This is a genomic window from Streptomyces sp. NPDC059452, from assembly GCF_042750035.1.
Classification (GTDB): domain Bacteria; phylum Actinomycetota; class Actinomycetes; order Streptomycetales; family Streptomycetaceae; genus Streptomyces.
Genome location: NZ_JBHYVE010000009.1, coordinates 1 through 230,686, shown reverse-complemented (window position 1 = coordinate 230,686; position 230,686 = coordinate 1). Strand labels below are relative to the sequence as shown.

Annotated in this window: 186 protein-coding genes, 2 pseudogenes and 1 riboswitch (1 of these 189 cut by a window edge); of the genes and pseudogenes, 80 read left to right on the top strand and 108 right to left on the bottom strand. The window is 72.4% G+C overall.

Annotated features, from left to right (window positions below; genetic code table 11):
- Both ACFW9Z_RS15360 and ACFW9Z_RS15355 read right to left on the bottom strand, forming a co-directional pair.
- Nucleotides 1-332 carry the 5' portion of a DUF6069 family protein gene (locus ACFW9Z_RS15360; protein WP_384639954.1) on the bottom strand. It extends 94 nt beyond the left edge of the window, so the window shows 332 of its 426 coding nt (coding positions 1-332); the start codon lies at nt 330-332; its stop codon lies off the left edge, out of view.
- Complete coding sequence (locus ACFW9Z_RS15355) at nt 329-952, bottom strand: TetR/AcrR family transcriptional regulator (RefSeq protein ID WP_384639951.1); 624 nt, start codon at nt 950-952, stop codon at nt 329-331. The genes ACFW9Z_RS15360 and ACFW9Z_RS15355 overlap by 4 nt, the downstream gene beginning before the upstream one ends.
- Before the next feature lie 167 nt (nt 953-1,119).
- Here ACFW9Z_RS15355 and ACFW9Z_RS15350 point away from each other — a divergent pair, with 167 nt between their 5' ends.
- Nucleotides 1,120-2,073 carry a DUF3048 domain-containing protein gene (locus ACFW9Z_RS15350; RefSeq protein WP_384639949.1) on the top strand — a complete coding sequence of 318 codons (954 nt, stop codon included), beginning with the start codon at nt 1,120-1,122 and terminating at the stop codon, nt 2,071-2,073.
- Nucleotides 2,074-2,131: 58 nt separating this feature from the next.
- Here ACFW9Z_RS15350 and ACFW9Z_RS15345 read toward each other — a convergent pair whose 3' ends face one another.
- Nucleotides 2,132-3,868 carry a discoidin domain-containing protein gene (locus tag ACFW9Z_RS15345; RefSeq protein WP_384639946.1) on the bottom strand — a complete coding sequence of 579 codons (1,737 nt, stop codon included), beginning with the start codon at nt 3,866-3,868 and terminating at the stop codon, nt 2,132-2,134.
- A 344-nt stretch (nt 3,869-4,212) separates the two neighbouring features.
- Here ACFW9Z_RS15345 and ACFW9Z_RS15340 point away from each other — a divergent pair, with 344 nt between their 5' ends.
- Nucleotides 4,213-6,405 carry a discoidin domain-containing protein gene (locus ACFW9Z_RS15340; RefSeq protein ID WP_384639944.1) on the top strand — a complete coding sequence of 731 codons (2,193 nt, stop codon included), beginning with the start codon at nt 4,213-4,215 and terminating at the stop codon, nt 6,403-6,405.
- Between the two features lie 161 nt (nt 6,406-6,566).
- Here the strand turns inward: ACFW9Z_RS15340 and ACFW9Z_RS15335 are convergent, their stop codons facing one another.
- Together ACFW9Z_RS15335 and ACFW9Z_RS15330 are read right to left on the bottom strand one after the other, a co-directional pair.
- On the bottom strand, nt 6,567-7,274 hold the full coding sequence (locus tag ACFW9Z_RS15335) for a TetR/AcrR family transcriptional regulator (RefSeq protein ID WP_384639942.1): 708 nt from the start codon (nt 7,272-7,274) through the stop codon (nt 6,567-6,569).
- A 199-nt stretch (nt 7,275-7,473) separates the two neighbouring features.
- Nucleotides 7,474-8,004, bottom strand: coding sequence for a hypothetical protein (locus ACFW9Z_RS15330; RefSeq protein WP_384639940.1), 531 nt, complete (start codon nt 8,002-8,004; stop codon nt 7,474-7,476).
- Nucleotides 8,005-8,236: 232 nt separating this feature from the next.
- Between ACFW9Z_RS15330 and ACFW9Z_RS15325 the strand changes: the two genes are divergently transcribed.
- The 4 genes from ACFW9Z_RS15325 (at nt 8,237) to ACFW9Z_RS15310 (ending at nt 13,651) form a co-directional block, all read left to right on the top strand.
- Nucleotides 8,237-11,851, top strand: a complete 3,615-nt coding sequence (locus ACFW9Z_RS15325; RefSeq protein ID WP_384639937.1) for an ABC transporter ATP-binding protein — start codon at nt 8,237-8,239, stop codon at nt 11,849-11,851.
- A 78-nt stretch (nt 11,852-11,929) separates the two neighbouring features.
- Nucleotides 11,930-12,976, top strand: coding sequence for a helix-turn-helix domain-containing protein (locus ACFW9Z_RS15320; protein ID WP_384639935.1), 1,047 nt, complete (start codon nt 11,930-11,932; stop codon nt 12,974-12,976).
- An 88-nt stretch (nt 12,977-13,064) separates the two neighbouring features.
- On the top strand, nt 13,065-13,190 hold the full coding sequence (locus tag ACFW9Z_RS15315; protein ID WP_384639932.1) for a hypothetical protein: 126 nt from the start codon (nt 13,065-13,067) through the stop codon (nt 13,188-13,190).
- A gap of 11 nt (nt 13,191-13,201) precedes the next feature.
- A complete protein-coding gene (locus ACFW9Z_RS15310; protein WP_384639929.1) occupies nt 13,202-13,651 on the top strand; it encodes a peptidoglycan-binding protein in 450 nt (149 codons plus the stop codon).
- Nucleotides 13,652-13,758: 107 nt separating this feature from the next.
- On the opposite strand, the gene ACFW9Z_RS15305 is transcribed toward ACFW9Z_RS15310, so the two are convergent.
- The 6 genes from ACFW9Z_RS15305 to ACFW9Z_RS15280 all read right to left on the bottom strand — a co-directional run bounded on the left by ACFW9Z_RS15305 (nt 13,759) and on the right by ACFW9Z_RS15280 (nt 20,618).
- Complete coding sequence (locus ACFW9Z_RS15305; protein ID WP_384639926.1) at nt 13,759-14,748, bottom strand: zinc-dependent alcohol dehydrogenase family protein; 990 nt, start codon at nt 14,746-14,748, stop codon at nt 13,759-13,761.
- Nucleotides 14,745-15,635, bottom strand: a complete 891-nt coding sequence (locus ACFW9Z_RS15300; protein WP_384639923.1) for a carbohydrate ABC transporter permease — start codon at nt 15,633-15,635, stop codon at nt 14,745-14,747. The genes ACFW9Z_RS15305 and ACFW9Z_RS15300 overlap by 4 nt, the downstream gene beginning before the upstream one ends.
- Nucleotides 15,632-16,606: a carbohydrate ABC transporter permease gene (locus tag ACFW9Z_RS15295; protein WP_384639921.1), complete on the bottom strand. Its 975-nt coding sequence runs from the start codon at nt 16,604-16,606 to the stop codon at nt 15,632-15,634. Before ACFW9Z_RS15295 ends, ACFW9Z_RS15300 begins: the two co-directional genes overlap by 4 nt.
- Nucleotides 16,603-17,982: an ABC transporter substrate-binding protein gene (locus tag ACFW9Z_RS15290; protein ID WP_384639918.1), complete on the bottom strand. Its 1,380-nt coding sequence runs from the start codon at nt 17,980-17,982 to the stop codon at nt 16,603-16,605. The genes ACFW9Z_RS15295 and ACFW9Z_RS15290 overlap by 4 nt, the downstream gene beginning before the upstream one ends.
- Nucleotides 17,983-18,237: 255 nt before the next feature.
- The gene (locus ACFW9Z_RS15285; RefSeq protein WP_384639915.1) at nt 18,238-18,999 is read right to left on the bottom strand and encodes a DeoR/GlpR family DNA-binding transcription regulator; all 762 of its coding nucleotides are present in this window, start codon (nt 18,997-18,999) and stop codon (nt 18,238-18,240) included.
- Between the two features lie 278 nt (nt 19,000-19,277).
- On the bottom strand, nt 19,278-20,618 hold the full coding sequence (locus tag ACFW9Z_RS15280; RefSeq protein ID WP_384639913.1) for a radical SAM protein: 1,341 nt from the start codon (nt 20,616-20,618) through the stop codon (nt 19,278-19,280).
- Between the two features lie 216 nt (nt 20,619-20,834).
- Here ACFW9Z_RS15280 and ACFW9Z_RS15275 point away from each other — a divergent pair, with 216 nt between their 5' ends.
- Nucleotides 20,835-21,527 (top strand): response regulator, encoded by a 693-nt coding sequence (locus ACFW9Z_RS15275; RefSeq protein WP_384639910.1) that lies wholly within the window; start codon nt 20,835-20,837, stop codon nt 21,525-21,527.
- A 158-nt stretch (nt 21,528-21,685) separates the two neighbouring features.
- On the opposite strand, the gene ACFW9Z_RS15270 is transcribed toward ACFW9Z_RS15275, so the two are convergent.
- Nucleotides 21,686-23,419, bottom strand: a complete 1,734-nt coding sequence (locus tag ACFW9Z_RS15270) for a GAF domain-containing protein (RefSeq protein ID WP_384639907.1) — start codon at nt 23,417-23,419, stop codon at nt 21,686-21,688.
- Nucleotides 23,420-23,558: 139 nt separating this feature from the next.
- Nucleotides 23,559-24,434 (bottom strand): universal stress protein, encoded by an 876-nt coding sequence (locus ACFW9Z_RS15265; RefSeq protein ID WP_384639904.1) that lies wholly within the window; start codon nt 24,432-24,434, stop codon nt 23,559-23,561.
- 201 nt (nt 24,435-24,635) lie between these two features.
- Here ACFW9Z_RS15265 and ACFW9Z_RS15260 point away from each other — a divergent pair, with 201 nt between their 5' ends.
- Together ACFW9Z_RS15260 and ACFW9Z_RS15255 are read left to right on the top strand one after the other, a co-directional pair.
- Complete coding sequence (locus ACFW9Z_RS15260; RefSeq protein WP_384639901.1) at nt 24,636-25,631, top strand: Acg family FMN-binding oxidoreductase; 996 nt, start codon at nt 24,636-24,638, stop codon at nt 25,629-25,631.
- A gap of 144 nt (nt 25,632-25,775) precedes the next feature.
- Nucleotides 25,776-27,209, top strand: a complete 1,434-nt coding sequence (locus tag ACFW9Z_RS15255) for an MBL fold metallo-hydrolase RNA specificity domain-containing protein (protein ID WP_384639898.1) — start codon at nt 25,776-25,778, stop codon at nt 27,207-27,209.
- Nucleotides 27,210-27,304: 95 nt separating this feature from the next.
- Here ACFW9Z_RS15255 and ACFW9Z_RS15250 read toward each other — a convergent pair whose 3' ends face one another.
- Complete coding sequence (locus ACFW9Z_RS15250; RefSeq protein ID WP_384639896.1) at nt 27,305-28,213, bottom strand: universal stress protein; 909 nt, start codon at nt 28,211-28,213, stop codon at nt 27,305-27,307.
- A 182-nt stretch (nt 28,214-28,395) separates the two neighbouring features.
- Between ACFW9Z_RS15250 and ACFW9Z_RS15245 the strand changes: the two genes are divergently transcribed.
- Nucleotides 28,396-29,280, top strand: coding sequence for a universal stress protein (locus ACFW9Z_RS15245; RefSeq protein ID WP_384639893.1), 885 nt, complete (start codon nt 28,396-28,398; stop codon nt 29,278-29,280).
- An 85-nt stretch (nt 29,281-29,365) separates the two neighbouring features.
- Here the strand turns inward: ACFW9Z_RS15245 and ACFW9Z_RS15240 are convergent, their stop codons facing one another.
- Nucleotides 29,366-30,043: a helix-turn-helix domain-containing protein gene (locus ACFW9Z_RS15240; RefSeq protein ID WP_384639891.1), complete on the bottom strand. Its 678-nt coding sequence runs from the start codon at nt 30,041-30,043 to the stop codon at nt 29,366-29,368.
- Between the two features lie 275 nt (nt 30,044-30,318).
- On the opposite strand from ACFW9Z_RS15240, the gene ACFW9Z_RS15235 reads away from it, so the two are divergent.
- Entirely contained in the window at nt 30,319-31,428 is a 1,110-nt protein-coding gene (locus tag ACFW9Z_RS15235) for an alpha/beta hydrolase-fold protein (RefSeq protein ID WP_384639888.1), read from the top strand.
- Nucleotides 31,429-31,458: 30 nt separating this feature from the next.
- On the opposite strand, the gene ACFW9Z_RS15230 is transcribed toward ACFW9Z_RS15235, so the two are convergent.
- The 5 genes from ACFW9Z_RS15230 to ACFW9Z_RS15210 form a co-directional block, all read right to left on the bottom strand.
- On the bottom strand, nt 31,459-33,159 hold the full coding sequence (locus ACFW9Z_RS15230) for an ABC transporter ATP-binding protein (RefSeq protein WP_384639885.1): 1,701 nt from the start codon (nt 33,157-33,159) through the stop codon (nt 31,459-31,461).
- Between the two features lie 9 nt (nt 33,160-33,168).
- The gene (locus tag ACFW9Z_RS15225) at nt 33,169-44,181 is read right to left on the bottom strand and encodes an amino acid adenylation domain-containing protein (RefSeq protein WP_384639882.1); all 11,013 of its coding nucleotides are present in this window, start codon (nt 44,179-44,181) and stop codon (nt 33,169-33,171) included.
- Nucleotides 44,182-44,238: 57 nt separating this feature from the next.
- Nucleotides 44,239-46,026 carry an ABC transporter ATP-binding protein gene (locus tag ACFW9Z_RS15220; RefSeq protein ID WP_384639879.1) on the bottom strand — a complete coding sequence of 596 codons (1,788 nt, stop codon included), beginning with the start codon at nt 46,024-46,026 and terminating at the stop codon, nt 44,239-44,241.
- Nucleotides 46,027-46,072: 46 nt separating this feature from the next.
- Nucleotides 46,073-47,122: an iron-siderophore ABC transporter substrate-binding protein gene (locus ACFW9Z_RS15215; RefSeq protein ID WP_384639877.1), complete on the bottom strand. Its 1,050-nt coding sequence runs from the start codon at nt 47,120-47,122 to the stop codon at nt 46,073-46,075.
- Nucleotides 47,123-47,275: 153 nt separating this feature from the next.
- Nucleotides 47,276-48,139, bottom strand: coding sequence for an ABC transporter ATP-binding protein (locus ACFW9Z_RS15210; RefSeq protein ID WP_384639874.1), 864 nt, complete (start codon nt 48,137-48,139; stop codon nt 47,276-47,278).
- 84 nt (nt 48,140-48,223) lie between these two features.
- On the opposite strand from ACFW9Z_RS15210, the gene ACFW9Z_RS15205 reads away from it, so the two are divergent.
- On the top strand, nt 48,224-48,808 hold the full coding sequence (locus ACFW9Z_RS15205) for an O-methyltransferase (RefSeq protein ID WP_384639871.1): 585 nt from the start codon (nt 48,224-48,226) through the stop codon (nt 48,806-48,808).
- Nucleotides 48,809-48,846: 38 nt separating this feature from the next.
- Here ACFW9Z_RS15205 and ACFW9Z_RS15200 read toward each other — a convergent pair whose 3' ends face one another.
- From ACFW9Z_RS15200 to ACFW9Z_RS15190, 3 genes are all read right to left on the bottom strand, one after another.
- A complete protein-coding gene (locus tag ACFW9Z_RS15200; RefSeq protein WP_384639868.1) occupies nt 48,847-49,908 on the bottom strand; it encodes a FecCD family ABC transporter permease in 1,062 nt (353 codons plus the stop codon).
- Nucleotides 49,905-50,963: a FecCD family ABC transporter permease gene (locus tag ACFW9Z_RS15195; RefSeq protein WP_384639865.1), complete on the bottom strand. Its 1,059-nt coding sequence runs from the start codon at nt 50,961-50,963 to the stop codon at nt 49,905-49,907. The genes ACFW9Z_RS15200 and ACFW9Z_RS15195 overlap by 4 nt, the downstream gene beginning before the upstream one ends.
- A gap of 132 nt (nt 50,964-51,095) precedes the next feature.
- A complete protein-coding gene (locus ACFW9Z_RS15190) occupies nt 51,096-52,451 on the bottom strand; it encodes a lysine N(6)-hydroxylase/L-ornithine N(5)-oxygenase family protein (RefSeq protein WP_384639863.1) in 1,356 nt (451 codons plus the stop codon).
- A 545-nt stretch (nt 52,452-52,996) separates the two neighbouring features.
- On the opposite strand from ACFW9Z_RS15190, the gene ACFW9Z_RS15185 reads away from it, so the two are divergent.
- Complete coding sequence (locus ACFW9Z_RS15185; RefSeq protein WP_384640035.1) at nt 52,997-53,275, top strand: hypothetical protein; 279 nt, start codon at nt 52,997-52,999, stop codon at nt 53,273-53,275.
- A gap of 556 nt (nt 53,276-53,831) precedes the next feature.
- Here ACFW9Z_RS15185 and ACFW9Z_RS15180 read toward each other — a convergent pair.
- The 11 genes from ACFW9Z_RS15180 to ACFW9Z_RS15130 form a co-directional block, all read right to left on the bottom strand.
- On the bottom strand, nt 53,832-54,989 hold the full coding sequence (locus tag ACFW9Z_RS15180) for an agmatine/peptidylarginine deiminase (RefSeq protein WP_384639861.1): 1,158 nt from the start codon (nt 54,987-54,989) through the stop codon (nt 53,832-53,834).
- 67 nt (nt 54,990-55,056) lie between these two features.
- Entirely contained in the window at nt 55,057-55,854 is a 798-nt protein-coding gene (locus ACFW9Z_RS15175) for an ABC transporter ATP-binding protein (RefSeq protein WP_384639858.1), read from the bottom strand.
- Nucleotides 55,847-56,836 (bottom strand): ABC transporter ATP-binding protein, encoded by a 990-nt coding sequence (locus ACFW9Z_RS15170; protein WP_384639855.1) that lies wholly within the window; start codon nt 56,834-56,836, stop codon nt 55,847-55,849. The genes ACFW9Z_RS15175 and ACFW9Z_RS15170 overlap by 8 nt, the downstream gene beginning before the upstream one ends.
- Nucleotides 56,833-57,693, bottom strand: a complete 861-nt coding sequence (locus ACFW9Z_RS15165; RefSeq protein WP_384639852.1) for an ABC transporter permease — start codon at nt 57,691-57,693, stop codon at nt 56,833-56,835. The genes ACFW9Z_RS15170 and ACFW9Z_RS15165 overlap by 4 nt, the downstream gene beginning before the upstream one ends.
- Complete coding sequence (locus ACFW9Z_RS15160; RefSeq protein ID WP_384639850.1) at nt 57,690-58,649, bottom strand: ABC transporter permease; 960 nt, start codon at nt 58,647-58,649, stop codon at nt 57,690-57,692. Before ACFW9Z_RS15160 ends, ACFW9Z_RS15165 begins: the two co-directional genes overlap by 4 nt.
- The gene (locus ACFW9Z_RS15155; RefSeq protein ID WP_384639847.1) at nt 58,646-60,310 is read right to left on the bottom strand and encodes an ABC transporter substrate-binding protein; all 1,665 of its coding nucleotides are present in this window, start codon (nt 60,308-60,310) and stop codon (nt 58,646-58,648) included. The genes ACFW9Z_RS15160 and ACFW9Z_RS15155 overlap by 4 nt, the downstream gene beginning before the upstream one ends.
- A 70-nt stretch (nt 60,311-60,380) precedes the next feature.
- Complete coding sequence (locus ACFW9Z_RS15150; protein ID WP_384639845.1) at nt 60,381-61,460, bottom strand: agmatine/peptidylarginine deiminase; 1,080 nt, start codon at nt 61,458-61,460, stop codon at nt 60,381-60,383.
- Nucleotides 61,461-61,575: 115 nt separating this feature from the next.
- Entirely contained in the window at nt 61,576-63,324 is a 1,749-nt protein-coding gene (locus ACFW9Z_RS15145) for an urease subunit alpha (protein ID WP_384639842.1), read from the bottom strand.
- Nucleotides 63,321-64,031 (bottom strand): urease subunit gamma, encoded by a 711-nt coding sequence (ureA, locus tag ACFW9Z_RS15140; protein ID WP_384639839.1) that lies wholly within the window; start codon nt 64,029-64,031, stop codon nt 63,321-63,323. Before ureA ends, ACFW9Z_RS15145 begins: the two co-directional genes overlap by 4 nt.
- A gap of 482 nt (nt 64,032-64,513) precedes the next feature.
- A complete protein-coding gene (locus ACFW9Z_RS15135; protein WP_384639836.1) occupies nt 64,514-65,095 on the bottom strand; it encodes a TetR/AcrR family transcriptional regulator in 582 nt (193 codons plus the stop codon).
- 143 nt (nt 65,096-65,238) lie between these two features.
- Entirely contained in the window at nt 65,239-66,927 is a 1,689-nt protein-coding gene (locus ACFW9Z_RS15130; RefSeq protein WP_384639834.1) for a serine/threonine-protein kinase, read from the bottom strand.
- A gap of 177 nt (nt 66,928-67,104) precedes the next feature.
- On the opposite strand from ACFW9Z_RS15130, the gene ACFW9Z_RS15125 reads away from it, so the two are divergent.
- The 7 genes from ACFW9Z_RS15125 to ACFW9Z_RS15095 all read left to right on the top strand — a co-directional run bounded on the left by ACFW9Z_RS15125 (nt 67,105) and on the right by ACFW9Z_RS15095 (nt 74,754).
- A complete protein-coding gene (locus ACFW9Z_RS15125) occupies nt 67,105-67,770 on the top strand; it encodes a TetR/AcrR family transcriptional regulator (protein WP_384639831.1) in 666 nt (221 codons plus the stop codon).
- 148 nt (nt 67,771-67,918) lie between these two features.
- On the top strand, nt 67,919-69,073 hold the full coding sequence (locus tag ACFW9Z_RS15120) for an agmatine/peptidylarginine deiminase (RefSeq protein WP_384639829.1): 1,155 nt from the start codon (nt 67,919-67,921) through the stop codon (nt 69,071-69,073).
- A 186-nt stretch (nt 69,074-69,259) separates the two neighbouring features.
- A complete protein-coding gene (locus tag ACFW9Z_RS15115) occupies nt 69,260-70,324 on the top strand; it encodes an iron ABC transporter substrate-binding protein (protein WP_384639827.1) in 1,065 nt (354 codons plus the stop codon).
- A 5-nt stretch (nt 70,325-70,329) separates the two neighbouring features.
- Complete coding sequence (locus ACFW9Z_RS15110; RefSeq protein ID WP_384639824.1) at nt 70,330-71,937, top strand: ABC transporter permease; 1,608 nt, start codon at nt 70,330-70,332, stop codon at nt 71,935-71,937.
- Nucleotides 71,934-72,977, top strand: a complete 1,044-nt coding sequence (locus ACFW9Z_RS15105) for an ABC transporter ATP-binding protein (RefSeq protein ID WP_384639821.1) — start codon at nt 71,934-71,936, stop codon at nt 72,975-72,977. Before ACFW9Z_RS15110 ends, ACFW9Z_RS15105 begins: the two co-directional genes overlap by 4 nt.
- A gap of 456 nt (nt 72,978-73,433) precedes the next feature.
- Nucleotides 73,434-73,871: a tyrosinase family oxidase copper chaperone gene (locus ACFW9Z_RS15100; RefSeq protein ID WP_384639818.1), complete on the top strand. Its 438-nt coding sequence runs from the start codon at nt 73,434-73,436 to the stop codon at nt 73,869-73,871.
- Nucleotides 73,872-73,926: 55 nt separating this feature from the next.
- Complete coding sequence (locus tag ACFW9Z_RS15095) at nt 73,927-74,754, top strand: tyrosinase family protein (RefSeq protein ID WP_384639816.1); 828 nt, start codon at nt 73,927-73,929, stop codon at nt 74,752-74,754.
- 172 nt (nt 74,755-74,926) lie between these two features.
- Here ACFW9Z_RS15095 and ACFW9Z_RS15090 read toward each other — a convergent pair whose 3' ends face one another.
- A complete protein-coding gene (locus ACFW9Z_RS15090) occupies nt 74,927-75,496 on the bottom strand; it encodes a molybdopterin-dependent oxidoreductase (protein ID WP_384639813.1) in 570 nt (189 codons plus the stop codon).
- Between the two features lie 260 nt (nt 75,497-75,756).
- Nucleotides 75,757-76,527, bottom strand: a complete 771-nt coding sequence (locus ACFW9Z_RS15085) for an HAD hydrolase family protein (protein WP_384639810.1) — start codon at nt 76,525-76,527, stop codon at nt 75,757-75,759.
- Between the two features lie 386 nt (nt 76,528-76,913).
- On the opposite strand from ACFW9Z_RS15085, the gene dhaK reads away from it, so the two are divergent.
- From dhaK to ACFW9Z_RS15065, 4 genes are all read left to right on the top strand, one after another.
- Nucleotides 76,914-77,906: a dihydroxyacetone kinase subunit DhaK gene (gene dhaK, locus ACFW9Z_RS15080; protein WP_384639807.1), complete on the top strand. Its 993-nt coding sequence runs from the start codon at nt 76,914-76,916 to the stop codon at nt 77,904-77,906.
- Between the two features lie 115 nt (nt 77,907-78,021).
- On the top strand, nt 78,022-78,636 hold the full coding sequence (gene dhaL, locus ACFW9Z_RS15075) for a dihydroxyacetone kinase subunit DhaL (RefSeq protein WP_384639805.1): 615 nt from the start codon (nt 78,022-78,024) through the stop codon (nt 78,634-78,636).
- Nucleotides 78,633-79,043, top strand: a complete 411-nt coding sequence (locus ACFW9Z_RS15070; protein WP_015606855.1) for a PTS-dependent dihydroxyacetone kinase phosphotransferase subunit DhaM — start codon at nt 78,633-78,635, stop codon at nt 79,041-79,043. The genes dhaL and ACFW9Z_RS15070 overlap by 4 nt, the downstream gene beginning before the upstream one ends.
- Before the next feature lie 134 nt (nt 79,044-79,177).
- Nucleotides 79,178-79,681: an NUDIX domain-containing protein gene (locus ACFW9Z_RS15065; protein ID WP_384639802.1), complete on the top strand. Its 504-nt coding sequence runs from the start codon at nt 79,178-79,180 to the stop codon at nt 79,679-79,681.
- Here ACFW9Z_RS15065 and abc-f read toward each other — a convergent pair.
- From abc-f to ACFW9Z_RS15035, 6 genes are all read right to left on the bottom strand, one after another.
- Nucleotides 79,645-81,321: a ribosomal protection-like ABC-F family protein gene (gene abc-f, locus ACFW9Z_RS15060; RefSeq protein ID WP_384639799.1), complete on the bottom strand. Its 1,677-nt coding sequence runs from the start codon at nt 81,319-81,321 to the stop codon at nt 79,645-79,647. The two genes, ACFW9Z_RS15065 and abc-f, sit on opposite strands and share 37 nt — an antisense overlap.
- Before the next feature lie 236 nt (nt 81,322-81,557).
- Nucleotides 81,558-82,598, bottom strand: coding sequence for an NAD(P)-dependent alcohol dehydrogenase (locus tag ACFW9Z_RS15055; RefSeq protein WP_384639796.1), 1,041 nt, complete (start codon nt 82,596-82,598; stop codon nt 81,558-81,560).
- Nucleotides 82,599-82,820: 222 nt separating this feature from the next.
- Nucleotides 82,821-83,600 (bottom strand): SDR family NAD(P)-dependent oxidoreductase, encoded by a 780-nt coding sequence (locus tag ACFW9Z_RS15050; protein WP_384639794.1) that lies wholly within the window; start codon nt 83,598-83,600, stop codon nt 82,821-82,823.
- On the bottom strand, nt 83,597-84,262 hold the full coding sequence (locus ACFW9Z_RS15045) for a TetR family transcriptional regulator (protein WP_384639792.1): 666 nt from the start codon (nt 84,260-84,262) through the stop codon (nt 83,597-83,599). The genes ACFW9Z_RS15050 and ACFW9Z_RS15045 overlap by 4 nt, the downstream gene beginning before the upstream one ends.
- Nucleotides 84,263-84,428: 166 nt before the next feature.
- Nucleotides 84,429-85,634 carry a PP2C family protein-serine/threonine phosphatase gene (locus tag ACFW9Z_RS15040; protein ID WP_384639789.1) on the bottom strand — a complete coding sequence of 402 codons (1,206 nt, stop codon included), beginning with the start codon at nt 85,632-85,634 and terminating at the stop codon, nt 84,429-84,431.
- A gap of 198 nt (nt 85,635-85,832) precedes the next feature.
- Complete coding sequence (locus ACFW9Z_RS15035; protein ID WP_384640027.1) at nt 85,833-86,582, bottom strand: GNAT family N-acetyltransferase; 750 nt, start codon at nt 86,580-86,582, stop codon at nt 85,833-85,835.
- An 801-nt stretch (nt 86,583-87,383) separates the two neighbouring features.
- Between ACFW9Z_RS15035 and ACFW9Z_RS15030 the strand changes: the two genes are divergently transcribed.
- The 4 genes from ACFW9Z_RS15030 (at nt 87,384) to ACFW9Z_RS15015 (ending at nt 92,377) form a co-directional block, all read left to right on the top strand.
- Nucleotides 87,384-88,259, top strand: coding sequence for an RNA polymerase sigma factor SigF (locus tag ACFW9Z_RS15030; protein WP_384639787.1), 876 nt, complete (start codon nt 87,384-87,386; stop codon nt 88,257-88,259).
- A gap of 274 nt (nt 88,260-88,533) precedes the next feature.
- Nucleotides 88,534-89,895 carry a bifunctional o-acetylhomoserine/o-acetylserine sulfhydrylase gene (locus ACFW9Z_RS15025; RefSeq protein WP_384639784.1) on the top strand — a complete coding sequence of 454 codons (1,362 nt, stop codon included), beginning with the start codon at nt 88,534-88,536 and terminating at the stop codon, nt 89,893-89,895.
- Complete coding sequence (locus tag ACFW9Z_RS15020) at nt 89,892-91,091, top strand: homoserine O-acetyltransferase (RefSeq protein ID WP_384640024.1); 1,200 nt, start codon at nt 89,892-89,894, stop codon at nt 91,089-91,091. The genes ACFW9Z_RS15025 and ACFW9Z_RS15020 overlap by 4 nt, the downstream gene beginning before the upstream one ends.
- Nucleotides 91,088-92,377: a sulfite oxidase gene (locus ACFW9Z_RS15015; protein ID WP_384639782.1), complete on the top strand. Its 1,290-nt coding sequence runs from the start codon at nt 91,088-91,090 to the stop codon at nt 92,375-92,377. Before ACFW9Z_RS15020 ends, ACFW9Z_RS15015 begins: the two co-directional genes overlap by 4 nt.
- On the opposite strand, the gene ACFW9Z_RS15010 is transcribed toward ACFW9Z_RS15015, so the two are convergent.
- Complete coding sequence (locus tag ACFW9Z_RS15010) at nt 92,370-93,176, bottom strand: adenosylcobinamide amidohydrolase (RefSeq protein WP_384640021.1); 807 nt, start codon at nt 93,174-93,176, stop codon at nt 92,370-92,372. The two genes, ACFW9Z_RS15015 and ACFW9Z_RS15010, sit on opposite strands and share 8 nt — an antisense overlap.
- A gap of 244 nt (nt 93,177-93,420) precedes the next feature.
- Here ACFW9Z_RS15010 and ACFW9Z_RS15005 point away from each other — a divergent pair, with 244 nt between their 5' ends.
- Complete coding sequence (locus ACFW9Z_RS15005) at nt 93,421-94,458, top strand: PRC and DUF2382 domain-containing protein (protein WP_384639780.1); 1,038 nt, start codon at nt 93,421-93,423, stop codon at nt 94,456-94,458.
- A gap of 219 nt (nt 94,459-94,677) precedes the next feature.
- Here ACFW9Z_RS15005 and ACFW9Z_RS15000 read toward each other — a convergent pair whose 3' ends face one another.
- The 12 genes from ACFW9Z_RS15000 to ACFW9Z_RS14945 form a co-directional block, all read right to left on the bottom strand.
- On the bottom strand, nt 94,678-95,463 hold the full coding sequence (locus ACFW9Z_RS15000) for an ABC transporter ATP-binding protein (RefSeq protein WP_384639777.1): 786 nt from the start codon (nt 95,461-95,463) through the stop codon (nt 94,678-94,680).
- Nucleotides 95,460-96,467: a FecCD family ABC transporter permease gene (locus ACFW9Z_RS14995; RefSeq protein WP_384640018.1), complete on the bottom strand. Its 1,008-nt coding sequence runs from the start codon at nt 96,465-96,467 to the stop codon at nt 95,460-95,462. Before ACFW9Z_RS14995 ends, ACFW9Z_RS15000 begins: the two co-directional genes overlap by 4 nt.
- 113 nt (nt 96,468-96,580) lie before the next feature.
- Entirely contained in the window at nt 96,581-97,633 is a 1,053-nt protein-coding gene (locus tag ACFW9Z_RS14990; RefSeq protein WP_384639774.1) for an ABC transporter substrate-binding protein, read from the bottom strand.
- A gap of 58 nt (nt 97,634-97,691) precedes the next feature.
- Nucleotides 97,692-97,879, bottom strand: a riboswitch (cobalamin riboswitch).
- 100 nt (nt 97,880-97,979) lie between these two features.
- Nucleotides 97,980-99,203 carry a beta-ketoacyl-[acyl-carrier-protein] synthase family protein gene (locus ACFW9Z_RS14985; protein WP_384639771.1) on the bottom strand — a complete coding sequence of 408 codons (1,224 nt, stop codon included), beginning with the start codon at nt 99,201-99,203 and terminating at the stop codon, nt 97,980-97,982.
- The gene (locus ACFW9Z_RS14980; protein WP_384639768.1) at nt 99,200-99,481 is read right to left on the bottom strand and encodes an acyl carrier protein; all 282 of its coding nucleotides are present in this window, start codon (nt 99,479-99,481) and stop codon (nt 99,200-99,202) included. The genes ACFW9Z_RS14985 and ACFW9Z_RS14980 overlap by 4 nt, the downstream gene beginning before the upstream one ends.
- 154 nt (nt 99,482-99,635) lie before the next feature.
- Nucleotides 99,636-101,648 carry an acyl-CoA dehydrogenase gene (locus ACFW9Z_RS14975; RefSeq protein WP_384639765.1) on the bottom strand — a complete coding sequence of 671 codons (2,013 nt, stop codon included), beginning with the start codon at nt 101,646-101,648 and terminating at the stop codon, nt 99,636-99,638.
- 167 nt (nt 101,649-101,815) lie between these two features.
- Nucleotides 101,816-103,072 carry a beta-ketoacyl-[acyl-carrier-protein] synthase family protein gene (locus ACFW9Z_RS14970; protein ID WP_384639762.1) on the bottom strand — a complete coding sequence of 419 codons (1,257 nt, stop codon included), beginning with the start codon at nt 103,070-103,072 and terminating at the stop codon, nt 101,816-101,818.
- A complete protein-coding gene (locus ACFW9Z_RS14965) occupies nt 103,056-104,159 on the bottom strand; it encodes a beta-ketoacyl-ACP synthase 3 (protein ID WP_384639759.1) in 1,104 nt (367 codons plus the stop codon). Before ACFW9Z_RS14965 ends, ACFW9Z_RS14970 begins: the two co-directional genes overlap by 17 nt.
- A gap of 115 nt (nt 104,160-104,274) precedes the next feature.
- Nucleotides 104,275-105,207: a carbohydrate kinase gene (locus ACFW9Z_RS14960; RefSeq protein ID WP_384639757.1), complete on the bottom strand. Its 933-nt coding sequence runs from the start codon at nt 105,205-105,207 to the stop codon at nt 104,275-104,277.
- A 130-nt stretch (nt 105,208-105,337) separates the two neighbouring features.
- On the bottom strand, nt 105,338-106,759 hold the full coding sequence (locus ACFW9Z_RS14955; RefSeq protein ID WP_384639754.1) for an MFS transporter: 1,422 nt from the start codon (nt 106,757-106,759) through the stop codon (nt 105,338-105,340).
- Nucleotides 106,756-107,490, bottom strand: a complete 735-nt coding sequence (locus ACFW9Z_RS14950) for a helix-turn-helix domain-containing protein (protein WP_384639751.1) — start codon at nt 107,488-107,490, stop codon at nt 106,756-106,758. The genes ACFW9Z_RS14955 and ACFW9Z_RS14950 overlap by 4 nt, the downstream gene beginning before the upstream one ends.
- A 79-nt stretch (nt 107,491-107,569) precedes the next feature.
- Nucleotides 107,570-108,124: a PadR family transcriptional regulator gene (locus tag ACFW9Z_RS14945; protein ID WP_384639749.1), complete on the bottom strand. Its 555-nt coding sequence runs from the start codon at nt 108,122-108,124 to the stop codon at nt 107,570-107,572.
- 136 nt (nt 108,125-108,260) lie between these two features.
- On the opposite strand from ACFW9Z_RS14945, the gene ACFW9Z_RS14940 reads away from it, so the two are divergent.
- Complete coding sequence (locus ACFW9Z_RS14940) at nt 108,261-108,686, top strand: nuclear transport factor 2 family protein (protein WP_384639747.1); 426 nt, start codon at nt 108,261-108,263, stop codon at nt 108,684-108,686.
- A 7-nt stretch (nt 108,687-108,693) separates the two neighbouring features.
- Here ACFW9Z_RS14940 and ACFW9Z_RS14935 read toward each other — a convergent pair whose 3' ends face one another.
- A complete protein-coding gene (locus tag ACFW9Z_RS14935; protein WP_384639745.1) occupies nt 108,694-109,551 on the bottom strand; it encodes an ABC transporter substrate-binding protein in 858 nt (285 codons plus the stop codon).
- 226 nt (nt 109,552-109,777) lie between these two features.
- Here ACFW9Z_RS14935 and ACFW9Z_RS14930 point away from each other — a divergent pair, with 226 nt between their 5' ends.
- Together ACFW9Z_RS14930 and ACFW9Z_RS14925 are read left to right on the top strand one after the other, a co-directional pair.
- Nucleotides 109,778-110,617 (top strand): M12 family metallo-peptidase, encoded by an 840-nt coding sequence (locus ACFW9Z_RS14930; protein WP_384639743.1) that lies wholly within the window; start codon nt 109,778-109,780, stop codon nt 110,615-110,617.
- 77 nt (nt 110,618-110,694) lie between these two features.
- Nucleotides 110,695-111,705 carry a zinc-binding dehydrogenase gene (locus tag ACFW9Z_RS14925; protein WP_384639741.1) on the top strand — a complete coding sequence of 337 codons (1,011 nt, stop codon included), beginning with the start codon at nt 110,695-110,697 and terminating at the stop codon, nt 111,703-111,705.
- Here ACFW9Z_RS14925 and ACFW9Z_RS14920 read toward each other — a convergent pair.
- From ACFW9Z_RS14920 to ACFW9Z_RS14870, 11 genes are all read right to left on the bottom strand, one after another.
- Entirely contained in the window at nt 111,689-112,639 is a 951-nt protein-coding gene (locus tag ACFW9Z_RS14920) for a YihY/virulence factor BrkB family protein (RefSeq protein ID WP_384639739.1), read from the bottom strand. The two genes, ACFW9Z_RS14925 and ACFW9Z_RS14920, sit on opposite strands and share 17 nt — an antisense overlap.
- Nucleotides 112,640-112,779: 140 nt before the next feature.
- Nucleotides 112,780-113,097: a cupin gene (locus tag ACFW9Z_RS14915; protein WP_384639736.1), complete on the bottom strand. Its 318-nt coding sequence runs from the start codon at nt 113,095-113,097 to the stop codon at nt 112,780-112,782.
- Nucleotides 113,098-113,269: 172 nt separating this feature from the next.
- Entirely contained in the window at nt 113,270-114,277 is a 1,008-nt protein-coding gene (locus ACFW9Z_RS14910; protein WP_384639734.1) for a LacI family DNA-binding transcriptional regulator, read from the bottom strand.
- Nucleotides 114,278-114,396: 119 nt separating this feature from the next.
- Entirely contained in the window at nt 114,397-118,686 is a 4,290-nt protein-coding gene (locus tag ACFW9Z_RS14905) for a discoidin domain-containing protein (protein ID WP_384639731.1), read from the bottom strand.
- A gap of 231 nt (nt 118,687-118,917) precedes the next feature.
- Nucleotides 118,918-120,108: a S8 family peptidase gene (locus tag ACFW9Z_RS14900; protein ID WP_384639728.1), complete on the bottom strand. Its 1,191-nt coding sequence runs from the start codon at nt 120,106-120,108 to the stop codon at nt 118,918-118,920.
- A 102-nt stretch (nt 120,109-120,210) separates the two neighbouring features.
- Nucleotides 120,211-121,344: a type III polyketide synthase gene (locus ACFW9Z_RS14895; protein WP_384640015.1), complete on the bottom strand. Its 1,134-nt coding sequence runs from the start codon at nt 121,342-121,344 to the stop codon at nt 120,211-120,213.
- A gap of 19 nt (nt 121,345-121,363) precedes the next feature.
- The gene (locus ACFW9Z_RS14890; RefSeq protein WP_384640012.1) at nt 121,364-122,584 is read right to left on the bottom strand and encodes a cytochrome P450; all 1,221 of its coding nucleotides are present in this window, start codon (nt 122,582-122,584) and stop codon (nt 121,364-121,366) included.
- A 171-nt stretch (nt 122,585-122,755) separates the two neighbouring features.
- Nucleotides 122,756-123,562 carry an ABC transporter ATP-binding protein gene (locus tag ACFW9Z_RS14885; RefSeq protein ID WP_384639725.1) on the bottom strand — a complete coding sequence of 269 codons (807 nt, stop codon included), beginning with the start codon at nt 123,560-123,562 and terminating at the stop codon, nt 122,756-122,758.
- Complete coding sequence (locus ACFW9Z_RS14880) at nt 123,559-124,632, bottom strand: FecCD family ABC transporter permease (RefSeq protein ID WP_384639722.1); 1,074 nt, start codon at nt 124,630-124,632, stop codon at nt 123,559-123,561. Before ACFW9Z_RS14880 ends, ACFW9Z_RS14885 begins: the two co-directional genes overlap by 4 nt.
- Entirely contained in the window at nt 124,629-125,633 is a 1,005-nt protein-coding gene (locus tag ACFW9Z_RS14875; protein ID WP_384640009.1) for a FecCD family ABC transporter permease, read from the bottom strand. The genes ACFW9Z_RS14880 and ACFW9Z_RS14875 overlap by 4 nt, the downstream gene beginning before the upstream one ends.
- 35 nt (nt 125,634-125,668) lie before the next feature.
- Nucleotides 125,669-126,700 (bottom strand): iron-siderophore ABC transporter substrate-binding protein, encoded by a 1,032-nt coding sequence (locus ACFW9Z_RS14870; protein ID WP_384639719.1) that lies wholly within the window; start codon nt 126,698-126,700, stop codon nt 125,669-125,671.
- Between the two features lie 334 nt (nt 126,701-127,034).
- Here ACFW9Z_RS14870 and ACFW9Z_RS14865 point away from each other — a divergent pair.
- Nucleotides 127,035-127,319 (top strand): annotated as a pseudogene (locus tag ACFW9Z_RS14865) (MerR family transcriptional regulator); the annotation flags it as partial.
- 14 nt (nt 127,320-127,333) lie between these two features.
- Here the strand turns inward: ACFW9Z_RS14865 and ACFW9Z_RS14860 are convergent.
- Nucleotides 127,334-127,663 (bottom strand): putative quinol monooxygenase, encoded by a 330-nt coding sequence (locus tag ACFW9Z_RS14860; RefSeq protein WP_384639716.1) that lies wholly within the window; start codon nt 127,661-127,663, stop codon nt 127,334-127,336.
- A 60-nt stretch (nt 127,664-127,723) separates the two neighbouring features.
- Here ACFW9Z_RS14860 and ACFW9Z_RS14855 point away from each other — a divergent pair, with 60 nt between their 5' ends.
- Entirely contained in the window at nt 127,724-128,083 is a 360-nt protein-coding gene (locus tag ACFW9Z_RS14855) for a MerR family transcriptional regulator (RefSeq protein ID WP_384639714.1), read from the top strand.
- Between the two features lie 121 nt (nt 128,084-128,204).
- Here the strand turns inward: ACFW9Z_RS14855 and ACFW9Z_RS14850 are convergent, their stop codons facing one another.
- A complete protein-coding gene (locus tag ACFW9Z_RS14850; protein ID WP_384639711.1) occupies nt 128,205-128,978 on the bottom strand; it encodes a helix-turn-helix domain-containing protein in 774 nt (257 codons plus the stop codon).
- 353 nt (nt 128,979-129,331) lie between these two features.
- On the opposite strand from ACFW9Z_RS14850, the gene ACFW9Z_RS14845 reads away from it, so the two are divergent.
- From ACFW9Z_RS14845 to ACFW9Z_RS14830, 4 genes are all read left to right on the top strand, one after another.
- Nucleotides 129,332-129,865: an EF-hand domain-containing protein gene (locus ACFW9Z_RS14845; protein ID WP_384639708.1), complete on the top strand. Its 534-nt coding sequence runs from the start codon at nt 129,332-129,334 to the stop codon at nt 129,863-129,865.
- A gap of 67 nt (nt 129,866-129,932) precedes the next feature.
- Nucleotides 129,933-131,063 carry an isocitrate/isopropylmalate family dehydrogenase gene (locus ACFW9Z_RS14840; RefSeq protein WP_384639705.1) on the top strand — a complete coding sequence of 377 codons (1,131 nt, stop codon included), beginning with the start codon at nt 129,933-129,935 and terminating at the stop codon, nt 131,061-131,063.
- On the top strand, nt 131,060-131,734 hold the full coding sequence (locus tag ACFW9Z_RS14835) for a cysteine hydrolase family protein (RefSeq protein WP_384639702.1): 675 nt from the start codon (nt 131,060-131,062) through the stop codon (nt 131,732-131,734). The genes ACFW9Z_RS14840 and ACFW9Z_RS14835 overlap by 4 nt, the downstream gene beginning before the upstream one ends.
- Complete coding sequence (locus tag ACFW9Z_RS14830) at nt 131,677-132,585, top strand: class I SAM-dependent methyltransferase (protein ID WP_384639700.1); 909 nt, start codon at nt 131,677-131,679, stop codon at nt 132,583-132,585. Before ACFW9Z_RS14835 ends, ACFW9Z_RS14830 begins: the two co-directional genes overlap by 58 nt.
- Nucleotides 132,586-132,628: 43 nt before the next feature.
- On the opposite strand, the gene ACFW9Z_RS14825 is transcribed toward ACFW9Z_RS14830, so the two are convergent.
- Nucleotides 132,629-133,045: an acyl-CoA thioesterase gene (locus ACFW9Z_RS14825; protein ID WP_384639697.1), complete on the bottom strand. Its 417-nt coding sequence runs from the start codon at nt 133,043-133,045 to the stop codon at nt 132,629-132,631.
- Nucleotides 133,046-133,262: 217 nt separating this feature from the next.
- Between ACFW9Z_RS14825 and ACFW9Z_RS14820 the strand changes: the two genes are divergently transcribed.
- A complete protein-coding gene (locus tag ACFW9Z_RS14820; RefSeq protein ID WP_384639694.1) occupies nt 133,263-136,292 on the top strand; it encodes a carbohydrate binding domain-containing protein in 3,030 nt (1,009 codons plus the stop codon).
- Between the two features lie 32 nt (nt 136,293-136,324).
- On the opposite strand, the gene ACFW9Z_RS14815 is transcribed toward ACFW9Z_RS14820, so the two are convergent.
- From ACFW9Z_RS14815 to ACFW9Z_RS14785, 7 genes are all read right to left on the bottom strand, one after another.
- Nucleotides 136,325-138,328 carry a GTP-binding protein gene (locus ACFW9Z_RS14815; protein ID WP_384639691.1) on the bottom strand — a complete coding sequence of 668 codons (2,004 nt, stop codon included), beginning with the start codon at nt 138,326-138,328 and terminating at the stop codon, nt 136,325-136,327.
- Nucleotides 138,329-138,462: 134 nt separating this feature from the next.
- Nucleotides 138,463-139,530, bottom strand: a complete 1,068-nt coding sequence (locus tag ACFW9Z_RS14810) for an aldose epimerase family protein (RefSeq protein WP_384639688.1) — start codon at nt 139,528-139,530, stop codon at nt 138,463-138,465.
- Between the two features lie 46 nt (nt 139,531-139,576).
- On the bottom strand, nt 139,577-140,590 hold the full coding sequence (locus ACFW9Z_RS14805) for a LacI family DNA-binding transcriptional regulator (protein WP_384639685.1): 1,014 nt from the start codon (nt 140,588-140,590) through the stop codon (nt 139,577-139,579).
- A gap of 57 nt (nt 140,591-140,647) precedes the next feature.
- Nucleotides 140,648-141,694, bottom strand: a complete 1,047-nt coding sequence (locus ACFW9Z_RS14800) for an ABC transporter permease (RefSeq protein WP_384639682.1) — start codon at nt 141,692-141,694, stop codon at nt 140,648-140,650.
- 10 nt (nt 141,695-141,704) lie between these two features.
- On the bottom strand, nt 141,705-142,682 hold the full coding sequence (locus ACFW9Z_RS14795; protein ID WP_384639679.1) for an ABC transporter permease: 978 nt from the start codon (nt 142,680-142,682) through the stop codon (nt 141,705-141,707).
- A complete protein-coding gene (locus tag ACFW9Z_RS14790; RefSeq protein ID WP_384639677.1) occupies nt 142,679-144,433 on the bottom strand; it encodes a sugar ABC transporter ATP-binding protein in 1,755 nt (584 codons plus the stop codon). Before ACFW9Z_RS14790 ends, ACFW9Z_RS14795 begins: the two co-directional genes overlap by 4 nt.
- Before the next feature lie 270 nt (nt 144,434-144,703).
- The gene (locus ACFW9Z_RS14785; RefSeq protein WP_384639674.1) at nt 144,704-145,789 is read right to left on the bottom strand and encodes an ABC transporter substrate-binding protein; all 1,086 of its coding nucleotides are present in this window, start codon (nt 145,787-145,789) and stop codon (nt 144,704-144,706) included.
- A 564-nt stretch (nt 145,790-146,353) separates the two neighbouring features.
- On the opposite strand from ACFW9Z_RS14785, the gene ACFW9Z_RS14780 reads away from it, so the two are divergent.
- The 6 genes and pseudogenes from ACFW9Z_RS14780 to ACFW9Z_RS14755 all read left to right on the top strand — a co-directional run.
- The gene (locus tag ACFW9Z_RS14780) at nt 146,354-148,705 is read left to right on the top strand and encodes an AbfB domain-containing protein (RefSeq protein ID WP_384639671.1); all 2,352 of its coding nucleotides are present in this window, start codon (nt 146,354-146,356) and stop codon (nt 148,703-148,705) included.
- Nucleotides 148,706-149,013: 308 nt separating this feature from the next.
- Nucleotides 149,014-149,430: an ATP-binding protein gene (locus tag ACFW9Z_RS14775; protein ID WP_384639669.1), complete on the top strand. Its 417-nt coding sequence runs from the start codon at nt 149,014-149,016 to the stop codon at nt 149,428-149,430.
- Nucleotides 149,431-149,510: 80 nt separating this feature from the next.
- A complete protein-coding gene (locus ACFW9Z_RS14770; protein ID WP_384639666.1) occupies nt 149,511-151,874 on the top strand; it encodes an FHA domain-containing protein in 2,364 nt (787 codons plus the stop codon).
- Nucleotides 151,875-151,883: 9 nt separating this feature from the next.
- Nucleotides 151,884-152,630: a hypothetical protein gene (locus tag ACFW9Z_RS14765; protein WP_384639664.1), complete on the top strand. Its 747-nt coding sequence runs from the start codon at nt 151,884-151,886 to the stop codon at nt 152,628-152,630.
- Between the two features lie 6 nt (nt 152,631-152,636).
- Nucleotides 152,637-153,656: a serine/threonine-protein kinase gene (locus ACFW9Z_RS14760; protein ID WP_384639661.1), complete on the top strand. Its 1,020-nt coding sequence runs from the start codon at nt 152,637-152,639 to the stop codon at nt 153,654-153,656.
- A gap of 15 nt (nt 153,657-153,671) precedes the next feature.
- Nucleotides 153,672-153,941, top strand: a pseudogene (locus ACFW9Z_RS14755) (transposase); the annotation flags it as partial.
- 66 nt (nt 153,942-154,007) lie between these two features.
- Here the strand turns inward: ACFW9Z_RS14755 and ACFW9Z_RS14750 are convergent.
- Nucleotides 154,008-154,313 (bottom strand): hypothetical protein, encoded by a 306-nt coding sequence (locus ACFW9Z_RS14750; RefSeq protein WP_384639658.1) that lies wholly within the window; start codon nt 154,311-154,313, stop codon nt 154,008-154,010.
- A gap of 64 nt (nt 154,314-154,377) precedes the next feature.
- On the bottom strand, nt 154,378-155,697 hold the full coding sequence (locus ACFW9Z_RS14745) for a streptophobe family protein (protein ID WP_384639655.1): 1,320 nt from the start codon (nt 155,695-155,697) through the stop codon (nt 154,378-154,380).
- Nucleotides 155,698-155,877: 180 nt separating this feature from the next.
- Here ACFW9Z_RS14745 and ACFW9Z_RS14740 point away from each other — a divergent pair, with 180 nt between their 5' ends.
- A complete protein-coding gene (locus tag ACFW9Z_RS14740; RefSeq protein ID WP_384639652.1) occupies nt 155,878-157,242 on the top strand; it encodes a DUF6777 domain-containing protein in 1,365 nt (454 codons plus the stop codon).
- Between the two features lie 35 nt (nt 157,243-157,277).
- On the opposite strand, the gene ACFW9Z_RS14735 is transcribed toward ACFW9Z_RS14740, so the two are convergent.
- From ACFW9Z_RS14735 to ACFW9Z_RS14720, 4 genes are all read right to left on the bottom strand, one after another.
- Nucleotides 157,278-157,631: a YkvA family protein gene (locus tag ACFW9Z_RS14735; protein WP_384639649.1), complete on the bottom strand. Its 354-nt coding sequence runs from the start codon at nt 157,629-157,631 to the stop codon at nt 157,278-157,280.
- A gap of 218 nt (nt 157,632-157,849) precedes the next feature.
- Complete coding sequence (locus ACFW9Z_RS14730; RefSeq protein ID WP_384640006.1) at nt 157,850-158,107, bottom strand: WhiB family transcriptional regulator; 258 nt, start codon at nt 158,105-158,107, stop codon at nt 157,850-157,852.
- An 80-nt stretch (nt 158,108-158,187) separates the two neighbouring features.
- Nucleotides 158,188-159,282 carry a PP2C family protein-serine/threonine phosphatase gene (locus ACFW9Z_RS14725; protein ID WP_384639646.1) on the bottom strand — a complete coding sequence of 365 codons (1,095 nt, stop codon included), beginning with the start codon at nt 159,280-159,282 and terminating at the stop codon, nt 158,188-158,190.
- Nucleotides 159,283-159,340: 58 nt separating this feature from the next.
- Nucleotides 159,341-160,174, bottom strand: a complete 834-nt coding sequence (locus ACFW9Z_RS14720; RefSeq protein WP_384639643.1) for a Scr1 family TA system antitoxin-like transcriptional regulator — start codon at nt 160,172-160,174, stop codon at nt 159,341-159,343.
- 168 nt (nt 160,175-160,342) lie between these two features.
- On the opposite strand from ACFW9Z_RS14720, the gene ACFW9Z_RS14715 reads away from it, so the two are divergent.
- A complete protein-coding gene (locus tag ACFW9Z_RS14715; RefSeq protein ID WP_384639640.1) occupies nt 160,343-160,753 on the top strand; it encodes an ATP-binding protein in 411 nt (136 codons plus the stop codon).
- A 96-nt stretch (nt 160,754-160,849) separates the two neighbouring features.
- On the opposite strand, the gene ACFW9Z_RS14710 is transcribed toward ACFW9Z_RS14715, so the two are convergent.
- Complete coding sequence (locus tag ACFW9Z_RS14710; RefSeq protein WP_384639637.1) at nt 160,850-161,569, bottom strand: ribonuclease H; 720 nt, start codon at nt 161,567-161,569, stop codon at nt 160,850-160,852.
- Between the two features lie 67 nt (nt 161,570-161,636).
- Nucleotides 161,637-162,266: a DUF6629 family protein gene (locus tag ACFW9Z_RS14705; protein WP_384639635.1), complete on the bottom strand. Its 630-nt coding sequence runs from the start codon at nt 162,264-162,266 to the stop codon at nt 161,637-161,639.
- A 263-nt stretch (nt 162,267-162,529) separates the two neighbouring features.
- On the opposite strand from ACFW9Z_RS14705, the gene ACFW9Z_RS14700 reads away from it, so the two are divergent.
- Complete coding sequence (locus ACFW9Z_RS14700) at nt 162,530-164,422, top strand: ABC transporter ATP-binding protein (protein WP_384639632.1); 1,893 nt, start codon at nt 162,530-162,532, stop codon at nt 164,420-164,422.
- Nucleotides 164,423-164,432: 10 nt separating this feature from the next.
- Here ACFW9Z_RS14700 and ACFW9Z_RS14695 read toward each other — a convergent pair whose 3' ends face one another.
- On the bottom strand, nt 164,433-164,693 hold the full coding sequence (locus ACFW9Z_RS14695) for a hypothetical protein (protein ID WP_384639629.1): 261 nt from the start codon (nt 164,691-164,693) through the stop codon (nt 164,433-164,435).
- A gap of 236 nt (nt 164,694-164,929) precedes the next feature.
- Here ACFW9Z_RS14695 and ACFW9Z_RS14690 point away from each other — a divergent pair, with 236 nt between their 5' ends.
- Nucleotides 164,930-165,598 (top strand): class I SAM-dependent methyltransferase, encoded by a 669-nt coding sequence (locus ACFW9Z_RS14690; RefSeq protein ID WP_384639626.1) that lies wholly within the window; start codon nt 164,930-164,932, stop codon nt 165,596-165,598.
- A gap of 628 nt (nt 165,599-166,226) precedes the next feature.
- Nucleotides 166,227-167,696 (top strand): SulP family inorganic anion transporter, encoded by a 1,470-nt coding sequence (locus ACFW9Z_RS14685; protein ID WP_384639623.1) that lies wholly within the window; start codon nt 166,227-166,229, stop codon nt 167,694-167,696.
- A 19-nt stretch (nt 167,697-167,715) separates the two neighbouring features.
- Here the strand turns inward: ACFW9Z_RS14685 and ACFW9Z_RS14680 are convergent, their stop codons facing one another.
- Nucleotides 167,716-168,522 carry an AraC family transcriptional regulator gene (locus ACFW9Z_RS14680; RefSeq protein WP_384639620.1) on the bottom strand — a complete coding sequence of 269 codons (807 nt, stop codon included), beginning with the start codon at nt 168,520-168,522 and terminating at the stop codon, nt 167,716-167,718.
- A 137-nt stretch (nt 168,523-168,659) separates the two neighbouring features.
- On the opposite strand from ACFW9Z_RS14680, the gene ACFW9Z_RS14675 reads away from it, so the two are divergent.
- From ACFW9Z_RS14675 to ACFW9Z_RS14660, 4 genes are read left to right on the top strand one after another with little or no spacing between them, the layout of a single operon-like run.
- Nucleotides 168,660-169,712, top strand: a complete 1,053-nt coding sequence (locus ACFW9Z_RS14675; RefSeq protein ID WP_384639618.1) for a FecCD family ABC transporter permease — start codon at nt 168,660-168,662, stop codon at nt 169,710-169,712.
- Nucleotides 169,712-170,809 carry a FecCD family ABC transporter permease gene (locus ACFW9Z_RS14670; protein WP_384639615.1) on the top strand — a complete coding sequence of 366 codons (1,098 nt, stop codon included), beginning with the start codon at nt 169,712-169,714 and terminating at the stop codon, nt 170,807-170,809. Before ACFW9Z_RS14675 ends, ACFW9Z_RS14670 begins: the two co-directional genes overlap by 1 nt.
- The gene (locus ACFW9Z_RS14665; RefSeq protein ID WP_384639613.1) at nt 170,806-171,609 is read left to right on the top strand and encodes an ABC transporter ATP-binding protein; all 804 of its coding nucleotides are present in this window, start codon (nt 170,806-170,808) and stop codon (nt 171,607-171,609) included. The genes ACFW9Z_RS14670 and ACFW9Z_RS14665 overlap by 4 nt, the downstream gene beginning before the upstream one ends.
- A gap of 3 nt (nt 171,610-171,612) precedes the next feature.
- Complete coding sequence (locus tag ACFW9Z_RS14660; protein WP_384639610.1) at nt 171,613-172,656, top strand: ABC transporter substrate-binding protein; 1,044 nt, start codon at nt 171,613-171,615, stop codon at nt 172,654-172,656.
- Between the two features lie 7 nt (nt 172,657-172,663).
- On the opposite strand, the gene ACFW9Z_RS14655 is transcribed toward ACFW9Z_RS14660, so the two are convergent.
- Complete coding sequence (locus tag ACFW9Z_RS14655) at nt 172,664-174,367, bottom strand: ABC transporter ATP-binding protein (RefSeq protein ID WP_384639607.1); 1,704 nt, start codon at nt 174,365-174,367, stop codon at nt 172,664-172,666.
- On the bottom strand, nt 174,360-176,168 hold the full coding sequence (locus ACFW9Z_RS14650; RefSeq protein ID WP_384639604.1) for an ABC transporter ATP-binding protein: 1,809 nt from the start codon (nt 176,166-176,168) through the stop codon (nt 174,360-174,362). Before ACFW9Z_RS14650 ends, ACFW9Z_RS14655 begins: the two co-directional genes overlap by 8 nt.
- 182 nt (nt 176,169-176,350) lie before the next feature.
- Between ACFW9Z_RS14650 and ACFW9Z_RS14645 the strand changes: the two genes are divergently transcribed.
- On the top strand, nt 176,351-178,189 hold the full coding sequence (locus ACFW9Z_RS14645) for an SIP domain-containing protein (RefSeq protein WP_384639601.1): 1,839 nt from the start codon (nt 176,351-176,353) through the stop codon (nt 178,187-178,189).
- A gap of 58 nt (nt 178,190-178,247) precedes the next feature.
- Here the strand turns inward: ACFW9Z_RS14645 and ACFW9Z_RS14640 are convergent, their stop codons facing one another.
- The 3 genes from ACFW9Z_RS14640 to ACFW9Z_RS14630 all read right to left on the bottom strand — a co-directional run bounded on the left by ACFW9Z_RS14640 (nt 178,248) and on the right by ACFW9Z_RS14630 (nt 179,740).
- A complete protein-coding gene (locus tag ACFW9Z_RS14640) occupies nt 178,248-178,685 on the bottom strand; it encodes a DUF2267 domain-containing protein (RefSeq protein WP_384640004.1) in 438 nt (145 codons plus the stop codon).
- Between the two features lie 97 nt (nt 178,686-178,782).
- Complete coding sequence (locus tag ACFW9Z_RS14635) at nt 178,783-179,178, bottom strand: DUF2267 domain-containing protein (protein ID WP_384639598.1); 396 nt, start codon at nt 179,176-179,178, stop codon at nt 178,783-178,785.
- 103 nt (nt 179,179-179,281) lie between these two features.
- Nucleotides 179,282-179,740, bottom strand: coding sequence for an Hsp20/alpha crystallin family protein (locus ACFW9Z_RS14630; RefSeq protein ID WP_384639595.1), 459 nt, complete (start codon nt 179,738-179,740; stop codon nt 179,282-179,284).
- 129 nt (nt 179,741-179,869) lie between these two features.
- Between ACFW9Z_RS14630 and ACFW9Z_RS14625 the strand changes: the two genes are divergently transcribed.
- Nucleotides 179,870-180,553 carry an HSP18 transcriptional regulator gene (locus tag ACFW9Z_RS14625; protein ID WP_384639592.1) on the top strand — a complete coding sequence of 228 codons (684 nt, stop codon included), beginning with the start codon at nt 179,870-179,872 and terminating at the stop codon, nt 180,551-180,553.
- A 39-nt stretch (nt 180,554-180,592) separates the two neighbouring features.
- Here ACFW9Z_RS14625 and ACFW9Z_RS14620 read toward each other — a convergent pair whose 3' ends face one another.
- The gene (locus tag ACFW9Z_RS14620; protein ID WP_384639589.1) at nt 180,593-181,378 is read right to left on the bottom strand and encodes an SAM-dependent methyltransferase; all 786 of its coding nucleotides are present in this window, start codon (nt 181,376-181,378) and stop codon (nt 180,593-180,595) included.
- A 112-nt stretch (nt 181,379-181,490) separates the two neighbouring features.
- Nucleotides 181,491-182,420: an oxidoreductase gene (locus ACFW9Z_RS14615; protein ID WP_384639587.1), complete on the bottom strand. Its 930-nt coding sequence runs from the start codon at nt 182,418-182,420 to the stop codon at nt 181,491-181,493.
- Nucleotides 182,421-182,750: 330 nt separating this feature from the next.
- Here ACFW9Z_RS14615 and ACFW9Z_RS14610 point away from each other — a divergent pair, with 330 nt between their 5' ends.
- From ACFW9Z_RS14610 to ACFW9Z_RS14595, 4 genes are read left to right on the top strand one after another with little or no spacing between them, the layout of a single operon-like run.
- Nucleotides 182,751-183,746 (top strand): hypothetical protein, encoded by a 996-nt coding sequence (locus ACFW9Z_RS14610; RefSeq protein WP_384639584.1) that lies wholly within the window; start codon nt 182,751-182,753, stop codon nt 183,744-183,746.
- A complete protein-coding gene (locus tag ACFW9Z_RS14605; RefSeq protein ID WP_384639581.1) occupies nt 183,743-185,812 on the top strand; it encodes a hypothetical protein in 2,070 nt (689 codons plus the stop codon). The genes ACFW9Z_RS14610 and ACFW9Z_RS14605 overlap by 4 nt, the downstream gene beginning before the upstream one ends.
- Nucleotides 185,809-186,786 (top strand): AAA family ATPase, encoded by a 978-nt coding sequence (locus ACFW9Z_RS14600; RefSeq protein WP_384639579.1) that lies wholly within the window; start codon nt 185,809-185,811, stop codon nt 186,784-186,786. The genes ACFW9Z_RS14605 and ACFW9Z_RS14600 overlap by 4 nt, the downstream gene beginning before the upstream one ends.
- Nucleotides 186,779-191,821 (top strand): SAV_2336 N-terminal domain-related protein, encoded by a 5,043-nt coding sequence (locus tag ACFW9Z_RS14595; RefSeq protein WP_384639577.1) that lies wholly within the window; start codon nt 186,779-186,781, stop codon nt 191,819-191,821. The genes ACFW9Z_RS14600 and ACFW9Z_RS14595 overlap by 8 nt, the downstream gene beginning before the upstream one ends.
- Nucleotides 191,822-191,839: 18 nt before the next feature.
- On the opposite strand, the gene ACFW9Z_RS14590 is transcribed toward ACFW9Z_RS14595, so the two are convergent.
- From ACFW9Z_RS14590 to ACFW9Z_RS14575, 4 genes are all read right to left on the bottom strand, one after another.
- A complete protein-coding gene (locus ACFW9Z_RS14590; RefSeq protein WP_384639574.1) occupies nt 191,840-192,322 on the bottom strand; it encodes an NUDIX domain-containing protein in 483 nt (160 codons plus the stop codon).
- Nucleotides 192,323-192,352: 30 nt separating this feature from the next.
- On the bottom strand, nt 192,353-193,945 hold the full coding sequence (gene lnt / locus ACFW9Z_RS14585) for an apolipoprotein N-acyltransferase (protein ID WP_384640001.1): 1,593 nt from the start codon (nt 193,943-193,945) through the stop codon (nt 192,353-192,355).
- Nucleotides 193,946-194,224: 279 nt separating this feature from the next.
- The gene (locus tag ACFW9Z_RS14580; RefSeq protein WP_384639571.1) at nt 194,225-194,806 is read right to left on the bottom strand and encodes a hypothetical protein; all 582 of its coding nucleotides are present in this window, start codon (nt 194,804-194,806) and stop codon (nt 194,225-194,227) included.
- Between the two features lie 61 nt (nt 194,807-194,867).
- Complete coding sequence (locus tag ACFW9Z_RS14575) at nt 194,868-195,653, bottom strand: glutamate racemase (RefSeq protein ID WP_384639568.1); 786 nt, start codon at nt 195,651-195,653, stop codon at nt 194,868-194,870.
- A 58-nt stretch (nt 195,654-195,711) separates the two neighbouring features.
- Here ACFW9Z_RS14575 and ACFW9Z_RS14570 point away from each other — a divergent pair, with 58 nt between their 5' ends.
- Nucleotides 195,712-196,911 (top strand): glycosyltransferase, encoded by a 1,200-nt coding sequence (locus ACFW9Z_RS14570; RefSeq protein ID WP_384639565.1) that lies wholly within the window; start codon nt 195,712-195,714, stop codon nt 196,909-196,911.
- 101 nt (nt 196,912-197,012) lie between these two features.
- On the opposite strand, the gene ACFW9Z_RS14565 is transcribed toward ACFW9Z_RS14570, so the two are convergent.
- A complete protein-coding gene (locus ACFW9Z_RS14565; protein WP_384639562.1) occupies nt 197,013-198,314 on the bottom strand; it encodes a TerD family protein in 1,302 nt (433 codons plus the stop codon).
- A gap of 257 nt (nt 198,315-198,571) precedes the next feature.
- Here ACFW9Z_RS14565 and ACFW9Z_RS14560 point away from each other — a divergent pair, with 257 nt between their 5' ends.
- The 4 genes from ACFW9Z_RS14560 (at nt 198,572) to ACFW9Z_RS14545 (ending at nt 203,373) form a co-directional block, all read left to right on the top strand.
- Nucleotides 198,572-199,057 carry a DUF6643 family protein gene (locus ACFW9Z_RS14560; protein WP_384639559.1) on the top strand — a complete coding sequence of 162 codons (486 nt, stop codon included), beginning with the start codon at nt 198,572-198,574 and terminating at the stop codon, nt 199,055-199,057.
- Between the two features lie 154 nt (nt 199,058-199,211).
- A complete protein-coding gene (locus ACFW9Z_RS14555) occupies nt 199,212-200,036 on the top strand; it encodes an MOSC domain-containing protein (protein WP_384639556.1) in 825 nt (274 codons plus the stop codon).
- Between the two features lie 34 nt (nt 200,037-200,070).
- Nucleotides 200,071-200,670 (top strand): hypothetical protein, encoded by a 600-nt coding sequence (locus ACFW9Z_RS14550; RefSeq protein ID WP_384639553.1) that lies wholly within the window; start codon nt 200,071-200,073, stop codon nt 200,668-200,670.
- A gap of 276 nt (nt 200,671-200,946) precedes the next feature.
- The gene (locus ACFW9Z_RS14545; protein WP_384639550.1) at nt 200,947-203,373 is read left to right on the top strand and encodes a right-handed parallel beta-helix repeat-containing protein; all 2,427 of its coding nucleotides are present in this window, start codon (nt 200,947-200,949) and stop codon (nt 203,371-203,373) included.
- Here the strand turns inward: ACFW9Z_RS14545 and ACFW9Z_RS14540 are convergent.
- A complete protein-coding gene (locus ACFW9Z_RS14540) occupies nt 203,343-205,775 on the bottom strand; it encodes a hypothetical protein (protein WP_384639547.1) in 2,433 nt (810 codons plus the stop codon). The genes ACFW9Z_RS14545 and ACFW9Z_RS14540 overlap by 31 nt on opposite strands.
- Before the next feature lie 356 nt (nt 205,776-206,131).
- Between ACFW9Z_RS14540 and ACFW9Z_RS14535 the strand changes: the two genes are divergently transcribed.
- The 5 genes from ACFW9Z_RS14535 (at nt 206,132) to ACFW9Z_RS14515 (ending at nt 211,822) form a co-directional block, all read left to right on the top strand.
- Nucleotides 206,132-206,977: a DeoR/GlpR family DNA-binding transcription regulator gene (locus tag ACFW9Z_RS14535; RefSeq protein WP_384639545.1), complete on the top strand. Its 846-nt coding sequence runs from the start codon at nt 206,132-206,134 to the stop codon at nt 206,975-206,977.
- 61 nt (nt 206,978-207,038) lie between these two features.
- Nucleotides 207,039-207,494, top strand: coding sequence for an SRPBCC family protein (locus ACFW9Z_RS14530; protein ID WP_384639542.1), 456 nt, complete (start codon nt 207,039-207,041; stop codon nt 207,492-207,494).
- Nucleotides 207,495-207,606: 112 nt separating this feature from the next.
- Entirely contained in the window at nt 207,607-209,619 is a 2,013-nt protein-coding gene (locus ACFW9Z_RS14525; protein WP_384639539.1) for a hypothetical protein, read from the top strand.
- 79 nt (nt 209,620-209,698) lie between these two features.
- Nucleotides 209,699-211,282, top strand: a complete 1,584-nt coding sequence (locus tag ACFW9Z_RS14520) for an SDR family oxidoreductase (RefSeq protein ID WP_384639536.1) — start codon at nt 209,699-209,701, stop codon at nt 211,280-211,282.
- 60 nt (nt 211,283-211,342) lie between these two features.
- Nucleotides 211,343-211,822 carry an SRPBCC family protein gene (locus ACFW9Z_RS14515; RefSeq protein ID WP_384639534.1) on the top strand — a complete coding sequence of 160 codons (480 nt, stop codon included), beginning with the start codon at nt 211,343-211,345 and terminating at the stop codon, nt 211,820-211,822.
- Nucleotides 211,823-211,885: 63 nt separating this feature from the next.
- On the opposite strand, the gene ACFW9Z_RS14510 is transcribed toward ACFW9Z_RS14515, so the two are convergent.
- A complete protein-coding gene (locus ACFW9Z_RS14510) occupies nt 211,886-213,031 on the bottom strand; it encodes a PLP-dependent cysteine synthase family protein (protein ID WP_384639531.1) in 1,146 nt (381 codons plus the stop codon).
- Nucleotides 213,032-213,261: 230 nt separating this feature from the next.
- Between ACFW9Z_RS14510 and ACFW9Z_RS14505 the strand changes: the two genes are divergently transcribed.
- Together ACFW9Z_RS14505 and ACFW9Z_RS14500 are read left to right on the top strand one after the other, a co-directional pair.
- A complete protein-coding gene (locus ACFW9Z_RS14505; protein WP_031126916.1) occupies nt 213,262-213,579 on the top strand; it encodes a hypothetical protein in 318 nt (105 codons plus the stop codon).
- 338 nt (nt 213,580-213,917) lie between these two features.
- A complete protein-coding gene (locus tag ACFW9Z_RS14500) occupies nt 213,918-214,436 on the top strand; it encodes an ATP-binding protein (protein WP_384639528.1) in 519 nt (172 codons plus the stop codon).
- Nucleotides 214,437-214,601: 165 nt separating this feature from the next.
- Here the strand turns inward: ACFW9Z_RS14500 and ACFW9Z_RS14495 are convergent, their stop codons facing one another.
- A complete protein-coding gene (locus ACFW9Z_RS14495) occupies nt 214,602-215,816 on the bottom strand; it encodes an ROK family protein (RefSeq protein WP_384639525.1) in 1,215 nt (404 codons plus the stop codon).
- 212 nt (nt 215,817-216,028) lie between these two features.
- On the opposite strand from ACFW9Z_RS14495, the gene ACFW9Z_RS14490 reads away from it, so the two are divergent.
- From ACFW9Z_RS14490 to ACFW9Z_RS14480, 3 genes are all read left to right on the top strand, one after another.
- Entirely contained in the window at nt 216,029-217,258 is a 1,230-nt protein-coding gene (locus tag ACFW9Z_RS14490; RefSeq protein WP_384639522.1) for an MFS transporter, read from the top strand.
- A 66-nt stretch (nt 217,259-217,324) separates the two neighbouring features.
- Nucleotides 217,325-218,113: a maleylpyruvate isomerase family mycothiol-dependent enzyme gene (locus tag ACFW9Z_RS14485; RefSeq protein ID WP_384639519.1), complete on the top strand. Its 789-nt coding sequence runs from the start codon at nt 217,325-217,327 to the stop codon at nt 218,111-218,113.
- Between the two features lie 147 nt (nt 218,114-218,260).
- The gene (locus tag ACFW9Z_RS14480; protein ID WP_384639516.1) at nt 218,261-218,551 is read left to right on the top strand and encodes a DUF6332 family protein; all 291 of its coding nucleotides are present in this window, start codon (nt 218,261-218,263) and stop codon (nt 218,549-218,551) included.
- Between the two features lie 38 nt (nt 218,552-218,589).
- Here ACFW9Z_RS14480 and ACFW9Z_RS14475 read toward each other — a convergent pair whose 3' ends face one another.
- The gene (locus ACFW9Z_RS14475) at nt 218,590-219,306 is read right to left on the bottom strand and encodes a TetR/AcrR family transcriptional regulator (protein ID WP_384639513.1); all 717 of its coding nucleotides are present in this window, start codon (nt 219,304-219,306) and stop codon (nt 218,590-218,592) included.
- A 168-nt stretch (nt 219,307-219,474) separates the two neighbouring features.
- Here ACFW9Z_RS14475 and ACFW9Z_RS14470 point away from each other — a divergent pair, with 168 nt between their 5' ends.
- Entirely contained in the window at nt 219,475-219,927 is a 453-nt protein-coding gene (locus tag ACFW9Z_RS14470; protein WP_384639509.1) for a nitroreductase/quinone reductase family protein, read from the top strand.
- Here ACFW9Z_RS14470 and ACFW9Z_RS14465 read toward each other — a convergent pair.
- The gene (locus ACFW9Z_RS14465) at nt 219,911-220,597 is read right to left on the bottom strand and encodes an alpha/beta hydrolase (protein ID WP_384639506.1); all 687 of its coding nucleotides are present in this window, start codon (nt 220,595-220,597) and stop codon (nt 219,911-219,913) included. The genes ACFW9Z_RS14470 and ACFW9Z_RS14465 overlap by 17 nt on opposite strands.
- 70 nt (nt 220,598-220,667) lie before the next feature.
- Nucleotides 220,668-221,882 carry a geranylgeranyl reductase family protein gene (locus tag ACFW9Z_RS14460; protein WP_384639502.1) on the bottom strand — a complete coding sequence of 405 codons (1,215 nt, stop codon included), beginning with the start codon at nt 221,880-221,882 and terminating at the stop codon, nt 220,668-220,670.
- Between the two features lie 195 nt (nt 221,883-222,077).
- On the opposite strand from ACFW9Z_RS14460, the gene ACFW9Z_RS14455 reads away from it, so the two are divergent.
- Entirely contained in the window at nt 222,078-223,442 is a 1,365-nt protein-coding gene (locus ACFW9Z_RS14455) for a dipeptidase (RefSeq protein ID WP_384639499.1), read from the top strand.
- Nucleotides 223,443-223,596: 154 nt separating this feature from the next.
- Nucleotides 223,597-224,325, top strand: a complete 729-nt coding sequence (locus ACFW9Z_RS14450; protein ID WP_384639496.1) for an MBL fold metallo-hydrolase — start codon at nt 223,597-223,599, stop codon at nt 224,323-224,325.
- Nucleotides 224,326-224,389: 64 nt separating this feature from the next.
- Here ACFW9Z_RS14450 and ACFW9Z_RS14445 read toward each other — a convergent pair whose 3' ends face one another.
- Nucleotides 224,390-225,427, bottom strand: a complete 1,038-nt coding sequence (locus ACFW9Z_RS14445) for an NUDIX domain-containing protein (protein ID WP_384639493.1) — start codon at nt 225,425-225,427, stop codon at nt 224,390-224,392.
- Between the two features lie 149 nt (nt 225,428-225,576).
- The gene (locus tag ACFW9Z_RS14440; protein ID WP_384639491.1) at nt 225,577-226,506 is read right to left on the bottom strand and encodes an ROK family protein; all 930 of its coding nucleotides are present in this window, start codon (nt 226,504-226,506) and stop codon (nt 225,577-225,579) included.
- A gap of 238 nt (nt 226,507-226,744) precedes the next feature.
- Here ACFW9Z_RS14440 and ACFW9Z_RS14435 point away from each other — a divergent pair, with 238 nt between their 5' ends.
- Both ACFW9Z_RS14435 and ACFW9Z_RS14430 read left to right on the top strand, forming a co-directional pair.
- The gene (locus ACFW9Z_RS14435; protein ID WP_384639488.1) at nt 226,745-227,776 is read left to right on the top strand and encodes a LacI family DNA-binding transcriptional regulator; all 1,032 of its coding nucleotides are present in this window, start codon (nt 226,745-226,747) and stop codon (nt 227,774-227,776) included.
- Between the two features lie 472 nt (nt 227,777-228,248).
- Nucleotides 228,249-229,118, top strand: coding sequence for a hypothetical protein (locus ACFW9Z_RS14430; RefSeq protein ID WP_384639998.1), 870 nt, complete (start codon nt 228,249-228,251; stop codon nt 229,116-229,118).
- A 14-nt stretch (nt 229,119-229,132) separates the two neighbouring features.
- On the opposite strand, the gene ACFW9Z_RS14425 is transcribed toward ACFW9Z_RS14430, so the two are convergent.
- Nucleotides 229,133-230,431: a DUF6986 family protein gene (locus ACFW9Z_RS14425; RefSeq protein WP_384639485.1), complete on the bottom strand. Its 1,299-nt coding sequence runs from the start codon at nt 230,429-230,431 to the stop codon at nt 229,133-229,135.
- Nucleotides 230,432-230,686: the final 255 nt, after the last annotated feature.

The following is a 230,686-nucleotide window of genomic DNA, read 5'->3' as shown; positions in this document are numbered from 1 at the left end:
GCCAGGGACGTACGCGTTCCGCCGCTCATCCCGGACCCCGTCAGCGGGAGGAACGACAGGAGGAGGACGGCGCAGGCGGCCACGGTCCACAGGAGGCGCGGCCGTCGGGTGAACCGTTCGAGGACCGCCAGCAGCCCCCAGCCCAGCAGGGAGATCAGCAGCGCGATCACCACGACCGGTAACAGGCCGATGTCCAGGGTCTCCCCCGCCTCCGGGTCGGTGATCCGCAGCCGGTGGCCGAGCAGCGGGTCGGTGACGAGCCAGACGAGGGCGGGGGCCAGGACGGCGACGAGGACCGTGACGGTACGGCGGCGCCGTACAGGGGCCGTCATCGCTCTCCCTCCGTACGGGAGAGCGCACCGTGGAGGAAGACGTCCGCCAACTGCTGGGCGGTGAGCCGGGTTTCCTCCTCCGGGCGCGGGCGGGTGAACAGGAGGCCGAGGAAGAGCGCGGCGACCTGGTCGGCGGGCAGGCGCAGCGCGTCCCTGTCGGGCTCCAGGAGCTCCGCGACCGCGCCGCGGATGGCCGCCATCGACTCCTCGCGCCCCATGCCCCGGCTCTGCCCGCCCGCCGGGGTGTCGCGGCGGCGGTGGCCGGAGGCGTGCAGCGATCCGGCGATGGCGCCCATCCGGTCGAGGTGCGCCTCCAGGGCATCGGCGGCCTCGGCCAGGCGGTCGGGCAGCGGGATGTCCGGCGGGATCGACATCAGTTCGCGTACGGCGTGGTCGTGGCGCATCGCTTCGGCCATGCAGGCGTTCAGAAGCTCCTCCTTGTCGGCGAAGACGCGGAAGATCGTCGCCTCGCCGATACCGGCGGCGCGCGCGATCTTGCTGGTGGTGACGGCGGCTCCGTACTCGGCGATGAGCGGAATCGCCGCCTTCACGATCATTTCCCGGCGCTGTTCGGGGCTCATGCCCGCAGCGCGACGGCGGGTGGCCGGTTGCTCTGTCATGGTCTGAACTGTACGGAGTGAGGACTCACTCCGTCAATGTCCCCGCCCCTCCCCGGGCACCTGAGGCAACCGCGAACGGGCCGGACGCGTGATGATGGATGAGGGACAGCGACGCGGCAGCGCTCCGCCGGGGACGGCCGGCCGGTGCCCCCGGAAGGACGGTCGCCATGTCAGCAGCCCGAGGCAGGACATCGGCCGCAGCCCTGCTCATCGCCCTTCTCCTGGCCGTCATGGCGGCCGGGTGCACGGGCGGCGACGGTTCGGGGCCCGAGAGCCGCAGCAGCAGCCCGTCCGGTACGGGGGCGGACGCGAAGGTGCTCGCCGTGAAGATCGACAATGTGGCACCGGCCCGTCCGCAGACCGGCCTGGAGCGGGCGGACATCGTCTACGTCGAGCAGGTGGAGGCCGGTCTCAGCCGGCTCCTCGCGGTCTACTCCTCCGAGCTGCCGCCGGTCATCGGCCCGGTCCGCAGCGCCCGGGAGACCGATCTCGAGCTGCTGCGCCAGTTCGACCGGCCGGTGCTCGCCTTCTCGGGGGCGCAGAGCAGGCTCCTCCCGGCCATCGACCGGGCACCCCTCGACCCCGTACCGCCGTCGATCGCACCGCAGGCGTACTTCCGGGGCCAGGAACGCCCGGCCCCGCACAATCTGTACCTGCGGCCCGAGCGCATCCCGTACACCGCTCCCGGGACCCATGCCGCCGAGGCCCTGGGGCTGGGGTTCGGCCCGGCGCCGCCCGGCGGAAGCGCGGAGGACAGCCGTACGGTCCGCTTCCCGTCCGCGCGCACCACCTTCACCTGGTCCGCCGAGAGCGAGCGGTGGCTGGTCTCCCTGGACGGCTCCCCGGCCCGTACGAGCGAGGGGGAACCACTCGGGGCCGCCACGGTCATCGTGCAGGACGTGACCGTACGCCCGTCCTCCTTCGGCGACCGGTCCGGGAACAACACCCCCTTCACCGAGACCGTGGGCTCGGGGACCGCGCACGTCCTGCGCGATGGCATGGCGCACGAGGCCCGGTGGGCGCGGACCGCGGAGGACGCGGACACGGAGTTCACCACCCCGGGCGGCGAGCGGATCGAGCTGGCCGACGGGCCGCTCTGGATCGTGTACGCACCCCGCTGAGACCACCGGGTACGGTCCGGGCAACCGGCTGCGGCCCGGACCCCACATCAGTGGACGACTACTGCCAGACCTTGATGTAGTCCACGCTCAGCTTCTGCGGGAAGCGGGTGGTGGCGTCCGGCGGACCCGGCCAGTCACCCCCGACCGCGTTGTTGAGGATCAGGAAGAAGTCGTGGTCGAACACCCACGGTCCACGGGTGCGCTCCAGCTCCTCCCGGTCGACCCGGTGCGTCACCCGGCCGTCGACCCGGAACGTCATGCCCGTGCTGTTCCAGTCCACGGCGAAGGTGTGGAAGTCGTCGGCGAAGTTCGCGCCGCCGGGGAGTGAGTAGGGCGCTCCGTAACCCGCCGCACCGTGGTAAGCGGGGGCGTGCAGGGTGGAGTAGGTGGTGTTCGGCTCCTTGCCCACGTGCTCCATGATGTCGATCTCACCGGTGTACGGCCACGGGCGGCCCTGGTCGAAGTAGTCCGCGCCCAGCATCCAGAAGGCGGGCCAGAGCCCCTGCGTACCGGAGACCTTGATGCGCGCCTCGACCCGGCCGTAGGTGAACTGGAACTTCCCGTAGGTGTTGAGCCGCGCCGAGGTGTACTGGCACGTGGTGCTCCCGCTCAGCGGGTCGGGCGGGCAGGCCGATCCGGGCGTGGGTTCCCGGCGGGCCTCCAGGACGAGGTTGCCGCTGCCGTCCTGGGCGGCGTTTCGGTTGTCCGTGTAGTACTCCAGCTCGTTGTTGGGGCCGGTGCCCGTCTCCGCGACCCACTTCGCCGGGTCGGGCGCGGCGCCGGCGGGGCCGTCGAACTCGTCGCTGAAGACCAGCCGGTCATAGGTGGGCTCGGCGGGCAGCGGCGGGGCGGGGACCGGCGCTCCGCCGGTGCCCCAGACCTGGAACTCCCAGAGCGAGTAGCCGTATGCGCCGGAGCGCTGGGTGGCGTACAGGCGTACGTGCCGGCCGGTGCCGCTGACGTCCAGCGTCTCCTTGAAGCCGGTGCCGGAGGCGGTCTGGTAGATCGTCGTCCAGTCCGTGCCGTTGTCGGAGACCTCGATCCGGTAGGCGCGGGCGTACGCCGGGTCCCACTGGAGGATCACGCGGTTGATCTCGGCGCGGGCGCCGAGGTCGACCGCGATCCAGCCGGGGTCGGTCCAGCCGCCGTCGGGGCTGGTGGCCCAGCGGCTCGCGGGGTCGCGGTCGAAGGCCTTGGCCGGGGTGCACTCCCAGCAGGTGCCGTCGTGCTGGGAGGTGGAGGCGGAGCCGGTCTTTCCGTACGAGAGGAGGACATCGCCCCCGGGGCCGCTGCCGCCGCCCGTGGTGGAGTAGACCTGGAACTCGTACAGGGAGTAGCCCCACGGGGTGGCGCGCTCGGTGCCGAGCAGCCGGATGTACCGGCCGGTCCCCGAGACGGCCAGGGTCTCGACGCCTCCGGTGCCGGTGGTGGTGGAGTGGATCGTCGTCCACTGCTGCCCGTCGGCGGAGAGTTCGATCCGGTAGCCCTTGGCGTACGCGGCCTCCCAGTTGAGGACGACCTGTCCGACCGCGGTGCTCGCGCCCAGGTCGATACGGATCCACTGGTCGTCGGTGAACTCGCTGGACCAGCGGGTCCCGGTGTCGCCGTCCACGGCGTTGGCGGCGCCGAAGGGGCCTTCGGCGCTGGAGGCGGTGGCCGGTCGCCCCTGGGAGACGAGGACAGGCGCGGCAACGGCCCGTTCGGGGGCGAGAGTCACCGAGAGGGTGAACAGGAGGGCCACCGCGGCCATGACGGCCAGGGCGCCTCGAAGCCGTGGTGTTCCACGGGCATCCATGCGGACTCCTTGCTCTGTAGCGGGGTTGGGCCGAGAGAGCGCTCCCCCGCAGTGGGGAGCGTGGCGGGAGCCGAGCCGACCGTCAAGAGGGCGCGAGCCGATCGACGGTCGGCCGCCGATCGGACCCGTCACCCTCCATCCCCGCCAACTACCTTCCTTCTTTCAGGAGATGAAACATCGGACGCCTCTGGAGGCCGATGACACCAATCCTGTGCACAACTCTTGACGTGGCCGAAACGCGGGAGAATCATTCGGCTACCGAGAGAGCGCTCTCTCCCCTCGTCGGAGCTTGCGCCCGCCCCCACCTCTGCCCCCGCACGGATGACACCTCAGGAGATCAGCACATGTCTGTTGCCCTCGTCAGACCCTCGCGGCCCCCGATGGCCGCGCTCCACCGATGGCGCGCCCTCGGCTTCGCGCTGGCGGCCGCCCTGGTCGCGGCCCTGCTCGGCGTGGCGCAGGCCTCACCCGCGCAGGCCGCGCCGGTCCTGCTCTCCCAGGGCAGCGCGGTGACCGCCTCCAGCGAGGAGAACGGCGGTACGGCCGCGGGAAACGCGGTCGACGGGGACGGCGGTACGCGCTGGTCCAGTGCGTTCTCCGACCCGCAGTGGCTGCGGATCGACCTCGGCTCCCCGGCCGCCGTCAGCCGAGTCGAGCTCTCCTGGGAGGCCGCGTACGCCAAGGGCTACCGCATCGAGCTCTCCACGAACGGCTCCGACTGGACGACCGCGTACAGCACCACCACCGGCCAGGGCGGGAACGAGACGCTCACCGTCTCGGGCGAGGCCCGCTACGTACGCCTCACCGGCACGGAGCGCGCCACCGGATACGGCTACTCCCTCTGGGAGTTCAAGGTCTTCGGTACGCGGGACGGGGGCGGCGGCCCGGAGATTCCCGGTGGCGGCGACCTCGGGCCGAACGTGCACGTCTTCGACCCCTCGACGCCGAACATCCAGGGCAAGGTCGACGAGATCTTCGAGCAGCAGGAGGAGGCGCAGTTCGGCTCGGGCCGGCACGCGCTGCTCTTCAAGCCTGGTACGTACAACAACCTGAACGCGCAGATCGGATTCTACACCCAGATCGCGGGTCTGGGCCTGCACCCGAACGACACCACGTTCAACGGTGATGTGACCGTGGACGCGGGCTGGTTCGACGGCAACGCCACACAGAACTTCTGGCGGGCGGCGGAGAACCTCACCCTCAACCCGGTGTCCGGGACGAACCGTTGGGCCGTCTCGCAGGCCGCGCCCTTCCGGCGGATGCACGTCAAGGGCGGGCTCAACCTCGCGCCCGACGGATACGGCTGGGCCAGCGGCGGCTACATCGCGGACAGCAAGATCGACGGCACCGTGGGACCGTACTCCCAGCAGCAGTGGTACACCCGCGACAGCTCGGTCGGCGGCTGGACCAACGCCGTCTGGAACATGACGTTCTCCGGTGTCCAGGGCGCCCCCGCGACGAGCTACCCCGACCCGCCGTACACCACGCTGGACACCACCCCGATCTCCCGCGAGAAGCCCTTCCTCTACCTCGACGGCAACGACTACAAGGTCTTCGTCCCCGAGAAGCGCGTCGACGCGCGCGGCGTCTCCTGGGACGGCGCGACCCAGCGGGGTGAGTCCATCCCGCTGAACCGCTTCTACGTCGTCAAGCAGGGCGCCACCGCGGCGACGATCAACGCGGCGCTCGCCCAGGGCCTCAACCTGCTGTTCACGCCCGGGGTTTACCACATCGACCAGACCATCAACGTCAACCGGGCCAACACCGTCGTCCTGGGGCTCGGTCTCGCCACGATCATCCCGGACAACGGGGTGACCGCGATGAAGGTCGCCGATGTCGACGGCGTCAAGCTGGCCGGATTCCTCATCGACGCCGGTCCCGTCAACTCGCCCACCCTGCTGGAGGTCGGCCCGCAGGGCGCCTCCGCCGACCACTCCGCCAACCCCACCACCGTGCAGGACGTGTTCATCCGCATCGGCGGCGCGGGCCCGGGCAAGGCGACCACCAGCCTGGTCGTCAACAGCCACGACACGATCATCGACCACACCTGGATCTGGCGCGCGGACCACGGGGAGGGCTGGGGCTGGGAGACCAACCGGGCCGACTACGGCGTCCGCGTCAACGGCGACGACGTCCTGGCCACCGGGCTGTTCGTGGAGCACTTCAACAAGTACGACGTGGAGTGGTACGGCGAACGCGGCCGCACGATCTTCTTCCAGAACGAGAAGGCGTACGACGCCCCCAACCAGGCCGCCATCCAGAACGGCGACACCAAGGGCTACGCCGCCTACCGGGTCGACGACTCGGTCGAACAGCACGAGGGCTGGGGCATGGGCAGCTACTGCTACTACAACGTCGACCCGACCATCATCCAGGAACACGGCTTCAAGGCACCGGTCAAGCCGGGCGTGAAGTTCCACAACCTGCTGGTCGTGTCGCTGGGCGGGCACGGGCAGTACCAGCACGTCATCAACAACATCGGCTCGCCCACATCGGGAACGTCGACGATCCCCTCGACCGTCGTCAACTTCCCCTGATCCCCGGAGTGATCATCCGGTGAGCCGGTCCGGTGCCCGGCGGCCCGGACCGGTCCGCCGCCGCGGACCCGGTGGAAGCCCTCCGGTGGACCTGACCGTCCGCCGGAGGGCTTCCCCGTGGGCTTCCCCCTGGGTTTCCTCCTGGGCTTCCCCATGGCCCCTCAGTGGCGGAGCCGCTGCTCGATGAGGGTGATGGCGTCGTCCACGAACCGTTCGAAGTAGGCGTCGCTGCTGAGGGTGGGCAGTTCGGCGGCGGCGCGAGCATGGGGGACGTCCAGGCCGGGGTGGGCGGCGAGCCAGGGCGCGGGGACGGGCTGCTGCATCAGCGCCCGGACGTCCTCACCGCTGCGGTCGTAGCGGTAGTCGATGAGCAGGGTGAAGGCGAACACGTCCAGCAGGAGGCGGGCGCGGACGTGCACCGCGTCCTCCAGGCCGAGCCCGATGGCACAGAGGAACGCCAGCATCTCCTCGGGGTGCAGGAGCCGGTCGGGGTGGACCTCGGCCGGGGTGACCTGCTCGTCCAGGGAGATCAGGGCCGCACGGGGGATGGCGCGGTACTGCTCGCGGGCCGCGCGGTAGACCTCGCGGATCGTGGAGCGCCAGTCGTCGACGTCGTACACATGGCGGGGCAGCCGCTCCATCATCAGCCGGGCGGTGAGGTCGACGACCTCCTGCCGGTCCTTGACGCAGTTGTACAACGCCCTGGGTGTGACCCGCAGTTCCTCGGCGAGCCGCCGCATGGTCAGGGCCCCGAACCCCTCCTCCCCGGCGATGCGCAGGGCGGCCCGCGCGATCCCGTCGCGGTCGAGCGGCGGGCGCTCGGCAGCGGGCGGACGGCCGCGGCGGGGCCGGGGGCCGGGTGAGGTCATGGCGGGGCGGCTTCCGGTGGAGGGTCGGGGTCACGGCCGAGTCTAAAGGGTGTTGCACAAGGCCCGAACGATCTCCAGATCCAGCCTGCGGGCGCCAGCCAGGCCGGTGGAAAGCGGCGCAAAAGCGGCCATTGATCATGCCTGGAGTGGCCGAATCCAGAGGTGATCGCCGTTGTGCAACACCCTTTAGGGCCCCGAGTCAGGGGGTGGCCCCGAGTATGAGTTCGCAGTCCATCGTCTGGGTGTGGGCCCGGCCGTTCTGCGTGTACTCGAAGCGGCACCTGCGGACAGGGCCTTCCGGTGGTGCCGTGATCTTCAGCTCGGCCAGGTAGAAGATGTCGCTCCCTTCCCCGGCCGGGACCTCGACGGCCTGGTCCGCGTAGTTCCGCAGCCGCGCGAAGTCGGGTGTGTGGGGCTCGCCCTTCTTCGCGAGCATCGGCAGCCCGTCGGTGTCGTACAGGTGGTACGCGCCGTACCCCAGGACCTCGATCCCGGGAGGAACGTGCTCGACCGCGACCTGTGTGATCCCGATGGGATCGGCGGAGATATTGCTCGGCACGGGGAGCGCGAAGTACCAGATCTCGCCCACGCGAGCGTTGTCGTTGCCGACGCTGCCACTGGACTGCATGCCGTCGGCAGCGAGTGCGCTGCCCCATCTTCGCCCGTCGGTCCGCTGTGCCGCCGATCCGGCCAGCAGCAGGGCCGCGAGGAGCACGAGCAGCACACTCATGCGCGCGGACGACACCGGGCTCACCCGAGACCTTGTCATTACGTCCCCCGAGATGTTGTGACGAGCCCTGCTCTTCTTCTCCGCAGGGCGAGTTGAAGTATGCCGCCCGGGAGAACGGGGGCTTCCCACGGTCCGCCCGGAGGGCGGCCGAATTAAATACACACAGCGTTGATTTATTGGGCTCCTGCTGCCAAGGTGAGGTCACCCTTACTCAGCCGACGAGGCAGGAACGATGACCGCCCCTGAGCGCAGCCATGCCCAGAACCCCCCGCCCACCCTCCGCTCGGTCGTCACCGAGCACCGCCGGGGACTGATCGCCTCGGCGCTGCTGTCCGTCCTGGCCGCCGCGTGTTCGATGGCCCCCTACGTCGCCGTCTATCTGACCGCCACCGAACTGTTCGCCTCCGGCACCGGCCCCGTCGACCAGGGCCGGATCGGGTGGATCGCCGCCCTCACCGCGCTGGCCGTCGTCCTGCGCTCCGTACTGGCAGGGGCCTCGTCGCACCTCGCGCACGTCACCGCGTACCGGATCCTGGCCCGGCTGCGGCTCGCGCTCGCCGACCGGCTCCAGCGGATACCGCTGGGACGGGTGCAGCGGCGCTCGTCCGGCGAGATGAAGAAGCTGCTGCACGACGACGTCGAGCAGTTGGAGGAGGCCCTCGCCCACGGCGTACCGGACCTCGCGGCGGCCGCCGCCGTACCGCTCACCACCACCGCGCTGCTGATGGCCGTCGACTGGCGCCTCGGGCTGGTGGCGCTCGGGGCACTGGTGCTGCTGCTGGCCGTCTCCGGTACGGGGATGGCGCTGGCGAACAAGAACAACGCGGCCCTCGCCGCCCACACCACGGTCCTCAACACCGCCGTCCTCACCTACCTCCAGGGCATCAAGGTCATCCGGGGCTATCTGCGGCAGGACTCCGGCTACGACCAGGCCCGGGCCGCCATCATCGAGGGTGCGGAGCTCAACGAGCGGACCCTGCGCAGCCCGGTGCGCTGGCTGGTCGGGGTGATGACCGTCGCGACCGGTTTCGCCGTCGCACTGCTGGTGCCGGTCGCCGGGCACGGCTTCGTGGACGGCCGGACGGGACTGGACACCCTGGCCCTCTTCCTGGTGGTGGCGCTGGGCTATCTGACACCGGTGATCGGGCTGGTCGGCGTACTGGCGACGGTGCTGGTGCGGATCCAGTTCTCCGCGACGGCGGTACGGGAGATGCTCGCCGAGCCGGAACTGCCCCTGCCCGCACGGCCGGAGGCCCCCACACGCTTCGATGTCGCCCTGGAGGACGTCCACTTCGCGTACGAGGCCGGGCGCGAGGTGCTGCACGGGGTCTCCCTGTCGGTGCCGGACGGCGGCAGTTGCGCGCTGGTCGGGGCCACCGGCTCCGGCAAGACCACGATCGCCCGGCTGGTCGCCCGGTTCTGGGACACCGGCGGCGGGCGGGTGACCATCGGCGGGGTCGACGTACGGGACATCGAACCGGCGCTGCTGGCACGGCTGGTGGCCTTCGTTCAGCAGGACGAGTACGTGTTCGCCACCACCCTGCTGGAGAACATCCGCATCGCCCGCCCCGACGCCACCGACGCCGAGGTGATCGCCGCCGCCGAGGCCGCCCAGCTCGGCGAACTCGCGGCCGGGCTGCCGGAGGGCTGGGCCACCGGGCTCGGCGCCGGGGGCGGCAACCTCTCCGGCGGGCAGCGGCAGCGGATCTCCGTGGCCCGGGCCCTGCTCAAGGACGCGCCCGTCGTCATCCTCGACGAGGCGACCGCCTCCCTGGACGCGCTCACCGAACGCCGCACGCTCCAGGCGGTCCGGGCGCTCACCCGGGGCCGTACGGTCATCGCCATCGCGCACCGCCTGGACACCGTCCGCTCCTCCGACCGGATCGCCGTCGTCGAGGACGGCCGTATCCGGGCCACCGGCAGCCACGACGAGCTGCTGGCCGCCGACCCCGGCTACCAGGAGCTGTGGACCGCCTACCGCGAGGCGACGGGCTGGCACCTGAGCGGCGAGGAGGCGGGCGGCCGGGTGACGGTGTCCCCTCCGCCACCCGCCACGACGGCAGAGGCCGACGGCTGGACCCGGGCCGCGCGCGAGGTGGTCCGTCCCGGCGTCGGTGAGCTCGGCTTCCTCGCCCAGTGGCGCGCCCTGCTCGGCCGCGGACGGCGCGACCTGCTCCGCCGGGGCCTCCCCCGCCTGCTGCTGGAGGGGACGGTCCGCTCGGTCCCGCTCGCGGCGGTGTTCCTGCTGCTGGACGCGGCGATCCGGCAGCAGAGCGGCGGCCCGGCCCTGACGCACGGTTACGTCTGGGGGGTCACCGGCTTCCTCGCCGCCGGGCTCGTCCTGCGGCTGATCGCCGTCGACCGCACCAACACCGCCATCTGGTCGATCGCCCACCGCGCCAAGGCCGACCTCCAGCTCTCCGTCGTCGAACGGCTGCGGCGCGTCCCGCTCGGCTTCTTCTCCCGTGTCGACAACGGCCGGATCTCGACGCTCGTCACCAACGACACCGTGATGGTCGACTTCCAGAACCTGCCCCAGATGCTCACCGGCGCCTTCCTCCAGCCGGTGTACGTGTCCATCGCGCTGCTGGTGATCGACTGGCGCCTCGCGCTCGCGGCCCTGGTGGGGATGCCCGTCTTCTTCCTGCTCACCGCCTGGAGCGACCGGATCTACCACCGGGTCTTCGCCGACGTCCACCGCACCCGGGCGGAGACCTCCCTGATCCTCATCGAGCAGGCCCGGGGCGCCGCCGCCCTGCGCGCCCACCCCGAATCGGCGCTCGCGGGCCGCTACCGGGACGCGGTGGAGCGGCTGCGCGCGGCCAGCGTACGCATGTCGGTCCGGGCCGCGCCGGTCACCGCGCTCGCCGCCATCGCCGTCGAACTCGGCCTGGTGGTCCTGATCGTGGTCGGTGCGGCGCTGTACGTGTCCGGGTCGGTCTCGGCCACCGTACTGCTGACGTTCCTGCTGCTGTCGCTCGTCCTCTACCAGCCGGTGCAGGAGCTGACCACGCTGGCCGGCTACCGGCGCAACCAGGAGCAGATCGCCCGCAAGATCGGTGAGGTGTGGGACGCCCCGGTGCTCACCGAGCCGGAGCACCCCGCCGATCCGGCCGACGCCGAACTCCGCTTCGAGAAAGTCCGGTTCACCTACACGGGCGCGGAGAGCGACCTCGTACTGGACGGGGTGGACTTCAGCTGTCGGCCGGGCACGATCACCGCCCTGGTCGGGGCCTCCGGCTCGGGCAAGACCACGGTGGCCAACCTCGCCGCCCGGCTCTGGGACGTGGAATCCGGCGCGGTCCGCATCGGCGGCGCCGACCTGCGGGATCTCGGCAGCGACCGGGTGATGGGCCTGGTCACCACCGTCCACCAGGACGTGTACCTCTTCGACGGCACGGTCCGCTTCAATGTGGCGCTCGGCCGGCCGGAGGCGACCGACGAGGAGGTGTGGGCGGCGCTGGCGGCAGCCCAGTGCGACGACGTGGTCCGGGCGCTCCCCGGCGGGCTCGGCCACCATCTGGCCGACGGCGGCTCCGGTCTCTCCGGCGGACAGCGTCAACGGCTCTCCATAGCAAGGGCGTTGCTCAAGGACTCGCCGGTCCTGATCCTCGACGAGGCGGTCGCCGCCGTCGACCCGCGGACCGAGGCCAGGATCCAGGAGGCGCTGGCCCGGCTGGTGACCGGACGGACGACGATCGTCATCGCCCACCGTCTGGAGACGGTCCGCGAGGTGGACCGGATCGTGGTGCTCGCCGGGGGCGCGGTGGAAGCGACCGGGACCCATGAGGAGTTGCTGACCACGAGCCCGACGTACCGCGCGCTGCTGGAGGCTCACAGCTCATAGGGTGTCTCGTTATGATCACGGCAAGGAATCCGGGCCGAAACAGAAACCGCGCCCGAGGAACTGCGGTGAAGGAGAGAAGTGCTCCCCGAAACGGTTCTCCGAACGGACGACGTGGCCCCGGACACCAGATTCGACGTGTGGCGGGAAGCCATGAAAGCAACGATGTCACCGATGGATATCAGCAGTCAGCACGCTTCCGACTTCTGGGCCCATGCGCGCCTGTTGAGCCTGGACGACGTGCTGCTCTGGCCGGTGGCCATGCAGGCGTCACGCTATCGCCGGACGCCGAAACTGATCCGCCAGGGCGATCCCGAGCTCTACCACATCACACTCGTGCTGCCGGGAAGCGGGGCGCTCAGGGTGGAGCACGACGGCCGGAGGCACCTCTCCCTGGTCAATGACCTGTACATCCTGGACAGCTCGCGACCGTGCGACGTCGAAGTCGCGGAGAACGAACTGGCCGTGGGAATCGGCGTCGAGATCCCCCGGTCGCACTTTCCGCTCGCGGCCGAAAGGTCCATCGAACGCATCCGCGGCCAACGCATTTCGGGGCAGGAGGGGTTCGGCGCGGTCCTCTCCCATTTCCTTTCGCATCTCGTTTCCCGAAACTCCGCGCACCAGCCGTCCGACATACCCCGGCTCAAGCAGATTCTGCTCGATCTCGTCACCGGACTCGTGACCCGCGAACCGGACGCGAAGGCATCCCTCAACGCGGAAACGAGACAAAGAAACAAGTTCCTGCTCATCCGCTCCTATATACAGCAGCACTACCGCAATCCGGGACTGACCCCGCGCGCCGTCGCCGCCGCCCATTTCATCTCCCCGCGACAGCTGCACCGGCTGTTCGAGGCCGAGGGGATCACCGCGGCGGCCTACATCCGGGGCCGCCGCCTGACGGAGGCCCGCCGTCGCCTGGCCGACCCCGCGCAGTACACCACGTCCATCCAGACCATCGCCCAGCGCTGCGGCTACACCAGCGCCGCGCACTTCAGCCGGTCCTTCTCCGCCGCGTACGGCATGGCGCCCCGGGAGTACCGGGAACTGGAGCACCGGCAGCAACTGGACACGGAGCTCCGGACACTCGTCCTCCCGCCCGCCGCCGACCGCGACCGGGTACCGGCGTAGGGCCGGTCTGCCCGAAGGGTGTCGCTCCGGGTCAAGAGCCTGGCACTGATGGTCAAGGACAGTTCGCCTCCGGTCGGCGAGAGTTCTTGTGGGCGCCGGAGAACACACGACGAGCGGGCGGCGCCCGCAGGGCCGGGGGATGGCCCTGCGCTCGGCACGCACCACCTTCGCCACCCGGCGCACCGGCCGTCCGGCCCGCCGCGCCATGATCTGAAGAGGAACACCATGCGATCGAACGTCTTGGTCAAGACGCTCGTCAGTGTCACCACCGCCGTCGGTATCGCCGCCGGAGGTCTGGCGACCGCGGGCACGGCCTCCGCGGCACCCGCACCGGCCGAGAAGGCCGCTGTGAGCGCGCAGTCGGTCGCCCCGCTCGCCGTGGTCAACCTCGGGCTGAGCACCGCCCAGGCCAAGAAGGTCCAGCGGTGGCTGAAGACCTACTACGGTTACAACGGAGCGATCGACGGCCACCTCGGCACCGACAGCTGGAAGGCGCAGCAGCGCTTCCTGCGTTACTACGACTACAACGGCGCCATCGACGGAGTCGTCGGGAGCGGAACGATCCAGGCGCTGCAGCGCCTCCTCAGGTCCGGCTACGGCTACAACGGCGCCATCGACGGTATCGCCGGGTCCGGCACCCAGGCCGCGTTCAAGCGGTTCGCCGACTCTCGCTGAGCCTCCCGCAAGCGGCCGTCGCCCGTAGGCGCACGCACCGGAGGAGGGGCGCCCTCCTCCGGTGCGTGGCCGTCACGGTCCGAGCCGCTCCGCGCGTCGGCCGCCGGTCAGGGCCGCACCACGATCTTGCGCCCCACCCCCGCCTTGAACTGGTCGATCGCCTCCGGGTACCGCTCCAGCGGCAACCGGTCGCTGATGAAGACCGCCGGGTCCAGCACCCCGCTCGCGAAGAGCGCGGCGGCCCGTTCGTAGCTGTGCAGGACCGCCATCGAACCGGTGATGGTGATCTCCTGGTTGTAGATCCGGTACGGCTCGATGACCGCGGTGGTGGCGTAGTCGGCCACCCCGAACTGGAGGAAGGTACCGCCTTTGGCGACCCGGCCGAGGCCGTCCTGGATCGCCGCCGCGTTGCCGGTGGCGTCGATGACCACGTCCCAGCCGCCGGGGCGGTCCAGCTCCTCGGCGCGGGCCGCCGCCCCTGTGCAGCCCAGGAGCGAGGCCGTCTCCAGGCGCCGGGGATTGACGTCCAGGACCTCGACCGACGCGGCGCCCGTCCGCTTGGCCAGCTCCAGCATCATCAGGCCCATCGTCCCGGAGCCGTAGATCAGCACCTCGGCGCCCAGGTTGCTCTTGAGGACGTCGTACCCGCGTACCGCGCAGGAGAGCGGTTCGATCAGGGCCGCGTCCCGTACGTCGACGTGTTCGGGCAGTTTGACGCAGTTGGCGACCGGGGCCACCGCGAACTCGGCCGCCCCGCCCGGGACGGTGACGCCGATCGCGGCCCAGTTGTCGCAGAGGTTGCCCCGGCCGGAGCGGCAGTAGCGGCACTCGTGGCAGTGCAGCGAGGGGTCGACGGCCACCTTGTCGCCGACGGCCAGTTCGGTGACGCCGGTGCCGACGGCGACGATCTCCCCGGCGAACTCATGGCCGGGGACGATCGGCAGGGTGGGGGCGAACTCCCCCTGAAGGATGTGGAGATCGGTGCCGCAGAGCCCGCAGGACGCCACCTTCACGACCACGTCCCGCCGGCCGGGCGTGGGGTCGTCGACCGTGGTGACGGACACCTTGCCGGGGACCTCGACGATGGCTGCCCTCATTTGACTGCTCCCAGGGAAAGGCCCTGGACAAGTTTGTCCTGGGCGGCGTAGCCGGCCATGAGCACCGGCAGGGACACGACGACCGACGCGGCGCACAGCTGGGCGAGGAAGAGGCCCTGGCTGGTGACGAACGTGGTCAGGTGGACGGGGGCTGTCCCGGCGACCACGCCGGTCAGCACCCGGGCGAACAACAGCTCGTTCCAGCTGAAGATGAAGCAGATCAGGGCCGTGGCGGCGATGCCGGGGGCGGCGACCGGGGCGACGACCCGGCCCAGCACGGTGGGCAGGCGGGCCCCGTCGACCTGGGCGGCCTCGATGATGGAGACGGGGACGTCGGCGAGGAAGGACTGCATCATCCACACCGCGATCGGCAGGTTCATCGAGGTGTAGAGCAGGACGAGCAGCCAGATGTTGTCCAGGAACCCGGTGTTCTTCGCGAACAGGTAGATGGGCAGCAGACCGGCGACCACCGGCAGCATCTTGGTGGAGAGGAAGAAGAACATCACGTCGGTCCACTTCCGCACCCGGCGGATGGAGAGCGCGTACGCGGCGGGCAGCGCCAGCAGGAGCACCAGGAGTGTCGAGAACAGCGACGCCGTGAGGGAGTTGACCAGCGGGGGCCAGGGGGTCGGCCCGCCGTCGCCGCCGAAGAACGTCCGGTAGCCGTCGAGCGTCAGCGAGGCCGCCAGGGACGGCGGGTTGGTCGCCGCGTCGGCCTCCGAGTGGAAGGAGGTCAGCACCATCCACAGGGCGGGCAGGCAGAAGACCAGGCCCACGGCCCAGGCGGTCAGGCCGAGGAGGGTCGAGCGCCTGCGGGCCCGGCTCGTCGGCGCGGCGGCCTTCACGGTGGCGCGGGTGCGGTGCGGTGCTGCGGTCGAGGCGCTCATGCGCGGCTCGCCTCCTCACGGAAGAGGGAAGAGACCACCCGGAGCGCGAAGGTCGCGATGATCACGGTGCCGATCACCACGACCACGCCCACGGCGGACGCCAGTCCGTACTCATGGGCCCGGTAGAAGGTCTCGTAGACGGTGTACGGGAGGTTGGCCGTGCCGAGGCCGCCCGCGGTGATGGTGAACACGGCGTCGAAGTTCTGCACGATGTACACCGAGCCCAGCAGGACGCCGAGTTCGAGGTAGCGGCGCAGATGGGGCAGGGTCAGGAAGCGGAACATCTGCCAGGGGCCGGCGCCGTCGAGCCGGGCGGCCTCCATCATCTCGGCGGGGCGGCTCTGGAGCCCGGCCAGCAGGATCAGCATCATGAACGGCGTCCACTGCCAGACCAGGGCGGCGGCGACGGCCATCAGCGGCATCTCCGAGGTCCACTCCGGCTGGGCGACGGACTCGATGCCGACCAGGTTCCCGAACCAGGTCAACGCCCCGTTGAACAGCCCGTATTCGGGGTTGTAGAGCGCGTGTTTCCACAGCAGTGCGGCGGAGACCGGCACGATCAGGAACGGGGTGATGAGCAGGGTGCGGACGAAGCCCCGGCCGAAGAAGGTGCGGTCCAGGAGGAGGGCGAAGGCGAGGCCGAGGACGACACTGGCGATGACCACGGTGGCGGTGAGCAGGACGGTGGTCAGGACCGACTCGCGCAGGGCGGGGTCGGTGAAGACGGAGCCGTAGTTGGCGAATCCGGTGAAGTGGCGCTGGTCCGGCTTGAGCGAGTTCCAGTCGAAGAAGGAGATCACCAGCGTTGCCACGAAGGGCAGTTGGGTGACAACGATCAGGAAGACGAGCGCGGGCAGGAGCGGTGCGCGGGTCGCCCAGGCCTTGGCTCTGCTGCCCGTGGGGCGCTTGCCGGGCCCGGCGGCCGATGGGCGGGACGACGGGGTCGGCCGCGCGGCGGTGGTCGTGGTCATCGGTACTCCTCCGCGACCTTCTCGGCCAGCTTCTGGGAGGTGGCGAGTGCGGCGTCCACCGACTGGCGGCCCGCGATGGCCGCGCTGATCTCCTGCGCCACCTTGGTGCCGAGATCGGTGAACTCCGGTACGCCGACGAACTGGATGCCCGCCGTGGGGCGCGGCTGGGTGCCCGGGTTGTCGGGGTCCGCCGTGGAGATGGCCTGCCGGGTGACGTCGGCGAACGCCCCTGCCTCCTTGCGGTAGTCGGGGTGGTCGTAGGTCGAAGCGCGTTTGCCCGCCGGGACGTTGGACCAGCCGCTGGTGGCGCCGACGAGCTCCTCGTACTCCTTGCCGGAGGCCCAGGAGATGAACTTCCAGGCGTCGTCGGCCTTCTTGGAGGCGTTCTGCATACCCCAGGCCCAGGTGTAGAGCCAGCCGGAGCTGTCGGTCTGCTCGACGGGGGCCGGTACGTAGCCGATCTTGCCCTTCACCGGGGAGTTCCGGGCCTCCAGCGAACCGGCGCCTGCGGTGGCGTCGTACCACATGGCGGTCTTGCCCTGGGTCATGTTGTTGAGGCACTCGGCGTACCCGGACTGCGGGGCGCCGAGCTGTCCGTGCTTGCGTACGAGGTCGACGTAGAACTTGGTCGCCTTCTTGAACTCCGGTGAGGTGAGCTGTGGTTGCCAGTCCTCGGAGAACCAGGTGCCGCCCATGGTGTTGACGACGGTGGTGAGGGGGGCGATGACCTCGCCCCAACCGGGCAGCCCGCGCAGGCAGATGCCCTTCATCCCGCGCTGTGATCCGTCGGCAGCGGCAGCCAGTTCGGCGACCTCCTTCCAGGTCGGCTTGGCGGGCATGGTGAGCCCCTCCTTCTCGAAGACGTCCTTGCGGTACATCAGGAAGGAGGACTCGCCGTAGAACGGCTGGGCATAGAGCTTGCCGTCCTTGTGGGTCAGCGACGCGCGCAGCGGCGGGAGGATGTCCTGCTGGTCGAAGCCCGGGTCGGCGTCGACGTAGGCGTCGAGCGGGCGCAGCCAGCCGTTGTCGGCGAAGAACGGCAGCTCGAAGTTGGAGATGGTGGCGATGTCGTACTGACCGGCCTGGTTGGAGTAGTCCTGGCTGATCTTGTCGCGGACGTCGTTCTCGGGCAGCACCGTGAAGTGCACGGTGATGCCGGTCTCCTTGGTGAAGTGCTGCCTGGTCAGCTTCTGGAGCTCGACCATCTGCGGGTTGTTCACCATCAGGACGTTGAGGGCGTCACCGCCCCCGAAGGAGGTCCCGCCCGCTCCGGCGCACCCGGTGGCGAGGAGGGCGAGCGCCACGGCGGTGGCGGCCGCGCGGGGCAGACGGCGTGGTCCGGGTCCGTGCCGTCGGCGGGGGTGGTGGTGACGCATGGGGACTCCTGATCAGTCGTAGCGGCTCGGTGATCGGGTCGTGCGAGGGGTGGGGCGGGGTGATGCGGGTCCGTAGAGGTTCGTGCGGACCCATACGGGTTCATGCGGTCTCATGCAGATCCGTACGAGTTCCGCGCGGGTTCCGTGCGGGTTCCGTACGGGGGCAGGGCGAACCGCGCCCCGTCGGGGGGGGGCGGGGCGCGGTGGATACGGGGGATGCGCGGGCGGTACGGGACCGAGGCGCGGGGGGTCGGGTCAGACGCGGATGACCTGGGGGCCCAGGAGGGAGTAGCGCTGGGCCTCGGCGGAGGAGAGTCCGGCATCGGTGACGATCGCCTCGAAGTCGCCGACACCGGCGAACCGGCAGAAGCTGACCGCGCCGAACTTGGAGTGGATGCCGACGAACACACGGCGCCGGGAGCTCCGCATGGCCTGCGCCTTCACCTCGCTGACGGCCGGGTCGGGGGTGGTGAGGCCGTACTCGCGGGAGATGCCGTTGGCACCGACGTACGCCAGGTCGATGACGAAGCCCGCGAGCATCCGGGAGGCCCAGTGGTCGACGGTGGCCATCGTGGAGCCGCGCACCCGGCCGCCGAGCAGCAGCACCGAGAGCTTCTCGGCGTCCGCGAGGACGGTGGCGACGGCGAGGGACGCGGTGACCACGGTCAGCGGCCGGTCCCGGGGCAGCGCCTCGGCGACGAGCTGGGGGGTGAATCCCTCGTCGACGAAGACGGTCTCGGCGTCGCCGAGCAGGTCGGCCGCGGCGGCCGCGATCCGCGACTTCTGCGGGACGTTACGGGTGGTGCGGACGGCGAGCGTGGTCTCGAAGCCCGCCGACTCGACCGGGTAGGCGCCGCCGTGGGTCCGGCGGACGAGACCGTGCTCCTCCAGTACGTGGAGATCGCGGCGGACGGTCTCCTTGGCCACCTGGAACAGCGCGGCGAGGGCGTTCACCTCGACCGATCCGTCCCGGCGGGCGGTGTCGAGAATTCCTCTGCGGCGTTCGTCGGTGTCCACGACACACATCCCTGGTTCTTGCGGTGGCTCTGTTCGGGTGGCGGCCCGGTCCGTTCGGGCCGCTGTGTCGTTTGTACAAGCAGGGCCGACCGCTCGACCAGGCTCTCCGCGAGATTCCCTCTGCCCGTTCGTGCCCGTTTCCCCCAGCGGAACGCCGCTGGTCACCGCCGTACGGGCAGGTCTTCCGGGCGCTCCCCCTGCCCGCTCGGCAGGGGTGCCGCGCCCGTTTCGCGCCCGATCGCGGGAACGGGTGCCCGTTCCCGCGAGGCCCCCAGGTCTCAGGCGGCGGGCTCGGGCTCCTCCAGTCCTTCGAGGCTGTCCATGAACGAGCTGACCGAGAAGACGGCGCGGCCGGGGCCCGCCGGGCCGTAGCCGGGCGGGGAGTTGAGGCCGAACTCCTCCAGCGTCGCCCGGTACGCCTGGAGCAGGCGGATGTGGTACTCCAGCGGCGCGCCGAGCGGGTTGGCCTTGCCGAGCGGGGTGGTGGGCTCCGGGCACCAGGTCGTGAAGCGCGGCACGACCCCGTTCGCCATGAAGAACCGCAGCCCCTCGGTGGTCGAGTCGATGGCCTCGCTCACCTTCGTGAAGCCGAAGGGCTCGGCCATCTCGATGCCCGCGACGAAGTTGGGGATGACGTTGCGCGGCCCGAACACCTCGGCGGACTCCAGGATGCGGCGGTGCCACTCGTCCCGGCCGACGTACCGCTCCTTGCCCGGGCAGTGCAGCTGGAAGAGCCGCCGGTCCCACACCTCGAAGTTGGGGTGGTAGATGCGGATGCCGTAGTCGTGGAAGCGCTGCACGTCCTCGCGGGGCAGCGCCTGGGCCACCACCTTGCCGGTCCAGCGGCCGGGGAAGCGCTCCTCGATGGCCTTGGCGTAGTGCCCGTAGAAGTCGGCCTCGTCGCGTCCGGCGACCTGGGAGGTGATCGAGCCGCCGGTCAGGGTGTAGGCGCGGGAGACACCGGCGGTGTCGTACCGGTCGATGATCTCCAGGGCCTCCAGCACCTCCTCGACCGGCTTCACCCCGGTGTAGGGGCGGCCCGCCGCCTTGTGCTGACGCCAGTTGTGGTTGATGTCGCAGAACTGGCACTCCTCCTTGGCGCCGAAGTACTGGCAGACCCGGAAGACCGTCAGATAGATGAGGTAGCCCCACTGGATGGTCGGGGCGACCTCCATCACGGACTTCCCGTTGGAGAGCTGGTGGCGGTAGTACTCCGGCATCGGCGGCAGCCCGACGTCCGCGATCCGCGCCCCGTCCAGGTAGAGGCCGAGCGTCCCGTCCTCGCCGCCCCGCACGACGTACGGGGAGTCGGGGTTGACCCGCACCGACACGACGGTGCGGCGCAGTCCGTAGGGGCCGCCGGTGAGGACGACCTCCTCGGGCGGCCGGTTGAGCGCGGCGGCGCCGAGCTCGGGCAGCGTGCGGTGGTCGAAGGAGAAGATGAAGTACGACTTCGGCTTCACGTCACCGGTGGCACCGCCGACCGATCCGCTCAGCGCGGACTCGTCGAAGGCCATGCCGCCGCGCAGCAGGTCTTCCTTGATGACGGCTTCCCGGGGTACCTCGGGGAAACGCCCCATCAGGTCCTCGACCAGTGCCGTACGACTGCTGCTCGGCATGTACGCGAACCTCCGTAGTCACCCCACCGCAACGGCGCGCGCACGGGTGGGCAGGTCTGTCCAGTCAGGCTCGCAAGCCTACGCCAACGCGTTTCGTCACCCGCACTGACCAGCGGGAAACGGTCCCGGGGGCGGTTCGGCGGGTACGTCGGCGCCGCCCCTGGGACAATGCGGAGAGGAGGGGGCCACGAGCCGACCGAACACCTGGGGCCGCACATGTCCGGCACACCGACCGCAGCGGCCGGGGCTCCGATCAGGGTCTTCCTGCTCGACGACCACGAGGTCGTACGCCGTGGGCTGCACGACCTCCTGGGGGCCGAACCCGGCCTGGAGGTCGTCGGGGAGGCGGCCACGGCCGCCCAGGCGCTGGCCCGGGGCCCCGCCCTCCGGCCCGATGTGGCGGTGCTGGATGTCCGGTTGCCCGACGGGGACGGGATCACGGTGTGCCGGGAGCTGCGCTCGCGGATGCCGGGGCTGGCCTGTCTGATGCTGACGTCCTTCGACGACGAGGACGCGCTGCTCGACGCGATCATGGCGGGGGCGGCCGGTTACGTCCTGAAGCAGATCAACGGCTCGGATCTGGTGTCGGCCGTACGGACCGTGGCGACGGGCCAGTCGATGCTCGACCCCGCGACCACGGCCCGGCTCATGCGGACCCTGCGCGCGCCCGAGCCCGCCGGGCCCGTGGAGGACGAGAGGCTGTCGGTCCTGTCCGAGCGGGAGCGTTCCGTGCTCGACCTCATCGGCGAGGGCCTGACCAACCGGCAGATCGCCGAGCGGCTGTACCTCTCCGAGAAGACCGTCAAGAACCACATCTCCCGGCTGCTCGGGAAGCTCGGGGTGGAGCGCCGGGTGCAGGCGGCGGTCATCGCGACGGAGGTACGGGAGCACGGGCAGCAGGAGAAGTGAGCGGGCGGGGCGGGGGGCTGGTACGTACGTTGGTCGGCTGAGGCCGTACGGCGACGAGCGCGTCGGGCTGTACGTCACCCACGTCAGGCTGTACGTCAGGCGCTTCGGGCGGTACGCGAACCACGCCAGGCCGTACGCGAACCACGCCAGCCCGCACGTCACCCCCTTCCCCCGGCCAGCGGGACCCGCCACTCCAGTGTGGTGCCGCTGCCCGGGGCCGGGCGGGGGCCCACGGTGAAGGTGCCGCCCAGCCGCTCGGCCCGTTCGGCCAGGTTGCGCAGGCCACTGCCCCGGGCGCCCTCCGGGAGGCCGACGCCGTCGTCGGTCGCGGTGACCGTCAGTACACCGCCGTCGGCGACGACCGACACCTCCGCCTCCTTCGCCCCCGCATGCCGCGCGATGTTGCTCAGCGCCTCCGCGATGACCGCGATCACGTGGTCGGCCACGTCCTGGGGCACGTCCGTGTCGATGAGCCCCTCCATCCGCAGGGCGGGCGGGAATCCGAGTGCGGACGCGGCGGTGTCCACCGCCTGGACGACCCGGGTCCTGAGCTTGGGGGTGTCACCGGCAGGCTCGTGCTCCCGGAGGCCGAAGATGGTGGAGCGGATGATCTTGATGGTGGAGTCGAGGTCGTCGATCGCCCGGCCCAGCCGCTCGGCCGCTTCCGGATGCTCGACGAACGGGCGGGCACTCTGCAGCGTCATCCCGGTGGCGAACAGCCGCTGGATGGCGAGATCGTGCAGGTCACGGGCGATCCGGTCGCGGTCTTCGAGGAGGCTCACCTGCTCGGCGGCCCGTCGGCGCTCGGCCAGTTCGAGCGCCAGCGCGGCCTGTCCGGCGAAGCCCGGCAGCGAGGCGATCTCCGGACCGGCGAACGGTGGACCGCCCTGGAGGCGGGCGAGGATCAGGACCCCGCTCAGCTTCTCCTTGGTGCCCACGATGACGGCCACGGCGGGCCCGAACCCCTCCCAGCGCTCCGGCCGCACGGTGATGCGGGGATCGTTCCGGACGTCGGCGACCGTGACGAGTCTGTCGGCGGCGAGCGTGACACCGGCGAGGGTGCCCCGGGTGGACGGCAGCACCAGGCCGCGATGCGCGTCGGACCCCTCCCCGTGTGCCAGCGACCCGCTCAGCTCGCCGCCCGGCTCCACGAGGTGGAAGACGCCCAGGTCGGCGCCCGCGATGTCCACCGCCCGGGCCAGCATGCCCTCCAGGACCTCCGGCTCCGCCGAGCCGGAGAGCAGCGCGCTGGTGAAGTCGGAGCTCGCCGCGAGCCACCGCTGCCGCAGCCGCCCCTCCTCGTAGAGGCGGGCGTTCTCGATGGCGATGCCGGCCGCGACCGCCAGGGTCGAGACGACGGCCTCGTCCTCAGCGCCGAAGTCGGCCCCGCCGCGCTTCTCGGTCAGGTAGAGGTTGCCGAACACCTCCTCCCGGACCCTGATGGGCACGCCGAGGAACGAGTGCATCGGCGGATGGTGGGGCGGGAACCCGTACGAGGTCGCGTGTTCGGAGAGCTCGCTCAGCCGCAGGGGCTCCGGGTGCCGGATCAGCTCGCCGAGGAGGCCGTGGCCGGAGGGGAGGTCGCCGATCTGGGCGCGTACCTCGTCGCTGATGCCGATGGGGAGGAACTCGGCGAGCTTCTGGTCGTCGCCGATGACGCCCAGCGCCCCGTACTCGGCGTCGACGAGCACGACCGCCGCCTCGACGATCCCCCGGAGCACCTGGGGCAGCGCGAGCTCCCGGCCCACCGACATGACGGCCTCCAGCAGACCGTTGAGCCGGTCGCGGGTGCCCCGGGCCTCGTCGATGCGGCCCTGGAGCTCGTCGAGCAGCTCGTCGAGTCTCAGGCGCGGCAGCCCGGCCCGTGGGGCCTCACGGCCATCCCCGCCCATGGATACCTCCGACGGCGTCGAGGAGGCGGGCAGGGTGCGCCCGCACCTCCCAACGTAGCCGCCGGACCGCACCGGCTCATGTCGAGCCGCACATGATCATGGTGGCGCACCGCCGGAACAGTGGTGCGCCGCCGGACCATCAGGGCTCCACCACCACCGGGACCGTGATCACCGGGCAGTGGGCCCGGTGCAGCAGCCCGTGGACGACGGAGCCGAGGCGCATGCCCATGTGGCCGCCCTCGCCCCTGCGGCCCACCACGACGGCCACGGCGTGCTCGGCGGCGTCCGCCAGCACCTCGACCGGGGAACCGGTCACCACCTCATGGGTGAGCCGGACGCGCGGGTACTTCCCGGCCCACCCGGCCACGGTCTCGGCCAGCAGCCGGCGCTCGGCGTCGAGCTGGGTGTCACCGTCGCGGAACGAGAACACCGGCGGCTGCCATACGGCGACGGCGCGCAGTTCGCAGCCCCGCAGCTCGGCCTCCTCGAAGGCCAGGGCGAGGGCCGCCTTCGAGGGCTCACTGCCGTCGACGCCCACCACGAGGTACGGGGGCTGCCCGGTCTCCTCCTCCTGCCCGGAGCCACCCACGACGACCACGGGGCAGTGCGCCTGTGCGCTGACCGGGACGACCACCGCGTTGGCGCTGAGGATCTCCTGGAGCCGGTTCAGATGCCGGGAGCCGAGCACCACCATGCGGGCCTCGCGGGTCAGGGCTCCCAGCGTGGGCGCCGGGAGCCCTTCGAGGACGGATGCCGTGGTGTCGAGCTCCGGCTGCCGCTCCCGCGCCCAGGCGTCGGCCGCCGCGAGGGCCTGTACGCCGGTCTCCTCGGCCTCCCAGTAGCGCGGGGCGTCACCGGGGCGGCGCGGATCGTGGAGCGGCGGGACGGCGACGACGAGCCGCAGCCCGATCCCCCGGCGGTGGGCCTCGTCCGCCGCCCAGCCGACAGCCGGGTGCCAGTCCTCCCGGGGGTCGACACCGACCACGATCTCCTGGCGTGCCGCCGTACTGCTCATGAGGTGTTCTCCTGCCGGGGCCGACCCGGGCCCGTCGGGGGTGGTTCCTCCCAGAGTGGCATCGGCGGGGGCGCGGCGCAGAGGGACCGCCGGGAGCGGAAAGGGGCCCCGGTCGGTCCGGATGGAGGGCCGTTCGGCCCCTCCTGTGCCCGGCCTCCGGGGCGGAAGGTGGGGAGGGAGGGAGAGCGCCGGGAGGAAGCCATGCCCACAACGGACCATCTCGTGGAGACCGTGACGTCGCTGGTCGGGGACGCCGTCACGGCACCGTCCATGCACAACGCACAGCCCTGGAAATTCGTCCACCGTACGGGCACCCGTTCGCTCGCCCTGTACGGCGACCCGTCCCGCACGCTCCCTGCCGGTGATCCGGAGGGCCGGGGGCTGCACCTGGGGTGCGGTGCGGCCCTGTTCAACCTGCGGGTGTCCGCCGCGCACCGCGGCTGGGACGCCGTCACCGAGCTGCTTCCCGATGCCCGTGACCCCTGGCACCTGGCCGATGTCGTGCTCCAGGAGGCGGGCCCGGCGGATCCGGGCCCGGGCCTGTCGGACCTGTACCCCGCTCTGCGGCAGCGGCACACCAGCCGCTTCCCCTTCTCCGACGAGCGGATTCCGGGGGAGATCGCCGACGGGCTCCGCGGGGCCGCGCTCCTGGAGGGGTGCCGGCTGATCGTGCCGGGGTCCTGGCACTCGGACACCGTCCTGGAGCTGGTGCGGGACGCCGAGCTGTTCGAGTCCGCGGATGCCGCGCTGCGCGAGGAGATCGCCTCCTGGACCCGTACGGGCAGGGCCGGTGACGGGCCCGGCACCGAAGGCATCCCGTCGTACGCCTTCGGCCCCCGGCAGTACGGGGTGAGCGCCCCCGCACGGGACTTCGACGCCCCGCGCGACCTGCCGGGCCGGGCCGTCGCCGCCTTCGAGGAGCGGCCGCAGATCGCGCTCCTCGGGACGGTGGACGACTCCCCGGCCGACTGGCTGCGGGCGGGGCAGGCCATGGAGCGCGTCCTCCTCCAGGCCACCCTGGACGGTCTGTCGACCTCGATGATGTCGCAGCCCCTCGAATGGCCCGAACTCCGTTCGCTGGCCCGTGAACCCGGCTCCCTGACCGGCTTCGTCCACATGGTGTTCCGGTTCGGCTACGGGCCCCGGGGGGTGGCCACGCCCCGGCGGCCGGTCGCGGAGGTCCTGACCGTGGAGTGAGGGCCGACCGTGGGGTGACGGCTCCGTGGAGGGAGGTCGGCTCGTGGAGGGAGGTCGGCTCGTGGAGGGCCGGCGCGTACGACACCGACGCGTACGGCTTGCATCGGCGCGTACGACACCGAGAGACCCGCAAGGGGGCCCGCCATGTCCGACTCCGAACCGACTCCGCACGCCGTCCGGGCGCCTTCCCGGCCCGCCCTGCTCACCTTCCTCGGCGGGGTGGGGACCGTGACCGGCAGCAAGTTCCTGGTCGAGAGCGACCACGCCCGGATCCTCGTCGAATGCGGGCTCTTCCAGGGCCACGCGAAGCTGCGGCGGCGCAACTGGGAGAAGTTCGCCCGGCCCGCCTCCGACATCCATGCCGTCGTCGTCACCCACGCGCACCTGGACCACTGCGGCTATCTGCCCCGCCTGGTCCGGCAGGGGTTCCGGGGCCCGATCCTCATGAGCGCCCCCACGGCGCGGCTCGCCGGGATCGTGCTGCGGGACAGCGCCCGGCTGCAGATGGAGGCGGCCCGGCACGCGAACGAGCACGGCTGGTCCAAGCACCGCCCGGCCGAGCCGCTGTACGACGACGCCGACGTGGAGAGGACCCTGGCGTTCTTCGATCCCGTACCGGTCGGCCGCGAGGTCGAGATCATGACCGGCACCCGGCTGACGCTGCACCACTGCGGCCACATCCTGGGCTCCGCCTGGGCCCGCCTCACCCTGGAGGACGGCCACACCCTGGCCGTCTCCGGCGATCTCGGGCGTCCGGGCCACCCGCTCCTGCGGCCCCCGGAGCCGTTCTCCGGCGCCGACGTGCTGCTCATGGAATCCACGTACGGCAACCGGCGCCACGACCGGGAGGGCGGCCACCAGGCCTTCGCCTCGGCGGTCGGGCGGACCCTGGCACGCGGCGGGACCGTGGTCGTCCCGGCCTTCGCGGTCGACCGCACCGAGGTGGTCCTGCACGAGCTGGCGGCCCTCCGGGCGTCGGGGGCGCTCCCCCGGTCGGTCCCGGTCTACGTCGACAGCCCGATGGCGCTGGCCGCCCTGGACGTCTACCGGGACGCGCTGCGGGCCCGCTCACCCGAACTGCGCCCCGAGGTCCTGGGCCAGGGCACCGAAGCGCTGAGCCCGGAGCCCTTCCTCGCCGCCCGTACGGTCCAGGAGTCCATCGCCATCAACAGCGCGCGCGGCCCCTGCGTCATCGTCTCCTCGGCCGGTATGGCCACGGGCGGCCGGGTGCTGCACCATCTGCGCCGGCTGCTGCCCGACCCCCGCAACACCGTCGTCGTGGTCGGCTTCGCCGCCGCGGGCACCCGGGCGCGGGATCTGGTGGACGGGGCGCGGGTGCTCAAGATGTTCGGCGAGTACGTCCCCGTACGCGCCGAGGTCGCCGACGTACCGCACTTCTCGGCGCACGCCGACGCCGGGCAGATCCTGGACTGGCTGCGGGAGGCCCCGCCGCCGCACACCACGTATCCGGTGCACGGGGAGGAGGCGGCCTCGGCCACCCTGCGTGACCGGCTGGACCGGGAGCTGGGCTGGACGGCGGTCGTACCGCGTTCGGGTGAAGCGGTGCTGGTGCGGTGACACCTCTCTGCGGTTACGCCCCTCGATCCTCGATCACGTCTGCGGTGACACCCCTCGATCACGCCTCGGTCACGCGATCACGCAGAGGGGTGCTCTCAGCTGCCGCCGTCGCCCGCCGACGCGTAACCCGGGGGAATGATCTGGACCGGGCATTGCCCGTGGTGCAGCAGCGCGTGGGTGACACGGCCCAGCGCCGCCCCGGATCCGAGCACCCGGCGCCTGGCTCCCATGACCAGCAGGTCGGTGAGGGCCGTGGCCTCGACGAGGATGCCCGGCACGCTGGTCCCCGTCTCGACGTCGTGGGTGACGGTGAGGTCGGGATACCGCTTCCGGATCCGCTCGGCCACGGCGGCCGTCTCGTGCACCTTCTCCTCGGTGATCTCCCCGACGGTGTCGAGCATGGTGGTGAACCTGCCGACGTAGGCCAGCACGTTGGTCACGCTCAGCAGCCGCAGCGAGGCCTTGCGGACCTGCGCCTCCTGGGCGGCGATCAGCAGCCAGTCCAGATCGGACGTGCTGTTCACGGCCGCCGTGACCACCCCCGTCCCCGGCCGGTCGGACTCCCCCCGTACGACGACCACCGGCACCTCGGTCCGCGCGGTCACGCCCAGTCCGACGGAGCCGAGGGTCAGCGCGGCGAAGCCGCCCAGCCCCCTGCTGCCCACCACGATCGTGCCCCGGTCACCGGCCGCCGCGTGCAGCGAGGCGGCCGCGTCCTGGCGGCTGAGCTCCTTCGTCACGATCAGGTCGGGGTGCTGCTCCCGTACGGCGTCGGCCGTCTCGGCCAGCAGGTCGCGGGCCGTGTCCCGCAGTGCCTGGATGGTCTCGGCCGACGTGAGGACGGAACGCCCGTCGATGTCGGCGGCATGGACGATGTTCAGGGGCTGCCCGCGCAGCTCCGCCTCGGCGGCGGCCCACAGGGCGGCTGCCCGTGCTTGCGGGGACGCGTCCACTCCGACGACGACGGGGCCGAGCTCCGCAGGATCGGGAAGGTCGCTGGTCATGGCTCCTCCTCGGGGGTGGCCAGGGGCTACACCTCCACCGTCGCACCGGAGCGCCCCCGCCGCGCATGGGCCCTTCGGCCCCGATCCGGCCCTGTCGGCCCCTCGCCCGGCGGGCGCGGTCGCGGGGAGCCTGGATCCGTGGTTCCGGAACCGGAGCCCGGCCCACCGAGGAGGCCCTGGTCATGACACCCCATGTCACCGTCGGAATGGACGAGTCCCCCGAGAGCCTCGCGGCGGCGCTGTGGGCCGCGGAGGAGGCCACCCTGCTCGGCGTCGCGCTGCGTCTCATCCATGTGGAGGAGTGGCCGGTCACCGCGGAGGTGCCGGTGCTCTCCGCCGAAGCGCTGGTCGAACGGTTCGACACCCTGCTGCGCAACACCGCCGACCGGGCCCGGCGCGAGCAGCCCGGCCTCGATGTGACCACCGAGATGTCACGCGGACGGGCGCCCGCCGAGCTGACCGCCGCCGCGAACGAGGCCGAGGTGACGGTGCTGGGGTCGCGGGGGCTCGGCGGTGTCGTCGGCTTCCTCATCGGCTCGGTGTCGCTCGCCGTCGTCGCCCGGGCGCGGCGGCCGGTGGTGCTCGTGCGCTCACCGCAGGACACCCGTGCGACCCCGTCCGGGGCAGGCGGCGACGGTACGCGCTCGGGCATCCTCCTGGGGCTCGACATCGAGCACCCTTGCGACCCGGTGCTCGCTTTCGCCTTCGGCGAGGCCGCCCGCAGGGGTGAGGAGCTGCGTGTCGTCCACAGCTGGAACCCGCCGCCGGCCTACGGGTACGCCGCCATCCTGGATCCCGGTATCGGCAGCGGCCTGGGCCGGCGGGCCGCCGAGGGGCTGGCCGAGATGCTGCGTCCCTGGCGGTCCAGGTTCCCGGCCGTCCGGGTGGTGGAGAGGGCCGTGGTCGGTCCTGCGGCCGCCGAGCTCGTCGACGCCTCGCGGAGCGCCGGGCTGTTGGTCGTCGGGCGGCGCAGCCGCCGCTCCCCGGTGGGCCCGCACCTCGGGCACGTGGCACACGCCGTGATCCACCACAGCCCGGCCCCGGTCGCGGTCGTGCCCTTCGAATGACCAGGCCCCGCCCGTTCCTGCCCGTCCCTGCTCCTACGCCCTTACGCGCTTACGCGCTTACGTCGTTGCGCCCGGCGTCACCGGTTCAGCCCGCGTCCCCCGGTGCGCCCTTCACGATGATCCGGCGCCCGGTGACCTTGCGGGGCGCGAGGATCATGACGTGGTCGCGCCCCTCCCCCGCCCAGGGTGTGGAGTACGCCGTCTCCCTGAGCCGACGCGCCGTCTCCTCGTCCTCCACGACCCGGACCGGGCCCACGAGCAGCACGCTCCACCCCTTGCTGAAGGCGTCGTCGATGTGGTCGGTCTCGAAGGCGATCTCCGTGTCGGCGGCCCCGGCGAGCGGGGAGCTCTCCCCCGTACTGAACATGACCTCGCCGTCGAGCACCTGGTAGTTCACCGGCAGGACGACGGGCCCGTCGTCCTGGGTCAGTGCCACCCGTCCCACGCCGTGGTCGCCGAGCAGGGCCCAGCATTCGGTGCCGTCGAGTTCGACCATCCGGGCCTCACGGGCCGCCTGCCCGAGCCCACTCGGCAGGTCCACGGTCCCTCCGGTCAGCTCCCGGACCGTGGTCTCCAGGGCGTCGGCGAGCCGGAGCAGAAACCCGATGCCGGGTGTCGCGTCCTGCTCCTCCACGTACTGGATGTAGCCGGGCGCGGCCCCGGCCCGTACGGCCACGTCCTGCCGGGACAGACCGAGCTGCAGGCGACGCGCCGCAACGCGCCGGCCGATGTCGCCTCGCGGCGGATGCGGTGGTCGGGCCATCGTGAGGTCCTTCTGCTCGTCGGGGCGGGGGCCCTGCACCGCCCACGCTAGCGAGAGCCGGGACCGGGCGCAGCGTGGCGCCCGGGGATGTACGCCCCGTCGGGCCACCGGGAGTTCGCGGAATTCGCGCGGACGAGCACACCTGGAGGGTGAACTCCATTAGGTTAGGCTCACCTTACGCAGAGCGAGCTCTTTCCCTCCCTCACGGACCTCCCCAAGGAGATGTTCATGCGCCTGCTCCTCACGTTCCCGGGCCGCGACCTCTCCGGCCGCTCATGACCGGCCCCGGACCGGGCCCCGCAGCCGGTCTGGAGAGCCCCTTCGCCGCGTTCGGACTGCCCGGCAAGCCGGGCACCGACGCGTTCTGGTCCGCCGCGCGGACCCCCCTCTCCATCCCCGCCGACGACGGCTGGCTGACGCTGTTCCTGTGGCGCGGGACCCCGGCGGACATCGCCTTCGAGAGCTGGTCGGGGCCGGTCTCCCTGCGGCGGTGGGCCGGGACGGACTGCTGGTACGCCGAGGTGTCCATGCCCGAGCGGCTGCGGGTGACCTACCAGCTGCTCGTGGACGGCGGCCCCCGTGCCGATCCGCTCAACCCGGCCGGGGCCGGCGGTGACCGCTCGATCGCCGCGACCCCGGACGCCCCGGACCAGCCGCACTGGCCGTCCGTCGGCCCCGACGACGTCCTCCCCCTCCCGGAGACCCGGCTGCGGTGGAGCAGTGAACGGCTCGGCGGGCGGCGGACCGTGCGCGTGCACCCGGTCGGCGGCGGCGGGCCGGTGGTGCTGCTGCTCGACGGGGACGACTGGCTGTACCTCCACCCGGCGACGACCGCGTTCGAGTCGGCCGTGGCGGCGGGTGAGATGGAGCCCGTCACGCTTGTCTTCCTGCCCGCCAAGGACCGGTCGGCCGAGTTCGGATGCGGGCCCGGGCTGTGGGAGGCGGTGCGGGACGAACTGCTGCCGCTGGTGGCCGGATCGGGTGTTCCCGCGGAGCCGGACCGGCTGGTGGTGGCGGGGCAGAGTCTGGGTGGGCTGAGCGCGCTGTACGCGGCGCTGGAGTTCCCGGAGCTGGTCTCCCGTATCGCCTGTCAGTCGGGGTCCTTCTGGTGGGCGCCCGGCGCAGAGGAGTGGCCGGACCCGCTGGGCGGTCCGGTCGGCGGGACCGTCGCCGGACTCCTGCGCCGGGGCCCCGACCTGTCCGGGCTGCGGTGCGCGTTCGACGTGGGGGAGCACGAGACGCGGATGCTGCCCCACTGCGAGCTGACCGAGGCCCTGACCGAGCGGGCCGGGGCGACCGTACGGGTCTCACGCTCCGCGGCGGACCACGACCGGGCGGGCTGGCGGCAGGCCCTGCTCAGGGATGTCGCCTGGGCGCTGGGCTGATGCGCGGGCGGGGCAGCCCCCGCCCGCGTGTCACCGGGCCACGGCCGCGCAGTACGCCGCGTCGGTGGCGAGCAGGTTGCGGTGGGTGTCCTCGGCGGTGATGACACCGTCGTCCAGGACGAGCACCCGGTCCGCCGCGTCCAGGAGCGCCGGACTGCTGGTGATCACGAGGGTGGTGCGGCCCCGGCGCAGCTTCGCGATGTTGCGGGCGATGAGCTGTTCGGTGACCGCGTCCACGGCGGTCGTCGGGTTGTGCAGGACCAGGACGTCGGTGTCGGCGGCCAGCGCACGGGCCAGGGAGAGCCGCTGCCGCTGCCCGCCGGAGAGGTTCGCCCCCCGGTCACGGACCGCGTAGTCGAGCCCGTCGCGGTGGAGGGCGACGACATCGGTCAGCATGGACGCCTCGACGGCTTCGGGGACCGACCGGCTGCTGCCCGACGGGTCGATGTTCGTACGGAGCGTGCCGCCGAAGATCTCCGCGTCGTACGGGTTCACCAGCAGGTGCTCGCGGACCGCCTCGACCGACAGCCCCGCGAGCGGCCGGCCGCCGAGCCGCACCTCTCCCTCGTATGCCGGGGGCGCCACGTTCACGGCGAGCACCGACGCGAGTTCGGCCGCCGCGCGCGGCTGGTAGGGGGCGATCGCCACGAACTCCCCGGCGGCGACCTGGAACTTCAGTCCCTGCAAGGTCCCGTGCCGTACGCCGTCGACCTCCAGGTCTCCGCCGGGAGCCGGGCGCTCGGGGCCCGGGGTCGTCACGGGCGGGGCGGTGAGCACCAGCGCCATGCGCTCGGCGGAGGCGCGGGCGATCATCACGTACTTGGGCATCTCCGAGAACATCTTGAGCGGTTCCATGATGAACTGCGCGAGGCCCACAGCCATGACCAGCTCCCCGATGGAGATCCGGCCCTCGAACGCCAGCCAGCCCGCCGTCAGCGACACCGCGGCGGCCAGGGCCGCGTTGAGGGCCAGCGCGGTGCCCGCGTAGGCGCCGTTCACCCGGGCGACGGTGATCGCCTGCCGCTTGGCGTCGGTGCTGACCCTGCGGTAGGAGCCGAACGCCGCGTGGTTGCCGCCGAAGCCGTGGAGCGGGCGCAGCCCGATGATGAGGTCGGCGACCTTGGCACCGGCCCGCGCCACCTTGGCCTGCTGCACCTGGGTGCTGGAGCCGATCCGCTTGGACATCACCGCGAGGATCGACAGGATGCCGACGGTCCCCACGATGACCAGCAGCCCGAGCCGTATGTCGGCCAGACTCAGCGCCACGGCCGCGACGACCACGGCGACCAGGGAGCTGATCAGCAGCGGCACCACCTCGATGATGTCGGCCGTCTGGTCGGCGTCCTCGGTGGCGATGGTCAGGATCTCGCCGGACTTGAGGCCGTCCACATCCCTGGCCACCGGCTGGAGCCCGCAGGCGGCCACCTGGACGCGCCAGCGGTGTGCCTCGGTCGTATTGGCCTTCTGGAGCACCCGCATGCCGAACCGCCACGACAGGGACACCGTCGTGATGATCACCGCCAGCGAGCCGATCGACACCCCGAGCGAGCCGAGGCTGCGGTCCTGCATCGTGTGCTCGACGATCAGCCCGAGCGCGATGGGGAACGCGGTCTCCGCCGCCTGGTAGAGGCCCATGAGGACGGTGCCCGCGACCATGGCGCCGATGTTGCGGCGCAGAGCGGTCCGCAGGATGGCGGCTCCCGGGCGGGAGCGCTTCGTGTCGGTCTTCATCAAGGGGTGTCAGTTCTCGTCGAGGTGGCGGGCGATCGCTTCCGGCGTTCGCAGGGTGAACAGATCGCGGATCGTGATCACTGGACCGTACTCCCGGCGGAGCAGCCCGATCAGCCGCACCGCCAGCATGGAGTGTCCGCCGAGGGACACGAAGTCGCTCACCGCGCTCACCTCGTCGTCGTCCAGGTCCAGTGCCTCGGCGAAGAACTCGCAGACCACGGTCTCGGTCTCCGTCTCCGGTCCGCGCTCCCCCGCCGTCGTCAGCGCGCCGAGCGGCCGGGCCTCCGGCAGCGCCTTGGTGTCAGCCTTCCCGTTCACGGTCAGTGGGATGCTGTCGACCTGGGCGAAGTGGGTCGGACGCATGAAGTCCGGCAGCCGGGAGCCGACTTCACCCGCCACCTCGGCCAACTCCGCTCCCTCCAGCACGAGATAGGCGGCCAGCCGGTAGGCGCCGTCCACCTGCGGGTCGGGCTGGGCGACCGCCGCGACGAACCGCACCGCCGGATGGGCGGCGAACACGGCTTCCACCTCGCCCGGTTCGACCCGGTGGCCGCGGATCTTGACCTGCTGGTCGGTCCGCCCGAGGTAGGTAAGGTTCCCGTCGGGTCGGCGGACCACCAGGTCCCCGGTGCGGTACATGCGCTCGCCGGGGGCACCGAACGGGCAGGCGACGAAGCGGTGTGCGGTCTGGGCGCTCTGGCCCAGATAGCCGCGGGCGATGCCGATGCCCGCCACGTACAGCTCGCCGGGGGCCCCGTCGGGCAGCGGACGCAGCCAGGGGTCGAGGACGTACACCTCGGTGTTGTCGATCGGTACGCCCACCACCGGGTCCTGGCATTCGAAGGTGCCGACGCCGAGGGTGTTGATGGTGTACTCGGTGGGCCCGTACAGGTTGTAGCCGACCGTGCCCTCGGTCCGGGCGAGCCGCTGCCAGAGCGACGGGGTGACGGCCTCACCGCCCAACAGCACGAGCGGGGGCCGCTGTTGCGGGTCGTCCAGCAGCCCTTCGGCGATCAGCTGCTGTGCGTAGGTCGGGGTCACGTTGATGACGTCGATCGCGTGGTCGGCGCAGTACGCGACCAGCCGGGGTGCGTCGCGGCGCAACTCCTCGTCGCAGATGTGGACTTCGTGCCCGTCGGCGAGCCAGAGCAGCTCCTCCCACGACATGTCGAAGGCGAACGAGACGGTGTGCGCGATCCGGAAGGTGCGGTGGCCGTGCTCGGCGAGGACCGGCTCGAAGATGCGCCGCTGATGGTTGATCAGCATATTGGTGAGCCCGGCGTATTCGGTCACCACACCCTTGGGCTTCCCGGTCGACCCGGAGGTGTAGATCGTGTACGCGGGGTGCCGCAGCCGGTCCGGATCGTCGGGGGCGAACGTGACGTACGGCTCGGCGGTCGGCAGCGGACGGTCCAGCTCGATCAACTCACCGGTCAGCCGGGGCGACACACTGCTCACGGTGAGGATCACCTCGGGCTCGGCGTCCTCGACGATGGTCGCGATCCGCTCGTCGGGGTGGTCCAGCTCCAGCGGAACGTACGCGGCACCGACCCGCAGTACGGCGAAGAGCGCGGCGATCCAGTCGAGCGAGCGCGGGATGGCCAGGCCGACATTGGTCTCCGGTCCGATCCCCCGTCGGGCGAGCACACCCGCCACCGCCCGGCTGCGGTCGCGGAGTTGGGCGAAGGTCATGGTCGCACCCTCGGCGACGAGCGCGATCCGCTCCGGATGACGGTCGGCCGCGAGGTCGAAGCGGTCGACGACCGTGTCCGTGCCGACCTCGGTGCGCACGGCGGGCTCGGGGTCCGGCCCCAGCCCCCGCAGCGCGCCCATCAGCCCCGTCGTCGGGCGCGCCACGTCCTCCAGCACCCGCAGGTAGTCGTCCAGGAGCCCGCGTGCGGCCTCGGGGTCGCCGTGGCGGTGCTCCAGCTTGACGGTGAGCCGGTCGCCGGGGGTGACGACCCAGGTGTACGGGTAGTGCGTGGAGTCGTCCGCCTGGACGGAGGTGATGCCGTGGCGGGCGTTCATCGCGGCGAAGGCGTCCAGGTCCAGGAAGTTCTGGAGCACGAAGAGGTTGTCGAACAGGGTGTCGTGCCCGCCGGCCCGCTGGATCTCGCCGAGCCCCAGGTGCTCATGGTCCATCGCCGCCACCCGGGCCGCCTGCACGCCGGACAGATACGCGCCGACCGTCTCGTCGGGCCGGGCCCGCGTCCACATGGGCACGGTGTTGAGGAGTACGCCGACGATGTCACCGTGCCCCTCGCCCTCACGGCCCGAGACGGTGACGCCGAACACGGCGTCGCTCCGTCCGGTACGGGCTCCGAGCAGCAGGCCGAACGCGCCGGTCAGTACCGAGTTCAGGGTCACGCCGTGGACCCGGGCGGCCTCCCGCAGCAGCTCCGTCAGCTCGGCGGAGAGCGTCCGCACGAGCGGCTCCGGCAGCTCCTCGCTGAGGGCCGGGGCGGGTCCGGCGAGCAGCGTCGGCCCCGGCAGACCGGCCAGATGGTCCGCCCAGAAGCGTTCCGATACGGCGGGGTCCTTGGCGGCGAGCGTCCGGGCGTACTCCTCGAACCCCGGCACGGCCGGGCTCGCGTCCCACGGCTCGCCCGCCACGACGGCCTCGTACGCGTCGAAGAGGTCGCGCAGCAGGATCTCGCGGGACCAGCCGTCCCAGAGCAGCAGGTGATAGCTGAGCAGCAGCCCGTCCCGGCCGTCGGGCAGCCGCACCACCGTCACCCGGATGAGCGGTGGCTCCCCCGGGTCGAAGCCGGTCTCGCGGTCGCGGGTGCGCAGGGCCTCGACCTCGGCGTCCGTGGCATCGGCATCCCCGGCCTCGGCATCCGTGGTCAGCTCGACCGTGCGCACGTCGACTCGGCGGCCCGCCTTGAGGAGCTGGACCGGGTTCCCGTCGCCGTCGGTGGTGAAGCCCGCGCCGACGACGGGGTGGCGGGCGATGACGTACGCCAGTGCCTCGGCCAGCGCGTCGGTGTCCAGGCGCCGGGCGAAGGTGAAGTAGCTCTGCGCGACGTAGTGTCCGGCCGCGCCCGCCATCTGGGCCTGGAAGAAGAGGCCGCGTTGCAGGGGGGTGACCGGTGCGGTGCGCTCGGCGGTCGCGGAGGCGTCGCCGATCCGGGCCAGGGCGGTGAGCCAGTGGTCGGTGATCGTGTCGGGGATGGCCGCGGCGAGGGTGAAGGTGGCGTGCAGGCTGCCGGTGGCGTCGTCGGTCCAGGCGTTGACCTCGACGGCGTACGGGCTGTTCTGCTCGCCGCCGGTGAGGTGCGGGGCCTGTGACTCGCCGCCCCGGCCGAGGTAGTTGAAGAGGACCTGGGGGCGGGCGGTGAGGAGGGGGGCCGTCTGCGGGTTGAGGTACCTGAGGCGGCCGTAGGCGGTGTGCCCGTGCTCGTCCGGCTGACGTTCGGCGAGCTCGCGGGCGGCCGCTACGGGGTCGGTGTGCGGGGTGAGCCGTACGGGGGCGATGGAGGTGAACCAGCCGACGGTGCGGGTGTAGTCGTGGTGCTCCTCGGCAGGGACCCGGCCGTGGCGCTCCAGGTCGATCGCGAGGTCGGTCGGTGTGGTGCTTGTGCGCTGGATGTGGGTCAGCGCGGTGCGCAGGGCGCCGCAGAGCAGTTCGGTGAGGCCGGTGCCGAGGGCGGCGGGGGCGGTGCGGGTCACGAGGTCGCTGAGGTCGGGCGGGAGGACGACGGTGATCTCGCGCAGGTCCGTGGCGGCCGTCGTGTCCACGGGCTCGGGCGTGTCCGCAAGCGCGGTCGTATCCACGGCCGCGAGCGCGGGCAGCAGGGGTGGGGCCTGGAGGGTGGTGATCCAGTGGCCGAGGTCGTCGATCGGCTCCATGGACCGTACGGCCAGGGCTTCGGCGTACTCGGCGTACGGCGTGGTCGGCGGCGGAAGTGCGGCCCCGCTCAGGGCGGTGGCCAGGTCGTCGAGGAGGATCAGCCAGGAGACCGCGTCCACGGCGAGGTGGTGCACGGTGACGACCAGGGTGTGGCTCGCCGCCAGCCAGGAGAACGCGATGAGGTCCCCGGTCCCGGGGTCGAGCCGCCCGGCGGCCTCGTCGGCGGCGCTCGTCGCGTCGGCGGTGTCCGGGGTGGTGACGACGGCCTCGCGGGCGGGTTCGGTGCGCAGGGCCCATACGCCGTGCTCGACGCGCAGTCGCAGCCGGAGGGCGGGGTGTGCGGCCACGACGGCGTTCGCGGCGCGCCGGATGTCGGCGAGGCCGGTGCCGTCGGCGACCACCAGGGTCCTGGCCTGGGCGAACCGGGCGAGTGATCCGCCCAGCTCGCGCTGGCGCAGGATGATCGGTGTGAGGGGCAGCGGACCGTCCTCACGGCGGGAGGGTGGTGCTGGTGCGGCCTGGGGGGCGCGTGTGGCCAGGTGGTCGGCGAGGGCGCGCGGGGTCTTGAGGAGGAAGACGTCCCGGGGTGCGATCGGCAGGCCGAGTGCGCGGGCCCGGTTGATCACGGTGATGGCGACGATGCTGTCGCCTCCGGCGCCGAAGAAGTCGGTGTCGGCGTCCACGGTCGCGCCGGGCAGCGTCTCGGTGAAGATGCCGATCAGTGCGGCGAGGGCGTCGGAGCCGCCCGTGGCTTCCGGCGTCTCCTGCTGTGCGGCCCGCTCGGTGAGGGCCTTGCGGTCGAGCTTCCCGTTGACCGTCAGCGGCAGCGCGTCGACCGGCAGCACCCGGCCCGGGACCAGGTGCACGGGCAGCTTGGCGGAGAGCAGGGCGGTCAAGTCGGCGGGCAGCTCGCCCACCACATGGGCCACGAGGTGGTCCCCGGTCTCCGCCACGGTGACGGCGACATCGATGACACCGTCCAACTCCCTGACCGTGCCCTCCACTTCGCCCAGCTCGACCCGGAACCCCTTCAGCTGCACCTGGTCGTCGGCGCGTCCCGCGAACTCCAGCTCACCGTCGAGCGTCCGCCGGGCGAGGTCGCCCGTGTGGTACATCCGGGAGCCGTCTGCGGTGAACGGGTCCGCCACGAACCGGGCGGCGGTGAGCCCCGGGCGGCCCAGGTAGCCCAGGGACACCTGGTCGCCCGCGACATAGATGGCGCCCACCCGGCCCGGGGGCACCGGACGGAGCCGGTCGTCGAGCAGATAGGTGGCCAGACCGGGAATCGGGCCACCTATCGGACTGATGTCCCCGCCGTGGGCGAAGTCCTCGTCGGTGAGCACCCGGTGGGTGACATGGACGGTGGTCTCGGTGATGCCGTACATGTTGACCAGCTCGGGCGAGCCGGTCCCGTGCCGCTCGACCCAGCCGCGCAGCCGCCCGAGGTCCAGCGCCTCGCCGCCGAAGATGATGCGGCGCAGCGCCGTCACCGGTTCCCCGGCGTGCAGGTCCGCCTCGATGAACTGGTGGAAAGCGGACGGGGTTTGGTTGAGCACGGTCACACCGCGCTCGCGGACCAGCCGGTGGAAGTCGACCGGCGAGCGGGTCAGCGCGTACTCCGGCACCAGCAGCTCGCCGCCGTGCACGAGTGCGCCCCACAGCTCCCAGACGGCGAAGTCGAAGGAGAAGGAGTGGAACTGGACCCAGACGTCGTCCGGGCCGAAGCCCATGTCCGGCCGGGTGTTGGCGAGGAGCGTCACCACGGCGGAGTGCGGGACGACGACCCCCTTGGGCCGGCCGGTCGAGCCGGAGGTGTAGATGACGTACGCGGGGTCCTGCGGGTTCACCACGGGTGCGGCGGCACTGTCCGCCGGGTGCTCCTCCCCCTGGACGAGGACGCGAGCCGCCACACCGGCCCGGTCCAGCAGCCGGGTGAAGCGGTCGCGCTGTTCCCGGTCCACGAGGACGACCTGCGGGGCGGCGTCGGCGAGGATGTACTCCAGCCGTTCGTCCGGGTACGCGAGGTCCAGTGGTACGTACGCGCCTCCGGCGGTGACGACGGCGACCAGGGCGACGACCTGCTCCAGGGAGCGCGGAACGGCGACGGCGACCCGATGGCCGGGGCGGACTCCGGCCGTGCGCAGGATCGAGGCCAACTCGTTCTTCTCGGCGGCCAGTTCACCGTACGTGAGGGACCGCGCCCCGCCGTCCAGAGCGCACTGGGTCACGGCGGTGGCCGCCGGGTCGCGGTGCGCGGCGGCGTCGAACAGCTCGCCCAGGGTCGCCGGGGCGACCTGCTCCAGGGCCCTGTCGGCCCCGGGGGCCGTCGTCAGCGCGTCGACCAGGGCGTCCGGTCGGCTCAGCAGCTCGGTGAGGGTCCGGGTGAAGGTGGCGAGGATCGCCTCGGCGCTCTCCCGGCGCAGCAACTGCCCGTCGTAGATCAGGTTGAAGCGCGGTCGGCCGTCGCCCGCGCGCTCGACGACCAGTGTCAACGGATAGTGCGGGGCACCCTCGTTGACGATGTCGGTGATGGCGAGGGTGTCGTCCGGCCCGCGCAGGGCGTCGACGTCGGTGGCCACGTCGAACACCACCAGGGTGTCGAAGAGGGAGCCGGTGCCGCTCTCCCGGCCGGTCACACCGCTCTGCCGGCCGATCCGCGCCAGCGAGACATGCTGGTGTGCCAGTACCGCGCTCTGGTGCTCCTTCACCGCGGCCAGCAGGTCGTACGCGGTGTCGGTGGCGGCCCAACGGGCCCGTACGGGGATGGTGTTGATGAAGAGGCCCACCATGTCCCGGATGCCGGGGACCTCGGCGTCACGTCCGGAGACGGTGGAGCCGAAGACGACGTCCCGGCCGCGCAGGATGCCTCCCAGGGTCACCGCCCACGCGCTGTGCACGGCCACGCTCAGGGGGACGCCCGCCGAGCGTGCGGCGATGTCGATGTCGTCCACGGGCTCGGCCGCGATGTCGGCGAACCGCTCGGAGGGGGTGTGCCCTTCGGCGACCAGGGAGGGGCCGGGCAGTTCGGCGAGTTCCCCGCGCCACACCCGGTCGCTCTCGTCCTGGTCCTGTTCCGCGAGCCAGGCCACGTAGTCGCGGTAACCGCCGAGCGGGTGGACGGAGCCCGGTGCGTGGTACTCGGCCAGCAGGGTGCGGAGCATCGGGGGCACCGACCAGCCGTCGGCGATGATGTGGTGCACGGTCTGCACCAGGACGGTGCGGCCCGCGCCCGCGCGGACGAGGGTGTAGCGCATCAGGGGGCCGGTGGCGAGGTCGAATCCGGCGCGGCGGTCCCGCTCGGCCAGATCGCGGAGCTCGTCGTCGGTGATGCCGGGCCGGTCCAGCGCGGTGAAGGGTGCCCGGGTGCCGCTCTCGACGACGGAGACGACCCGGCCGTCGGCCAGGGCGGTGAACCGGGCAGCCAGGTTGGGGTAGAGCGTGAGCAGCCGGGTGGCCGCCGCCGCGAGCCGGTCGGGGTCCACCTCGCCCTGGAGCGTGAGCAGTTGCTGCTCGACGTAGCTGCCCGTGGCGTCGTCGTCGAAGACCGAGTGGAAGTAGAGGCCTTCCTGCAACGGGGTGAGCGGCAGGATGTCCCGCAGCTCGGCGCTGTCCAGGTCGTCGACGTCGGCCTGGGTGAGCGGCACCAGGGGGAAGTCGCTGGGGGTGTGGCCGCCCTCCTCCAGTGCGGCGAGCGCGGACAGGGCCGAGCGGAAGTAGTCGGCGAGGGTGGCGATGTCCTCGTCGGTGAAGACGCCCTCGGGCCAGGAGATGGTGGTGACCAGTTCGTACGCGCCGCCCGCGTCGGGTTCGGCGATGGCGTTGAACTCCAGGGCGCGTGGCAGACGCATCCTCGGGTCGCGCTTCTCGCCCAACTGCCCGGTGGTGCCCGCGAGCTGCCAGTCCCCGGAGGCGCCCGCGTCGTAGCGACCCAGGTAGTTGAAGAGCACCTGGGGCGCGGGGACGGCGAGTCGGGTGTCGGTGAGGTAGCGCAGGGCGCCGTAGGAGACGCCGTTGTCCGGTACCCGGGCGAGGTCTTCCTTGACCGCCTTGAGGGCGGTGGCGAGGTAGGCGGGCGCGGTGAGGTCGGGGGCCGTTCCGGGGTCCACGGTGACCGGGAAGAGGGTGGTGAACCAGCCGACCGTACGGGACAGTTCGGGTTCGAAGCCCGCCGTCCCGGCGACGAACCGCCCCTCGCGACCGTGTCCTTCCAGCTCGATGTGGGCGAAGCTCTGGTCCTGTCCGTGGTCGCGGCGCCACCGGGCGAGGGTGACGGCGAGTGCGGTCAGCAGGACGTCGTTGGCGCCCGCGTGGAACTTCGCGGGGACCTCGCCCAGGAGCGCGGCCGTCTCCTCGGCGCCGACGGTCACGGTCCGGGTCCGCTCCCGGGCCACGGTGTCGGCCTCGGTGAGGGCGCGCCCGCCGATCGGTACGTCCGCTCCGGGCAGGGCGCGCCGGAAGGGGGTGTGGTCCGTGGCTGAGGCCGCGCGCCCGAGCAGCTGGGTCCAGCGCCGGAACGACGTACCGGTGGGCGGGAGTTCGATGGGATCACCGGAGACGCGCTGACGCCAGGCCGTGGCCAGGTCGTCCATCAGGATCCGCCAGGACACGCCGTCGATCACCACATGGTGGGCGACCAGGACCAGTTGCCGTGCCGGGCGCCGCCAGACGGCCCGCACCATCACTCCGCGGTCCGGGTCGAGCCCCGCGGTGGCCAGTTCGACGCACTCCTCCAGCGGTGCGTCGCTCTCCTGCCACCCCACGGTGGCCTGCCCGGGCCGCGGGATGTCGAAGCTCCAGCGCTCGCCGCGCACCAGCCGGGCGCGGAGCATGTCGTGGCGGTCGAGCACGGCGGCGAGGAGGTCGTCGAGGGCGTCGGCGGTCAGCTCGGCCGGGGTGTTCAGGACCACCGACTGGACGAACCCGTCGATCGCGTCGGTGGTCTCGCCGAGCCACTGCACGATGGGCGATCCGACGACGGGGCCGGTGGCTTCGTCGCCGTGGTCCACGGCGGAGACGTCCTCGCGGCTCGCCACCGCCGCCAGCGCCCCCACCCCGGCATTGGCGAAGATCTGACGTGCCGTCACATAGAGGCCCGCCTCCCGCAGGGCGCTCAGCAGGGAGATCGCCAGGATGCTGTCGCCGCCGAGCTGGAAGAAGTCCTGGTCGACGCCGACCTCGTCCACGCGCAGCACCGCCGCGACCGCCGCGCACACCAGCCGTTCGTTCTCGGCGCTGGGCGCCGCGAGGGTCCCGGTGGAGGTGGGGGGTTCCGGCAGGGCGGCGCGGTCGAGCTTGCCGTTTGCGGTGAGCGGGAACTCGCGCAGGACGACGAGGTGGGCGGGGACCATGTACTCGACCATGTGGGTGGTGGCCCACGCCTTGACCTCGTCGGCCGTCAACTCCTCGCTGCCGGTGGAGGGGATGACGTAACCCACCAGGTAGGTGCCGCCCGCGCTGTTCTTCCGGGCGACGACGCAGGTGTGCCGTACGCGGGGGTGTTCGGCGAGGGAGGCCTCGACGTCCTCGATCTCCAGCCGCATGCCGCGGATCTTGATCTGGTTGTCGGCGCGGCCGAGGAAGTCCAGGGAGCCGTCCGGGGCGTACCGGGCCAGGTCGCCGGTCCGGTAGAGCCGGGACCCGTCGGCGGCGAAGGGGTTGGCGACGAAGCGCGAGGCGGTGAGGCCGGGGGCGTTGACGTATCCACGGCCCAGGAGGAGTCCGCCCACGTAGAGTTCGCCGCCGACACCGACGGGTACGGGGCGCAGCTCCTCGTCGAGGACGTACAGCTGGGTGTTGGGGTTGGCCCGGCCGATCGAGGTCGACAGGCGTTCGGCGGCGCCCCGGTAGATGACGTGGGAGACGCCGATGGTCGTCTCGGCGGGGCCGTAGCCGTGGTACATGGGGATGTCGAGCCGGGTGCGGAACCGTTCGTAGAGCTCCGGGGTCAGCACCTCGCCGCCGCACCAGACGTGGCGCAGGGAGTCGAGGCGGTCGGAGTCGCCCGCGATCTCCAGCAGCACGTCCAGCATGGACGACACCAGGTAGGTGAAGGTGACGCGGTGCTCGGCGATCACGCTCAGCAGATGGTGCGGGTCGCGTTCGCCGCCGGGGCGCAGGATCACCAGCCTGCCGCCGGAGACCAGCGGCAGGAAGATCTCGTTGATGGAGATGTCGAAGGAGAGCGGCGCCTTGAACAGCGACGCGTCGTCGTGGCCGAACCGCAGGATCTCCTCGACCTGCCACAGCAGACGCTCGCTGATCGCCTCGTGGCGGATCATGGCACCCTTGGGCCGTCCGGTGGAACCGGAGGTGAAGATGACGTACGCCAGTGATGTGCCGTGGACGGCCGCCTCGGGCGCCTCGGCCGGACAGGAGCCGTACTTCCAGTCACCGAGGTCGACGGCGACGGCGTCCGGCTCGGCCGCGTCGGACTCGCCCGAGCCGTTGAGCTGGAGCACGACGCGGGCGTCCTCGATGACGACGGCCCGGCGCGCGGCGGGCCACTGCGGGTCGAGCGGGACGAACGCGCACTTCGCCTGGAGCACGGCGAGGAGGCCGACGACCATCTCGGCGGAGCGGCCCAGCGAGATGCCGACGACCTGTTCGGAGCCGAGCCCGCGTCCGATCAGATGGTGGGCCAACTGGGCCGACTTCCGGGCGACTTCACGGTAGGTCAGGGTGCGGTGCTCGTCGACGATGGCGACGGCGTCCGGCCGGGTGCGGGCCTGCTCGCGGAACATCTCCATGATGGTCGGGCGGGGACGGTCGGCCCGGTTGTCGTTCCATTCGGCCAGGGTCGCGGTCCTCGCCGCGATGCTGGACGGGCCGACGGTGCCGACGGGCCGGTCCGGGAAGGCGGCCAGGTCGTCCAGCGCGAGCTGCGCGTCGACGGGCCGGACACCGTCGGGCAGGGTGATGCTCAGACCGTCCGGGCCGACCTCCCAACCCTCTTGTAAGCCACCGCCGTTGTCGGCCCAGCCGAGGACATCGGCGAACGAGGTGGCGGGGGTGAGGTCGATGCCGTCGGGGCCGGTGCCCGTGGACCAGTACGCGAGTGCGATGGCGCACGCTTCGGCGATGGTCCGGTCGTCGTAGTCGCCGATGCGCCGGCGCACATCGGCGAAGTGGGTGGGAGAGAGCAGTACGCGAGGAGCGGTCGGTTCCATCATCGAAGACTCAGCACCCTTCCAAGGTATGCAAGTTAGCGTAACCTTACTAAGGTTGACCTAACTACCTTCACGCCAGGCGCGCCACAGACGCGCGTACATGCCTCCCAGAGCCACCAGCTCCTCGTGCGTCCCCTCCTCCACCACCCGCCCGGCGTCCAGTACGGCGATCCGGTCCGCCGCCATCGCCTGGGTCAGCCGGTGGGCCACGTACAGCGTGGTGCGGCCCGCGCAGGCGGCCAGCACGGCGCGCTCCAGCTCGGCGGCACCCTCGCTGCCCGCCTCGGCGGTCGACTCGTCGAGCACGACCACCGGAGAGCTGCTCAACACCAGCCGGGCCAGGGCGACTTGGGCGACCTTCGTCACATCCAGCCGCTCACCGCCCTCGCCGACCACGGCGTTCAGCCCACCGGGCAGCAGCTCGACCCATCCGTCGGCGCCGACCGTGCGCAGCGCCTCCATCAGCCGGTCGTCGCTCGCTTCGGGTGCGGCCAGGCGCAGGTCGTCGGCGAGCGGTCCCGAGAACACGTGCGTCTCCTGGGTCAGGATGCTCACCAGGGACCGCGCCTCGGCCTCGTCCAGCCCCGCGAGCTCCCGCGAGCCGATGCGCACGGCCCCGGACTGCGGGGTGCCGATGCCGGCGATCAGCGCGGCCAGGGTCGACTTGCCCGCGCCGGTCGCGCCCACCAGCGCCAGTGAACCCGCGGCGGGAATGGTCAGGTTGACATCGCGCAGGACCGGTTCGTCGGTGTCCGGATAGCTGAAGGTCAGGTCCTGGACCGTCACCGCGTACGGCACGTCCTCCGCCCGGGCGACGGACGCGTCACCCACCAGCCGCTCCTCCGCCGGCTCCCCCAGGACCCCGACCAGGCGGGTGAGGCTCGCGCCCGACTTCTGCGCCTCGTCGAAGGTGAACATGATGGCGCCCAGCGGGGTGAAGAGCCGGTGGAACATCAGCGGGGCCGCCGACACCTCGCCCAGCGTGGCGGCGTCGGCCTCCAGCAGGGCGTACCCCACCACCAGGATCAGGACGAGGCCGATGAACTCGGCGCGGTTCTCCCGGCCGACGAACCGGCCGAAGAACCGGAACACCTCGACGCCGAGGTTGCGCACCCGCCAGGACTCGGCGGTGACCTTCTCCCGGACGTCGCCCTCCAGCCGGTACGCCCGGACCGTGTCGATCCCGTTGAGGCCGCTGATCAGCGCCTGCGCACGGTCGGCCTGGGCGATGCGCTGCTTGCGGTAGAGGGGCGCGGACCTGGGGAGGTACCAGCGCAGGGCGAACGCGTACGCCGGCAGGGCACAGGCCCCGGCCAGGCCGAGCCGCCAGTCCAGGCCGAACATGCCGACCGTGGCGATGACCACCAGCACCCCGGCCGAGAACACCGTGGGGATGGCCTGCCGGATGCCCTTGGACAGGACGGCCACGTCGTCGCCGACCCGGGAGAGCACATCGCCGCGGCCGACCTGCTCGACGCGGGCGCTCGGCATCCCGAGCACCGCCCGTACTGCGCTCTCCCTCAGCTGGGCGAGCAGCTCCGCCCCCAGCCGCCCGATCAGGTAGGTGGAGGCCGCGGTGGCCGCCGCGCCGAAGAGCGCGGCGGCCACCATCAGTGCCCCGACCGTGACGAGCACCGACCGCGATTCACCACCGACCACCCCGTCGACCACCCGGCCCAGCAGCAGCACGGGGAGCACCTGGAGCGCGGCCCCGGCCACGGTGGTGACCACGGTGGAGAACGTCAGCCACGGGGCTCGGCGGCAGTGTGCCGCGACCCACCCGGTGGCCTCCTTCCCGGTCGCCGTACGCAGCTTCGTCGGGGCGACGGGGGTGTCGGTGACGGTCACGTGATCGCCCGTTCTCGGTGGGGGGAGGGCGGTTCGGCCGTCATCTCTACTTGGCCGCCTTGACGATCTCGTCGATCGCGTACGGCAGGGAGAGCAGCGTGCCCTGGGACATGGCGGCGCCGATCGCCGGACCCTCACTGTCCAGCAGGTACGACACCTTGCCGTTCTTGACGGCGGGCAGGTTGGCGAAGAGCTCGAACTTCTTGAGCGCCTCCGTGTCCGCCTTGTCGTTGATGACGAAGATCCGGTCGACGTCGACCAGATCAATGCGCTCGGGCGACAGCTCGGTGGAGAACTTGCCGTCGGCGATCTTGTCGATCTCGGTCTGGTAGCCGAAGCCGGAACCGGTGATCAGCTGCCCGCGCACATCGGTGGAGGTGAACGGGTACACCGAGTCCTTGTACCAGGAGAGCGCGACGGCCTTCTGCTTCGCGAACTCGGGGTTGGCCTTCTTGACCGCGTCGAGCTTCTCCTGGATGCCCTTCACCAGCTCGGTACCCTCGGTCTCCTTGCCGAGCGCCTTGGCGATGTGCACCGCGTTGTCCTGCCACGGAGCGCTGAAGGGCTTCTCCTCGGCCTTGGTGCGGCCGACCGTGGGCGCGATCTTGGAGAGCTTGTCGTAGGCGGCCTGGTCGACCTCGGAGTACACCGCGATGATCAGGTCGGGCCGCAGGGAGGCGATCTTCTCGTAGTTGGGGCCCGCGTCCCCGTTCTTCATGACGACCTCGGGCTGGGTGTCGCCCCACTTGTCCTTCGCCCAGGGCCACTGGGTGTTGATGTTGGGGGTCTGGCCCACCGGGTTCGCGTACTGGTCGACCATGCCGACCGGCTTGATGCCGAACGCGAGGATGGCCTGGTCGTCCGTGTAGCCGACGGAGACGACACGCTTGGGGGCTTTGTCGACCTTCGTCGATCCGAACGCGTGCTCCACCGTGACCGGGAATGCGCCGGCGGCAGCGGGCGGGGCGTCGTCGCTCTTCTTTTCCTCCTTGTCGGAACCACATCCGGCGAGGAGGCCGACGCCGAGGGTCGCGACGGAGACTGCCGCAGCCAGCCGCTGCCACGGCTTCACAAGCGTCGTTCGATGGAGAAGCATCCGGAATCCCTTGCTTTCGCGCTGTCCACTGCGCCCTTGTATGAGGGCGAGCAAACCCTATCCCGGCCAACTGAGGCCAGCCTAGCCTTACTTGATAACTTTCCCTCGTTCGGGGGCAGTTGAGCCATTCGACCAACGAACCGCGCTCAAAGGTCACTTGACACGGGGCTCACCCGCCGGCTCTGCCCGCACGTGCGTACGGCCGATCGGCACGATGAGCGGACGGTCGCCCACCGGGTCGTCGATCACCTTGGCCTGCAGCCCGAAGGCCTCGTACAGCAGCTCGGCGGTGATGACGTCACGCGGGTGCCCCTGCGCCAGGATCGAACCCGCCCGCATGACAACGAGGTTGTCGCTGTAGCGCGTCGCCAGATTGAGGTCGTGCAGCACCATGACCACGGTGCACCCCGACTCGTGCAGATCGTCCACCAGATCGAGCACGTCGATGGCGTGCGCCAGGTCCAGATAGGTGGTCGGCTCGTCCAGGAGCAGCAGATCGGTGCCCTGGGCCAGGGTCATCGAGATCCAGACACGTTGGCGCTGACCGCCGGAGAGCGAGTCGACCGGGCGGTCGGCCAGGTCCAGGACCCCGGTCATGGCGAGCGCGCGCTCCACCACGCCGGCATCGTCCGACGACCACTGTCGCAGCCAACTCTGGTGCGGATGGCGCCCCCTGGCAACCAGATCGCCCACGGTCAGCCCCTCGGGCGCCACCGGTGTCTGCGGCAGCAGACCGAGCTTCTTCGCCACGTCCCTGGTCCTGAGCTTGACGATGTCCTCACCGTCCAGCACGACCGTCCCGCTGGCCGGTTTCAGCAGACGCGTCAACGTCCGCAACAGGGTCGACTTCCCACAGCCGTTGGGGCCGATGATCGTCGTGATGACCCCCGGCGGGATCGCCACGTCGAGATCGTCGATGACCGCCCGCCCGCCGTAGCCGACCGTGACGCCCCTCGCCGCCAGCCGTGCGACGTCCTTGACCTCGGAACGGGTCTCGGTGATGAACTGCGCGGTCACGACCACCCCTTGATTTAGGCTCGCCTAACCTTATTCCCTCGGGAGGCTTCCGGTCTCCAGTGCTGTGACAAGGAGGACGTGATCATGGCAGGACGCACGGTTCCACCTCATCGCGCGGTTCCGCCCCGTGTGGCGGCCGCCGAACAGGTCGCGTCGGAGGAGGAGTTCAAGAAGAGCTGCATTCCCGAGGTGGGCAGGCTGCTCGGACTGGCCGCCGCCGCGAAACCCCACGGCACCATCGCCGAGAGCGGCACCGGCTCGGGCGTGGGCACCGCCTGGCTGCACAGCGGCCTGGGCCCCGACGCGCGCCTGATCACCGTGGAGCGCGACGAGAAGCTGGCCCGTCGGGCGGCCGGCGTCTTCGCGGACGACGAACGCGTCAGCGTGCTGACCGGGGACTGGCGGCTGCTCGAACGGCACGCCCCCTTCGACGTCTTCTTCTGCGACGGCGGAGGGAAGCGCGACGACCCTCAGGCCGTTGTCGAGCTGCTCGCCCCCGGCGGCCTTCTCATCCTGGACGACTTCACCCCCTCACCCCACTGGCCGCCCCGTTTCGACGGCGAGGTGGACGAGCTCCGCCTCTTCTACCTGACTCATCCGGCCTTGGAAGCCACGGAGATCCTTACGACACCGGCCAGTTCAGTGATCGTTGGAACACGCCGCGCCTAGGGCCTGTCCGGCCCTGCTCCGCCGGACCACCTGAACCACTAGCGCAGGTTCGCCCGCACCAGCAGATAGACGAGGAACGGGCCGCCGATCCCGGCGGTGACCACGCCGACCGGGAGGGTGACCGGGAGCGCTGTGCGTGCGATGAGGTCGGAGCCGATCAGGAGGAGGGCTCCCAGCAGGCCGGAGGCCACCATCGGCGGGGTGGGGCACCTTGCCAGGCGCATCGCCACCTGGGGCGCCACCAGCGCGACGAAGGGAACGGGGCCCGCCGCGCTCACCGCCACGGCGGCCAGCAGGACCGCGCAGAGCAGGAGGACGGCCCGTACCCGCGTATAGCGGACTCCCAGGCCGGCGGCCACGTCGTCGCCCAGGTGCATCGGCTTGAACTGGAACGCGGCGGCGGACACCACCACGACCAGCACCAGCGAGCACCAGAACGCCACCCGGACCTCGTCCCACGACCGGCCGTCCAGCGAGCCGACCAGCCAGGCCTGCGCCCGCGCCACGTCCCGGATGTCGGCCGACACCAGCAGCCACGTCGTGATGGCCTGCATCACGGCGCTCACCGAGATCCCGATGAGGATGAGCCGGAAGCCGTCGATCCCGCGCCGCCACGCCAGGAAGTAGACCAGCAGCCCCGTCCCGAGGCCTCCCAGGAGCGCCGCCGCCGAAAGGCCCACCGAGCCGACGACCGCCGCGGCGGCCCCGCCCGAGACCGTCACCAGGAAGACGGCGACCGCGCCGGCCCCGCTGGTGATCCCGAGGATGTCCGGGCTGGCCAGCGGATTGCGGGCGACGGACTGGGTGATCGCCCCGGACACTCCCAGGGCGATCCCCACGATGAGACCCGCCAGGGCGCGCGGCATCCGCAGGTCCATCACCACGAACTCGTCGACCTGTTCACCCTGGCCGAGCAGCGTGGCGATCACCCGCGACAGGCCGATGGGGAAGTCGCCGACGGCGATGGAGAGGCAGAACACCAGGAAGGCGCCCGCCGCCAGCACCAGCGAGACCAGGACGAGCCAGGGCCGCCATACGAACGACACCTGCCCGAGCCTGACGCCCGGCGCCACCGCCGGTTTGATCTCTGTTTTGCTCATGCGCTCTTGAACTTCCCTCGCCACACGAGAACCGCGAAGAACGGGGCGCCGATGAGGGCGACCACGACACCGGGTTCCAGCTCACCGGGGCGCACCACCAGGCGCCCCACGATGTCGCAGACCAGCAGGATGACGGCGCCGAGCAGACCGGCGTACGGCACCAGCCAGCGGTAGTCCGGGCCGGTCAGATACCGGGCCACATGGGCGACCATGAGCCCGAGGAACGCGATGGGCCCGCACGCCGCCGTTGCCGCGCCCGCCAGCAGAGTGATGGAGACGATACCGACGGCCCGGCTCAGCACGATGTTGACGCCCAGCCCGCGCGCCACGTCGTCGCCCAGGTTGAGCAGGTTGAGGGCGGGCAGCGTGCTCAGTGCCAGCAGGAGTCCGACGGCGATGAACCCGGTCACCGGCCAGATGACGTCGAACCCCACCCCGGCCACCGACCCCGCGTTCCAGAACCTCAGCGCGTTCAGCGACTTCTGGTCGGTCAGCGCGACCGCCGTGGTCATCGCCATGAGGAAGACCGTGATGCCCTGCCCGGCCAGGGCGAGCGTCAGCGGGTTGCCCGCTCCCCTGCCGATGCTCGCCAGGCCGAAGACGAGGACGCCGGCGCCCGCCGCCCCCAGGAAGGCGAACCAGACGTACTGGAACGGGTCGGTGAACCCGAACACGGCGATCGCCGACACCACGGCGAACGAGGCACCGGTGTTCACGCCCAACAGGCCGGTGTCGGCTATGGGGTTACGGGTGTAGCCCTGGATCAGCGCACCGCCGACGCCCAGCGCGATACCCGCCACGATCGCGAGGACCGTCCGGGGCACCCGGACCGTCTGCACGATGAGCCTGATCTCGGTCAGCCGCTGATCGGGATCCGCCTCCGCGAACAGCCCGTGCCAGACCTCGGCGGGGCTCAGCGCCCGCGCCCCCACGGCCAACGAGAGGGCCGCGACGAAGGCGAGGAATGCCACCAGCGTGCCCAGTCCCACAACCCGCCCTCGGCGGACCTCTGTTGCGCCCCCGGACACGGGGCGCTCGACTGCAGTCGTGCTCATATGGACGTACGTTATCCCTTTGATCCACCAGCGGCTGACGGTCGGCCGGAGAGGGGGCGCACCCGAGGCCGGGTGCGCCCGTGCGACCGCTCATGCCCCGCCCCCGACCCGGCCGGGGCGGAACGGAAGGCCCTAACCGACGGCGCTTCCGGTGCCGTCGGTGACCGGACGGGCCTCGTCGGAGGTGGACTTGACGCTCCGGTCGAGCAGGGAGTCCAGGATCTCGCCGACGCGTATCGCCGTGTTGGAGAGCAGGGACGTCGTGATGCCGTGCGTGTGCTCCGTGCCGCCCTGCAGATAGATTCCGCAGTTCAGGCCGGGGGCGGTGGCGATGCGGTAGTCGCGCTCGACCCGGACGCGGCCCTCCCCGTCGCGCAGGCAGTGGTCGGCGACCTCCCCTAAGAGGCCGAGGGGGTCGGCGGGGCTGTAGCCGGTGGCGAACACCACGATGTCGGCGTCCAGGGGTGTCTCCTCGCCGGTGACGAGGGATTTCACGGTGGCGCGTACGCCGTCGGGCCGCTCCTCGACGCCGGTGACCCGGGACACGTTGAGGAAGCGCAGCCGCTCGGTGCCGAGGACTTTCTCCTGGTACATCTGCCGGTACAGGTCGTCGATCAGGTCGATGTCGACCACGGAGTAGTTGGTGTTGCCGTGATAGGCCATCAGCTGGCTCTTGACGCTGTCGGGCGCGGCGAAGTACTCGTCGACGGCACCGGGGTCGAAGATCCGGTTGGCGAAGCTGCTGTCGTCGGCGGGGCTGTAGCCGTAGCGGGAGAAGACCGCGCAGACCTCGGCCCCGGGGAAGCGGCGGTGCAGGTAGGCGACGTTCTCCGCGGCGCTCTGCCCGGCGCCCACGACGACGAACCGCGAGGGCGAGGTGCCGTCCAGCCCGTCGACCTTCCGCAGCAGATCGGAGTTGTGCCAGACCCGGTCGCCGCGCCGCACGCCGTCGGGCATGAGGGGGCGCAACCCGGTGCCGATGACGAGGTTGCGGGCCCGGTGGACTTCGAGACCGCTGCCCGACCGTACGGTCACGTCCAGGTACTCCACGGTGCCGTCATGGACGAAGGGCGACACGGAGACGACCTCGTGGCCGTAGGAGACCAGGTCGTCGACCTTGGCGGCGGCCCACTCGAAGTAGTCGTGGAACTCCACCCTCAGGGGGAAGAGGTTCTTGTGGTTGATGAAGTCGATCAGCCGGTTTCTGCTCTGCAGGTAGCAGAGGAAGCTGAACTCGCTGGCCGGGTTCCGGAGCGTCACCAGGTCCTTGAGGAACGACACCTGCATCGTGGCGTCGTCGATCAGCATCCCTCGGTGCCAGCCGAAGCTCTGCTGCTGCTCGAAGAAATGGGCAGTGACCGGCTCCTGTCCTCCGACGCGGGTGTTGTGCTCTCTGAGCGCGATCGCCATGGCCACATTGGAGGGGCCGAAGCCGATTCCGATGAGGTCGTGGACCGGTGGTGCGTCACCAGGATGAACCTGAGACATGTCACTCCCATCGTGCGGGAAAGCCGCCCTGTCAGGCGCCGTGGAAGGTAAGCGAGTTGGGCACGCCGACAGAGCGGCTCAGCCCGAACTTAGGTGAGCCTAAGCTCATCGTATCGATGCTGTCGATAGGACACAGCAGACATCCGGAACCTGATGATCCATCAATTGCCGCGTGAAAAGGCCCTGTTGAAAATCGTGGTGATATCTGCTTCACCGATCGTGATCGAACCGGAAGCCCGCATCCGGCCCGATGGAGCGACACCGGGCGGACGTCGACGCCGACCGCGGCGACGCCACTGGGCCCCTGACCACCCGGATGACCAGGCCCGTCGGCCTCGCCGCCCGGCCAATACGATGACGCGATGACACCACGCGCATGCAGGAAGTGACATATCGGGCCCATCGAATACCAGCCGATGCGCGTGCCGGTCGGGCCGGGAGCCGGGAGCCGACCTTCGGGTTGTCGTCGGAGTGGCTGCTCGCCGACGGTCTCGTACCTCTCGCATCCCGAGCAGCTGGACCGGGCGCGCCGCAGCGGACTGTCCTTGATCGACCCCGCCCTCTCCTGGAGACAGGCCCTCGTGGCGGCGGACGCGGTGGTCGGGGACTTCGGAGCGGTCACCTACTACGCGGCGGCTCTGGGAACCCCGCCCGTCGGGGAACCGGAGGTGGAGCACCGCGCCCATGTGCAGGGCCACGGCGGTGGTGCCGGTTCCCGGCGGGCCGGAGAGCTGGGCACAGCGTGGCCGTCCGGCGGCGGGCCGGGTCGCCTCACGCTTCAGCCGCTTCACTACCCGCTCGCTGTACCCGCTCGCGGTTGGTGAAGTCCCGGGGAGCGGGCGGCAAGGTGCCGACGGCCAGTGATACCCGCTCCGGGGCCGGGGCACTCCGCAGGAGCGAGGCCCACTCCGCCGCTCGCCGCGGGTCGTCGGCCATCCGGGCGTGTATCCGGCTCGCCAGGGTCTCCACCCCGTCGGCACCGGTCGGCAGGGGCGTCTCCCGCCCCATGGTCCTGCCCACGAGCGCCGCCCTCGAGAGGGGCAACTGCTTGCCCATCTCTCCGGCGGCGCCGTTCCTCACCCCGGCGGGAAACGCGGTGAGCGCACTGAGCGCCACGACCTCCGGCGCGTCGGCCCCTCCCCCTGATGGTCCCCGATCCGGCTCTCTGGTCGGACGTATCGCTGCGGCTGCGGGGAGGGGCGTGTTTCGGCCCCCTGGTCGTGGCGGTGAAGCCGCCACGGCGACCTGCAGAACCAGGGGGCCGGTACGCGAGGGTCTCCGGGGGAGAACCCGTCCGTGGTCAGGTACGGAGCATCGGACGGACGCCACCCCGCCCGGCACGCCGCCGACAGGGCTGCGGGCCGGGTCCGGCGGTCGTTGCTACGGCGCGGGCTGCTGCTGGGTGACGCAGTGGATGCCGCCGCCTCCCGTGCCGAGGCGGTCGATGTTCAGCTGCTCGACGGTGCGGCCGGGGTAGAGGCGGGCCAGGGCGGTCTTCGCCGCCGCGTCCGCGCGGGAGTCGCCGAAGTGGGCGCAGATGACGGCCCCGTTGCACAGGTAGTAGTTCGCGTACGAGGCGAGGAAGTCCGGGTGGCCGGAGCGGATCCTGTCGTAGTCCGGGCCCTGGAGCCGTGTCACGTTCATCGGCCCGCCCGCGGCGGTCGTCGACCCGGTGAGGATGCGGTGCTGCTGCCGGGCGTCCTTGGCGTAGTCGTCGTTGTCCGTCGCGAGCGGCATCTGCACGAGAGCTTCACCCGGGGCGAGGAAGCGTGAGGTGGCGTCCACGTGGTTGTCGGTGATGTCCTGCCCGTAGACGCCGTCGAACCAGATGACCTTGGACGCGCCGTACGCCTCGCACATCCCGGCCGTCAGCGTCCGCTCGGACATGCCGGGGTTGCGGTTGCGGTTGAGCAGACTGCTGCGGGTCGCCATCAGGGTGCCCGCTCCGTCCTGCTCGATTGCGCCGCCCTCACCGACGAAGTCGGCCCGGGTGAAAGGCACTCCGGCGTACGCGGCGATCCGTCCGGCGACCAGGGCGTCCTTGGCGTGGGCCTGCTTCCTGCCCCAGCCGTTGAAGTTGAGGCCCACCGCGTCCAGCCCGCCCGCTCCGTCGGTGCGGAACACCGGGCCGCTGTCCCGCATCCAGCAGTCGTCGACGGGGATGGAGCTGATGACGGTGACCGACGTACCGCACTGGGAACGGGCCCTGGCCGCGCTCGCGGAGTTGGCGCACATGATGACCGGCTCGTAGCGGGCGATGGTACGGGCGATCAGCGCGATGTCGGCCTGGATGCCGGCGAGTGTTCCCCGGCTCCAGATCGCGGTGCTGTCGGGCCACGCCATCCAGGTACGGGTGTGGCGGACGTCCTCGATGGGGACGCGGTAGGCACCGGCGGCGGGCCGCCGGACCGGTGCGGCGCCCGCGCTTCCCTGGACGGCGGCCAGGGCCGCGCCCGCCGCGGTCAGCCCGGCGGCCGCCAGGAATCTGCGCCTATTCGGGCCGGGAACCGACGGTGTGCGGGGGGTGCTGTCGTTCATGTGGTGCCTCCTGTTGTCTGCCCGCGGTGGGGTACGGGCCTTACGGAGAGCGCTCGGTGACGGTACGTCACAGAGCCCGCCGGGCGGCGGCGATCTGTTCCGGGTCCCAGCCGGGGTGCGGCACGGAGTCCAGGAGCAGTCGTGTGTAGGGGTGCCGGGGCGCGGCGAGGACGTCGGTGGTGGCACCGGCCTCGATGACCCGGCCCCGGCGCATGACGATGACGTCGTCGGTGACGCAGCGGACGACGCCGAGGTCGTGGGTGATGAACAGGTAGCCGACGGCGGTCTGTTCGCGGATGTCGGAGAGGAGGTTGAGGATCTGCGCCTGGACGGACACGTCGAGGGCGGCGACCGCCTCGTCCAGGACCAGGACGGCCGGTTCCACGGCGAGGGCCCGGGCGATCGCGACGCGCTGGCGCTGGCCTCCGGACAGCTGTCCGGGCCTCGCGTCGGCGGCCCGGCCGGAAAGGCCCACCTGGTCGAGGAGTTCGCGCACCCGGCGCGCGTGGTCCCGGTCGGGGAAATGCAGGCGCAGGGTCTCGCGCAGGACCGAAGCGACGGACGTTCTCGGGTCGAGGGAGAGGTAGGGGTCCTGGAAGACCATCTGCACCTCGCGGGCGCGGGCGAGGCGCCGGGCCCGTCCCCGTACGGTCGCGGGCCGGTTCGTTCCCCCCACGACGACCTCCCCGGAGTCGGCCTGTTCGAGGCCCACGACGATCCGGGCGGTGGTGGTCTTCCCGGAGCCGGACTCACCGACGATGCCGAGCGAGCCGCCTCGCGGCAGGGCGAAGGACACCCCGTCCACGGCGCGTACGGCTCCGTACGTACGGGTGAGGTCCACGGCCTGGAGGGCGAGTTCAGACATCGGCGGCGGCTCTCCTTCCGAGGTGGTCGCTGTGGTGACAGGCGGCCCGCTGTCCCGGCCCGTCCGGGGCCGGCCGGGACGCCGGCTCCTGTTGGTCGCAGACCTCCGTGGCCAGCGGGCAGCGCGGGGCGAAGGGGCAGCCGGTCAGCTCCGTACGCAGGTCGGGAGGTTGTCCGTCGATGGCGGCGAGCCGTCCGGAGGGGGCGTCCAGGCGGGGCGTGGAGGCGAGGAGCGCCGCGGTGTAGGGGTGGCGGGGCCGGGCGAACAGGGCGTGGGCGGGGCCGCTCTCCACGATCCGCCCCGCGTACATGACGTAGACGCGGTCGCCGATCGCGGCGGCCAGGTCGAGGTCGTGCGTCACGAACAGCAGGCCCGTGCCGAACCTCTCCTGGAGCCGGCCGAGGAGGGCGACGACCTCGGCCTGGGTGGTGACGTCGAGTGCGGTGGTCGGCTCGTCCGCGAGCAGCAGGGAGGGGTCGCCCATGAGGGCAGCGGCGATCATGACGCGTTGGAGCATGCCGCCGGAGACCTGGCCCGGATACTTGGCCAGGACGGAGTCGTCGACGCCCACCTCCTTCAGGAGTCCGGCCGCGCGGGCGGTCGCGGCAGCCCTGCTCATCGTTCTGGAAAGGACGACGCCTTCGGTGAGGAAGTCACCGATGCGGCGCAGCGGGTTCATGGCCGCTCCCGGATCCTGGAAGATCATCGCGGCGGTCCGGGTGCGCAGGGCCCGTATCCGCTCGGCGCTCATCGTGAGGACGTCGTCGCCCGCGACGGCGACCGTGCCCTCGGCGAGCGCGCCGGGCGGGAGCAGGGCCAGGGCGCTGCGCGAGGTGAGGGTCTTCCCGGAACCCGACTCGCCGACGAGCGCGACGGTCTCCCCCGCGGCGACGGTCAGGTCGACGCCGTCGAGGACGCGCCGCGCGGTGCCGGGGAGCCTGATCCGCAGCCCTCGGATGTCGAGTGCGTACGTCGGTGTCATGGGGTCCTCCTGGCGACCCGGTCGGCCCAGCGCTCGCCGACCACGTTGAAGGCGACGACGGTCAGCACGATGAGGACGCAGGGCAGCACCGCCGACAGGGGGTACCCGTGCTGGACGGCCGTCTGCCCGTCGAAGACCATGCGGCCCCAGTCGGGGGTGAGCGGGGGTACGCCGAGGCCGAGGAAGGAGAGACCGGCGAGGTCCATCAGCGCGTAGCCGAAGTTGATGGTGGCCTGGGCGAGGACGACCGGGGCGATGTTGGGCAGGATGTGGCGTACGCAGATGGCGTACGGGGAGTGGCCCTGCACCTGGTAGGCGCTGACGTAGGGGCGCGTCCGTTCGGCCAGTACGAGGGAGCGGGTGAGCCGGCTCACGTAGGGGAGGTAGGCCACCGCGAGGGCGATGACGGGGGCGAGCAGGCCCTCCCCGTAGACGGAGATCACGATGATCGCCAGCAGCATGCCGGGGAACGCGAAGACGAGTTCCGTACTGCGGGAGAGTACGGAGTCGAGCCAGCCGCCCCGCCAGGCGGCCGCCATGCCGACGGCGACGCCGAGAAGCGTGGAGAAGGCGACCACGCCGAGCGGACCCAGCAAAGAGGCGCGGGCCCCGTGGAGGAGCCGGGAGAGGGTGTCGCGGCCGGCGGCGTCGGCGCCCAGGGGGTGGTCGGCGGTGGTGCCGGCGAGGGCACGGGTGAGGTCGACGGCGTTCGGGTCGTAGGGCGCCAGCCAGGGGACGAGCAGCGCGGAGAGGACGACGAGGGCGACGAAGGCCAGACAGAGCGTGTGGAGGGGCGCCCCGGCCGAACGGGACGTGATCCGGGAGAGGCCGGGCCTGCGGGTGAGGACGGCTGTCATGCGGCGGCCCCCCGCGTGCCGAGGGCGGTCCGTGGGTCGACCACCGGGAGGAGGAGGTCGACGAGGAGGTTCACCACCATGAACAGCGCCACGATGATCAGGGAGATGGCCTGTACGGTCGGGAAGTCCTTGGTGCTGGTGGCGAGTTCGAGGAGCTGGCCGATCCCTCCGACGCTGAACGCGGTCTCCACGAGGATCGTGCAGACGAGCAGGGTCGAGACGATCAGGCCGCCGGTGGTCAGCACGGTGCCCAGGGCGTTGCGCAGGACATGACGGCGGATCACATGCCGTTCGGGTACGCCGCGGCTGCGAGCGACGGTGACGTGTTCGCTGCCGAGGGCTTCGAGCATGGCGGAGCGGGTGACCCGGGCGAGCATGCCGATGAGGTAGAGGGCGAGGGCGAGGGCCGGGAGGGTGAGGTGCCACAGGGTGTCGAGGAGGCCGTCGCCGGAGCCGCTGGTGGGGAACCAGCCGAGCTTGACGGCGAACAGCCCCTGGAGCAGGACCGCCGCGACGAACGACGGCGTGCCGACGGCGATCGTGGTGCTGATCAGTACGGCCGTGTCGGTGGCGCCGCCCCGTACGGCCGCGATCCGGCCGAGGAGCAGGCCCGCGACGACGACCACGGTCAGTGCCATGGCGATGAGCAGCAGGGTGGTGGGGAGACGGTCCGCGAGGAGGGCGGAGACGTCCGTGCGGTAGGTGAAGGAGCGCCCGAAGTCTCCCTGCGCCATATCGCCGAGCCAGCGGAGGTAGCGGACGGCGAAGGGTGCGTCCAGGTGGTACTGGGCGTTGATCGCGGCGACCGCTTCGGGAGAGGCGGACCGGCCGCTGAGCAGGAAGCTCGCCGGGGAACCGGGCGCCAGGTACATGGCGCCGAACACGACGAACGAGGCGATGAGAAGGGTGGCGGCCATCTCGGCCACGCGCCGTGCGGCGAATCTCAGGAGGTTCATGGCGCGGCCCCCACATCGGCGGCCCACGGGTAGTACATGTACGCGATGGTGGTGGGGGCTCCGGTGATCCTCTTGTTGAGGAACACGGAGGTCGGCCACTCGGCGACCGGTATCCACAGGAGGTTGTCGGCGGCGTGCCGCTGGAGCTTCGCGACGATGCCGACGCGCCGCTCGGGGTCGTACGCGGCGGTGGCCTGATCGACGCCTTCGTCGAAGCTCTTGTCGCTGTATCCGGCGAAGTTGAGGTAGGCGCCGGTCTTGAAGTTGGCCAGCAGGTCCAGCGGGTCGGTGATGGAGTTGTAGTAGGTGAGCGGGAACATGTCGATGCCCTCGCGCGCGCCGGGGTCGGTGAACAGGGCGGTGAAGGCGTTGGGGGCGATGGACCTGAGCCGGATGTCGAGGCCGATCCGCGTGCCCGCCGCCTGGACCGCGGTGGCCAGGAGGGAGACGTCCTGGCCGATGGAGCTGGTCGCCACGGTGAGCTTCGCGCCGGTGGCACCGGCCTCCTGGATCAGCTCCTTGGCCTTCTCCAGGTCCGCTTCCGTCGGCGGCAGGCCGTTGAAGGCCGCGTTCCGTGTCGGCTCCGGCGCGTCGGCCCAGGCGGCGCGCGCGGTGAGCGATCCGGTGGCGCTGCCCGCGTTCCCGAGCCCGGCCTTCACGAACCCGGACCGGTCGAGCGCCAGCGAGAGCGCACGGCGCACGCGGAGGTCGCCGAGCGGGCCCTTCAGGTTGGTGATGCTGACGTTGACCGTGCTGAGGCCCTCGCCGAAGTAGAGGGTGCCCGTGCCGCTCTGCCGGAGTCGGGTGTAGCTCTCGGTGGGGATCAGGTAGCCGCCGTCGACCTCGCCGCTGAGCAGGGCGTTGGTCCGGGCGGACGGGTCGGTCAGGAAGCGGAGGACGACCTCGGCGGCCTTCGGCCGGGTGCCCCGGTAGCCGTCGAACCTTCTCAGTTCGATGGACCGGCCCTTGTGCCAGGTATGGAGTTCGTACGGTCCGGTGCAGGCGAGGCCCCCGGTGGTTCCGTAGTCCCGTCCCGCCTTCTCGACGCCCGCCCGGGAGGCGATGACGCCCGCGGCCGTCGCCATGTACTGCGGGAACTGGGAGTCGGGCCGCTTCAGCTTCACCGTGACCTGGAGCGGGCCGGTCCGGGTGACGGCGGTGACGTTCTGGAACATCTGGGCCCAGGCCGCGGCGTTGTCCGGGTCGCGCTGCCGTTCGAGGCTGAAGACCACGTCGTCGGCGGACATCGTCCGGCCGTCGTGGAAGCGGACGCCTGCGCGGAGGTCGTAGACCCAGGTGGTCGGGTCGGGGTTCGACGCCTTGCGGGCCAGGCCCGGTTCGACGGTGAGGCCCGGGGTCCAACGCATCAGGCTCTCGCAGACGTTGGACAGGATCGTGTTCTGCGGGTAGTCGAAGGCGACGGTGTAGTCCAGTGTCGGCGGCTCCGCGTACACGGCCCAGGAGAAGGAGTCGATCTCTCCGGCGGCCCGGGGAGTGCCGGACGACAGGGTGTAGGAGGCGTCGGAGGAATCCGCTCCACCGTTGGGCGGGCCGGCGCAGGCCGCCAGTACCGCGAGGCCGGCCAGTGCGCCCGTCATCGCGGTGTACCGGCCGCGCGGGCGGCGGCGTCCGCGCGGGCCGGGCCGGGGTGGCTTGGTCATCGTGGGTCTCTTTCCGTTCGGCACGGCGGATGGGCGGGGGGCCGGTCCGCCGGCCGGAGGGTGGACGGGGTCATGCCGTACGGGGCGCGGAGGGGGTCTGCTGGGTGACGGCGGGGATCTGCCGGGTGACGGCAGGGGTCTGCTGGGTGACGGCGGGGATCTGCTGGGTGATGCAGTGGACGCCACCGCCGCCGTACGCGATCGCCGGGGCCCGTACGCCGACGACCTTGCGGCCGGGAAAGGCGGCGGCGATGGTCTCCAGGGCGGCCTCGTCCTGCGGCGCACCCGCCACGGGGACGACGACACCGCCGTTGGCGACGTAGAAGTTCAGGTACGACACCTCGACCTGGACGCCTGCGATGTCGGTGAACGAGGTCTGCGGGATGTCGATGATCTCCAGCGGCCGCCCCTGGGCGTCGCTCGTGGCCTCCAGCACGGCCTGGTTGGCCCGCATCCGGGCGTGGTCGGGGTGCGTGGGGTCCCCGGGGAGCGAGACGACGACCGTGCCGGGGGCCACGAAGGCGCAGACGCCGTCGACATGGCCGTCGGTCTCGGTGTCGAGCAGTCCCCCGTACGGAAGCCAGATCACCTTGGTGACACCAAGCCGCGCCTTCAGCTCGGCCTCGATGTCCTCCCGGCGCATGCCGGGGTTCCGGTTCGGGTGGAGCAGGCACTGCTCGGTGGTGATCAGCGTCCCCTCGCCGTCCACTGTGATCGCTCCGCCTTCGAGGATCATGCCGGAGTGGACGCGCTCGACCGCCAGGTGGTCGAGCAGCAGGCCGCTGACGCGGTCGTCGGCGTCGAAGGGCGCGTGCTTGCCGCCCCAGGCGTTGAAGCGGAAGTCGACGCCCGCGCGGCGGCCGTCGCCGTCGAGGACGAAGAGCGGGGCGCTGTCCCGGAACCATGAGTCGTCGAGGGGCAGTTCGATGACGGTGACGTCATCACCGCACCAGGTACGGGCGTCCTCGCCACTGCCGGGCGGAGCGACCATCGTGACGGGCTCGAACTCGGCGATCGCCCGGGCGACATCCGCGTACTCCCCCTTCGCCCGGAGAAGTACCTCGCCCCACAGGTCGGCACGGGTGGGCCAGGCCATCAGGCACCCCTCGTGCTCGGACCACTCGGCGGGCATACGGAACGACGAGGTCATGACGGAGCTCATTTCTGTAGTGCTCGGCAGAGCGATATCAACTGAAATTTCAGTCAGTTCTTGAGGCATGGATTCCGGGGTGGGGTTTGTGCACCCTGGAGCCGTGGGTGTGCGGTCAGAGGAAGTAGAGGCGGTTGAGGGAGACGCTCTGGGCCGCCGGTGAACGCAGGGGCTGCCCGTCCAGGCTGACCAGGCCGTCACGCGCGTCGACCAGGACCTCCCCCGTACGGCTGTTGGCGATCATGTCCGCCGGGCCGATGCCGCGCGTACCGCGCACGGCCACCCGCCGACGACGCGTCACCAGCGCATCGCGCGGCCCGCCGAACGATTCCGCTTCGACGGCGGCACGGCTCACGAAGGCGACCGAGAGCTCTGCGGGCGTGGCCCCGTGCGCGCCGAACAGCGGTCCGAGTACGAGCGGTTCGCAGGCGTCGGTGGCGGCGTTGGGGTCGCCGGTGACCCCGTAGGCGGGAAAGCCGTTCTTCAGCACCAGCTGCGGCTTCGCACCGAAGAACGGCGGGCGCCAGAGGACGATGTCGGCCATCTTGCCGACCTCGATGGAGCCGATCTCGTGGGCGAGCCCATGGGCGATGGCCGGGTTGATGGTCAGTTTGGCGATGTAGCGGAGCACCCGGGCGTTGTCGTCGTGCGGGCCGTCGCCCTCCATGGGGCCCAGTTCGGCCTTCATCTTGCCCGCCATGGCGAAGGTGCGCCGGATGGTCTCACCGGCCCGGCCCATGCCCTGTGCGTCGGAGGAGGTGATGGCAATGGCTCCGAGGTCGTGCAGGACGTCCTCCGCACCCATGGTCCCGGCCCGGATCCGGTCACGGGCCAGGGCCGCGTCACCGGGCAGGTCCGTCTTCAGTGCGTGGACGGAGACGATCATGCCGTAGTGCTCGTCGATGGCGTCCCGCCCGAACGGCAGCGTCGGGTTGGTGGAGGAGCCGATGACGTTCGGCACGCCCGCCATCTTGAGCACGTTCGGTACGTGACCGCCGCCGCAGCCCTCGATGTGGAAGGCGTGGATCGTCCGGCCGTCCAGGACGCTGAGGGTGTCCTCGACGGTGAGGCACTCGTTGAGGCCGTCGCTGTGCAGGGCGACCTGGACATCGTGCTCGTCGGCGACGCGCAGGGCGGTGTCCAGGGCCCGGGTGTGGGCGCCCATGTCCTCGTGGACCTTGAAGCCGCAGGCCCCGCCCTCGGCCAGCGCCTCCACCAGCGGGGCCGGGTCGGAGGACGAACCCCTCGCCAGGAAGCCGATGTTGACGGGCCAGGCGTCGAAGGCGTTGAAGGCGTGCCCCAGCGCCCAGGGGGAGTTGACGCCGACGCCCCAGGCCGGGCCGATCTCCTGGCCGATGACCGTCGTCACACCGGACGACAGGGACGCCTCCATGATCCGCGGCGACAGCAGATGTACGTGGGTGTCGACGGCTCCGGCGGTGGCGATCAGCCCCTCCCCCGGGACGATCGTCGTGCCGGTGCCGACGACGATGTCCACACCGTCGAGCGTGTCCGGGTTCCCGGCGCGGCCGATCGCGTGGATACGACCCCGCCGGATGCCGATGGACACCTTGCGTATGCCCTGTACGGCATCGATGACCAGGACGTTACTGATCACCACATCGCAGGTCTCGGAGACGGAGGCGGCTTTGAGGTGCAGACCGTCGCGCGCGGTCTTCCCGAATCCGGCGAGGAACTCGTCGCCCGGCTGCTGGCTGTCGGACTCGACGCGCACCACGAGTCCGGAGTCGCCGAGCCTCACCCGGTCACCGGCCCGGGGGCCGTGCACGGTCGCGTACTCGTGCGGATCGATGTGCCGGCCGGTGGGCGCGCAGTGGTCGCTGTGCCGGGAAGTCCTGGTCATACGTTCGCCCCTGACGTCTCATCAGGTGCGGAGGCGCCGAGATATCCACGGGCGGCGGCGCGGCGCAGGGCCCCCTCCTTGGCGCCGGGGGCGTCGAGGAAGCCGTCGACGAGGCCGGCGAAGCCGATGACCGTCCGCGCCCCGCCGATCGGGACGAGACCGATCTCGGCCACGCAGCCCGGGTCGAACCGCGTCGAGGACCCGGCCGGGGCGGCCGACCGCATGCCGTAGGCGGCGGCCCGGTCGAAGCTGAGCCGGGGGTTCGCCTCGAAGAAGTGGAAGTGGGACGTCACGCTGATCGGCACGGGCGCGGTGTTGCGCACGGTGAGCAGCAGGACCGGCTCGGAACCGGCGTCGGCCGGCCCTGTCAGTACGGCCCCGGGGGCCAGGTCGCCCAGGCGGCCCCCGCCGAAGGGGTCGCTGACGACGGCGAGCCGGGAGCCGTCCTCGAAGACGGCCTCGACGTGGATCTCGGTGACCACGTCCGCGACCCCGGGCAGCAGGTCCTCGGGGGTCAGGACCGATCGGCCGCGCTCCAGCGCCACGGCCAGCCGGTGCCCGTCTCGGGCCGCCTCGCACACCGTGTCCGCGATCAGCGCGGTCGCCTCGGGGACGTTGAGGCGCAGCCCGCGTGCACGGCGGGCGCGGGCGAGTTCCGCCGCGGTGAACAGCAGCAACCGGTCCCGCTCCGTGGGCGTCAGCGGCATGACCGCCCCTGACGGGCCTCGGGGGCCCTCACTCCGATCACAGCTGTCAGCAGCATTGCTCTCTTCCTCCGAAACGTGGTGCGAATGCGAACCGAGGGGGTGCCGGGCCGTTCGTCGGAACCGCACCGGCCGGGCCGGACTCTCCGCCGTCGGCGGGGAGATCGTCACGTCTCCGGCGGTTCTGGGCGGCGGCCGAGGGGGTCCCATCGGGCTCCCGGGTGGCATCACTGTGGCACTGGCTGAAAATTCAGTCAAGAGTTGCGGCGCGGGGAAAACCGCGAGGGAGAACCCACAGGGACTCGGCCCGCGCGGGAACGAAAACCAGGAAGCGAGAGCCAGGGAGTCGGCCCACGCGGAGAAAGCCCCGCGGGCAGCGAAGTCCGCGGTGGAGAGGGCCCGCAGCGACGGGCAGGCGACGGGCCCGACGCGTGGGCTCTCCGCGTGGGCTCGCCGCGTGAGCTCTCCGCGTGACGAGAGGCCCGCTACCGCGCTTCCAGGCCGGACAGCTCCGCTTCGATACCGCCCCGCATGAGCGTCCTCGCGTGGTCGATCCCGAGCCCGCCACTGAGCCAGCGCATGCTGAGCCCCTCCAGCAACGCCGTCAGCCTTTCGGCGGCGGCCGCGAGCTGCGCGGCCGGTGCCATGGGCCTCACCCGGCCCAGCAGGGCAGCCACTTCCTGCACCCACACCAGGGTCGCCCGGGCGAGATCCTCACGCAGAGCCGAATCGAAGACGGCGCTCGCCCGCAGCTCCCCCCACGCCGCACTGTTCTCCCGGACCTCGGCGGTGTCCTGCAGTTCCAGCAGAAGAATCTGTTCGAGTTCCTCGCGCGGGCCGAGGGGCGGCGCGTCCGCGCTGCGGACCGTCGTGTAGCGCTCCGCCCGGTCGTTGATGAACTCCAGGGTGTGGCGGAGGATCCCGGTGCGGTCCTTGAAGTGGTAGTAGATCAATCCGGTGGACACACCGGCCTCGGCCGCGAGTTCCTCCACGCGCAGGCCACGGACACCGCGCCGGGCGATCACCCGTGCGGCCGCTTCGAGAATCCGGGTATTACGGGACGCCATGGCGACCAACCTACCGGGCCCGCCCCCACCGCCCGCACCCGGCCGCCGCCCCGCCGAAGGGCTTCCGGCCCCGTACGGCCGCCCGGCCCCTTCACCGTACGGACACGGGCCGCGCGGGCGGAAGGGAAGGCCGGACGGCCAGGTCAGCCCGTCCTGGCGTAGCAGCTCAGCACCACCGTGACCGGACCGCCGTCCGCCTCCGCGTGGACGAGCCGGACGATCACGATCTCCTTTCCGTCGGGGCGGCGGACGCAGAACGGGCGCTCGTCGGCGAGTTCGTCGAGGAAGAGGTCGGTCACCGGCTCCGTCGCGAGTCCCCGCTCGCAGTCCGCCGGGCTGAGGACGTACCCGGCCGCGACGAAGACGTCGGTCTCCTCCGGCTGCACGAACGCGTCCCCGCTCCGTGCCAGGTACCAGGACGAGGTCTCGGCGGGGACCACTTCTCCGGCCTGGAGATCGAACTCGTAACTCTCGTCGGGTGCGGTCAGCTCGGCGTCCGCGTAGGCCGCCGCGTACCGGGCGGTCGGGGGCGGCGTGGACACGGACGGCGTGGACGCGGCGGTGGCCTTCGACGGATCCGGTACGGAGGTCTGCGGGCCCGGTGACCGTGGAGCGTCCGGGGCCTGCGCACCGGCCCGGCCCGGCCGATCCGAGAAGTGCGGGACGGCAGCGGCGGCCAGGACGACGACGGCGACGGCCGCCCCCACGAGGACGCCCCGGGTCCATCGCCTGCCACGGGGGCGCCGCCGGTCCCGGGCGGCACCGGCGCCCCGGGCCCGTTCACCCGGCCCGGCGCCGCTTCCGGCACCGCCCGGGATGTGCCGGGCCCGCCGCGTGTCCGCCTCCGGCACCGGCTGCGCCTGGGTGGGGGGCGGTCCGGCCTGGGTGGGCGCCATGTGCACCGGAACGGGCGGCCCATGCTCGTCGGCCTGCCCGATCTCGCCGCGCAGACCCGGGGGAAGCCAGCCGTGGGTGAATTCGAGCGAGGGGGCGACCCGCGCGTGGGCCCGCACGGCCGCGATGATGTCGTCCGGCGCCGGACGGAGCTCCGGCTGTTTGGCCAGGCAGCCCAGTAGCAGATCGCGCAGGTCGTACGGGACCCGCGAGAGGTCGGGCGGCTCGTGCACCACGCGGTACAACGTGGCCGGCTCGGGCCCGGACCCGAAGGGGGGCGTGCCGCCGGCCACGTACACGGCGAGCGCGCCGAGCGCGAAGACGTCGGCGGCGGAGGTCACGGGCAGCCCCGCGGCCTGTTCGGGCGCCATGTACGCGGCGGTGCCGATGCGCAGCCCGGTACCGGTGAGGCCGGTGGCGTCGGCCGCGCGGGCGATCCCGAAGTCGATGACGCGCGGCCCGTCCTCGGCGATCAGCACATTGGCGGGCTTCAGGTCCCGGTGGACGACCCCCGCGCCGTGGATGGCCTGGAGCGCCTCGGCGATTCCGGCGACGAGCAGCAGGACCGTGCGCGGCGGAAGCGGACCGTGGCGCCGGACCGCCTGGTCGAGGGAGGGGCCGGGAACGTAGGCGGTGGCGAGCCAGGGAATAGGGTCATCCACCCCGGAATCGATCACCTGGGCGGTGAACAGCCCGTGGATGCGCCGGGCGCTGGCGACCTCGTCGGCGAACCGCAGGCGGAATCCGGGGTCCGCCGCGAAGTCCTCCCGCACCACCTTGAGGGCGATGGGCCGCCCGCCCCGGGTGTGGGCGAGGTAGACCACGCCCATGCCCCCGGAGCCCAGCCGGGCGTGGAGACGGTAACCCCCGATCTCCTGCGGATCGTCGGCTGAGAGCGCCGGGCGGACGGGGTGTGCCCCAGGGGACTGCATGGACATGCGCTGGCTCTTTCGGCGATGCGGAACGGGTGGGCGGGACGGGCCGGAGGCGTCCGTCGGGGGACTTGAGCGCACCTGACCGGTCGGACGATCGTGCACTTGACTAAAGTTTCAGTCAATATGCCATCGACACCGACCGGCGTCCCGGGAGGACGCCCCCACGAGGAGGAGCACGCGGTGAGCGACCGCAGAACGGCCATTCTCGAAGCAGCGGCCACCGTCATCGCGCGGCGTGGCGTACGGGGACTGCGGGTGGAGGAGCTGGCGGCGGAGGCGGGCGTCTCCAAGGCCCTGATCTACTACCACTTCGAGGACCGCACCGGCCTGCTCCGGCGGACCCTGGCCTTCGTCAACAACCGTGCTGAGCGGTACACGGCCGAGCAGTCGGCCGCCGAGGCGGCGGCCGACGCCGAGGCGACGCCCGGCTCCGGCGCGACGCCCGGTCCGCTCCGTCGGCTGGAGCAGGCGCTCCTGTTGGAGCTCCAGGACCTCCCTCACGTACGGGAGAACAGCACCGCCTGGGGCGAGCTGCGCGCGAGCGCCGTGTTCGACCCCGAGCTACGGGGCGAACTGGCCCTGGCGAGCGTGATCTGGGTCCGGGAGGTGGCCGATCAGCTGGGCGAGGTCCGGCCGACCGCCCCGGAGTCCGCGCTCACCGCTTCCGCCGAACGGCTGACCGCCCTGCTCGAAGGGCTCAGCGCCCGGTGGCTCAGTGGCATTCTGCCCCTGACGGACGCCCGCACCCGGATGCGCGAGGCGATCGGGGTGGAGGTGACCCACCTCGCTCGGCACGCGGCCGGCCCGGCGGCATACGACACGCCGACGGGCCCCGGACAAGCTTGACTGAATTTTCAGTCAGTGTCACAGTGCTAGCACCACCGCCGCCCGTGTGCCGGTGTGCCGACCCGGCGCTCGTGTCGAGAGCGCGGACCACCGCACCGCCCCTCGCGCCCCCGGGCAGCCTTTCCAGCACCCACGATCGGAGCACATCGTGTCCTACCGTCCCCCCACCCGTCGTACGGTCCTCCAAACCCTCGGCGGCCTCGGCGCACTCGCTTTCGGGGCCACAGCCTGCGGCCCGGACGGCTCCGCCGCCGGGTCCGTCGGCACCGGCTCGGACCGCGCGCCCGAAGGAGAACGCCGGTTCGGCGCGGAATGGGACAGCCACGCACGGACCTTCATGTCGTGGCCCGCCCTGGAATCGGTGTGGGCGGAGGACCTCCCGTACGTCCGCGAGGACATCGCCCGGATCGCCCGTGCCATCGCGGAGTACGAGTACGTCGTCATGATGGCCAGGCCCGACCAGCAGAAGGCCGCCCAGCGCGCCTGCGGCTCGCAGGTCGAGGTGATCCCGCTGGCCGTGGACGACATGTGGGCCCGTGACACGGTCCCGGTGTTCGTCGAGGAAGGGGGCGAGGTCATCGGGGTCGACTTCAACTTCAACGGCTGGGGCGAGAAGCAGGAGCACACGAACGACGCCCGCGTGGGCCGCGCGCTGCTCACCAAGTACGGGATTCCGCGTGTCGAGGCCCCGCTCGTCGCCGAAGGCGGCTCCTTCGAGACCGACGGCGAGGGCACCCTGCTGATCACCGAGAGCTCGATCGTGAACGAGAACCGCAACCCGGGCATGAGCCGGGACGACATCGAGGCCGACCTCGTCGAGACCCTCGGGGTGGAGAAGGTGGTGTGGCTGAAGGGGGTGCGCGGCCAGGACATCACCGACGCCCACGTGGACAGCCTCGTCCGCTACACGGCGCCGGGCGTGGTGCTGCTGGACCAGGCGTTCCCCGGTACGCCCCCGGACTCCTGGTCGCGCGCGGCCGACCAGGCCAGGGAGGTGCTGGGCGAGGCGACCGACGCCCGGGGCCGGCGCTTCGAAGTGATCGACCTGCCGCAGCCCGACCTCGACAGGATCACCGGCGAGGGCGACGACTTCGTGTCGACCTACGCCAACTTCTACGTGGCCAACGACTCGGTGTTCATGCCCCGCTTCGGCGACCGGAAGGCCGACGACCGGGCCCGGGGAATCCTCCAGGAGCAGTTCCCCGGGCGGGACATCGTGCCGGTCGTGATCGACACCGTCGCCTCCGGGGGCGGCGGCATCCACTGCGCCACGCACGACCAGCCCGGCAAGCCGGTCGACTGACACCCCCGCCACCTCGTCGCACCCGAGCCGACGATCCGGCCTCAGGGGCGGGGCTTGCGAGGCTGCCGGAACCGCCCCACCAGCAGGGCTTTCATCTCGGTTGCGCATCACAAGGCGATCAGCGGTTGACGATTAGGTTAGGCAAACCTTAGATGTGCATGAATCACATTTTAGAAAGGCTTTGCCATGAGACGAACAACCTCTCGCCGCGTCTCCGCCCTCGCCGCCGTGGCCCTGCTCGTGCCGCTCGCCGCGGCCTGCGGGTCCGACGACAAGGAAGCCGCGGAGCCCAAGGCATCCGGCACGGCCGCGAAGGAGAAGTCGGCCGGTCCGCTGGTCATCTACTCCGGACGCAACGAGGAGCTGATCGCCCCGCTGCTGGAGAAGCTGGAGAAGGCGACCGGCACCAAGGTCGAGGTCCGCTACGGCGACAGCGCCGAGCTCGCCGCCCAGCTGCTGGAGGAGGGCGACAAGACCAAGGCGGACCTCTTCTTCGCCCAGGACGCCGGTGCCCTCGGAGCACTGGGCAAGGCGGGGCGGCTCGACGCCCTGCCGCAGGCCTCGCTCGACCAGGTCGACAAGCAGTACCGCGCGGAGGACGGCAGCTGGATCGGCGTCTCGGGCCGCGCCCGCGTCATCGCGTACAACAGCGACAAGGTCGCCAAGGCGCCGGACAGCGTCAAGGACCTCACCAAGCCGGAGTGGAAGGGCAAAGTCGGATACGCCCCGACCAACGCCTCGTTCCAGGCCTTCGTCACCGGTATGCGCGTGCTGGAGGGCGACGACGCCACGCGGACCTGGCTCAAGGACTTCAAGGCCAACAGCCCGCAGGTGTACGAGAAGAACGGCGCCGTCCTCGAAGCGGTCAACGACGGCAAGGCCGAGCTCGGCCTCATCAACCACTACTACTGGTACGAGAAGGCTGCCGAGGAGGGCGCGGACAAGCTCAAGGCCGCGCTGAGCTTCCCGAAGAAGGGCGACCCGGGCGCGCTCGTCAACGTCGCCGGCGTCGGCGTCCTCAAGGGCAACGACCAGAGCGCCGCGGCCACGAAGGCCGTGGACTTCCTCCTCTCCGAGGAGGCCCAGACCTACTTCGCCGACGAGACCAGCGAGTACCCGCTGGCCGCCGGTGTCACCAGCAAGGCCGACCTCCCGAAGCTGGAGACCCTGGGCGTGCCCGAGATCGACCTCAGCAAGCTGGAGTCGCTTGAGGTCACGCTGGAGATGCTCCGGGAAGCCGGGATGGTCTGACCGGTATGACCGAACCGGGTACCCGGGGCCTCAAGACCCCGTCGGCGCCCGCTCGTAACGCCACTCGCCCGGACACCGCCTCTGCGGTGTCCGGGCGCGGGCGTGCCGGGCGAAGGCCGCCCCTCGTCCTGATCGTCCTCGCCTCCGTCGCCGCCGTACTCGCCCTGCTCCCGCTCATCTACCTCGGGGTGCGGGCCCTGGAGCGTGGTCCCGGGTTCGCCTGGGACGTCGTGGCGACCGGCCGTACGGGTCAACTCCTCACCCACAGCGTCGGGCTGGCCCTCGTGGTCGTCGCCGCCTCCCTGGTGCTGGGCATCTCCCTGGCATGGCTCACGACCCGCACCGCCCTGCCCGGCGCCCGCGCCTGGTCGGTGCTGGCCACACTGCCGCTGGCGGTCCCCAGTTACGTCGCGGCCTTCGCCTGGGTCTCCGCACGCCCCGAGCTCGCCGGGTTCGGCGGCGCCGCGCTGGTCCTGACCCTGGTCAGCTACCCGTACGTCTATCTGCCGGTGGCGGCGGCGCTGCGCGGGATCGACCCGGCCCAGGAGGAGACGGCGCGGGCGCTCGGGCACGGCCCGTGGCAGACGTTCCGGCGGGTCACACTCCCCCAGTTGCGTCCTGCGGCGGCGGGCGGGGGGCTGCTGGTGGCCCTGTACGTGCTCTCGGACTTCGGAGCCGTCTCGATCATGCGGTACGAGACGTTCACCCTGGCCATCCACACGTCGTACAAGGCGAGTTTCGACCGTACCCCGGCGGCGGCGCTGGGTGTCGTCCTGGTCCTGATGACCGTGCTCCTGGTCGCCGCGGAATCCCGTACGCGCGGCCGGGCCGGGTCGGCGCGGACCGGCTCCGGAACGGCGCGACCGCCGGTGCCCCTGCCGCTCGCGCGGCTGCGCTGGCCCGCGCTGGCCTGGTGCTCGGCCGTCGCCGCCGCCGGTGTCCTCTTCCCGCTGGGAACCCTGGCGTACTGGCTGGCGGTGGGCAGTTCGGCCACCTGGGAACCTGCCAGGCTGCTGGACACGGGGACGACGACCCTGCTGGTCGCGGCCCTCGGCGCCGCGCTGACCACCGCCCTCGCCCTGCCGGTCGGGGTCCTGGCCGCCCGCTACCGGGGCCGCGTCGCGCATCTGCTGGAGCAGGCGGCGTACGCCGGACACGCCGTTCCGGGCATCACCGTCGCCCTCGCCATGGTCTTCCTCGCGGTGCGCTACGCCTACCCCCTGTACCAGGAGCTGCCGTTGCTCGTCATCGCGTACGCGGTGCTCTTCCTTCCGGTGGCCGTCGGTGCGACGCGGGCCGCCGTACTCCAGTCCCCGCCGGTCCTGGAGGACGTGGCCCGTTCGCTGGGGCGCGGGCCGCTGCGGGTCCTGCGGGAGGTGACGGTGCCCCTCGCCGCCCCCGGGGTGGCCGCGGGGGCCGCGCTCACCTTCGTGGTCTGCATGAAGGAGCTGCCCGCGACGCTGCTGCTGCGCCCCACGGGCATGGACACGCTGGCCACCCGGCTGTGGACCGAGACCGGTACCGCCTCCTACGCGGCGGCGGCCCCCTATGCCGCCGTCCTCGTCCTGATCGCCGCCGTCCCCGCGTACCTCCTCGGAAGGCACCGCACATGAGCGACCTGCACATCACCGGCCTGACCCACTCCTACGCCCCCGGCGCCCCGATCCTGGGCGGGCTGGACCTCACCGTCCCCAGCGGGCGGCTGGCCGCCGTGCTCGGCCCCTCCGGCTGCGGGAAGACCACCATGCTGCGGGCCGTGGCGGGATTCCTGCGCCCGGACGCGGGTACGGTCGAACTCGACGGGCGGACCGTCACCGGCCCCGGCGTCCATCTCCCTCCGGAGCAGCGCAGGGTCGGGATCGTCCCGCAGGAAGGCGCGCTCTTCCCGCACCTGAGCGTCGCCCGCAACGTGGCCTTCGGGCTGACGCACCGGACACGTGCCGAGCGCCTTCGGCGTACCGAGGAGATGCTCGAACTCGTCGGTCTGCCCGGCTACGGCCCCCGTATGCCCCACGAACTGTCGGGCGGTCAGCAGCAACGGGTCTCCCTTGCCCGCGCGCTGGCCCCGGCGCCCGCCCTCGTCCTGCTGGACGAGCCGTTCAACGCCCTGGACAGCGCCCTGCGCGCCGGTGTCCGGGCAGATGTCCGAACGGCGCTCCGGGCGACCGGGGCCACCGGGGTCCTGGTCACCCACGACCAGCAGGAGGCCCTGACGACCGCGGATCTGGTCGCGGTCGTCCGGTCGGGCCGGGTCGCCCAGTGCGGCACACCGCAGGAGGTCTACCGCAGGCCCGCCGATCCCTGGGTAGCGGGGTTCGTCGGCGGTGCCGTACTGCTGCCCGGCACCGGAGAGGGCTCGACGGCCCGGACCGCCCTGGGCCCCGTGCCCCTGGAAGCCCCGGCCGACGGAGGCAGCGGCACCGTCGTGCTGCGGCCCGAACAGCTCGCCCTCACCGCCCCGTCGGACGGCGCGGCCCGCGCCACGGTGGCGGACGTCTCGTTCCACGGGGCCGACACGCTGGTGAGCGTCGCCGTGCCGGGCGTGGACGCCCCGGTCCAGGTGCGCGCCACCGGTCCGGTCGACCGGCACCCCGGCGACCCGGTCGGGATCGTCGTCACGGGCACCGCCACCCTCCACCGCCCGGCCGAGTAGGTCCCGGCATCCGGGCGAACCGTCGCCGGGCTGTCCGGGTGCCCCTCGGGGGCGGCGGGGCTCTCTGCGGGTGCGATGCGCGACGAGGAATTCCGGACAGCTTCACGAGGTGAGTGAGGCCACACGTTTTCGGGTTTGACGGGAAATCCTTCACAAAGTTGACGCTTCTTCTTCAAAAACTTTCGATGCGGTCCCGTTTCGTCACCCAAACAGCAAGATCAACATCGTTGAACCCTGCACTGCCCACTTCGCCCTGTCCGTATGGCGGTGAACCGGCCCGCCCGGACTACTGCCTCCCGCGCATATGGCTGTAGGCATATGCCGACACGGCCCGCCGGACGCGCCGACCCTGACCAGGTCGAGTGCGCGTCCGGTGACGCGCCATCACTTGAGGGGATTCCGAGGGCGCCTGCCTTCGATTCCCGTACACCATCACCGCACTTGGGGGACTTTCCCATGCCTCAACTCACCCGTCGTCGCACCCTCGGTGCCGCTGCGACCGTTGTGACCGGCCTCGTCCTGACCGGCTTCGCCCGGACGGCCGGAGGGCCGTCCGACCCTCGGGCCGCAGGCGTGCAGCACCCCGAAGGGCACGCGGAACACACAGGCCACGCAGGCCATGCAGGGCACTCTGAGCACTCGGAGCACGAAGGCCCGCAGCCGTTCAGCGAGACCTTCCGGGGGCGCCGCATCGAGGGCGCGCCGTCGCCCGCCGACGGGCACCACGGCGGCTACACCGTGCAGATCGACGGCGAGGAACTGCATGTGATGCGGAACGCGGACAGCACCTGGGTCAGCGTCATCAACCACTACGAGACGTTCGCCACCCCGCGCGCGGTCGCCCGGGCGGCCGTGATCGAGCTCCAGGGCTCCGAACTCGTACCCCTGGCCTGATCCCGTCCCGCCCGCGCGATTCCGCTGACCATTTCCTGAACCGGGGAGCACCCTCATGACCGTACGCAAGAACCAGGCGAGCCTCACCGCTGCCGAGAAGCGGAGCTTCGTCGACGCGCTCCTGGAGCTCAAGCGCACCGGCCGGTACGACACGTTCGTCACCACCCACAACTCCTTCATCATGAGCGACACCGACAACGGTGAACGGGTGGGCCACCGGTCGCCGTCCTTCCTGCCCTGGCACCGCAGGTTCCTCATAGAGTTCGAGCAGGCGCTCCAGGCCATCGACCCCACCGTCGCACTGCCCTACTGGGACTGGACGGTGGACCGCACCGTCGCCGCCTCCCTGTGGGCGCCCGACTTCCTCGGAGGCACCGGCCGCGTCAGGGACGGGCAGGTCGCCGAGGGGCCGTTCGCCTTCAGCGGCGGCAGATGGCCGGTCACGGTGACGGTCGACGGGCGCAACTTCCTCCGCCGCGCCCTCGGCTCCGGCGTACCGCAGCTGCCGACCCGCTCGGAGGTCGACTCGGTCCTCGCCATGCCCACCTACGACACCGCGCCCTGGAACAGCGCGTCGGACGGTTTCCGCAACCACGTCGAAGGCTGGCGCGGCGTCAACCTCCACAACCGCGTGCACGTGTGGGTGGGCGGTCAGATGACCACCGGCGCCTCGCCCAACGACCCGGTCTTCTGGATGCACCACGCGTTCATCGACCGGCTCTGGGCGCAGTGGCAGGCGCGGCACCCCCGCTCCACCTACCTGCCCGCCACGGGGACGCGGAACGTCGTGAGCCTCAACGACACCATGCGCCCCTGGAACGACGTGACACCGGCCGACATGCTGGACCACACGCGGTACTACACGTACGACACGATGGCGTAGCGCCGCGCGGAGGGCCTGGGGGCACGCGTCAGCTTCGCGCTTTCATGGAGCAGGCCGTCCGCCAGGCCCTCGGCACGCCACGGTCCCCCACGTCACAGTCCCTCACGCCGCGGTCCCTCACAGCACAGTCCCTCACGTCACGGTCCCTCACTTCACGACCGGAGTCAGGCCGTCAGCTGCCGGACGGCCGGGTGCCGTGGTCCTCGTCCTGGTAGCTGTAGCGCTTCCCGGTCCAGACGTCTCCGACGTTGTGGTAGCCGCGCTCTTCCCAGAACCCGGGGCGGTCGGCGGTGAGGTACTCGACGCCTCGGAGCCATTTGGGGCTCTTGTACCCGTAGAGGTGTGGCACGACCAGACGCAGCGGGGAGCCGTGTTCGGCGGTGAGGGGTTCGCCGCCGCGGTGGGTCGCCAGGAGTGTGGTGGGGGCGGTGAAGTCGGAGAGCCGGAGGTTGGCGCTGTAGCCGTACTCGGCCCAGGCCATCACATGCGTGACCCCGGCGGCCGGAGGCGCCAGGCGGAGCAGCGTTTCAGCGGGGATGCCGAACCACTCGTGATCCGTCGAGGTGATCCCCTGCGCGCAGTGCAGGTCGGCGACGACGGCGGTGCGCGGAAGTGCCGTGACCTCGTCCCAGGTCCAGCTGTAGGTGACGTCGCGGGCTGTGGCCCCGAAGATCTTCAGGTCCCACCGTTCGGGCCGGAAGCGGGGAACCGGGCCGTAGTGGGAGACCGGCCAGCCGGCCACCTTCCGCTGCCCCGGCGGGAGGTGTCGTGACGTAGGCGGCGGAGCCAGGTGATCGCTGCCCACTGACGGTCATCTCCCTAGGGGTCGGCACGGCGAGATGCGGAACACCCTCGCACATACATTCTCCCGCAGAGTTCTCAGGGCCGGAGCAAGCCCCGTTCCCCCGGGGTGTCGGTCGCGGTGCGTTCGTCTCACAGACGGGTGTCTCACAGACGGGTATGGACGCGGTTCCGGTCCGTCTCCCCCCGGGGGCACAGGCCTCAGCCTGCGGGCGTCGCTGCGGCAAGCCTGGAGATCTCGGCGGCGACGGCGGCCGGGTCGGGAGCGACGGTGACCCGGGCGACACCGTCCAGGCCGGGGTGGGCGCCGACCCGTACCGAGTGCCGCGCGTGGGCCAGCAGGTCGCGGTCGTTGATGTCGTTCCCGAAGGCGTTGTACTGGTCGATGCCCAGCGAGGCGAGGGCGTCCCACTTGTTCGTGGCGCCGGGAGCGAAGTCGATGATCGCTTCATCGAGGTGGTGGTTGACGGTCATCCCGAGCACCCGGCCCGCCTCGGCCAGGGCCGCCATGTCGGTCGCAGCGACCACAAGGAACTTCACGACGGCGGGGAGGTCGGAGAGGTCGACCTGCCGTGCGAGGCGGCCCTGGTCGACACGGCCCAGAATCGGGTGGTCGGCCGGCCCGGTGTACGCGTAGTCCCAGGGGCCGTCGGCGAGATAGCCCGCCTGGAACCGGTCGGCTTCGACCAGCAGCTTGTCGAGGTCATCGGCCTCGAACGCGGCCCGCGCCCGCACCTGGCCGCCGACGGATACGAGACTGCCGTTCCCTCCGATCAGCGTCGCGGCGGGGAAGGCCCCGTCGAGCACCGGCAACAGGTCGCGAACCGGGCGGGCGGAGGCGAAGACCAACTGGTGACCGGCGCGTTCGCAACTCTCGATCGCCGCGAGGATCCGGCTGTCGATCGTCCTTCCGTCGAAGCAGAGGGTGCCGTCGATGTCGAAGACCGTGGTGCGGATGCTGGAAAGGATCACACCAAATCTTATCGGGTCATCTCCGGACACCACCCATGGCCCCGCTCCCCGGGACACGACGGCTCCGGACCTCCAACCACCGGATTTCGGTGACGCGCCACCGCTGGCGCCGATGGTCCACATCGCGGCGCCGTCGCGCGCGCACTGCGCGGGAGCACACCGTCGTCGGCGGCCGCCACGGGCACGATGCCGACCTCGACCGCGGCGGCGGCTCCCCCGGAGGAGCCACCCCGGGTACACCGCTTCGGCAGGAGCCGCGACGCGCTCAGCATGGTGCGTCGCCGGGGTTCATGAGGGACGATCAGCAGTTCATGAACCTTGCCGGAAGCCTCACCAGGAAAGACACGGGCTGACATCGCCCCTGCTGGACTCAGAAGGAGACAGGCATGAAGATGCTGATCAACGTCCCGGAGACCGTCGTCGCCGACGCCCTGCGGGGTATCGCCGCCGCCCACCCGGAGTTGACCGTCGATGTGGAGAACCGGGTCGTCGTCCGGCGGGACGCGCCGGTCGCCGGGAAGGTGGGGCTCGTCTCGGGGGGCGGTTCGGGGCACGAGCCTCTCCATGCCGGGTTCGTCGGGCCCGGGATGTTGTCGGCCGCCTGTCCTGGGGAGGTGTTCACCTCGCCGGTGCCGGACCAGATGGTGCGGGCGGCCGCGGCGGTGGACAGCGGGGCGGGGGTGCTCTTCGTCGTCAAGAACTACACCGGTGACGTGCTGAACTTCGAGATGGCCGCCGAACTCGCCGAGGACGAGGGCATCCAGGTCGCCCAGGTCGTCGTGGACGACGATGTGGCGGTGAACGACAGTACCTTCACGGCCGGGCGGCGAGGTACGGGTGCCACGCTCTTCGTCGAGAAGATCGCCGGGGCCGCGGCGGACGAGGGCGCGCCCCTGGAGCGGGTGGTCTCGGTGGCCCGGCAGGTCAACGCGTCCTCGCGGAGTTTCGGGGTGGCGCTGAGCGCGGTCACCACTCCGGCGAAGGGCAGCCCGACCTTCGATCTGCCCCCCGGTGAGCTGGAGTTGGGCATCGGCATCCACGGCGAGCCGGGGCGCGAGCGGCGGCCGATGATGACCTCGGGCGAGATCGCCGACTTCGCGGTCGACGCGGTGCTGGAGGACCTCCGGCCGACCGGCCCCGTACTGGCTCTGGTCAACGGCATGGGGGCGACGCCCCTGCTGGAGCTGTACGGGTTCAATGCCGAGGTCCACCGGGTGCTCTCCGAGCGGGGTGTGCCGGTGGCTCGTACGCTCGTGGGGAACTACGTGACCTCGCTCGACATGGCAGGCTGCTCGGTGACGCTGTGCCAGGTGGACGAGGAGTTGTTGCGGCTGTGGGACGCACCTGTCCGGACCGCCGCGCTCCGCTGGGGCCGTTGAGCCCCTCGGTGCCCCGAGCACTCGGCGGGCGCGGCCGGGCCGGGGCCTTGCGAACCGTGCCGACGACCGTACGCGTACGAACCGTGCCGGACAGGCCCGGGGAACAGGAGATCATGTGCTCGACGCCGACTTCTTCCGCCGCTGGATGGCGGCCACCGCGGCCGCCGTGGACCGTGAGGCGGATCAACTGACCGAGCTGGACTCGGCGATCGGGGACGCCGATCACGGCAGCAACCTTCAGCGCGGCTTCACGGCGGTCGCGGCCGTGGTGGAGAAGGACGCGCCCGCGACTCCCGGTGCGGTGCTGATGCTCGCGGGGCGGCAGCTGATCTCCACCGTCGGCGGGGCGTCCGGACCGCTGTACGGGACGCTGCTGCGCCGTACGGGGAAGGCGCTCGGCGAGGCCGCCGCGGTGGACCGGGACCAGCTCGCCCGGGCGTTCGCCGAGGGCGTGGCCGCCGTCGGACAGCTCGGCGGGGCGCAGGCCGGGGACAAGACCATGCTGGACACGCTGCTGCCCGCCGCCGAGGCGCTGGGCTCGTCGTTCCGGGGCGCGGCGGACGCGGCCCGCGCGGGCGCCGAGGCGACGGTTCCGTTGCAGGCGCGCAAGGGGCGGGCCAGCTATCTCGGTGAGCGCAGCATCGGGCATCAGGACCCGGGGGCGACCTCGGCGGCCCTGCTGGTCGAGGCCCTGGCCGAGACGGCGAAGGACGGGGGTGTGGACGCATGAGCGACGAGCCGCAGGTGGGCATCGTGCTGGTCTCGCACAGCGGGCCGGTCGCGGAATCGGTCGCCGAACTGGCCCGGGGCCTCGCCGCCGGGGGCGTGACGGCCCCCGTCGCCGCGGCGGGCGGGCTGCCGAACGGCGGGCTCGGCACCAGCGCCGAGCTGATCGGCCGGGCCGCCGCTTCGGTGGACCGGGGCGCCGGGGTCGCGGTCCTCGTCGATCTGGGGAGCGCGGTCCTCACGGTGAAGGCGATGCTCGCGGAGGGCGACGAACTGCCGGAGAACACCCGGCTGGTGGACGCGCCGTTCGTGGAGGGCGCGGTCGCCGCCGTGGTGACCGCCTCGTCCGGCGGGGACATCGGCGCGGTGGAGGCGGCGGCCTCGGAGGCGTACGGGTACCGCAAGACGTAGTCGTCAAGAGATAGTCGTCAAGACGTGGCCGTACGGGGGTGGCGGGGCGGTGTCCGCGATGCGGCGCCGCCCCTTCCTCGTCGGCCCGGCCCCTCCGTTGGCGTGCCTCCCACCGTGCTTGCAGACTTGGCGACATGTCGGCAGGCAGGCGCAGTGCGGGGCTTCTTCTCTTCCGGACCACGGATACGGGAGGCGAGCGGGATCTCGACGTGCTCATCGGGCACATGGGCGGGCCGTTCTGGGCGGGCCGGGAGGAGGCCGCCTGGTCGGTGCCCAAGGGTGAGTACGGCCCCGACGAGGAACCGGCGGTGGCCGCGCGGCGGGAGTTCGAGGAGGAGCTGGGGCTGCCGGTGCCGGACGGGGAGTGGCTGCCGCTCGGCGAGGCGCGTCAGCGCAGCGGCAAGACGGTGACCGTGTGGGCGGTTCGGGCGGAGCTGGATGTGGCGGCTGTGGTGCCGGGGACGTTCACGATGGAGTGGCCGCGCGGCTCCGGCGTGCAGCGGGAGTTCCCGGAGATGGACCGGTTCGCCTGGTGCACGCCGGAGGAGGCCGCCGAACGGCTGGTCGTCGGCCAGCGCGTCTTCGTGGAGCGGCTGCGCGCTCAGGTACGCGGGGAGGCCGACGCCCCGGACGCGTAAGCCGGTTCCGAGTAGGAGGCGGGGCGGCCCGCCCGCAGTTTCAGTACGTCGCCGGTGAAGCGGGCGCGGAAGCTGCGGTCGTGCGAGACGACGACCACGGCTCCCGGGTACTGCGCGAGGGCCGCCTCCACCTCCTCCACCAGGCTCAGCGCGATGTGGTTCGTCGGCTCGTCCAGGACCAGCAGATCGGCGGGCCGCGTCACCAGCCGGGCCAGGGCCAGCCTGCGCTGCTGGCCGATGGAGAGGTCCGCGACGGGGACGCCGAGGTCCTCGGGGTGGAACAGGCCCAGCTCCAGCAGCTCGTCGGCGTACTCGTCCGGGGAGCCGGGGCGGCCCGCCGCGTAGGTGGCGAGCAGGGTGCGGCGGGTCGGCCGGGCGGGCAGCTCCTGCGGGAGGTAGCCGACCCGGGCGCGGCGGCGGACCGTGCCGGTGTCGGGAGCCAGGTCCCCGGCGAGGACCCGGAGGAGGGTGGTCTTGCCCGCTCCGTTGTCCCCGGTGACCAGCAGGCGGGCTCCGGGCTCCACGCGCAGGGCGGGGAGGTGGAGCCGGTCGCCCACGGAGATGTCCGCCAGCTCGATCAGGGGGCCGGAGCCGGTCTCCTCCGCCAGGGCCGGGCGGCCGGTGAAGGCGAGCGGCTTGGGCGGGGCGGGTACGGGGGTGCGGCGCAGCGCCTCCAGCCGGGTGCGGGCCGCCCTGACCTGGCCGGAGAGCTTCGCCTCGTGGGAGCGGCGGTGCTTGCCGAACCCCTGCTTCGGGTCCTTGCCCGTGGCCGCGAGCCGCTGTCCTGCGGCGTCCACCAGCTCCGCCGTACGGGCCAGCTCGCTCAGGTACTCCTGGTGCTCCTGGGCCCAGCGCCGCCGGGCCGCCGCCTTCGCCGTACGGTAGCCGTCCCAGCCGTCCCCGTACCGGATGACCGTGCGCAGGTCGCGGTCGACCTCCAGGATCACCGAGGTGACCCGCTCCAGGAAGGCCCGGTCGTGGGTGATGGCGACGACCGTGCCCCGGTGGGCGCGCAGGTGGTCCTCCAGCCAGTTCACGGCCCGTACGTCGAGGTGGTTGGTCGGCTCGTCCAGGAGGAGCAGTTCGGGGGCGGCCGCCAGCACGCAGGCCAGGGCGAGGCGGGACTGCTCGCCGCCGGAGAGGGTGCAGAGCGCACGGTCCCGGGTGAGATGGCCGAGGCCGAGGCCGTGGAGGGCCGCTTCGGTACGGGCGTCCGCGCGGTAGCCGTCGCGTTCCTCGTAGGCGGTGAGGAGGTCTCCGTACGCCGCGAGTTCCACGTCCGTCGGCTCGCCCGCCGAGAGTGCCTCCTCCGCCTCGCGGATGCGGCGCTCCAGGGTGCGGAGCTCGGCCAGGGCCGCGTCGACGACGTCCTGCACGGTGTCGGCCGGATCGAGGGCGAGGGTCTGGGCCAGATAGCCGGTGGAGCCGGGGAAGCGGACGGTGATCCCGCCGCTGTCCGGGCGCTCGGCCCCGGCCAGCAGCCGCAGGAGGGTGGACTTGCCGGAGCCGTTCTCGCCGATGACGGCGGCCTTCTCGCCGGGGCGGACGGTGAGCGTCACCTGGTCGAGTACGGAGCGGTCCCCGTACGCCTTGGAGACGTCCTTCATGGTCAGTTGGGCGCGGTCGCGCTGGGGGTGCATGGGTGCCTTTTCCCTGATTCCTGGGTGCCGGCCCGCGACGGCGCGTGCGGGGACGCGCGGGGGCCGGGCGTGGGTACCGGACGGCGGAGGGACAGCGGCACACGGCGTGCGGCGGCTGTCCGGGCCGGGAATCAGCGGAAGTAGTAGTACGAACCCATGGTGTCGAGTGTAACGAGGTGCCGGATGCGGGGGCGGGGATTTTCCACCGAGCCCGCCCCCGGCGCACCTGTGCGGGTTCAGCCGTTCGGCAGGATGACCGCGCGGCCGTTGATCCGGCCGTCGTGCAGCCGCTCGTAGGCGAGCGGGGCCTCGTCGATGGAGTACGTCTCCACGTGGACGTCGACGGCCCCCGCGTGGGCCAGGTCGAGGACCTCGGCGAGCTCCTTGCGCGAGCCCCAGTAGGGGGCGCTGACGTTGGTGCCGTACGGGAGCGTCCCGAAGCCGACCGGGAGCGCGCCGCCGCCGATGCCGACGATCGTGACGTCACCGTCGACGCGGGCGGCGGCCCCGGCGGTCCGCACGGTGGGTGGGGCGCCGACGAAGTCCAGGACGACGTGTGCGCCGAGTCCGCCGGTCAGCTCCAGGACCCGGTCCGCCGCCTTCTCGTCGGAGAAGACGGCCTCGTGCGCGCCGACGGCCCTGGCCAGGTCGAGCTTCTCCTCGGTGACGTCCAGGGCGACGACCCGCGCGGCCGTCATGGCGCGCAGGAGCTGGATGGCGACATGGCCGAGGCCCCCGGTGCCGATGACGACGGCCGTCGAGCCCGGTACGAGCTTGGGCAGGGAGCGCTTGACCGCGTGGTACGGGGTGAGTCCGGCGTCCGTGAGCGACACCGTCTTCACGGGGTCCAGGTCACCGATGGGCACGAGGTGGCGGGGGTCGTCGATGATCATGTACTCGGCCATGGCGCCGGGGGCGCCGAGTCCGGGCGGCATGATGCCGAGCTCCTTGGCGCGCAGGCAGTAGTTCTCCTTGCCCTCGGCGCAGTTCACACAGATCCCGCAGCCCCAGGGCCCGTACACCGCGACGGAGTCGCCGACGGAGAGCCCGGCCACGCCGTCACCGAGGGCGGCGACCGTACCGACGCCCTCGTGGCCCAGGGTGAGGGGCAGCGGGAACGGGATCTGGTCGGCGGGCCAGCTCATCACGACGAAGTCGGAGTGGCAGACACCGGCTGCGGTGACCTTCAGCAGGACCTGGCCGGGACCGGGCTCGGGGTCCGGGACGGTGACGACCTCGGGGGCGGCGCCGGCGGCTCGGTACTGGACGGCTTTCATGGAGGTCTCCTCGCTTCTTCTCTTCTCTGCTCTGTCTTCTCTGCTCTGTCTTCTCTGCTTTGTCTTCTCTGCTTTGTCTTCTCTGCTTTGTCTTCTCTGCTTTGTCTTCTCTGCTTTGTCTTCTCTGCTTTGTTTTCTTTGCCTGGTTCTCTTCCGGTCCCGACCCGTGGTCCCGCATGTCCTTTGTCGCCCGCGGCTCCCCTGCCCGCCACCCGGGTGCCGTTACGGGGCGGAGTAGCCGCCGTCCACCAGGTGGTAGCTGCCGTGGATGAAGGAGGCCTTCTCCGAGAGGAGGAACACGGTGAGTTCGGCGACCTCCTCGGCGGTGCCGAGGCGTCCGGCCGGGTGCAAGGAGATCAGGTGCTCGCGGGCCTGGGGGTCGGCGTTCCGCAGGAGCGGGGTGTCGATGAAGCCGGGGCCGACCGCGTTGATCCGGACGTTCTGTGCGGCGTATTCGAGCGCCGCGCTCTTGGTGAGGCCGACGACCCCGTGCTTGGCGGCGACATAGGCGGGCGAGCCCGCGAAGCCGTTGGTGCCGAGGATGGAGGACATGTTGACGATCGCGCCGCCGCCCGCCGCGACGATGGCGGGGAGTTCGTGGCGCATCGAGTAGAAGACGCCGCTGAGGTTGGTGGCGACGACGCGGTCCCAGTCCTCGACGGGGTACGCCCCGGTGGGGGCGGCGGGTCCGGCGATGCCCGCGTTGTTCACGGCCAGGTGGAGGGCGCCGAAGGTCTCCACGGTGAACCGGACACCGGCTTCGACGGAGGCCGGGTCGGTGACGTCCATGCGTACGGCGGCCGCCCGGGCTCCGGTGCTCTCCAGCTGGGCGGCGGCCTTGCGGGCGTTCTCCTCGTCGTGGTCGGCGACGACGACGGCCGCGCCCGCCGTGGCGAGGAGCCTGGCCACGGCGAGGCCGATGCCGGAGGCGCCGCCGGTCACGAGGGCGGTACGGCCGGCGAACTCGGCCGAGGGGGTGGCGGGGGCGGGGGTGGTGCTCATGAGGTTGCCTCTTCTGCTGCTGCTGTGTCTTCTGGTTCTGCTGTGTCTTCTGTGGTGTCCCGTGCCGTGAGCAGGTCCGCCGACAGCGCGTCGAACGCCTCGGTGACCAGGGCGGGCAGGGCGTCCGGGCGGCCTCCGCGCACCCAGGCGGCCTGGGCCGCGAGCAGGGCGCCTGCCCCCGCCGCCACGGTCACGGCGGGGCGGATGTCGTGGCGCGGATCGACCCCGAGCCGGTCCGCGACGATGGCCACCGAGTCCTCCTGGGCGTCCACCCGGATGTGGTGGAAGGCCGCGTAGAGCGTGGGCTCCTCCTCGGCGACGACCAGGAGGTCGAAGATCCGGGGGCGGCGGTGCCAGGGCTCCGCACCGGGGTCGGCGAGCCAGGCGAGGACGGCGCGGCGGTAGGCGAGGAGCGGGGGCTCCCCGGCCGGGCGGGACCGCAGGGCCTCGTTGATCCGGTCGCCGTCGCCGCGCAGGGAGTCGAGGGCGGCGGCCTCCTTGCTCGCGAAGTACCGGCTGAAGGTGCGGCGGTCGACGTCGGCGGCCTCCGCGATCTCCTCCACCGTGACGTTCCGCAGCCCCTGGTCGAGCACCAGCTCGAACGCGGCCTGCGCGAGGGTGTCGCGGGTGCGGCGGGCCTTGCGGCTGCGCCGCTCCGGCATCCCGCCTTCCGACGCCCTGTCTTCCGGCGTCTTCCGCCCCGGAATCCTTCTTTCCGGGCTCTCTCTTTCCGGGCTCTTCCGTTCCGGGGTCATACCTGCACCGTACACCTGAAAATGTCCCCGTGCGACATCAGTCGCACGGGGACATTCAGACCGTCTGCCGACGTCAGTCGCTCACGGCACCCGCGACCGGACGGACGTCCTCCGCGGCCTCCACCGGACGCGGGCCGCCCTCGCCCGGTGCCCGGCGCAGGGCGAGCGCCGCGACGTCGTCGCGGCGGATGCCTCCGGTGAACGCCTCCAGGTCGACGTGGAGCGCGTCCAGCAGCTCGCGCGGGCCGTATCCGGCCCACTCCGCCAGCCGCCGGTCCAGCGGGTAGAAGGCACGGGAGGCGTCGCGGGCCTCGGTCACCCCGTCGGTGACGACGAGGAGGGTGGCGCCGGGCGGGAAGCCGAACGACTCGGCCGTACGGGTCTCACGGCTGAGACCGGCGAGGCCGAGGGGCACATAGGTCCGCTCCAGCGGGACGGCCGAGGCCGCTCCGTCGTGCAGCAGCCGGGGCGGCAGATGGCCGCAGTTCACCGCCTGTACGCCGCCCTCCGCGTCGAACCCGAGGACCAGCGCGGTCACGAAGCGTTCGGCCTCACCGGTCTGGGCGGAGAAGACGTTGTGCCGGACGACGGCGTCCTCCAGGGCCTCCACCACCCCGGTGAGCGTCGGCTCGCGGACCGCCGCCTCGCGGAACGCGGCGATCGCGGCGAACCCGGCTCCTATGGCCGGGAGCCCCTTGCCCTGGACGTCCCCGATGATCACGCGGGTGCCGTACGGCGACTCGACGACCTCGTAGATGTCGCCGCCGACGAAGCGGTCCTCCTCGATCGGCTCGTAGAGCCCGTACGCGAAGACCTGGTCCGTGATGACCGGCAGCGGGCGCAGGATCTGGCGCTGGAGGGCGACGGCGGCGGAGCGGAGCCGGTCCATCTCGGTGGCGTGCCGTATCCGGGCCGCGCAGGCGGCGACACCGAGGGCGCAGGCCAGCACGGTGAAACCGATACCGAAGACGAAGTCCCAGAAGGTCCCGTCCCCGCCGAGGCCGGACGCGACGACGACCACCGTGATCCACACGGCCACCCAGACGGTCTGCCGGAGGGTGCAGAAGACGGAGGCGAGGGCCGGGACGACCACGAGCAGCGGGATGACCCGCAGGTCCTCACCCGTGACCACGTCGAGGAAGACGATCAGCGCGCTCAGCAGAGCCAGCCCACCGGCCAGCGCCCAGCTCCCGATCCGGCCCGTGGCTGCCGCGGCCGCGCCCGTACCGGGCAGGACCGCCGTCCGCTCCCGTACCGTACGCCGTTTCCCCAGGGCCACCGGCCTCTCCTCCCGTTCGTTCCTCGGTGCCGCCCGCACGTCGGCCGGTCCCTTCCAGTTGACCGGGGTCCGGGCCCCGCCGCAGGGGGGCATAGGGCCCGGAGGCGGTGCCGAAGGTCCTGGGCAGGACGTTCGGCCCGGGACCTTCGGCACCCGGAGCGGGGGCCGAAGGTCCCGGTGCCCCGGCCCGGCCACCGGTCACCTCTCCACTGGCCTGCGGGTTCCGTCGGCGGGCGGGAGCGCCACCGGAGCCAGGGCGGAGAGGAACTGCGTACGGCGGCGGAGCCGGAAGCCCAGCGACTCGTAGAGCCGGATCGCCGTCGTGTTGGAGGCCGAGGTGTGCAGGAACGGGGTCTCACCGCGCTCGCGGATCCCGTGCGCCACCGCCAGGACCAGGCGGCTCGCCAGCCCCTGTCCCCGTACGGACTCGTCGGTGCAGACCGCGCTGATCTCGGTCCAGCCCGGCGGGTGCAGCCGCTCCCCCGCCATCGCGACCAGGGCCCCATCGCGGCGGATGCCCAGATAGGTGCCGAGTTCGATGGTGCGCGGCAGGAAGGGGCCGGGGCGGGTGCGCGCCACCAGGTCCAGCATCTCCGGAACGTCCGCCGGGCCGAGCCGCACGGCTTCCGGGGCGGGTGCGGGGACCACCGACACATCGACGAGCTGGACGCCGTCGACCCGGTGGACGATCTCCCAGCCCGGCGGCGGCTCCTCGTCGAGCGGGGGCAGGCCCACCTCCCCGCCCGGTCCGGCGAGTGCCGCGAGATCCGCCCAGTCCTGGGCGTCCGGGACGTCGGGGAGGTAGAGCCAGGTGCTGACGTCGGCGGGGTAGCGCAGGATCCGGCCGCGGCGTTCGGCGAAGTGGGCGTGCGGCCCCGTGAGCGAGGAGCGGGCGGGGTTGTCCAGCGGGTGGGGTGCCCCGGGGCCGGTCGCCGCCGGGGCGGTCACCGGGGCGACGGCCGGCGGCCGTGCGGTGGGGTCGGGGCGGGACACCGGAGTGCGCGCCTCCCCGAAGACGGGCCTTCCCAGGGTCGGGGCGGCGGCGGGGTCGAAGGCGTTCACCGGACCGTCTCCCCGATCGGATCGGGCCGTTCCGCGGCACGCGGTGCCGCCCCTCCTCGGCAGTCTTCGAACGCGTAGGCCTTGCGCATGTTCTCCCTCGTTCCGGTCCGTCGCACGGTTCCTCCGGGCGGGCACCCCGGTGCCCTGGCACCGCGCGCCCGCCAGCGGCGAAAAGCCCGTGCGCGCAGGGCGTATTCCGCTGCGGGGAACTGTTCACGGTGCTGCAATCAACCGGGCGGCCGGGCGCCTCCGGAACTGCGGACGGAGAGGGTCCGGCGCTCGGGAACCCCGGCGCGCGCCCGCGTGGAAGGGCGCTCGACTCCACTCATCCATAGGCCAATACGCGCCGGTCCGGTCCCAACGGCGGCCCGGCTGTGGCACTCTGGTGGCGACCGCCCCACCGGGCTCCCCCGTACCGGTGGGGCGGTTCTGTGTGCACCCAGTGCACACAGGGGCACCCAGTGCCCCCAGAACCGCCCTGTGCGCCCTGTGCGCCCTGTGCGCCCTGTGCGCCCCGCGCATCCTGTGGCCCCTGTTGCCCCGTGACACTCCTTCAGGCCCGAACTCCGCCTGTTCGGGGCCCGATCGCCTCGGTCGGCCCGATCGCATCCGTCCGGCGTGCATGAGGAACGAGCCCCCGGGCAGGCGAGTAGACCTCATGGCCTACGACCTGGGGAGCGTGACGAGATGACGGCACACACTGCGCGGACCGCCGGTGCGGAGCAGAAGACGAGCACCGCGGAGGATCTCCCGTGGATCGAGGACGCCGGGAAGATAGCCCCGATGGACGCGCGGCGGCTCTCCCGCCTCTTCTTCGACCGTCTCCAGGTCCTGGAAGAGGGCACGCACGAATACCAGTACGCGCGCAACACCCTGATCGAGATGAACCTGTCGCTGGTCCGGTTCGCCGCCAACCGGTTCCGCAACCGGGGCAGCGGCGACATGGAGGACATCGTCCAGGTCGGCACGATCGGGCTGATCAAGGCGATCGACCGCTTCGACCTCTCCCGTGAGGTCGAGTTCACCTCCTTCGCGGTTCCGTACATCGTCGGGGAGATCAAGCGGTTCTTCCGGGACACCAGCTGGGCCGTGCATGTGCCCCGGCGCCTCCAGGAGCTGCGGGTCGACCTCGCCAAGGCGAAGGAGACCCTGGCGGGCGACCTCGACCGGGACCCCACGGTGCGCGAGCTCGCCGAGCACCTGGGGATGGACGAGGCGGAGATCACCGAAGGGCTGGTCGCCTCCAACGGCTACACGGCTGGCTCCCTGGACATGCCGACCGACTCCGCGGAGTCCGGCCCCCAGAACACCGGCGGGCGGACCTTCGCCGATGTCCTGGGCGAGCCCGATCCCGCCATGGAGACCGTGGAGAACCTGCACACCCTCGCACCGCTGCTGGGCGAACTGGACGAGCGGGAGCGCCGGATCATCGACATGCGGTTCGGCCAGGAGCTGACACAGGCCCAGATCGGTGCGGAGCTCGGGATCTCCCAGATGCACGTCTCGCGGCTGCTGAGCCGGATGCTGGGCAAGCTGCGCAACGGGATGCTCACCCAGGAGTGACCCGGACGTCGCGACACAGCGGCCATACGTCGCGACACAGCGGCCACGCGTCGCGACACGGCAGCCACGCGAGGAGGCCGGTCCGGGGGGAACCGGAACCCCCGGACCGGCCCTTGCGTTGCCGCCGTATTGCAGGTTCGTGGCCAAGCGGGCGACACGCTTCCGGGCCGGTCCGGCACGTCCTACGGTCCGTAGTCAGCCCGTCGCCACCCCGGGCTTCCGCCGACCGGCGGACGTACGCCGTACGGCGACCGAACCACGTGCGAGGAACCACATGAGCCAGCCCCTCGACTCCGTCACCGCAGGCCACACCCCGGAGGACCAGAACCGGCAGGAGCCCGGAGCCGCCTGGTCCTTCGAGACCAAGCAGATCCACTCCGGTGCCGCCCCGGACCCGGCGACGGGTGCCCGCGCGGTGCCGATCTACCAGACGTCGTCGTTCGTCTTCCGGGACACCCAGCACGCCGCCGATCTGTTCTCCCTCGCCGAGCCCGGCAACATCTACACCCGCATCCACAACCCCACGCAGGACGTCCTGGAGCAGCGCATCGCCGCGCTGGAGGGCGGTGTCGCCGCCGTGGCGCTCGCCTCCGGGCAGGCGGCCGAGACCCTCGCGATCCTGACGCTGGCCGGATCGGGCGACCACATCGTCTCCTCGCCCTCGCTCTACGGCGGCACCTACAACCTCTTCCGCCACACACTGCCCCGGTTCGGCATCGAGGTGACGTTCGTCGAGGACCCCGAGGACGTGGCGGCCTGGCAGGCCGCCGTCCGGCCCAACACGAAGGCGTTCTTCGCCGAGACGCTCGGCAACCCGCGCGGCAACGTGCTGGACATCCGGGCGGTGGCCGACGCCGCGCACGCGGCCGGGGTGCCGCTGATCGTGGACAACACCGTGCCGACGCCCTTCCTGCTGCGGCCCATCGAGCACGGCGCGGACATCGTGGTCCACTCCGCGACCAAGTTCCTCGGCGGACACGGCACCACCATCGGCGGGGTCGTCGTGGACGGCGGCACCTTCGACTTCGGTGCGCACGCCGAGCGCTTCCCCGACTTCCACGAGCCCGACCCGAGCTACCACGGGCTGCGCTACTGGCCCGCCCTGGGCCCGGGCGCCTTCGCCGTCAAGCTCCGCGTCCAGCTGCTGCGCGACCTGGGCCCCGCGCTCTCGCCGCACTCCGCGTTCCTGCTGCTCCAGGGCGTCGAGACGCTGAGCCTGCGGCTGGAGCGGCACACCTCCAACGCCCTGGAGCTGGCCCGCTGGCTGGAGCAGCGCGACGAGGTGGAGACCGTGCACTACGCCGGTCTCCCGTCGAACCGCTGGTACGAGGCGGGGCAGCGCTATCTTCCGCGCGGCGCCGGAGCGGTGCTGGCCTTCGAGCTGAAGGGCGGGGCCGAGGCGGGCAAGCAGTTCGTGGACGCGGTCGAGCTGTTCAGCCACCTCGCCAACATCGGTGACGTACGGAGCCTGATCATCCACCCGGCGTCCACCACCCACAGCCAGCTGACCGAGGAGCAGCTCGTCGCCACGGGCGCCACGCCCGGTCTGGTGCGGCTCTCGGTCGGCCTGGAGAACGTGGACGACCTCAAGGCCGACCTGGAGTCGGGGTTCCGCGCCGCGAAGGCCGCGTCCTGAACCCTGGCGCCGCGCCCGCCGCACTTCCCCTTCCTCCGGCCTCCGGCGGCCGGAGGGAGGGGGACCCGCCCGGTCGCCGCCGCTGGGCGGCGATCGAGGACCCGCTGCCCCTGGAGTCCGGCATCCGGCTACCGGGGGTCCGCCTGGCGTACGAGACCTGGGGGCAGCGGGCGGCGGACGGTTCCAACGCCGTGCTGGTCCTGCACGCGCTGACGGGCGACAGCCATGTGGCCGGACCCGCGGGTCCCGGCCACCCCACCCCCGGCTGGTGGGACGCGCTCGTCGGTCCGGGCCGAGCGCTCGACACCGACCGGTGGTTCGTCGTCGCCCCGAACGTGCTGGGCGGCTGCCAGGGCAGTACGGGCCCCTCTTCCCCGGGGCCCGACGGCACGCCCTGGGGATCCCGGTTCCCGTATCTGACGGTACGGGACCAGGTGGCGGCCGAGGCGGCGCTCGCCGACGCACTGGGCATCGGCCGGTGGGCGGCCGTGGTCGGCGGCTCGATGGGCGGGATGCGGGCCCTGGAGTGGGCGGTGAGCAGGCCCGAGCGCACCGGCTCGCTGCTGGTGCTCGCCGCCCCGGCCGCCGCCTCCGCCGAGCAGATCGCCTGGGGTTCGGTGCAGATCGGCGCCATCCTCTCCGACCCGGGGTGGCGGGGCGGCGACTACCACGACGCGCCGCCCGGCGGCGGTCCGCACCGGGGCCTCGGTCAGGCGCGCCGCATCGCCCACATCACGTACCGCAGCGAGCCCGAGCTCGGCTCCCGGTTCGGCGGTGCGCCGCAGCCGGGCGAGGAGCCGGGGCGCGGCGGGCGGTACCAGGTGGAGTCCTATCTCGACCACCATGCGCTCAAGCTGGTGCGCCGGTTCGACGCGGGCAGCTATGTGGCGCTCACCGAGGCGATGAACGGGCACGACGTCGGCCGGGGCCGGGGCGGTATCGCCCGCGCGCTGCGCCGGGCGGAGCTGCCCGCGCTGGTCGTGGGCGTGGACTCGGACCGCCTGTATCCGCCGTCCCAGCAGGAGGAGTTGGCGGCGCTGCTGCCGGGGGCGGACGGCCTGCGGATCGTCAACTCCCCGTACGGACACGACGGTTTCCTCATCGAGACCGGTCAGGTGGGTTCCCTGGTACGGGAGTTGCTTCCCCCAGAACTCGCACCCCTCCCGACTCCCGCCCTCAGCAAGGAGCTTCCATGAGCCCGCTTCCCCCGCCGTCCGAGGACACCTACGACCGGATACGGCTGCGGCAGTGGTCCGCCGGAGCGGCGCGGTCCGCCGGGATCGACCGCCGCGATCTGCTGAAGCTCGTCGCGGCCGCCTCGGCCGCCGTGCCGCTGGCTTCGGTCGCCGCCCCGGCCCCCGCACACGCGGCAGCCGCCCCAGGGCCTCTCGTGGCCGCCGGGCTGCCCGGTGTCGTCAAGCCGCTGCCCCCGGAGCTGTTCACGCTGCGCGGCACCAACGCGGAGACGAACTTCGCCGCGCTGAAGGGCACCGGGCCGCTCACCCCCGCCGACCGGTTCTTCGTCCGCAACCACACCGCCACCCCGCGCATCGAGCGGGCCGACTGGAAGCTGACGGTCTGGGGCGACGGGCTGAAGGGCGCCCCGGTGGACTTCACGTACGCCGATCTGCGCAGGCTGCCCTCGGTGACCCGCACCGCGTTCGTGGAGTGCGCGGGCAACGGGCGCAGCTTCTTCGCCTCCCAGCAGGGGCAGACGGTCAGCGGCACCGCGTGGACGCTCGGGGCGATCGGTACGGCCCGCTGGCGCGGGGTGCGGCTGGGGGACGTGCTGCGCCGGGCCGGGATCGGACGGCACGCCGTGGACGTACTGCCGCGCGGTCTGGACGCGGAGGTCGTCACCGACGGGGTGAACCTGGGGCGGGTGCGCCGTCCGCTGCCGGTGGCGAAGGCGCTGGACGACGTGCTGCTCGCGTACGAGATGAACGGTGAGCCACTGCCGCCCGACCACGGGTACCCGGTCCGGGTGATCGCGCCGTCGTGGGTGGGCATCGCCAACATCAAGTGGGTCGGTGACATCGAGGTGAGCGCCGAGCCGCTGCTCACGCCGTGGAACACGGGCCTCTACCGGCTGTTCGGGCCCGGCCATCCGCCGGAGGGCAGCGCCCCGCTGACCCGGCAGACACTCAAGAGCGCCTTCGAACTGGCTCGGGGGGCTTCGTTCCCGGTCCACCGCCGTACGGTGCTGACCGGCCGTTCCTGGTCGGGCGGGGCGCCGGTGCGGTCGGTGGAGGTCAGCACCGACGGCGGGCTCCACTGGCGGCGGGCCCGGCTGCACGACGTGCCGCGGGCCGGGAGCTGGGTGCGGTGGTCGGCGGACTGGGTGCCCACGCGGAAGGGTGCGACGGAGCTGCTGGCCCGGGCCACGGACCGTTCCGGGCGTACGCAGCCGAAGGTGACGGCGCACAACACGCAGGGGTATCTGTTCGACGCGGTGGTGCGGCACCCGGTGACGGTCAGCTGAGGTCCCGGGCCGGGCGGGCTCCCGCCCGTACGGCGGTGTGCACGGCGCGGGCGATCCGCGCGCCCCAGGTGGAGCGGGGTCCGGCGAAGGGTTCGCCGCCGTCGGGCCCCGGTTCGGGGGCGGCGACGCAGACGGCGTCCGTGGGAGTGCCCGAGCAGTCGAGTCCGGCGTCCAGGAGGGCCTGGACCTTGGCCTCGGTGGCGGTGGCGACGGCGTTGACCAGGGCGGCGTCGGAGAGGGCGGTGGGGAGCGTGACGACGATGTTGATGGTGCCGGGGCGGTGCGGGGCGCCCGGGCCGGAGGCCGCGTTGTCGGGGGCCGCCGCCCAGCCCCGTACGCCGAGGCCCGTGGTGACGGTCGCGGTGACGCCGCCGTCGTGGCCGGTCGTGTACGCGGCGACCTCGGCGGCGGTCATCAGCCCGGCGCCCGGGCCGGTGAGCCCTTCGGCGGCGGCGATCTCGGCGAGGTGGCGGTCCGGGTCGAGACGGGGGTAGCCGCCGGGGACCTGGGCGTTGAGGACCCAGGCGCGGGGGCCGATGCCGCCGCCGAGGACCGCGCTGCTACACACCCGTACCCCGGGGCCCAGCCGCCACACGAGGTGGTGGAGGTGGTGGCCGTCCTCGTGCCGGTCGCGCAGTTCACCGCGCGCTTCACCGCGTGGTTCACCGCCCGACTCACCGCCCGGTTCAGCGCACTGGGCGGGCAGGTGGACGCGTACGGAACGGATGGCGCACCCCTGGTGGCTCGGCGGGACCGGCGATGGCCCGTCCTCCCGGGGCTGCCGTGCTCCGCCGATCATATGCGGGCCGCGCCCGCTCACCTCGTGGGCGGGGGCTCGCACCCCCTCACCCGATTGGCCTAACTGATCCGGGGGCCGCTCAGCGCGCTCGTACGGGGCCAGCAGCGACCGCAGGGCTTTGGGGCCCCTTCGGCCGGGTGGCCGGGAGGTTGCAGCGCCCAGGCGGGTGAGGCGCGATGGAAGCCGGACGTGCCACATCTGGTGGAGCCACCCACAGGGCGCGCCCAGCGAGGAGGGTTCGGTTATGGGAGCCGCTGACGGTTTCACGGATTCCGGAGAGCTCGACGGTCTGACCGTGTACGACAACGAGGGTGAGAAGGTCGGCAGCGTGGGCCGCGTGTACGTCGACGACGACACCGGCAAGCCCGACTGGGTCACGGTCAAGACCGGTCTGTTCGGCATGAAGGAGAGCTTCGTACCGCTCGCCGGAGCCCGTCGAGTGGGCTCCGACCTGCACGTCTCGCACTCCAAGGACACGGTCAAGGAAGCGCCCCGCGTGGACGCGGACGCACACCTCTCCGTCGCCGAGGAGGAAGAGCTCTACCGGCACTACGGCCTGTCCAGGAAGACCGGCAACCTCGGTGACACCAAGGGCACCGACACGGGTACGGGCACCGGAGCCGACGCCCGTACCGTCGCCGGAACCGGTGCCATGGGCGCGGCCGGAGCGGGTGCGGCGGGCACGGCCCGGGGTACGGGCGCACCGCAGAGCGCCAAGGCGACCGGCAGGACCACCACGAGCGCCGGGGCGGCGGGTATGGCCGGTGCGGGCACCGGTACGGGCAGGCACCGCGAGACGGACGTCTCCGCCACGTCCCGCCCGTTGGCGGGCGCCGGAGCGGGCACGTCCCGGTCGGCCGACCTGAGCGGCAAGGACGAGCTGATCCGCTCCGAGGAGCAGCTGCACGTCGGTACGGAGGAGTACGAGAGCGGCCGGGCGAGGCTGCACAAGTACGTGGTGACCGAGGAGGTGACCCGGTCCGTGCCCGTCTCCCACGAGGAGGTACGGGTGGTCCGCGAGCCGCTGCGGCCCGGCGAGAAGGTGACCGGGACCACGGACTTCGGTGAACAGGACGTGGAGGTCACCCTGCACGCGGAGCGCGCCACGGTCCGCAAGGAGGCCGTCCCGGTGGAGCGGGTCCGCCTGGAGACCGAGCGGGTCACCGAGCAGAAGGAAGTCTCCGCCGAGGTCCGCAAGGAGAAGATCGACTACGCGGACGGCACGGACATGGGCACCGGCAAGGACACCGGTGGCGAGTTCGGCCAGGGGCGCCGCCGCTGACGGCACCCCTCCGGCGGCCGGAAGGCCGCTCCCATGTCCTCGGTCTCCGGGCGGGCTCGTACGACGGGTCCGCCCGGAGGGCTGTCCGGGGCCGGGCACCGGCTTCCGGGGACGCGGCGGGAACCGTACGCGTTCGAGGACACGGCGGGAACCGTACGCGTTCGGCGGCACGGCGGGAACCGTACGGCCGACGGCACGACCCCGCCCGTACGCGTCCGGTCAGCGGCGTGGCAGGAACCGTACCGAGGGGCGTCCGTCCGGCCCGTCCGGGGTGACGACCGCCCGGACCCCGTAGACGTCCTCGATCAGCTCCTCGGTGATGACCTCGGCCGGGGTGCCGCCCGCGATCACCCGGCCCGCCTTCATCACGGTGATCCGGTCGCAGAACATCGCCGCGAGGTTGAGGTCGTGCAGGGCGATGACGCTGGTCAGGGGCAGCCCGGCGACCAGGGCGAGCAGTTCCAGCTGGTGCTGGATGTCCAGGTGGTTGGTCGGCTCGTCCAGGAGGAGTTCGCGGGGCTGCTGGGCCAGCGCGCGGGCGATCTGGACGCGCTGGCGCTCGCCGCCGGACAGGGTGTGCCAGGACTGGGCGGCCCGGTCGGTGAGCCCGGTGCGCCGCAGGGCGTCGGTGACGGCTTCCTCGTCGGTGCGGTCCGGGGCGGACCAGGCGCGGCGGTGCGGGATGCGGCCGAGGCGTACGACGTCCAGGACGCTGAGGTCGACCTGGGTGACGGCGTGCTGGTCGACCACGGCGATCCGTCGCGCCACGGTGCGGCGGCCGAGACCGGGCAGCGGGTCGCCGTCCAGGGTGACGGTGCCGGTGTCCGGGGCGAGGAGGCCCGCGAGGATGCGCAGCAGCGTGGACTTGCCGGAGCCGTTGGGGCCGAGCAGGCCGACGGTGGCGCCGGGCGGCGGGGCGATGTCCACCCCGTCGAGGATGAGCCGGCCGCCCGCCTCCCGGCCGACCCGTTCCGCGCGCAGCCCCTCGGTGGCCGTGTTCGTCATGACGTACTCCGGGTCCGGTAGAGGACGAGGACGAAGGCGGGGACGCCGATCAGCGCGGTGACGACGCCGACGGGCACCTCCTGCGGGTCCAGGACCGTGCGGGCGAGGGTGTCGACCCAGACCAGGAAGACGGCCCCGGCGAGGGCGGTGACCGGCAGGAGGCGCCGGTGCCCGGAGCCGGTGAGGGCGCGGGCCGCGTGCGGCAGGACCAGACCGACGAAGCCGATCGCCCCGGCCGAGCTGACGAGGGCGGCGGTCAGCAGGGCGGTGGTGCACAGCAGCACGATCCGGGTGCGGGCCACGTTGACGCCGAGCGCGGCGGCGGCGTCCTGCCCGAAGGCGAAGGCGTCGAGCGTACGGGCGTGGGCCAGGCAGACCGTCAGACAGACGGCGAGGACGGCTGTGCAGAGCGCCACCTCGCTCCAGCCGACCCCGCTGAGCGAGCCGAGCAGCCAGAACAGCACCCCGCGGGTCTGCTCGGCGTCGGCGGAGGTCATCACGACGAAGGAGGTCAGGGCGGAGAAGAGCTGCATGGCGGCGACCCCGGAGAGCACCACCCGGTCGGTGGTGGAGCCGAGGGTGTGGCTGAGCAGCAGGACCAGGGCGAAGGAACAGATGGCCCCGGCGAAGGCCCCGGCCGACAGCGACACCGCTCCCCCGCCGACACCGAGGACGACCACCACGACCGCCCCGGTGGAGGCTCCGGAGGAGACGCCGAGGACGAAGGGGTCGGCGAGCGGGTTGCGTAGCAGGGACTGCATCACCGTGCCGCAGACCGCGAGCCCGGCGCCGCACACGGCGGCGAGCAGGGTGCGGGGCATGCGCAGGTTCCAGATGATGCCGTCCCGGATCGGGCTCAGCTCCGAGGCGCCGAAGCCGAGGTGGGAGGCGACGGCGGACCAGACGTCGGGGACGGAGATCCGGGCGGGCCCGATCGTGACGGCGACGGCTATGGAGAGCAGCAGGAGAAGGAGTCCGCCGGTCCAGAGCAGCACCTGGAGCAGGCCACCGAACTGCCGTGCGGCGACGGGCTGTTGCCCGGCCGCCTGCTGTCCGGTTGGCTGCTGTCCGGCCGGCGGTTCTCCGGCCTGCCGCTTCGCCGTCAGGTTGCCGCTGCTCACTCCGCGAGCCCGAAGTCACGCAGCCCCGCGGCCACGCGCTCCAGTCCCTCGACCGTCCGGATGGTGGGGTTCATGGCCTGGCCGCTGAGCAGCACGTAGCGGCGGTTCTTGACGGCGTCCATCGTCTTGGTGACCGGGTTGGACTCCAGGAACTCGATCTTCTTCTCGGCGCTCTCGGCCGTCTGCATCGTGCGGCTCAGGTCACCGATGACCAGGACGTCGGGGTTGCGGTCGGCGACGGTCTCCCAGCTGATCTGGGGCCATTCGTCGTGGGTGTCGTCGAAGACGTTCTTGGCTCCGAGCTCCCGGGTGATGACCCCGGGGGCGCCGCAGCAGCCCGCGAGGTAGGGGGCCTTGGAGTCGGAGAACCAGTACAGGAGGGAGGTGTCGGACCCGTCGATGCCGTCGGTGGCCTTGTTCACTCGGGCCTGGAGCTTCTTCACCAGGGCGTCGCCGCGCTCGGGGACGCCGAACACCTGGGCCAGTTCGCGGACTTCGGTGTAGACGCTGTCCATGCTGAGGGGTGCGGTACGGGCTCCGTCACCGCCGCCGCTGTTGTCCTTGCCGACGCAGTCGGCGGGCGAGATGTAGGTGGGGACGCCCAGCTTCTCGAACTGCTCGCGCGGGGCGACGCCGCCCTTGGCGAGGGTGGAGGCGAAGGAGGCGCTGAGGAAGTCGGGCTCCTTGTCGAGGACCTTCTCCGATGAGGGGCGGTTGTCGGAGATCCGCTCGACGCCCGCGTTGGCCTTCTCCAGGCCCTTCATGACCGGGTCGCTCCAGGTGGCGGTGGCCGCGATCCGGTCGGCGAGGCCGAGCGAGAGCAGGATCTCCGTCGATCCCTGGTCGACCGAGACGGCCCGCTGGGGCGGCGCCTTCACGGTGACAGTGCGCCCGCAGTTCTTCAGGGTGAGCGGGAAGCCGTCGGCCTTGTCGCCGCCGCCGTCGGCGGACGAGGTGGTGGACCCGCCGCCGCAGGCGGTGAGCAGGACGACACCCGCCGCGAACAGGGCGGCGGTGCGTATCGGGGCGGGGGTGGCCTGGGGCAGCACGGAGGACCTCGGTGTCTCTGGGCCCAGCCGCGGAGCCCGTCGTACGGTTCCCGGCCCCGGGTGCGGGGCCGGTGCCAGCAGGTCTTCGGACTCGGGTTCGTCCGGGCGGGACGCCTTCCCGGAGCAGGGTGCTGCTCCAGTGGCCGTGGCCCCGCCCGTCCCCCTCACCGCTGCGCGTCAGTTCCGGATTCGCACCGGATTCCCTGACCCCGTCGCTGGGGTTCGACTGGCCCCGGCAAGCTATCACGGGTCTTCGCGCAGCTCAGAGCCGGTGCGGGTAGTGGTGCCCGGTGGGCCGGTGCGGCGCGGGATCGTCCCGCCGCACCGGCCCAGTGATGTCCTCCGGTTACGGGGCCCGGAGGGCGATCACCGCGTTGTGTCCGCCGAATCCGAAGGAGTGGCTGACGGCCCGTCGTACGGGCAGCTCACGCGGGACCTTGGTGACGCAGTCGATGGCGAACCCGGGGTCGGGGGCGTCCAGGTTCGCGATCGGCGGGATCGTGCCGTGCTGGAGCGTCAGGACGGTCAGTCCCGCCTCGATGGCCCCGGCCGCCCCCATGCAGTGGCCCAGGACGCCCTTGGGGGCGGTGACGGGCGGCCGGTGCGGGTAGGCCCGGCCGATGAGGGCGGCCTCGGTCGCGTCGCCCTGGGGGGTCGCGGTCCCGTGCGCGTTGACATGGTCGACGTCCTCGGCCCGCCAGCCCGCGTCGGCCAGCGCCGCTTCGACGGCGGCCCGCGCCACGTCCCCGGAGGGGTGCGGACTGGTGGGGTGGTGCGCGTCGGTCGTGGCGCCGGTGCCGGCCAGCAGCGCCCGGGGGGCGGCTCCTCTGGCCCGGGCGTCGTCGGCCCGCTCCAGGACCATGATCGCGGCGCCCTCGCCCATGACGAGCCCGGCCCGGTCGGCGGCGAAGGGGCGGCAGAGGCGGGCGGGGTCCCCGTCCCGCAGGGCCGCCGCGCCCGAGCGGGCGAAGCCGGTCATGGCGACCGGGAAGACGATCGACTCGGTGGCTCCGGCGATCGCGATGTCGCACTGGCCCAGCGCCAGCATGTCGCGGGCCACGGAGAGCGCGGTCACCCCGGACGAACAGGCCGTGCACGGTGCCAGGCTGGGTCCGGTGGCCTTCATCTGGATGGCGATCTCGGCCGCGGGCATGTTCGGGATGGTGAGCAGGATGCCCGACGGCGAGGTGGCCTCGGGGCCCCGGCGCTCCAGGGCGACGGTCTGTTCGGTGAGCCCGGCGGAGCCGCCGCTGCTGGTGCCGACGACGACCGCGACCCGGGTGCCGTCCCAGTGGGCGGGGTCGAGCCCGGCGTCGGTCACCGCCTCCCGTGCGGCGAGGACGGCGAACTTGACGTACCGGCCCATCCGGAAGGCGGTGCGGCCGCCCACCGCCCCGTCCAGGTCGATGCCGGAGACCGTACAGGCGAAGTCGACGGCGCAGCCGCGCAGTTCGGGGACGGTGCGGGCGAAGGAGCCGCCTCGGCAGACCCCGTCCCAGGTGGTGTCGGTGGTGTGGCCGGCCGGGGTGATCATTCCCAGGCCGGTGACGGCGATGGCGGGTCGGTTCATCGGGTGTTGCTCACCGGCACCGCACTGTCGGCCGCCTCGCCGGCGACGGCCGCGTCGATGAACGCGGAGATGTCGGCCAGCGTGGCGTCCTTGTAGAGCTTCTCGGAGTCGGCGGTGACGCCCAGGGTCTCCTTGATGATGACGGCGAACTCGGCGACCGCCAGGGAGTCCATCTCCAGGCTGTCCATCGTGGACTCCGGCAGGATTTCGGCTGCGGGCACCTTGAACGTCTCGGTCAGCACCTCGGTGATCTTCGGGTGGATGGTCTGGGTCTTCACGGTGTTTCCTCTCATCGGCGACTCATCAGCGGCTCGTCGGCGGCCCATCAGGAGCTCATGGGCTCCTCATCGGCGGCTCGTCGGCGGCTTCACGTACGGCGGTGGTCGAACGCTTCGACCCCACCGCCGAAGTAACTGGATGACGATCTTCCGGTTACGCCCTGGGGCGAACCGATTCGTCTACGCTCACCTGCGGCTTCTCGAACCACCGGGAGAGCATCGAGGTGGTTCCCCAGTACGCCAGCAGCACTCCGCGGGTACCGAGCGCCGCCACCTTCTCGCGCAGCGGACGCCTCTTGCTGCCGCAGGCGGCCCGCCGGAAACCCGCCGTTCGACCCCCGGCGCCCCCTGGCCTGCGGTCGCGGTGCCAGGACCCCTCCGGGTCGTCGTAGGCGTCCGCGTAGCCGGGTCCGGCGATCGGCCAGTCCGACATCAGGCGCTCCGGCAGCGCGAACGACCTCACCAGGGCGGGGGCGTGGCGCGCCACGGTGGCGATGAGCCGCTCCACCGCGTCGGGCAGCAAGGACACCTGTTCGGCGGTCAGCCGTCCGGTGGCGAGCAGGTCACCGCTGTTGCGGGCGATCCACTGGAGGGCGAAGAGCCGGTGCAGCTCGGTCAGCCGCTCACGGGCCGGACCTTCGGGCAGTGCGGCGGCGGCCTGTTCGTACGCCTCGCCCGCCTGCCGGTAGCCGTACGCCTCCACCCCGCGCAGCGCGGCCCCCGACGCGGCGTTCCACCGGCCGAGCGGGTCGCCGGAGGGGGCCGCGCTCATCCGTTCCCGGGCCCGGGTGAACCAGATGGCCTCCACCGCCGCGAGCAGCCGGCCGAGGAACCGGAGGTCGTCCAGCTCGCCGGGTTCCGCCTCGGTCTCCTCCCCGACCGTGGCGCTGAACAGCATCTCGGCGGCGGCCTTGGCGTGGACGGCGAGGTTGTCGCCCTCGGCGGTGATCGCGCCCTCGATGCCGGTGAACAGCTCGGTCATGCCGTTGTTCTCCAGCAGCCCCTGCGCCCCGCACCGCTCCCGGCACTCCACGATGACGCCGCGCGCCTGCCAGGTGATCCACCCCTTGGCGACGGCGACCAGGCGCTCCGCCTCGTCCCGGTCGGCTTCGGGGGCGGACTCCCAGCGGTCGAGCGCCCGGCGGTGCAGGAGGCTCATCGCGAAGACGGTGGCCATCGCCCCGGCCAGCGGTCCGTGGTGGGTGCGGTGCGCGTAGACCGGCACCCGCTGCGCGGCCCGCGGCCCGGAGACCAGCCGGTGGCCCGCGTACCGGACCGCGATGGCGAGGGTGACCCGGGCGGAGCCGACCGCACAGGCGCTCATGGAGAGCTTGCCGGGGGTGACCCGCCCGATGGAGTGGAGGAACCGCCTTCTGCGGTTGGCCAGTTCGCTGGTGAACCGGCCGTCCTTCCCGATCCGCCCCTGTTCCCCGGCGAGCAGCGCGTCGCGTGGCACGAAGTACCGGTCGAAGGAGGTCAGGCAGTGGTCGACCGGGGAGCCCATCCGGGCGGGCAGCCGCCGTACCCGTACGCCGGGCAGGGCGCCGGTCTCGTCGGTGAGCGGGGCCAGGAGGAGGAAGACCCCGTGGTCGGTGGAGTCGACGAGGAGCCGGGCGGCCACCACGCCGGTCTTGGGGCCCCCGGCGGGGCTGGTGTTGGGCATGAACTTCTGGGCCCCGGCGTGCGGGGTGTGCAGGACGAAGCCGTCGCGTTCGCGGTCGTACGTCGCGGTCGTCTCGACGGCCGCCGCGTCGTTGCCGTGCGCCACCTCCGTACAGAGGAAGGTGCCGATGCGCCGCAGCTCCAGGAAGTCCGAGAGGTCGCGGAGCGTTCCCGGGTCGTGGTCGAGGAGGGAGCCGAGGAAGAGGTTGTAGTGGATGCCCGCGACGGTGGTCAGCGCCGGGTCGACCGGGCCTAGCCATTCGTGCAGGGCGGCCAGTGCGCGGGGGTCGGCGGCGAGCCTCGCGCCGCTGTCCAGTGCGCCGTTGAGGATGCGCAGCCGGTGGTAGGCGAGGGCGAGCCGTTCGTCGGGGGTGCCGCCACCAGCTCGCCGAAACGGTTCTGTTGTCAGCATCCGCCGCCAGAAACCGTGCTCCTGACGGAAGTTGTCGCCGTAGAGCACGCGGGTGAGCAGATCAGTGGTGGAGGGCGAGGATGGACTATGCATGGATAGGGTCACGACAGAGTAACGATCAAGGAACGGCGAGGACACCCCCCGCCGTTCCCGAACGGCCCTGCGAGGTCAGGTGCGTTGGAAACGCGACCTGCGGGGTCAGGCGTGTTGGAAAACGTGGCCTGCGGGGTCAGGTGCGTTGGAGAACGCGGCCTGCGGGGTCAGGTGCGTTGGAAAGCGAGCGCCACGTTGTGCCCGCCGAAGCCGAAGGAGTGGCTGACCGCCCGCTCGACCCGCTGGTGGCGGGGCTCCTTCACCACGCAGTCGAGCGGGAAGGCCTCGGGGAGGGAGTCCAGATTGGCGATCGGCGGAATGAGGGAACGTTCCAGCGTGAGGACGGTGGCGACCGCCTCGATCGCGCCCGCCGCCGCGAGGGTGTGGCCGATGACGCCCTTGGGCGCGGTGACCGGGGGGCGGTGCGGGAAGAGCCGGGAGATGAGGGTGGTCTCCATGGCGTCGTTGAGGGGGGTGGAGGTGCCGTGGGCGTTGATGTGGTCGACCTCGGCGGCCGTCCACCCCGCCTGGTCGAGGGCCGCCCGCACCGCGCGTTCGGCGCCGTGTCCGTCGGGGGCCGGGGCGGTGGGGTGGTGGGCGTCCGTGCTGGATCCGGCCCCGGTGAGCAGGGCGCGGGCCCGGCCGCCCCGGGCGCGGGCCGCTTCCTCCCGCTCCAGGACGAGCATGGCGGCGCCCTCGCCGATCACGAAGCCGTCCCGGTCGGCGGCGAACGGCCGCGAGGCGCCCGCCGGATCGCCGGTACGGGTGGAGAGCGCGCCCATCCGGGCGAAGGCGGTCACCACGAGCGGGGTCAGCACGGACTCGGCGCCCCCCGCCACCACCACGTCGCAGGAGCCGCCGAGCAGCAGATCGCGGGCGACGGCGATCGCGGTGGCCCCGGAGGCGCAGGCGGTGGCGGGGGCGAGGCTCGGTCCGCCCGCCTTCAGGGCGATGGCGACCTCGCCCGCCGCCGCGTTGGGGATCATCATCGGGACGAGCAGCGGGGAGACCGCATCCGGCCCCGACGCGGCCAGCTTGGCGGCGTTGTCCACGAGGACGGAGACGCCCCCGACGCCGACGCCCAGCACCACGCCGACCCGGCCGCCGTCCCACACCGCCGGGTCGAGACCGGCGTCGGCGACGGCCTGCCGGGCCGCGACGACGGCCAGTTTCACGAACCGGGCCATCCGCCACACCGAGCGGCCGCCCACCGCCTCGTCCAGGTCGAGGGAGTCGACCGGGCAGGCGAAGTCGACCGGGAGACCGGCCAGTTCTTCGCACCACCGGGCGGTGGAGTGCCCGGAGCACAGCCCCTCCCAGAAGCTGTGCTCGTCAGCCCCTGCGGGTGTCACCAGGCCGACCCCCGTCACCGCGACGGCGGTGCCGGAACCGGCTCCGGTGCCCTGATCAGCGGACTGCGACATGCTGTGTTCCTTCCGTAGAATCCGTGGAAATCTCCTGCGGGGTCCCCGGCCAGCGGAGCGCCGCCGAACCCCAGGTCAGTCCGCCCCCGAACGCGGTGAGCAGCACCCGGTCCCCGCCGTGCAGCAGCCCCCGGCCCGCCGCGTCGGCCAGGGCGAGGGGGATGGAGGCGGCGCCGGTGTTGCCGACCCGCTCCAGATGGGTGACGCAGCGCTGCGGCCCGATGCCGACCCGGTCCGCGACGGCGCGCAGGATCCGGGCGTTGGCCTGGTGCGGCACGAAGTGGTCGACTTCGGCCGGGTCCCAGCCCACCCGCTCCAGCAGCGTCCGGCACGAACCGGTCATCCGCTCCACGGCGTGCTGGTAGACGGTGGAGCCCTGCATCCGGAAGTACGCGTCCGCCGGAGCGGGCGGTTTCGCGTCCGCCCGGGAGCGGGCACCGCCGCCGGGAACGGTGATCAGGTCGTAGCCGGTGCCGTCGCTGCCCAGGTCGAAGGCGAGCAGTTCACCGGGGTCACCGGTCCGCCCCGCCGCCACCAGGGCCGCGCCCGCCCCGTCGCCGAAGACGACCCCGGCCGAGCGGTCCAGGGGGTCGAGCCAGGTCGAGTAGACGTCGGCGCCGACCAGCAGGACGCGCTCGTAGAGCCCGGAGGCGACCAGCCCGTGGCTCAGGGCGAGCCCGTAGACGAACCCGCTGCACACGGCGGCGATGTCCAGCGCCGGTACGGTGCCGAGCCCGAGCCGGGCCGCGAGGGCGGGGGCGGTGCCGGGGCAGAGGTGGTCGGGGGTGGCGGTGGCGAGGACCACCGCGTCGACCGGGCCCGCCGCCGGGGCGCCCGCGAGCAGCCGGGAGGCCGCCTCGTAGGCGAGGTCCCCGGTGGCGGCCCCGGGTCCGGCGCGGTGCCGGCTGCCGATGCCGGTACGGCGGCGGACCCAGGCGTCGTCGACGCCCCAGGCAGCCGGGAGCCGGTCGTTGGGGACCGGCTCCCCCGGCACCCAGCCCGCCACCCGCTCCAGCACCGCCGTGCGTCCGCCCCGGCCCGCTAAGGCGCGCTCCCGCGCCTGCGGCCCCGGCCCGCTCTCCGCCATCCCTCTTCTCGCCACCCGTTGCCCCGATCCCGTTGTCATACTGCGGCCGGTTGACGAACGGCGGGACGCCTGACGAGGATGCGTTCGATTGAGCCGAACGGGTCATGACGGGTTGTCAGTTACGGGCGAGCGCCTCCCCCAGCTCCGCCGCGTCGGGCGGGTTGGCGCCCGCCCGGGAGACGGTGACGGCGGCGGAGGCCACGGCATGGCGCAGTACGTCGGTGACGGTGTCCCGGTCCACGGCGTGCAGCCGGTCCCGCGCCCCGGCGCCGATGAGCCCGTGGACGGCCAGCGCGTGGAGGGTGCCCGACATGAACGCGTCGCCCGCGCCCACGGTGTCCACGACCTCGACCGGCGCGGCCGCCACGGCGATGCGGCCGCCGGGCAGCACGGCCAGGGCCCCGTCGCCGCCCCGGGTGACGAGCACGACGGCGGGCCCGCGCTCCAGCCACCGCGCCGCGACCTTGTCCGGCTCCTCCCCCGGATACAGCCAGGCCAGGTCCTCGTCGCTCGCCTTCACCAGGTCGCTCAGCCCGACGCACTCCTCGACCCGCCGCACGGCCACCGCCCGGTCGCCCATGAGGCCGGGCCGCACATTGGGGTCGTAGCTGACGGTCGCGGCGGCCCGGACGCCCCGCACGATGTCCAGCACCGTGGCCGCCCCCGGCTCCACCACCGCACCGATCGACCCGGTGTGCACATGGCCCGGCGCGGGTTCCACGGCGACCGGGCCGAGGCTCCAGCCGACGTCGAACGCGTACGAGGCCTGCCCGGCCCCGTCCAGGGTGACGGCGGCCGACGGGGTCGGGGCCGTACGGCCGTCGGTACGGACGGTGACTCCGGCGGAGTCCAGGTGGTCCCGGATGAGCCGCCCGTTCGGGTCGGGGCCGAGCTGGGTGAGGAGGGTGGCGCGGTGGCCGAGGCGGGCCAGGCCGTAGGCGACGTTGGCGGGGCTGCCGCCGGGGTGGACCCGGTCCGCCCGGTCCGGCAGCCGGACGATGTCGGCGACGCATTCGCCGACGACCAGCAGTTCGCTGTGGTCGAGCATCGGGGTGGTTCTCCTCAACGGCTGTGACGTGCGGTGTCCTGGTGGGCGGCGCGGCCCCGCCCCCCATTGAGCCCGATCCTCCCCCTTCGACGGAAGGCACCCGTGGCGTCGGGGGCCGGTCGGTCACCGATCAGACATCGATACGGGGAGAACGGGCAGGAACCGGCACCGGCACCCGGCTCCCCGGCGGCGCCGGTTTCGCGGGCACGGCCCGGCGGACCCAGAGCAGCGCTCCGGCCAGCACGACCGCGGCAACCAGCAGCCAGGGCAGCGGGCCCGGCGGGAGAACCCCGACGGCCAGTCCGGCACAGGCGGCGACCAGCTGCAGGGCGAGCGACTGGACGGAGAGGGCGGTGGCCCGGCCCGAGGCATCCACCCGGCGGTGGAGCAGGTCGTTCACGTTGGGGTTCGCGGCTCCGAGGCCCAGATACACCAGCCCGAATCCGGTGACGGCGCCCGTCGTGGCGAGAGGGCTCATCGAGACCGTGGTGACACCGAGCAGGGTCAGCCCCACCGCCATCACCCCGAGGCCCGCCAGCACGGCACGTCCGCTGCTCCCGGCCAACCGGGCCGCGAGCGGGGCGAGTTGACTGCCGAGGGCGGAGCACAGGAACCCGGCGCAGGCGAGCCCGGCGAAGAGTACGGCCCCGGATTCGGCCGTTCCCATCAGGGCGGCGGCTCGGCCCGGAGTGAGCAGTTCGATGGCGGCCAGGGCGGCCCCGGCGGCGCTCGCGGTCAGCAGGATGCGCCGGATCAGGGCGTCCCGGGCGCCGAGCCGGAGCCCGGCGGCGATGGCGGCGGGTACCCCGCCGACGACACCGCGCAGGGTGGCCGGGGGCCGGGGCGGTTCGGGCAGGGCGCTCAGGACGTAGAGGACGAAGACGAGTTCGACGAGCGCGCCCAGCAGAGCGGGCACGGAGAGCAGGATGACGAGCCCGCCGGTCGCCCCGGTCAGCCACTCCCCCGCACCGGGGCCGAGGCCGAGCAGCCAGGGCAGCCCGCCGCCGAGCAGGGTGCCGAGCGCGAGCGCGGCCGAGGTGGCGGAGCCGCCGCGCGCCAGCCCCGTACGCAGGTCGGCTTCGGGGCCCGCGTGGGCGTGAACGGTGTCGACGTACCAGGCCTCGGCGGGGCCGCTGGACAGGGCGCGGGCCGAGCCCATCAGCGCCATGGCGAGAATGATCGCCCAGGCTGTGGTGGCGAGCCCGATGAGGGTGAAGGCGGTGCAGTTGAGCAGCCCGGCGGTGGCCAGGACGGCGCGTCGGCCGATGACGTCGGAGAGACCTCCGGTGGGCAGCTCCATGGCGGCGGCCGTGAGGGAGTGCACGGCGAAGAACCCGGCGATGGCGGCGAGGCCCATGCCCCGCTCGGTGAAGAGCAGCACGCCGGTCGCGATGGACAGGCCGATGGGAAACCAGAAGAGGAACGAGACCGTGGCGAACCGGCGGCGCGCGGTGAGCGGGTCGAGCCCTCGGCCGGTGGGGGCGGGTGTGCGCGGGGCGCGTATCGGCGCGTCCGCGCCGGGGTCCGGCGCGCCGGTCGCCGCCCCGCTCATGAGGCGTCCCCTTCGAGGCCGGGGCCGGGGCCGACGCCGGGACCGGGGGCGACGCCGGGGCCGTCGGGGCCGTCGGCAGCGGAGGGGCCAGAGGTGCCGGACTCTCCGGACTCTCCGGACGAGGCCGACCGATCGTCCACGGCCACCGGTTCCGGAGCCAGCGGGAGCCCCGCCGTGAACAGCACCACCTGCTCGGCGCGGGGGTCGCCCTCGTCGCGGACGGCCAGTTCGGACGTCTTGGCGGCGATCGCCTCCCACAGCTCGGTCAGCGACTCGGGGGTCAGCCGGGGCAGTGCGTCACCCATACCGGCCGGCTCCTGCCAGGCGCTGTCGAGCCGGCCGCTCTCCAGGTCGGCCTCGTGCCGGGCCAGCGAGCGCTCCAGGTGTTCGAGCTGTCGGCGGCGGAGCGCGCTGAGCGCGGCCCGGCCGCCCGGGGCGCGGTGCATGGCCTCGTTGCTCCACGAGGTGATGGAGTGCACCGGCTTCCAGCGGCGCTCGCGGCTGTCGCGGTGGTCCGCCTCGGCGACGAACGCGTACTTGGCGAGCACCCGCAGGTGGTAGCTGGTGGAGGCCGAGGACTCGCCCGTGCGCGCGGCCAGCTCGCTGGCCGTGGCCGGGCCGTGCTGCCGCAGCAGCCCGAGCAGCTGGATCCGCAGGGGGTGGGTGAGGGCCTTGAACGCGGCTCCGTCACGGTCCGGATCGAGTACGCGGCGGCTGGGTTCACTGGTCATGACGGCAGCGTAGGACGGACCACCCACTTTCCCAAAGTATTTTTGCAGAATATTTTTTGGAGAGTTGCGCAGGGCCCCGTCAGGCCGACCGCCCCCGCAGCACCGCGATGGAATCCCGGCACCAGTCCCGGTTGGCGCGTTCGAAGGCCAGGCCCCGGCGGCAGGTCAGATAGGGGCCGATCCGCTCGCCGTGGAGCAGGAACTCCTCCTCCGTCCGGTCTCCGCGCATCCCCTTCAGCAGCGCCTCGAACTGGGCGGCCTTGGCCTCGGCGAACTCCGCCCGCTCGGCGAGCCGGGTGATCAGCTCGACGGTGTCGAGGTGGTCGGCCGCCTGGACCTTGACGAGTAGGTCGTCCCGGATGAACGAGGGCTTGGCGGCGACCGACGCGAACCGCTCCAGCTCGGCGAGACCGTCGCCGGTGACCCGGAACAGGCGCTTGTTGGGCCGGGCGTCCTGGACGACCTCCCGCCCGGCGACCAGGCCCTCCTTCTCCAGCTTGGCGAGCTCCGCGTAGAGCTGCTGGGGCAGCGCGTGCCAGAAGTTCGCGACGCCCATGTCGAACGCCTTGGCCAGCTGATACCCGCTCAACTCCTCGTCGAGCAGCGCCGCCAGCACGGCATGGCGCAGGGCCATCGGACCGCCTCCCTCTCATCTCCACCCACCCCTGTCCAGGAGCACACGGTCCATGATAGTCAAGAACATGACTACTCATATTCATGACTAGTCACTTTCCTGAACAGCAGCGCCTTCGAGGATTCGAGGAGAAGCCATGACCACCGCAGTGGACCGCTTCCGCACCGCCGTCGACACCCGTGACCTCAGCGCCCTGGAGGATCTGTTCACCGAGGACATCCGGCTCTACAGCCCGGTGAAGTTCTCCCCGTTCGAGGGCAGGCCGATGGTGCTGGGGCTCTTCGGGGTCCTCCTGCGCACCTTCGAGGACTTCCGGTACGTCGGAGAGTTCGCGGGCACGGCGCAGACCAGCGTGGACGGGACCGAGGCCCCGGCCGCCGTCCTGCTCTTCCGGGCGACCGTGAACGGCAGGGAGATCCACGGCATCGACCTGGTCCACCTCGGCGAGGACGGGCGGATCAAGGAGTTCACCGTGATGGTCCGCCCCCAGTCCGCCGTCCACGCGCTCGGCGAGGCGGTCCTCGCCGGACTCGTCGCCGACGGACTGGTCCCGACGAAGTAGCCGCCGCCTAGCTCTCCAGCGCGTCCGCGACCAGACCCAGGAAGCGGGCGTGGTCGCGGGGGCCGTACAGCGGTTCCGGGTTCCACGGCACGACCGGCGCCGCGCCGTACTCGCCCCCGCGCAGCTCGTCGAGCGGGGCGGCATGGGCGCGGATGTCGGTGAGGATGACGTCGGGCCGCAGCGCGAAGGCCTCCGCCCGGCCGAGGGTGGACCAGTTGGCCCCGGGGCCCGGGGCCGGCTCCACCAGGTGGACGCCCAGCTCGGTGAGGACGCGCAGTTCGGGCCACATCCTGGGGCGCGCGACATGGGCCTGGTCGGGTCCCGCCGGGGAGAGGGCGACCACCCGGCGGGCTCCGGCCGGGCCCGCCGCGACGGTACGCAGCCGCTCCCGGGCCGCGTCGAGGTCGGCGTCGGCGTCCGCGCGGTGCTCGGCGCCGAGCGAGCGGGCCAGTTCGGCGAACCGGTCGCCGATCTCACCGAACGTACGGGCCTGGCTCACATCGATCACGACGACCGGGACCCGCTCCTCCAGCGGCTTGGCGGTCTCCGGCGCCAGCCCGTAGACATGGCCGCCGCCGTAGCTCACGGCGACCACCAGATCCGGCCGGCCGGCCAGCAGCCGTTCCACGTCCAGCGCGGCGCCCGCCCCGACGTACTCGACCTCGTCCAGCGGGAGCGTCCCGGTCTTGGCACGGTCGGGGTCGGGGCCGTCGTGGTCGGAGCCGAAGATCCCCCGCGGCCGGATGCCGAGGCCCCAGAGCGTCGCCCCGGCCTGGACGTAGGCGAGGACCCGCCCGGGCCGGCGCGGGGCCGTCGACAGCTGCCCCCGGTCGTCGGAGAAACGCCATTCGCTCTGTTCCGTCACGTCACACACGCCCCTCTGCCACCGACTGCCGTACCGCTTGTGCGAGTTCGTACAGGTGTACCTGCCCACCTCCTCACCGCCACACCCCTCGGCCCGGCACCAACCTTCGTACCAGCCGGTATCCGGTGCGACGGGCGGCCGAGTTCACCGAGTGTTAGAAAGGAGACACGTTCGGCAACCCGGGTGGCGCCCTCCGCCCGGCCTCTCCGGCTGGAGTCAACTCCCCATGCGCGCAACCGTCGTGAAAGCGGCTCTGGCCGTCGGCCTCGCCGCCTCCCTCTGTGCCGCCCCGTTCTTCGCCGGCAGCTCCGCGAGCGCCCCGGCGGCTCCGGCGGCCGGAGCGGTGAGCTGCCCCGTGGTCGACGTCCTGGTCGTCCACACGCCGAAGGCGGCGGAACGGCTCGGCGGGGAGCACCGGGTCCCGGCGTCGGCGCAGCGGATCGCGACCCGGATGAACCGCTCGCTCGCGGCGGGCGGGCTCTGCGGGATCATCAGGGTCGTCCACCCGTACACGGCGAGGAGCTACGAGGGTTCGGAGGAGTTCCGCGCCGCGTACGCCGTCCTCAAGGACCACACCTCGGGGCTCGGGCGTCAGGTGCACGAGCAGCGCGAGCGGTACGGTGCCGATCTGGTGACGCTCGTCGTGGAGCGGGCCGAGCGGGGCGGCGGCACCGCGGACTACACGCCCGCCCTCGACAGCTCCACCGACGAGTACGCGTACGCGGTCGTCGAGGTCGACGGCATCGAGCTGGATTCGGCGAGCCACGAGATCGGGCACAACCTGGGCCTCGCCCATGACCGTACGACGTTGGCGGCGGGCGCCGAAGGAGCGATGAGCGTGAGCCGCACCCGCCCGTACAACACCGGCTGGATCACCGAGGACGGCGGGCACTACACCCTCATGGCGTACCGCGCCTCCTGCGGCGCGCACTGCAAGCGCATCAGCCGGTTCTCCAGCGCGGAGGGGAGCTGGCAGGGGCACCGGCTCGGCGATGCTTCGAACGACAGTGTGCGGGTGCTGCGCGAGACGATGCCGATCGTCGCCGGTTACCGTTCGAAGCCCTGACCTGACGGGCCCCGTCGTCCACGACCGTGCCCGGATCGTCATGCTCCGCAACGACCCGCCACGACAAGGACCCCGCCATGGAACGCATGCGCGCCGCGCGCCTGCACCTGCCCACCCGCACGCTCTCCGTCCAGGAGGTGGCGAGGCCGGTACCGGGTCCGGGCGAGGTCCTGGTGAAGGTGGGGGCCGCCGGGGTCTGTCTCTCCGATGTGCATCTGGTCGACGGCACGCTCACCCCCCTGTACCTGGAGGGCGACTTGGTCACGCTGGGCCACGAGGTGGCCGGGACGGTCGACACGCCCGGCCCCGGGGTCACCGGCTGGACGGCCGGGCAGCGCGTGGTCCTCCAGGCCGGTGAGCGGCGCGGGGGCCGGACGCACACCCGGGGCGTCGACTACGACGGTGGCTGGGCCGAGTACGCCCTGGCCACCGCCACCACCCTCGTCGCCCTGCCCGACGCGCTCCCCCTCGACCAGGCCGCGATCATCCCGGACGCGGTCTCCACCCCCTGGGCGGCGGTGACCGGCACCGGTGACGTACGGGCGGCGCAGGCCGTCGGGGTCTGGGGCGCGGGCGGGCTGGGCGCGCACGCCGTGCAGCTGCTGCGGGCCGTGGGCGCGTACCCGGTGATCGCGGTGGACCCGGCCCCCGCCGCCCGCCGCCGGGCCCTGGACTTCGGGGCGGACCTGGCCCTGGACCCCGGCGACCCGGTGCTGCGCGAGCAGGTGCTCGGGGCGACGGGCGGCGCCGGTCTGGAGGTGGCCTTCGACTTCGCGGGCGCTCCCACGGTCCGCGAGCAGGCGCTGAGCGTGCTGGCGCCGAAGGGGCGCCTGGTGCTGGTGGGGCTGAGCGACCAGCCGCTGACGGTCACCCACGGCACCCGGTTCAGCTACCTCCAGCACCGGATCCTGGGGCACTACGGCTCCGAGGGGCACCATGTGGCGCAGCTCGTCGGGCTCGCCGAGGGCGGGCGGCTGGACTTCTCGCGGTCGGTCACCGACGTACTGCCGCTGGAGGACGTGGCGGAGGCGGTGCGGCGGATGGAGAGCAAGGAGGGCGACCCGGTCCGCCTCATTCTGCGGCCGTAGCGCTCTCCCGCTCCGGCTCCCGCTCCCGCTTCGGCGCCCGCTTCGGCTCCGGTTCGGGTCGGCCCAGCTCGACGTTGAACTGGGCTCCGGCGAGCAGGGAGAGGTTGGCGAACCAGACCCAGATCAGGAAGACGACCAGGCCCGCGAGGGAACCGTAGAGCCTGCTGTAGCTGCCGATCTGGGTCGCGTACAGCGCGAAGAGCGCCGATGCGGTCAGCCAGAGGAACGCGGCCAGGACCCCGCCGGGCAGGCCCCGGCGGATGCCGCGCGCGGAGCGCGGACCGGTGCTGAAGAGGACGACGATCAGGCAGGCGACGAGGCAGAGCAGCACCGGCCACTTCAGGACCACCCAGAGGGTCTCGCCCTCGTGGGGCAGGCCGACGCGGCGGCCGAGCCAGCGGGCCAGGGGGCCGGTCAGAACGAGGGCGAGGGCGCTGGTCATCAGCAGGACGAGGAGCCCGATCGCCGAGACGACGATGATGTGGGCCTGCCGCAGGGGCGGGCGGTTGTCCTGGACGTCGTGCATGGCGTGCATCGCCCGGCGGAAGACCGCGAGATAGCTGCACGCGGACCAGACGGCGCTCACGGACCCGGTCGCGACGAGCAGCCAGACGGCACCGCGCTGCTCGGTCGCCGCCTCCAGCGGTCTGCGCAGCGCCTCGCCGGACTCGGCGGGGGCGAAGGCGGTGATGTCGGCGATGAGGGCGGTGGTCGCGTCGGGGTTGGCGAGGCCGATCACGGAGACGGTGACGAGGAGGGCCGGGAGCAGCGCGAGGATGGCGTAGTAGGTGAGGGCGGCGGCCCAGTCGGTGATGTCGTCGTTCCACAGCGAGACCGGGGTACGGCGCAGGGCGGTGAGCCAGCGGCGGGGCGGGCCGGGGCGTCCGGCGGCGGGGGCGGTGCGTTCCGCGGCTGCGGCGGTCTGGGTGGGCAAGCTGGTTCTCCGGGGACGTGGTCGGACGCGGCGGGGCGGGGTGCTCGTCCGTCGGACGCCCCGGCTTCCCTCGATCCTCTCCTGCCACGTCCTCGCCGGGACACACCTCCCCCGGCCCTACGGCCTGCCCGGATGTCCCGTCAGTCGTTGACGGCCGTGAGCAGGACGACCGCGTCCTGGAGGGCCAGCAGTCCGTGGCGTTCCTGCGGGATCGGGTGGAGCGTTCCGGCCGGGAGTTCCGCGTCCCCGGAGTCGGCGGTGAGACGGACCGTGCCGCGCAGCACCAGGAGCGAGGCGGCGGGCGGCGCGTTGTGCTCGTCGAGCGCCGAGCCGGAGGTGAGCGCGATCACCGTCTGGCGCAAGGGCGGTTCCTGGACGAGGAGGTGGGCGCTGCGACCGTGCGCGGAGGCGCGGGCGGCGGTCAGGTGCTCCTCGGCGAGTGCGTTGAGGTCGTCCATGGTGCCCACTCTGCCGCAGCCTCCGGCGCCCCGCGATCCTGCCGGGAGAGACGGGGCAGCCGAGCGGACTCCGGCGCCCGGTGCGGGACAGCCGGGCCTCCGCAGATTCCCCCTGGTTTCCGCAAACATCCGACAACTCCACGCACAAGTCGGAGCGCGGTGTGCCGGCAGGTCAGCGGGGCGCCTTCGCGGTCGAGCCGCGCACCACCAGCTCCGGTTCGAACAGCAGCTCCCCGGGCGGCACCGCGCCGCCCTGGATCCCCGCGCAGAGCAGTTCGACGGCGGCCCGGCCCATGGCCTCGATGGGCTGGCGGATGGTGGTGAGCGGGGGTTCGGTGCAGCTCATGAAGGCCGAGTCGTCGAAGCCCACGACCGAGATGTCCGACGGCACCCCGAGGCCGCGCCTGCGGGCCGCCCGGACGGCGCCCAGCGCGAGCGGGTCACTGGCGCAGATGATGCCGGTGACACCCCGCTCCAGCAGCCGGGAGGCGGCGGCCTGGCCGCCCTCCAGGGAGAACATCGAACGCTCGATACTCGCCTCGGGCAGGTGCCCTCCGGTGGCCTCGGCGACGGACCGGGCCGCCGCGAGCTTGCGGCGCGAGGGCACATGGTCGGACGGGCCGATCACCACGCCGATCCGCTCGTGGCCGAGCGAGGTCAGGTGGCGCCAGGCCCGTTCGATGGCGACCGCGTCGTCGCAGGAGACACAGGGGAAGTCGAGTCCTTCTATGGGCGCGTTGATCAGCACGACGGGGATGCGCCGCCCGGCGAGCCGGTGGTAGTGCTCGTGGGCCTCGTCGGCCTGGGCGAAGAGCCCGCCGGCGAAGACCACTCCGGAGACCTGCTGCTGGAGCAGCAGGTCCACGTAGTCCGCCTCCGAGACCCCGCCCTTGGTCTGGGTGCAGAGCACGGGGGTGAGTCCCTGCTGTGCGAGGGCACCCCCGATCACCTCGGCGAAGGCCGGGAAGATGGGGTTCTGGAGTTCGGGCAGGACGAGACCGACCAGCCGGGCCCGCTCCCCGCGCAGCTGGGTGGGGCGCTCGTAGCCGAGGACGTCCAGCGCCGTGAGCACGGACTGCCGGGTGGTGCGGGAGACCCCGGGCTTGCCGTTGAGCACCCGGCTCACCGTGGCCTCGCTGACCCCGACCTTCTGGGCAACCTGAGCAAGTCGTCGCGTCATGGCCGCAAGACTAACGCAATAGATGCAAGTACCTGACTTCTTGATGCAAAGAATGTACGCGGAAGGGGCGCCTCCCGGCCAACGGGAAGCGCCCCTCCCCGCATTCCGCGATCCCCTCCCTAGGGGTTGATGTCGATCTTGAAGGTGGAGGTGGTGTTCCTGATGTCCTGGGCGTTGCCGCTGAGCCTCAGACCGTTGAAGGTGACCTCGCCGACCGGGGGTCCCTGCCCCGCCTCCGGCAGCTCGTTGGCCCAGAGCCCGAAGCCGGACTTGGCGTCGAAGGCGTCACCGCTCTTGCGCGCACCGGAGATCGCGATGTCGGTGAGCACGGTGTCCTTGATCGGGAACTGCGGCTGTCCGCCGACGTAGTTCGTCTGGAACATGATGCCGCTGTACGTCGGATCGACGATGTCGACGTCCGAGATCCGGATGCCCTGGAACACCTTGGAGGCCGAGAAGAGCCAGATCCCGGGGAAAGTCTGCGATCCCCAGAAGTGGCCGCCGGACCGCACGATCGAGACGTTCTCGATCCTCGTGGGCTCCGTCCCGAAGCCGTTCATCGGGTAGCCGAAGTCCAGCGAGCTGACCGTGATTCCGGAGTACACCAGGGTGTCGGCGATACGGATGTTGCGGAAGGTGTTGTCGTACCCGCCGTAGACGGCCAGGCCCGCCGCGCGCCAGGTCAGGATCGAGGTCAGGTTCTCGTAGACATTGTTCTTCATGTCCGCTCCCCCGGCGTCGATCGCCGAGAAGAGCGCGAAGCTGTCGTCGCCGGTGGCGCGCGCCTCGTTGTTGGTGACGAGGTTGTCGGTGGACCCGTTGGTCATGTTGATGCCGTCGGCGAACATGTTGCGGATCCGGGAGTTCTTGATGGTGATGTTGTCGGTGTTGGCGCCCCAGTAGAGGCAGACCATGTGCTCGTTCCAGATGTTGTCGATGACGATGTCCGACACATTGGCGAAGTCGAACACCTTGCCGGGCCCGTCGATGCGGGAGGTGTAGTTGCCGAAGTAGGCGAAGTCCGCGAACGAGGACCCCTTGGCACTGGCCTCGGCCCGGAAGCCGATGTCGGTGTTGTCCTGTGTGGCGGGGGCGTTGAACCGGGTGTACCAGGGCCCGGCGCCGACCACCTGGACGGCCTTGCCGTACACCTGGAACTTGCTGGCCGTGCTGTACTCCCCCGGCGGCAGATAGACACCCACCAGCGTGCCGGTGGTGTCCATGCGGACCCGGTCCAGGGCGTTCTGGACGTCCTGGTGGGTGAACCCGGCCGGGACGGTGTACGTGGCGGGGTTCGGGTTGGCGACCGGTGCGACCTGCTCCAGGCTGATGAAGTCGATCGCGTACGTGGTCGAGTTGGCGGCGTCCTTCTGGAGCCGGATCGTGGCTCCGGCCGGGACGGTCCGGCCGAGCATGACGTTGGCCTCGTCATAGATGTGCCGGGGCGCTCCGGCGCTCGGGGAGTTGCCGGGCGCGGCCTCGTTCCCGTACAGCCAGGCGTACTTGGAGGTGAGGTCGATCGCCTTGAGGAAGGTACCGTCCACGTAGACGTTCAGCGTGGAGTCGATGCCCCCGCCGCCCGGCGCGTCCGGGATGGAGAAGCGGGTGACCAGGGTGTTGGTGGCCGCCCTGGTGGTGAACTCGACGTAGTTTCCGGTGTTGTTGAGGGTGACGGCCTTACGGCCCGAGGCCTCGCCCGCGATGTCACCGACGGTCCTGTTGGGGCCGACGACCTGGGCGCCGCCGCCGGTCGTGCCGTCCTCCGCCTCGTACATGTCGTACGGCATGTTGGCGCCGCGTCCGACGAAGAGGGGGTCGGTGGAGGTGTTGTTCTCGCGCTTGACCGGGAGTTCGTTGGCGTCGGCCGCGAGGACCGTGCGCAGGGTGTACGAGCCGTTGGCGGCGGTCCAGGTGCCGAGGGAGACGGGTGCGGTGGTGGCGCCCGGTGCGATGGCCCCGTTGTGCGCTCCGGTGAAGGTCTTCACCGTGGCGCCCTGGGAGTCGATCAGGGCGAGCGTGATGCCGTGGCTGCCGCCCGCGGAGGCGATGGTGCCCTGGTTCCTGATGGCGACGGAGAAGGTGACCGTGTCTCCGGCCGCCGGGGCGGAGGGCGAGGTGGTGACCGCGGCGGCGACCAGGTCGGAGCTGGAGACCGGGGCCACGACCAGCGGGGAGGCTGCCGTGTAGGTGTTGTTGGTCTCGTTCTCCTCGATGATCTCGTTGTCCGGGTCAGCGACCGCGCTCAGGGAGTAACTGCCCGCGTCCCGGGCACCGATGGCCGCGCTGACCTGGGTGGAGGCCCCGGCAGCCAGTGCGCCGACGTTTCCGGTGGCGGCCTTGGAGCCGCCGAGCCGGAACTCGACCTTGCCGGCCGGTGCGGCGAGCGCGCCCGCGTTGCGGACGGTGGCGGTCAGGGTGATGGCGTCGGACTCCACCGGGGTGGCGGGCGATGCGGTGATGCCGGTGATCTGGAGGTCGGGGTTGGCCGCCGGGGCGCCCAGCACCTGGAACTCCGCGACCTGACCGGCGCCGGAGCCGCTGTTGGCGGTGAACTTCAGCTGGACGTCGGCGACACGGGCGGCGACCGGGATGGTCACCGTGTTGCCGCTCGCCGGACTGAAGGCGTAATCCTTTGCCGCAGCCAGGGAGTTGAAGGAAGAGGAGCTCTGCTCACGGCCCAGGACCTCGATCCGCTGGGTGCGCGGGCCCCAGCTGCTGTCCGGGTTGAGCTTGACGACGACGCTCTGGGTGTCGGCGTTGGAGCCGAGCTGGACGGTGAGGGTGTTGGGGTAACTGCCGCCCGCGCCTTCCCAGTAGGTGGCGGTGCTGTTGTCGTTGGCGTTGGCGGCGACGAAGGTGTGCACCACCGAGGAGGCCGTGATCGGCTTGTTGACCGCGAGGTTGGAGGCGGCGCCCGTGGAGCCGTTGCGGGTCACGGTGTTGCTGTTGGGCGAGACGTTGCCCGCCGCGTCCTTGGCCCGGACGAAGTAGCTGACCGTGGTAGTGGCAGGCTGGGTGTCGGTGTAGGTCAGGACGTTGCCCGCGACGGTGGAGCGCAGCACGTTGTTGGCGTAGATGTCGTAGCCGGTGACGCCCCTGTTGTCGGTGGACGCCTGCCAGGTGAGCCGGATCTGGCCGGTGGACGGCTCGGTGAACGCCAGGGCGCCGGGGGCGGTGGGTGCCTGGGTGTCGCCCGTGTCCCCGGTGCGGGTGACGGTGTTGCTGTTGGGCGAGACATTGCCCGCCGCGTCCTTGGCGCGCACGTGGTAGGAGACGGTCTGCCCGGCCGGGCGGGTGTCGGTGTACGTGGTGACATCGCCCGCGACGGAGGCCAGCAGGGTGTTGTCCGCGTAGACGTCGTAGCCGGTGACGCCGGTGTCGTCCGTGGCGGCCTTCCAGGTCAGCCTGATCTGGCCGGTGGCGGGCTCGGTGAACGCCAGGTCGGCCGGTGCGGTCGGGGCCCGGGTGTCGCCGGTCGCGGGGCCGTAGACCTCCAGCTCGGCCAACTGTGCGGAGGGGCTGCCGGAGTTGGCGGTGACCAGGACGCGTACATACCGGGTGGTCGTGGCGTCGAACGAGATGGTCACCGACTGCCCGCCCGCCGCGTCGAACCGGTAGTCCTTGGAGGCGGTCAGGTCGGTGAACTCCGTGCCGTTGGCGGAGGCCTGGAGTTTCAGCGTCTGGCTGCGCGCGGCCCAGCCGTCGGGCAGCCGCAGGACGACCCGGTCCACGCGGACCGACGATCCGAGGTCGGCCTCGATCCACTGCGGGAGTTCGTTCTCCCGGCTCGCCCAGTAGCTGGCCCGGTTGCCGTCGTTGGCGTTGGCGGCGACGTAACTTCCGTTGCTGCTGCTGGCCTTGAGGGTCTTCCCGGCGGCCAGGTTGCCCGACGACGCGGCGGCCGCCCGGACCTCCAGCTCGGAGAGCTGGGCCGCCTGCCAGCCGGTGTTGGCGGTGATGTTCACCCGGACGAAGCGGGTCAGTGTCGCCGGGAAGACCACCTTCACCGTGTTGGCGGCGCCCGGGCCGAAGGTGTACGCCGCCGGACTCTTCAGGGTCGCGAAGCTGGTGCCGTCCGCGCTGCCCTGGAGGGACAGGGTCTGCGTGCGGCTCTCCCAGGACGGCGGGAGCTTCAGCGTCACCTCGTCGACGCGGGCCGCCGTGCCGAGATCGGTCTGCACCCACTGGGGCAGACCGCCGCCCGCGCTCTCCCAGTACGTCGACGCGTTGCCGTCGGTGATGTTGGTGGCGGGATACTCGGCATGGGCGCTGCTCGCGGCCGCGGACCGGCCCGCGGCGAGGTTGGGGCCGTCGGCCGCCGAGGCGGTGAGCGACGGCCAGCCGATCATCAGAAGACTGGTCGTGACCACGGCGGATATCGCCCGCCATCTCCAGCGTTGGGCTCTCATAGCTCCCCGATCTTCGGCCTCGGCGCAGGACGCGCCGAGAGCGCGGCTCTGGATCCGTAGTCAGGAAACACGCGATTCTGCACGCACTACGGCTTGGATTTGCGTTGTGCGGTCAGAGAGTTGCAGAGAAATGAGAGACCGTCCACTGTTCCGGCAACAGCCGGACGGTGGGGGCCGATGAGCGGATCACACGCCTCGGCGGCCGCTCACCGGCCCCCACCCGGCGGTGTGTCAGAGGCCGCCGGTGTGGAGCAGCAGATCGGGCGAGCCCTGGCCGAGGCCGGAGAGCACGTCGGGGGTGGCGGTGTCGGTCAGCCAGCGCGCGACGGCGGCGGGCGTGGCCGAGGGGTTCTCCTGCTTGTAGAGGGCGGCGACTCCCGCGACGTGCGGGCTGGCCATGGAGGTGCCGTTCAGCGCGACGGTCCCGCCGCCCAGCCGCGCGGAGACGACGTCGGCCCCGGGAGCGTAGAGCGAGAGACAGGAGCCCCAGTTGCTGAACACGGTCTCCCGGTCCAGACGGTCGCTCGCCCCCACCGTGACCACGCCGTCGGCCGCCGCCGGGGAGACGTCGCACGCGTCCCGGTCGTCGTTGCCCGCCGCCACCACCGGCAGCACGCCCGCGTCCGCGACGGCCTCGACCGCCGCGTCGACCGCGCGCGAACGGGCCCCGCCGAGCGAGGCGTTCAGGACGGCCGGGGCCGAGTCGGCCGCCGCGTCCTTGGCCACCCAGTCGAACGCGGCGATGATCCCGGCCCAGGTGCCCCGGCCCTGACAGTTCAGGACCCGTACGTTGACCAGGGAGGCGTCCTTCGCCACCCCGGAGACGGATCCTGCGACGGTCCCGGCGACATGGGTTCCGTGCCCGTTGCAGTCCTGCCCGTCACGGCCGTCCCCGACCACGTCGAAGCCGTTGACGACCCGGCCGCCGAACTCGCTGTGCGCGGCGTCGATCCCGGTGTCGACGACGTACACCTTCACCCCGTCGCCCGTGGCGGTGGTGGTGAAGGTGTTGTCCAGCGGCAGGGCGCGCTGGTCGATCCGGTCGGTGCCCCAGGTGGCCGCGGGCGCCCGGAGGAGGCCACCCGCCCTGGGCGCGCCCACGGCGACTTCGGCGTTCTCCTCGACGGCGACCACCCCGGGGACGGCCCGTACGGTCTCCAGCTCGGTGGCGGTGAGCGTCGCGGCGACCCCGTGCAGGACGTTTCCGTACGTGAACAAGGGGCGGAGCCCGAACTCCTCCAGGAACGTGTCCGGCGAGAGTTCGGGCTCCAGGGTGATGATGTACTGCCCGGGGACGGCCCGGGCGGAGCGCTCCACCGGGACCCCTTCCGGTCCGGAATCGGCGGTGGCCGGGGTGGTGGTGCCGATCAGCGGTGCGATCAGCAGCAGGGCGGCCGGGGCCCATCGGGCGCGCAGGCGCATGCAGGTCTCCTCGGGTGGGGGGCGTTCGCGGTACGGGTGCGCATCCGCGAAGCGTGAACACCCGTTCCTTCGTCCCCGCCCGTGCGGCGCCTTAACACGGGTTCAGCCGGACAGCGCAACGCCCGTCGTGAGCTCCAGACCGGCCAGTTCCCGGTCGGGGTCGGCCCCGGGACCGTGGTGCGTCCAGCTGCCGACCGCCACTTCGGCGGTGATGCCGGGCCCGAATCCGGCGATCAGCCCCTGGGCCGATGCGGCCGCGCCCCCGTCGTCGAAGAGGCGCGCGAGCGCGTCGAAGACGACGGAGCTGGCGATGTTGCCGCGTTCGGTGAGGGTGGCCCGGCTGTAGCGGAACATCTCCATCGGCAGATCGAGGTAGTGGCAGAGGTCGTCGAGGATGCGCGGACCGCCCGCGTGGATGATGAAGAAGTCCATGGCGGTCACCGACCAGCCGTGCAGGGCGACGATGTCCTTCAGGACCGGTGCCAGCATCTCCATGGTGCCGGGCACCCGCTTGTCCAGCAGGAAGTGGAATCCGGTGTCGCGGACGGCGTACGAGATCCAGTCCTCGGTGTCGGGCACCAGATGGGAGCCGTTGCGCTCCAGGCTCATACCGGTGCCGCCCTGCCCCCGGACGACGGCGGCGGAGACGGCGTCCCCGAACAGGCCGTTGGAGAGCAGCGATCCGACGCCGATGTCGGTGGGCTGGTAGCAGAGCGAGCAGAACTCGCAGGAGACGATGAGGACGTTGGCGTCGGGGTAGGCGCGGCAGAAGTCGTGCGCCCGGTTGATCGCCGCCCCGCCCGCCGCGCAGCCGAGCTGGGCGATGGGCAGTTGTCTGGTCTCGGGTCTGAACCCCATGGTGTTGATGAGCCAGGCGGTCAGCGAGGGCATCGTGAAGCCCGTACAGGAGACGTAGACGATGAGGTCGATGTCGGCCGGGTCGGTTCCGGCGTTGGCGAGGGCCTGCCGTACGACTTCGGGGACCCGGGCCTTGGCCTCGGCCTCGTACACCTGGTTGCGCAGCTCGAAGCCGGGGTGCTTGAGGGTCTCCTCGACCGGCTGCACCAGGTGCCGGGTCTGGACGCCGGTGTTCCGGATGAGCCTCAGGACGAGGTCGCGCTGGGGGTGCCCGTGGTGGGTCTCCCGGGCCAGCTCCAGGGTCTGCTGCATCGTGATGACGTGTTCGGGCACAGCGATGGCCGGTCGGCACAGGGTCGCCATGGGTTCTCCTCGTATCTGGGAGCGGAGGCGCCCGTCACCAGGTGACGGGCAGCGCGAGCGGGTAACGCCAGATGGACGTCGTGTTCCACCGGACGTCCTCGGGTTCGGCGTCGAGACGCAGGCCCGGGAAACGGGCCAGCAGCGTGGCGAAGGCCACCTCCAGCTCCATGGTGGCGAGCGGAGCGCCCAGGCAGTGGTGGGCGCCCCACCCGAACGTCATGTGCGGGATGGACGGCCGGTCGGGGTCCAGCTCGTCGGGGCGGTCGAACTTGGCGGGGTCCCGGTTGGCCGTCAGGTACGACACATGGACGATGTCACCGGCCTTGATGGTGACCCCGCCCAGCTCCACGTCCTCCATCGCGACGCGGGGGATGCCGACGCCCTTGCGGAAGGGGATGTACCGCAGCAGCTCCTCGATGGTGCGGGGCAGCCGCTCGGGTTCGGCCTGGAGCGTCTTCAGGAGCTGGGGCCGGGTGAGCAGGGTGTAGGCGATGTTGCCGAGCTGGTAGGTGGTGGTGTCCTGGCCGGTGATGAGCAGGACCATCGCCATGACGGCCAGCTCTTTGTCGTCGAGCAGTTCGGCGCCGTCGCGGGCGGTGGCGAGGGTGCTGATGAGGTCCTGGCCCGGGGAGCGGCGGCGCTCGGCGGTCAGCTCGGTGAAGTAGCCGCGCAGTTCGGCCTTGGCCCGTACGGCGTCCTCCTTGCCCGCCGCCCCGACGTTCATCATCGTCATGGCGTGGGCGCGCAGCCAGGGGCGGTCGGCCTCGGGGATGTCGAGCGCCTCGCAGATGGTGATCAGCGGCAGCGGCGAGGAGACCCGGGCGACGAAGTCGGCGGATGGGCCCTCCGCCTCCATCCCGTCGAGCAGCCGGTCCACGACGCGCTGGGTGCCCGCCCGCATCTGCTCGACGCGGCGCGGGGTGAAGCTCTTGGCGACCAGGCTGCGCAGCCTGCTGCTGGCGGGCGGGTCCATGAGGTTGATGGACTCGGCCTGGACGATCGGCTCCGGGGTCATCCGGGGGAAGTCCCGGCCGAGTACGGCACCGCGGCTGAAGCGCCGGTCGGTGGTGACCGTCCGGACGTCCTCGTAGCGGGTGACGAGCCATGCCTCGCCCTCTCCGTACGCCATACGGATGCGGGAGACGGGCTCCTCGGTGAGCAGTTCCCTGAGCTGGGGGTCGAACTCCAGTTGCTGTGCGAAGTCGAACGGACAGCTCCGTACGGTTTCCTTCTCGTGCACCGAGGCGTGCTGCACCGAGGCGTGTCGGACCGAGGTGTTCTCCACCGAGGTTTCTCCCAATGACCGGTTCGGGGTTTGAGACCGTCCCGGCTCCGGGCCCGGGAACAGACCTCCCCTGTGTCCCCCGTCACGTTGCGAAACATGCAGTCACGTTCCGCAGTCAGCCGATAGGGGGTGCCCGGCGGGTCATCCGGTCAGGACGTGATGGCGGCCGATCGGGAGCATCAGGGGGCGGCCCGAGACGGGGTCCTCGATGACGCGGCTGTCCAGGCCGAAGACCGCGCGGACGGTCTCCTCGGTCAGCACCTCGGCCGGGGGGCCTGCGGCGTGCAGCTTTCCGTCGGCGAGGGCGATGAGGTGGTCCGCGTACCGGGCGGCGAGGTTGAGGTCGTGGAGGACCATCACGATGGTGGTGCCGCGCGAGCGGTTGAGGTCGGTGAGCAGGTCGAGGACCTCGATCTGGTGGCTGGCATCGAGGAACGTGGTGGGTTCGTCGAGCAGGAGGAGGTCCGTCTGCTGGGCCAGGGCCATGGCGATCCAGACGCGTTGGCGCTGGCCGCCGGAGAGCTCGTCCACCGCGCGGTCGGCGAGCGGCTCGGTGGCCGTGGCCTCCAGGGCCGAGGCGACGGCGGCGTCGTCCTTCTCGTTCCAGCGGGAGAACATCGACTGGTGCGGGTGGCGGCCCCGGCCCACGAGGTCGGAGACGGTGATGCCCTCGGGCGCCACCGGGGACTGGGGCAGCAGACCGAGCGTACGGGCCAGTTCCTTGGCGGGAAGGCGGTGCACCTCCTTGCCGTCCAGCACGACACGGCCCTCGCGGGGTGCGAGCAGGCGGGACATCGAGCGCAGCAGGGTCGACTTGCCGCAGGCGTTGGCGCCGACGATGACTGTGACCGCGCCGGGCGGTACGGACAGGTCGAGCGAGGAGACGACCGTACGGTCTCCGTAGCCGAGGGTGAGGTGTTCGGCGGTCAGTTGGTGGTCGGTGGTCACAGCGAGCCTCCCGCCCGGTTGGTGCGGATGATCAGGTAGACGAGGTAGGGGGCGCCGAGGACGCCAGTGACGACGCCCACGGGGTAGCGCTCGCCGAAGGCGAACTGGCCGGTGAAGTCGGCGACGAGGACCAGCAGTGCGCCGACGAGCCCGGCGGGCACCAGCAGGGAGCCGCCCGCGCCGGTGATCCGGGCGGCGATGGGGCCCGAGAGGAACGCCACGAACGCGATGGGCCCGGCGGCCGCCGTGGCGAAGGCGATGAGCCCGACGGCGGCCACGATCACCGTGATCCGGGTGCGTTCGACCCGTACGCCGAGGGCGGAGGCGGTGTCGTCGCCGAGCTGCATCGCGGAGAGGCTGCGGGCCTGGCCGAGGAGGAGCGGGGTGAGGACGGCGGCCGCGGCGAGGGTGGGGACGACCTGGTCCCAGGCGGCTCCGTTGAGGCTGCCGGTCAGCCAGCGCATCGCCTCCTGGAGGTCCCATTCGGCGGCCTGGGAGAGGGTGTAGGAGGTGATGCTGTCGAGCATGGCGGAGATGCCGATACCGATGAGGATGAGCCGGGTGCCGACGACGCCGCCCCGGAACGCAAGGGAGTAGACGAGCAGGGCCACGCCGAGGCCTGCGGCGATGGCGAGGACGGAGACCTGTACCTCGCCGAGGGAGAGCGTGACGATCGCAATGGCCGCGGCGGCGCTCGCCCCGGAGCTGATGCCGATGATGTCGGGGCTGACGAGCGGGTTGCGGAGCATCGTCTGGAAGGTGACACCGGCCAGGCCGAAGCTGAATCCGGCCACCAGGGCGAGGGCGGCACGCGGCAGCCGGAGCCGGCCGACGGTGAAGGAGGCGCCCGGCACCTGTTCGCCGAGGATCACCCGCAGCACGTCACCGGGCGGGTAGAAGGTCCGGCCCGCCATCAGGGTCACGGCGAACGCGGCGAGGACGAGGACGGCCAGGGCCAGGATCACGCGGCGCCGTCGGGACGCGCCTCGGACACGGCGGCGGGTGGCGGCCGCGACGGACGCGGGGGCGGCCTCCCGCGCGGCCGGCCGGGTGAGGGCGGGGGCGCTCACAGGGCACGCACCTTCTGTCGGCGGACGATGTAGATGAAGAAGGGGGCGCCGATCAGCGCGGTGACGATGCCCACGTCGATCTCCGCCGGGCGCGCCACGATCCGGCCCACCACATCGGCGGCGGTGAGCAGGACCGCCCCCAGCAGCGCCGAGAGCGGCAGCAGCCAGCGGTGGTCGACGCCGACGAGCAGTCGGCAGGTGTGCGGGACCACAAGGCCGACGAAGGCGATGGGCCCGGCGACGGCGGTCGCCGCTCCGCACAGCAGTACGGCGCCGAGCGCGGCCACCGCCCGTGCCACGGCGACGCGTTCACCGAGACCGGCGGCCAACTCGTCTCCCAGTGCCAGCGAGTTGAGCGCACGCGCGGAGAGGAGACAGAGCACGAAGCCGACCGCGAGGAACGGCGCCACCTGTCCGATGCGCTCGAAGGAGGCGCCGCCGACCCCGCCGATCTGCCAGAGCCTGAAGCTTCCGGCGATGTCGTTACGGGGCAGGATGACGGCGCTGACGAGCGAGGCGAACGCGGCGGAGGTGGCGGCCCCGGCGAGCGCGAGTTTGAGCGGGGTGGCCCCTCCCCTGCCGAGGGTCCCCACGGTGTAGACGAACAGGGCGGAGAGGGCGGCGCCCGCGATGGCGACCCAGATGTAGCCGGTCGGTGAGGAGAGCCCGAAGAAGGCGACGGCGGTGACGACGGCGAGCGAGGCGCCCATGTTGACGCCGAGGATGCCCGGGTCGGCCAGGGGGTTACGGGTCACGCCCTGCATCACCCCTCCGGCGAGGCCCAGCGCCGCACCGACGACGACCGCGAGGACGGTACGGGGGATCCGCTTCGTGGCCGCCGCCTGCCCCAGGGTCTCGTCGGACCCGCCGAGCGCCGCCTGGATGTCGGCCCACGGAACCTCGCGCGAGCCGAAGGCGACGGACGCCACCATCACACCGGCCAGCGCCAGGACGGCGGCGAGGAGCCAGAGCGTGCGGACGCCCGCCGGACGCCGGGCCATGGTGGCGTCCGGCGGGCGCCGGTCCGTGGAAGCGGTCACTTGACCTTGTCCGCGGCCTCGGCGAGGGCGGCGGCGTAGTCGTCGAGCACGTAACTGATCGACAGGGGCGTCGGGTTGGCGGCGGTGGCCAGGGGCGAGCTGCCGGGCAGGAGGTAGGTGGAGCCCCGGTCGACGGCAGGGATCTTGGAGAGCAGCGGATCCTTGCTGATGGCCTTCAGCAGCTCGCCCGTGTCGTCGCCGTACCCGGTGATGATGTCGACGTCGTCGAAGGCGTCGATCTGCTCGGCGCTCTTGGTGAGGGCGAACTTCTGCGTGCCCTCGGACGCCTTCGCGATGCTGCCCGGGGTCGTCATGCCGAAGTCCTCGAAGAACTGCGTCCGGGTGTCGTGCGTGGTGTAGAAGCCGATCTCGCTGACGTCGTTGGGGTCGACGTGCGTCATGAACATCGCCGACTTGCCCTTGAGCTGCGGGTACTTGGCGGCGGTCTTCGCTATGTCCCCGTCGAGCTTCGTGATCAGCTTCTCGCCCTCGTCGGCGAGGCCGATGGCCTTGCTGTTCGTCCGGATGATCTCGCGCCACGGCGTCGCCCAGGCGGCGTCCGGGTAGGCGACGACGGGGGCGATCTCGCTGAGCGTTTCGTAGTCCTTCTTGGTCAGTCCGGAGTACGCGGCCAGAATGACGTCGGGCTTCGTGTCGGCGACGGCCTCGAAGTCGATCCCGTCGGTCTCGTCGAACAGCACCGGTGTCTTGGCCTTGAGCTCCTTCAGCCGCTCCTCGACCCAGGGCAGCACCCCGTCGTTGTCGTCGTCGCCGAAGTTGGCCGCGGCCATGCCCACGGGCACGACACCGAGCGCCAACGGCACTTCGTGGTTGGCCCAGTTGACCGTGGCGACACGCTTCGGCTCGGCGGGGATGGTGGTCTTGCCCAGGGCGTGCTCGACCGTCAGGGGGAAGCCGCCGGAAGCGCTCCCCCCGCCCTTGTTCTCGGCGTCGGTGGTCCCGCCGCAGGCAGCGACCCCGACGAGGGCGGCTGCCACGACGAGCAGGCGGAGGCGGTGTGAGGACATGGGTGAGTACCCGGCTTTCCGGAGGTTCGGGGTGCCGCTTCCCGCACGTCCGGGCGTGGGCTGCCGTCGTGGAGGGGTGCACTGCGGAGGCACAGCGGCTTAGGTAAGGCTTGCCTTCGCACTGTATGAGAGTCGGCCGGGCTGTCGCAATCAACCGTTTCAGACAGGCGTTGTAGCGATGAGGACACACGCGTACCGCGAGCCCATCCGGCGACGGACCACCGCTTCACGTCCGGCGCCTGCCACCGCGAGTGAGGCCCTTGACCCTCACGTGGCGTCAGGCCGCACAGTCGGTGCCATGGAGGATCACTGGACCGTGGGACGCGTGGCCGAGCTCGCCGGGATGGCCGACGCGATCAGTACCCGCGCCGAGCCGGTGCCCGTCCCGTGGGACTGCGCCGACGGCCTGTTCGAGGCGTACCGGCGTCGGCCGGAAGCGCACCTCGAAGATCACGTGCGCCGTGCGATGCCGGTGTGGACGAGGGGCGGACCGGAGGCCGATCGGCGGGCGGTACGGAGCCTCGGCGCCGGCCTCGGCTCCGCCCGGTGGACCGAGCGCGACAGTGACCTCAGCGGCCTCGACGCGGCGGATCTCGGCCTCCGCCCGCCCATCGCCTGACCGGCGGCGCGGTGTCAGGCGGGAACCGGCCCGGCCTCGGGGTACGGGCTCAGCATGGTGTCGAAGTAGCCCTCCGGGGCCTCCTCCAGGAAGGTCGGGAGGTTCTCCAGGAAGGCGCGCAGCGGCGGCGTCGCGTTGTGCCGGTCCAGGTCCTCCTGGGAGCGCCATACCTCGTACAGGAAGAAGCGGCCGTCCTCGTGCTCGTGAAGGTGGTACTGGAGATTGCCGGGCTCCTGCCGGGTGGGCTCCACGAAGGAGGAGAGGGTGCGCCGGACCTCGTCCGCGCGCTCCGGCCGGGGCCGCAGGAAACCGTAGAGGGAGATGGGGCGTTCGGTGTTCGTCATGGCCCTCACGCTAGGATCTGACACCCATGTGAGATTCAAGGGGTTTGTGAGGAGCACCACATGAAGATCGGTGAGCTCGCCGCCGCCACGGGCACCTCCGTCCGGCTGCTGCGCTACTACGAGGAGCAGGGCCTCCTGGAGTCCTACCGCCTCGACAGCGGCCACCGCCGTTACGGCGACAGCGCCCCCGGCGTGGTCCGGCGCATCCGCGCGTTGCTGGACGCGGGCCTGCCGACCCGGGTCATCCGCGACCTCCAGCCGTGCGTCCGCCAGGACGGCACCGTCGCCACATGCAAGCTGGACACCCTCCAGGAGCATCTGCAGGGCCTGGACGACCGGATCTCCGCGCTGTCGGAGACCCGCACCTCCCTCGCCGGGCTCATCTCCGCCACCCGGGCCGGGGAGTCGGCACTCGTGTAGGGCCGCCACCACCGGCCCTCGCTCCCGCCCGGTGGCATCCCCGGGCTCCCCCCGGCCGAAAAGTCCCGGGCTCACCCCGGCAGAAAGTCCCGGAGTCACCCCGGCCGAAAGGTCCCCGAGGTCACCCGGGCCGGAAAGTCCCCGGAGTCAGCCCCGTCGTCCGCCGGAAGGCCACGCCGAAGGCGCTCGCCGAGCGGTAGCCGACCTGTTCCGCCACCGACTCGACGTCCCAGCCCCGGGTCAGCAGGTCGATCGCGTGCTGGGCGCGGACCGCCGCGACCCAGCGTACGAAGCTCGTGCCCGTCTCGGCGCTGGAGGCGCGCGTGACCGTACGGGTGCTCACGCCGAGCTCGGACGCCCAGTCCGCCAGTGTCCGCGGGTCGGCCGGATTCTCGCGGACCGCGTCGGCGACCGGGCGCAGCAGCTCGGAGGTGGGGAGCTGGACGAGCAGTTCGCGGGGCGAGGGCGTGAGCACGTCGAGCACCAGCGCCTCGGTCGCGGCCCGCGAGGAGGGTGCGAGACCGGGTTCGCCGAGCCGTTCCAGGAGCAGGCGCAGCAGCGGCGTGATCTCCACGGCCACCGGCGTGTCGGAGATCGACGCGGTCGTACGGAAGCCGAAGAAGCTCGCCCGGAACCAGGTCCCCGCCGTCGCCGATCCGGAGTGCAGGGTCCCGGCGGGCATCCACAGTCCCAGAGCGGGTGTGATGGTCCAGATCCGTTCGCCGACCACCGCGCAGGAGGCGCCGCGCTCGTTCCAGAGCAGTTCGTGGAAGGGGTGGGAGTGCGCGTCCCAGAGTGTGTCGTGGGGGACGACCTCGTCGTAGCCCTGGATGACGAAAGGGGTGTCGACCGCACCGGGCGCGAGCGCGGGCAGCGATCTGGTCTCCCTGGTCATGGACGGTCCGGCCTCCCCGGTCGTACGGCGCGGACCCCGGCCGTACGGAAGCCGGGCGCGGCCGATGCGGTGCTCACCCGCTCAGCCTAGAAGGTCGCCGGGAGGCCGGTCCCGCCGCTCCCGGGGTGCGTACCGGCCACATCGGAGACCGGTCGGCCGGTACCGCACGGCGCGTGGGGGCGCTGCGCTCTCCCGCGCGCATCAACTCGACGTTTACAGCTAGGCAGTTACGTCCTTCAGGTGAACGGAGTCCGGCTTTCACCGTGCGGGCGGTCCCCCGGCCGGACAGTGGGTGGGCCGCCCGGGCAGCGGGCCCGGGGCGGCGGGACCATACGGCGAAAGGTGACGGATTCATGACCACTGAGGCCACCCGGCGGGTCGCGCTCGTCTTCTCCCTGCTCGACGCCAACGCCAACGGAGTCCTGGAGGCGGACGACTTCGATCTCATGGCCGACCGGGTCGTCCGGGAGGCGCACGCGTCGGACCAGGTGGCGAAGGACGCGATGCGTACGGCCTTCCGGCGGTACTGGACGACCCTGCTCAGCGAGCTCGACGCCAACGGGGACGGCGAGATCAGCTTCGAGGAGTACACCGCCTGCGTGCTCTCCCCGGAGCGCTTCGAGGCGACGATCGGCGTCTTCGCGGAGGCGCTCGCCGCGCTCGGCGACCCGGACGGCGACGGTCTGATCGAGCGCCCCCTCTTCGCGGCGCTGATGACGGCCATCGGGTTCGAACCCGCGAACATCGACGCGCTCTTCGACGCCTTCGACCCCTCGGACAGGGACCGCATCCGAGTGGAGACCTGGGTCGCCGGGATCAAGGACTACTACGCGCCGGACAAGGCCGGTATCCCCGGCGACCACCTGGTCGTCGGCACCCCGGTCTGAGCGGCCTTCGCCGGGACACCGACCGTCCCCGGCAACACCGCCATCCCTGGAACAACGACGAAGGAGCATGTTGAAACCGGTCATCGGACTCGCTGTGGGCCGTGGAACGGGACCAGAGGTCGCCGCCGTCTTCGAACGCGTACTGGGCACGCTGGCCCGGCTGCACGGGACGGAGATCGGCGTGTCGCGCTCTCCCCGGACCTACCACTCGTATGTGTCGCTCAAGGCGGAAGGAGACGTGGAGCGGGTCCGCCGGCTCACGGAGGAGGACGCCCAGCACTACGAGGAGTTCTGCCGCACCCAGGCCGCGCTCTCCACCGCGGCCGTCTTCCGTACGGCGATCAACGCGCAGTCCCTCTACCTGGTGCGCCAACGGCTCCAGGCCGTCAAGGTGGACGCCCTGCCGGCCGGGGACGGGGCGGCGGCCTCGCTGCTGCTGGTCCGCGACGAGGCGCAGGGCTTCTACACCGGGGAGAACCAGCACCTGGACGGGGTGGTCCGGCGGACCATGGAGTTCAGCCGCGGCCTCACGGAGAAGATCCTCTCCTACGCCGTGGGCCGAGCCTGGCAGCAGTGGCCCGATGCCGGTCCCGAGCGGATCGTCATGGCGTACAAGTTCCATCTGCTGGACGGCGCCCTGGACTCCTGGGTCACGGACATCGCCGCCCGGCACGACGTACCCGTCGAACTCTTCCAGCCCGACACGGTGAACCGGAACCTGATCACGCACGGGTTACCGGACCGTACGGTCGTGGTCGCGGGCAACGAGTGGGCCGACATCATGCATGTCGTCCTCCTCGACCGGTTCGGCTCCGACCGGCAGGAGAACCGCTGCACGGAGAACGTCCTTCTGCACCCCGACGTACGCGGGTTGACGGAGTATCAGACGGTGCACGGGTCCGCCGACGACCTGGAGGGGCTGGACCGGGTCAACCCGGTGGCGACCGTACGGGCCGCGGCGGCGATCGCGGAGCGGTACGGGGGGTGCGCGGGCGCGGCGGAGGCGGTCGAGCGGGCCCTGCTCTCCGTCACCGGGCGGGGCATCCGTACGCCGGACCTCGGCGGGCACCACTCCACGACGGCGGTGGTGGACGCCTTGCTGGAGGACCTTGCGGAGAACCTCTCGGGGGACCTGGAGCCGGAACAGCCTGTGCGGGAAGCCTCGTTCGCCTCGACCGTACGGGCAGAAGCCTCATGACCGCGCCGGGCGGGACCGCGCTCGTCGTCGTCGATCTCCAGAACGACTTCTGCGCGGGCCCGCGCGCCGCGTCCCGGTATCCGGGCGACCCGGCGCGCCTGGAGAGGGTCACCGCGAACACCGGCCGGGCGGTCGCGGCGGCGAGAGAGCGCGGCACCGAGGTCGTCTTCGTCCGCTTCCTCGGCGACACCCGCTACCAGGGCGACAGTTGGCGGCGGCGGGACGCGGCCCTCGGCAAACGGCCGAAGTGCCAGGAGGGTTCCTGGGGTGCGGAGTTCGCCGCCGGGGTGGAACCGGAGACGGGCGAGGCGGTCTTCACCAAGCGGGCCTGCTTCGACGCGTTCCTGGGTGAGGGGTTCGAGCGGCATCTCATCGGCCGGGGAACCCGACACCTCGTGTTCGCGGGGCTCTTCGCCGATGTCTGCGTGGACTCGACCGCGCGCACCGCCTTCCAGAAGGGGTTCCACGTCACGGTGCTGCGGGACTGCACGACCGCGCTCCATCTGCCGGACGAGCAGATCCTGAGCTTCATGGGCCGGGTGTACGGAGCCCGGATCACGACCGGCGACCAGGCCGAGGTGTGGTCGCGCACGCCCGGAGAGGAGGAGGACACATGCCCGGCACCGACACCGCCCAGCAGGACCGTGGCGTCGCCGGGGGCGTCGGGCTGACCGCGCTCATGGTGGCCGCCGCGCGGGCCGTGGAGACCCACCGACCCGACGCCCTGGCCCGGGACGTCTACGCGGAGCACTTCGTGCGCGCCGCGCGGGCGTCCGCCGACTGGCCGGTGCGGCCGGAGGAGGTTCCGGGCGGGGAGGCCGATCCGCTGTGGGGACGGCTGGGGCGCTACTTCGGCCTGCGGACCCGGGTGCTCGACGACTTCCTGCTCCGGCAGGCGTACGGCGGGGTGCGACAAGTGGTGCTGCTCGGCGCCGGGTTGGACACCCGGGCGCTGCGTCTGGAGTGGCCGCCCGGCTGCACGGTCTTCGAGATCGACCAGGAGGAGGTCCTCGCGTTCAAGCACGGGGCGCTGGATGCCCTGCCCGCCGGGGACGGGCCACGGGCGGTCCGGGTCCCCGTCGCCGCCGATCTGCGCCACGACTGGGGCGCGGCGCTGACCGGCGCGGGGTTCGACCCGTCCGCTCCGGCCGCCTGGCTCGCGGAGGGGCTGCTGCTCTACCTCCCGCCGGAAGCCGAACGGCGACTTGTCGACACGGTGGACCGGATGAGCCGGGCGGGCAGCTCCGTCGCGTACGAGGTGAAGCTCGGCATCGAGTCGGCGGCCGTCCGGCACAGCCCGGTCTACGCCGAGGCGAAGGAGCGCATCGGCGTCGATCTGCTGGCCCTGTTCGACGGGGAGCCCCGGCCCGACTCCGCCGCGGACCTCGCCGGGCGGGGATGGTCCACGACAGTCCGTACGCCCTTCCACTTCACCCGGCTGCACGGGCGCGGGCCACTGCCGGAGCGCCATGACTGCTTGGCGGCCAACCGGTGGGTCTTCGCGCGCAGACCCGGGCGCTGAGGGCTGCCGCCTGCTCACCGGCTGAGAACGGGGGCCTCGGGTCTCAGCCGGTGAGCAGGTCCGGGTTGCCCGCCAGTGCGGCGAGGCGGCCCTGCGGGTCCGGGACGAGGCGGCGTGCCGTCAGGTCCAGGACGCCGCCCACTCCGGTGATCTCGGCGGCCACCGTGCCGTCCTCCTTGAGGATCCGCTGCTCCAGGGTGAACGTCTTCCCCGTGCCGTAGTCGAAGCGGCAGGTGACCCGCACCCGCTCGCCGCCCCGCAGCTCCTGCCGGTACTTGACCGTGACCTCCAGCTGCACCGGGCCGATGCCGTCGGCCAGCAGCTTCTCCTGGGGGAGCCCGGCGGCCCGCAGCAGCTCCCAGCGGGCGTGTTCCGCGTACTGGAGATAGACGGCCTGGTTCAGATGGCCCTGGGTGTCGAGCTCGTAGCCGCGCACGGTCACATCAACGGAGAAGGTCATGACCGTGCGAACGCCCGCGCCCCGTGATCCATTCCGGCGGACGGTCCTGCCGCACCTCTTTACGGGCCTGTCATGCACCGGTAACTTCCACCCCGCAAGAGATTGCAGCAACATTCCGGCAGAGCTTTCCACCGGATCGATCGTGCGCACCACCGGACCGTGCTCATCCGCCGAACCCCGAGGCGCGTCAGGGTTCTCCCCTCCCCTGGAGACACGCATGAGACGCACCCCTCACCGATTGCCCGGCCGCCCGCTCGCGGCGGCCGTGGCGGCAGCCGGGCTGCTGGGACTCCTCACCGCCGCACCGCGGACCGCTCCCCCGCCGGTCGCCGAACCGGCCACCGCACCCGTCGCCGTCTCGGAATCCACGGCGACCGTCTTCTACTCCACGAAGAGCCGCAACTGGTCGGCGTACCACCTGCATTACGCCCCCGACGGCGGTTCCTGGACCACCGTGCCCGGTACTCGGATGACCTCGGCCTGCACCGACTGGGTCAGGCTGACCGTCCCCCTCGGCGGTGCGAGCGGCCTGAAGGCGACCTTCACCGACGGCTCGGGCACCTGGGACAACAACGCGGGCAGGAACTACGACCTGGGCACCGGGACCATCACCGTCAAGGACGGGGTCGTGGCACACAGCGACCCGTGTACGGGGACGGGCCCCGGCGAGCCGGACCCCGGCGGGCCGGACACCGCATCCGTCTACTACGCGACGTCGACGGTCGGCTGGTCCACCGTCAACCTCCACTTCCGCCCGCACGGCGGAGCCTGGACGGCGGTCCCGGGCCTCGGCATGGAGGCGGCCTGCACCGGCTGGGTGAAGCGGACGGTGGACCTGGGCGGCGCCACCGGCCTCCAGGCGGCGTTCAACAACGGCAACGGGGTCTGGGACAACAACAACGGCAACGACTACACCCTCCCGGCCGGGCTCACCACGGTGAAGGACCGCACGGTGACCGCGTCGGCGAAGGACCCGTGCGCGGCCGAGGAACCGGACACCGAGGCGCCCTCCGCTCCCACGGGCGTGAAGGCGGCGGCCGACGGGGTGTCGGTTCTGCTCACCTGGGAACCCGCCACCGACGACCGGGGAGTGACGGGCTATCAGATTACGCGGACCGGCGGCACGAAGGGCACGCTGGTCACCGACGTCGGCTCAACCGTCTTCGCGGACACCGGACTTGAGCCGAGGACCGCCTACCACTACACCGTACGGGCGCGCGACGCCGCCGGAAACGTCTCCGCCCCCTCCGCCCCGGCCACCGCCACCACCGGAGAGAAGCCGACGGCCCCGGCGACGGGCACACCGCTCGGCACCGATCCCCGCAAGGACCCGATCTACTTCGTGCTGACCGCCCGCTTCAACGACGGCGACCCCACGAACAACCGGGGCGGCAGCCAGCACGAGAAGTCCGGCAACGCGGCCAACGAAGACCCCATGTTCCGGGGGGACTTCAAGGGGCTGGTGCAGAAGCTCGACTACATCAAGGGGCTCGGCTTCTCCGCGATCTGGGTCACCCCGGTCGTCCTCAACCGCTCGGACTACGACTACCACGGCTACCACGGGTACGACTTCTACCGGGTCGACCCGCGCCTGGAGTCCGCCGGAGCCTCCTACCAGGACCTGATCAACGCCGCCCACGCCAAGGGGATGAAGATCTACCAGGACGTCATCCACAACCACTCCTCGCGCTGGGGCGCCAAGGGCCTGTTCACCCCGAAGACCTACGGGGTGCGCGACGCCCAGTGGAGCTGGTACTACGACGAGCGGAACGACGGCTTCGCGTACGACGGCCTCACCGTCGAGCCCAAGTCGGGGAAGTCGTACTACAACGGCGATCTGTGGTCCACGGCCGAGCCGACGGGCAACACCTGCGTGGGCTGGGGCACGCCCACCGGGCACACCTCACCGGAGGGCTACCGGATCTACAACTGCCAGTGGCCGAGCCCCACTTCGGGCATGTTCCCGAAGGCGCTCTACCACAACTGCTGGATCGGCAACTGGGAGGGCGAGGACTCCCGTTCCTGCTGGATCCACGACGACCTCGCCGACTTCAACACCGAGAACGCCCAGGTCCAGAACTATCTGATCGGCGCCTACAACAAGTACATCGACATGGGCGTCGACGGCTTCCGGCTCGACACGGCGGTGCACATCCCCCGCACCACCTGGAACCGCCGCTTCCTGCCCGCGATCCAGGAGCGGGTCACGCAGAAGTTCGGGGCCGAGGCGGCGGCGAACTTCTTCGTCTTCGGCGAAGTGGCCGCCTTCGTCAACGACAAGTGGAACCGGGGCTCGGTCAACCACTCCGCGCAGTTCTTCACGTGGAAGGAGCGCAAGGAGTACAGCGCGGACGACGAGAAGGCCGCCCTGGAGATGTACGACGACGAACAGCAGCAGGGCACGGGAGCGCAGCCCGTCTCCGACAACGCCTTCCTCAAGGGCAACGCCTACCACGCGCCGGACCGCAGCCGGTTCTCCGGGATGAACGTCATCGACATGCGGATGCACATGAACTTCGGTGACGCGCACAACGCCTTCCACAACGGCAAGGACTCCGACGACAGCTACCACGACGCCACCTACAACGTGGTCTACGTCGACAGCCACGACTACGGGCCCAACAAGAGCGCCGAGCGGTACACGGGCGGCACGGACGCCTGGGCCGAGAACATGTCGCTGATGTGGACCTTCCGGGGCATCCCGACGCTCTACTACGGCTCCGAGATCGAGTTCCAGAAGGGGAAGCAGATCGACTGCGGCCCCCGCTGCCCGCTGGCGACGACCGGCCGGGCCTACTTCGGGGACCATCTGGCGGGCGAGGTGACGGCCTCGGACTTCGGCAAGGTCTCCTCGGCCACCGGCAGGGTCGCGGAGACCCTCGCCGCGCCGCTGGCCCGCCATCTCCAGCGGCTCAACGAGATCCGGCGGGCCGTTCCCGCGCTCCAGATGGGCCAGTACTCCACGGAGGGCATCAGCGGCTCCATGGCGTACAAGCGGCGCTACACGGACACGGCGAGCGGCACGGACAGCTTCGCCCTGGTGACGGTCTCCGGGAGCGCCACGTACACCGGCATCCCCAACGGCACGTACACGGACGCCGTCACGGGCGACACCAAGGTGGTGAGCGGAGGCACGCTCGCCGTACCGGCGCCCGGGAAGGGGAACCTGCGTGTGTACGTCCTCGACCTCGGCGGGAAGAACGCCGCGCCCGGGAAGATCGGCACGGCGGGCCCGTATCTGAAGTAACACTCGATCCCGGGACCGCAGTTGCCCGGGGCTCACCCCGCGACCCGCCGCACCGTGCGCAGCAGGTAATCCTTGCGGTGCAGCGGGTCGTGGTCGGTGCGCGGGCGGGCCGGGGGTGGGCCGGTCACCGGGCGGTGGCCGGCGAAGGCGGACTCCAGGACGCCCTCGCCCCGGGTCAGCCCCGGCAGGAGCTGCTGGAGTTCATGGACCCGGGCCGCCGGGATCTCGCCCTCCAGGGTGCAGAGCGCCCCGTGCGTGCCGGGCGGTTCCGGTACGGCGTGGAGCCGGGCGAGGACCGGTACCAGGGCGCCGAAGGTGTCCGTGGGCAGCTCCAGGCGGAAGCGGTGCATCGGCTCGTAGACCTGGGTTCCGGCCCGGCGCAGGGCGTCCATCAGGACCAGGGGCGTCAGATTGCGGAAATCGCCCGCCGTGCTCGACATGCTTTTGTCGAACGTGCCGTGGGAATGGCTCTGCCGGGGCCAGTATCCGGAATGCGTCTGCGTGATGACGCAGTCGGTGACCTGCCAGCCGTGCATTCCCTGGCCCAGGGTGGAATGCACGGCCTCCTCGACCGCCCGCATCAGGGAATGGGGCATCGAGCCGAGTTCGACTTCGCGGCGGAATTCCACCCCGCTGCCGTACGGGGCCGGGTCGACGCGCAGTCCGACGGTGGCGAGGAAGGGGTTGGGGTCGGTGTCGATGAACTCGGCGGCCGACCCCGTACCGACCGGCCGTTCCAGGCAGATCGTCGTGGTCGCGCGGAAGGTGACGTCCACCCCGAACTCCTCGGCCAGGGTCGTCTGGATGACCTCCTTCTGCACCTCCCCGTAGAGCGAGAGGGACACCTCCTGGCGGAGGTCGTCGCGGCGGACGGCGATCAGGGAGTCCTGTTCGGCGAGGCGGCCGAGCGCGAGGTGCAGGGCGCCCCGGTTCTCCGGGCGGCGGGGGACGACGACCGTCTCCAGGGTGGGCGGGGCGAAGTGGCGTCCCCCGGCCTCCGCCCGCCCCTCCCCCACGCTGTCGCCGATGCGGATACCGGCCAGCCCCTTCAGCCTGCCGATCCGTCCGGCTTCGACACCGGGCACGGGCACTTCGCCGCCGTTCTCGAAGAGGCTGACCGCCGACACCTTGCCCTCGCCCTCCCGGCCGTCCGGGCTGCGGAAGCGCAGGACCTCGCGGGCGTGGACGGTCCCCTCGACCATGCGGACGTACGCGGTCCGCTCGCCGTTCGCGGTCCGGTCGACCTTGAACACCGTGCCCCGGGCCGGGGCCCCGGCGTCCCCCGTGGCGGTGGGCAGCAGCCCGGTGATGCCGTCGACCAGGGCGCCGATGCCCGCCCCGGTGGCTGCGGAGCCGAAGAAGACCGGGTGGACGAGGCACCGGGCGGTCTGGTCGGCCAGCGCTTCCAGGAGCCGGGCGTGGGTGAGGGCCGCCGGGTCGTCGACGTACGCCGTCAGCAGTCCGTCGTCGTGGCGGGTCAGCAGGTCGGTGAGCGTGCCGGTGAAGCCGGGGTCGGCCCCGGTGAACGGAGTGCTCGTGGCGGACCGGGTGCCGAGGTGCGCGGTCGAGCACATCGCGACGGTGTCCGGGGAGAGCCGCTCGGCGATGCTCGTCAGCAGCGAGCCGTACCGCGCCCCCGCCCGGTCGGTCTTGTTGACGAACAGCAGGGTCGGGATGCGGAGCCGGCGCAGGGTCCGCAGCAGGACGCGGGTCTGCGCCTGGACGCCCTCCACCGCCGAGACCACGAGCACGGCCCCGTCGAGCACGCCGAGGACCCGCTCCACCTCCGCGATGAAGTCGGGGTGGCCGGGGGTGTCGATCAGGTTGACCGTGGTGGCGCCCAGGGTGAAGGAGACGACGGCGGACTTGATGGTGATGCCGCGCCGGCGCTCCAGCGCGAGGGAGTCGGTGCGCGTACTGCCGTCGTCGACACTGCCGAGGGTGTCGATGACCCCGGCGGTGTGGAGGAGCCGCTCGGTCAGGCTTGTCTTACCGGCGTCGACATGCGCCAGAATTCCCAGGTTCAACGTGTGCACGGAGCTTCATGTCCTTGAGAGAAAGGTCAGTTTCTGTCGGGAGGGACACGAAGGCTGCGCGCATAATCGAACTCCTGGGTCGTACTGATGGCTTGCGGGGAGTAGATCAGGGGGCCGCCGGGAGCCGCAACCGGTTATTTTCCGCGCAGGTGCGGAAAGCGCCATTCGGTGCGGCTGCTCAGTGTTTCGCCGGGGCGCAGCACCGTGCTCGGGTGGGCGGGGCGGTTGGGCGAGTCGGGCAGGTGCTGGGTCTCCAGGCAGAGCGACCCGTGGCGTTCGTGGCGGCGGCCCGTGCCGTCGGTGAAGGCGCCGTCGAGGTGGTTGGCCGTGTAGACCTGGAGTCCGGGTTCGGTGGTCCAGAGTTCCAGGGTGCGCCGGCCGTCGGGGGCGGTGAGGCGGGCGGCGCGGCGGAGGGCCCCGGAGTCCTGGTCGCGCAGCACCCAGCAGTGGTCGAAGCCTTGGGCCAGGGCCAGTTGGGGGTGGGACAGGGCCAGACGTTCGCCCACCGGGTGTGCGGTGGTGAGGTCGAACGGGGTGCCGGTGACGGGGGCGAGGGGGCCTTCGGGGATGGAGTCGGCGTCGACGGGGAGGTAGTGGTCGGCGTCGACTTGGAGGGTGTGGCCGAGGATGTCGTCTGCGCCGAGGTTGAGGTAGGCGTGGTGGGTGAGGTTGACGACGGTGGGGCGGTCGGTGACGGCCGTGTACTCCAGGGCGAGGGTTCCGGCGGTGTCGAGGGTGTAGGTGGCGGTGACGTCGAGCGCGCCGGGGAAGCCCATGTCGCCGTGGGGGCTGTGCAGGGTGAGGCGGAGGCGCGCGGCGGAGTCCGTACGGTCGGCGGTGGCCGCCCAGACCCGGGTGTGGAAGCCGTCGGGGCCGCCGTGCAGGGCGTGGCCCCGGTCGTTGGCGGGGATGTGGTGCGTGGTGCCGTCGAGGGTGAAGCGGCCGTGGGCGATGCGGTTGGCGTACCGTCCGACGATCGCCCCGAAGTAGGGGTTGTTCTTGTCGGTGTAGTCGTCGAGGGCGGGCAGCGAGCGGACGACCGGGCCGGGGACTCCGTCGGTGTCCGGCACGGTGAGGCTGTGCAGGACACCGCCGTACGTGAGTATCTCGGCCCGGACGCCGGTGCCGGAGTCCAGGGTCCAGAGGCCGGTCTCGCTCTGCCCGTGGGCGCGGCCGAACGGTTTGCGGTGCACGGTGGGCATGAGGGGTTCCTTGGGGGTGCGGCAGACGGCGGTGTGACGGCAGGGCCTAGCGGACCGGTGCGGTGGATTCGCGCAGGACGAGGCGGTGGCCGGGGCGGGCCCGCCGGGGTTCGGCGACCGGGGTGCCGGCGAGGCGTTCGACGAGGCTGTCGACGGCGAGCCGGGCGATGGCCGTCTTGTCCGGTGCGATGGTGGTCAGGGTGGTGGTCCCGTACCGGCTCTCCTCGATGTCGTCGAAGCCGACGACGGCGATGTCGCCCGGGATGGTGAGGCCGCGCTCGGTGATGGTGCGCATGGCGCCGATGGCGATCAGGTCGTTGTACGCGAACACGGCGTCGGGCCGCTCCCCCCGCTCCAGGAGCGAGGCCATCGCGGCGGCGCCGTCCTCCCTCCCGTAGCCGTCGGTGACGACGACCAGGGACTCGTCGGGGGCGATGCCGGAGGCGGCCAGCTCCTCGCGCCAGCCGCGCAGCCGCAGATGGGCGGGCTGACGTTCGCGGCCGGTACGGGAGCCGAGGAAGGCGATCCGGCGGTGGCCGAGGGCGATGAGGTGGGCGACGGCCTCGCGGGCGGCGGCCACGTTGTCGATGGCGATGTGGTCGTACGGGGCCTCGTACTCCCGCTCCCCCAGCAGCACCAGCGGTGCCGTCTCCGTCCGGGCCATCAGGTCCTCGGTCTCCAGGTGGATGGGGCTGAGGATGAGCCCGTCGATGACATGGGACCGGAACCCCTGGCTGACCAGCAGCTCCTTCTCGCGCAGGCCGCCGGTGTGGTCGACCAGGACGGTGTAGTCATGGCGGGCGGCCGCGTCGACCACCTCACCGGCCAGCTCCGCGAAGTACGGGTTGCCGAACTCGGGCACGGCGAGCGCGATGATGCCGGTGCGGCCCTTGCGCAGATGGCGGGCGGTGAGGTTGGGCCGGTAGCCCAGCTCGTCGATGGCCTGCTGCACCTTGGCACGCATCTTGGGGGTGACGTGCTGATAGTTGTTGACCACGTTCGACACGGTCTTGATGGACACGCCCGCCCGTTGAGCCACGTCCTTGAGGCTGACGCCCACGGCACTCCTTGTACTCGGTTCGACTCATCCCTGCCCGGCGCGTCCGGTCCGTCCGGTTCAGGTGGTTCTCCGGCTGCGCGCGAGGTAACGCTGCGCCACCACGACAACGATAAGGAAACCGCCGCTGACCACCGACTGGTACGAGGAGTTGAGCGAGCCGATCTGGTTGATGAGGTTCTGGATCACGGCGAGCAGCAGAACGCCCCAGAGGGTGCCGCTGACCGAGCCCGCGCCGCCGATGAGGAGCGTGCCGCCGATGACGACGGCGGAGATCGCGTCCAGCTCCATGCCGACGCCGACGATGGTGACGCCGGAGGAGAGGCGGGCGGCGTTCAGCGCTCCGGCGAGTCCGGCGAGCAGTCCGCTGAGGGTGTAGACGAGGATCTTCGTACGGGCGACGGGCAGGCCCATGAGTGTGGCCGCGTCGCTGCTGCCGCCGACGGCGAACAGGGTCTGTCCGAACGAGGTCCGCTGGAGCAGCAGTCCGCCCGCCCCGAAGAGGACGAGGGCGATGAGGATCGGGTAGCCGAAGCCCTGGACGCTGCCCTGGCCGAGCTCGGCGAAGGCGGAGTCCTTCGGGACCAGGTAGGTGGTGGCGCCCTCGTCGGTGAAGGCGAGCAGCATGCCGCGCGCCGCGAGGAGGGTGGCGAGCGTGACGATGAAGGGAGCTATGTTCGCGCGGGCGATGAGGAGGCCGTTGACCAGCCCGATCGTGGAACAGACCACGAGGGGTACCAACAGGGCGGCGAGGAAGCCCCATTGCGAGGCCCAGGCGGCCAGGACACCTCCGAGGGCGAAGACGGAGCCCACGGAGAGGTCGATGCCGCCCGTGATGATGACCAGGGTCATGCCGAGGGCGACGATCGCGAGGAAGGACGCCTGGACGGTGACGCCCCGCGCGTTGTCCACGCCGGCGAAGGTCGGGTAGACGAACGAGGCGATCAGGATCACGGTCAGCAGGACCGCGAGGGCGCCTTGTCGCTGGACGAGTTCGCCGATCCGGGAGCCGGTGGAGCGCTCGGGCCGGGGTTCGGAGCGCGAGGGTGCGTTCTTGAGCGGCGCCGGCACCTGAGGGGCCGGGGCGGGGGCGGTGGTGTTCTTCATCGGGACCTCTTCATCGGGACCGACGCTCCCGGGCGACGTAGACGGCGGCGATGATGATGGCCGCCTGGGCGATCTGTGCGGAGGAGTCGGGCAGGTCGTGCTTGACGAGGGTGGCGCGCAGCAGCTGCATCAGCAGGGCTCCGGCGACGGTCCCGAGCACCCGGATGGAGCCACCGCCCAGCGGAGTCCCGCCGACGACGACCGCGGTGATGGCGGAGAGTTCCATGAGGGTGCCGAGCGAGGACGGGTCGCTGGCGGTGAGCCGGGCGGTGGCGAGGATCCCGGCGAGCGCGGCCATCGTGCCGCACAGGATGTAGACGCCGGTCAGGACCCGTTTGACGGGCAGCCCGGAGAGGGCGGCGGCCGGGCGGTTGCCGCCGATGGCGACGATCTGGCGGCCGAAGGTGGTACGCCGCACCAGGAACGCGACGGCCAGCGCGAGCACGCCCGCGATGAGGACGACGAGCGGGATGCCGAGGAAGGAGCCGGTGCCGAGCGCGAGGAGGTCCGGGTTGACGATCTGCTTGAGCTGACCGTCCGCCATCACCAGGGCCAGCCCCCGGCCGCCGACGAACAACGCGAGGGTCGCCACGATGGGTTGCAGCCCGACGAGCGAGACGAGCGTCCCGTTGATGGCGCCGACGACCGCTCCGGCCAGCAGCGCGATCAGGAGCGCGGGCACGAGTCCGTAACCGAGGTAGAGCGGCAGCAGGGCGGTGGCGAGCGCCATGGTGGAGCCGACGGAGAGGTCGATGCCCTCGGTGCCGATGACCAGGGCCATGCCGAGCGCGACGATCACGATGGGGGCGACCTGGACGAGCTGGGTGCGCAGGTTGTCGGCGGTCAGGAAGTGCTCGGTGAACAGGGCGTTGAACAGCAGGACGACGGCAACGGCCGCGTACACGCCGTATTCCTGGTACCAGGCGGGGTCGCGGAGCCGGGCGAGCTGCTTCGTGGGGCGTTCCAGGGTGGTGGCCGGGGTGGTCATCGGGGGTCCTCCTGGCCGGTGGGGGCCTTCCCGCCGGTTTCGGGTGCCGGGTGGGGCGGTCGACCGTCGGGTACGGCGCCGGGCGCGCGCTCGTCGGCGGACGCGTCACCGGCTCGTACGGCGCCGGGCGTGTGGTCGGCGGGCACGGGGGCGTGGCTGTGGTCGGCGGGCACAGGGGCGAGGCTGTGGTCGGCGGGCGTGTGGTCGGCGAGCACTTCGAGGAGGCGGCTCTCCGCCACCTCGTCGCCCGCGAGTTCACCGGCGACGGCGCCGCCGCGCAGGACGACGATGCGGTCGGCGCCCTCGATCAGCTCCTCGATGTCGGAGGAGATCAGCAGGACGGCGAGCCCTTCGCGGGCGAGGTCGTCGATGAGGCTCTGCACCTCGGCCTTGGCGCCGACATCGATGCCCCGGGTGGGCTCGTCGAGGAGCAGGACCTTGGGTTCCAGACAGAGCCAGCGGGCGAGGAGCACCTTCTGCTGGTTGCCGCCGGAGAGTTCGCCGACCTTCTGCTCGGGGCTGGAGGCCTTGATGCGCAGCCGCTCCATGAAGATGCCGACGATCCGGTCCTGCCGGTCGCGGGAGACGATCCCGGCCCGGGAGAGCCGGGGCATCGCGGCGAGCACGATGTTCTCGCGTACGGAGAGCTGGGGGATGATCCCCTCCGCCTTGCGGTCCTCGGGGAGCATGCTGATGCCCGCGCGGATGGCGGCGGCCGGGGTGGGGCGGCCGATACGTTTGCCGTCGACGGTGATCTCCCCGCCGTCCAGGGGCAGCGCGCCGGTCAGCGCCTTGGCGGTCTCGCTGCGCCCGGAGCCCAGCAGCCCGCCGAGTCCCAGCACTTCACCCCCGTACAACTGGATGGATATGTCGTGCAGTTGATGGCGCCGGTCGAGTCCGGTGGCGGTGAGGACGGAGGTGCGGGCCACGTCGTGCCCGGCGGTGTCGAAGTGGGTGAGGCCCTCGCGGCGCACCTCGGACAGGTCGCGGCCGAGCATCATCGAGACGAGCCGCATCCGGTCCAGTCCGGCCAGGTCTCCGGTGTGGACGTGGCGGCCGTCGCGCAGGACGGTGACCCGGTCGCAGACGCGGTAGAGCTCGTCCATGCGGTGGCTGACGTAGAGGACGGCGATGCCCTGGCCGCGCAGGTTCCCGATGACCCGGAAGAGGGTCTCGACCTCGCGGGGCTCCAGGGAGGAGGTGGGTTCGTCCATGATGACGACCTGGGCCCGTACGGAGACGGCGCGGGCGAGGGCGACCATCTGCTGGGTGCCGATGCCCAGGGTGTGCAGGGGGCGCCTGGGGTCGACGCGGACGCCGAAGCCGTCGAGGAGTTCGGTGGTCTCGCGGTGCATCCGGCCGAAGTCGATGAGGTTGAAACGATTCTTCGGCTCGCGGCCCAGGAAGATGTTGCGCGCCACGCTCATCAGCGGGACGAGGTTGACCTCCTGGTAGATGGTGGAGATCCCGGCCTGTTGTGCCTCGAAGGGCCGGGCGAAGCGGACGGGCTTGCCTGCCACCCGTACCTCGCCGTCGTCGCTCCGGTGGACGCCGGTCAGCACCTTGATGAGGGTGGACTTGCCCGCCCCGTTCTCGCCGACGAGCGCGTGGGTCTCCCCGGCGCGCAGTGAGAAGGAGACGTCGTCGAGGGCGACGACGCCGGGGAACCGCTTGCTGACGGAACGGGCTTCGAGCACGGGGGCCGCCGGGGCGGTCTCCGCGTGCCGGGGTGTCGCTTCGGTGGGTGCCATGAGTCCTGGCCTTCCGGTGGTACGGGAATGAGGCCGGTCCGCCGTGGGCCTCGGGGTGCCCGGGGCGGGCGCGATGACGCCCGGGAGCTCCCGGAGTCCCCGGAGCGCCGTGACGCCCGGGGAGCCCTCGGAGCGCCGTGACGCTCAGGAAGTCTCCGGAGCGTCGTGGTGTCTGGCGGGTCCCAGGGCGTCGTGACGCCCGGCGGATCCCGGGCGTCGCTGCGGTCGTCGGATCCCCGGAGCGTCGCGGCGGTCGGCCTGCCGGTCGGGTCAGTACGCTCCGCCGAGCGATTCCTCGGCGTTGGCCTCGTCGTACTCCCGGTCGGTGATGATCACGTTCTCCGGGATCTCCTCCCCCGCGTAGAACTTCTGCGCGGTGGCGAAGGCGAGCGGGCCGAAGCGCGGGTTGGACTCGATGACCGCGTTGTACTCGCCGTTGACCAGGGCCTGCACGGCGTTACGGGTGCCGTCGACCGAGACGATCTTGACGTCCTTGCCGGGCTTCTTCCCGGCCGCCTTGATCGCGGTGAGGGCGCCGAGGCCCATCTCGTCGTTCTCCGCGTAGACGGCGGTGATGTCGGGCTTGGACTGGATGAGCTGCTCCATGACCTGCTGGCCCTTGTCGCGGGCGAACTCGCCGGTCTGCTGGGCGACGATCTCCAGGCCGGGCGCCTCGGCCTCGATCTGGTCGACGAAGCCCTTGGTGCGGTCGGTGGTGACGTTGTTGCCGGAGGTGCCGAGCAGGATCGCGACCTTGCCCTTGCCTCCGGTGACCTTGATCATCGCGTCGGCGGCACGCTTGCCCTGCTCGACGAAGTCGGAGCCGAGGAAGGCCACATAGTCCTTGCAGGCGGTGGAGTTGACCTTGCGGTCGATGGTGAGGACGGGCACCTTCTTGGCTGCCGCCGCCTTCAACGCGGGCTCCAGACCGTCGGAGTTGAGCGGCGCGACGATGAGGAACTGGGCGCCCTGCGCCAGCATGTCCTGGATGTCGCTGATCTGTTTGGAGAGTTGCGACTGGGCGTTGGTGGTGAGGAGCTTCTTGACGCCGATCTTCTTCGCCTCGTCCTTGATGGACCGGGTCTCGGCGATCCGGAACGGGTTGGCCTCCTTCTCCGACTGGGAGAAGCCGACCACCGCGTCCTTCAGGTCCAGCTTCGGTGCGCCGTAGGTCTCCAGCGAGCAACCCGAACCGGACGTGGAATCGGGGGACTTGGCTTCCTGGGCGCCCTGACTGCTGTCGCCGCCCGCCGTGTTCGCGGTCTCCGACTTGGCGCAGCCGGCGGCGGCCAGCGTGGCGGTGGCGGCGAGGAGGCAGGCCACGGCGAGGGTACGGGGTCGACGCTGGATCATCATGCGCGGAACGCTCCTTGGCGGTTTGACGGCACGCGCGGCGGCGCGCGGTCGGGCATGCGGGACGAGGCATCGGCCACGCGGCGGCCAATGCCGGTGCACTCCTCACACCGCTGCTCCGACGTGCGGGAACAGCGGTCGCGAGGGCCTGCGCGGCCATCTCGGCGGCTCGGTTTACAACGTTATATAGGCGGCGCGGTACGGGCAGCAAGAGCACGGCCGCCACGATTCCGCGCGCGCCGGCCACCCGGCGGATCCGCCCGTACGGGAATCAACTCGCCGTACGGCAACGGGTCTTGCGCACCCCCTGGACAGCCGACCGGCACCGTGCTGTCATACCGCCGGACGCCACTTTTCCAACGTTGCAAGAACGGCTGCCGTACGTCCGGCCGACCGGGCGACGGCCACCTTCGGCATGCGCCCACTTCTCCGGGCGCCGCCCGCTCCTCCCGCACCCGATCTCTCGTCGCACCCGGTCTCTCGTCGCGCCCTGCCGGCAGTCCCCACCCCCGCACCACCCGGGTGCGGGGGTTCTCCGGCATGAACAAGAAAGGGATGGACAGACACATGCACCCAGCACCCGCACCGCACCCCCGCACCTGGTGGCGGAGATTAACGGCCACCACCGGCCTCCTCGCCCTGGTGGCCACCGCGCTCGTCGGCGGCGCCACCGCCCCGGCCGCCGCCGCGCCCGCCGCGTGGACGCCCAAGCCTGCGCCCATGACGACGCCGTGGACGAACCAGGTCCCGGTGGACAAGCCGCTGCCGGAGTACCCGCGCCCGCAGCTGACCCGCCCGGACTGGACGAATCTCAACGGCATCTGGGACTTCGCCGTCACCGGCCGTGACGCCGGGCAGCCCGCCACCTTCCCGGAGCAGATCCGCGTCCCGTTCGTCGCCGAGTCGGCGCTCTCCGGCATCCAGCGCCGGATCACCGAGAACGACAAGCTCTGGTACAAGCGGACCTTCACCGTCCCCGCCGACTGGAACAACCGCCGGGTCAAGCTGCACTTCGGCGGCTCCGACTGGGAGACCACGGTCTGGGTCAACGGCACCCGGGTCGGCGCGCACAAGGGCGGCTTCGACGCGTTCGCGTACGACATCACGCCCCAGCTCAACGGCGGTACGAACACGATCGTGGTCTCCGTCTACGACCCGAGCCACACCGGCGGGCAGGCCGTCGGCAAGCAGCGCATCAACGACGTGAAGCCGCGCCCGGGCGGCGGGATCTTCTACACTGCGGCCTCCGGCATCTGGCAGACGGTCTGGCTGGAACCGGTCGCCACCGCCCACATCACCCGCCTCGACATGACACCGAACCTGGGCGACAACACCCTGCGGGTGAAGGTCCAGACGGCGGGCGCTGCGGGCCGGAGCGCCCGGATCACCGTCTCCAGCGGCGGTACGGTGGTGGGCTCGGCGACCGGCGCGGTGGGCGGGGAGGTCTCCGTACCCGTGCCGAACCCGCGGCTGTGGAGCCCCGAGGATCCGTTCCTGTACGACGTGCGGGCCGACCTCCTCGACGGCTCGGCCGTCACCGACACCGTGGGCAGCTACACGGGCATGCGGTCGGTGGGTCTGGCCAAGGTGGACAACATCCTGCGGCCGGTGCTCAACGGCGAGTTCGTGTTCCAGACCGGCACGCTGGACCAGGGCTACTGGCCGGACGGCATCTACACCGCACCGACCGACGAGGCGCTGAGGTACGACCTCCAGGCGCACAAGGACCTCGGCTTCAACATAGTCCGCAAGCACATCAAGGTGGAGCCGCAGCGGTGGTTCCACTGGGCGGACCGGCTGGGGCTGCTGGTCTGGCAGGACATGCCGTCGATGGACCCCGGCAAGGTCCCGGACGGGCCGTCGCGCACCCAGTGGGAGGCGGAGTACCGGGCCGTCATCGACCAGCACCGCAGCTCGCCCTCGGTGGTCATGTGGGTGAACCAGAACGAGGGCTGGGGCCAGTACGACCAGGCCAGGATCGCCGACGAGGTGAAGGCCCAGGACCCGTCCCGCCTGGTCAACAACATGAGCGGGGTCAACTGCTGCGGTTCGGTCGACGGCGGCAACGGTGACGTGGTCGACAACCACATCTACGTCGGCCCGGGCAACACCGCCCCGACCGCCACCAGGGCTGCCGTGCTCGGCGAGTTCGGCGGTCTCGGCTACAAGGTGCCGGGCCACGAGTGGTACCCGGGCGGCGGGTTCAGCTACGAGGACCAGCCGAGCATCGCGGCCCTGAACAACCGGTTCGTAGGCCTGCTCGACGCCATCCGGATCGGCCAACTCCCCGCCGGGCTCTCCGCGTCGGTCTACACGGAGATCACGGACGTCGAGAACGAGGCGAACGGACTGCTGACCTACGACCGCCAGGTCGTCAAGGTCGACACCGCCCGGGTGAAGGCCGCCAACCAGGCCCTCATACAGGCCTCCCGCACCCCCGCTCCCCCGGTGACCCTGCCCACCGGGCAGTACAGATCCCTGCGCGTCACCACCCCCGGGCACACGACGAAGCACCTGCGCCACTACGACTCCCTGGCCGCCACCGAGGTGGTGAACGGCGGGAGTTCGGCCGTACTGAAGGCGGACGCCACCTGGAAGATCGTCACCGGCCTCGCCAACAGCAACTGCTACTCCTTCGAGTCCCGCAACTACCCCGGCGAGTTCCTCCGCCACCGCGACTTCCGGGTCCGCCGCGACGCCGACGACAACTCCGCGCTGTTCAGGGAGGATGCGACCTGGTGCGCGGTGGCCGGGAACGGCGGGGTGCGGTTCACCAGCGCCAACCTGCCGGGCAGCTATCTGCGCCACTTCGACTCCGAGGTGTGGCTCGCCACCCCGGGCGGCGGACGGCCCTTCGACGGCCCGGCCCTCTTCACCGAGGACACGACCTGGGCGGTGGACGCCCCTTGGGCCCCGTGATCCCGAGGAGCCGTTGAACGACGACGGGCCGAGCCGGTCCGGCGGTGACGGGCGCGCCCTCCGTTGCCGCCGGGCCGGGTGCGCGTGGGCGCGGTGGGCACGTGGGCTGGGCTGGGTGCGCACGTGAACGAGGTCCGCACGTGAGCTGCGTGAGCTGCGTGAGCCACGTGAGCTGCGTGATGGCGGAGCCGGTGGGGGCTGAGTCGTGCCCCGGCCCGTCGTCCGTCCCCGGTGGCCGCTCTTCATGAAATGCCGTTGCCGGGGTATCCGGACTTCAGCCAGAAAGCTCACGCGACGGGGTGACCGCAATGAACGACCGCATGCTGATGACTCTCTCGCCGGACGGGGAGACCCGCACCGACTTCGTGTGCCGGCCGGAGAGGGCCGCCGACGCGCGGGACGCCGTCGGCGCCTTCGTGGCCCTGCTCAACCCCGCGCCGGCCGCGCACGTGGTGCAGAATCTGCTCCTCCTCGTCACGGAGCTGGTCACCAACGCCCTCCGGCACGCGGGCGCCGTCACCGCGCTCCGGCTGACCGCCGACCGCACGGGCGTCCATGTCCGGGTCACCGACCCGAGCCCGGCGCACCCCCAGGACCGGACGCCCGACCTGACGGGGCGCACCGGCGGCTTCGGCTGGCCGATGGTCCAGCGGCTGGCCCGGGAGGTCGCCGTCCGCGGGTCGGCGGACGGCGGGAAGGTCATCCTCGCCACCGTGCCCCGCTGAGGTACGCCCGCAGCGTTCCGGAACCCCGCCGGAACGAGCTGCGACGGGCGGCGACCGTGACGTCTCGATAGAATTCGGGCATGGGAGAGCGGCCTGGAGCGCCGACTGCGCCCGAGCTCGTCCTGGAGACCGATTACGGCTCCACGGTGATGAGTCCGAGCCGGGACTACCATGTCGGGCGCGACCCCGAGAGCGACATCGTCATCGACGACGCCCGGGTCTCCTGGCACCACGCGGTCCTCCATCCCGAGGCCGGTCACTGGACGCTTCAGGACGAGGACAGCACCAACGGCACGTACACCGGCGGTCACCGCATCCACGAGTCGGGCGTCGGCGCGGGCAGCATCATCCACTTCGGCAACCCGAGCGACGGCCCCCGTGCCGTGCTCGTGGGCCGCGAGCCCCCCGCCCGCCCGGCCGCGGCGGACCGCCCCTCGGCCGTCTCCATGCCCGCCGCCACCGGCACCTTCCGGCAGCCCACCACCGTACGGCCACTGCCCGCGAAGACCGTGCGCATCGGCCGTGACAGCGGCAACGACCTCGTCATCGACGACCTCGTGGTCTCCCGCCACCACGCCGAGCTGCGGGCGCTCGCCGACGGCCGGCACGAGATCGTCGACCTCGGCAGCCACAACGGCACCTTCCTCAACGGCCAGCCCGTCACCCGGGCGGCCGTCGGCGCCGGCGACATCGTCGGTATCGGCCACTCGGCGTTCAGCCTCGTCGGCGATGTGCTCCAGGAGTTCGTGGACACCGGCGAGGTGTCGCTGGACGTCCAGGATCTGGAGGTCCACGTCGGCAAGGCGGGCAAGGGCGGAAAGACCCTGCTGGACAGGGTCTCCTTCCCCGTCGGCGAGAAGTGCCTGCTCGGGGTGGTCGGGCCCAGCGGCGCCGGGAAGTCGACGCTGCTCAACGCCCTCACCGGACTGCGCCCCGCCGACACCGGCACCGTCCTCTACGACGGCCGTGACCTCTACCGCGACTTCGCCGAGCTGCGGCAGCGCATCGGCCTGGTCCCGCAGGACGACATCCTCCACTCCCAGCTGACCGTACGCAAAGCCCTCGGGTACGCCGCCGAGCTCCGCTTCCCGCAGGACACGGCGAAGGAGGAGCGGCAGGCCCGCGTCTCCGAGGTCATCCATGAACTCGGGCTGGAACAACGGGTGGACCAGCCCATCCACAGCCTCTCCGGCGGCCAGCGCAAGCGGGTCAGCGTGGCCCTGGAGCTGCTGACGAAGCCCTCGCTGCTCTTTCTGGACGAGCCGACCTCGGGGCTCGACCCGGGGATGGACCGCTCCGTCATGCACATGCTGCGCGGCCTCGCCGACGACGGCCGTACGGTCATCGTCGTCACCCACAGCGTGCTGAGCCTGGAGGTCTGCGACCGGCTGCTCGTCCTCGCCCCCGGCGGCCGCATCGCCTACTACGGGCCGCCGGAGGACGCCCTGGCGTTCTTCGGCTTCGAGGAGTGGCCGGAGGCGTTCGAGGCGTTCGAGAACGACCGGGGCCGGGACTGGGCGACCACGTACGCGGACTCGCCCTTCCACCGGCAGTACATCGTGGGCGCCTCCGCGCAGCCCCAGCTTCCCCCGGCCGCGCCCGGGGCCTCCGTCGCCCCGCCGCCGAAGACCCGTAACTGGGGTGCGCAGTTGTCCACCCTGGTCCGCCGGTACGCCTCCGCGCTCGCCGCCGACCGCACGTTCCTGATCATCATGATCGCGCTGCCCTTCGTCATGGGTGCGATGGCCCGGGCCCTGGCGGGCAGCAGGCTCACGCAGGAGACGGCGATGAACGCGCTGCTCATCCTGTGCGTGGGCGGAGTGCTGACCGGTGCCGCCAACGCCGTACGGGAACTGGTCAAGGAGCGGGTGATCTACCAGCGGGAGAGAGCCGTCGGCCTCTCCAGATCCGCGTACCTGATGTCGAAGATCGTGGTGCTCGGGACCATCACGGTCCTCCAGGCCATCGTGCTGACCCTGGTGGGGCTGGTGGGTGTGAACCTCAACGCACCAGGTGGTGAAGGTGTGTTCCTGCCACCGCTCGTCGAGATCACCCTGGCCGTGGCCCTGTTGTCGTTCACCGCGATGATGCTCGGCCTGCTGGTCTCCGCCCTGGTGCGCAAGGAGGAGGTCACGATGCCGCTGCTCGTCCTCCTGGCCATCGTCCAAGTGGTGTTCTGCGGGGCCCTGTTGAAGCTGAACGGGGTTCCGGGGCTTGAGCAGTTGTCCTGGCTGATCCCCTCGCGCTGGGCGCTGGGCGCGATGGCCGGCACGATCGATCTGGCCCGGATCGTCCCGGGCGACCTAACGTCCGACCCGCTCTTCGGGCACTCCGCGGGGGTCTGGCTGCTCAACATGGGCATGCTGGTCGTCCTCTCCGCCGCCTTCGGGTACGTGGTCGCGAAGCTGCTGCGGCGCCACGAGCCCGCGGTCATGCGGAAGTAAGGCGGTTCCATGGCAACCCCGACCCCGGAATTCCGCCCCACCCATGTCGTCCCGCCGGACGGGCTGGACGCCTGGGAGGCGCCCGATGTCGCCCGGCCCACCGACCCGCTGGACGGACTGCTGCCGGTGCAACTGCTGGACCGGCGCGGGGACTGGGCGTATGTCGCCTGTTCCAACGGGTGGGAGGCCTGGGTCGACGGGCGGCTCCTCGTCTCCGTACCGAAGGCCCCTCCGGCCCCCGGTCAGCCGCTCGCCCGCACGGCGGACCCACGCCCCCTGCTGGCCCGGGCGGAGGAGGCCCTGAACCAGTACCGCCGCGCCGCCCAGGATCTGGCCGAGGGCCGCAGCGACGGGGAGAGCTTCCGGCAGCGGACACGGGGGATGCGGGTGGGCATGGTCGTGGACGGGGAATCGGTGTGGCTGTACGACGCCGAGCACGAGCGGTGGGCCTTCTGCGACGGTACCCAGCTCAGCACGTACGCGGCGGAGGGCGGGCCGGGGCCGGGCTCGGGGTCCACGGGCAGGGGTTCGGTCCCTGCGGCGCCCGGGGGGCCTGAACCGACCCAGGTGGTTGCTCCCGGTGGGCCCGAACCCACCCGGGTGGTGGCTCCCGAGGGGCCCGAGCCGACCCGGGTGGTCACTTCCGAGGGGCCCGAACCCACCCAGGTGGTCACTCCCGAAGGACCCGAACCGACCCGGGTGGTCGCTCCCGCCGACTCGCCGGGTGGCGGGGCGGCGGGCGGCACGGGGCGGTGACAGGCCGTGGCTCCTCCTCCCCCTCCTCCCCCGTCGCACGATGCCGGGCTGCCCACCGGGCGGGACGACGAGCTGATCGGGAAGCGGATCGCCGGGTACGTGGTGGAGGCCGAGATCGGGCGCGGGGGCATGGCGGTCGTCTACCGGGCCAGGGATCTGCGGCTGGACCGGATCGTCGCGCTGAAGCTGCTCGCCCCGGAGCTGGCCCGTAACGACACCTTCCGGCAGCGGTTCACCCATGAGTCGCGGGTGGCGGCGGCGATCGACCACCCTCATATCGTTCCGGTGTTCGAGGCCGGTGAGACGGACGGGCTCCTCTACATCGCGATGCGCTACGTGGCGGGCGCCGATCTGCGCGTGCTGATCGACCGGCGCGGGCCGCTCGACCTCACCGCCGCCGTCCGGATCAGCGGGCAGGTCGCCTCGGCCCTGGACGCGGCCCATGACCACGATCTGGTGCACCGCGATGTGAAGCCGGGCAACATCCTGGTGGCGGCGGGGACGGACAGCGACCATCCGGAGCATGTGTACCTGACGGACTTCGGGCTGACGAAGAAGTCGCTGTCGCTGACCGGGTTCACCACGGTCGGCCAGTTCGTGGGAACGCTCGACTATGTGGCGCCGGAGCAGATCTCGGGGAAGCCCGTGGACGGCCGGTGCGATGTGTACAGCCTGGCGTGCGTCGTGCAGGAGACCCTGACGGGGGCGCCGCCCTTCCAGCGGGACGACGACATGGCCCTGTTGTGGGCCCACCAGTACGACCCGCCGCCCCCGCCGTCCGGGCAGCGGCCGGGCCTGCCGGGCGCGGTGGACGGCGTACTGGCAAAGGCGCTGGCCAAGTCGCCGGACGACCGCTACGACACGTGTCTACGGTTCGTGGCGGCGCTGCGTACGGCGGCCTCCGGGATCGCGGCCGGGGACCATGCCCCGACCCGGGTGGACGCGCGGGCCGGCTCCTGGTCCGCAACGCCCGAGCCCCCACCCCGGCCACCGCGCTGGGCCGGCCCGGTGTTTCCCGAGCCCTAGGCAGTGTCTTCACATGTCGCTTTCACACTCACGGGTGGCAACACCAATGACTGCACCCAGTTCGCTGCGGTGATGGAAGCGGTACGGGTGCCTCGCGTCGGCCCGGGACGGCCCCGAGTGCGGCCCTCCCACGTGCTAGGCACCAAGGGCTACAGTTCCCGGGCCATCCGCACCTGGCTGCGACGACGCGGCATCGGTCACACCATCCCCGAGCGGGCCGACCAGGACGGGAACCGGCTCCGGCGCGGCATCGCCACTCGTACGACGGGACCGCGGAGTCCTTCCAGGCAGCCGTCACTCTCGCGTCGCTCCTGATGTGGGCGTGATGTACCGACGGTGAGCGGCGGGTCATCAGAGATGGAGCTCCGTCTCCCAGTCCTCGAAAGGCGGCTCGACCCGATAGCTCGGGTCGCAGCACGCTCGAACCCACTGCGCGACCCGGTACTGCGCATCCCCGTCATTCAGCACCATGCCGTCGGCGTCGACTTGCAGCACATTGCTATAGATCGCGAAGACCTGTTCCAAGGAGGAGCCGGAGTGAAAAACGGTCGGGCGATAGTCGAACCCGTCGAGCAGGTCCAGGTCGAGAGTGCCGTTTGCCAAGTAGTAGGCGAAGAACCGGAGCGAAGCGCGCACGTCGACAGAAAGATGTTCCACCGAGGCATCATGCGCAGCTACCGCGCCGCCTTGGCAAGATCTTTTGAAAGCACCGCCCAGGGCGTCAAGGGGCCTCCGGCGGGATCTCGCCCCGTCGGTGTACCCGGGAGGCGGCGAGTCCGCCGAGGAATCCGGCGGCCAGGCCCCACAGGAAGGCGATGCCGAGCGCGGTCCACAGTCGGGGGCGCAGCGAGACCTCGCCTCCGAGGCCGCCGCCGAGGTCCCCGATGCCGAGCAGGGACAGGCCGTACCGGGCGGAGACGCCGGCGGTCAGGCCGATGAGCAGCACCGTCAGGGTGAGCGCGACCGCCAGGTGAAGGGCGTGCTGCCAGAGCCGTGTCCGGGCGGGTGAGCGCACCGCCATGAGGAAGGCGGCGCCCAGCACGAGCAGGACGGTGACCACGAGCAGCCACCAGACGCGCCCGTCCTGGGCGGCAAGGGTGCGCAGGTTGACGGTGGAGAGGTCGGGCGTACGGAGTACGGAGTCGAGGACCTGGGGCATCGGCAGGCCGAAGGGGCCCTGCACCTTGCCCTCCCAGGAGGCGCCGAGGCCCAGGGTGAGCGCGAGCCAGACCAGGTTCGGCAGCCCGAGGAGGATCACCGCGAGGGTCTGGGCCGGGTGCCCGCGCACCACCATCACGACGAGTCCGGCCACGACGCCCAGCGCGACGGAGGCGAGGAGCAGCGCCACCATGGCGGACGCGGCCGGGCGCACGGTCTCCTGGAAGCGCACCAGCCGGGGCGGGAGCGGTGCCCGGCGCGAGACGAGGAGGGCCAGCACGAGGACACCGGCCAGCCAGAGCAGGCCGAAGAGCAGGGTCAGCGGGAGGTCGGCCCGGAATCCGACCCGCGCCGAGTCGCCCAGTACGTCCCCGAGCCCGTCACCGAGGCCGTCCTCGGTGCCGTCACCGGTGGTGTCCCCCGTCAGGTTCTCGGCCGGGAGGGTGAACGTGTGCCGGGCCAGCAGCGAGAGGGCGACCAGCACCACGGCCCACAGGGCGGCGACACGGCCCGCCCACTCCGCCAGTTCCCGGCCCCCGGCGACGGCCCGGTGGCGCAGCGGCCGGAGGAACCCGTAGGCGATGAGCAGCGCGCCCGCGAGGGTCACCGAGAGCGGGAGCACCGAGAGGCCCGCCTGCGCCCCCACGAGTGAACCGGCGTCGCCCGAGAGCCCGACGGAGCCGCCCGCCGCCATCACGACGACCGCGGCGACCACCCGGGGGAAGCCGCCGCCGGGCAGCCCGTCCGCACCGGCGGCCCACAGGCCGAGGGCGGCCGTCGCCACCATGGCCAGGGCTCCGGCCAGCACGGCCACGAGTGCGTCGCGCCAGCCGTGCGGGGCACGCGCCGCGCTCTTCCTGTCGTTGCTCGCCCGGACGTTCACGCTGCCACGCTAAGCAGTGGTCCGTGACTCCGCTTCCCGGCGGAACGGCTCCGCCCTCCGCTTGCGGGGAGCACACGGCCGGGACACACAATGAGTGCGATAAGGCCCGGATTACCGCGTTTGTGCCCCGGAAGGGGAGCAGGAGTCCGGGGCGGGTCCCAACCTCGGGGAGCAGAGCCCGTGAGTGTCCAACCGCCGTCCTCCGGCCGCCCCACAGGACCGCCTTCCGGTCCTCTCTCGGGCCCTTCCCAGTCCGGCCCGACGCCCCCGCCTCCCACCACCGTGTCCGGCTCACCGCCCGGTCCGCCGAGCGGCGGGGACCACGGCGGATCGCAGGGGCCGGGCGGCTCGGGCGGCTCCGGCGGCGGCCCGGGAGACTCCGGCGGGTCCGACTCCGGTTCCGGTTCCGGTTCTGGTTCCGGTTCCGGCAGTGGTTCCGGCCCGGCTCCCGGTTCCGGTTCCGGGCGCCCGTGGTGGCGGTCCGTGCCCCGGATCGCCGCGATCACGGCGGCCCTGGTCGCGGCCGTGGTGCTGGTCGTGTTCCTCACCCGTCCGGACGGCGGCGGCGGCTCGAAGGCGCAGGGCGAGGTGTTCCTCCAGGCGGCGGGCACCTCGGGCCCGGACCCCTTCACGGAGTCCACGGCGCGCGAGAGCGACCCCGAGCCGGGCACCGCCACACCGTCCGCCGCGCCGAGCCCATCGGACCGGGGGTCGCAGGTGACGCGCGGGGTGGACGGAGCGGAACCCGGTCTGTACGGGGGGACCCAGAAGGTCGCGAGCTGTGACGTGGAGAAGCAGATCACGTTCCTGCGGGATGCTCCGGACAAGAACCGGGCGTTCGCCTCGGTCCAGGACATCGAGCCGTCGGCCGTCCCCGGCTATCTCCGCTCGCTCACCCCCGTACAGCTGCGTCTGGACACCCGCGTGACCAATCACAGCTTCCGGGATGGGAAGGCGACGGCCTATCAGGCGGTGCTCCAGGCCGGTACGGCGGTCCTCGTCGACGACCGCGGGGTGCCCCGGGTCCGGTGCGCCTGCGGCAACCCTCTGTTGCCGCCCGTCGCCCAGGAGAGCACCCCGAAGCAGACGGGGACGCCCTGGCCGGGGTACCGGGCGTCGGACGTGGTCGTGGTGAACCCGTCGCCGAAGCCGGTGGACGAGTTCACGATGGTCGATCCTTCGAGCGGCGACTGGTTCACCCGTCCGGCGGGCGACACCGGCGGCGGGGACAAGAAGACCGATCCGCCCGAGGACAAGAAGAAGGACGAGTCGGAGTCGCCCTGCCCGCCGGGGACCGGCGACTGCCCCCCGAGCCCGGGTGAATCGCCGCCCGAGAGCGAATCCCCGCCGCCCGGCGACTCTCCGCCCCCGGCCGACGACGGTACGACGCCGCCGCCGGACAGTCCGCCCGCCAGCGACCCCCCGCCGCCCGACAACCCGCCGGACAACCCGCCCGGCGACTCGCCCGACTCCCAGCCCGCGCCGCCGCAGGAACAGCAGCAGCCGGAACAGCAGCAGCCCCAGGAGCAGCAGCCCAACTCCTAGGATTCCCGAACGCCCCTGGGCGCACGCGCGAGCGTCTAAAGCACCGCGTCCGGTCGGGGCTTCCCGATCTTCTCCGGCCCCGGGATCTCCACCGGGGCTCCGGCTCCCTTGGCCCGCCCCAGTCCGGCCGCCGATGCGGCGGAGTGCAGCGAGCGCAGGGCCAGCAACAGGAATCCGATGTCGTCGAGGTAGACGGGGTCCGGCAGCAGGTCCACCGGGGAGACGGTGTAGATGACGGCCGCCCAGACGAGCGCCTTGTTGCGCAGCGGGATCCCGGCGTCCACGAGGAGCTTCCTGGCCTTGAAGACGCGCACCAGCAGTACGGCGGCCAGGGCCAGCATGATCAGTGCGGCGGCGGCGCCGACGACGAGCCAAACGGTGGTGTCCATGGCTCATGGTCTACCCACTGCGCCGCCGATCACGAGGGTACGGGGCGCGATGTCGCGGGTATCACCGTCCCGGAGCGCGCCCCGCCGCCCCGGCCGCCCCGGCGGCGGGTCTGCGGGTCGGCAGTTCGGCGGGTCGGCACGCGGCACCTCGGTACGCGGCACCTCGGCACGCGGCACCTCGGCACGCGGCACCTCGGCGAGGTCAGCCCGCAGCGGGTTCAGCCCGCGGTGTTCCTGGCCCGCCTGCGGCCGCGGCGCTTGAGCGCACGTCGTTCGTCCTCGGCGAGGCCTCCCCAGACACCGGAGTCCTGGCCGTTCTCCAGGGCCCACTCCAGGCACTGGGCCTGGACGGGGCAGGTCCGGCAGACCGCCTTGGCCTCCTCCGCCTGGACGGCGGCGGGGCCGGAGGTCCCGATGGGGAAGAACAGGTCCGGGTCCTCCTCGCGGCAGGCCGCGTGCGTACGCCAGTTCTCCATGCTGCTCACTCCCGGTGTCGTCGCGTGCCGCAGGCGCCTGCCGTACGGCCGTACCGTCCGGGTGACCGACGATCGGCTCCTCAAACACCCGGGGGGCGGTGCAGGGCCAGGAGGGCCTGGTCGTCCTGGATCCGGCCGCCGGTGTGGCGCCCGACGTCCTCGATGAGCAGCTGGAGGATCTGCGCGGGGGTCGGCGGGTCGCCGACGAGCGAGCGGTGGCGCAGGAGGAGGGGCAGGCGTACGGCCGCGTCGTAGAAGACCCCGTTCTCGTCGCGGGCCTCGGTGACGCCGTCCGTGTAGCACAGGAGCGTGGCGCCGGGCGGGAAGGGGAAGGTGTCGACCGGGAACGACCAGGTGCCCAGGGCCGCCATGCCGAGCGGGGGCGCCTCCTGGGACGGCTCCAGGGCGGTGGCCGTGCCCTCGGCGTCCAGCAGCAGCGGGGGCGGATGGCCCCGGTTGACGATCCGTACGGCATCGAGACCGACGGCGAACTCCGCGATCAGCGCCGTGGTGAACCCCTCCTCCCGCTCCTGGTCTCCGCTTCGCCCGCCCTCGCGCAGCAGGGCCCCCTCCAGCGCGTTCACCAGGGCGGGCAGGTCCTCCGCCTCGTCCGCCGCGTACCGGAAGGCCCCCAGGTCCGCACAGACCGCGCCGACGGCACCCAGCCCCTTGCCCCGGACGTCCCCGACCATCACGCGCACCCCGTGCGGGGTCTCCTGCACCACGTAGAGGTCCCCGCCGATCATGGCCTCGTCCTCGGCGGGGACGTAACGGGCGGCGATCCTGAGGTCCCCCAGCCGCGACGGGGGCCGGGGCAGTACGGCGGCCTGGGCGACGGCGGCGACCTGCTGGGCGCGCCGGGTCCGGGCGCTCTGGCCCGTCAGGGTGCGGTTGATCAGGACGGCGAGCACGGTCACGGCCAGAAGGGTGAGCTGGTTGGCGACGCCCCCGTGCCAGCCGAAGGTGTGGTCGACCCGGGCGAGGACCACCTGCACGGCCATCGAGAGGACGCCGATCGCGATGATGCCGGGCGGGCTCAGCAAGGGGGCGGCGGCCACGGGCGCCGTCGCCAGCAGGGGCGCGGAGGTCACGTCGGTCGGGGTCACCAGGTCGATCACGACGGCCAGCGCGATCACCCCGACCGGGATCCACCGGGCCCTGCTCTGCCGCACCATTCCCCCACGCTGTGCGGCGCGGGCACGCGGCGCATCTCGGCAGCGCCCGTGCGGGCGGTCAGAGCGGCAGCGGGGTGCCCGGCGGCGGGGCGGCCGCGCACGCGGCGTCGAGCCGGATGCGGTAGGCCATCACGGCGTCCGGGTCGTCGACGAGGTCGACACGGACGCCGGGGGTCTCCAGGACGGCCTGGTCGCCGATCTCCGGGGCGGGGACCCGCAGCAGGTGCAGGGGCGGCATGGCGGTCATGGCGTGCGGCGGGTGGTCCAGCGGCACCACCTGGACGGTGATGTGCTGCTGCTCCATCGCCTCGGCCAGCGCCTCCCGCTGCCCCGCCATCGTCTCCGGGTCGCCCACCCGGGTGTGCAGGGCGGCGGCCGGGAGCAGGGCCCACAGGGCCGTACCGCGCTCGCGGAGCCGACGCTGCCGCTCCCGCAGCAGCTCCACGCGGCTCTCCAGGCGGGCCGGGCTGTCGTCGGGGTAGCGCATCCGGTACAGCCCGGCGGCGTAGGCGGAGGTGCGCAGCAGCTCGGGCACGAGGGCGGGGTGCCAGGTCCGCACCAGGCTGGCCGAGGACTCGACCCCGATGACGTCCTGCTGCCAGCTCTCCATGGCGTCCCGCCAGTGGTGCCACCAGCCGGGCAGGTTCGCGGCTCCGAGCCCGGCCAGGATCGGCTCGGCGACGGCGGGCGGAGCCCCGTAGCACCGCAGCAGCTCGGTGACCTGCCGGGCGTCGAGCCCGGTCTCGGCCCGCTCGATGCGCCGTACGGTCGCGGGGTGCGCGTCCAGGGCCTCGGCGGCGGCCCTGAGGGTGACGCCCGCCTGTTCCCGCAGTATCCGCAGCCGGGCCGCCAGGACGCGGTGCTGCACCGTGGGACCGGAGCGGGGACGCATGCTCGTACCTCGTTCGTCGAGCTCCGGGGCGGAGCCGTGGACACTCTGTCGCTTGCAAAGTATGCGCTTTGCGCCGAGAGTACATACATGTCGGAAATAGTCAGTTGCGCGGAACGCGCTCCGGAAAACGGGGGAGTCAGAGGTGCACACAGCTGGTGGGTCCCCCGGTTGCCAGGGGGCGTTCCCGAAGCCCGTCACCGGGTGCAGGAGGCGATGCGCGCGTGGGGAGAACCCGCGGAACGCATCGAGGCGGCGGCCCTGATAGTGACCGAACTGGTCACCAACGCCGTGCAGCACACCAGCACCCGCCGGATCCGCTGTCGGCTTCTCCGCTCGGCGGACGGGGTCCGGATCTGCGTGTGGAACCGCGGCCGGGCCCGTATCCCGGCCCCCGCGTCCCCCACCACCTCGGCGGGACGGCCCGTGGCGGCGGCTCCACCGGCGGACGGCCCCGACGGCGACGATTCGCTCGACTGTCTGGCCGAGGACGGCAGGGGGCTCCTGCTCGTGGACGCGCTGGCCGCCCGCTGGGGCACGCGCGCGGCGCTCGCCGGGTGCCTCGTCTGGGCCGACGTCTGAGCCCGGCGCCTCCGCCGCGTACGTGATCAGGCTCAGGGACTCCCCCCGCGCGATCAGGCTCAGGGACTCCCCCGCGCGACCGTGCGGGGACCGTGATCAGGCGGGAACCGTACGGCACTCCGGGTGACCCCAGCCGTTCGGGTTCTTCGCGATCGGGTCCTTGGCCGCGTACGGCTTGCCGCAGTGGCACCGACCGGCGAACCGCGCCTTGATCGTGCCGCCGGACGACGACCGCCCGGCCCGGGACGCGCCCGCCGCACTCTTCGCCTTCGCACCGCCCGCGCCGCCGCCCGTCTCCGTACGCCCCTTCGTGGAGCGCGCCTGGGCGGGTACGGGCAGGGCGGTCGCGCCGTGCGCCGTACCCGCCGCCCGCTGCGCCACCGCCGCCTCGCTGGCGGCCTGGTCGGCGAGCGCGTTGAGCGGGTCGCCGTCCACCTGGTGGGCGGGCACATAGCGGAACGCCACCGTACGGGCAGTGAGCAGCGCGTCGATCCGGGTGACCAGCTCACGGTTGGCGACCGGCTTGCCCGCCGAGGTCTTCCAGCCGTTGCGCTTCCACCCCGGCAGCCACTTGGTCACGGCGTTCATGGCGTACTGCGAGTCCATCCGCACCTCGACGCGCACCGCCGGGTCGACGGACTCCAGGAGCTCGGCCAGCGCGGTCAGCTCGGCGACGTTGTTCGTCGCGGTGCCCAGCGGGCCCGCCTCCCAGCGCTGCGGGGTGCCCTGCGCGTCGGCGACGACCCAGGCCCAGGCGGCCGGTCCGGGATTTCCCTTGGACGCCCCGTCACACGCGGCGATGATGCTCTCGTTCATCCCTCGATCATGCCAGCCCCGCATGACCGTTCCGGTCCGCGCCCAGGCACCCCGCCGCCGCCCCTTCTCACCCGCCGGGTGCGGCCGAAGGGGTGGGGCGGTGCACCCATCGGAGCAGGACCACCGAGCAGACCGCCGCGAACGCGCACCAGGTGGAGATGAACTCCGTCCGCCACAGCGCGACGCAGACGACCGCGCCCACCGCCACCAGGACCCCGAGGAGGCGCAGGATACAGTCGCCGGAGAGCAGGAGAGCGCCGACCGTGGCCAGGAGGTAGCCCGCCACGAGGAGCTGGGCGTACGGAAGGTCGACCGCGTACCCGAGAGTACGGCCGCGCACCTCCGCCGTGACGGGCCGGACGGCGAGGGCGTACGCGAGGAACGCGGCGGTCACCGCTCCGGCCGCGAGCGGCACCACCAGTCGGCCACGGGCCGGGCCGGGCGCCGCGCAGAAGACGCCCAGCGGCACCCAGAGCGCCAGCAGGGGCAGGGCGATCACCGCCCAGGCGAGGGTGGCGGGGCCGGGGCCGCCGTCGGCGTTCCACACCACCGACTCGATGATCTGGTGGGCGCCGAGCAGCAGCGGCAGCGCTGCCAGCGGGAGATCGCGGAGCCGACGGGTGCGCGCGAGGGTGACCGCTCCGATCGCGGCGATGCCCGTACCGGCCACCAGGTCGGCGGTCGCGCTCCAGCACATGGCGTCACCCCCGGGGCCCGGACTCGCGCGGACAGGTCGTCGTCCGGCCCACGCTACGGCTCCGGGGGCCGTGGCGTGCGGTGGCGCACCCGGGGGGGAGCCGTCCCACACATCCTCTCGATCTGTCGACATGCTGCCGACGCGCGCGGTGTTGACCTCAACCAAACTTGAGGTTCTAGCGTTCTCGGTATCCCCGGGGCCGCACCGGCCGACGGGGCCCGTACAGGTCCTTTATCAGCAGGTCGACAGAGTCGGAGCGCCCCATGGACATGGAAGTCACCGCATGGACATCGCTGCACAGCGCGATGAACGCCGAGCAGGACCGGCGCCCCTTCTCCAAGGCGACGCTACGCCGCATCCTGGTCTTCGCCCGGCCCCACAGGTCACGCATCCACCGGTTCCTGCTGCTCAGCGTGGTGACCGCGCTCCTCGCGGTGGCCACCCCGGTCCTCGCCGGACGGGTGGTCGACGCCATCGTGCGGGGCGCGGACTCCGGGACGGTCACCCGGCTCGCGCTGCTGATCGCGCTGATCGCGGTCGTCGAGGCCGGGCTCGGCCTGCTCACCCGGTGGCTGTCGGCCAACCTCGGTGAGGGGCTGATCCTGGATCTGCGCACCGCCGTCTTCGACCATGTGCAGCGGATGCCGGTGGCCTTCTTCACCCGCACCCGGACCGGCGCCCTGGTCAGTCGGCTCAACAACGACGTGATCGGCGCCCAGCGCGCGTTCAGCAACACGCTCTCCGGGGTCGTCTCCAACGTCGTCACCCTGCTGCTGACGCTCGCCGTGATGCTCACGATCTCCTGGCAGATCACCGTGCTCGCACTCGTCCTGCTGCCCGTCTTCGTCATCCCCGCCCGCCGTATGGGGGCCAGGATGGCCGGAATGGAGCGCGAGGCGGCCAACCACAACGCCTCCATGGGCACCCAGATGACCGAGCGGTTCTCCGCCCCCGGCGCCACCCTCGTCAAACTGTTCGGCCGCCCGTCGCACGAATCCGCCGAGTTCGCCGAGCGGGCCCGCCGGGTGCGGGACATCGGGGTGCGCTCCGCCATGGCCCAGTCCGCGTTCATCACCGCCCTCACTCTGGTATCCGCCCTGGCGCTCGCCCTGGTCTACGGGCTCGGCGGCTACTACGCGCTGCGCGGCACCCTGGAGCCGGGGGCCGTGGTGGCGCTGGCCCTGCTGCTGACCCGGCTGTACGCCCCGCTGACCGCGCTGGCCGGGGCCCGGGTCGAGGTGATGAGCGCGCTCGTCAGCTTCGAGCGGGTCTTCGAGGTGCTGGACCTCAAGCCGCTGATCGCCCAGAAGCCGGATGCCCGCGAGGTGCCGGAGGGCCAGGTCTCGGTGGAGTTCGAGAAAGTCTCCTTCGGCTATCCGTCCGCCGAGAAAGTCTCCCTCGCCTCGCTGGAGGAGGTCGCGACGCTGGACAACCGGGGCGGCACCCCGGTCCTGCACGAGGTGTCCTTCCGCGCCGAGCCGGGTCAGATGATCGCCCTGGTGGGATCGTCGGGCGCGGGCAAGTCGACGATCGCCCAGTTGCTGCCCCGGCTGTACGACGCGGACGCCGGTTCCGTACGGCTGAACGGCGTCGACGTACGCGATCTGAGCGCCGACTCCATCCGCGACACCCTGGGCATGGTCACCCAGGACGGGCACCTCTTCCACGAGTCCGTACGCGCCAACCTGCTCCTCGCCCGGCCCGACGCCTCCGAGGAGGACATCTGGGACGCCCTGCGCCGCTCCCGGCTGGAGGGGCTGATCGCCTCGCTGCCGGAGGGGCTGGACACGGTGGTAGGCGAGCGCGGTTACCGGCTCTCCGGCGGTGAGCGCCAGCGCCTCACCATCGCCCGGCTGCTGCTGGCCCGTCAGCGGGTCGTCATCCTGGACGAGGCGACCGCGCACCTGGACTCCACCTCCGAGGCCGCCGTCCAGGAGGCCCTGACCGAGGCGCTGGAGGGGCGGACCGCCGTGGTGATCGCCCACCGGCTCTCCACCGTACGGGCGGCCGATCAGATCCTGGTGGTGGAGGCGGGCCGGATCGTCGAGCGGGGCACGCACACCGAACTCCTCGCGGCCGGAGGGCGGTACGAGGAGCTGTACCGCACCCAGTTCGACCGGCCGTCGGCGGACGAGGCCCAGCCGGTCGGCCGATAGGGGATCGGCCTCAGCGGCGGACGAGGCGGGGGCGTCCCGTGGCGCGCAGGCGCCGCAGGGCGTCCCCGCCGCAGTTGCGCAACTGCTTGGGCGAGACCCGGGCGCGGTGGCCTCCGTTGGTGACGAGCGCGTTCACGGAGGTCATCGGGTCCGCCGCCATGGACTTGGCCAGCAGCACGCCGACCACCAGCGGGAGCAGCGTGACGGCGAGGGCGGTGCCCGCGGTGGTGACGTGCTGGATGCGGGGGCGGCGGCGGGCTTCGGAGTCCATGGCCTCATTCGACCAGCGGCGGCGCGGTGGAACATCGGTGCGGATACTCAGCGGTGACGGACCCGCGTACTCAGGTGCCCACATACGCACGGGCCCGCGCACCCGAGTCCCCACGCACGCACGGGCCCGCCCGCTCACGTGCCTGCGTACCCACGTCCCCGCATACTCCGACGCCCGTACGGGGACGCTGGGGACGCGGCCCCGGACGGCCGCCGGACCACGGGAGGACCACGCCGATGAGTGACAACCCTGGACAGCGGAGTGACAGCCCCGGACAGCGGGCGGGGCTCCCCGCCGCGACGGTGTTCGACGCGCTGGGAGCCGAGTACGAACGGGCGTTCGCCGGTTCCGCGGCCCACCACGCATCGCTGGACTGGCTGCTGGAGCGGCTCGCCCCGGGCAGCCGGGTGCTGGACGTGGGCAGCGGGACGGGCGTACCGACGGCGCGGCGGCTGGCCGGGGCGGGGCACCGGGTGGTGGGCGTCGACGTCTCCCCGGTGATGACCGCCCTGGCGGCCCGGCAGGTGCCGGACGCCGAGTTCCGCCGAGGGGACGTGCGCGAGCTGCCGTGGGCGGACGGGGAGTTCGACGCCGCCTGCGTCTACTTCTCGCTGCTCCAGATGTCACGCGGTGAGCAGACGGAGCTACTGGGCCGGCTGGCCCGGGCGGTGCGGCCCGGCGGACTGCTGGCCGTGGCCACCGTGCCGGTGGACGCGGCGGAGGCGAGCGTGGTGTTCATGGGGCAGCCGGTCGTGGTGTCGAGCTTCGGCGAGGCGGAGTTCACCGCTCTGGTGGCCGGGGCGGGGTTCGCGGTGGAGGAGCGGCAGAGCGTGCTGTTCACCCCGGACCACCCGGCGGGCGCGCCCGAGCCACATCTCTTCCTGCACGGCCGCCGCCCCTCCTGAGGTGCCCGTGAAGTGCCCCCCACGGCCAGCCGTCGGGGGCACATCCGTATGTACAGGCCCTGCCGTCCCGCAGGGCTCGAACACCTCATTGGCAATCACAAAGAACAAGCCGAATGAATGACAAGAATGGCGCATTCGCGTTCCTTCACGAGAAGGTAATGCGATAGCAAAGTTCTGGTCTATATGCTCAGGTGTACTCGTATCCGCCGGAACGTCAAAGGAATGGCTGGACACGTTCAACGTCCGGTAAAACATGAGGTGAGGCACAGTATCCAATTCCGAACACGCATACGTATTTAAGCAACGCATTCGCCGATATGACCCGACCACACCGCTCCCCGGCACCCCCGGATGCAGGAGGCAGGCCACCTTGAACCCGCTTGTCGGACACCCCCGGACTTTCACCCGGCGCGACGCCGCGAACGCAAAGAAAACCGCGCGCCCCGCGCCCGGCCGGCCCCCCAGACCTCACCGCGTGAGCCGTGGCGCAGTGCACCCCGGCTCGATCAGCGTTCACCGGCCGGAGAGCGGCCCGTTGTCCGGCCGCCTCTGACGGCTTCCCGCCCCCCACCCGTCCGCGCCCGGCCCCCGCCGGGAGCGGACCTCACCCCCAAGGGAATCGTCACCCGTGATCTCCGTGAAGGAACTCAAGAACCCCCACGTCGTACGACGTGACCTGATGGCGTCACTCGTCGTCTTCCTGGTCGCCCTCCCCCTCTGCCTCGGCGTCGCCGTGGCCTCCGGCGTACCGGCCGAACTGGGCCTGGTCACCGGCATCGTCGGCGGCCTCGTGGTCGGTCTGCTGCCGGGCAGCAAGCTCCAGGTCAGCGGGCCCGCCGCCGGGCTCACCGTGCTCGTCTACGAGGCGGTCACCGAGTTCGGCCTCGCCACGCTCGGGCCGATCGTCCTGGCCGCCGGACTGCTCCAGGTGGTGCTGGGCGTGGCGCGGTTCGGCCGCTGGTTCCGCGCCATCTCCGTCTCCGTGGTGCAGGGGATGCTCGCCGGGATCGGCCTGGTCATCGTGCTGGGCCAGGTGTACGCCATGGCCGACACCGAACAGCCGGGCACCGCGCTCGCCAAGCTCGCCGGGCTTCCCGGCCTGGCCGCCGAGATCGCCACGAACAACGAGGCCCTGACCGCCTTCGGCCTGGGCGCCGGGACCGTCGCCGTCCTGCTGCTGTGGCCGAAGCTGCCCGCCCGCGTACGGATCGTCCCCGCGCCCCTCGCCGCGGTCGGTCTGGCCACCGCCGTCGCCGCCCTGGCCGGGCTGCGGCCCCTGGTGGCCGATGTGAACGGCCTGCTGCACGCCATCGAACTGCCGGGCGCGGCCGAATTCGGCAACCTGGCGAACGTGGCCGTCATCGGCACCGTCCTCGCCTTCGCCCTGATCGCCTCGGCCGAGAGCCTGTTCAGCGCGGCGGCCATCGACCGGATGCACGACGGACCCCGTACGGACTACGACAAGGAGCTCGTCGCGCAGGGCGTGGGGAACACGATCTGCGGGGCGCTCGGCGCGCTGCCGATGACCGCGGTCATCGTCCGCAGCGCCGCCAACGTCCAGGCCGGGGCCACCACCGCGCTCTCCCGGGTCGCCCACGGTCTGTGGCTGCTGCTCTTCGCGGCCCTGCTGCCCGTCGCCATCGGCATCATCCCGCTCGCCTCGCTCGCCGGAATCCTGGTGCACGCCGGATGCAAGCTGGTGCCATGGAAGGAGTTCGGCCCGCTCTGGCGCGAACACCGCGGAGAGGCGATCCTGCTGGCGGTCACCGCCGTGGCCATCGTGGTGACCAACCTCTTCGAGGGCGTGGTGCTCGGCCTGCTGCTGGCCGTGGTCAAGTCGGCCTGGGAGACCTCCCACGTACAGCTCTCCACCCGCGAGCTGACCGGCGGCCGGGTCGTGGTGACGCTCACCGGCAACGCGACCTTCCTGCGGCTGCCGCGCATCCTGGAGCAGTTGGAGAAGCTGCCGCAGGACCAGCCCATAGAGCTGGACCTGAGCGGACTGCGCCACCTCGACCACGCCTGCCGGGTGGCCCTGGAGAACTGGGCGCGCCGCCACAACGACGCGGAGACCGACCCGGTGACGATCCGCCGGTAGCCCAGGGGCCCGGTGTGGTTCAGGCCGCCGTGCGGGTCGCCGAGCGCTTCACATAGGCGCCCGGCGTCTCCCCGAAGTAGCGGCGGAAGGCGAGGATGTAGCCGTTGGTCGAAACGAAGCCGACCCGCGCGGCGACCGTGCTCACCATGTGTCCGGCGGCGAGCAGTTGCAGCGAGTGGTTCAGCCGGAGCCGGGTCCGCCACTCGGAGAAGGCCAGGCCCGTCTCGGCGCGGAAGGCCCGGCGCAGGCTGGTCGAGCTGGTGTAGAGGCTCTCGGCCCATTCGGAGGCCGTACGGGGGTCCCCCGGGTTGCGCATCAGCTCACCGGCCACGGTCGCGGCGGACCGTCCGGTGGGCTGGGGCAGCGGCAGTACGTCACGGTGGCCGGAGCACAGGACGGCGAAGACCGCCGGGTCCTCCTCGGTCACCTCCGAGGCGCGCATCCGGCTGAGCAGCAGCCGCCGCTGGGCGTCGGAGACGTTGACGCTGGTCACCTCGGAGTAGGGCAGGCGGTGCAGCCCTGGGTCGAAGTTCTCCGGGACCACCAGGGAGTCGCGGTCGAAGCGGGCGCTGTGCGGGATGCCGGCGGGGATCCAGAGCGCGACCGACGGGGAGAGCTCGTGGTCGCGGCCGAGGGCGGTGACGACGATCCGGCCCAGCGGTACGTGGAGGAACTGGTGGAAGTCGTGGACATGGGTCGGGTGTCCCCCGGCCGCGATGAAGTCGTCGTCCACCAGGGCCCCGGGCGCGGGCTCGGCTCCGGCCGGCACCTCGGACGCGGGCTCGGCTCCGGTCGGGGCCACGGTCCGCAGGGCAGCTTCCGCCACACCGTCCTCCAAGCAGCGCGGGGCCGGTTTCTTGACCCCTGATTGTGAGTGGAACGGCTCCGGCATTGGACCGCCCCCACGTTTGCTAAGGGTAACCTAACCTGCCGCTTGCCCAGGTGAGGAGCCCAGGAATCCCCATGTACGCCACGTCCCCGCCGGTGACGTCACCACCACCGCCGTCACCGGCGAGGACCTCCTCCTCGCGCGGTACGGCGCTGGTCGTGGCCGCCTGCGCCGTTCTCTTCCTCGTGGTCGTCGCGAGCATCGCGCTCGGCTCCCGTGACATCTCCCCGCCGGAGGTGGTGCGCATCCTGCTGCACCCCGACGGCACCGGCTACAACAGCCATGTCCTGTGGACCGAACGCATCCCGCGCACCCTGCTCGGGCTGACCGTGGGGGCCGCGCTGGGCGCCTCGGGGCTGATGATGCAGGCGCTCACGATGAACCCGCTGGCCGACCCCGGCATCCTGGGCGTCGAGCAGGGCGCGGCGATGTTCGTCGTCCTCGGCATCCTGTTCCTCGACATCACCGGGGCCACCGGCTATTTCTGGCTGGCCCTGGCCGGGGCCGGGGTCACCTCGGCGCTCGTCTATCTGATCGGGACCCGGACCAACGCGGGCAGTTCCACCCTCGGGCTCGTGCTGGCCGGGGTGGCGCTCGCCGCCGTGATGTCCTCGCTGATCACCCTGCTGGTCGTCCGGGACGAGGCGGTCTACGCGCACCTGCGGTTCTGGTCGATGGGGCAGCTCACCGGCCGGGCGAAGGTGCTCGGCGAGATCCTGCCGTTCGCGGTCGCCGGACTGCTGCTGGCGCTGCCGTTCGGGCGCACGCTCAACGTGCTGAGCATGGGCGAGGACGCGGCGCGCGGGCTCGGGGTCCGGGTCGAGCGCGCCCAACTCCTCGGCGCCGCGGTGGCGGTGCTGCTCTGCGCGGCCGCGACCGCCGCCGTGGGGCCGGTGGCGTTCGTCGGCCTGGTGGCCGCCCACTGCGCCCGGATGCTGGCGGGGGCCGACCACCGCTGGTCGCTGCCGCTGTCGATGGCGTGCGGGGCGATCCTGCTGATCGGCGCCGACATCGCGGGCCGCCTGGTGCTGGACAACGGCGAGATCCAGGTGGGCGTGATGACGGCGGTCGTCGGCACCCCGTTCTTCGTCTGGCTGGCCCGCCGCCGGAATCTGGTGCGTGTCTGATGAAGCTGCTGATACGTTCCGCCGCACCCGACTCCGCGCCCGGGACCGAGCCCGGGACCGAGCTCCGTACGGCGACCCTGGCCCGGCTGCGGGCGGACCGGCGGGCCCGGTCACGGCGTACGGTCCTCGCCGTCACCGTCCTCACCGTGGTGCTGACCGGGCTGCTCGTCGCCTCGGTGCTCCTCGGCGGGGTGGGGCGGGTCGACCCGGCCGACGTACTGCCCGCCGCGTTCGGGATGCGTACCGGACTCGCCGACTACATGATCTTCCGCATCCGGATGCCGCGCGCCCTGGCCGCCCTGCTCTCCGGTGCGCTGTTCGGCCTGGCCGGGGCGCTGTACCAGCGGCTGATCCGTAACCCGCTGGCCACACCGGACATCGTCGGGATCTCGGCGGGCGCGGGCGCCGGTGCCACCACCGTGCTGCTGCTCGCCCCGGCTCTCCCGTTCGGCACACCGCTCGCCGCCGTCGCCGGGTCGCTCGTCCTGCTGGGCCTGGTGTACGCGCTGAGTCTGCGCGGCGGGCTCAACACCTACCGGCTGGTGCTGGTGGGGATCGGGCTGAGCGGGGTCTGCACCGCGTACACCAACTACCTCTTCAGCCTGGCCGACCAGCACAGCATCGCCGTCGCGATGCGCTGGCTGATCGGCAGCGTCAACGGCGTCGACTGGACCGGGGTGTCCACCCTCGCCATCGGGCTCGTCGTCTGCGCGCTCTGTGCGGCGCGGCTCGGCCGCCCGCTGGGCTCCATGTCGCTCGGCGACGAACTGGCCACCGGGCTCGGCACCTCCGTGCCCCGCGCCCGGGTCGCCGTCCTCGCCCTGGGCGCGGCTGCGGCGGCGCTCGCGACGAGCGTCGTCGGGCCGATCGGGTTCGTCTCACTGATCAGCGGGCCGATCGCGGCCCGGCTGGTCGGCGCGGACCGGGCCTTCGGCCTCGCCCCGTTCGTCGGCGCGGCCCTCGTGCTCGGCGCGGACGTCCTCGCCCAGAACGCCCCTCTGATCAGCCCGGTCCCGACCGGGGTCCTCACCGCGCTGCTCGGCGCGCCCTACTTCGTCTGGCTGATCCTTCGGCGCAGACCCGGAGCCACGTCGTGACCCACCACATCGAAGCCCGCTCCATCACCGCCGGGTACGGCAAGGTCCCGGTCATCGACGGCCTCTCGGTCGCGATCCCGGCCGGGGAGATCACGGCGCTGGTCGGCCCGAACGCCTGCGGCAAGTCCACGCTGCTGAAGTCCATCGCCCGGCTGCTGCCGATCGCCTCGGGTTCGGTGCTCCTGGAGGGCTCCGACATCCACGCGATGCCGACCCGCGAGGTGGCCCGGAAGCTGGGCATCCTGCCGCAGTCCCCGGTCGCCCCGGAGTCCATCACGGTCGGCGATCTCGTCTGGCGGGGCCGCCATCCGCACCGCAGGTTCGGCCAGCGGCGCACGGCGGCCGACGACGGGCTGATCACCGACGCACTCCTGGCCACCGGGACCGCCGAACTGATCGACCGGCCGGTGGACGAGCTCTCCGGCGGCCAGCGCCAACGCGTCTGGATCGCCCTCGCGCTCGCCCAGGACACCCCGGCGCTCCTGCTGGACGAGCCCACCACCTACCTGGACATCGCCCACCAGTTCGAGGTCATGGACCTGCTGGGCGATCTCAACGAGAAGACCGGCAAGACGATCGTGCTGGTCTCCCACGACCTCAACCAGGCCGCCCTGTACGCCGCGTCGATCGTCGCCATGCGCGACGGCCGGATCGTGCACCAGGGACCGCCCGAGCAGGTGCTCACCGAGGAAACCGTCGCCGACGTGTTCGGTCTGAACTGCGTCGTCGTCCCCCACCCCCGTACCGCGAAGCCCCAGATCTTCCCCCTGGGCCGCCGCACCCTCACGCTGGAGAAGTGAACCATGCCCCTTTCCGTACGCCGTCGGCCGCTCACCGCCGCCCTGCTCGCCTCCGCCACCTGCCTCGGCCTCCTCACCGCCTGCGGGGGCTCCTCCGACACCGGTTCGTCCGGCGGGAAGGACGGGAAGGCTGCCGCTGCCGGTGACGGCTCCTTCCCCGTCGCCCTGACCAACGCCTGGGGCCGTACGGAGGTCAAGGAGAAGCCGCTCCGGGTTGCCACCGTCTCCGACGGCGACACCTCCATCGCCCTGGCGCTCGGTCTGGTCCCGGTGATCACCCCGGACGTGGAGGACGGCGACCCGGTCGCCGAGTACAAGCAGCGGGCGATCGAGAAGCTGGGCGAGAAGAAGCTCAAGACGTACGACAACACGGACGGCACCGACTACGAGGCGATAGCCGCCGAGGAGCCGGACATCATCCTCGGGGTCAACACCTGGGAGATGGACACCGACTACGCCAAGCTCACCCCGATCGCCCCGGTCGTCACCTTCGCCGACAAGAAGGAGGCCAACACCATGACCTGGCAGGAGCGGCTCAAGACCGCCGCCAAGGCGCTCGGGCTGACGGAGAAGGCGGAGGAGGTGATCGCGGCCAACGAGAAGACCGTCAAGGAAGCGGCGGCGGCCCACCCGGAGTTCAAGGGGAAGACGTACACCTACTCCGTCGTCCACCCCGAGCAGATCACCTATATGTCCTTCGCCGACCAGGACCCGGGCGTCTTCGAGCAGTTGGGGCTGGTGAAGCACCCCCGGTCCAAGAACTACTCCGCCGACAAGGACAGCGTCAGCCTGGAGAACCTGGACGAGCTGGAGGCCGACGTCCTGCTGATGACCTACCCGTTCGGCAACGAGGGGCTGCTCTCGGCCTCGGAGCTGGAGAGCAACAAGCTCTTCCAGTCCCTGGACGTGGTGAAGAACAAGCACTTCGCTGTGGTGCCCTCCGAGAACACCCTGGCCTCCGCGATCGCCTACCCGGACGCGCTCAGCGCCCCTTGGGTGGTGGAGAACCTGACGCCGATCCTGGCGAAGGCGGTCGCGGGCAAGTGACCCGCCTTTAGGACCTGTCGGCCGTCTCCCGCACGATGTCGGTGAGGCGGCCTTCAGGCATGGTCAGCAGACGGCGGCCCCGGGCGACGGTGTCCGCCCGGTGGGCGATCACGATGAGGGTCCGGTCCTCGGCCAGGGCGGAGAGCGCCTCCTCGATACGGGCGGCGGCCCGGCGGTCGACCCCGGCGGTCGCCTCGTCCAGGATCAGCACCGCCGGATCGGTGAGCGCGGCCCGTACCACGGCGACGAGTTGGCGCTCCCCGGCCGAGAGGGTCCGGGTGGAGACGGCGGTGTCGAGCCCGTACGGGAGCGAGTCCACCCACTCCGTCAGCCCGAGCAGCCCGAGGGTGCGGTCCATGGCCGCCCGGTCCGGACTCCCCGCCGTCATCGACAGGTTCTCCGCGAGTGTGCCGTCGACGAGGGGAACCTCCTGCGGTACGAGGACGATCCTGGAGCGGAGCCGGCCCGGGTCCACCGCGGCGAGGTCATGGCCCGCGAAGCGGACGGTGCCCCGGTCGGGGGCGTACATCCCCGCCAGGAGCTTGCCCAGGGTGGACTTGCCGGAGCCGGTCTCCCCGGCGATGACGAGCCGTTCGCCGCTGTCGACGGTGAGCGTGAGCCCGTCGAGCACGTTCCGCCCCTCGCGGTAGCCGAACCCGACGCCGGTCAGGGTGAGTTCGCCCCGGGCGGGCAGGGCGGGACCGGCGGTCTCGCGTGCCGCTCCCCCGGTCGCGCGCAGGAGGTCCAGGAGCCGGGCGAGCCGTACGTGGGCCTCGCGGGCGTCCCCGACTGCTCCCGCGAGATCCTCGAAGCGGTGGAAGATGTCCCGGGTCGCGAGGACGAACACCACGGCCACGCCGACGCTCAGCGCCCCCTTGCCCACCATGACCGCGCTCAGCACCAGCAGCCCCGCCACACAGGCCGCCTGGAGCAACGCGAGCTGGTTCAGGCGCAGTTCGGTGCGGACCTCGGCGCTCTGGGCGTCCTGGAGCCGGGCGTTGTCGCGGGCGAACCGCTCCAGCCAGCGTGGTACGGATCCGCTGATCCTCAACTGCTCCTGCGCGGGCAGCGATTCGGCGAACCCGGAGGCCACCGCCGCCTCGGCGGAGGCCACTTCGGCGTAGACGGCTCCGGCCCGGCGGTGGAACGCGCGCACGATCAGCAGGGCGGGAGGGATGAAGGCGAGCAGCAGGAGGGCGGTCAGCGGCCAGGAGTACAGGGCGAGCATGGCGACGGTGAGGAGGAGGACCGCGGCGGCGGTGGCGAGGTCGGGCAGGGTGGCGGCGGCGAAGGAGGCCAGCCCGTTGATCTCGCCCGTCAGCCTGCGCAGCAACTCCCCGCTGCGGTGGGCCTCCAGGAACCGCAGCGGGGCCGACCCCACGGCGGCGACGGCCCGTTCGCGGAGTCCGGCGAGGACGTGTTCGCCGGTCCGGATCAGCCAGTAGCGGGAGAGCCAGGTGAGGACCCCGCTGCCCGCGACGAGCAGCAGCAGGAGCAGCACCCCGCGCAGCAGCCCCGCCCGGTCGCCGCCGCCCGCCGCGTCGATGACCCGGCCGATCGCCGCGGTGACGCCGACGGCGGCCCCGGCTCCGGCGAGGTTGAGGAGGACGGTGGCGGCGAGGGCGAGGCGGTGCCCGGCGAGAAAGGGGGCGGCCCGGCGGAACACGGCGTGCTGGTCGGGGAGGTCGGTGAGCAGTGTGGGTTCAGCCATGGAGCGGTTCCTGTTCACGAGCGGGCGCGGTGTCCCCGGCGCGGGGTTCCACAGGTGCGGTCTCCCCTGCGCCGGGTCCCAAAGGTGCGGTCTCCCCTGTGCCGGTCGCCGCCGCGAGGGCGATCTCCCGGTCGGCGCGGGCCCGGACGGCGGGGGCGTGGGTGGCGAAGAGGACGATCCGGTCGGTGGTGGCGGCCCGGAGCCGGTCCAGCACCTCGGCCTCGGTCGCCGCGTCCAGGGCGGAGGTCACATCGTCGAGCAGCAGCACCGGGCAGTCGCGCAGCAACGCCCGGGCCAGGGTGACCAGTTGACGCTGTCCGCCGGAGAGCGCACCGCCGCGCTCCCCCACCTCGGTCTCCAGGCCCTCGGGCAACTGGGCGAGGGCCAGGTCCAGTCCGGCGGTGTGCGCGGCGGCGGCGACCTCGGCGGGTGGGCGGTCGCCGGGGAGGAGAAGGTTCTCGGTGACGGTCCCGTTCAGCAGGAGAGGCCCTTCCGGGACGAGGCCCACCAGGCGATGGAGCTGTTCCGGGTCCAGGGCATCCAGCCGTACGTCCCCGAAGGCGGCGGTGCCGGAGGCGGGCACGAGCTGGGCGATCGCGCGGAGCAGGGTGCTCTTGCCCGAGCCGGTGGGGCCGGTGAGCACCACCCACTCACCGGGGGCGGCGGTCAGGGTCAGTGGCCCGACGGCCGCACGGTCGGGGCGCCGTACGGTCAGCCCGTCCACCCGCAGGACGTCCCGCCCGGGCAGATCGACGTACGGGCGGGGTGGTTCGGGCAGGTCCAGGACGCGGGCGATCCGGTCCGCCGCGACCCGGGCCTCGGCGAAGTCCCCGAGGCGGGCGATCATCGCGTTGACGGCGAGGGAGACCGTACCCATCCAGAGGACGAAGGTGGTCAGCGCCCCCACCGTGATCCGCCCGTCGGCCACGGCGAGACCACCGGCCAGCAGCCCGGCGGTGACCGCCAGCAGCGGGACGGAGAACGCGACGGCCTCCCACACCGATCCCACCGAGGCGAGCCGCTTCGTCGACCGGGTCACCTCGGCGCTGTGCCGGTGGTGCCGCTCCACCAGGACGTGGTCGGCGCCGACGCCCCGCAGCGGCAGGAGGGCGGAGAGGAGTTCGTCGGCGGCGGAGCCACGGGCCCCGTGGGCCGCCGCGAGGTGCTCGGCGCGGCGGCCGAAGAGCGGCGGGAACACCCGGTTGACGACGAGGAGTACGGGGACGGTGGCGGCGGCGACCAGCAGGAGGAGCGGGTCGAGCCCGCCGACGGCCGGGACCAGGACGAGCGCGGTGAGGCCGATGACCACCCAGGTCGTCAGGCCGTGGATCCAGACGACAACGGTGTCCACATCGCGGGTGGCGCGGGTGGTCAGGTCACCGAAGGTGCCGGTGCGGCGCTGGAGGGTGTCGGTGTCGACGGCGAGGATCGCCCGCAGCAGCCGGGTGCGCAGCCAGGTCCCGGCCCGGTTGTCGGCGAGCGTGGCCCACAGTTGCCAGCCCCGCATCCCGGCGTACTCGACACAGGCGGCGGCCAGGAAGCCACCCCCGTACAGCAGGGCACCGCCGGGCGATCCGGCCTGCACCCCCTCGTCGACGGCCCGGCCCAGCAGCCAGGGCATGGCCAGGAAGGCGCTCTGCCGCAGGGCGGCCCAGGCCACCGAGCGCAGGAAGTGGCCCCGGACCTGGGAGAGGGCATGGCGGAGGAGCCGTATCGCGGGGTCGGCGGGGCTGCGGGAGAAGATCACGGGCGGCTGCTGTCCTCGGTCACGGGCGGCGGCGGTGCGGGCGGGTCCGGTCACCGTAGGAGCGGGGCTCCGGCCGTGGTCCAAGGCAGAGAGCGGCCGGTCGAAGCCGCGGGCCCTCAGCGGGGCAGCCCGCCCGGAACGGGGCGCGCAGTGGCACCGGCTGGACGGCGGGTTGGATCGCAGCTCACTCGTCCGGCCTAGCCTGGGGGCGTACCGGATCCGAAGGAGCAGCAGCTGTGTCCACCCGCAACCCCCGCCCCGTCGTCACGTTCCCCATCGTGCTGAGGGAGCTGACGGTGCTGCGCGTCGCGGACGTCACCCCGGGCATGCGCCGGGTCACCCTCGGCGGCCCGCAGTTGCACGCGTTCCACCGGGACGGGCTGGATCTTCCGGCGCTGCGCACGGAGGGGTTCGACGACCATGTGAAGTTCTTCTTCGCGGAGGGCGACGCGCCGCCGGTGCTGCCGGGGCAGAACGTCAGCAGCCTGGAGTGGCCGGTGGACGCCCGGCCGCTGGCCAAGGACTACACGCCGGTACGGTTCGACCCGGAGGCCGGGGAGATCGACTTCGACTTCGTCCGGCACGAGGGCGGGGTGGCCTCGGCCTGGGCGCAGCGGGTGAAGCCCGGTGAGGTGACCTGGATCGCCGGGCCGAAGATGTCGCACGGCCATCCGGAGGGCGCGGACTGGCTGCTGGTGATCGGTGACGAGACGGCGCTGCCCGCGATCGCCCGGTGGCTGGCCGAGATGCCTGCGGGCACCCGGGCCCGGGTCTTCATCGAGGTGGGCGAGGAGAGCCACCGGCAGGAGCTGCCGACCGCCGCCGACGCCACCGTCACCTGGCTGTTCCGCGACGGCGCCCCCGCCGGGACCACCGATCTCCTGGAGCAGGCGGTCCGGTCCATGGAGTGGCTGCCCGGCGCGGTCTACGTCTGGGCGGCGGGCGAGGCCATCACGCTCAAGGGCATCCGCCGCCACATCGCCGTCGAGCGCGGGGTGCCGCGCGGGCAGAGCCACTTCACGGGGTACTGGCGGCGCACCGACCCGGCCCCGGGGGCGTCGGCGGACGCCGTACGGGAGGACGAGGAAGCACACGACCGGCTGCACGAACTCACCGACCTGGCACCGGGTTTCGCCATCCGGACCGCTGTCACCCTCGGCCTCTTCGACCTCGTACGCGCCGGGGTGTCCGGCTCCGCCGAGCTGGCCCGCCGGACGGGCACGGACCCGTCGCTGCTCGGCGCGCTGCTGGCGTACCTGGTGGCGATCGGGCTGCTGGAGGAGGACGGCGGGGGCCACCGGCTGACCCCGGTGTCCGAGGAGCTGGTCGAGGACGACCACTCGTCGGACGAGTACCACCTGGGCGGCGCGCAGGCGGCGATGGACCTCTCCCTCTCGGGCCTGCTGCACACACTCCGTACCGGCGAGCCCGGCTACCGGACCCCCGGCGGCGACTGGGTGGCCACCGCCATGCGCACCGACGAGCGGCTGGCGGGTACGGCACGCGCGGCCGTGGAGGAGGAGGCCCGCTGGGTCGCGCCCGGAGTGTCGGGGGCGTACGACTGGGCCTCCGTCGCCACCCTGACGGCGGGCGGCCACGGGGTCGGCACGCTGGTGAACGCCCTGGTCAAGGCGCATCCCGCATTGCGCGTACGGATCGCGGCGCTGCCGTCCGAACTCCGGGTGCTCGACGAGCAGATCCTCGACACCGACGTCTCCCCCAACGTCGAACTGATCCCGCAGACCGGGCCGGTGCCGCATGGGGGCAGCACCGTCCTGGTCTCGCGCCTTCTGGAACGGCTGGCCGACGAGGACGCCGTACTGGCACTCACCGAGGCGGCCGCCGCCCTGCCCCCGGACGGGACGCTGCTCCTGGTCGAGCAGATCCGCCCCGTGGCCGGGGACGAGGACGCCACGCTCCAACACCTGCGGCTGGCCTGCCTGTTCGGCTCGGGGCTGCGCTCGCAGGACGAGCTGGGCGCCCTGGCCGCTCGGGCCGGTCTGCGGGTGCGCCGCTGCGACGACATCGGCTGGGACCACCGGCTGTGGGTGCTGGAGCGCCCGGCCGGCCGGTGACGCCCCGGCGCGGGCGGGGCGTCACCGAGCAGGGCCCGGGGCGCGGGCCGGGCCCGGCTCAGGCCGCCGTGGTGAGGAGCTGGGCTCGGCCGAAGAGGAGGGCGTAGCCGGTCGGCAGCCCCTCGATGATCCGGGTGACGAGGGCCGGGTCCATCAGGGCGGAGACCGCCGTCAGCACGGTGCCCGCGTCCCAGCGGGCGGTGGCCGCAGTGCCGCCGGTCCGCGCTGCCAGGTCGTCCACGAAGCGGACGGCGGGGGCGGGGTGGATGCCGGGGGCCTCGGCGGTGAACACCAGGGCGGCCTCCCTGGGGAGCGCGGCGGCGAACTCGACCCGCTCCTCCCCGGTGACCTGTCGGCCCAGCCCGCCCAGTACGGCGCGCAGGGCCTCCTCGGCCCGCTCCCGGGTGGGGTAGGCACCCTCGTATCTGATCTTCTCCAGCAGCCGGTCGAACGTCATGGCCTTCGGGGCGGCGATGGTCCGGGGCTCAGGAATCATGGCGGCGGAAGCCCTTCTCGTCGTCATGCGGTGTCGGTGGTCTCTGGCTTCTTCTCCGAAAGTGCCGCCGTACACCCCCTGGGGGGTATCAAGGCGGTCACGGGGACTGTGGATGGCCGAAGAGGAGGTCGTACCCCGTCGGCAGTTGCAGCAGGATGCGGCGCAGGAGGTCCTCGCCCGCCGCTTCGGCGGCGACGCTGAGGACGGCTCCCACGTCCCATACGGCGGTCCGTTCGGTGGCGCCCTCGATCCAGGCCGCCGTGGCGCGGACGAAACGCTCCGGCGAGAGCGGTTCGGCGGCCTGGAGCGGATTGAGCAGGATCAGGGCCATGGTCTCGGGGAGCCGGGCGGCCAGTTCGGCCCGCTCCCGGCCCACCAGGTGGGCGCCGAGCAGGGCCAGCACGACGCGTGCGGCGCGCTCGGCCTCGTCCCGGCTCTCGTACGTGCCGCGTTCCTGGACCCGGTCCAGGAACGCCTCCCATCGCAGGGTCACGGTGACCGCTCCCTCGGGTCGTCCCCCCTCGGGGGACGGGGGACGGGCCGGGCAGGGGGATAAGGTCCGGCCCGGCCCCCGTCTCGGAGACGGGCGTACCGGTTCAGCCCTTGATCTGCCTGGTCTGCCTGGTCTGCTTGATCTGCTTGTGCGAGGAGCTCCCGCCCACGGAGATCTTGCGGGGCTTGGCCCGCTCGGCGATCGGGATGCGCAGGGTCAGTACACCCGCGTCGTAGTCGGCGTCGATGCGTTCGGTGTCCAGGGTGTCGGCCAGGACGATCTGCCGGGAGAACACACCCAGCGGGCGCTCGGAGAGCTCCATCTGCACGTTGTCGGTGTCGACGGCCGGGCGGCGCTCGGCCCGGACGGTCAGCATGTTGCGCTCGACGTCGATGTCGATCGCGTCCGGCGAGACACCGGGAAGATCGAACGCCACCACGTACTCCTCGCCCTCGCGGTACGCGTCCATCGGCATCGCCGAGGGCCGCGACCAGGTGCCGGGGCGCAGGATCTGCTCGGTGATCCGGTCGAGTTCGCGGAAGGGGTCGGTACGCATGAGCATTGCGGAAACACCTCCAGTTCGGTCGGGCGGTAGCCCGCGCGTTTCACCTGACACCGTTGTAACATGTCATCCATTCGATGACAAATGAAATGTCACCGAAAGGACGACAGCCACGCAGAAGGAGTCACCGTGCCAGCATCGGAGCAGCCCGATCAGACCCGCCACACCGATCCGGACGCCGTCTCCCTCCTCGCCGCGGCGGCGGCGCTGGGGGCCATCGACGACGCGGTCCGGGGTGCCCGGGCCGCCACGGCGGACCGGCCCGAGGGTTCGGCGGACGGTCCGGACCGGGCTCAGGCGCTGGCCTCGCTCCACCTGCTGCGGGAGGTGCGGGAGCGGCTCGCGGGCTGGGAGACCGGGCTGATCGAGGCCGCCCGTGCGGCGGGGGCGAGCTGGGCCGACCTGGCGGATCCGCTCGGGGTGGCCAGCCGGCAGGCGGCCGAGCGCCGCTATCTGCGGCTGCGGCCGGGCTCACTGGGCTCCACCGGGGAGCAGCGGGTCAAGGCCACCCGGGACCGGCGTGCGGCCGACCGCACCATCACCACCTGGGCCAGGGAGAACGCGGGCGACCTGCGCTCGCTCGCCGGTCAGGTCACCGCCCTGACCGGCCTTCCTACCCCTGCGGAGCCCCCGCTGGACCACTTGCGCCGGGCGCTGGCCGCCGACGACGCCGCGCTCCTCGTCGCCCCGCTCGCGGCGGTCCGGCCCCATCTGCCGCCGGACCAGCACCACCTGGCCGAGCGGATCGACTCGCTGACCCGCCGCACCGGAGAGCTGCGCGAGGACACCGCGGCCCGTCGGCAGAACACCTGAGCGGCGGAGGGCTCCGGAAGCCCTGCGCCGCTCAGCCCCTTACGGCTTGCGGGCCACCAGCCCCCACTGGTCGACCAGCACCGGATCCTCCTCCTCCGGACGCCACAGCGCGATCGACAGGAAGCCCGGCTCGATGATCTCCAGGCCCTCGGCGCAGTCCGTGATCTCCTCCGGCTCCCGGACCAGGTACGGCGGGTTCTCGCCGGAGTCGTACGCCTCCTGCGCGGCCAGCGTCTGCGGCGTCTTCACCGTGTCGCAGAGCACCAGGTAGCTGCCCGAGGGCATCCGGGCCATGTACTGCTGGACGACCCTGATGCCGTCGGCCGGGGTCAGGTGCCCCAGCGTCGACAGCAGCAGCACGGCGACCGGCTCGGAGAGGTCGAGCGTCTTCGCCGCCTCGTCCACCACCGTGTCCGTCTCGGAGAGATCGGCGTCCACATAAGCCGTACGGCCCTCGGGGGCGCTGGTCAGCAGGGCGTGTGCGTGGGCGAGGACGATGGGGTCGTTGTCGACGTAGACGATCCGCGCGTCGGGCGTGATGCCCTGCGCCACCTCGTGGGTGCTGTTCGCCACCGGCAGGCCGGTGCCCACGTCCAGGAACTGGCGTACGCCCAGCGAGGAGAGGTGCCGGATCGCCCGGGCCTGGAACGCGCGGGAGGCCCGGGCGATGTCGACCATCTGCGGGTAGGCGGCGCTCACCGCGTCGGCCAGCTCGCGGTCCACCGGGTAGTGGTCCTTGCCGCCCAGCCAGGCGTTCCACACCCTCGCCGAGTGCGGGACATCGGAGCGGATCCTGCGGCGGAACTCGACGTCGTCGACGCTCATGTCTCTCCTCCACTCACTGTCCGTCCAAGGCCCGTCGACCGTATAACCACCGGTGAGAGCCCTGAGCTGACCGTACATCGCCATTCCGTTCCCCGCCGGTCCCGACTCCGCTTCAGACGGCGTCCGGGTCCAGTCCGGTGAGGCGCGCCGACTCCTCCCACAGCGCCCGCGCCATGACCATGTCCCGCGCCCGGGCGGAGGTACGGGCCTCGGCCGGGGCTCCCCTGGTCTCGCCCAGACACCCGGGGCCGTAGTACGAGCCGCCGGGCGCGGCCGGCAGGGTCGCCGCGTACAGCGTGGGCAGGGCCCCGGCGGAGGCGGGCTGGGTGTACAGCCGCGAGGCCCGCTCCAGCCTGGCCGCCCACCTCCGGCCGGACAGCTTCGGGCCCGCCTGCCCCAGCTCCGTGGCGGCGAGGCCGGGGTGGGCGGCCAGGGCGGTGAGGTCCCGGCCCGAGGCCCGGGCCCGCCGGTCCAGTTCCGCGGTGAAGAGCAGGTTGGCGAGCTTGGACTGCGCGTAGGCGCCCCACTTGCTGTACCCACGTTCGGCGTTGAGGTTCTCGAGGTCGATGCGGCCGATCCGGTGGCCCAGCGAGGAGAGGGTCACCACCCGGGCCGGTCCGTTCACACCGAGCACCGGCAGCAGCCGGAGGGTCAGCGCGAAGTGGCCGAGATGGTTGGTGCCGAACTGCATCTCGAAGCCGTCCGCCGTACGCAGGGGCGGCAGGGCCATCACCCCGGCGTTGTTCACCAGGAGGTCGAGACGGCCGTCCACCTCCTTCGCGAGGGCGTCGGCCGCCTCGGCCACCGAGCCCAGATCCGCCAGGTCCAGCCGGACGAGCCGGGCATCCGAACGCGGCGCGGCACGGCGCACGGCCTCCAGCGCGCGCCGCCCACGCTCGGCGTCCCGGCAGGCGAGGACGGTACGGGCACCGGAGCGGGCCAGGGCGAGTGCGGTGACCGCCCCGATGCCGCTGTTGGCGCCGGTGACCACGGCGGTCCTGCCGGAGAGGTCGGGCATGTCGTGGAGTTTCCAGGAGCTCATACCCCCACACCTCCCCGGCGGGGGCCGGGTCACACGCCGGTCAGGCGAACCGGCCCGCCTCATGGCCGCCCGCGGGCTGCCGAACGATGACGTTCGACCGCGGACCGTGCCCGTGGTCGGACTGCCGAACACGTTCAGTCGGGCGTTCATCTTTCGGCTCCTTCGCCGTCGTCGGTCACTACACTCTTATGACGGATCGCCCCCCTCGGATGTGACACGTGCTCCCGCCACAGGCACTGCGATTCACCCCCTTGGCCTAATCGAGCCCGCGACCGGACGAGTTGTGCCTACAGTTCCCCTGGGTGTCGGCAACTCGGGCTGTACGGGGGCATGGTGGGCGGTTCCGGAGCTACTCAACTGGTGTTCGTCCATGGGATCGGCGGGCTGCGGGACGCGGCGGGGCAGCGACGCGAGTGGCTCGTCGCCCTGGCCGAGGGGGCCCGCGCGGCCGGACACGCCGACGTGGTGTCCGGGCTGACGCAGGGCTGGCTCGCGGAGACCCGGTTCGCCGATTACAGCGACCTGTTCACCGACACCGACGTCCAAGGCACCGAAGCGTTCGATGAGCCGGAGGACCAGGAGGACGCGGAGTTCATGACCGCGTTCGTACGGGCTCTGATCGACGAGGTCGACCGGCAGGCCCGGGAACGCGACGACCGGCGGACAGCGGCGGTGGCCGAGGACGCCCTCGCCCAGTTGCCCGGCACCGGCACCGGCGAGGAGGACGACCAGGAGCAGGGTGTCGGCGAGCCGTTCCGCGTACTGGGTCAGGTCCTGACGACGCTGCTTCAAGCACCGGGGCTGCGCGGGAGCGCACAGTGGGCCAGCGGCCTTCCGCTCCTGAGCCATCTCTCCCAGGTCGGTCGCTATCTGCGCAGACGGGAGGCGGACAGCGGCAGGCGCACCCTGGACGCCCGGATCCGCGACCGGGTACTGAGGGGAACAGACCCCGACCGGCCGCTGATCGTGGTGAGCCACTCGCTGGGCACTGTGGTCGCCTTCGAGGCGCTGAGCGGCTACGAGGGACGGGTCCCGCTACTGGTGACGCTCGGCTCCCCGCTGGCGACGGGCGCGGCAGTGCTCCAGCGGCTTGAGCCTCAGCCACCCCGTACCCCGGCCCGGGTGGAGCGGTGGCTGAACTTCTGGGACCGCGACGACATCGTAGTGGGCCGCCCCCGCCTGGAGCAGTGGATGCTGCCCAACGCCTCGGGCGTCGTCCCCGTGACCGCGCGGGTGGACTCCGACGGGCTGTGGGTCCACACGGCCACGAAGTATCTGCGGCATGCGGCCGTCGCCGGGCCGCTGGTCGAAGCACTCAAGAAGTGACCGACAGGCAACGCCGCCATGTACTGGTCGTCGGTGCGCAGTGCCGGTCGATGGCCACGCTGACCCGGCTGGAGGAGGCGGCCCGGGAGCTGCACACCGTACTGACCGACCCGGCACGCGGCGGGTGCGCGCACCGCACGGGCGAGCGGGGGTCGCTCCTGGTCGGGGCAGAGCTGACCCCGGAGGACGTGCGCGAGGCCCTGCGCGAGGCGGTACGGCAGGCTCGGGCGGACAACTCCGTGCTGGTGGTGGCGCTGCTCGGCCACGGGTTCACACCGCCGCAGCAGAGCGATCTGTACTACATGGTCGCCGGGTCCACGACCGACAGCGGGATGTCGGCACTGAACGTGGGGCAGTTGCTCACGGAGGCCGTCGACGAGCCGGGCGTGGACGGAGTGATCGCCCTCATCGACACCTGTCACGCGACCGGTGCGATGCCGGACGCCCGCCGGATCGCGGGCGGGGTCAAAGCAGGGCGCACCCGGCTCTCCGTCGTCACCGCCGCCGCGGCCGATCAGACGGCGCGCGGGATGCGCCTGTCCTTCGCGCTGGCCGACGTGTTGCGGGACGGCATCGCCGGGGCCGGGCCCGCCGTGTACGCGGACTCCCGGCTCACCGACGCGCTGCGCGAGCGGATCATGGGCCAGGCCGTCGGACGGTTCGAGTACGACAACGACCCGTTCGCCGCGGAGGGCATGTGGCTGGCCCGTAACGTCCACTCGGCCCCCAGCACGGCGGGCGGGGTGGTGGGGCCGCTGGGCCGGCAGGACCTGGAGGAGGCCGTCTCGATGTGGCGGGGGGACGGCCTGCGGCTGCCCACGCCCCTCACCCTCGCCGGCTTCGGTGAGCTGGACACCTTCACCCGGGAGAGGGAGGTGGACGGGAGCGCCGATCCACGCTGGCACGACAGGGTCCGCCATGTGGTGGCCACGCTCCTGCGGTGCGCCGGGACGGTCGAACTCCTCAACACCGTGCTGGCGTCCGTGCTGACCAGCGATCTCCTGCGCGAGGCACGCCGACTGTCCGGCCTGCCCGCCGAGGCGGAAGGGACCGAGCTGCTGCGCGGGCTGGTCGAGTACGCGGCCCTGCGCGCGGTGGGCGCCGACGAACCGCTGTGGAAGGCGTCCGCGCGGTTCCTCGCCGCCCTCGCCCAGGTGTCCGGGTCCGACGACGTGGCGACCCGGCTGCGCAAGTGGGCGCGGGAACTCGGTGCGGTCACCGAGTTCAACGACGCCCTGACCGAGTTCACCCGTAGGCGGCAGGAGGGGGAGCTGCGTCTGGTGGTCAGTCTGGCGGGGGCGCTCACGGACTGGCCCGAGGAGGTGGACGCCTGGCTGGTGGGGACCGGCGAACCCCTGCCCGTGCACCGGCGCTTCGCGTGCGCCTCGCCCGACCGCGCCGGGACGGGCAAGGCGATCGGTACGGCCCTGACCTGGGCGCGCGCCCTGCTCCCCGCCCCGGCCACCCTCGTCAACGTGGATGTCGCCGCCCCTGCCCACCTGCTGGCCCGTTGGCAGCCGGAGGAGTCGAAGGTCGGCCTCCGGCTCCTCGGGGTCAACCACGACGTCGTCGTACGGTGGAGCGGGCGCATGGACCCGGCCGACGAGAGCGCCGAGATGAACGACGCCGCCCGCAAGGCCCTGCGGTCCATGGCCGCCTGTGCCACCGTGCCGGTGGAGTGGATCGGCGCCGCCGCGCTGGGCGACCACGAGGCGCTCGAGCTGGGGCTCAGCACCGGCCGATACGACACCGTCGTCGGCCTCGATCACCACCCCGACGCCCTGCAGGACGTTCTCGAACAGCTGCTGCCCTACGCCCCGATCATCCTGTGGCCCCGCCAGGACGCCCGGCCGTCCGACGATGGGCTGGCAGGCCTGGTGCGGCAGCACTGGCAGAGCCTGCCCCACGGTCTTCCCGACGCCTACCGCAACCGGTGGAGCGAGCAGCACGCCGGATGCGTGACCTGCCTGGGGGACGTACGCGCGATCTGGCACGACGAAGCATGGCTGGAATTCTGCCGGCCCTTCGAACAACGCGTCGTGTCCGGCCCTGAGGAGGAGTGGTGACCTGGAAGCCCTACTACCGTGGTGACGGCGAGCAGCGGGAGACCGCGCTGGCGGATCCGCCGCCGTGGCGGACGTTCCCGCGCAAGCCGCAGCACCGCGAGTACCGGCCGCCGCCCGGCCTCGTCGACGCGGTGAACGCGGCCCTGCATCTGCGGCGCCCGCTGCTCGTCAGCGGCCCGGCGGGGTCCGGGAAGTCCTCCGTGATCGAGCAGGTGGCCCATGAGCTGAAGCTCGACACCGTGCTGCGCTGGCACATCACCTCACGCAGCTCGCTGGCCGAGGCCCTGTACCGCTACGACGCGCTCGGCCGCATCCACGCCCAGAGCCTGCGCTCGGCCATGCCCCAAGGAGCGGTGGGACGGGCGGGCCGCCCCGGGCGGCCGGGGCGCGGTCGCAGCCGGGACGAGATCGGCCCTTTCCTCCAACTCGGCCCCCTGGGAACGGCGTTGATCCCGTCGGAACAGCCGCGCGCGCTGCTCATCGACGAGATCGACAAGAGCGACCTGGACCTGCCCAGCGATCTGCTGGAGGTACTGGAACGCGGCGAGTTCGTGATTCCGGAACTCGTCCGGTACCGCAAGCCCCGGGTGGCGGTCCGTCTGTGGGACAGCGACGACAAGGAGCACATCGTCGAGAACGGGCGGGTGCAGTGCACGCAGTTCCCCTTCATCCTGCTGACCAGCAACGGGGAGCGCGACTTCTCACCGGCCTTTCTGCGGCGCTGCATCCGCTACGCCATGCCTCCGCTCACCGCCGACCTGCTGCACAACATCGTCGAGGCCCATTTCGACGCGACGCCGGAGGGGAGCGACGAGCTGGTCCGGCTGTTCGCCGAGCGGGTCGGGGCGGGCGAGCACCTGGCCATCGACCAGTTGCTGAACGCGGTGGCGCTGCTGCTCGGCGAACAGGCCCTGGGTGGCGCCCAGTACGAGGAGCTGCGCGAGCTGGTCCTGCGGGAACTCTCCCGTGCCTGAGGAGGCAATGGCCGCCGATGCGGCGCGGGGTGGGCGGGCGCGGGCCGACCAGGACTCCCGCGTACCCGGCGACGCGCTGCCCCGGCTCCTGCGGGCGCTCAGCCGAACGCCGCCGGGGCGGCGTGGTGGGGCGGACGCCCGTACCCTCGCCGACGCGCTCTGGCTGGCGGCCTCCGGCGTCCTCGGCGAGGGCGCCCCACCGGCGTTCCGGCCGTCCTGCGGAACGCCCGAGGAACCGGAGCCCGAGGCGTCGGCGCGGTCCGGGACCGACGTGCCGTCAGGGCCGGACCCCGTGGCCGCCACGGCGACCACGAGCACCACACTGTCCGTCCGCCGGTCCGCGTCGGGGACGACGGTACGCGGGGTACCGCTCTCCCTGGGGCGGGCCGACCCGCTGCCGGACGCCCTCGCCGTCGGCCGGGCAATCCAGCCGTTCCGGCGGCCGTGGCTGCGGGGCGGCCGCAGTGAACTGGACGTCGAGGCCACGGTGGAGCACTACGCGCGCGGAGGGCCGCTGGTGCCGTTGTTCCGCCCGGCTCCGGAGCCCTGGTTCGAGGTGGTGGTGCTCGTCGACGTCTCGCTGTCCATGAGCGTGTGGGAGGAGACCACCCGTGCGGTGACCCGGCTCCTGACCGCCCTGGGTGGGTTCCGCGCGGTCCACACCTGGCGCCTGGAGTGGCAGGGGGCGGAACCGTTCGTACGGGACCACCACGGCCGCGAGGTCCCCGGCGACCGGGTCCCCCACCACGGCAGCGGGGCCCTGGGGCGACGCCTGGTCCTGGTCTTCTCCGACTGCGCGGCCCGAGGCTGGCACACCCCGGCCCCCTGGCTCCTGCTCCGCGACTGGGCGCACCGGGTCCCCGTGGCCCTGGTCGACCCGCTCCCCCCGCCCCTTTGGCGCCGCTCGGCCCTGAACCTCCCCGCCGTACAGGTCACGGGCGGCCGGGTGGCCGCCCACAACGGCACGTTGCGCTTCGCCCTGCCCCGACGGTTGGGCACGGAGGCAGGACAGGCATCCGCCGGGCCGTGGACCGCGCTGCCGGTCGTCTCGTGCACGCCTCATCTCCTGGGCGCCTGGGCCGCTACGTTGATGCGCTCCGACCCTGCGGGGTGCGGGGCCGTCCTCATCCCGGCCACCGGCCGCCTCCTGCCCCGTACCCGCGAGAACAAGGCACCGGCCCGTCGGCCGGACCCCGCACGGCTGGCCGAAGCCTTCGCCCACACGGCACCGGCCCCCGCCGTACGCCTCGCGGTCCTCTGCTCCGGCCTCCCCGACCTCCCGCTCCCTCTGCTGCACGTACTGCACCACGAGGTGGTCCCCGAAGCCTCGCCCTCCGACCTGGCCGAGGTCCTGACCAGTGGCCTGTTCACCGTACGGCGCGAGGCCGGCAGCGACCCGGTGCTGGTGTTCCGCCCCGCCGCCCGGCAGTACCTGCGCACTCACCTCACCACGCACGACGAGTGGCGCACCCGGGCGGCGTTCGGCCGCCACGCGGCCGCCCACCCGAACGCTCCGCACGGCATCGCGGCCGTGCTGCACAACCCGAGGGCGGAGACGGAACTCCCGGCGCAGGGGGAACCGTTCGCGGAGGTGGCGGGGCTGCCCATCAGCGAGGCCCCGGGCCCACCTCGCCCGACCGAGCCCCCCGCCTCCCCCGCCGCAGCGGGACCGGTCACCGCTGTCGACGGAACGTCACCCGTCATCCACCGGGCGGTGGGCCAACTACGGTCCGCCCTCGGCACCTCCGTATCAGGCCGCACCCTCGAAGAAGTCGAGCAGCTGCTGCGGCTCCTGATCGACTACGCCCACTCCAGGCTGCCCGCCCCTGCCGGGAGGTGGCCGGGCACGCACACAGCCTTCGACGACCTCCGTACGGCCGAGGGCCGCGTCAGGGCCGCCGATGTGGCCGACGACCTACGCCGGTTCCTCGCCCGCCACGGCATCCCCCTGCGCAGTTCCGCCGACCGGCAGGACCCGGCCGTACAGAACCTGGTCATGTTGGCCGCCGACGGCCCCATGGGCATCCAGATCTACGCGCCGTTCGTGCTCTCGTGGTCGGCGCTGGCCTCCGCCGCGCGGTCGACAGGCGAGCGCGTCGCGGCCTATACCTGTCCCGTCGAGGTCCTCGTCTTCCTCGATGAGACGGACCGGGAGGACGGTTTCCTCGACCTCGACCAGTGTGTGACGCTGGCCGAGTGGCAGGGCGACCGCCAAGGGGTGACCGTGCATCTCCGCGTGCAAACCCGCTACAGCAGGCCGCTCTCCCGCAGCCAGGCCGCCTTCACGGGGGATCTGCGCGCGCTCTACGTCCGCGCCGGCAGCCCATCGCTCGCGGAGCTGGTCCGGGAGGCCGACGCGGAGACTCCTCCGGTCGACCTGTCGAGCGCCACACTGCGCAGCTGGCTGGACGGTCGGAGCGCCCCGACCGAGGCCCCGGCCTTCGACTGGCTGGCGCGCCATCTCCTGGCGCGGGCCGACCTCGGGCACTCCCTCTCCGGCCCGACACCGCCGGACGACCTCACCCCCCTGCGACTCGGCCACCCGTTCCACTCATCCGAGTCGAGCGTCCGGGAGGTGGACCGGAGGGCACTCTTCGACAGAGACCACCATCAGCTCCTTCTCAGCGCTGTGCGGGACTGCGCCACCGGGACCAGCCACATGGTGTCGCTCGTCGGGCCCGACGGCTCGGGGAAGACTCTGGCGACCCTGAACGCGACGCTTGAGCTGCCGAAAGGCTGGTGGACGTGGACACCCGACGAGGACGCCGATCCGGCCGCCGTACTCGACGACCCCTCGAAGATCGCTCCCCACACGGTGATCCTGCTGGACCCCGGGGAGCGCTACCTCATGAACCGGTCGGGGAATCTGTCGGGCGAACGCTTCGCGGCCGCGCTGAGGAGGCGCCTGAGCGAGACCGGCACCGGGCCCGTCCTCGTACTGGCGACTCTGCTGCCCGAGACATGGAGTCTGCTGACATCCGCCCCGGGCCCGGACGGGACCATCCCTCATCCGGCGGCCCGCGCCCTGTGCGAGGAGGGCGTGGTCATCCCTTGCGGGGCCACGGTGAACCACCGGTCGGAATCGGCCGAGGAGGCCCTCGTGGCCGCCGCGGTCGACGCCCGCCGCTACGGTCACGGACCGACGATGCCCGCCCAGTTGCTCGCCGATGCCGCCCGCGGCTACCTGGCCGACCCCACATCGCGGCCCTGGCCTGAGGGCGTCTCCGCCGACGTCCTCATGGGGATGGGCCTGCGTCGGCTGCCACGGGCAGCGAACGACGCCGGGGTCCCCGAATCCGTACCGACGTACTACCGGCTCTCGGAGGACATGGAGCGGCGCGCGACGGACTCGTCCCCGCACGCCCCTCCCCCGGACACTCTGTGGGACGCCCTGGCCACGCATGCCTCCGGTCCCGACCTGGGCCAGATCGCTCGGACCGCGCACGGCCTCGGCCATCCCCGGCAAGCCGAACGCTTCCGTGCGCTCGCCCGGTCCGACCTGGCAGGGCGCGGATCACTCGCCCGCCGGGAGAAGCAGGCCCGCACGCTGCGTTCACGCCTTCGATGGCCCGGCCTCACCGAAGCGGACCTGCTGCACACCGCCGAGGAAGCACTCGCCTGGCTGCGGGCCGACGACCACACCGACAGCGCCCAGCACGTCCTCAGCGGCCTGTTGTCGCGCACCGAACTGCCCATGTCGCGCAACGGACTGCCCCGCGAGGTGAAGGCCGAGGCGGTCAGGCACGCGCTGGACTGGCTGATGGCGCACGGGGGCGCCCCGTACGCGCGGTTCGTCCTGGAGCCACTCCTGAAGATCGACACGCTGCCCCAGCGGCAGGCGCTCCAAGCCGTGGACCACACCCTGGTGTGGCTCCGGCGCCACGAGAACCTCGATTCGGCGCAGGTCGTCCTGCGCCCCGCACTGCTGCGCGATGATCTGACACAGGCACAGGCCGCCGATGTGACGGACGCGGCTCTCGGCTGGCTGGAGCAGCACAGCAACCAGGACTCGGACGCCTACGTGCTGAGCGCCGCACTGGGAAGAGGCGACCTGCCCCCGGAACCACGGACCCGGATCGTGGCCTTCGGTCTCACCTGGCTGCGGAAGGCCCGCGACCGCACCCCGGCCAGGCTCGTCCTGCGTACGCTGCTGAAACGCACCGACCTCACACCGGAAGAAGCGCACCTCACGACGGCCCTCGCGCTGGACTGGTTGCGGGCCCACGGAGCCGAGGCCTCGGCCCAAGACGTCCTGCACACGCTGCTGGAGCGCAGCGACCTCGGGCCGGAGCTGCGGGCGGAAGCGCTGGCGGCGGGTGAGGAGCGGAGTCGTACGCGTCCGCCGGGTGAGCGGCCCGGCGCGGGTCTCACAGGAGTTTTCGGGAGACGCCGCACCGAGGAGGAGGCAGTACAGGAGCGTATCGTCCTGGTCGCGGACATCGTGGGCGAGTCCGGCATGAGCCGGATGGAGCAGGCGGACCTGGTCTCCGCGCTGCCCGGCGTCCTGTCCCGGGTGCTGGAGCGCCACGAGAGGCTGCTCTGGGAGAGTGAGTTCTCGGGGGACGGTATGACGGTCGTCCTCACTCCGGACGGGGTACGGCGCACGCCTCTGGTACCGGAACTCTTGAGAGACCTGGAAGCCGAGCTGCACGACCATGCCGTCGTCGGAGGGCTGCGGCTGCGGGTCGCCCTGCACTGCGGTGCGGTCGTCAAGGACCGACGGGGGTGGCAGGGGAAACCGGTCATGGTCGCCCAGCGGCTCGTCGAGTCCGCAGTGCTGCGCACCGCTCTGCGCGAAGCCCCCCGGTCGCCCTTGGCCGCGGTGGTGTCCGACAGCCTCTTCGGCAGCGTCCACTTCGGGCGGGAGCACCCGCTGGCCGAGCGGTTCCGTCCGGTGTACGCCGCCGTCAAGGAGCGCACGGAGAAAGCGTGGATCTCCGTCGCCGGCTACGAGGAGCCGCCCGGCATCGCGCTATGGACCGCGCCACGGCCCGATGGGGAGGCCGGGAACATGCCTCCCGGCCGGCCCCGGTAGGCCACCGGCCGAGGTCGGTCAGGCCTCCCCCGACGTCCGCCGGAACCAGGCCGGCCCCTCCGTCAGCGCCTGCTTGATCCGGAAGAGGGCGAACTCGGCGAGCGGCGGAAGGCCGTCCAGCGGGAACCAGCCCACCTCCAGCGACTCGTCGTCGTTGACGCGGGCCTCGCCGCCGGTGGCCCGGCAGCGGAAGGTGAGGTCGAGGTACTGGCAGCGGTCACCGTTGGCGTACTGCACGGGCTTCAGCGCCTGGGTGAGCACCAGCCGCTCCGCCACGCAGTGCACCCCGGTCTCCTCCAGCACCTCGCGCTCCGCCGTCAGCGCGGGCTCCTCCCCCGGCTCGGAGATGCCGCCGATGACCGACCACTTCCCGGTGTCCGCGCGCCGCCCCAGCAGCACCTGCCCCTCGTCGTCGAAGACGATGGCGGTCACTCCGGGCAGCAGGAGGAGCTGGTGTCCGGCGGTGGCGCGGATGGTGCGGATGAAGTCGGGAGTCGCCATGGGTCCGAGCCTACGTCGCCGGATTCCGGTCTACTTCGCGGTGCCCCGCTCCTTCCGGGCCCGTACCGCCGACACGCCCGCCCAGCCCAGGCCCGCCACGGCCAGCAGGGCGATGACGCCCTCCGGCAGCGGGCCCATCCGGGTGGCCGGGGTGAGCGAGGAGCGCAGCGGGACCTCGGCGACCAGTGCGTCGGGGGTGAACATGCCGCTCCGGTCGGCGATCGTGCCGTCGGGCCGGATCACGGCGCTGACCCCGCTGGTGACGGGGACGACGACGGCCCGGCCGTGCTCGACGGCCCGCACCTGGGACATGGCCAGCTGCTGGTAGGTCATCTCGCTGCGGCCGAAGGTGGCGTTGTTGCTCGGTACGGCGATCATCTGGCCGCCGTGCAGCACGGTGTCGCGGGCGGCGTCGTCGAAGGCGGCCTCGTAACAGGTCACGAGCCCCACCTTCGTACCGGCGAGGTCGAAGACGCCCACCTTCGTGCCGGGGACGAACTCCCGCTGCACCCGGTCCACGTCCTTGCTGAAGACGCGGGCGATCGAGCGCATCGGCATGTACTCGCCGAACGGCTGGATGTGCCGCTTGTCGTAGGTGTTGACGGGGCCCTGCTCGGGGTCCCACTCGATCAGCGTGTTGCGCAGGCTGTCCGAGCCCTTCTCGACGACCGAGCCGACGACGGTGGGCACGCCGATCGCCTTGACCGCGTCGTCGATGACCTGGTGGGCGTCGGCGTTGAGGTACGGGTCGATGTCGGAGGAGTTCTCCGGCCACAGGACGAAGTCGGGCTGCTTCGCCTTCCCCGCCCTGACCTCCTGGGCGAGCTGGGTGGTGCGCCCGGCGTGGTTGTCCAGGACGGCGCGGCGCTGGGCGGCGAAGTCGAGGCCGAGGCGGGGCACGTTGCCCTGGATCGCGGCGACGGTGGCGGTGCCGTCCTCGGCGGAGTCGTCGACCAGCGGGAGCGCGGCGAGGGCGGCCACCACGGGGGCGAGGACGCAGGCGGCGGCTCCGGCGGCCGCGGCGCGGTGCACCTTTCCGGAGGTCCGGTACGTACGGAGGCGGCGCCCGGCCTCGTAGAGCCCGAAGCCGCACAGCACGACGGCGAAGGAGAGGAGCGGGGTGCCGCCCAGCGCGGCGAGCGGCAGGAACGCGCTCTCCGCCTGGCCGAAGGCGATCTTGCCCCAGGGGAAGCCGCCGAACGGGATCCGGGCGCGGACCGCCTCGTCCAGGGTCCAGACGGCGGCCGCCCAGACGGGCCAGTACGCGAGCCGGCTCACGGCGGCGATCCCGAGGCAGCCCACCGCGATGAAGAGCGCCTCGGCGGTGGCCAGCGCGAGCCACGGCACCGGGCCGACGTCCTCACCGGTCCAGCGCAGCAGCGGGAGCATGAAGCCGAGCCCGGACAGCAGGCCGAGACCGAAGGCGGCCCGCAGCCGGCGCCCGTGCAGGACCCAGCCGAGCAGGGCGAAGCCGGGCAGGACGAGCCACCAGAACGGCCGGGGCGGGAAGCTCGCGTAGAGCAGCACCCCGGAGAGGACGGCGGCGGCCGGACGCAGGAGCCGCGGCAGCGGTCCGGCGGTCCGGGGCGTCGGCGCGGGCTGCGGATCGTCGACGGGGGTCATAGTGGCGCTCACCCGGCGGAGTCTACGGTGGGCGGCTGTGCGGCGGGCGCTCCGGCCTGCGGACCGGGCCGCCTCGCCACCCGGGGCCGGACCTGTACGTTCCGTCCTGGGCCGCCTCTGTACGTCCGCCCCGGGCCTGCCTCTACCTCTGCCCGGCCCCGTACGATCCGTCCCGGGCCACCTCCGTACGTCCGCCCCGGGCCCGCCTCTGCCTCTGCGCCTTCCGTCCTGGGCCCGGCCCGGCCCGGTACGTTCCGGACCTCTCCCGCCCCCGGACGTTCAGCCCCGGCCCTCACCCATGCCCCGGTCCCGGTCGGTGGCGGCGGTCAGGTGCAGGCGTTCGCGGATGAACCGTACGGCGGTCTCCGCGTCGTCGACCGTGACGGTGAAGGTGCGGCCGTCGCCGAGGCGGAGGGCCAGGCCCTCGCCCTTGCGTACGACGACGGCGGTGCCCTGTTCGGGGCGCCAGCGGTAGCCCCAGCCGCCCCACTGACGCGGGTTGATCCTGCGGACGTACTCCGCGCCGACCACGTGGGTGAGCAGGATGCGGCGGCGCGGCAGACCGGCGTGGCCGCAGCGGACCTCCAGGGCGTCCCCGTCGACCTTCACGGAGACATGGACGAAGGCGAGCGTCCCGAAGAGGATCAGCAGCCCGGCGGCGACGCAGCCGATGACGGACATCAGCAGCGGGGCGAACCCGGAGGACCAGGGCGAGCCGACGGCGAGCTCGATGCCCAGAGCCATGCAGCCCGCGCCCGCGAGGGCCAGGAGCCACTGCATGCGGTTGGTCGCGCGGCCGGTCCAGACGGTGGACGGTGCCTGCGTCGAGCCGTGGTGCGCGCGCTCGGGGTGGTCCGTCATATTCAGCAGCGTACCCACGTTCCCGCTGCCCGGCCCGGGGTCGGGCGGGGCGCCCGGCGGCTCAGCGGGCGGGTGCGGCGGCCTGGAGGGTGCGGCCCTCGGCGTAGGTCAGGGCGGGGGCCGGGAGGGTGCCGGGGCTGCCGCCGAGCAGGACGGTGAGGGTGCCGGAGGGGGCGGCCGTCGGGACGGGGTCCGCGCCGATGCGGCGGAGCGCCTGGGCGGCCACGGCCCCGGCGGAACCGTGCAGGACGAGCGGGGTCCGGCCGGGCTGCTGGACGGCGGCGCGGATGCGGTCGGCGACCAGCTCGTAGTGGGTGCAGCCGAGGACCACGGACCGTACGCCCGGTGGGGTGAGGGCAGCGGCGGCGGCCACCGCACGGTCGATGCCCGCCTCGTCCCCGTGCTCGATGGCGTCGGCGAGTCCGGGGCACGGGACCTCGGTGACGTCGACGGAACCGGCGAACTCGGCGATCAGCCCGCGCTGGTAGGGGCTGCCGGTGGTGGCCGGGGTGGCCCAGATGGCCACGGGGCCGCCGCCCGCCGCCGCCGGTTTGATGGCGGGGACGGTGCCGATGACCGGCAGCGCGGGCTCCAGCGCGGCGCGGAGCGCGGGCAGGGCGTGGACGGATGCGGTATTGCACGCGACGATCAGGGCGTCCGGCCGGTGGGCGGCGGCGGCGCGGGCCACCGTCAGCGCGCGGGCGGTGATCTCCTCGGGGGTGTGCGGGCCCCAGGGCATCGATCCGGGGTCGGAGGAGATGACGAGTTCGGCGTCGGGCCGCAGTCGGCGAACGGCGGCCGCTGCCGCCAGCAGGCCGATTCCGGAGTCCATGAGCGCGATCTTCACCCGGTCACCCTAGCCGACAGCCCTTGCGGACCGGCCTGGGTGGGGCAGACTGCGGCGAATGAGCGCCGTTGCCTGGATCGCCGTGGGTTCGCTGATCGCGTGGGTGTGGCTGCTGCTGGGGCAGGGGTTCTACTGGCGGACCGACCAGCGGCTCCCCCGGCGTACCGACCCGGTGCGCTGGCCGTCGGTGGCGGTCGTCGTACCGGCCCGGGACGAGGCCGACATGCTGCCGGTGAGCCTGCCCTCGCTGCTGGTCCAGGACTATCCGGGCGAGGCGTGGATCATCCTGGTCGACGACTGTTCCGGCGACGGTACGGGGCGGCTGGCCCGGGAGCTGGCCGACCGGTTCGGCGGGCTGCCGCTGACGGTGGTGGAGCCCGGGGAGCCGGAGCCGGGGTGGACGGGCAAGCTCTGGGCGCTGCGGCACGGCATCGCGCTGGCCCGCCGCCACAAACCGGACTTCCTGCTGCTGACGGACGCGGACATCGCGCACGAGCCGGACAGCCTGCGGGATCTGGTGGCGGCGGCCGGGGACGGGGGGCCGGACGGCTACGACCTGGTGTCGCAGATGGCGCGGCTGCGGGTGGAGAGCTTCTGGGAGCGGCTGGTGGTGCCCGCGTTCGTCTACTTCTTCGGGCAGCTCTACCCGTTCCGCCGGGTGAACCGGGCCCGGTCGCGTACGGCCGCGGCGGCGGGCGGCTGTGTGCTGCTGCGGACGGAGGCGGCCGAGCGGGCACGGATCCCCGAGTCGATCCGGCAGGCGGTGATCGACGACGTGTCGCTGGCGCGGGAGGTGCGGCGCGGCGGCGGCCGGATCTGGCTGGGGCTGGCGGAGCGGGTGGACAGCGTGCGGCCGTATCCGGGGCTGCGGGATCTGTGGCGGATGGTGGCGCGGAGCGCGTACGCGCAGTTGCGGCACAGTCCGCTGTTGCTGGCGGGGACGGTGCCGGGGCTGCTGCTCGTGTACGTGGCTCCGCCCGTGACCCTGGTGGCCGGGCTGGCGACGGGCGACACGGCGGCGGCCTGGGCGGGCGGCGCGGCCTGGGCGGTGATGACGGTGACGTACCTGCCGATGCTGTCCTACTACCGGCAGTCGCTCTGGCTGGGGCCGCTGCTGCCGTTCACCGCGGTGCTGTACCTGCTGATGACGGTGGACTCGGCGGTGCGGCACTACCGGGGGCGGGGCGCGGCCTGGAAGGGCCGTACGTACGCCCGGCCCGGTCCGGACACCACACCCGAGGCCGCGCCCGACCGGTGACACCACGCGGAAGCGGGCGCCGGGTCCGGCCGGGCGGCGGCGGGGCAGATGCGGACAGCGGACAGCAGGCAGCGGATAACGGGCGGCGGATAACGGGCGGCTCACTTGCGGCCGGGGGTCCAGTTCATGCCCCAGCCGTAGGCCGCGTCGATGGTGCGCTGCGGGCTGACGCCCCGGTCCGGGACGAGGTAGCGGGCCTCGCGCTGCACGGTGAGGTCGCCGCCGTTGTTGGTGATCAGTGCGAGCGCGCAGACCGTGGAGGGCACGGTGCATTCGTCGAGGGAGAAGTCGATCGCCGCGCCGTTCTGCGGCTGGAGGGTGACCGTGGCATGGAGATCGGCGAAACTCCGGGCGCCTTCATAGATGGTGACGAAGATCAGTACGCGGCGGAGCAGGTCCTTGCGGTCGAGGTTGACGGTCATGTTCTCACCGGTGGAGAGCGCGCCGGTACGGTCGTCGCCGTCGAGATGGATGAACGGCGGCTGATGGAGAGCACCGAAGGCGTTTCCGAGTGCTTGCACAACTCCCTTGCGGCCATCGGTGAGTTCGTACAGCGCGCAGAGATCGAGATCAAGATCTCCGTGCATCGCGACGGCCCGGCCGAGTTTCGCTCCCCAGCCCTTGAACTGCTTGCGCACTTCCCAGTTGAGATTGACGCGCAGTGCGCCGGAGGTGCCGCCCTGCTTGGCGAGGGAGACGGACGGGGCCTCCTTCGTCAGCGTCACCTTGGACAGCCGTACGGGCTGGGTGACGGGCGGCGCGACGGGCGGGGCCGGAGCCACGGGGGGTGCGGGAGGCACCGGGGCCGCCGGAGGCACGGGTGCCGGGGCGGCGGGCCACGACGGCGTGGGCGCGGCGGCCTGCTGCGGTTCGTCGACGGAGATGCCGAAGTCCGTGGCCAGCCCTTCGAGCCCGGTGCTGTACCCCTGCCCGACCGCGCGGAACTTCCAGGCGCCCTGGCGCCGGTAGAGCTCACCGAGGATGAACGCGGTCTCGACCGTGGCGTCCGTGGAGTCGAAGCGGGCGAGCTCGGTGCCGCCCGCCGCGTCCACGACCCGTACGTACAGCCCGTTCACCCGGCCGAAGCTGCCGCCGTCGGCCGAGGCGGCGACGACGATGCGGTCGATGGCCGGCTCGACCTTGCCGAAGTCGACGGTGAGGGTGTCGGTGACGCCGTCACCGGCGGTCCGCTTGCCCTCGTGGCGGACGGCGCCGGACGCGTGGGTCGGCTGGTTGTAGAAGACGAAGTCGGCGTCGCTGCGGACCTTCCCCGACACCAGCAGGAGCGCGGAGCCGTCGACGTCAGGGGCGCCCGCGGCGGCCCGCCACCCCAGTTCGACGCGCACGGTGCCCGCAGGCACCGGAACGTTGGTTCCTTTTTGCATGGTCATGCTCGCCCCCATCACGAGTCCGGCTGCCCTCAGGCATTTCCCCCAACCTAATCCCCGGCCCCGCGGCAGTGTGCCGCGCCCTCGCGGAGAGGTCCCGGCGATCCGTCGGTAACACCCCGCGAACTCGGCTTTTACACGATCACCGGCCGTCGGCGCGCCCTATTTTCCCAAGTTCGCTCGCATTGGGGATTGCGGTTCACTCACATCGCGGAAAACAACCCTCTTATCGGGCTCCCCAACCAGCACATCGTGGGCTTAACTTAGGTGCCATGACCTCCCCTCGCTCCGCCTTCGGCGGCGGCTACTACGCCGCGTCGTTCCCCGACACTCCGATCTACGACTCCCTGGTCGCGGAGCGGGGCACCCCGCAGATCGCCCCGATCCGCGTCCCGGCCGCGTACGACACCTCCAGCAGCTATCTGCCGGCCCTGCCGTCGGCGCTGCCGGCCCTCCCCGCGGCCCCCTCGCAGCCCACCGGCTCCTACGGCTATCCGCAGCAGCAGCCGATGCCGCAGTACCAGCAGGCCCCCGCGCAGCAGGTGCCGATGTACCCGGCGGGGCTCCAGAGCGCCCCGGCGCCGTACATCCCGCAGCAGCCCTCGGCGGTCCGCGGATACGGGCAGCAGCCCCAGCCGCAGCGCCCCGCTCCCGCCACCGGGTACGAGTCGATGCGCCCGGCCTCGCCGCGGCCCGCCCCGGCGCCGTCGCCGTACGAGGACCCGTACAACCGCCCGTACCAGAGCCGGGGGTACTGACCGGCCTGCCCGGCACAGTCCGTACGGCGGCAGGAGCCGGAGTCACGGCGGTACGAGCCGGAGTACGGGCCGGGCGGCGGTCACACACGGGTACGGCGGGGGGCCGGGAAAAAATCCGTGCGTATGTGTCCGGGGTGGCTGGCAGGATGTCCGCATGTCGCTTCCCGTGCTCCGGTCCGTCCACCTCTACCCGGTCAAATCGCTGGCAGCCCACGCATCCGACGAGGTTGCCGTCGAGCCATGGGGACTCGACGGCGACCGCCGCTGGATGCTGGTGGACAAGGCCTCGCGGGCGATCACACAGCGTCAGCAGCCGTTCATGGCGCGGATCTCCGCGGAGCTGCTGCCGGGCGGCGGGGTCGCCCTCTCCGCTCCGGGCCATCCGCCGCTGCGGGTCGAGGTGCCGGGGTCCGGGAGCCTGATCGATGTGGAGCTGCACCGGGACACGGTCACGGTGGCGGAGGCGGGGGCCGAGGCGCACGCCTGGTTCAGCGAGGTCCTCGGTTCGGAGACCCGGCTCGTCCATCTCGACGACCCGGCGCGCCGCAGACACGTCGACCCCGAGTTCGCGCGCCCCGGGGACATGGTCTCCTTCGCCGACGGCTATCCGCTGCTGCTCACCACCACGGCCTCGCTCGACGCCCTGAACGCCCTGGTCGCGGCGGGCGACCGGCCGCACGAGGGCCCGCTGCCGATGGACCGCTTCCGGCCGAACGTCGTGGTGGACGGCGTCGGGGCGTGGGCCGAGGACGGCTGGCGGCGCATCGCCATCGGCGAGGTGCCGTTCTCCGTGGTGAAGCCCTGCGGCCGCTGCGTGATCACCACCACCGACCAGCGGACCGCCGAGCGCGGCAAGGAGCCGCTGGCCACCCTGGCCCGCCACCGCCGGGTCGGCAACCAGCTGCTCTTCGGCCAGAATCTGATTCCGGACGGACCGGGGATCATCCGGGTCGGGGACCCCGTCAAGATCCTCGACTGAGGACGGCGTACGGGCCGGGGGAAGGTGCCAAGAGGTGGGGACGGTACGGGGAGTTCGGCGGTGGCGGAACAGCCCGCTGTGGCGTGCCACCGATCGCCGCGAGGCGCGGGTGACCCTGGGCGCGCTGCTGCTCCTGGTGCCGGTGGCGCCTGCGGCCGGCTGGGCGGGCGCCGTGCTCGCCGACGCCTCGCTCCAGCGGGAGGTGCGGGCCCAGCAGGCGGAGCGGCGGGCCACGGACGCGGTCGTGGTGGGCCGGGTGCCGGGGGCACGGCGGTTCGCCGCCGACCCGGACGCCGGGGCGGGACGTACGACGGTGGTGGCGGCCTGGCGGGCCCCGGACGGCACCCCGCGCACCGGGGAGGTCGCCCCGGCATCGGCGCCCGGCGGCCCCGGTTCGGCGGTGCGGATCTGGACGGACGCGAAGGGCCTTCCCGTACCGGCCCCGATGGCGGCGCGGACGGCCCGTACGCACGCGGTGCTCGGCGGCGCCGGGGCGTTCCTGCTCGCCGCCGGATGCGTCGAGGCGGGCAGGCGGCTGGTCGTAGGACGCCTGGTGCGGCGGCGGTACGCGCTCCTGGACCGTGAGTGGGCCGAGGCGGGCCGGAGCTGGGGCCGGGCCGGAACGGGCGGCTGACCCGGGGCCGACCGGCGGGGAGCGGCGGACGGCTCGACCCCGGCGGGGAGCGGTGACCGCCCGCCCCGGCTCCATGGCCGGCCCGGGGCGGGCAACATCGCCCCGGCACCCCGAGTCGTCAACTCCCGCCCCTCCCGCGCGCTACGGTGGTCCGACCGCGTCCGCCTCCACGACAGGCAGGCGGGAGGGCGGACGGACCCGGGGCACATCACTGGCCCAGGGGCTTCACAGCACGACCCGGAGCAGCACAGCACGAGGTGGGGGCAGAGCAACTCCATGGCACAGGGCACGGTCCAGGTGACGCACACCGGCACATCGCGATGGCGCCGCCGTACGGGCGAGTACGCCTCCCTCTCCGCGGCCCTGGAAGCGGCGGCCGACGGGGACGTCCTCACCGTGGCGCCCGGGACCTACCGGGAGAACCTCGTCGTCCACCGCGCGGTGACCCTGCGCGGCCCCGAGGGCTCGGTCGGCTCGGTGCGGATCGCCCCGGTCGACGGCGTACCGCTGACGGTCCGCGCCTCCGCGATCATCCAGGATCTGCACATCGAGGGGCAGGACTCCGCCGCCCCGGCACTGCTGGTGGAGGACGGCACCCCCGAGTTCACGGATCTACGGGTCGTGACGCGGTCCGCCGCCGGGATCGAGGTACGGGGAGCGGCCCGGCCCACCGTGCGGCGCTGCACCGTCGACAATCCGGCCGGGGTCGGCATCGCCGTACTCGACGGGGCGGGCGGGGTCTTCGAGGAGTGCGAGATCGTCTCGGCCGGGCAGTCCGGCGTCTCGGTCCGCGACGGCGCCCACCCCCGCCTCGACCGCTGCCGCATCCACCACGCCTCCGGCGCGGGCATCGGCGTCACCGGGGAGGGCAGCGGTCTGGAGGCGATCGGCTGCGAGGTGTACGAGATCAAGGGCAGCGGCGTCCAGGTGACCGCCCGCGCCACCGCGCACCTCACCGACTGCACCGTGCACCGCACCTCGGGCGACGGCGTCACGCTGGACACCGACGCGGTGCTGACGCTCGCCGACTGCGACATCCACGACATTCCGGAGAACGCGATCGACCTGCGGTCGCGTTCGGTGCTCACGCTGACCCGCTCCACGGTCCGCCGCTTCGGCCGCAACGGGCTCTCGGTCTGGGACCCGGGCACCCGCGTGGACGCCAACCAGTGCGAGATCCACGACAGTACGGGCGACTACCCGGCGGTCTGGGTGAGCGACGGGGCGACGGTGATACTGGACGCCTGCCGGGTCCACGACGTGCCGGACGCCCTCTTCGTCCTGGACCGGGGATCGCGCGCCGACGTGGTGGACAGCGACCTCTCCCAGATCCGTAACACCGCCGTCTCCGTGAGCGACGGCGCCACCGCCCAACTGGACGACTGCCGGATCCGGGAGACCTCCACGGGCGCCTGGTTCCGCGACCACGGCAGCGGCGGCACGCTCAACAACTGCACCGTCGACACGGCCCAGACCGGGGTCATCGTCACCAAGGGCGCCGACCCCGTCATCGAGCGGTGCACGGTCACCAACCCCGCCGAGGCCGGGTTCTACGTCTCAGCCGAGGGCCGGGGCACCTTCGACAACTGCCGGGTGACGGGCAGCGAGGGGTACGGCTTCCACATCATGGACGGCTGCCGCACCACCCTGACCCGCTGCCGCACCGAGCGGTGCGCGCGCGGTGGTTACGAGTTCGCCGAGGGCGGTGACGGGTCCGGGTCCACCGGCCCGGTGGTCACGGACTGCACGAGCGACGAGAGCGGTCTGCGTACGGCACCGGCTCCGGCGCCCGCCGTGCTGACGGCCACCCGGACGACGCCCGGTCTGCTCTCCACGATGCCCGGCCAGCGGGCGGTGGAGCCCGATCCGGTGGCCCCGGCCGCCGAGCCCGCCCGCGACTCCTCGGCGGTCCTCGGTGAACTGGACGCGCTGGTGGGGCTGGACAGCGTCAAGCGCGAGGTGCGGGCGCTGACCGACATGATCGAGGTGGGCCGCCGCCGCCAGGAGGCCGGGCTGAAGGCCGCCTCCGTCCGCCGCCACCTCGTCTTCACCGGCTCCCCCGGTACGGGCAAGACCACGGTCGCCCGGCTGTACGGGGAGATCCTGGCCTCCCTCGGGGTGCTGGAGCGCGGCCATCTGGTGGAGGTGTCCCGGGTGGACCTGGTCGGGGAGCACATCGGCTCGACGGCGATCCGCACCCAGGAGGCGTTCGACCGGGCGCGCGGCGGGGTGCTCTTCGTGGACGAGGCGTACGCCCTCTCCCCCGAGGACTCCGGGCGCGACTTCGGGCGGGAGGCCATCGACACGCTGGTGAAGCTGATGGAGGACCACCGGGACGCGGTGGTGGTGATCGTCGCCGGATACACCCACGAGATGGAGCGGTTCCTCACCGTCAACCCCGGGGTGGCCTCCCGCTTCTCGCGGACCATCACCTTCAGCGACTACGTCCCCGAGGAGCTGCTGCGGATCGTCGGGCAGCAGGCCGAGGAGCACGAGTACAGCCTGGCGGAGGGCACCGGAGAGGCGCTGCTGAAGTACTTCACCGCGCTCCCCAAGGGCCCCGCCTTCGGCAACGGCCGCACCGCCCGGCAGACCTTCGAGTCGATGGTGGAGCGGCACGCGGGCCGGGTCGCCCAGCTCGCCGAGACGAGCACGGACGACCTGACCCTGCTCTACCCGGAGGACCTCCCGGAGCTTTTCTGAGTGCTGACTCCGCCCGCCGCCTGCCGGGGCAGCCGGGGGCCCAGCTCTTCGAGGAGGGCGGTCCGTTCCCTCGCGAAGACCGGGTCCGCCTGGTAGTCGGAGTGGCCGAGGATCGGTTCGGGCAGCGGGAGTGCGGTGGTCCGCCCGTACGCCAGCGGGTCCCGCAGCGGCCCCCGGTCGACGCCGGGGTCGGGCTCCGCTCTCAGCCGGACGGGCCCGCCGATCGGGTCGGTGGCCCGCCACAGGTTGCGCCAGCAGTGCACCGAGCGGTTCAGCCCGAGCAGGGGTACGGCCCCGAAGTAGGCCGGGAACCAGCGCCCGTACAGCCGCTCGATCGGGGAGCCGTAGGTGAGCAGGCCGACCCGGCGGCGGGCCGTGTCGGGGAGCTGCCAGACGGCGGCGGCGGCGAGGACGCTGCCCTGCGAGTGGCCCGAGATGATGAGCCGGCCCCGGGTGGTCGCCGTCCAGGCGGACATCCGCGAGGCCAGGTCGGGGACGGCGCGCTCGGCGTAACAGGGGGGCGCGAAGGGGTGCGCGGCGCGCGGCCAGAAGGTGCCCACGTCCCAGAGGATGCCGATGGTGCGGCGGGCGGAGGCGTCCCGGTAGGCGCGGCGCCCGCTCGCGACGAAGAGTATGAAGCCGAAGCCGATCAGCCAGGAGCCGGTCGACTGGGCGGCCTCGGCGATCGACTCGACGGGGGCGGCGGCACCGTCCGACGCGAGGCCGGGCACTTCGCCGCTGACCCAGGAGCCCACGACGGCCGCCGCGCCGAGGAACAGGGTGGCGGCCGAGACCACGCCGACGATCCAGGGGGCGGAGTCGGTGAGGGCGGCGGTGGCGCGGATCCGGGCGATGCGCCGGGTGCGGGCGCGGTCGGGCGGCTCGGGGGCGTACTCCGCCTCGATGTCCGGTCCCATCCGGCGGGCCCGGCGGGCGGTGCGGACGACCAGGTAGAGGACGGGGACGAGCAGCAGGAGCAGCAGCACCGGGATGACGGAGGCCTGCCAGCTGAGCAGGACCGGCGGGCCCTCGATGATGGAGCCCTGCCCCATGCCCGGGGTGCCGGGGCCGTCCAGCCAGTCGGCGACGCGCTGGGCCACACCGCCGGTCATCACCCCGCCCAGTGCGCAGGCCAGCATGGCGACGGACGGGCCGCCGAGTCCGTACAGGGTGGTACGGGGTTCGGGGGTGCGCCGGTAGAGGCTGCGGGCGACCAGGGCGAGGATCACGACGAGGAGGCCCTGGCCGAGGGCGAGGAGCCGGAAGGCGGTCTCGCCGGGCAGGCTGCCGGAGGACTGCCACTCCGGGCGCGACCATCCGGCGTGCAGGACGGCGAGGCCGAGCAGGACGAGCGCCGAGCCCGGCAGGTACGTGATGAGGGCGCCGTCGAGGCGCGTGTCACGGGCGCGCTCGCTGCGGCCCCGGCGGCAGACGACCCAGACGGCCACCACCGCGCAGAGCACGATGGCGCCTTCGATGACCGCGCCGAAGACCTGCGGCACCGGGCTGTCGGCGGTCCGGTCGTGGCGGGCGGCGGCGCCGCTGACGGCCGCGGCGACGGTGAGGAACCCCGCTGCGGTGTGCGCGGCACGGAGCCGGGCGACGAGCCGGCGGCCGTACCAGAACCCGGGCCTGCCGAGCGCGGGGCGAACCGGAGGTGCTGGTTCCGGGCCGTCGTCCGAGGGGTACGGCGCGCCGGGCCCATGGGCCTCCTCCGTCCCGTCGGGGTCGTACGCGTCGGCGTCCGTGGCATCCGTGGCGTCCAGCGGACTCTGGGACTCGTAGGCGCTCCAGGTCCGGTTGGAGAGATACCAGAGCAGCCCCACCAGGGCGGCGGGCACGACGGCGGCGAGCGCGAGCCGCCGTCCGGGCTGGGACCACCAGCCGCCCTGATGACTCGACAGAAAGCCCAGCCAGGAACGCCGTTGGGAGCATTCGGGGGTGCCCCCGCACTGCCAGGCCACCAGGTCGAGCGCCACTTCGCAGGCGGCGGCGGTGAGCAGGACGGTGAGGCTGAGCGCGACGAGCCGCACGACGACGCCGTACAGCCGGACCGCGCGGGTGCGGCCGTTGGCGGTGGGGCGCATCCAGTGGGCGAGGTTGACCACCATGAACGGCAGGAGCAGCAGCCACAGGGCGCGGGAGCCGTTGCCGGAGGTGAGCCCGGACCAGCAGTACGCCTCGGCCACGGGCTCGTCCCGGTAGCGCTCGGGGTGTTTCTCGCCGTGGGCGTCCTCGGTGCGCCGGTAGACGGCGGCAGTCGCGTCGCCGGTGACCCGGACGGTACGGGGATCGCCGAGCATCTCCTGCGGGGTGGCACCTCCGACGCCGTGGACCAGCAGTTCCAGCGCTGCGCCGGTGTTGTGGGGAGGTGGCGACGGGGGCGGGACGGCAGGAGCCAAGGGGGGACTCTCTCTCGGGCGCGTCGGCTGCACCAGCCGACGGGGGACGTGAGTGGACTGAGGGGACGTGATGCGACGTGAGGGGACGGGAGGAGACGGGAGGAGACGGGAGGAGACGGGAGGGGGCGTGATGGGGTCGGGCGGGAAAAGCACAGAAGTGTGTGGCGGGGCGGGGAAGCCATCGGCTCCGGCCCGTGGCCCCGGCCCCAGAATTCCGGACGCGGGGCACGTGCGTGAGCGGTCTCACGGAATCTCCCCAGGTGGTACGCCGGACATGCCTGCGTGGCAGGATGAGCGGATGCCGCAGGCGGCTGCGGGCCGTAGGACGGCAGAGGGTAAAGGACGGGGCACCGGCGTTGAGCGAGAATCAGAACCTGCTCGCGGAGCAGCGGCGTGCCCTGATCCTCGACGAGGTGCGCAGGCGCGGCGGGGTCCGGGTCAACGAGCTGACGCGCAGGCTGAATGTCTCCGACATGACGATCCGTCGGGATCTGGACGCGCTGGCCCGGCAGGGGGTCATCGAGAAGGTCCACGGCGGTGCCGTCCCGGTGGTCGAGGCGAGTACGCACGAGCCCGGCTTCGAGGCGAAGTCGGCGCTGGAGCTGAGCGCCAAGGAGGACATCGCGCGGGCCGCCGCGGCGATGGCCCCGCCCGGCAGTGCGATCGCCCTCTCCGGCGGTACGACGACCTACGCCCTGGCCCGGCATCTGCTGGACGTACCGGATCTGACGGTGGTGACCAACTCGGTCCGGGTGGCCGATGTGTTCCATGACGCGCAGCGCCCGGCGTCCGGCCGGGCGGCCCGGCCGGGGGCGGCGACGGTGGTGCTGACGGGCGGGGTGCGGACCCCTTCGGACGCGTTGGTGGGCCCGGTCGCGGACCGGGCCATCGACTCCCTCCACTTCGACCTGCTCTTCCTCGGGGTGCACGGCATCTCGGCCGAGGCCGGTCTCTCCACCCCCAACCTCGCCGAGGCCGAGACCAACCGCCGGTTCGTCCGGGCGGCGCGCCGGGTCGTGGTGGTGGCCGACCACACCAAGTGGGGGACGGTGGGGCTGAGTTCCTTCGCCGCGCTGGACGAGGTCGACACGTTCGTGACGGACGCGGGGCTGGCCCCGGCGGCGCGCGAGGAGATCGGCGAGCAGCTGCCGGGTCTGGTGGTGGCGGGCGAGCCGCCGGAGGAGACCGAGTCCCCCGGCTGACGGAGCACCCGGGGCATTCCGCTCGGGTCGCCGTACGGCCGTGACGTCCTAGGATCGAGGAATGGCCGTCTTCCGGATCGAGCGCTTCTCCCCTCTCCCCGCAGCCGAGGCCTGGCGCCGGGTGACCGACTGGGAACGGCACGCCGCGCATGTCCCGTTGACGGCGATCTCGGTGGCGGGCGGGGCCCCGACCCGGGTCGGCACGGTGTTCACGGCGCGTACGGGGGTGGGCCCGCTGGCCTTCGACGATCCGATGGAAGTGGTCCGCTGGACCCCGCCCTCCGGTGGCCGGGCCGGGATCTGCCTGCTGGAGAAGCGGGGGTCCGTGGTGCTGGGCCGGGCCTCGATCGACGTACTGCCGACGCATTCCGGTTCCCATGTGGTGTGGGTGGAGGAGTTGCGGGTACGGCTGGTGCCCCGGTGGGGTGATCCGCTGCTGGCCTCCGCCGGGCGCCGGGTGTTCGGCGGGGTGCTGGACTCCTTGCTCGCCTCGCCGGGCGGCCGGGGGACCGGCTGAAGACCGGCAACGACCGGGGCGCCGGTCCGGTGCGGGTGATGTGACCGTCACACGATTGACTCGTTTGTCGGTATGACACTCCCCCGCCACGGCCCCGGAAGGCACCGAACTCATGCCGATCCACCCACCGCAGCACCGGTCCGCCGCCGCACCGAGCGAGCCCCTGGGCGTGCAGCAGGCCGAGGCCGCCCTCGTGGAGCACTACCCGCGCCTGGTGCGGCTCGCCTATGTCGTGCTGCCGCCCGCGCTCGGCCGCCACCGCCGGGTCCTCGCCGCCCACGGGGCCGTACAGCGCGCCCTGCCCGGGGCCCGGACCAGCCAGGACCGCGTACGCGTGCCCGCCCAGTCCCGCCGCTCCCCGGAGACGGCACAGGCGGCGGGCCCGGAAGCGGCGCAGGCGCCGGAGAGCGCCCCGTACGCATGGATGCGGCTGCGGGTGCTGCGTACGGCCCTGGCGTACGAGCGCAGGCCCCGCTGGTGGCCCGGGCGGCTCCCCGCGCCTGCCGCGCTGCGGCCGGTGCTGCCGGTGGTCTGGGGGCTGCGGCTCTTCCCCCGGGCGGGCGGCGTCGACGAACTGGCCCTGGACCGGGCCCTGTCGGCGGTACCGGGTGCCGTACGGGCCGCGTTCGCACTCCAGTTGCTGGAGGGGCTGCCGGAGACCGGCGTACGGGCACTGCTGGCCGAGGCGGGGGCGGACGATCCGGCGGGGGCGGTGCGGCGGGCGGCCCGGCTGGGGAGGCCGGACCGGGTGGCGGCCCAAGTGCTTCTGCGCTCCGGTGAATTCGACCCGTGCACCGTACAGACCCGGCCGAGCGATCTGCTGCGGCGCAGGCACCGGGTGCGGGCGGCGGCCCTCGCGGCGGCGCTGTGCGTGGTGGCGGGCACGCTCGCGGTGGCCGCCGAGAAGGGCGTACGGGACGAGGCCCCGGGGACGGGTGTGACGGTCCCGGCCCTCGATCCGGCGGCGCTGTTGCGTACGGCGGCGGAGCAGTGGGCGGACACCTCGCGCATCGACTTCACCGCCTGGCCCGTACGCGGTGACCGGCAAGGCGACGGCGAGCTGCTGGGCCGGGCGCTGCGGGCCTGGTCCGAACCGCCGGGGACCGTACGGGTGTCGGCCACCCCGGGCACGGCCGACGTGCCGCCCGCCCAGCCGCCCCGCCTGCTCTTCGCGGGTGAGGTGGACGGGGCGGCCGTGGTGCTGTTCCACGACGGCGGGGTCCGGGTGGTGCGGTACGCGGAGCCGCTGTCGGGCGGGGGCGGGGCGGCGCTGGACTTCGCCCGGACCGATGACGCGGACGTGACGACGGGGGCGGCGGTCGTCGTGAGCCGTACGGGCGAGAAGGCGCGGTTCCTGCTCGCCCCCTGGATCTCCGAGACCACCACCCGGGACCTGCTCGCGCCGAACACGCCCGGCCGTCCCCTGGAGGTGGGCCCGGACGGGGTCACCGCCCCGGTGGAGCGCCCGGCGGCGGGCGGCGGCTGCGATGTGTGGCCGGTGCTCCAACTGCGTTCCTCCGAACGGATCGTGGAGAACCACGCGTTCCTGGTGACCGACCTGGGCGATCTGGCCCCGGCGCATCTGACGTACACCCCGAAACCGGGCCGGGGCGCACCCGCCCGGCAGCCCCGCGAGGCGACCGGCCCGGAGGCGCTGCTCGCCTGGGCGCGTACGGCGTGTTCGCTGCGGGCCCTGTCGGGCTCGGGGGTGCGGGCGGTGAACAACTGGGCGTTCGCCGAGCAGAAGCTGCCCGAGGGCGAGGCGAAGGCCGAGTGGCTCTGCACCCGTGCCGACACCTGGCGCAGCCCCGGCCGGGTCCTGGTGCACTTCCTCCAGCCCGCCGCCTCCCCCACCGCCCCGGCGGCGGTGGTCGCCGACCGGAACGACACGGCCCTGTGCAGCAGGTTCGGCCAGCACATCCTGGCGGGCACGCACTGGAAGGCCGACTCCGGCCGGTGGTACGTCCTGGCGGCGGGCAGCCGGGCCGTCGACCGGATCGAGGCCACCGGGCAGGTGCGGGGCGCGGCGGGCGGCCCGACGCTGGCGGTACGGGCGCCGCGCGACGCCTCCGTACAGCTGACGGCCGGACTGCGCGGGGGCGGGACGCTGACGGCGGTGCGGTGAACCGCTGACGGGGCCCGCGCTCCGCCGTACGGACTCCTCGTCCCACCCTCGTACGGAATCGGGTGCGAGACTCGGACAGGTGACGGATCTTCCTGAGGAACCCGGCGTGGACGACGTGCCCGACCTGCCCGAGGGGGTCGGGCTGCGCTGCCTGGTCACCGGTGCCACCGGCTACATCGGCGGCAGACTGGTGCCCGCCCTGCTCGACGCGGGTCACCAGGTCCGGGCGCTGGCCCGTACGCCGCAGAAGCTGCGCGACTACCCGTGGGCGGACCGGGTCGAGGTGGTGCGCGGCGATGTCACCGACGCCGACTCGCTCACGGAAGCGATGCGGGATGTCGATGTGGCGTACTACCTGGTGCACGCGCTCGGCTCCGGCTCGGACTTCGAGGAAACCGACCGCCGGGCGGCCCGGAACTTCGGCGAGAGGGCGCGTGCGGCCGGGGTGCGGCGGATCGTCTACCTGGGCGGGCTGACGCCCGAGGGGGTGCCGGAGAAGGAGCTGTCGCCGCATCTGCGGTCGCGGGCCGAGGTGGGGCGGATCCTGCTGGACTCCGGGGTGCCGACGGCGGTGCTGCGGGCGGCGGTGGTGATCGGTTCCGGGTCGGCCTCGTTCGAGATGCTGCGCTATCTGACCGAGCGGCTGCCGGTGATGGTGACCCCGAGCTGGGTCTCCACCCGGATCCAGCCCATCGCCGTACGGGATGTGATCCGGTACCTGGTGGGGAGCGCGACCCTGCCGTCCGAGGTGAGCCGGACCTTCGACATCGGCGGCCCGGACATCATGACGTACCGGGACATGATGCAGGGCTACGCCCGGGTGGCGGGGCTGCCGCGCCGGCTGATCGTGCCGGTCCCGGTCCTCACCCCGACGCTCTCCAGCCACTGGATCGGGCTGGTCACCCCGGTGCCCCGGTCGATCGCCCGGCCGCTCGCGGAGTCGCTGCGCCACGAGGTGGTCTGCCGGGAGCACGACATCACGCACTACGTCCCCGATCCGCCGGAGGGGCCGATCGGCTTCGACCGGGCCCTGGGGCTCGCCCTCCAGCGGATCAAGGACGCCCAGGTCGACACCCGCTGGTCCTCCGCCTCGCTGCCGGGCGCGCCGAGCGACCCGCTGCCCACCGACCCGGAGTGGTCGGGCGGCAGCCTCTACCGGGACGAGCGGGAGCTGACCGTGCCGGTGGACCGGGCGGACCTGTGGCGGGTGATCGAGGGCATCGGCGGGGAGAACGGCTGGTACTCCTTCCCGCTCGCCTGGGCGGTACGCGGCTGGATCGACCGGATCGTCGGCGGGGTGGGCCTGCGGCGCGGCCGGCGGGACGCCCACCGGCTGCGGGTCGGGGACTCGCTGGACTTCTGGCGGGTGGAGGAGATCGTGCCGGGCGAGCTGCTGCGGCTGCGGGCGGAGATGCGGCTGCCGGGCGCCGCCTGGCTGGAACTGTCGGTGGCCACCGACGGCCAGGGGCGCACGCTCTACCGGCAGCGCGCCCTGTACCACCCGCAGGGGCTGCTCGGCCATGCGTACTGGTGGAGCGTGTCGCCCTTCCACGCGGTGGTGTTCGGCGGGATGGCCCGCAACATCGCCGAGGCCGCCGCAACGGCCGCCCGGGCGCGGTCGGCGGGCCGGGAACCAGTGGCCGACAGTGGTACAGACAACTGACGGCCCGGCCGCTATGGTGTGCGCGGCTCCATAAGCGCAGACCGCCGGGAGGTGCACACGATGGCACGCCGACTCCGTACCGTGGGACTGGAGTTCACCGAATCCGCGCCGATACGTCTGGTGTTCGCCGCCGAGGTGGCCGCACCCCCGGACGTGGTCTACCGGGCGCTCGCGGAGGACGTCGCCTCCTGGCCCTCCTGGTTCACCGCCGTCACCCGGGCCACGCCCACCGACGGGGGCGCGGGCCGGGAGGTGCGGCTGCGCGGCGGGGTCCGCTTCCGCGAGACGATCGTGGCGGCCGAGCCGGGCGAGCGGTACGCCTACCGGGTGGACGAGTCCAACGCCCCCGGTCTGCGGGCCCTGGTGGAGGAGTGGCGGCTCACGGCGGACGGGGCGGGGACCCGGGTTCAGTGGACCTTCGCCGCCGACGGGACGGGGCCGTTCCGCTCGGTGCTGGCGCTGGCACGCCTCGGCATGGGCCGCTCGTTCCGGGACGCGGTGCGGCGGCTGGACGGACGGCTGACGGCGTCGGCGGCGTGAGGACTTCCTCGGGCCCCGGGCTCGTGGGCACTCTGCCCGGGCTCGTGGGCGCCTTTCCGGGCTTCAGCCGGTGAGAGTCCCGGTGGCGAGGAAGCTGTCGATCGCCGCGCTGTACGGGGCGATGTCCAGGCCCTGCTCCTCCAGCCAGGAGTCGGAGTAGTACTTGTCCAGGTAGCGGTCGCCCGGGTCGCACAACAGGGTGACGACACTGCCCCGCTCCCCCTGCTCCAGCATCTCGGCGATCAGCTTGAAGGCGCTCCACAGTCCGGTCCCCGTCGAACCGCCCGCCTTCCGGCCGATGGCCCGCTCCAGGGCCCGTACGGCGGCGACGCTGGCCGCGTCGGGCACCTTCATCATCCGGTCGATGGCGCCGGGCACGAAGCTCGGCTCCATACGGGGGCGGCCGATGCCCTCGATCCTGGATCCGCAGTCGCTGCTCGCGTGCGGGTCGTTGCGGGTCCAGCCGTCGAAGAAACAGGAGTTCTCCGGGTCGGGCACACAGACGCGGGTGTCGTGCTGGAGGTAGTGCACATAGCGGGCGATGGTGGCCGAGGTGCCGCCGGTCCCGGCGGTGGCGACGATCCAGGTGGGTTCCGGGTAGCGCTCCAGCCTGAGCTGCTGGTAGATCGACTCGGCGATGTTGTTGTTGCCGCGCCAGTCGGTGGCGCGCTCCGCGTAGGTGAACTGGTCCATGTAGTGGCCGCCGGTCTCGGCGGCGAGGGACGCGGACTCCTCGTACATCTTGCGGGAGTCGTCGACGAAGTGGCACTGCCCGCCGTGGAATTCGATGAGCCGGCACTTCTCCGGGCTGGTGGTGCGCGGCATCACGGCGACGAACGGCACCCCGATCAGCTTGGCGAAGTACGCCTCCGAGACGGCGGTCGAGCCGCTGGACGCCTCGATGACCGGCTTGCCCGGCCGGATCCAGCCGTTGCAGAGCCCGTAGAGGAAGAGCGAGCGGGCGAGCCGGTGCTTGAGGCTGCCGGTGGGGTGCGTCGACTCGTCCTTGAGGTAGAGGTCGATGCCCCACTCCTCGGGCAGCGGGAAGCGCAGGAGGTGGGTGTCGGCCGAGCGGTTGGCGTCGGCCTGGACCTTGCGGACGGCCTCCTTCAGCCAGGCCCGGTACTCCGGGTCGCTGCGGTCGACGTCCACCGTCGCCGCGGCCGTACCCATGGCCCCGCGGTCACGCTCGTACGCCTTGGTGTCCATCGCCGTGCTCCTGTTCGTCCGCCCGGATTTCCTGCCCCCACGATATGCCCCCGACCTGCGCAAACGTTGACTTTGATGGTCCATAGCCCGGCCTTTGACCAAGGCCCCCGGGGGCAGTTGGGGCGGGCGGTACGAGCGCCGGCAGAAGGTCTCCGGTGCCCTCTGGCGGCCGGGGGCGCGGCCGGGCACACTGCAACAGGAGAAGTGGTGACGAAGGGGGCGAAGCCGCGATGGCGGACGCCGAGTTCAGTGCGTCGGGGGTCAGGATCGAGCGGTTCACCCGGTCGCTGACCAGGGCCGGTCAGGTGGTCGTCAAGGACGGCCGGCTGTCCCTGCTGATGAGCAACGGGCGGGAGATCGACAGCGCCCCGGTCGGCACGGTGAGTGCGGGCAAGCGGTGGTTCTTCGCGGCGGATTCGGCCATCGCCCGGGTGAACGGGGTGCGCTACCGGTTGACGATGGAGCAGCGCAACCGCAGACGGGACGGGGCCGCTCCGCTGCGCCGCTTCCTGGAGGCGCTGCGGAGCGCGGGAGGCCGCCGGGGCTGAGATACGGGGGTCGTTCGGCCGGGGCTGAGATGCGCGGTTCGTTCGGCCGGGGCTTGGCGGCCGGGGCCGGTTCGACCGGGGTTGGTTCGGCCGGGGCCGGTTCCCCGGGCACCGTACGCGGCTCCGCGAGTTGCGGAGCCGCACGGGCTGGGCCACGCTGGACCCACGTCACCGAAGGTGCACCCTCGGTGACAGAGCGATCCGCTCCACGGACCGGGTCGCGCGACACGAGCAGACACGACAAGAGCAGAGCGGATCCGGCAAGTCACACAGTCGTCCGCCGGCTCCGTTCGTTCGTCTTCCGTCTTCTTCCGGACCTATTTCGGGGAGTCGCAGCCGTGATCAGCGAGCCAAGCAGGCACTGCACGGTGGAGCTCCAGGCCCTGCCGTCGCGGATCGGTCAGGTCCGCAGAATCATCTCGGCGCAACTGCGCTACTGGCATCTCGATCCTCTGATCGACCAGGCAGCCCTGGGCGTCACCGAACTCCTGACCAATGTCCACCGGCACGCACAGCCGGACAAGTCATGCACCGTCGACATCGAGCTGCTGCTCGACCGGTTGACGGTCTCCGTCCACGACCACGACCCCCGTGTCCCCACGGTGAACGAGGCGGATTCCCTCGCCACCTCGGGACGGGGTCTGGCCCTGATCGCCGCGGTCAGCGAGAGCTGGGGCGTACGGCCGAGCGGCGCGGCCGGAAAGGCCGTCTGGTTCACCTTGCCGGCGACCTGCGACACCTCGACCCTGCCGCCGCTCGCGGTCTACGGGTCGACGACCGACGGGCCGTTCGGGTCCGTCTCGATCAGCCCCGAGGCCATCGCGGCCGTCCCTGCCCGCTCGGCCGTCGTCGGCTGAGCGGACGCCGGGGCCCTCGGGTCCTCGGGCCCCGTACCCCCGGGCCTTCGGACTCCCGGCCGGGCTCCCCTCCGGGGAGTCCGGTCGGCTGTCCCGGCTCCCGGGGAGTTCGGCTCTCGGGAAGCCCGGTCGGTCGTCCCTCCCGCCAGGCCCCGTCCGCTCCCGTCAGGCGAGCACGGCGAGCGGGTCGTCCAGCACCGGCTGCCAGGCCAGTTCGGCCGCGCCGACCAGGCTGTTGTGGGACAGGGTGCAGGGCAGGATCGGCACGCTGCCGCTGCGGCCCCAGAGGCTACGGTCGGCGACGACGGCCCGCAGCCGCTCCGGGTCCGCTTCGAGCAGCTCGCGGTGGAGCCCGCCGAGGATGATCCGGTCCGGGTTGAGGATGTTCACCAGCCCGGCGAGGCCCAGGCCCAGACGGTCGATCAGGGCCTCGGCCGCGTTCCGCACGTCCGCGTCCTCGTACTCCGTGCGCAGCAGGTCCCCGGCCCGCTTGAGGAGCGACTCCTCCGGGCCCGGTTCGCGGCGCGCGGTGGTGAGGAAGGCGAGCGGGTCCGTCTCCACGTCGAGGCAACCGCGCCCGCCGCAGTGGCAGGGCCGCCCCTCGGGGTTCACCGTGAGATGCCCCACCTCCAGCGCGAGCCCCGAACTGCCGCTGTGCAGACGGCCGTCGAGGACCAGGGCCCCGCCGACGCCCCGGTGGCCGGTGGCGACGCAGAGGAGGTGGTGGGCGCCCCGTCCGGCGCCGTGCCGGTGCTCGGCCAGCGCGGCGAGGTTGACGTCGTTGCCGGTGAAGGCGGGGCCCGTGATGCCCGCCTCGCGTACGCAGGCGGCGAAGATGTCCCGTACCGGGGAGCCCGCGGGCCAGGCGATGTGCAGCGGGTTGAGCGCGGTCCCTTCGGGTTCGGCGACCGCCGAGGGGACGGCGAGCCCGGCGCCGACACAGCGCAGCCCGCTCTCGCGCAGCAGCTCCGCCCCCGCGCGCACGACCTCGCCGAGCACCTGCGCGGGGTCGGCCATCACGGCGACACAGCCCGGCACCGTGGCGACGGTCCGGCCGCCGAGCCCGACGAGGGCGGCCCGGAAGCCGTCGGCGTGCACCTGGGCGGCGAGGACGACGGGACCCGCCTCCAGGACGGCCAGCCGGTGCGAGGGTCGGCCCTGCGAACCGGCCGCCGAACCGGGGCTGGAGTCGACCCGGATCAGCCCCAGCGCCTCCAGCTCCGCGGCGACCGCCCCGGCGGTGGCCCGGGTGACGCCGAGCTCGGAGGTGAGGACGGCACGCGTGGGGGCGCGCCCGGTGTGGACCAGTTCCAGTGCGGGCCCGAGCGCACTGCGGCCCCTCTCCAACTTCGTCCGGGTGGTGGTCGCCTTGCCGTTCATGAGGGCGAGTCTCCCATGATCCGGAGGTGGCCCGGACTGATCCGGAGGTGTTCCGGACACCGGGGGAACAAGCCGGCCCGGGTCGCACCACGCCTCCACCGACGGCCACGCGGCGCCTGCACCGACGGTCGCGCGCCCCCTCCGTCAGCGGTGCCCCGGCACCTCCGTCAACCATGTTGCGTCCGCCGTCCGCCCACCCCTATGCTGAGTTTGTGCCGCAACTAAACAAACTGCGGACGGCCCTACCGGGGGGACCTGGCGGAGACACCGCCCCACCCTCGTCGGCCCGCCTCCGTACCGCGCTGACCGTCTTCTTCGCCCTCGATGGCTTCCTCTTCGCCGGCTGGGTGGTCCGTATCCCGGCCATCAAGCAGCAGACCGGCGCTTCCGCCTCCACCCTCGGCCTCGCCCTGCTCGGCGTCTCCGCGGGCGCCGTGATCACCATGATGCTCACGGGCCGGCTCTGCCGCCGCTACGGCAGCCACGCCGTGACCGTGGCCTGCGGAGCCCTGCTCCCCCTGAGCATCGCCCTGCCCGCCCAGACCCATTCCGCCCTCTCGCTCGGCCTCGTCCTGCTGGTCTTCGGAGCGGCGTACGGCGGGATGAACGTGGCGATGAACAGCGCGGCCGTCGACCTGGTCTCCGAACTGCGCCGGCCGGTGATGCCCAGCTTCCACGCGGCGTTCAGCCTCGGCGGCATGGTCGGTGCCGGGCTCGGCGGGCTGGTGGCGGGCGGCCTCTCCGCCTCCACCCACCTGTTCCTGCTGGCCACCGTCGGCCTGCTCGTCACCGCGGTCGCGGGCCCCGCCCTCCTGCGCCACCGTCCGGTCCGTACGGCCACCGCCGCACGCACGCCGCAGCAACAGCAGCGGGAGCCCAGGCAGCGGCTCGACCCGCGAGCCCGCCGGATCGTCCTGCTCTTCGGCGTGATCGCCCTGTGCACGGCGTACGGGGAAGGCGCCCTCGCCGACTGGGGTGCGCTCCACCTGGAGCAGGACCTCGGCGCCCACCCCGGCCTCGCCGCCGCCGGTTACGCGCTGTTCGCCCTGACCATGACCATCGGCAGGCTCACCGGGACGCTGCTCCTGGAGCGGCTCGGACAGACCCGCACCCTCGTCCTCGGCGGGGCGGTGGCGGCGGCCGGGATGCTGCTGGGCGCCCTCGCGCCGACCGCCTGGCTCGCGCTGGCCGGATTCGCGGTCACCGGCCTGGGGCTGGCCAACATCTTCCCCGTCGCCGTGGGCCGGGCAGGAGAACTGGCCGGACCCAGCGGAGTGGCCGCCGCCTCGACGCTCGGCTACGGCGGGATGCTGCTCGGCCCGCCCGCGATCGGCTTCCTGGCCGACTGGTTCTCCCTGCCGGTGGCGCTGACGACGGTGGCCCTGCTGGCCGCGGCGGCGGCAGCCCTCGGATACGGGGCCCGCAACGCGACGCACGCCTGAGCGGCGGGGGGACCCGGGCGGTCCGCCCACCCGCCCGGCACATGGCCCCCTGGCACAATCCCCGCCATGGAGATCATCGAGCACATCGCGTCCCTGTCCGAGGAAGGGCGGCTCCTCGCGGCCGCCGCCGAACAGGCGGGCCCCGGAGCCTCGGTGCCGACCTGCCCCGGCTGGCAGATACGCCACCTCCTGCGCCACACCGGCATGGTCCACCGCTGGGCGGCCGCGTTCATCACCGAAGGGCACACCGCGTACCGGCCCGACGGAGGTGAACCGGACCTCGACGGCCGTGAACTCCTCGACTGGTTCCGGGCGGGCCACCACCATCTGGTCCGCTCACTGGAAGCCGCCCCCGAGGGCCTGGAGTGCTGGACGTTCCTCCCCGCCCCCTCGCCCCTGGCGTTCTGGTCCCGCCGGCAACTGAACGAGACGACCGTGCACCGGGTGGACGCGGAGTCGGCGCTCGGCAGACCGCTGACGGCGGTGGGCGCCGACCGGGCGGTCGACGGCATCGACGAACTGCTGACCGGCTTCCACGCCCGCCCCAAGAGCCGGGTGCGCTCCTCCGTACCGCGCACGCTGCGGGTGCGGGCCGTGGACACGGACGCGGTGTGGACCGTACGGATCTCGGACGAGCCGCCCCGGACCGTACGTACGCCCCTCGCAGGCGACGGGAACGGCGGAACCGGCCCTCACGGCGAAGCCGACGGCGGCCAGGTGGACTGCGAGCTGAGCGGCACCGCCGAGGGCCTCTACCTGACGCTCTGGAACCGGCTGCCGCTCAGCGCCGTGACCCTGCGGGGCGACCGCTCGGTGGCCAGGCTCTGGACGGACAACTCCGCGGTCACCTGGTGAAGAACCACCCCCGGAGGCCCCGACTCGGAGAACTCAGGGGGACGCGGGGGACGCAGGGGACGCGGAAGGGGCGGGCGGGATGTCCCGCGCCCGCCCCGAGCAGGCGGCCGCTTGCCCGGGGTGCGCGGTGCCTGTGAGACTGCGGTCATGGGGCGACGGACACAGGCCGAGCGGGACGCGATGACGATCGAGACCGGGTACGCGCTGGTGAGTGCCGCCGTCCTGGCCGCCGTCACCTTCGTGGCGGTCCTCGTGCCTCCTCTGTACGTCTTCGACCTCGGCCGCACCGCCCGGCAGGTCGTCCTGGGGGTGGCCGGAGTGGCCGCCGTACTGGCCTTCGTCACCCGGGTCGTCCATGTCCTGTGGCGCTTTCCGCGGCAGGAGGGGCATCGGCTGCCCGGCCCGCCGCCCCCGCCCCGGCCGGACCTCGGTGCATAGGCGGGAACCACGGGCCGGTCGCGGGCACTTGGCCTGATTCAGCCCACCGGAGCGCCCCGCAGGCCGACCGACCGGGCGATCTCCCCCGCGGCCTGCCGGAACAGCGGTTCGCGCGCCTCGACCAAGCGGTTGAACTGGCCGAAGAGCTCGAAGGAGATCAGGCCGAAGAGCTGGGCCCAGGCGGCGACGAGGGCCGCCACCACGGCGGGCGGCAGATCCGGGGCCAGCTCCGCGGCGATCCGCTCGGCCTCGGGGCGCAGCTCCCGCGCGAGCGGGGGCACGGCGAGACCGTCGGACCGGAACGCGTCGCGGACGAGGCCGATGAAGACCAGGCCGACCCGGGAGGCGGGGCCCACCGTGTCCATGGGGGCGCTGTACCCGGGGACGGGTGAGCCGTAGATCAGGGCGTACTCATGGGGGTGGACGAGAGCCCACTCCCGTACGGCACCGGCCACGGCGACGAAGCGTCCGGCGTACGGGGCGGGGCGGGGGCGGGCCCGGTCGGCAGTGGCGCGGGCCTCTTCCGCGACCTCGCCGATCGCGTCGTAGGCGTCGACGATCAGCGCGGTGAGCAGATCGTCGCGGCTCGGGAAGTAGCGGTAGAGCGCGGAGGAGACCATGCCCAGCTCGCGGGCGACGGCACGCAGGGAGAGTCTGGCCGCACCCTCCGCCGCCAGCTGCTTCCTGGCCTCATCCTTGATGGCGGCGGTCACTTCTCTGCGGGCGCGTTCCCTGGCCCCTCGGATCGTGCTCATGGTGATCAGTCTGCCACGCACGCAGAGCACCGAACAATAACGAGAGCAGTGCTCTTGCTTTTGAGCACCGATTCCGTGCACACTGATCTTAAGTGAGAGCACCGCTCTCCCAAGGAGAGCACCGATCTCACCCACCCATGCCGAGCGTCCACACCCCCGGGGGTCACCATGTCGCAGCCGTACTACCTCCGGGCGAGCACCGCCGCCAACCGCCTCAACAAGGTCGTCGGCCGGCTCGCCCGGCACGGCGTCAGCTTCCTCGGCACCGCCGAGCTGTCGGTACGGGGACGCAGCACCGGCCAGATGCAGCGCATCCCCGTCAACCCGCACACCTACGAGGGCGCCGAGTACCTCGTCTCGGCCCGGGGCCACTCCCAGTGGGTGCGCAACATGCGCGTCGCGGGCGGCGGCGAGCTGCGGGTGGGGCGCAGAACCCGCGCCTTCACCGCCGTGGAGATCGCCGACGACGAGCAGAAGGCAGGGATCCTCCGCGCCTATCTGGAGCGGTGGGGCTGGGAGGTCAACCAGTACTTCCGGGGCGTCACCGCGAAGTCCACGGACGCCGAACTCCTGGCCGCCTGCCCCGACCACCCGGTCTTCCGCATCACGACCGAGGGCTGACCCCGGCGATCAGCTCCCGCACCAGGCCGACCACGAGGGCGGGCCGGGAGACGAACGGGGAGTGCCCCGTCCGCCACTCGCGCATGCCGGTGCAGCGGGTGGCCAACGTCCGTTGCAGCGCGGGGTCGATCGCCCGGTCCCGTGCGCAGACGACGTACGTGGAAGGGGTCCGCTTCCAGCTGTGGCGCTCCGGAACTCCGCGCCCGCAGCCGGGGCCCTGCGACCGCAGCAGGCCGACCGCCCGGGCGGCGAGCGGTCCGGGGCAGTCGCCGTAGAGGACCCCGGCCGCGCGGCCGGGGTGGAGGAGCGTCGTGCCCTCGGGCCCGGCCGTCGGCATGATCGCCGCCCGGAGCTGCGGGGAGGCCCCGCCGAGAGCGGCCGCGCTCTCCCCCACGTCCGGTACGAAGGCCGCCAGATAGACCAGGTGACGTGCTCCGCGCACCCCCGTGATCACCGACCCGCCGTAGGAGTGGCCGAGCAGGAGCGGAGGCGTCTCCAGTGCGTCGACAGCGGCCTGGACCGCTGCGGTGTCGGCGGCGAGGGAACCCCGGTGGAGCTCGGGAACGACCGCCGCGATCCCCTCGGCCCGCAGACCTGCGGCGACCGCGGCGAAGTGTTCGGGGCGGTGGTAGAGCCCGTGGACGAACACCGCGGCGGCCCCGTCACTCACCGCGCCCGTCCCCCACTCCCGTAACGCACATCCGTCACTCGCGCCCCGAGCTTCGTGTTTCGCGCCCCCTTCAGCGGTCCCGCGAGCTCAGCGCCCGCTGCGCCATCGGGTGCGTACGGACGAGCTCGGCCAGCGAGGTCGTGCCCCGGGTGATCCCCGCGAACGCCTTCCAGGCCGGGCGGAAACCGGTCAGCACCGCGTGCAGCACCCCCGGGCGGCGCTCGAACAGCTTGAGCATGCGGCGGCCGACCCCCATCTCCACGCCGAGCCCGGCCTTGATGGCGAAGGCGTAGTTGAGGGCCTGGCGGCGGGCGTCCACCGCGTCGTGCGACTCGGCGATCCTGACGGCCCATTCGCCCGCGAGGCGGCCGGAGCGCAGGGCGAAGGAGATGCCCTCCCGGGTCCACGGCTCCAGCAGGCCCGCCGCGTCGCCGCAGACCACGACCCGGCCGCGCGAGAGCGGCGAGTCGTCGCTGCGGCAGCGGGTCAGATGGCCCGAGGAGATGGACGGCTCGAACCCGGCGAGGCCGAGGCGGGCGATGAAGTCCTCCAGATACCGCTTGGTGCCCGCGCCGTCGCCGCGCGCCGAGATCACCCCGACGGTCAGCGTGTCGCCCTTGGGGAAGACCCAGCCGTAACTCCCGGGCATCGGGCCCCAGTCGATGAGGACCCGGCCCGCCCAGTCCTCCGCCACCGTCGCCGGAACGGGGATCTCCACCTCCAGGCCGAGGTCCACCTGGTCGAGCTTCACCCCGACGTGTGCTCCTATCCGGCCCGCGCTGCCGTCCGCGCCGACGACCGCCCGCGCGAGCACCGTCTCACCCCCGGCCAGCACGACCGCGACCGTACGCCGGTCGGGCACGGCGGGCCCGTGCTGCTCCACCCGCACCACCGAGGCGCCCGTGCGCAGTTCGGCACCGGCCTTCTGCGCCTCCTCCACCAGCCCGGCGTCGAACTCCGGGCGGTTGATGAGCCCGAAGAGCATCCGCCGGGAGCGCCTGGTCCGGGAGAGCTTCCCGTTGAGCGAGAAGGTGACCGCGTGGATACGGTCCTTCAGGGGCAGTTCGAACCCCGGTGGCAGGGCGTCCCGGGAGAACCCGATGATGCCGCCGCCACAGGTCTTGTAACGCGGTAGCTCCGCCTTCTCCAGCAGCAGCACCCGCCGGCCCGCCACGGCTGCCGCGTACGCCGCCGACGCACCGGCCGGTCCAGCGCCGACCACCACGACGTCCCAGACCGACGACTCTTCGTTTTCCCGCCCGGCGTCTGCGTTCTCGCTGCTCACGATGTGCTTCTGCTCCCGATCCGACCAGTGGCCCCAAGCTGCTCACGGCATCCTACGGCGCGTCCCGGCCGAGCCTCCCTGTGGGAGGATCGGCCATGATTTTGTCCTACGTACGGCGCCGCACCCACGGTGTCGTGGAAGGGCGCGTACTCACCGTGCCCTCCTCATAACGTCGCACCCACGAGGAGCGTGCCCATGACCGCCCGTCCGATTTCCGAGACCGTCGCCTCGCTGATGCCCCGTGCCCGGGCGGAGCTCGCCGAGCTGGTCGCGTTCCAGTCGGTGGCGGACCCCGCGGTCTTCCCGAGGAGCGAGTGCGAGGCGGCGGCGAACTGGGTCGCAGACGCGCTGCGCGCCGAGGACTTCACGGACGTCGCCCTGCTCGACACCCCCGACGGCACCCAGTCGGTCTACGGCTTCCTGCCCGGCCCGGCCGGTGCGCCGACCGTGCTGCTCTACGCCCACTACGACGTACAGCCGCCGCTGGACGAGTCGGCGTGGCTCTCCCCGCCGTTCGAGCTGACCGAGCGCGACGGACGCTGGTTCGGCCGGGGCGCGGCGGACTGCAAGGGCGGGTTCATCATGCACCTGCTCGCGCTGCGGGCCCTCAAGGCGAACGGCGGCGTCCCGGTCTCGGTGAAGGTCATCGCCGAGGGCTCCGAGGAGCAGGGCACCGGCGGTCTGGAGCGGTACGCCGAGGCCCACCCGGAGCTGCTGACGGCCGACACGATCGTCATCGGCGACGCCGGGAACTTCCGGGCCGGGCTGCCGACGGTCACGGCGACGCTGCGCGGGATGACGATGCTGCGGGTGCAGCTCGACACCCTCGAAGGGAACCTGCACTCGGGGCAGTTCGGCGGCGCCGCCCCCGACGCGCTGGCCGCGATGATCCAGCTGCTGGCCTCGCTGCGCGACGAGAACGGGACGACGACGGTCGACGGCCTGACCGGGGACGCCGACTGGGACGGGCTCCAGTACCCGGAGGCGGAGTTCCGGCAGGACGCCAAGGTGCTGGACGGGGTCGAGCTGATCGGTACGGGCACGGTCGCGGACCGGATCTGGGCGCGGCCCGCCGTCACCGTCATCGGCATCGACTGCCCGCCGGTCGTCGGCGCCACGCCGTCCGTCCAGGCGAGCGCGCGGGCCCAGATCAGCCTGCGGGTGCCGCCCGGCCACGACGCCGCCGAGGCGACGAAGCTGCTCACCGCCCACCTGGAGTCGCACACCCCGTGGGGCGCCCGGGTCAGGGTGGAGCAGGTGGGCCAGGGCCAGCCGTTCAGCGCCGACATCTCCAGCCCGGCGTACACGGCGATGGCGGACGCGATGCGGGACGCCTACCCGGGCCAGGAGATGCAGTCCGCCGGCATGGGCGGCTCCATCCCGCTCTGCAACACCCTGGCGTCGCTCTACCCGGAGGCGGAGATCCTGCTGATCGGCCTCAGCGAGCCCGAGGCGCAGATCCACGCGGTGAACGAGAGCGTGTCGCCCGAGGAGCTGGAGCGGCTGTCGGTCACCGAGGCGCTGTTCCTGCGCAACTACGCGGAGTCGAAGAAGGCCTGACCGGCCCTCACGAAGGCCCCCGCGGCAGCCCTTGTCGGCCGACGCGGGGGCCTTCACGCGCCCGCTACACCCGCTGTGCCTGCTACGCCCTCGGCGAAGTCGCCGGAAGCGTAGTTCCGTACGGTGGGTGCCTTCGGCTGTGTACGTTCACGGCATGGATCTCATCGAGGTGCTCCCCCGCCGCCTGCACATGTTCCGCTTCCGGATCGGCCAGGCCTATCTCTGGCACGACAGCGACAGCGACAGCTACCGCGACCGCGACCGCGACGGGGCGGATCTGACGCTCATCGACGCGGGTGACATCGAGGCCGCGCCCGCGATCGAGGACGCGGTACGGGGGCTGGGCCTCGATCCCGCCCGGATCGGCCGCATCGTCCTCACCCACGGCCACCGCGACCACTACGGCGCCGCCCAGGAGCTGGCCGACCGTCACGGCGCCGAGATCCTCGCCCACCCGCTGGACGCGCCGGTGATCCGGGGCGAGCTCCCCGTACCGGAACCGGACCTGCTCGACTGGGAACGGCCGCTGTACGAGCACGGGCTGACGGTCCCGGCTGCTCCGCCCACCCGGGTCGACCGCGAGGTGGCCGACGGTGAGGTGCTGCCGTTCGGCGGCGGCGCCCGGGTGGTCCACGCCCCCGGTCACACGCCGGGCTCCATCGCCCTCCATCTGCCGCGCCACGGGGTCCTGTTCACCGGGGACACCGTGGCGGAGGCCGGGGAGGTGATGCTCGGCGTGTTCAACGTGGACCGGGACCGGGCTCGGGACACGTTCCGGCGGCTGGCCGCACTCGCCCCCCGTACGGTCTGCTTCGGCCACGGCGACCCGCTGACCGAGGACGCGGCGGAGGTCATGCGGGCGGCGGCGGAAGCGACGGCGTGAAGGGGCGCGCGAAGGGGCGGCGCGAAGCGGCGTGTTCAGCCCATCGGGACGCCCGTGGACGCGCTCACCCCACCGGCACACCCGCCTCCAGGTTGAGCACCGCGGACCGTTCACGCGCCCGCAGGGCCCAGCGCAGCCGCTCGTAGCGGGTGGGGGGCAGCATCCCCGCCGCCTCCTCCTCCGTGACGAAGCGCCAGCCGCGCAGTTCGGAGCCGGGGAGCAGCAGCCGGCCGGCGTCCTCGGACCGCAGCAGCCCGCCGTCGAAGAGGAAGCGCACTCCGCCGTAGCCGGGGGGCGAGGGTGGCTCCCAGTCGACGAGGAGCAGCGTGGGGACCCGGTCGAGCCGCAGCCCGATCTCCTCGGCCACCTCCCGTACGCCCGCCTGCGCCGGGGCCTCGCCCTCCTCCACTACCCCGCCGGGGAACTCCCAGCCGGGCTTGTACGTGGGGTCGACGAGCAGCACCCGGTCCTGTTCGTCGAAGAGCAGCACCCCGGCCGCCACGGTGGCGCCCGTCGGTTCGGGGCTCTGGACGATCTCGCACACCCCGGCGGCGCCGGTACGGACGGCCTCGGCGATCCGCTCGGCGGTCTCGCGCGGGGTGAGGGCGCCGTTGTCGACGACATGGGCGTCCTCGGTGATCCAGCCGAGCGCGTCCCGGTAGGGGCCGATGTGCTCGTACGCCCACCGGCTGGCCCGCTCGCTCTGCTCAGGGTCGCCCGGGCGCTCCACCCGGCCCGCTATCCGACTGCGCAGGATCGTTTCCTCAGGCGAGAGGAGCACATGCCGGACCGGGATGCGCCGGGAGGCGAGCCCGCCGAATATCTCGTCCCGGTACTCCTGTCTCAGCAGGGTCATCGGCACCACCAGCACCCCGGGCACCTCGGCGAGCAGCGCGGCCGCCGTGTCCACCAGGAGCCGCCGCCAGATCCTCAGGTCCTGGAAGTCGCTCACCTCGGCCAGCTTCTTCTGGGGCAGCAGACCGCGCAGCCCCGCGCCGATGACTTCCGGGTCGTACAAGGTGCTGTTCGGGATCAGATCGATCAGTTCGCCCGCGGCGCTGGTCTTGCCCGCGCCGAACGCCCCGTTCAGCCAGACGATCACGGTTCCCCCTCTTCGTAGCCCCCTGTGGCTTGCCCGCAACACCCTGCCGTGGAAACCCCACGGCGGCGACGGCGTTGCCGGGATGCGGGTATCCGGCCCGTTTTGGGCCGAGGAGGGCGTACGGCCGCGGGGCGCGGCGGGGGCCTGGGCTACCGCAGTGCGATCGCCGCGGCCGCCGCGCCGACCAGCCCCGCGTCGGTGCCCATCACGGCCGGGGCGACGGTGAGTCCCCGTACGAAGGAGAGCGTGGCGTAGTCGGACAGGCTGCGCCGCAGGGGTGCGAAGAGCACGTCCCCGGCGCCCGCCACTCCCCCGCCGATCACCGCGATGTCGATCTCGACCAGGGTTGCGGTGGCGGCGATCCCGGCCGCGAGCGCCTGGGCGGCCCGCTCGTACGAGGCGATGGCGACCGGGTCCCCGGCGCGTGCGGCGGCGGCCACCGCGGCGGCCGTGGTGTCGCCGTCGGGGCCGGGGAGCCAGCCGCCCTCCAGGGCGCGGCGGGCGATGTTCGGGCCGCTGGCGATGCGCTCGACGCAGCCGCGCGCTCCGCAGGGGCACGGGTCGCCGTCCAGGTCGACGCTGATGTGGCCGATGTGGCCGGCGTTTCCGGAGGGGCCCGGGTGCAGGGAGCCGCCGAGGACCAGGCCACCACCGACGCCCGTCGACACGACGAGGCAGAGCGCGTTGTCGTAGCCGTGCGCCGCCCCGAGCCAGTGCTCGGCCGCCGTCATCGCGACCCCGTCGCCGACGAGCGCGACAGGCAGTCCGCCGATGGTCTTCTGCACCCGCTCCACCAGCGGAAAGTCGCGCCAGCCGGGGACGTTGACCGGACTGACCGTGCCCGCGCCCGCGTCGACAGGACCCGCGCTGCCGATCCCGGCAGAGCCCGCGCGGCCCCAGAGCGGCGAGGCCGTCAGCTCGCCGAGGACCTCGTCCACGGCGTCCATCACCGCCTCGGCACCCTCCCGGGCGGGCGTCGGCCGCTGCGCCCGTACGAGGAGGGTTCCACCGCCGTCGACCAGCGCGCCGGCGATCTTGGTGCCGCCGATGTCGAGCGCGGCGACGAGGTCGGTATGCATCGGTGTGGCTTCTCCGGACGGGTGGAGGGCGGAACCTGCGGGTCAAGTCAATAGTCTGCACAGTCTCTCGTGCGTTGACAACGTTGTCCAGGGCCTATGCTCGACGCCATGGCCTCCGTTCGTCCCCTCAGCAGGCTCCGCGAGCCGTCCGGAGGCGCCCGTTCGGAGCCCGAATCCGCCGACCGTCAGCCGCCCCGCCCTCCCCTCCCGCCCGTATCCGACGACAGGACAGCGCACTGTGGACCGGACCACCACCCGTCATCCCGAGACCCGTTACGGCACCCGGCCGACCATGAAGGACGTGGCGGCCCGCGCCGGAGTGGGCCTCAAGACGGTCTCCCGGGTGGTGAACAGCGAGCCCGGTGTCACGCCCGACACCGAGCGCCGCGTCCAGGAGGCGATCGACGCGCTGGGCTTCCGCCGCAACGACAGCGCCCGCGTCCTGCGCAAGGGCCGTACGGCCTCGATCGGCCTGGTCCTGGAGGATCTGGCCGACCCCTTCTACGGCCCGCTGAGCCGCGCCGTTGAGGAGGTGGCCCGCGCCCACGGGGCCCTGCTCATCAACGGCTCCAGCGCCGAGGACCCCGAGCGGGAGCAGGAGCTCGTCCTGGCCCTGTGTGCGCGCCGGGTGGACGGTCTCATCGTGATCCCGGCAGGTGACGACCACCGGTATCTGGAGCCGGAGATCAAGGCAGGCATCGCCACGGTCTTCGTGGACCGCCCGGCGGGCCGGGTCGAGGCGGACACGGTGCTCTCCGACAGTTTCGGCGGCTCCCGGGAGGGCGTGGCCCATCTGATCGCCCACGGCCACCGCCGGATCGGGTTCATCGGTGACCAGCCCCGTATCCACACCGCCACCGAGCGCCTGCGCGGCTACCACGCCGCCATGGCGGACGCGGGCATCCCCGTCGACGACCGCTGGGTCTCCCTCGGCACCACCGCCCCCGGCCGGGTCCGGGCGGCCGCCGAGGCGATGCTCGGCGGCCCCGAGCCCGTCACCGCGCTGTTCGCGGGGAACAACCGGGTGACGGTGACGGCGGTCCGGGTGATCGCGGAGCAGGAACGGCCGGTGGCGCTGGTCGGGTTCGACGACATCGAGCTGGCCGACCTTCTCGGCATCACCGTCATCTCCCAGGACGCGGCGGCCGTCGGCAGGACCGCCGCCGAGCACCTCTTCCGCCGACTCGACGGCGCGGACCACGCCCCGGCCCGGGTAGAGCTGCCGACCACGCTGATCCCGCGCGGCTCGGGCGAACTCCCGCCCGCCTGATCCCTGCCGCCGGGCCCCCGCGCGGAACTCCCGCCCGGACGGGGGTGGGAGCCGCGCCGGGGGCTCGTGGACGGTTCGCAGACGCGTCAGTACGACCGAGGCGCGGGTCCGGGGCCGTTGGGGTGGCCGCCGGGCCCCTCGGGGGCGTGGTGTCGCCGGAAGGGCCGGGGCGGTTCCTAACGTCGGCCGCTGACGGCACGTCGGCCACCGGCCGCCCCGGGACCGTACGACGCGCTCGGGTGACCCGGGTGACGGGCCGTCGGTCTCCGTGGCGTCCCCGTCCCGCCCGCCCCTGCGCCGCGCGGAGCGGGGCCGCCGTCCCCCTCCCCCTCCCCCACCCCTGGCCGGTACGGCAGCGGGGCGGGGCGTCCAGAACAGGTGCGTACCCATGATTCATGCGGCGACAGCCATCACCCGGCCCCGTGGCGCAGGTGGGCCGGGCCGGAGCCGTCTGCGGTGGCGGTCCGCGGTGCTGGCGGCGGTGGTGCTGCTGTGCACGGCCCCGCTCGCCTCCGCGACGGACGGGGCCACGGACAGGGCGGTGGACGCGCACCCGCCGGTCCACGGCTCGGCGCCCCTGTACGTCTCCGACTACACCGACAACGACGTGCTGCGCGTACCGCCCGGCGGGGGCGAGCCGACCACGGTCGCGGCGACCGGCCTGACCCGCCCCACCGGGCTGGCGCTCGCCGCCTCGGGCGACCTCTACATCGCCGACACCGGCAACAACCGGGTCGTACGGGTGCCCGGGGACGGCGGCCCGCAGACCGTCGTCCCGACCACCGATCTCTCCCGCCCGATCGGGCTGGCGCTGGACGCCGCGGGCACGCTCTACATCGCCGACAGCTTCAACGACCGGGTGGTGAAGGTCCCCGCCGACGGGAGCGGGCAGGTCACCGTCCCCACCACCGGGCTGCTCCACCCCAACGGCCTTGCGCTGGACGGCGCGGGGAACCTCTTCGTCGCGGACTTCGTCAACGACCGTGTCGTGAAGGTCCCGGCCGACGGCGGTCCGCAGACGACCGTTCCCACCACCGGGCTCTCCCAGCCGACCGGGCTCGCCTTCGACCGGCGAGGGGACCTGTTCGTCTCCGACAGCGGCAACGACCGCGTGGTGCGGCTGCCGGCGGACGGCGGAGCGCAGCGGACCGTTCCGGTGACCGGGCTCAACTCCCCGTACGGCCTGGCCTTCGGCCCGGCGGGCACGCTGTACATCGCGGACTTCAACAACGACCGGGTGGTGGAGCTGCCGGTACGCGGCGCCCAGCGGACCCTGCCCGTGGCGGGCCTGCACACCCCGGCCGGACTGGCCGTACCGCAGCCGGGGCGCGACGCCTACTGACAGCCCCTACGGCCCTACGGAGCCGTGACCGTCAGGTCGCCCCGGCGCGGCGAGGCGAACGCGTCCAGGTCGGCCCGGGTGAGGCCCGTCAGCCGGGCGACCTCGGCGGTGTCCAGCGCGCCGCAGTCGATGCCGCGCAGCAGGTATCCGCTGAGCGCCTTGGCAGTGGCGGGCTCGTCCATGACGTCCCCGCCCGCCTTGGCCACGTACGCGGCGAGCCGGGCGGCGGCGGGCTCCAGACCCTCCCGGTAGAAGGCGTAGACGGCCGCGTAACGCGTCGGGAGGTGGCCGGGGTGCATGTCCCAGCCCTGGTAGTACGCGCGGGCCAGAGCGCGGCGGGTGAGGCCGTAGTGCAGCCGCCAGGCCTCGTGGACCTGAGCGGTCGGGCCGACGGGCAGGACGTTGGTCGAGCCGTCGGAGACCCGTACGCCGGTGCCTGCGGCGGCGACCTGCATGACGGCCTTGGCGTGGTCGGCGGCCGGGTGGTCGCTGGCCTGGTAGGCGGCGCTGACCCCGACACAGGCGCTGTAGTCGAAGGTGCCGTAGTGCAGCCCGGTCGCCCGGCCCCGCGCCGCGTCGATCATGCGGGCGACGGCGGCGGTCCCGTCGGCGGCGAGGATCGACTGGCTGGTCTCGATCTGGATCTCGAAGCCGATGCGGCCCGCGTCCAGGCCGTGGGCCTTCTCGAAGGCTTCGAGGAGCTGGACGAAGGCGGTGACCTGCTCGGGGTACGTCACCTTCGGCAGCGTCAGCACGAGCCCTTCGGGGAGCCCGCCCGCCGCCATCAGGCCGGTGAGGAAGACGTCGGTGGTACGGATGCCCCGGTCGCGTACACCGGCCTCCATGCACTTCATCCGGATGCCCATGTACGGGGCCGCGGTGCCGTTCTCGTACGCCTCCGAGACCAGCCGGGCGGCGCGGGCCGCGGCCTCGTCCTCCTCGGCGTCCGGGCGGGGGCCGTAGCCGTCCTCGAAGTCGATGCGCAGGTCCTCGACGGGCTCGCGGCTCAGCTTCGCGCGTACGCGGTCGTGGACGGGGCCCGCGAGCTCCTCGGGGATACCGAGGACAGCGGCGAAGGAGGCGGCGTCGGGGGCGTGTTCGTCGAGGGCGGCCAGCGCCTGGTCGCCCCAGGAGCGGAGGGTGCCGGGCTCGAAGACGTCACCGGGTACGTAGACGGTGTGCACGGGCTGGCGGGTGCCGGGGTCTCCCGGGTAGCGGCGGGCGAGCTCCGCGTCGACCGCCGTGAGGGAGGCGCTGATCTCCTCGCTGACCGTGCCCGCGAGACTCGTCGCCACCTTCTCCTGCTGACCCATGACCGCACCCTCCACACTCTCGCCGTTTCCGCTTCCCGGAATCAACAATCCGTATAGTGAAGTTATAAGGCCGCTCGACCTGCGTCAATGGTCGCCCGGAACGGCGCTGGGCCGCGCGGTGGGTTTCACCGTGCGGCCCAGAGCGGGTGTGCGTGTGTGGGGGGTTGTTGTGTGGTTCAGCTCTTGCGGGCGGTGATCTCTTCGGTGAGCTGGGGGACGACGGTGAAGAGGTCGCCGACGACGCCGTAGTCGACG

Coding starts and splice junctions, on each gene's coding strand:
- ACFW9Z_RS15355 (WP_384639951.1), bottom strand. CDS start 952: ATGACAGAGCAACCGGCCACCCGCCGTCGCGCTGCGGGCATGAGCCCC.
- ACFW9Z_RS15350 (WP_384639949.1), top strand. CDS start 1,120: ATGTCAGCAGCCCGAGGCAGGACATCGGCCGCAGCCCTGCTCATCGCC.
- ACFW9Z_RS15345 (WP_384639946.1), bottom strand. CDS start 3,868: ATGGATGCCCGTGGAACACCACGGCTTCGAGGCGCCCTGGCCGTCATG.
- ACFW9Z_RS15340 (WP_384639944.1), top strand. CDS start 4,213: ATGTCTGTTGCCCTCGTCAGACCCTCGCGGCCCCCGATGGCCGCGCTC.
- ACFW9Z_RS15335 (WP_384639942.1), bottom strand. CDS start 7,274: ATGACCTCACCCGGCCCCCGGCCCCGCCGCGGCCGTCCGCCCGCTGCC.
- ACFW9Z_RS15330 (WP_384639940.1), bottom strand. CDS start 8,004: ATGAGTGTGCTGCTCGTGCTCCTCGCGGCCCTGCTGCTGGCCGGATCG.
- ACFW9Z_RS15325 (WP_384639937.1), top strand. CDS start 8,237: ATGACCGCCCCTGAGCGCAGCCATGCCCAGAACCCCCCGCCCACCCTC.
- ACFW9Z_RS15310 (WP_384639929.1), top strand. CDS start 13,202: ATGCGATCGAACGTCTTGGTCAAGACGCTCGTCAGTGTCACCACCGCC.
- ACFW9Z_RS15305 (WP_384639926.1), bottom strand. CDS start 14,748: ATGAGGGCAGCCATCGTCGAGGTCCCCGGCAAGGTGTCCGTCACCACG.
- ACFW9Z_RS15300 (WP_384639923.1), bottom strand. CDS start 15,635: ATGAGCGCCTCGACCGCAGCACCGCACCGCACCCGCGCCACCGTGAAG.
- ACFW9Z_RS15295 (WP_384639921.1), bottom strand. CDS start 16,606: ATGACCACGACCACCGCCGCGCGGCCGACCCCGTCGTCCCGCCCATCG.
- ACFW9Z_RS15290 (WP_384639918.1), bottom strand. CDS start 17,982: ATGCGTCACCACCACCCCCGCCGACGGCACGGACCCGGACCACGCCGT.
- ACFW9Z_RS15280 (WP_384639913.1), bottom strand. CDS start 20,618: ATGCCGAGCAGCAGTCGTACGGCACTGGTCGAGGACCTGATGGGGCGT.
- ACFW9Z_RS15275 (WP_384639910.1), top strand. CDS start 20,835: ATGTCCGGCACACCGACCGCAGCGGCCGGGGCTCCGATCAGGGTCTTC.
- ACFW9Z_RS15270 (WP_384639907.1), bottom strand. CDS start 23,419: ATGGGCGGGGATGGCCGTGAGGCCCCACGGGCCGGGCTGCCGCGCCTG.
- ACFW9Z_RS15265 (WP_384639904.1), bottom strand. CDS start 24,434: ATGAGCAGTACGGCGGCACGCCAGGAGATCGTGGTCGGTGTCGACCCC.
- ACFW9Z_RS15260 (WP_384639901.1), top strand. CDS start 24,636: ATGCCCACAACGGACCATCTCGTGGAGACCGTGACGTCGCTGGTCGGG.
- ACFW9Z_RS15255 (WP_384639898.1), top strand. CDS start 25,776: ATGTCCGACTCCGAACCGACTCCGCACGCCGTCCGGGCGCCTTCCCGG.
- ACFW9Z_RS15250 (WP_384639896.1), bottom strand. CDS start 28,213: ATGACCAGCGACCTTCCCGATCCTGCGGAGCTCGGCCCCGTCGTCGTC.
- ACFW9Z_RS15245 (WP_384639893.1), top strand. CDS start 28,396: ATGACACCCCATGTCACCGTCGGAATGGACGAGTCCCCCGAGAGCCTC.
- ACFW9Z_RS15240 (WP_384639891.1), bottom strand. CDS start 30,043: ATGGCCCGACCACCGCATCCGCCGCGAGGCGACATCGGCCGGCGCGTT.
- ACFW9Z_RS15235 (WP_384639888.1), top strand. CDS start 30,319: ATGACCGGCCCCGGACCGGGCCCCGCAGCCGGTCTGGAGAGCCCCTTC.
- ACFW9Z_RS15230 (WP_384639885.1), bottom strand. CDS start 33,159: ATGAAGACCGACACGAAGCGCTCCCGCCCGGGAGCCGCCATCCTGCGG.
- ACFW9Z_RS15225 (WP_384639882.1), bottom strand. CDS start 44,181: ATGATGGAACCGACCGCTCCTCGCGTACTGCTCTCTCCCACCCACTTC.
- ACFW9Z_RS15215 (WP_384639877.1), bottom strand. CDS start 47,122: ATGCTTCTCCATCGAACGACGCTTGTGAAGCCGTGGCAGCGGCTGGCT.
- ACFW9Z_RS15205 (WP_384639871.1), top strand. CDS start 48,224: ATGGCAGGACGCACGGTTCCACCTCATCGCGCGGTTCCGCCCCGTGTG.
- ACFW9Z_RS15200 (WP_384639868.1), bottom strand. CDS start 49,908: ATGAGCAAAACAGAGATCAAACCGGCGGTGGCGCCGGGCGTCAGGCTC.
- ACFW9Z_RS15195 (WP_384639865.1), bottom strand. CDS start 50,963: ATGAGCACGACTGCAGTCGAGCGCCCCGTGTCCGGGGGCGCAACAGAG.
- ACFW9Z_RS15190 (WP_384639863.1), bottom strand. CDS start 52,451: ATGTCTCAGGTTCATCCTGGTGACGCACCACCGGTCCACGACCTCATC.
- ACFW9Z_RS15180 (WP_384639861.1), bottom strand. CDS start 54,989: ATGAACGACAGCACCCCCCGCACACCGTCGGTTCCCGGCCCGAATAGG.
- ACFW9Z_RS15175 (WP_384639858.1), bottom strand. CDS start 55,854: ATGTCTGAACTCGCCCTCCAGGCCGTGGACCTCACCCGTACGTACGGA.
- ACFW9Z_RS15170 (WP_384639855.1), bottom strand. CDS start 56,836: ATGACACCGACGTACGCACTCGACATCCGAGGGCTGCGGATCAGGCTC.
- ACFW9Z_RS15165 (WP_384639852.1), bottom strand. CDS start 57,693: ATGACAGCCGTCCTCACCCGCAGGCCCGGCCTCTCCCGGATCACGTCC.
- ACFW9Z_RS15160 (WP_384639850.1), bottom strand. CDS start 58,649: ATGAACCTCCTGAGATTCGCCGCACGGCGCGTGGCCGAGATGGCCGCC.
- ACFW9Z_RS15155 (WP_384639847.1), bottom strand. CDS start 60,310: ATGACCAAGCCACCCCGGCCCGGCCCGCGCGGACGCCGCCGCCCGCGC.
- ACFW9Z_RS15150 (WP_384639845.1), bottom strand. CDS start 61,460: ATGACCTCGTCGTTCCGTATGCCCGCCGAGTGGTCCGAGCACGAGGGG.
- ACFW9Z_RS15145 (WP_384639842.1), bottom strand. CDS start 63,324: ATGACCAGGACTTCCCGGCACAGCGACCACTGCGCGCCCACCGGCCGG.
- ureA (WP_384639839.1), bottom strand. CDS start 64,031: ATGCCGCTGACGCCCACGGAGCGGGACCGGTTGCTGCTGTTCACCGCG.
- ACFW9Z_RS15135 (WP_384639836.1), bottom strand. CDS start 65,095: ATGGCGTCCCGTAATACCCGGATTCTCGAAGCGGCCGCACGGGTGATC.
- ACFW9Z_RS15130 (WP_384639834.1), bottom strand. CDS start 66,927: ATGTCCATGCAGTCCCCTGGGGCACACCCCGTCCGCCCGGCGCTCTCA.
- ACFW9Z_RS15115 (WP_384639827.1), top strand. CDS start 69,260: ATGAGACGAACAACCTCTCGCCGCGTCTCCGCCCTCGCCGCCGTGGCC.
- ACFW9Z_RS15110 (WP_384639824.1), top strand. CDS start 70,330: ATGACCGAACCGGGTACCCGGGGCCTCAAGACCCCGTCGGCGCCCGCT.
- ACFW9Z_RS15105 (WP_384639821.1), top strand. CDS start 71,934: ATGAGCGACCTGCACATCACCGGCCTGACCCACTCCTACGCCCCCGGC.
- ACFW9Z_RS15100 (WP_384639818.1), top strand. CDS start 73,434: ATGCCTCAACTCACCCGTCGTCGCACCCTCGGTGCCGCTGCGACCGTT.
- ACFW9Z_RS15095 (WP_384639816.1), top strand. CDS start 73,927: ATGACCGTACGCAAGAACCAGGCGAGCCTCACCGCTGCCGAGAAGCGG.
- dhaK (WP_384639807.1), top strand. CDS start 76,914: ATGAAGATGCTGATCAACGTCCCGGAGACCGTCGTCGCCGACGCCCTG.
- ACFW9Z_RS15070 (WP_015606855.1), top strand. CDS start 78,633: ATGAGCGACGAGCCGCAGGTGGGCATCGTGCTGGTCTCGCACAGCGGG.
- ACFW9Z_RS15065 (WP_384639802.1), top strand. CDS start 79,178: ATGTCGGCAGGCAGGCGCAGTGCGGGGCTTCTTCTCTTCCGGACCACG.
- abc-f (WP_384639799.1), bottom strand. CDS start 81,321: ATGCACCCCCAGCGCGACCGCGCCCAACTGACCATGAAGGACGTCTCC.
- ACFW9Z_RS15055 (WP_384639796.1), bottom strand. CDS start 82,598: ATGAAAGCCGTCCAGTACCGAGCCGCCGGCGCCGCCCCCGAGGTCGTC.
- ACFW9Z_RS15050 (WP_384639794.1), bottom strand. CDS start 83,600: ATGAGCACCACCCCCGCCCCCGCCACCCCCTCGGCCGAGTTCGCCGGC.
- ACFW9Z_RS15045 (WP_384639792.1), bottom strand. CDS start 84,262: ATGCCGGAGCGGCGCAGCCGCAAGGCCCGCCGCACCCGCGACACCCTC.
- ACFW9Z_RS15030 (WP_384639787.1), top strand. CDS start 87,384: ATGACGGCACACACTGCGCGGACCGCCGGTGCGGAGCAGAAGACGAGC.
- ACFW9Z_RS15025 (WP_384639784.1), top strand. CDS start 88,534: ATGAGCCAGCCCCTCGACTCCGTCACCGCAGGCCACACCCCGGAGGAC.
- ACFW9Z_RS15015 (WP_384639782.1), top strand. CDS start 91,088: ATGAGCCCGCTTCCCCCGCCGTCCGAGGACACCTACGACCGGATACGG.
- ACFW9Z_RS15010 (WP_384640021.1), bottom strand. CDS start 93,176: ATGATCGGCGGAGCACGGCAGCCCCGGGAGGACGGGCCATCGCCGGTC.
- ACFW9Z_RS15005 (WP_384639780.1), top strand. CDS start 93,421: ATGGGAGCCGCTGACGGTTTCACGGATTCCGGAGAGCTCGACGGTCTG.
- ACFW9Z_RS15000 (WP_384639777.1), bottom strand. CDS start 95,463: ATGACGAACACGGCCACCGAGGGGCTGCGCGCGGAACGGGTCGGCCGG.
- ACFW9Z_RS14985 (WP_384639771.1), bottom strand. CDS start 99,203: ATGAACCGACCCGCCATCGCCGTCACCGGCCTGGGAATGATCACCCCG.
- ACFW9Z_RS14975 (WP_384639765.1), bottom strand. CDS start 101,648: ATGCATAGTCCATCCTCGCCCTCCACCACTGATCTGCTCACCCGCGTG.
- ACFW9Z_RS14970 (WP_384639762.1), bottom strand. CDS start 103,072: ATGTCGCAGTCCGCTGATCAGGGCACCGGAGCCGGTTCCGGCACCGCC.
- ACFW9Z_RS14965 (WP_384639759.1), bottom strand. CDS start 104,159: ATGGCGGAGAGCGGGCCGGGGCCGCAGGCGCGGGAGCGCGCCTTAGCG.
- ACFW9Z_RS14960 (WP_384639757.1), bottom strand. CDS start 105,207: ATGCTCGACCACAGCGAACTGCTGGTCGTCGGCGAATGCGTCGCCGAC.
- ACFW9Z_RS14955 (WP_384639754.1), bottom strand. CDS start 106,759: ATGAGCGGGGCGGCGACCGGCGCGCCGGACCCCGGCGCGGACGCGCCG.
- ACFW9Z_RS14950 (WP_384639751.1), bottom strand. CDS start 107,490: ATGACCAGTGAACCCAGCCGCCGCGTACTCGATCCGGACCGTGACGGA.
- ACFW9Z_RS14945 (WP_384639749.1), bottom strand. CDS start 108,124: ATGGCCCTGCGCCATGCCGTGCTGGCGGCGCTGCTCGACGAGGAGTTG.
- ACFW9Z_RS14940 (WP_384639747.1), top strand. CDS start 108,261: ATGACCACCGCAGTGGACCGCTTCCGCACCGCCGTCGACACCCGTGAC.
- ACFW9Z_RS14930 (WP_384639743.1), top strand. CDS start 109,778: ATGCGCGCAACCGTCGTGAAAGCGGCTCTGGCCGTCGGCCTCGCCGCC.
- ACFW9Z_RS14925 (WP_384639741.1), top strand. CDS start 110,695: ATGGAACGCATGCGCGCCGCGCGCCTGCACCTGCCCACCCGCACGCTC.
- ACFW9Z_RS14915 (WP_384639736.1), bottom strand. CDS start 113,097: ATGGACGACCTCAACGCACTCGCCGAGGAGCACCTGACCGCCGCCCGC.
- ACFW9Z_RS14910 (WP_384639734.1), bottom strand. CDS start 114,277: ATGACGCGACGACTTGCTCAGGTTGCCCAGAAGGTCGGGGTCAGCGAG.
- ACFW9Z_RS14905 (WP_384639731.1), bottom strand. CDS start 118,686: ATGAGAGCCCAACGCTGGAGATGGCGGGCGATATCCGCCGTGGTCACG.
- ACFW9Z_RS14900 (WP_384639728.1), bottom strand. CDS start 120,108: ATGCGCCTGCGCGCCCGATGGGCCCCGGCCGCCCTGCTGCTGATCGCA.
- ACFW9Z_RS14875 (WP_384640009.1), bottom strand. CDS start 125,633: ATGGCCCGGCGTCCGGCGGGCGTCCGCACGCTCTGGCTCCTCGCCGCC.
- ACFW9Z_RS14870 (WP_384639719.1), bottom strand. CDS start 126,700: ATGTCCTCACACCGCCTCCGCCTGCTCGTCGTGGCAGCCGCCCTCGTC.
- ACFW9Z_RS14860 (WP_384639716.1), bottom strand. CDS start 127,663: ATGACGAACACCGAACGCCCCATCTCCCTCTACGGTTTCCTGCGGCCC.
- ACFW9Z_RS14855 (WP_384639714.1), top strand. CDS start 127,724: ATGAAGATCGGTGAGCTCGCCGCCGCCACGGGCACCTCCGTCCGGCTG.
- ACFW9Z_RS14850 (WP_384639711.1), bottom strand. CDS start 128,978: ATGACCAGGGAGACCAGATCGCTGCCCGCGCTCGCGCCCGGTGCGGTC.
- ACFW9Z_RS14845 (WP_384639708.1), top strand. CDS start 129,332: ATGACCACTGAGGCCACCCGGCGGGTCGCGCTCGTCTTCTCCCTGCTC.
- ACFW9Z_RS14840 (WP_384639705.1), top strand. CDS start 129,933: ATGTTGAAACCGGTCATCGGACTCGCTGTGGGCCGTGGAACGGGACCA.
- ACFW9Z_RS14835 (WP_384639702.1), top strand. CDS start 131,060: ATGACCGCGCCGGGCGGGACCGCGCTCGTCGTCGTCGATCTCCAGAAC.
- ACFW9Z_RS14830 (WP_384639700.1), top strand. CDS start 131,677: ATGCCCGGCACCGACACCGCCCAGCAGGACCGTGGCGTCGCCGGGGGC.
- ACFW9Z_RS14825 (WP_384639697.1), bottom strand. CDS start 133,045: ATGACCTTCTCCGTTGATGTGACCGTGCGCGGCTACGAGCTCGACACC.
- ACFW9Z_RS14820 (WP_384639694.1), top strand. CDS start 133,263: ATGAGACGCACCCCTCACCGATTGCCCGGCCGCCCGCTCGCGGCGGCC.
- ACFW9Z_RS14810 (WP_384639688.1), bottom strand. CDS start 139,530: ATGCCCACCGTGCACCGCAAACCGTTCGGCCGCGCCCACGGGCAGAGC.
- ACFW9Z_RS14800 (WP_384639682.1), bottom strand. CDS start 141,694: ATGAAGAACACCACCGCCCCCGCCCCGGCCCCTCAGGTGCCGGCGCCG.
- ACFW9Z_RS14795 (WP_384639679.1), bottom strand. CDS start 142,682: ATGACCACCCCGGCCACCACCCTGGAACGCCCCACGAAGCAGCTCGCC.
- ACFW9Z_RS14790 (WP_384639677.1), bottom strand. CDS start 144,433: ATGGCACCCACCGAAGCGACACCCCGGCACGCGGAGACCGCCCCGGCG.
- ACFW9Z_RS14785 (WP_384639674.1), bottom strand. CDS start 145,789: ATGATGATCCAGCGTCGACCCCGTACCCTCGCCGTGGCCTGCCTCCTC.
- ACFW9Z_RS14780 (WP_384639671.1), top strand. CDS start 146,354: ATGCACCCAGCACCCGCACCGCACCCCCGCACCTGGTGGCGGAGATTA.
- ACFW9Z_RS14775 (WP_384639669.1), top strand. CDS start 149,014: ATGAACGACCGCATGCTGATGACTCTCTCGCCGGACGGGGAGACCCGC.
- ACFW9Z_RS14770 (WP_384639666.1), top strand. CDS start 149,511: ATGGGAGAGCGGCCTGGAGCGCCGACTGCGCCCGAGCTCGTCCTGGAG.
- ACFW9Z_RS14765 (WP_384639664.1), top strand. CDS start 151,884: ATGGCAACCCCGACCCCGGAATTCCGCCCCACCCATGTCGTCCCGCCG.
- ACFW9Z_RS14735 (WP_384639649.1), bottom strand. CDS start 157,631: ATGGACACCACCGTTTGGCTCGTCGTCGGCGCCGCCGCCGCACTGATC.
- ACFW9Z_RS14730 (WP_384640006.1), bottom strand. CDS start 158,107: ATGGAGAACTGGCGTACGCACGCGGCCTGCCGCGAGGAGGACCCGGAC.
- ACFW9Z_RS14725 (WP_384639646.1), bottom strand. CDS start 159,282: ATGGTGCGGCAGAGCAGGGCCCGGTGGATCCCGGTCGGGGTGATCGCG.
- ACFW9Z_RS14720 (WP_384639643.1), bottom strand. CDS start 160,174: ATGCGTCCCCGCTCCGGTCCCACGGTGCAGCACCGCGTCCTGGCGGCC.
- ACFW9Z_RS14710 (WP_384639637.1), bottom strand. CDS start 161,569: ATGAACGAGAGCATCATCGCCGCGTGTGACGGGGCGTCCAAGGGAAAT.
- ACFW9Z_RS14705 (WP_384639635.1), bottom strand. CDS start 162,266: ATGTGCTGGAGCGCGACCGCCGACCTGGTGGCCGGTACGGGCATCGCC.
- ACFW9Z_RS14700 (WP_384639632.1), top strand. CDS start 162,530: ATGGACATGGAAGTCACCGCATGGACATCGCTGCACAGCGCGATGAAC.
- ACFW9Z_RS14695 (WP_384639629.1), bottom strand. CDS start 164,693: ATGGACTCCGAAGCCCGCCGCCGCCCCCGCATCCAGCACGTCACCACC.
- ACFW9Z_RS14690 (WP_384639626.1), top strand. CDS start 164,930: ATGAGTGACAACCCTGGACAGCGGAGTGACAGCCCCGGACAGCGGGCG.
- ACFW9Z_RS14675 (WP_384639618.1), top strand. CDS start 168,660: ATGTACGCCACGTCCCCGCCGGTGACGTCACCACCACCGCCGTCACCG.
- ACFW9Z_RS14670 (WP_384639615.1), top strand. CDS start 169,712: ATGAAGCTGCTGATACGTTCCGCCGCACCCGACTCCGCGCCCGGGACC.
- ACFW9Z_RS14660 (WP_384639610.1), top strand. CDS start 171,613: ATGCCCCTTTCCGTACGCCGTCGGCCGCTCACCGCCGCCCTGCTCGCC.
- ACFW9Z_RS14655 (WP_384639607.1), bottom strand. CDS start 174,367: ATGGCTGAACCCACACTGCTCACCGACCTCCCCGACCAGCACGCCGTG.
- ACFW9Z_RS14640 (WP_384640004.1), bottom strand. CDS start 178,685: ATGATTCCTGAGCCCCGGACCATCGCCGCCCCGAAGGCCATGACGTTC.
- ACFW9Z_RS14630 (WP_384639595.1), bottom strand. CDS start 179,740: ATGCTCATGCGTACCGACCCCTTCCGCGAACTCGACCGGATCACCGAG.
- ACFW9Z_RS14620 (WP_384639589.1), bottom strand. CDS start 181,378: ATGAGCGTCGACGACGTCGAGTTCCGCCGCAGGATCCGCTCCGATGTC.
- ACFW9Z_RS14615 (WP_384639587.1), bottom strand. CDS start 182,420: ATGAGCTCCTGGAAACTCCACGACATGCCCGACCTCTCCGGCAGGACC.
- ACFW9Z_RS14610 (WP_384639584.1), top strand. CDS start 182,751: ATGGTGGGCGGTTCCGGAGCTACTCAACTGGTGTTCGTCCATGGGATC.
- ACFW9Z_RS14590 (WP_384639574.1), bottom strand. CDS start 192,322: ATGGCGACTCCCGACTTCATCCGCACCATCCGCGCCACCGCCGGACAC.
- lnt (WP_384640001.1), bottom strand. CDS start 193,945: ATGACCCCCGTCGACGATCCGCAGCCCGCGCCGACGCCCCGGACCGCC.
- ACFW9Z_RS14580 (WP_384639571.1), bottom strand. CDS start 194,806: ATGACGGACCACCCCGAGCGCGCGCACCACGGCTCGACGCAGGCACCG.
- ACFW9Z_RS14570 (WP_384639565.1), top strand. CDS start 195,712: ATGAGCGCCGTTGCCTGGATCGCCGTGGGTTCGCTGATCGCGTGGGTG.
- ACFW9Z_RS14565 (WP_384639562.1), bottom strand. CDS start 198,314: ATGGGGGCGAGCATGACCATGCAAAAAGGAACCAACGTTCCGGTGCCT.
- ACFW9Z_RS14560 (WP_384639559.1), top strand. CDS start 198,572: ATGACCTCCCCTCGCTCCGCCTTCGGCGGCGGCTACTACGCCGCGTCG.
- ACFW9Z_RS14555 (WP_384639556.1), top strand. CDS start 199,212: ATGTCGCTTCCCGTGCTCCGGTCCGTCCACCTCTACCCGGTCAAATCG.
- ACFW9Z_RS14545 (WP_384639550.1), top strand. CDS start 200,947: ATGGCACAGGGCACGGTCCAGGTGACGCACACCGGCACATCGCGATGG.
- ACFW9Z_RS14530 (WP_384639542.1), top strand. CDS start 207,039: ATGGCCGTCTTCCGGATCGAGCGCTTCTCCCCTCTCCCCGCAGCCGAG.
- ACFW9Z_RS14525 (WP_384639539.1), top strand. CDS start 207,607: ATGCCGATCCACCCACCGCAGCACCGGTCCGCCGCCGCACCGAGCGAG.
- ACFW9Z_RS14515 (WP_384639534.1), top strand. CDS start 211,343: ATGGCACGCCGACTCCGTACCGTGGGACTGGAGTTCACCGAATCCGCG.
- ACFW9Z_RS14510 (WP_384639531.1), bottom strand. CDS start 213,031: ATGGACACCAAGGCGTACGAGCGTGACCGCGGGGCCATGGGTACGGCC.
- ACFW9Z_RS14505 (WP_031126916.1), top strand. CDS start 213,262: ATGGCGGACGCCGAGTTCAGTGCGTCGGGGGTCAGGATCGAGCGGTTC.
- ACFW9Z_RS14495 (WP_384639525.1), bottom strand. CDS start 215,816: ATGAACGGCAAGGCGACCACCACCCGGACGAAGTTGGAGAGGGGCCGC.
- ACFW9Z_RS14485 (WP_384639519.1), top strand. CDS start 217,325: ATGGAGATCATCGAGCACATCGCGTCCCTGTCCGAGGAAGGGCGGCTC.
- ACFW9Z_RS14480 (WP_384639516.1), top strand. CDS start 218,261: ATGGGGCGACGGACACAGGCCGAGCGGGACGCGATGACGATCGAGACC.
- ACFW9Z_RS14475 (WP_384639513.1), bottom strand. CDS start 219,306: ATGAGCACGATCCGAGGGGCCAGGGAACGCGCCCGCAGAGAAGTGACC.
- ACFW9Z_RS14470 (WP_384639509.1), top strand. CDS start 219,475: ATGTCGCAGCCGTACTACCTCCGGGCGAGCACCGCCGCCAACCGCCTC.
- ACFW9Z_RS14455 (WP_384639499.1), top strand. CDS start 222,078: ATGACCGCCCGTCCGATTTCCGAGACCGTCGCCTCGCTGATGCCCCGT.
- ACFW9Z_RS14450 (WP_384639496.1), top strand. CDS start 223,597: ATGGATCTCATCGAGGTGCTCCCCCGCCGCCTGCACATGTTCCGCTTC.
- ACFW9Z_RS14440 (WP_384639491.1), bottom strand. CDS start 226,506: ATGCATACCGACCTCGTCGCCGCGCTCGACATCGGCGGCACCAAGATC.
- ACFW9Z_RS14425 (WP_384639485.1), bottom strand. CDS start 230,431: ATGGGTCAGCAGGAGAAGGTGGCGACGAGTCTCGCGGGCACGGTCAGC.